196 protein-coding genes, 4 tRNA genes and 5 pseudogenes (2 of these 205 cut by a window edge) are annotated in these 230686 nt (G+C 42.3%); 126 read left to right on the top strand and 79 right to left on the bottom strand.

All coding sequences use genetic code 11. The annotated features are described in order from the left end of the window. On the bottom strand, positions 1-189 hold the start of the coding sequence (gene purL, locus K6V30_RS22230) for a phosphoribosylformylglycinamidine synthase (protein ID WP_022301141.1). The gene continues 3516 nt to the left of window position 1, outside the view; 189 of the gene's 3705 nt are visible here — the first part of the coding sequence; the start codon lies at positions 187-189; the stop codon falls past the left edge of the window. Between the two features lie 212 nt (positions 190-401). Here purL and K6V30_RS22225 point away from each other — a divergent pair, with 212 nt between their 5' ends. The 6 genes from K6V30_RS22225 (at position 402) to K6V30_RS22200 (ending at position 5597) form a co-directional block, all read left to right on the top strand. Beyond that, positions 402-1055, top strand: coding sequence for a LysE family translocator (locus tag K6V30_RS22225; protein ID WP_008767802.1), 654 nt, complete (start codon positions 402-404; stop codon positions 1053-1055). 10 nt (positions 1056-1065) lie between these two features. Continuing rightward, positions 1066-1611: a DUF4924 family protein gene (locus K6V30_RS22220; protein WP_022301143.1), complete on the top strand. Its 546-nt coding sequence runs from the start codon at positions 1066-1068 to the stop codon at positions 1609-1611. Further along, positions 1612-2463, top strand: a complete 852-nt coding sequence (rfbD, locus tag K6V30_RS22215; protein ID WP_010538953.1) for a dTDP-4-dehydrorhamnose reductase — start codon at positions 1612-1614, stop codon at positions 2461-2463. It begins immediately after the preceding gene. Between the two features lie 31 nt (positions 2464-2494). Beyond that, positions 2495-4069 (top strand): peptide chain release factor 3, encoded by a 1575-nt coding sequence (locus tag K6V30_RS22210; RefSeq protein WP_010538952.1) that lies wholly within the window; start codon positions 2495-2497, stop codon positions 4067-4069. A gap of 76 nt (positions 4070-4145) precedes the next feature. Further along, complete coding sequence (locus tag K6V30_RS22205) at positions 4146-4736, top strand: RNA polymerase sigma factor (RefSeq protein WP_010538951.1); 591 nt, start codon at positions 4146-4148, stop codon at positions 4734-4736. Positions 4737-4745: 9 nt separating this feature from the next. Then, positions 4746-5597 (top strand): FecR family protein, encoded by an 852-nt coding sequence (locus tag K6V30_RS22200; protein WP_022301145.1) that lies wholly within the window; start codon positions 4746-4748, stop codon positions 5595-5597. Between the two features lie 407 nt (positions 5598-6004). Here K6V30_RS22200 and K6V30_RS22195 read toward each other — a convergent pair whose 3' ends face one another. Genes K6V30_RS22195 through K6V30_RS22185 form a run of 3 tightly spaced genes read right to left on the bottom strand, consistent with a single transcriptional unit; the run spans position 6005 to position 6835 of the window. Beyond that, a complete protein-coding gene (locus tag K6V30_RS22195) occupies positions 6005-6214 on the bottom strand; it encodes a hypothetical protein (protein WP_029425653.1) in 210 nt (69 codons plus the stop codon). 1 nt (position 6215) lies between these two features. Then, the gene (locus tag K6V30_RS22190; protein WP_022301146.1) at positions 6216-6377 is read right to left on the bottom strand and encodes a Lin1244/Lin1753 domain-containing protein; all 162 of its coding nucleotides are present in this window, start codon (positions 6375-6377) and stop codon (positions 6216-6218) included. Positions 6378-6403: 26 nt separating this feature from the next. Next, positions 6404-6835: an SH3 beta-barrel fold-containing protein gene (locus tag K6V30_RS22185; RefSeq protein ID WP_022301147.1), complete on the bottom strand. Its 432-nt coding sequence runs from the start codon at positions 6833-6835 to the stop codon at positions 6404-6406. A gap of 136 nt (positions 6836-6971) precedes the next feature. On the opposite strand from K6V30_RS22185, the pseudogene K6V30_RS22180 reads away from it, so the two are divergent. The 17 genes and pseudogenes from K6V30_RS22180 to K6V30_RS22100 all read left to right on the top strand — a co-directional run bounded on the left by K6V30_RS22180 (position 6972) and on the right by K6V30_RS22100 (position 25509). Beyond that, positions 6972-7921: pseudogene (locus K6V30_RS22180) on the top strand (tyrosine-type DNA invertase cluster 3b). A gap of 335 nt (positions 7922-8256) precedes the next feature. Beyond that, positions 8257-8835 (top strand): UpxY family transcription antiterminator, encoded by a 579-nt coding sequence (locus K6V30_RS22175; RefSeq protein ID WP_010538947.1) that lies wholly within the window; start codon positions 8257-8259, stop codon positions 8833-8835. A 23-nt stretch (positions 8836-8858) separates the two neighbouring features. Then, on the top strand, positions 8859-9206 hold the full coding sequence (locus K6V30_RS22170) for a UpxZ family transcription anti-terminator antagonist (protein WP_032837179.1): 348 nt from the start codon (positions 8859-8861) through the stop codon (positions 9204-9206). Between the two features lie 15 nt (positions 9207-9221). Continuing rightward, positions 9222-10094, top strand: coding sequence for an N-acetylneuraminate synthase family protein (locus tag K6V30_RS22165; protein ID WP_010538945.1), 873 nt, complete (start codon positions 9222-9224; stop codon positions 10092-10094). A gap of 309 nt (positions 10095-10403) precedes the next feature. Beyond that, entirely contained in the window at positions 10404-11570 is a 1167-nt protein-coding gene (locus K6V30_RS22160; RefSeq protein WP_010538944.1) for an acylneuraminate cytidylyltransferase, read from the top strand. Between the two features lie 412 nt (positions 11571-11982). Beyond that, positions 11983-13416 carry a lipopolysaccharide biosynthesis protein gene (locus tag K6V30_RS22155; protein WP_130061899.1) on the top strand — a complete coding sequence of 478 codons (1434 nt, stop codon included), beginning with the start codon at positions 11983-11985 and terminating at the stop codon, positions 13414-13416. Positions 13417-13422: 6 nt separating this feature from the next. Then, entirely contained in the window at positions 13423-14547 is a 1125-nt protein-coding gene (locus tag K6V30_RS22150; protein WP_010538942.1) for a polysialyltransferase family glycosyltransferase, read from the top strand. Further along, positions 14540-15682 carry a glycosyltransferase family 4 protein gene (locus K6V30_RS22145; protein ID WP_010538941.1) on the top strand — a complete coding sequence of 381 codons (1143 nt, stop codon included), beginning with the start codon at positions 14540-14542 and terminating at the stop codon, positions 15680-15682. The genes K6V30_RS22150 and K6V30_RS22145 overlap by 8 nt, the downstream gene beginning before the upstream one ends. Then, complete coding sequence (locus tag K6V30_RS22140; protein ID WP_224207203.1) at positions 15661-16329, top strand: glycosyltransferase; 669 nt, start codon at positions 15661-15663, stop codon at positions 16327-16329. The genes K6V30_RS22145 and K6V30_RS22140 overlap by 22 nt, the downstream gene beginning before the upstream one ends. A 12-nt stretch (positions 16330-16341) precedes the next feature. After that, a pseudogene (locus K6V30_RS22135) lies at positions 16342-16734 on the top strand (glycosyltransferase); the annotation flags it as partial. A 1206-nt stretch (positions 16735-17940) separates the two neighbouring features. Further along, the gene (locus K6V30_RS22130) at positions 17941-18810 is read left to right on the top strand and encodes a glycosyltransferase family A protein (protein WP_010538939.1); all 870 of its coding nucleotides are present in this window, start codon (positions 17941-17943) and stop codon (positions 18808-18810) included. Further along, complete coding sequence (locus K6V30_RS22125; RefSeq protein ID WP_010538938.1) at positions 18807-19859, top strand: glycosyltransferase family 4 protein; 1053 nt, start codon at positions 18807-18809, stop codon at positions 19857-19859. The genes K6V30_RS22130 and K6V30_RS22125 overlap by 4 nt, the downstream gene beginning before the upstream one ends. A gap of 15 nt (positions 19860-19874) precedes the next feature. After that, on the top strand, positions 19875-20687 hold the full coding sequence (locus K6V30_RS22120) for a glycosyltransferase (RefSeq protein ID WP_010538937.1): 813 nt from the start codon (positions 19875-19877) through the stop codon (positions 20685-20687). Between the two features lie 56 nt (positions 20688-20743). Beyond that, on the top strand, positions 20744-21841 hold the full coding sequence (locus K6V30_RS22115) for an MraY family glycosyltransferase (protein WP_010538936.1): 1098 nt from the start codon (positions 20744-20746) through the stop codon (positions 21839-21841). Between the two features lie 56 nt (positions 21842-21897). Continuing rightward, positions 21898-22692 carry a polysaccharide biosynthesis/export family protein gene (locus K6V30_RS22110; RefSeq protein ID WP_029425649.1) on the top strand — a complete coding sequence of 265 codons (795 nt, stop codon included), beginning with the start codon at positions 21898-21900 and terminating at the stop codon, positions 22690-22692. 11 nt (positions 22693-22703) lie between these two features. Beyond that, positions 22704-25136, top strand: coding sequence for a GumC family protein (locus K6V30_RS22105; protein WP_010538934.1), 2433 nt, complete (start codon positions 22704-22706; stop codon positions 25134-25136). 79 nt (positions 25137-25215) lie between these two features. Beyond that, on the top strand, positions 25216-25509 hold the full coding sequence (locus K6V30_RS22100; protein ID WP_010538933.1) for a nucleotidyltransferase family protein: 294 nt from the start codon (positions 25216-25218) through the stop codon (positions 25507-25509). Positions 25510-25667: 158 nt separating this feature from the next. Here K6V30_RS22100 and K6V30_RS22095 read toward each other — a convergent pair whose 3' ends face one another. The 3 genes from K6V30_RS22095 to K6V30_RS22085 all read right to left on the bottom strand — a co-directional run bounded on the left by K6V30_RS22095 (position 25668) and on the right by K6V30_RS22085 (position 26779). Further along, positions 25668-26081: an N-acetylmuramoyl-L-alanine amidase gene (locus K6V30_RS22095; RefSeq protein ID WP_010538932.1), complete on the bottom strand. Its 414-nt coding sequence runs from the start codon at positions 26079-26081 to the stop codon at positions 25668-25670. A gap of 4 nt (positions 26082-26085) precedes the next feature. After that, positions 26086-26190 carry a smalltalk protein gene (locus tag K6V30_RS22090; protein WP_008767884.1) on the bottom strand — a complete coding sequence of 35 codons (105 nt, stop codon included), beginning with the start codon at positions 26188-26190 and terminating at the stop codon, positions 26086-26088. Between the two features lie 91 nt (positions 26191-26281). Beyond that, positions 26282-26779, bottom strand: a complete 498-nt coding sequence (locus K6V30_RS22085) for an HU family DNA-binding protein (RefSeq protein ID WP_008763346.1) — start codon at positions 26777-26779, stop codon at positions 26282-26284. Between the two features lie 219 nt (positions 26780-26998). Here K6V30_RS22085 and K6V30_RS22080 point away from each other — a divergent pair, with 219 nt between their 5' ends. After that, positions 26999-27217, top strand: coding sequence for a DUF4248 domain-containing protein (locus tag K6V30_RS22080; RefSeq protein WP_010538931.1), 219 nt, complete (start codon positions 26999-27001; stop codon positions 27215-27217). A 154-nt stretch (positions 27218-27371) separates the two neighbouring features. Here the strand turns inward: K6V30_RS22080 and K6V30_RS22075 are convergent, their stop codons facing one another. Next, positions 27372-29210: a DUF3987 domain-containing protein gene (locus K6V30_RS22075; RefSeq protein WP_010538930.1), complete on the bottom strand. Its 1839-nt coding sequence runs from the start codon at positions 29208-29210 to the stop codon at positions 27372-27374. A gap of 58 nt (positions 29211-29268) precedes the next feature. Further along, positions 29269-29895 carry a BT4734/BF3469 family protein gene (locus tag K6V30_RS22070; RefSeq protein WP_022300848.1) on the bottom strand — a complete coding sequence of 209 codons (627 nt, stop codon included), beginning with the start codon at positions 29893-29895 and terminating at the stop codon, positions 29269-29271. A 153-nt stretch (positions 29896-30048) separates the two neighbouring features. Between K6V30_RS22070 and K6V30_RS22065 the strand changes: the two genes are divergently transcribed. The 4 genes from K6V30_RS22065 to K6V30_RS22050 all read left to right on the top strand — a co-directional run bounded on the left by K6V30_RS22065 (position 30049) and on the right by K6V30_RS22050 (position 33785). After that, positions 30049-30198, top strand: a complete 150-nt coding sequence (locus K6V30_RS22065; RefSeq protein WP_022300849.1) for a hypothetical protein — start codon at positions 30049-30051, stop codon at positions 30196-30198. A 233-nt stretch (positions 30199-30431) separates the two neighbouring features. Further along, a complete protein-coding gene (locus K6V30_RS22060) occupies positions 30432-30692 on the top strand; it encodes an OadG family protein (RefSeq protein ID WP_010538928.1) in 261 nt (86 codons plus the stop codon). A gap of 28 nt (positions 30693-30720) precedes the next feature. Further along, the gene (locus tag K6V30_RS22055) at positions 30721-32550 is read left to right on the top strand and encodes a biotin/lipoyl-containing protein (RefSeq protein ID WP_010538927.1); all 1830 of its coding nucleotides are present in this window, start codon (positions 30721-30723) and stop codon (positions 32548-32550) included. Beyond that, positions 32550-33785, top strand: a complete 1236-nt coding sequence (locus K6V30_RS22050) for a sodium ion-translocating decarboxylase subunit beta (RefSeq protein ID WP_008763355.1) — start codon at positions 32550-32552, stop codon at positions 33783-33785. Before K6V30_RS22055 ends, K6V30_RS22050 begins: the two co-directional genes overlap by 1 nt. A 115-nt stretch (positions 33786-33900) precedes the next feature. Here K6V30_RS22050 and K6V30_RS22045 read toward each other — a convergent pair whose 3' ends face one another. The 4 genes from K6V30_RS22045 to K6V30_RS22030 all read right to left on the bottom strand — a co-directional run bounded on the left by K6V30_RS22045 (position 33901) and on the right by K6V30_RS22030 (position 40218). After that, positions 33901-35172, bottom strand: coding sequence for a TolC family protein (locus K6V30_RS22045; RefSeq protein WP_029425648.1), 1272 nt, complete (start codon positions 35170-35172; stop codon positions 33901-33903). Positions 35173-35223: 51 nt separating this feature from the next. Continuing rightward, a complete protein-coding gene (locus K6V30_RS22040; protein ID WP_055270227.1) occupies positions 35224-38262 on the bottom strand; it encodes an efflux RND transporter permease subunit in 3039 nt (1012 codons plus the stop codon). Positions 38263-38266: 4 nt separating this feature from the next. After that, the gene (locus tag K6V30_RS22035) at positions 38267-39319 is read right to left on the bottom strand and encodes an efflux RND transporter periplasmic adaptor subunit (protein ID WP_055270201.1); all 1053 of its coding nucleotides are present in this window, start codon (positions 39317-39319) and stop codon (positions 38267-38269) included. A gap of 644 nt (positions 39320-39963) precedes the next feature. Then, the gene (locus K6V30_RS22030; protein WP_005678397.1) at positions 39964-40218 is read right to left on the bottom strand and encodes a type B 50S ribosomal protein L31; all 255 of its coding nucleotides are present in this window, start codon (positions 40216-40218) and stop codon (positions 39964-39966) included. Between the two features lie 445 nt (positions 40219-40663). On the opposite strand from K6V30_RS22030, the gene K6V30_RS22025 reads away from it, so the two are divergent. Beyond that, positions 40664-41668 carry a class II fructose-bisphosphate aldolase gene (locus K6V30_RS22025; RefSeq protein WP_010538923.1) on the top strand — a complete coding sequence of 335 codons (1005 nt, stop codon included), beginning with the start codon at positions 40664-40666 and terminating at the stop codon, positions 41666-41668. Positions 41669-41742: 74 nt separating this feature from the next. Here K6V30_RS22025 and K6V30_RS22020 read toward each other — a convergent pair whose 3' ends face one another. The 7 genes from K6V30_RS22020 to K6V30_RS21990 form a co-directional block, all read right to left on the bottom strand. After that, the gene (locus K6V30_RS22020; protein WP_055270199.1) at positions 41743-43077 is read right to left on the bottom strand and encodes a tetratricopeptide repeat protein; all 1335 of its coding nucleotides are present in this window, start codon (positions 43075-43077) and stop codon (positions 41743-41745) included. Positions 43078-43322: 245 nt separating this feature from the next. Continuing rightward, positions 43323-44483, bottom strand: coding sequence for a sodium ion-translocating decarboxylase subunit beta (locus tag K6V30_RS22015; RefSeq protein WP_010538921.1), 1161 nt, complete (start codon positions 44481-44483; stop codon positions 43323-43325). Between the two features lies 1 nt (position 44484). Next, positions 44485-44919: an acetyl-CoA carboxylase biotin carboxyl carrier protein gene (locus K6V30_RS22010; RefSeq protein WP_010538920.1), complete on the bottom strand. Its 435-nt coding sequence runs from the start codon at positions 44917-44919 to the stop codon at positions 44485-44487. A 24-nt stretch (positions 44920-44943) separates the two neighbouring features. After that, positions 44944-45864: an OadG family transporter subunit gene (locus K6V30_RS22005; protein ID WP_010538919.1), complete on the bottom strand. Its 921-nt coding sequence runs from the start codon at positions 45862-45864 to the stop codon at positions 44944-44946. A gap of 31 nt (positions 45865-45895) precedes the next feature. Next, complete coding sequence (locus K6V30_RS22000) at positions 45896-47449, bottom strand: acyl-CoA carboxylase subunit beta (RefSeq protein WP_010538918.1); 1554 nt, start codon at positions 47447-47449, stop codon at positions 45896-45898. Positions 47450-47479: 30 nt separating this feature from the next. Then, complete coding sequence (mce, locus tag K6V30_RS21995) at positions 47480-47884, bottom strand: methylmalonyl-CoA epimerase (RefSeq protein WP_010538917.1); 405 nt, start codon at positions 47882-47884, stop codon at positions 47480-47482. 172 nt (positions 47885-48056) lie between these two features. After that, complete coding sequence (locus K6V30_RS21990) at positions 48057-49055, bottom strand: GNAT family N-acetyltransferase (protein ID WP_022301441.1); 999 nt, start codon at positions 49053-49055, stop codon at positions 48057-48059. Positions 49056-49304: 249 nt separating this feature from the next. On the opposite strand from K6V30_RS21990, the gene K6V30_RS21985 reads away from it, so the two are divergent. The 3 genes from K6V30_RS21985 to K6V30_RS21975 all read left to right on the top strand — a co-directional run bounded on the left by K6V30_RS21985 (position 49305) and on the right by K6V30_RS21975 (position 55137). Then, positions 49305-52499 carry a SusC/RagA family TonB-linked outer membrane protein gene (locus K6V30_RS21985; RefSeq protein WP_022301440.1) on the top strand — a complete coding sequence of 1065 codons (3195 nt, stop codon included), beginning with the start codon at positions 49305-49307 and terminating at the stop codon, positions 52497-52499. Between the two features lie 11 nt (positions 52500-52510). After that, on the top strand, positions 52511-54466 hold the full coding sequence (locus K6V30_RS21980; RefSeq protein WP_022301439.1) for a RagB/SusD family nutrient uptake outer membrane protein: 1956 nt from the start codon (positions 52511-52513) through the stop codon (positions 54464-54466). A gap of 128 nt (positions 54467-54594) precedes the next feature. Then, positions 54595-55137 (top strand): beta-class carbonic anhydrase, encoded by a 543-nt coding sequence (locus tag K6V30_RS21975; protein ID WP_010538913.1) that lies wholly within the window; start codon positions 54595-54597, stop codon positions 55135-55137. 105 nt (positions 55138-55242) lie between these two features. Here the strand turns inward: K6V30_RS21975 and K6V30_RS21970 are convergent, their stop codons facing one another. Continuing rightward, entirely contained in the window at positions 55243-55440 is a 198-nt protein-coding gene (locus K6V30_RS21970; protein WP_055270197.1) for a hypothetical protein, read from the bottom strand. 99 nt (positions 55441-55539) lie between these two features. On the opposite strand from K6V30_RS21970, the gene K6V30_RS21965 reads away from it, so the two are divergent. Genes K6V30_RS21965 through K6V30_RS21945 form a run of 5 tightly spaced genes read left to right on the top strand, consistent with a single transcriptional unit; the run spans position 55540 to position 58323 of the window. Continuing rightward, a complete protein-coding gene (locus K6V30_RS21965) occupies positions 55540-56076 on the top strand; it encodes a nitroreductase family protein (protein ID WP_010538911.1) in 537 nt (178 codons plus the stop codon). Between the two features lie 2 nt (positions 56077-56078). Further along, complete coding sequence (locus K6V30_RS21960) at positions 56079-56414, top strand: hypothetical protein (protein ID WP_010538910.1); 336 nt, start codon at positions 56079-56081, stop codon at positions 56412-56414. Positions 56415-56421: 7 nt separating this feature from the next. Next, a complete protein-coding gene (locus K6V30_RS21955; RefSeq protein ID WP_010538909.1) occupies positions 56422-57216 on the top strand; it encodes a Rossmann-like and DUF2520 domain-containing protein in 795 nt (264 codons plus the stop codon). After that, a complete protein-coding gene (locus K6V30_RS21950; RefSeq protein WP_010538908.1) occupies positions 57197-57718 on the top strand; it encodes a KdsC family phosphatase in 522 nt (173 codons plus the stop codon). The genes K6V30_RS21955 and K6V30_RS21950 overlap by 20 nt, the downstream gene beginning before the upstream one ends. 23 nt (positions 57719-57741) lie before the next feature. Next, a complete protein-coding gene (locus K6V30_RS21945; protein WP_010538907.1) occupies positions 57742-58323 on the top strand; it encodes a Maf-like protein in 582 nt (193 codons plus the stop codon). On the opposite strand, the gene K6V30_RS21940 is transcribed toward K6V30_RS21945, so the two are convergent. The 7 genes from K6V30_RS21940 to pheS all read right to left on the bottom strand — a co-directional run bounded on the left by K6V30_RS21940 (position 58318) and on the right by pheS (position 67068). Beyond that, on the bottom strand, positions 58318-60522 hold the full coding sequence (locus K6V30_RS21940; RefSeq protein WP_010538906.1) for a tetratricopeptide repeat protein: 2205 nt from the start codon (positions 60520-60522) through the stop codon (positions 58318-58320). The two genes, K6V30_RS21945 and K6V30_RS21940, sit on opposite strands and share 6 nt — an antisense overlap. Before the next feature lie 48 nt (positions 60523-60570). Next, on the bottom strand, positions 60571-61614 hold the full coding sequence (locus K6V30_RS21935) for a porin (RefSeq protein ID WP_022301437.1): 1044 nt from the start codon (positions 61612-61614) through the stop codon (positions 60571-60573). A gap of 11 nt (positions 61615-61625) precedes the next feature. Beyond that, entirely contained in the window at positions 61626-62597 is a 972-nt protein-coding gene (locus K6V30_RS21930; RefSeq protein WP_029425646.1) for an ABC transporter substrate-binding protein, read from the bottom strand. Between the two features lie 83 nt (positions 62598-62680). Next, positions 62681-63940, bottom strand: a complete 1260-nt coding sequence (locus tag K6V30_RS21925) for a phosphoglycerate kinase (RefSeq protein ID WP_010538903.1) — start codon at positions 63938-63940, stop codon at positions 62681-62683. Positions 63941-64033: 93 nt separating this feature from the next. After that, entirely contained in the window at positions 64034-64711 is a 678-nt protein-coding gene (gene nth, locus K6V30_RS21920; protein WP_010538902.1) for an endonuclease III, read from the bottom strand. Next, positions 64708-65907 carry an MFS transporter gene (locus K6V30_RS21915; RefSeq protein ID WP_055270195.1) on the bottom strand — a complete coding sequence of 400 codons (1200 nt, stop codon included), beginning with the start codon at positions 65905-65907 and terminating at the stop codon, positions 64708-64710. The genes nth and K6V30_RS21915 overlap by 4 nt, the downstream gene beginning before the upstream one ends. 141 nt (positions 65908-66048) lie before the next feature. Next, complete coding sequence (gene pheS / locus K6V30_RS21910) at positions 66049-67068, bottom strand: phenylalanine--tRNA ligase subunit alpha (RefSeq protein ID WP_055221940.1); 1020 nt, start codon at positions 67066-67068, stop codon at positions 66049-66051. Between the two features lie 122 nt (positions 67069-67190). Between pheS and K6V30_RS21905 the strand changes: the two genes are divergently transcribed. Both K6V30_RS21905 and K6V30_RS21900 read left to right on the top strand, forming a co-directional pair. Continuing rightward, a complete protein-coding gene (locus K6V30_RS21905; protein ID WP_055270193.1) occupies positions 67191-68237 on the top strand; it encodes an energy transducer TonB in 1047 nt (348 codons plus the stop codon). 63 nt (positions 68238-68300) lie between these two features. Further along, positions 68301-68513, top strand: coding sequence for a hypothetical protein (locus K6V30_RS21900; RefSeq protein ID WP_010538898.1), 213 nt, complete (start codon positions 68301-68303; stop codon positions 68511-68513). A 29-nt stretch (positions 68514-68542) separates the two neighbouring features. Here K6V30_RS21900 and K6V30_RS21895 read toward each other — a convergent pair whose 3' ends face one another. After that, positions 68543-69073 carry a hypothetical protein gene (locus K6V30_RS21895; RefSeq protein WP_010538897.1) on the bottom strand — a complete coding sequence of 177 codons (531 nt, stop codon included), beginning with the start codon at positions 69071-69073 and terminating at the stop codon, positions 68543-68545. Positions 69074-69312: 239 nt separating this feature from the next. On the opposite strand from K6V30_RS21895, the gene K6V30_RS21890 reads away from it, so the two are divergent. After that, on the top strand, positions 69313-70089 hold the full coding sequence (locus tag K6V30_RS21890) for a Cof-type HAD-IIB family hydrolase (RefSeq protein ID WP_029425643.1): 777 nt from the start codon (positions 69313-69315) through the stop codon (positions 70087-70089). Positions 70090-70160: 71 nt separating this feature from the next. On the opposite strand, the gene K6V30_RS21885 is transcribed toward K6V30_RS21890, so the two are convergent. Further along, positions 70161-70234 (bottom strand) — tRNA-Ala (locus K6V30_RS21885). A 119-nt stretch (positions 70235-70353) separates the two neighbouring features. On the opposite strand from K6V30_RS21885, the gene K6V30_RS21880 reads away from it, so the two are divergent. The 4 genes from K6V30_RS21880 to K6V30_RS21865 all read left to right on the top strand — a co-directional run bounded on the left by K6V30_RS21880 (position 70354) and on the right by K6V30_RS21865 (position 74786). Further along, entirely contained in the window at positions 70354-70656 is a 303-nt protein-coding gene (locus K6V30_RS21880; protein WP_010538895.1) for a DUF4286 family protein, read from the top strand. Next, entirely contained in the window at positions 70653-71219 is a 567-nt protein-coding gene (gene ruvC / locus K6V30_RS21875; protein WP_055270191.1) for a crossover junction endodeoxyribonuclease RuvC, read from the top strand. Before K6V30_RS21880 ends, ruvC begins: the two co-directional genes overlap by 4 nt. Before the next feature lie 84 nt (positions 71220-71303). After that, positions 71304-73310, top strand: coding sequence for a type I pullulanase (gene pulA, locus K6V30_RS21870; protein WP_055270189.1), 2007 nt, complete (start codon positions 71304-71306; stop codon positions 73308-73310). 21 nt (positions 73311-73331) lie between these two features. Beyond that, positions 73332-74786, top strand: a complete 1455-nt coding sequence (locus tag K6V30_RS21865) for an ATP-binding cassette domain-containing protein (RefSeq protein ID WP_055270187.1) — start codon at positions 73332-73334, stop codon at positions 74784-74786. Between the two features lie 92 nt (positions 74787-74878). On the opposite strand, the gene K6V30_RS21860 is transcribed toward K6V30_RS21865, so the two are convergent. Continuing rightward, complete coding sequence (locus K6V30_RS21860; RefSeq protein WP_171033364.1) at positions 74879-76744, bottom strand: PAS domain-containing sensor histidine kinase; 1866 nt, start codon at positions 76742-76744, stop codon at positions 74879-74881. A gap of 178 nt (positions 76745-76922) precedes the next feature. Here K6V30_RS21860 and gpmA point away from each other — a divergent pair, with 178 nt between their 5' ends. The 3 genes from gpmA (at position 76923) to fsa (ending at position 79497) form a co-directional block, all read left to right on the top strand. Next, positions 76923-77669, top strand: coding sequence for a 2,3-diphosphoglycerate-dependent phosphoglycerate mutase (gpmA, locus tag K6V30_RS21855; RefSeq protein WP_055270185.1), 747 nt, complete (start codon positions 76923-76925; stop codon positions 77667-77669). A gap of 51 nt (positions 77670-77720) precedes the next feature. Then, the gene (locus K6V30_RS21850; RefSeq protein WP_010538889.1) at positions 77721-78773 is read left to right on the top strand and encodes a class I fructose-bisphosphate aldolase; all 1053 of its coding nucleotides are present in this window, start codon (positions 77721-77723) and stop codon (positions 78771-78773) included. A 67-nt stretch (positions 78774-78840) separates the two neighbouring features. Further along, entirely contained in the window at positions 78841-79497 is a 657-nt protein-coding gene (fsa, locus tag K6V30_RS21845; protein WP_010538888.1) for a fructose-6-phosphate aldolase, read from the top strand. 154 nt (positions 79498-79651) lie between these two features. Here fsa and K6V30_RS21840 read toward each other — a convergent pair whose 3' ends face one another. From K6V30_RS21840 to K6V30_RS21830, 3 genes are all read right to left on the bottom strand, one after another. Next, positions 79652-81313, bottom strand: a complete 1662-nt coding sequence (locus tag K6V30_RS21840) for an IS1182-like element ISBthe2 family transposase (protein WP_224207187.1) — start codon at positions 81311-81313, stop codon at positions 79652-79654. A 244-nt stretch (positions 81314-81557) separates the two neighbouring features. Then, the gene (locus K6V30_RS21835; RefSeq protein ID WP_010538887.1) at positions 81558-83087 is read right to left on the bottom strand and encodes an arylsulfatase; all 1530 of its coding nucleotides are present in this window, start codon (positions 83085-83087) and stop codon (positions 81558-81560) included. A 45-nt stretch (positions 83088-83132) separates the two neighbouring features. After that, positions 83133-87089, bottom strand: a complete 3957-nt coding sequence (locus K6V30_RS21830; protein WP_070612734.1) for a hybrid sensor histidine kinase/response regulator transcription factor — start codon at positions 87087-87089, stop codon at positions 83133-83135. Positions 87090-87221: 132 nt separating this feature from the next. Here K6V30_RS21830 and K6V30_RS21825 point away from each other — a divergent pair, with 132 nt between their 5' ends. The 12 genes from K6V30_RS21825 to K6V30_RS21770 all read left to right on the top strand — a co-directional run bounded on the left by K6V30_RS21825 (position 87222) and on the right by K6V30_RS21770 (position 110524). Further along, positions 87222-88652: a RapZ C-terminal domain-containing protein gene (locus tag K6V30_RS21825; protein ID WP_055271617.1), complete on the top strand. Its 1431-nt coding sequence runs from the start codon at positions 87222-87224 to the stop codon at positions 88650-88652. Then, positions 88652-89401, top strand: a complete 750-nt coding sequence (locus K6V30_RS21820; RefSeq protein ID WP_055271593.1) for a nucleotidyltransferase family protein — start codon at positions 88652-88654, stop codon at positions 89399-89401. Before K6V30_RS21825 ends, K6V30_RS21820 begins: the two co-directional genes overlap by 1 nt. Before the next feature lie 270 nt (positions 89402-89671). Then, on the top strand, positions 89672-91333 hold the full coding sequence (locus K6V30_RS21815) for a glycosyl hydrolase family 18 protein (protein ID WP_055271595.1): 1662 nt from the start codon (positions 89672-89674) through the stop codon (positions 91331-91333). Positions 91334-91364: 31 nt separating this feature from the next. Next, complete coding sequence (locus tag K6V30_RS21810; RefSeq protein WP_010538882.1) at positions 91365-94724, top strand: SusC/RagA family TonB-linked outer membrane protein; 3360 nt, start codon at positions 91365-91367, stop codon at positions 94722-94724. A 13-nt stretch (positions 94725-94737) separates the two neighbouring features. Beyond that, positions 94738-96555 carry a RagB/SusD family nutrient uptake outer membrane protein gene (locus K6V30_RS21805; RefSeq protein ID WP_055271597.1) on the top strand — a complete coding sequence of 606 codons (1818 nt, stop codon included), beginning with the start codon at positions 94738-94740 and terminating at the stop codon, positions 96553-96555. 45 nt (positions 96556-96600) lie between these two features. Further along, the gene (locus K6V30_RS21800; RefSeq protein ID WP_055271599.1) at positions 96601-98382 is read left to right on the top strand and encodes a DUF5006 domain-containing protein; all 1782 of its coding nucleotides are present in this window, start codon (positions 96601-96603) and stop codon (positions 98380-98382) included. A 202-nt stretch (positions 98383-98584) separates the two neighbouring features. Further along, a complete protein-coding gene (locus tag K6V30_RS21795) occupies positions 98585-100168 on the top strand; it encodes a sulfatase family protein (protein WP_055271601.1) in 1584 nt (527 codons plus the stop codon). 15 nt (positions 100169-100183) lie between these two features. Beyond that, positions 100184-102517, top strand: a complete 2334-nt coding sequence (locus K6V30_RS21790; protein ID WP_055271603.1) for a glycoside hydrolase family 20 protein — start codon at positions 100184-100186, stop codon at positions 102515-102517. 62 nt (positions 102518-102579) lie between these two features. Next, positions 102580-105615: a glycoside hydrolase family 2 TIM barrel-domain containing protein gene (locus K6V30_RS21785; RefSeq protein ID WP_371441473.1), complete on the top strand. Its 3036-nt coding sequence runs from the start codon at positions 102580-102582 to the stop codon at positions 105613-105615. 169 nt (positions 105616-105784) lie between these two features. After that, on the top strand, positions 105785-107602 hold the full coding sequence (locus tag K6V30_RS21780; protein ID WP_055271619.1) for an alpha-L-fucosidase: 1818 nt from the start codon (positions 105785-105787) through the stop codon (positions 107600-107602). A 64-nt stretch (positions 107603-107666) separates the two neighbouring features. Next, a complete protein-coding gene (locus K6V30_RS21775; protein ID WP_010538875.1) occupies positions 107667-109214 on the top strand; it encodes a sulfatase family protein in 1548 nt (515 codons plus the stop codon). A gap of 134 nt (positions 109215-109348) precedes the next feature. Further along, a complete protein-coding gene (locus K6V30_RS21770) occupies positions 109349-110524 on the top strand; it encodes a mechanosensitive ion channel family protein (RefSeq protein WP_010538874.1) in 1176 nt (391 codons plus the stop codon). Positions 110525-110796: 272 nt separating this feature from the next. Here the strand turns inward: K6V30_RS21770 and K6V30_RS21765 are convergent, their stop codons facing one another. Further along, positions 110797-111948 (bottom strand): endonuclease/exonuclease/phosphatase family protein, encoded by a 1152-nt coding sequence (locus K6V30_RS21765; protein ID WP_081030969.1) that lies wholly within the window; start codon positions 111946-111948, stop codon positions 110797-110799. Positions 111949-112003: 55 nt separating this feature from the next. Next, positions 112004-113464 (bottom strand): aminoacyl-histidine dipeptidase, encoded by a 1461-nt coding sequence (locus K6V30_RS21760; RefSeq protein WP_055271609.1) that lies wholly within the window; start codon positions 113462-113464, stop codon positions 112004-112006. A gap of 132 nt (positions 113465-113596) precedes the next feature. Between K6V30_RS21760 and K6V30_RS21755 the strand changes: the two genes are divergently transcribed. Together K6V30_RS21755 and K6V30_RS21750 are read left to right on the top strand one after the other, a co-directional pair. Next, on the top strand, positions 113597-113830 hold the full coding sequence (locus tag K6V30_RS21755) for a hypothetical protein (protein ID WP_008762116.1): 234 nt from the start codon (positions 113597-113599) through the stop codon (positions 113828-113830). Positions 113831-113856: 26 nt separating this feature from the next. Beyond that, a complete protein-coding gene (locus K6V30_RS21750; RefSeq protein ID WP_022301121.1) occupies positions 113857-114459 on the top strand; it encodes an OmpH/Skp family outer membrane protein in 603 nt (200 codons plus the stop codon). A 97-nt stretch (positions 114460-114556) separates the two neighbouring features. On the opposite strand, the gene K6V30_RS21745 is transcribed toward K6V30_RS21750, so the two are convergent. Together K6V30_RS21745 and K6V30_RS21740 are read right to left on the bottom strand one after the other, a co-directional pair. Further along, a complete protein-coding gene (locus tag K6V30_RS21745; protein ID WP_008767910.1) occupies positions 114557-114898 on the bottom strand; it encodes a hypothetical protein in 342 nt (113 codons plus the stop codon). Then, positions 114895-115197: an FtsB family cell division protein gene (locus tag K6V30_RS21740; protein WP_010538870.1), complete on the bottom strand. Its 303-nt coding sequence runs from the start codon at positions 115195-115197 to the stop codon at positions 114895-114897. The genes K6V30_RS21745 and K6V30_RS21740 overlap by 4 nt, the downstream gene beginning before the upstream one ends. Positions 115198-115356: 159 nt before the next feature. On the opposite strand from K6V30_RS21740, the gene K6V30_RS21735 reads away from it, so the two are divergent. Further along, positions 115357-117219 carry a DNA polymerase III subunit gamma/tau gene (locus tag K6V30_RS21735; protein WP_055271611.1) on the top strand — a complete coding sequence of 621 codons (1863 nt, stop codon included), beginning with the start codon at positions 115357-115359 and terminating at the stop codon, positions 117217-117219. Here the strand turns inward: K6V30_RS21735 and K6V30_RS21730 are convergent. Continuing rightward, positions 117211-117588: a VOC family protein gene (locus K6V30_RS21730; protein ID WP_055271613.1), complete on the bottom strand. Its 378-nt coding sequence runs from the start codon at positions 117586-117588 to the stop codon at positions 117211-117213. The two genes, K6V30_RS21735 and K6V30_RS21730, sit on opposite strands and share 9 nt — an antisense overlap. A 1-nt stretch (position 117589) precedes the next feature. Next, complete coding sequence (locus K6V30_RS21725; protein ID WP_022302161.1) at positions 117590-117826, bottom strand: PspC domain-containing protein; 237 nt, start codon at positions 117824-117826, stop codon at positions 117590-117592. 736 nt (positions 117827-118562) lie between these two features. Between K6V30_RS21725 and K6V30_RS21720 the strand changes: the two genes are divergently transcribed. The 5 genes and pseudogenes from K6V30_RS21720 to K6V30_RS21700 all read left to right on the top strand — a co-directional run bounded on the left by K6V30_RS21720 (position 118563) and on the right by K6V30_RS21700 (position 125960). Further along, positions 118563-119501, top strand: coding sequence for a tyrosine-type recombinase/integrase (locus K6V30_RS21720; RefSeq protein ID WP_168166610.1), 939 nt, complete (start codon positions 118563-118565; stop codon positions 119499-119501). 490 nt (positions 119502-119991) lie between these two features. After that, complete coding sequence (locus K6V30_RS21715) at positions 119992-122835, top strand: hypothetical protein (protein WP_224207202.1); 2844 nt, start codon at positions 119992-119994, stop codon at positions 122833-122835. Between the two features lie 69 nt (positions 122836-122904). Beyond that, positions 122905-123996 (top strand): OmpA family protein, encoded by a 1092-nt coding sequence (locus tag K6V30_RS21710; RefSeq protein ID WP_117615718.1) that lies wholly within the window; start codon positions 122905-122907, stop codon positions 123994-123996. Positions 123997-124737: 741 nt separating this feature from the next. Next, on the top strand, positions 124738-124902 hold the full coding sequence (locus tag K6V30_RS21705) for a hypothetical protein (RefSeq protein WP_168166626.1): 165 nt from the start codon (positions 124738-124740) through the stop codon (positions 124900-124902). A 177-nt stretch (positions 124903-125079) separates the two neighbouring features. Then, positions 125080-125960: pseudogene (locus K6V30_RS21700) on the top strand (DUF3871 family protein). Between the two features lie 253 nt (positions 125961-126213). Here the strand turns inward: K6V30_RS21700 and K6V30_RS21695 are convergent. Then, a complete protein-coding gene (locus K6V30_RS21695) occupies positions 126214-126396 on the bottom strand; it encodes a hypothetical protein (RefSeq protein ID WP_139147291.1) in 183 nt (60 codons plus the stop codon). Positions 126397-126716: 320 nt separating this feature from the next. Here K6V30_RS21695 and K6V30_RS21690 point away from each other — a divergent pair, with 320 nt between their 5' ends. The 10 genes from K6V30_RS21690 to K6V30_RS21645 all read left to right on the top strand — a co-directional run bounded on the left by K6V30_RS21690 (position 126717) and on the right by K6V30_RS21645 (position 139554). Beyond that, the gene (locus K6V30_RS21690) at positions 126717-126962 is read left to right on the top strand and encodes a hypothetical protein (protein ID WP_055271829.1); all 246 of its coding nucleotides are present in this window, start codon (positions 126717-126719) and stop codon (positions 126960-126962) included. Between the two features lie 10 nt (positions 126963-126972). After that, a complete protein-coding gene (locus K6V30_RS21685; protein ID WP_055271827.1) occupies positions 126973-127194 on the top strand; it encodes a hypothetical protein in 222 nt (73 codons plus the stop codon). A 184-nt stretch (positions 127195-127378) separates the two neighbouring features. Further along, a complete protein-coding gene (locus tag K6V30_RS21680) occupies positions 127379-128068 on the top strand; it encodes a recombinase family protein (protein WP_371441479.1) in 690 nt (229 codons plus the stop codon). Positions 128069-128721: 653 nt separating this feature from the next. Beyond that, positions 128722-129639 carry a DUF4595 domain-containing protein gene (locus K6V30_RS21675; protein WP_055271825.1) on the top strand — a complete coding sequence of 306 codons (918 nt, stop codon included), beginning with the start codon at positions 128722-128724 and terminating at the stop codon, positions 129637-129639. A gap of 892 nt (positions 129640-130531) precedes the next feature. Continuing rightward, entirely contained in the window at positions 130532-135397 is a 4866-nt protein-coding gene (locus K6V30_RS21670; RefSeq protein WP_070752808.1) for a RecQ family ATP-dependent DNA helicase, read from the top strand. Between the two features lie 463 nt (positions 135398-135860). Continuing rightward, positions 135861-136205, top strand: a complete 345-nt coding sequence (locus K6V30_RS21665) for a hypothetical protein (protein ID WP_224207201.1) — start codon at positions 135861-135863, stop codon at positions 136203-136205. Between the two features lie 45 nt (positions 136206-136250). Beyond that, positions 136251-136799: a hypothetical protein gene (locus K6V30_RS21660; RefSeq protein WP_141758192.1), complete on the top strand. Its 549-nt coding sequence runs from the start codon at positions 136251-136253 to the stop codon at positions 136797-136799. A gap of 361 nt (positions 136800-137160) precedes the next feature. Then, positions 137161-138024, top strand: a complete 864-nt coding sequence (locus K6V30_RS21655) for an AAA family ATPase (RefSeq protein ID WP_117615709.1) — start codon at positions 137161-137163, stop codon at positions 138022-138024. Between the two features lie 12 nt (positions 138025-138036). Beyond that, positions 138037-138561, top strand: a complete 525-nt coding sequence (locus tag K6V30_RS21650; protein WP_117615708.1) for a hypothetical protein — start codon at positions 138037-138039, stop codon at positions 138559-138561. Positions 138562-139413: 852 nt separating this feature from the next. Then, positions 139414-139554: a hypothetical protein gene (locus K6V30_RS21645; protein WP_153880781.1), complete on the top strand. Its 141-nt coding sequence runs from the start codon at positions 139414-139416 to the stop codon at positions 139552-139554. A gap of 670 nt (positions 139555-140224) precedes the next feature. Here the strand turns inward: K6V30_RS21645 and K6V30_RS21640 are convergent. The 3 genes from K6V30_RS21640 to K6V30_RS21630 all read right to left on the bottom strand — a co-directional run bounded on the left by K6V30_RS21640 (position 140225) and on the right by K6V30_RS21630 (position 144514). After that, the gene (locus K6V30_RS21640) at positions 140225-142795 is read right to left on the bottom strand and encodes a family 78 glycoside hydrolase catalytic domain (protein WP_055271810.1); all 2571 of its coding nucleotides are present in this window, start codon (positions 142793-142795) and stop codon (positions 140225-140227) included. A 676-nt stretch (positions 142796-143471) separates the two neighbouring features. Continuing rightward, on the bottom strand, positions 143472-143651 hold the full coding sequence (locus tag K6V30_RS25440; RefSeq protein ID WP_109115327.1) for a leucine-rich repeat domain-containing protein: 180 nt from the start codon (positions 143649-143651) through the stop codon (positions 143472-143474). 488 nt (positions 143652-144139) lie between these two features. After that, the gene (locus K6V30_RS21630) at positions 144140-144514 is read right to left on the bottom strand and encodes a hypothetical protein (RefSeq protein ID WP_055271812.1); all 375 of its coding nucleotides are present in this window, start codon (positions 144512-144514) and stop codon (positions 144140-144142) included. A gap of 88 nt (positions 144515-144602) precedes the next feature. Here K6V30_RS21630 and istA point away from each other — a divergent pair, with 88 nt between their 5' ends. Genes istA through istB form a run of 3 tightly spaced genes read left to right on the top strand, consistent with a single transcriptional unit; the run spans position 144603 to position 146923 of the window. Then, positions 144603-145478, top strand: coding sequence for an IS21 family transposase (gene istA, locus K6V30_RS21625; RefSeq protein WP_081030984.1), 876 nt, complete (start codon positions 144603-144605; stop codon positions 145476-145478). A gap of 28 nt (positions 145479-145506) precedes the next feature. After that, the gene (locus K6V30_RS21620; RefSeq protein WP_055271814.1) at positions 145507-146088 is read left to right on the top strand and encodes a hypothetical protein; all 582 of its coding nucleotides are present in this window, start codon (positions 145507-145509) and stop codon (positions 146086-146088) included. Between the two features lie 43 nt (positions 146089-146131). After that, positions 146132-146923 carry an IS21-like element helper ATPase IstB gene (gene istB / locus K6V30_RS21615; protein WP_055271816.1) on the top strand — a complete coding sequence of 264 codons (792 nt, stop codon included), beginning with the start codon at positions 146132-146134 and terminating at the stop codon, positions 146921-146923. Between the two features lie 96 nt (positions 146924-147019). Here the strand turns inward: istB and K6V30_RS21610 are convergent. From K6V30_RS21610 to folD, 5 genes and pseudogenes are all read right to left on the bottom strand, one after another. Further along, positions 147020-148191 (bottom strand): annotated as a pseudogene (locus K6V30_RS21610) (IS481 family transposase). A 162-nt stretch (positions 148192-148353) separates the two neighbouring features. Next, positions 148354-149572 (bottom strand): annotated as a pseudogene (locus K6V30_RS21605) (tyrosine-type recombinase/integrase). 135 nt (positions 149573-149707) lie between these two features. Continuing rightward, positions 149708-149783 (bottom strand) — tRNA-His (locus K6V30_RS21600). 64 nt (positions 149784-149847) lie between these two features. Beyond that, complete coding sequence (locus tag K6V30_RS21595) at positions 149848-150984, bottom strand: CapA family protein (protein WP_055271817.1); 1137 nt, start codon at positions 150982-150984, stop codon at positions 149848-149850. 153 nt (positions 150985-151137) lie between these two features. Beyond that, positions 151138-152019: a bifunctional methylenetetrahydrofolate dehydrogenase/methenyltetrahydrofolate cyclohydrolase FolD gene (gene folD, locus K6V30_RS21590; RefSeq protein ID WP_055271819.1), complete on the bottom strand. Its 882-nt coding sequence runs from the start codon at positions 152017-152019 to the stop codon at positions 151138-151140. A 368-nt stretch (positions 152020-152387) separates the two neighbouring features. Here folD and K6V30_RS21585 point away from each other — a divergent pair, with 368 nt between their 5' ends. Then, positions 152388-154049 carry an IS1182 family transposase gene (locus K6V30_RS21585; protein WP_010536421.1) on the top strand — a complete coding sequence of 554 codons (1662 nt, stop codon included), beginning with the start codon at positions 152388-152390 and terminating at the stop codon, positions 154047-154049. 97 nt (positions 154050-154146) lie between these two features. Here K6V30_RS21585 and ffh read toward each other — a convergent pair whose 3' ends face one another. From ffh to rho, 6 genes are all read right to left on the bottom strand, one after another. Then, positions 154147-155469, bottom strand: coding sequence for a signal recognition particle protein (gene ffh / locus K6V30_RS21580; protein WP_010538855.1), 1323 nt, complete (start codon positions 155467-155469; stop codon positions 154147-154149). Between the two features lie 57 nt (positions 155470-155526). Beyond that, the gene (locus tag K6V30_RS21575; RefSeq protein ID WP_010538854.1) at positions 155527-156849 is read right to left on the bottom strand and encodes an MATE family efflux transporter; all 1323 of its coding nucleotides are present in this window, start codon (positions 156847-156849) and stop codon (positions 155527-155529) included. Between the two features lie 39 nt (positions 156850-156888). Then, positions 156889-158856, bottom strand: a complete 1968-nt coding sequence (locus tag K6V30_RS21570; protein WP_055270860.1) for a tetratricopeptide repeat-containing sensor histidine kinase — start codon at positions 158854-158856, stop codon at positions 156889-156891. Then, complete coding sequence (locus tag K6V30_RS21565) at positions 158853-160709, bottom strand: tetratricopeptide repeat-containing sensor histidine kinase (protein WP_010538852.1); 1857 nt, start codon at positions 160707-160709, stop codon at positions 158853-158855. The genes K6V30_RS21570 and K6V30_RS21565 overlap by 4 nt, the downstream gene beginning before the upstream one ends. An 83-nt stretch (positions 160710-160792) precedes the next feature. Then, positions 160793-162259 (bottom strand): sulfatase family protein, encoded by a 1467-nt coding sequence (locus tag K6V30_RS21560; RefSeq protein WP_055270858.1) that lies wholly within the window; start codon positions 162257-162259, stop codon positions 160793-160795. Positions 162260-162518: 259 nt separating this feature from the next. Further along, the gene (gene rho, locus K6V30_RS21555) at positions 162519-164696 is read right to left on the bottom strand and encodes a transcription termination factor Rho (protein WP_010538850.1); all 2178 of its coding nucleotides are present in this window, start codon (positions 164694-164696) and stop codon (positions 162519-162521) included. Between the two features lie 236 nt (positions 164697-164932). Between rho and K6V30_RS21550 the strand changes: the two genes are divergently transcribed. Then, the gene (locus tag K6V30_RS21550) at positions 164933-165769 is read left to right on the top strand and encodes a 4Fe-4S binding protein (RefSeq protein WP_010538849.1); all 837 of its coding nucleotides are present in this window, start codon (positions 164933-164935) and stop codon (positions 165767-165769) included. Here the strand turns inward: K6V30_RS21550 and tilS are convergent. Continuing rightward, complete coding sequence (gene tilS / locus K6V30_RS21545) at positions 165754-167034, bottom strand: tRNA lysidine(34) synthetase TilS (protein WP_010538848.1); 1281 nt, start codon at positions 167032-167034, stop codon at positions 165754-165756. The genes K6V30_RS21550 and tilS overlap by 16 nt on opposite strands. Before the next feature lie 381 nt (positions 167035-167415). Here tilS and feoB point away from each other — a divergent pair, with 381 nt between their 5' ends. The 3 genes from feoB (at position 167416) to K6V30_RS21530 (ending at position 170237) form a co-directional block, all read left to right on the top strand. Beyond that, complete coding sequence (gene feoB, locus K6V30_RS21540; RefSeq protein WP_010538847.1) at positions 167416-169902, top strand: ferrous iron transport protein B; 2487 nt, start codon at positions 167416-167418, stop codon at positions 169900-169902. Beyond that, on the top strand, positions 169899-170114 hold the full coding sequence (locus K6V30_RS21535; protein ID WP_008762135.1) for a hypothetical protein: 216 nt from the start codon (positions 169899-169901) through the stop codon (positions 170112-170114). Before feoB ends, K6V30_RS21535 begins: the two co-directional genes overlap by 4 nt. A 51-nt stretch (positions 170115-170165) precedes the next feature. After that, positions 170166-170237 (top strand) — tRNA-Cys (locus K6V30_RS21530). A 118-nt stretch (positions 170238-170355) separates the two neighbouring features. Here K6V30_RS21530 and K6V30_RS21525 read toward each other — a convergent pair. From K6V30_RS21525 to K6V30_RS21515, 3 genes are all read right to left on the bottom strand, one after another. Continuing rightward, complete coding sequence (locus tag K6V30_RS21525; RefSeq protein ID WP_010538846.1) at positions 170356-171096, bottom strand: Fic family protein; 741 nt, start codon at positions 171094-171096, stop codon at positions 170356-170358. A gap of 334 nt (positions 171097-171430) precedes the next feature. Beyond that, positions 171431-174169: a hypothetical protein gene (locus K6V30_RS21520; protein ID WP_055270856.1), complete on the bottom strand. Its 2739-nt coding sequence runs from the start codon at positions 174167-174169 to the stop codon at positions 171431-171433. A gap of 20 nt (positions 174170-174189) precedes the next feature. Next, positions 174190-175227 (bottom strand): hypothetical protein, encoded by a 1038-nt coding sequence (locus K6V30_RS21515; RefSeq protein WP_055270854.1) that lies wholly within the window; start codon positions 175225-175227, stop codon positions 174190-174192. Between the two features lie 577 nt (positions 175228-175804). On the opposite strand from K6V30_RS21515, the gene K6V30_RS21510 reads away from it, so the two are divergent. The 3 genes from K6V30_RS21510 to K6V30_RS21500 all read left to right on the top strand — a co-directional run bounded on the left by K6V30_RS21510 (position 175805) and on the right by K6V30_RS21500 (position 178445). Continuing rightward, positions 175805-176275, top strand: coding sequence for a hypothetical protein (locus K6V30_RS21510; protein WP_010538843.1), 471 nt, complete (start codon positions 175805-175807; stop codon positions 176273-176275). A gap of 139 nt (positions 176276-176414) precedes the next feature. Continuing rightward, on the top strand, positions 176415-177167 hold the full coding sequence (locus tag K6V30_RS21505; RefSeq protein ID WP_010538842.1) for a GNAT family N-acetyltransferase: 753 nt from the start codon (positions 176415-176417) through the stop codon (positions 177165-177167). A 390-nt stretch (positions 177168-177557) separates the two neighbouring features. After that, complete coding sequence (locus K6V30_RS21500) at positions 177558-178445, top strand: DMT family transporter (protein ID WP_055270852.1); 888 nt, start codon at positions 177558-177560, stop codon at positions 178443-178445. A gap of 35 nt (positions 178446-178480) precedes the next feature. Here K6V30_RS21500 and K6V30_RS21495 read toward each other — a convergent pair. Continuing rightward, positions 178481-178554 (bottom strand) — tRNA-Thr (locus K6V30_RS21495). Positions 178555-178656: 102 nt separating this feature from the next. On the opposite strand from K6V30_RS21495, the gene K6V30_RS21490 reads away from it, so the two are divergent. After that, positions 178657-179259 carry a TlpA family protein disulfide reductase gene (locus tag K6V30_RS21490; protein WP_055270850.1) on the top strand — a complete coding sequence of 201 codons (603 nt, stop codon included), beginning with the start codon at positions 178657-178659 and terminating at the stop codon, positions 179257-179259. Between the two features lie 161 nt (positions 179260-179420). Here the strand turns inward: K6V30_RS21490 and K6V30_RS21485 are convergent, their stop codons facing one another. Next, positions 179421-180152: a class I SAM-dependent methyltransferase gene (locus K6V30_RS21485; RefSeq protein WP_010538839.1), complete on the bottom strand. Its 732-nt coding sequence runs from the start codon at positions 180150-180152 to the stop codon at positions 179421-179423. Positions 180153-180251: 99 nt separating this feature from the next. On the opposite strand from K6V30_RS21485, the gene K6V30_RS21480 reads away from it, so the two are divergent. After that, positions 180252-180437 (top strand): hypothetical protein, encoded by a 186-nt coding sequence (locus K6V30_RS21480; RefSeq protein WP_010538838.1) that lies wholly within the window; start codon positions 180252-180254, stop codon positions 180435-180437. Then, complete coding sequence (locus tag K6V30_RS21475; RefSeq protein ID WP_010538837.1) at positions 180438-180905, top strand: DUF3592 domain-containing protein; 468 nt, start codon at positions 180438-180440, stop codon at positions 180903-180905. Positions 180906-180964: 59 nt separating this feature from the next. On the opposite strand, the gene K6V30_RS21470 is transcribed toward K6V30_RS21475, so the two are convergent. The 6 genes from K6V30_RS21470 to K6V30_RS21445 all read right to left on the bottom strand — a co-directional run bounded on the left by K6V30_RS21470 (position 180965) and on the right by K6V30_RS21445 (position 185771). Beyond that, positions 180965-181345, bottom strand: coding sequence for a VOC family protein (locus tag K6V30_RS21470; protein ID WP_055270844.1), 381 nt, complete (start codon positions 181343-181345; stop codon positions 180965-180967). Between the two features lie 13 nt (positions 181346-181358). Continuing rightward, the gene (locus K6V30_RS21465) at positions 181359-182492 is read right to left on the bottom strand and encodes a DUF4468 domain-containing protein (RefSeq protein ID WP_010538835.1); all 1134 of its coding nucleotides are present in this window, start codon (positions 182490-182492) and stop codon (positions 181359-181361) included. Positions 182493-182506: 14 nt separating this feature from the next. Further along, a complete protein-coding gene (locus tag K6V30_RS21460; RefSeq protein ID WP_022301918.1) occupies positions 182507-183238 on the bottom strand; it encodes an MBL fold metallo-hydrolase in 732 nt (243 codons plus the stop codon). 71 nt (positions 183239-183309) lie between these two features. Then, positions 183310-183957, bottom strand: a complete 648-nt coding sequence (gene pdxH, locus K6V30_RS21455; protein ID WP_055270842.1) for a pyridoxamine 5'-phosphate oxidase — start codon at positions 183955-183957, stop codon at positions 183310-183312. A 47-nt stretch (positions 183958-184004) separates the two neighbouring features. Next, positions 184005-184709, bottom strand: coding sequence for a pirin family protein (locus K6V30_RS21450; protein WP_010538832.1), 705 nt, complete (start codon positions 184707-184709; stop codon positions 184005-184007). 60 nt (positions 184710-184769) lie between these two features. Then, positions 184770-185771 carry a 2-hydroxyacid dehydrogenase gene (locus K6V30_RS21445; RefSeq protein WP_010538831.1) on the bottom strand — a complete coding sequence of 334 codons (1002 nt, stop codon included), beginning with the start codon at positions 185769-185771 and terminating at the stop codon, positions 184770-184772. A 209-nt stretch (positions 185772-185980) separates the two neighbouring features. On the opposite strand from K6V30_RS21445, the gene K6V30_RS21440 reads away from it, so the two are divergent. After that, a complete protein-coding gene (locus K6V30_RS21440) occupies positions 185981-187306 on the top strand; it encodes an OmpP1/FadL family transporter (RefSeq protein WP_055270840.1) in 1326 nt (441 codons plus the stop codon). Between the two features lie 87 nt (positions 187307-187393). On the opposite strand, the gene K6V30_RS21435 is transcribed toward K6V30_RS21440, so the two are convergent. Next, positions 187394-188683: a DcaP family trimeric outer membrane transporter gene (locus K6V30_RS21435; RefSeq protein ID WP_022301922.1), complete on the bottom strand. Its 1290-nt coding sequence runs from the start codon at positions 188681-188683 to the stop codon at positions 187394-187396. Positions 188684-188846: 163 nt separating this feature from the next. Here K6V30_RS21435 and K6V30_RS21430 point away from each other — a divergent pair, with 163 nt between their 5' ends. From K6V30_RS21430 to queF, 8 genes are all read left to right on the top strand, one after another. Beyond that, positions 188847-189350, top strand: a complete 504-nt coding sequence (locus K6V30_RS21430) for an RNA polymerase sigma factor (RefSeq protein ID WP_022301923.1) — start codon at positions 188847-188849, stop codon at positions 189348-189350. Positions 189351-189596: 246 nt separating this feature from the next. Next, positions 189597-189971: a DUF2141 domain-containing protein gene (locus tag K6V30_RS21425; protein WP_055270838.1), complete on the top strand. Its 375-nt coding sequence runs from the start codon at positions 189597-189599 to the stop codon at positions 189969-189971. 4 nt (positions 189972-189975) lie between these two features. Further along, positions 189976-192153, top strand: a complete 2178-nt coding sequence (locus K6V30_RS21420) for an outer membrane beta-barrel protein (protein ID WP_055270870.1) — start codon at positions 189976-189978, stop codon at positions 192151-192153. A gap of 59 nt (positions 192154-192212) precedes the next feature. Next, positions 192213-192803 carry a hypothetical protein gene (locus tag K6V30_RS21415; protein WP_010538825.1) on the top strand — a complete coding sequence of 197 codons (591 nt, stop codon included), beginning with the start codon at positions 192213-192215 and terminating at the stop codon, positions 192801-192803. Further along, positions 192788-193075, top strand: a complete 288-nt coding sequence (locus tag K6V30_RS21410; protein WP_010538824.1) for a winged helix-turn-helix domain-containing protein — start codon at positions 192788-192790, stop codon at positions 193073-193075. Before K6V30_RS21415 ends, K6V30_RS21410 begins: the two co-directional genes overlap by 16 nt. A 148-nt stretch (positions 193076-193223) precedes the next feature. Then, positions 193224-193904 (top strand): queuosine precursor transporter, encoded by a 681-nt coding sequence (locus K6V30_RS21405; protein ID WP_010538823.1) that lies wholly within the window; start codon positions 193224-193226, stop codon positions 193902-193904. A gap of 56 nt (positions 193905-193960) precedes the next feature. Beyond that, on the top strand, positions 193961-194620 hold the full coding sequence (queC, locus tag K6V30_RS21400; protein ID WP_010538822.1) for a 7-cyano-7-deazaguanine synthase QueC: 660 nt from the start codon (positions 193961-193963) through the stop codon (positions 194618-194620). Between the two features lie 580 nt (positions 194621-195200). After that, positions 195201-195656 (top strand): preQ(1) synthase, encoded by a 456-nt coding sequence (gene queF, locus K6V30_RS21395; RefSeq protein WP_055270836.1) that lies wholly within the window; start codon positions 195201-195203, stop codon positions 195654-195656. 13 nt (positions 195657-195669) lie between these two features. On the opposite strand, the gene K6V30_RS21390 is transcribed toward queF, so the two are convergent. Together K6V30_RS21390 and K6V30_RS21385 are read right to left on the bottom strand one after the other, a co-directional pair. Then, positions 195670-196071 carry a type II toxin-antitoxin system VapC family toxin gene (locus tag K6V30_RS21390; RefSeq protein ID WP_055270834.1) on the bottom strand — a complete coding sequence of 134 codons (402 nt, stop codon included), beginning with the start codon at positions 196069-196071 and terminating at the stop codon, positions 195670-195672. Then, positions 196072-196323: a hypothetical protein gene (locus K6V30_RS21385; RefSeq protein ID WP_010538820.1), complete on the bottom strand. Its 252-nt coding sequence runs from the start codon at positions 196321-196323 to the stop codon at positions 196072-196074. 117 nt (positions 196324-196440) lie between these two features. Here K6V30_RS21385 and K6V30_RS21380 point away from each other — a divergent pair, with 117 nt between their 5' ends. The 3 genes from K6V30_RS21380 to K6V30_RS21370 all read left to right on the top strand — a co-directional run bounded on the left by K6V30_RS21380 (position 196441) and on the right by K6V30_RS21370 (position 198943). After that, positions 196441-197088, top strand: a complete 648-nt coding sequence (locus K6V30_RS21380) for an HD domain-containing protein (RefSeq protein WP_010538819.1) — start codon at positions 196441-196443, stop codon at positions 197086-197088. Between the two features lie 531 nt (positions 197089-197619). Beyond that, positions 197620-197928, top strand: coding sequence for an NVEALA domain-containing protein (locus K6V30_RS21375; RefSeq protein ID WP_055270832.1), 309 nt, complete (start codon positions 197620-197622; stop codon positions 197926-197928). Between the two features lie 28 nt (positions 197929-197956). Then, complete coding sequence (locus K6V30_RS21370) at positions 197957-198943, top strand: TolB-like 6-bladed beta-propeller domain-containing protein (RefSeq protein ID WP_022301926.1); 987 nt, start codon at positions 197957-197959, stop codon at positions 198941-198943. 309 nt (positions 198944-199252) lie between these two features. Here K6V30_RS21370 and K6V30_RS25435 read toward each other — a convergent pair whose 3' ends face one another. Then, the gene (locus tag K6V30_RS25435; protein ID WP_010538816.1) at positions 199253-199564 is read right to left on the bottom strand and encodes a DUF6922 domain-containing protein; all 312 of its coding nucleotides are present in this window, start codon (positions 199562-199564) and stop codon (positions 199253-199255) included. A gap of 97 nt (positions 199565-199661) precedes the next feature. Beyond that, positions 199662-200135, bottom strand: coding sequence for a 23S rRNA (pseudouridine(1915)-N(3))-methyltransferase RlmH (gene rlmH / locus K6V30_RS21360; protein WP_010538815.1), 474 nt, complete (start codon positions 200133-200135; stop codon positions 199662-199664). Between the two features lie 127 nt (positions 200136-200262). Here rlmH and K6V30_RS21355 point away from each other — a divergent pair, with 127 nt between their 5' ends. From K6V30_RS21355 to K6V30_RS21325, 7 genes are all read left to right on the top strand, one after another. Continuing rightward, positions 200263-200655, top strand: a complete 393-nt coding sequence (locus K6V30_RS21355) for a DUF4783 domain-containing protein (RefSeq protein ID WP_022301929.1) — start codon at positions 200263-200265, stop codon at positions 200653-200655. Then, entirely contained in the window at positions 200648-201496 is an 849-nt protein-coding gene (nadC, locus tag K6V30_RS21350; protein ID WP_010538813.1) for a carboxylating nicotinate-nucleotide diphosphorylase, read from the top strand. Before K6V30_RS21355 ends, nadC begins: the two co-directional genes overlap by 8 nt. A gap of 197 nt (positions 201497-201693) precedes the next feature. Beyond that, positions 201694-202245 carry an RNA polymerase sigma factor gene (locus tag K6V30_RS21345; RefSeq protein WP_022301930.1) on the top strand — a complete coding sequence of 184 codons (552 nt, stop codon included), beginning with the start codon at positions 201694-201696 and terminating at the stop codon, positions 202243-202245. Further along, positions 202229-203281: a porin family protein gene (locus K6V30_RS21340; protein WP_010538811.1), complete on the top strand. Its 1053-nt coding sequence runs from the start codon at positions 202229-202231 to the stop codon at positions 203279-203281. The genes K6V30_RS21345 and K6V30_RS21340 overlap by 17 nt, the downstream gene beginning before the upstream one ends. 11 nt (positions 203282-203292) lie before the next feature. Then, entirely contained in the window at positions 203293-203820 is a 528-nt protein-coding gene (locus K6V30_RS21335) for a DUF4943 family protein (protein ID WP_022301931.1), read from the top strand. Positions 203821-203987: 167 nt separating this feature from the next. Beyond that, entirely contained in the window at positions 203988-204716 is a 729-nt protein-coding gene (locus tag K6V30_RS21330) for a DUF4858 domain-containing protein (RefSeq protein WP_010538809.1), read from the top strand. A gap of 73 nt (positions 204717-204789) precedes the next feature. After that, positions 204790-205725 carry an NAD(P)H-dependent flavin oxidoreductase gene (locus K6V30_RS21325; protein WP_055270830.1) on the top strand — a complete coding sequence of 312 codons (936 nt, stop codon included), beginning with the start codon at positions 204790-204792 and terminating at the stop codon, positions 205723-205725. Between the two features lie 81 nt (positions 205726-205806). Here the strand turns inward: K6V30_RS21325 and ald are convergent, their stop codons facing one another. Next, entirely contained in the window at positions 205807-206910 is a 1104-nt protein-coding gene (ald, locus tag K6V30_RS21320) for an alanine dehydrogenase (protein WP_055270828.1), read from the bottom strand. A gap of 187 nt (positions 206911-207097) precedes the next feature. Between ald and K6V30_RS21315 the strand changes: the two genes are divergently transcribed. From K6V30_RS21315 to K6V30_RS21240, 16 genes are all read left to right on the top strand, one after another. Next, on the top strand, positions 207098-208750 hold the full coding sequence (locus tag K6V30_RS21315) for a M23 family metallopeptidase (protein ID WP_055270826.1): 1653 nt from the start codon (positions 207098-207100) through the stop codon (positions 208748-208750). Between the two features lie 20 nt (positions 208751-208770). After that, positions 208771-210405, top strand: coding sequence for a C69 family dipeptidase (locus K6V30_RS21310; protein ID WP_055270824.1), 1635 nt, complete (start codon positions 208771-208773; stop codon positions 210403-210405). 203 nt (positions 210406-210608) lie between these two features. Then, entirely contained in the window at positions 210609-212354 is a 1746-nt protein-coding gene (locus K6V30_RS21305) for a phospho-sugar mutase (RefSeq protein ID WP_010538804.1), read from the top strand. Between the two features lie 1038 nt (positions 212355-213392). Continuing rightward, positions 213393-216047: a hybrid sensor histidine kinase/response regulator transcription factor gene (locus K6V30_RS21300; protein WP_032837167.1), complete on the top strand. Its 2655-nt coding sequence runs from the start codon at positions 213393-213395 to the stop codon at positions 216045-216047. 278 nt (positions 216048-216325) lie between these two features. After that, positions 216326-216559: a hypothetical protein gene (locus tag K6V30_RS21295; RefSeq protein ID WP_010538802.1), complete on the top strand. Its 234-nt coding sequence runs from the start codon at positions 216326-216328 to the stop codon at positions 216557-216559. Positions 216560-216575: 16 nt separating this feature from the next. Continuing rightward, positions 216576-217067, top strand: a complete 492-nt coding sequence (locus tag K6V30_RS21290; protein WP_224207200.1) for a helix-turn-helix domain-containing protein — start codon at positions 216576-216578, stop codon at positions 217065-217067. 34 nt (positions 217068-217101) lie between these two features. Beyond that, a complete protein-coding gene (locus K6V30_RS21285) occupies positions 217102-218418 on the top strand; it encodes an OmpA family protein (RefSeq protein WP_055270868.1) in 1317 nt (438 codons plus the stop codon). Between the two features lie 151 nt (positions 218419-218569). Next, on the top strand, positions 218570-218890 hold the full coding sequence (locus K6V30_RS21280; protein ID WP_010538799.1) for a type II toxin-antitoxin system RelE/ParE family toxin: 321 nt from the start codon (positions 218570-218572) through the stop codon (positions 218888-218890). Positions 218891-218894: 4 nt separating this feature from the next. After that, positions 218895-219239 carry a HigA family addiction module antitoxin gene (locus K6V30_RS21275; protein WP_010538798.1) on the top strand — a complete coding sequence of 115 codons (345 nt, stop codon included), beginning with the start codon at positions 218895-218897 and terminating at the stop codon, positions 219237-219239. A gap of 119 nt (positions 219240-219358) precedes the next feature. Continuing rightward, positions 219359-219940, top strand: coding sequence for a L,D-transpeptidase (locus K6V30_RS21270; protein WP_022301936.1), 582 nt, complete (start codon positions 219359-219361; stop codon positions 219938-219940). Positions 219941-220129: 189 nt separating this feature from the next. After that, complete coding sequence (locus K6V30_RS21265) at positions 220130-220618, top strand: HU family DNA-binding protein (RefSeq protein ID WP_010538796.1); 489 nt, start codon at positions 220130-220132, stop codon at positions 220616-220618. An 85-nt stretch (positions 220619-220703) separates the two neighbouring features. After that, positions 220704-221135 (top strand): hypothetical protein, encoded by a 432-nt coding sequence (locus K6V30_RS21260; protein WP_010538795.1) that lies wholly within the window; start codon positions 220704-220706, stop codon positions 221133-221135. Positions 221136-221232: 97 nt separating this feature from the next. Then, positions 221233-221748: a porin family protein gene (locus K6V30_RS21255; RefSeq protein WP_022301937.1), complete on the top strand. Its 516-nt coding sequence runs from the start codon at positions 221233-221235 to the stop codon at positions 221746-221748. 348 nt (positions 221749-222096) lie between these two features. After that, a complete protein-coding gene (locus tag K6V30_RS21250) occupies positions 222097-222588 on the top strand; it encodes a hypothetical protein (protein ID WP_181950780.1) in 492 nt (163 codons plus the stop codon). Positions 222589-222677: 89 nt separating this feature from the next. Further along, a complete protein-coding gene (locus K6V30_RS21245; RefSeq protein ID WP_055270820.1) occupies positions 222678-223139 on the top strand; it encodes a zinc-ribbon domain-containing protein in 462 nt (153 codons plus the stop codon). Between the two features lie 85 nt (positions 223140-223224). Continuing rightward, positions 223225-223689 (top strand): DUF4870 domain-containing protein, encoded by a 465-nt coding sequence (locus tag K6V30_RS21240; protein WP_010538791.1) that lies wholly within the window; start codon positions 223225-223227, stop codon positions 223687-223689. Positions 223690-223858: 169 nt separating this feature from the next. Here the strand turns inward: K6V30_RS21240 and K6V30_RS21235 are convergent, their stop codons facing one another. From K6V30_RS21235 to K6V30_RS21210, 6 genes are all read right to left on the bottom strand, one after another. Continuing rightward, a complete protein-coding gene (locus tag K6V30_RS21235; RefSeq protein ID WP_055270818.1) occupies positions 223859-225034 on the bottom strand; it encodes a DUF418 domain-containing protein in 1176 nt (391 codons plus the stop codon). A gap of 140 nt (positions 225035-225174) precedes the next feature. Beyond that, positions 225175-226068, bottom strand: coding sequence for an NAD(+) diphosphatase (nudC, locus tag K6V30_RS21230; protein WP_255324031.1), 894 nt, complete (start codon positions 226066-226068; stop codon positions 225175-225177). Further along, the gene (locus K6V30_RS21225; RefSeq protein ID WP_010538787.1) at positions 226013-227653 is read right to left on the bottom strand and encodes an ABC-F family ATP-binding cassette domain-containing protein; all 1641 of its coding nucleotides are present in this window, start codon (positions 227651-227653) and stop codon (positions 226013-226015) included. Before K6V30_RS21225 ends, nudC begins: the two co-directional genes overlap by 56 nt. A gap of 295 nt (positions 227654-227948) precedes the next feature. Further along, positions 227949-229322: an FAD-dependent oxidoreductase gene (locus K6V30_RS21220; protein ID WP_055270816.1), complete on the bottom strand. Its 1374-nt coding sequence runs from the start codon at positions 229320-229322 to the stop codon at positions 227949-227951. 99 nt (positions 229323-229421) lie between these two features. Beyond that, on the bottom strand, positions 229422-230003 hold the full coding sequence (locus tag K6V30_RS21215; protein ID WP_010538785.1) for a DUF417 family protein: 582 nt from the start codon (positions 230001-230003) through the stop codon (positions 229422-229424). A gap of 88 nt (positions 230004-230091) precedes the next feature. Further along, positions 230092-230686, bottom strand: partial view of an AraC family transcriptional regulator gene (locus K6V30_RS21210; protein ID WP_010538784.1) — the 3' portion only. It continues 245 nt past the right edge of the window; only the last 595 of its 840 coding nucleotides appear in the window; its start codon lies off the right edge, out of view; the stop codon is at positions 230092-230094.

The following is a 230686-nucleotide window of genomic DNA, read 5'->3' as shown; positions in this document are numbered from 1 at the left end:
TGCGTTTGTACTCCAAGGGGTAATCATTTCGCGGCGTGGACCAACGAAACAGCCTTTCAGGTTTTCTTCACTTTCCGTCACGGCTTCTCCAAAAAGCCAGCAGAGTTTATTACTTTCGTCCGGGGTGAGCTGATGGTTGCTCTCTACGGCAATCACGCTCTTGGAAGGGGTTCTGAAAAAAAGAATCATGTTTATTTTTTGATTTTACGATTTTTCTGTGGCGCAAAGATAAGCAATTTCGTTCGTCGCAGGAAAAAAATAGAGAATAAATTCCTTTATCTTATTTAATATGTTTGTTTTCCATCTGCGTTTTACTTGTTATCGCTATATATAGTGATTCTTGTGTGGAAAAAACGTTAATATCCTATCCTCGTCTCATAAAAAAGTGCGATATTTGCGGCATGATTCAGATTGAGACAATATTCGATATAATAGTTAAAGGCTTTATTATTGGCGTTGTTGTGTCCGCACCTCTCGGCCCGGTGGGAGTTCTCTGCATTCAGAGAACGCTGAATAAAGGTCGTTGGTATGGATTTGTGACAGGTTTGGGAGCCTCTTTAAGCGACATAGCATATGCTCTGTTGACAGGTTATGGTATGAGCTTTGTGTTTGATTATATTAACAAGAATATTTTCTATTTGCAGTTGCTGGGCAGCATAATGCTGCTTCTTTTCGGAATCTACACCTTTCGCAGCAATCCGGTGCAGTCCATTCGCCCGGCTTCGTCCAACAAAGGTTCTTATTTCCACAATTTCATCACCGCCTTTTTCGTTACGCTATCCAATCCCCTGATTATATTCCTTTTCATCGGTCTTTTTGCCCGTTTTGCCTTTGTGCAGCCGGGAGTCGTGGTGTTCGAGGAAATTACAGGGTATCTTGCCATCGCTTCCGGAGCGTTGGTGTGGTGGCTTGGAATCACTTATTTTGTGAATAAGGTACGTACAAAGTTCAATCTGCGGGGTATCTGGATATTGAACCGTGTCATCGGAAGCATTGTGATGCTGGTGTCCGTGGCAGGGCTGATCTATACGTTGCTGGGAGAATCACTTTATTAAGAAAAAAACTATGAATCAGATAGCACAAAAGCTTAAAGAGAAGAATATTGCCGAATACCTTATATATATGTGGCAAGAAGAAGACCTGATTCGCGCTAATCATTGTGAGATGGAAGAGATGGAGGCTAATGTAATTGCCCGCTATCCGGAAGACCAGCGTCCTGCCATGAGAGAATGGTACGGCAATCTGATCACGATGATGAGCGAGGAAGGGGTACGCGAAAAAGGCCATTTGCAGATCAATAAGAATATCATAATCAATCTGACGGAACTTCATAATTTACTGTCTTCTTCTCCTAAATTCCCTTTCTACAGTGCCGCTTATTTCAAGGCGTTGCCCTTTATAGTAGAATTGCGGAACAAAGGGGGTAAAAAAGAGGAACCGGAACTGGAGACTTGCTTTGAGGCACTGTATGGTGTATTCCTGCTCCGTCTGCAAAAGAAAACGATCAGCGATGGTACGCTGAAAGCGATTGAAGCGATCAGCAGCTTTCTTTCCATGCTGGCAAACTATTATGATAAAGACCGGAAAGGTGAATTAAAACTTGATGAATAAATGAGAATTTTAGTGACGGGTGCCAATGGTCAGCTTGGCAACGAAATGCAGGTACTTGCAAAAGAGAATCCGCAACACACGTATTATTTTACAGATGTCCGGGAACTCGATATTTGTAACAAAGAGGCAGTGTGGGCTTACATCAGTGAGAAACGGATTGAGATGATTGTAAACTGCGCGGCTTATACGGCTGTGGATAAGGCGGAAGATGATCCGGAACTGGCATATAAACTGAATTGTGAGGCACCGAAAGAGTTGGCACGTGCTGCACAGTTTCATGACGCTGCAATGATTCAGGTTTCTACAGATTATGTTTTTGACGGCACCGCCCATACTCCTTATACAGAAGAATGCGATCCATGTCCGAATTCGGTATATGGCACCACAAAGCTCGAAGGGGAATATGCTGTATTGAATAATTGTGAGAAATCGGCAGTGATCCGTACCGCATGGCTTTATTCTACATTCGGCAATAACTTTGTGAAGACAATGATCCGGTTAGGTAAAGAGCGTGACAGTCTGGGAGTTGTTTTCGATCAGATAGGCACTCCGACTTATGCCAATGATCTGGCACGCGCTATCTATACTATTATCAATAAAGGAATCGTTCGTGGAGTCTATCATTTCAGCAACGAAGGCGTTTGCTCCTGGTACGATTTCACGGTAGCGATCCATCGCCTGGCAGGAATAACCTCGTGCAAAGTGAAACCGCTGCATACAGCCGAATATCCGGCAAAAGCGAACCGTCCTGCTTATTCCGTACTTGATAAAACAAAAATAAAAACAACGTTCGGCATCGAAATTCCTCATTGGGAGGAGAGCTTGGACGAATGGATGAAGAAAATGAATTAAATTCATTCTTCATTTAAAAAAATATAAACGTATGGCAGATAATACAGAAATACAGAGACGGCGAACATTCGCCATTATTGCGCATCCGGATGCCGGTAAGACTTCTTTGACCGAGAAACTATTGCTTTTTGGTGGTCAGATTCAGGTAGCCGGTGCGGTAAAGAGTAATAAAATCAAGAAAACGGCTACTTCTGACTGGATGGAAATCGAGAAGCAGCGTGGTATCTCGGTGACAACTTCCGTGATGGAATTTGACTATCGGGACTACAAGATCAATATCCTCGATACTCCGGGCCACCAGGACTTTGCCGAAGACACATACCGTACGCTGACAGCTGTAGACAGCGTTATCATCGTAGTAGACGGTGCAAAGGGTGTGGAAACACAAACCCGTAAATTGATGGAAGTGTGCCGCATGAGAAAAACTCCGGTGATTATCTTCGTCAACAAAATGGACCGTGAGGGAAAAGACCCGTTTGATTTGCTGGATGAGCTGGAAGAAGAACTGATGATTCAGGTACGTCCGTTGTCATGGCCTATCGAACAAGGAGCCCGTTTCAAAGGAGTCTATAATATTTATGAGAATAAACTGGACTTGTACCAGCCTTCCAAGCAGGTGGTGACAGAGAAGGTGGCAGTTGATATTCATACGGAAGAACTGGATCAGCAGATCGGTAAACCGTTGGCAGATAAGTTGCGTGGTGACCTCGAGCTGATTGAAGGCGTTTATCCCGAACTGGATGTAGAATCTTATCTGGCAGGAGATTGTGCACCTGTATTCTTTGGTTCTGCCCTGAATAATTTTGGTGTGCAGGAATTGTTGAATTGCTTTGTGGAGATTGCTCCCAGTCCTCGTCCCGTACAGGCGGAAGAGCGTGAAGTGAAGCCGGATGAACCGAAATTTACCGGATTCATCTTTAAGATTACTGCCAATATCGATCCGAATCACCGTTCGTGCGTAGCTTTCTGTAAGATATGTTCGGGTAAATTTGTGCGTAATGCACCCTATCAGCATGTCCGCCATGGCAAGACCATGCGTTTTTCATCGCCTACCCAGTTTATGGCACAGCGGAAGACGACCATTGACGAAGCCTATGCAGGAGATATTATCGGCTTGCCGGATAATGGCACTTTTAAGATCGGAGATACACTGACAGAAGGAGAATTGCTCCATTTCCGCGGATTGCCCAGCTTCTCGCCGGAGATGTTCAAGTATATTGAGAATGCCGATCCGATGAAGCAGAAACAGTTGGCAAAAGGTATCGACCAGCTGATGGATGAAGGTGTGGCGCAGTTGTTTGTCAATCAGTTCAACGGTCGCAAGATTATCGGTACAGTCGGACAGTTGCAGTTTGAGGTCATCCAATATCGTCTGCTGAACGAGTATAATGCTTCTTGCCGTTGGGAACCGGTAAGTTTGTACAAGGCTTGTTGGGTAGAAAGCGATGATCCTGCTGAACTGGAAGCTTTCAAAAAACGTAAATACCAATATATGGCGAAGGACAGGGAAGGACGCGATGTGTTCCTTGCCGATTCGGGCTATGTGCTTCAGATGGCACAAATGGATTTCAAGCATATTAAATTCCACTTCACAAGTGAATTTTAGTCTGCTTGATGGAATTTAACAGAAATAATTGGTAAAAGGGGAAGAATTATGTTACTTGTAAATAAGGGAAGGAGAAATGAATACAACATTTTGGGAGAAAATCCAGCAGGGGGATGAAGAAGCATTCCGGCAACTCTACAGTGAATATTCGGATTTACTTTACGGATATGGGATGAAGATTGTCGGTGACGATGACCTGGTGACTGAATCCATTCAGTCATTATTCGTTTATCTGTATGAGAAGAGGCAGAGTTGTTCCGAGCCTCAGTCCGTATCAGCTTACCTGTGTGTGGCACTGAAGCGCATGCTGCTGAATGAGTTGAAGAAAACTGCTAATGGCGTATTCACATCATTGGACGAAGTCAATTCAAGCGAATATAGATTCGATTTGGAGATAGATATAGAAACAGCGATTGTCCGTTCCGAACTAGAAAGAGAGCAGCTGGAAGTGCTGCAGAAAGAAATAAATGGCTTGACAAAGCAGCAGAGAGAGGTATTGTACCTGAAGTATTATAAAAAACTGGATTCGGACGAAATAGCCGAAGTGATGGGACTGACTTCCCGTACTGTTTACAATACTACCCACATGGCAATATCCAGACTGAGAGAGCGATTGAGTAAGTCTTTCTTATTGACTGTAGCTGCTAATTTATGGATTTTTAATTGAGGTGAGGATATGGAGAATAGGAAAGAACTTCTGGAACAATATATGGAGGACGGTAAACTCCCTCTGAAAGGTGAGTTGTTTGTACGGAAGTCTGTAGTTGGTGGGAAGTTAGAAGAATTTCGTGAAAAAAAACGTGCGGATGCATTAACAAGCAGACAGAACACTGTGGGAGGACAGAAATGGATACTCCGCAGGAGTAATCGTGTCTATTGGGGAATAGCGGCTATGTTTATTCTTCTTTTTGGAACAGGTACCTGTTATTTTGCTTCAGAAGAGAAGATTACGTCTGAAGCGGTAGCTGTCGATTACAGGCTACCGGATGGTAGTTCTGTGAAACTGATGCAAAACTCAACTTTGTCTTATAACAAAGTGAGCTGGCTTTGGGGGCGTAAACTGAATCTGCTCGGATCGGCCTTCTTCGATGTGACTTCGGGCAAGACGTTTACTGTACGAACAGAAGCCGGAGATGTTACAGTGTTAGGTACAAAATTTTTGGTTGAGCAGGAAGGAAAAACGATCACCGTCAATTGTGAAGAGGGAAGTGTCAAAGTGGAAACACCGATTGGCGAGCAGACATTGAAGGCAGGCGAAAGTGTACGCTGTGATGAAAATGAGATCGGCCCTGTTCAGGAAAAAGAAGAACTGCCCGAAGTGCTCGGTTATGAAGATGATCCGCTGGTCAATGTAGTAGCGGATATTCAGCATATATTTGATGTGGAAGTGGTAGGGTGTGAAAAATATAATGAACTGTACTATAACGGAACCATCCTGACGAAAGATCTGCATGAAACATTGAAAAGAGTATTTGGTTCTTTGGGAATCAGTTATCAGTTGAATGGGCAGAAAGTCATTTTGGAATAGACGGAGCGAAAAAAAACTTCCATTTAAAAACGCCCTTCAGAGTACTCTGAAGGGCGTTTTTAAATTAAATCTGTTTTTTCTTTTATTTTTCTTGGTAAAAAAGGAAAGAAAGCTCCTCTTATAAATATAAGGAACGATTTATAAACAGACAATAGTTAGTAGGTGGATGAACTGTCAATGATCAGACAGAATGTGAAGGGGACTGAATTAATAATTAGGTTAAGAATTAAATTGCTTAAGAGGACATGTCTCATGGAAAAAACGAAGAATGATGCCAATTAGTCTTTCAAGAAAGCAATAGCGAACGAATTGGCGGATTATTAAGTGAGTTTAATTTTATTGTTTTCCAAATGCGGGAGAAAACCGGAGGGGTTTCTCCCGCATTGCTGTTGAAAAATATGCAGGCTTTAATCTGCCGGTTTTCTTCTTCCTGCTGTCAGCGCGGCAATGATATACCTTCCCGGAGCTTCTATTTTATTCCAGTTGGTGTTTGACAGCAATTTCCATACGGAGGTTCCCTTTTTTCCATAATCAGACAAGCGCAGAATGCTTTGCATCTCTTTGAGGTTGCTGACCTTATGGTACTTTGCGAAGAAAAATGATGCATTGTTCTTCACCTCAGGTGATGTAATATCCTTCTTTGTAGATTTTGGAGAGCAGTCTGATTAACAGGTATGAAGCTTTGATGCCAAATTTGGCTTCCAGCAGTTCGGGTACATCTTCTTCAAAGAAGTTGGATGTCAAGGGGAAATAAGGTATCCCCGTATATTCTAGGCTCATATTATGTATATATTTATTTGTTGATGTTATACGTTTGCTTTCCATTCCAGCAGATTCTCAATCATAAATCTTCTCCACGCATGTTGTTCCATGTTCCAGTAAACGATTGATTCCTGTTCCTGTGTGATGCGGTATATCCGATGGAAGAATTTTTCATATCCTACCAGCGTTCCTTGTTCCAGGCAGGAAGTTCCGTCTTGCTTGTGGAAAGCAATCATGGCATGTCCGTGTTGCCGGATGGATCTGGAGTGTCCATGAATAATGATTCCTTTGAAAAACAGCTGCAGGTACAAAGTAAAGTAGTCATTTTTTCCTTCGGCGATGCCATTTCTTTTGTGCAGTTCCTCTTTGCTGATAAACTCTTCATTCTGTTGATTTACATTGAGTTTGCATCTCTTGCAAGCATCGCATTCTGATGGTTGCATTTTTTCCTTTTCGGGGGATGATTTTTTCCTCATGTTAACTAATTTATATATATTAAAAAAACAAAATGTTAATTAAAGCTATACCAACGATGGGGGGACTTATAAAAAGCGATGTTTTTTTGTTCTTTGCCAAATGGTATTATATATAAAATAACTAGTGATGCAAATGATGAGTAAAAATGGATTTAGCCGGTGTGGGGAACTGTACATCGGTCGTTTGCGAAAGGAGGGGCGCTATTCTACGGCGCATGTTTATCAGAATGCCCTTCTTTCTTTTACCAAGTTTTGTGGAGGGTATAGTGTGTCGTTCAGGCAAGTGACGCGTGAGCGTTTGCGGCGTTATGAGCAGCATCTTTACGAATGTGGCTTGAAGCCAAATACGATTTCTACGTATATGCGTATGCTGCGTAGTGTTTACAACCGTGGGGTAGAGGCGGGGAGTGCGCCTTATGTCCCGTATCTGTTTCGCGATGTTTATACGGGAGTGGACGTACGGCAGAAAAGGGCTTTACCTATGTCGGAGTTGCATAAGCTTCTGTATGACGACCCTCAATCGGAGCGTTTACGTCGTACGCAGTCTATTGCTACCCTGATGTTCCAGTTTTGTGGGATGTCTTTCGCTGATTTGGCGCATCTGGAAAAATCGGCTTTGGACAGTGGTGTGCTGCGCTATAATCGTATCAAAACGAAGACTCCTATCAGTGTTGAGGTATTGGATAGTGCTAAGGAGATGCTGGACCAGCTTCGGAACAGGCAGGAGTCCCGTCCGAATTGCCCGGATTATCTGTTCGGGATTCTTCGCGGTGATAAAAAACGGAAAGATGAGCGTGCTTATCGTGAATATCAGTCTGCTCTCCGGAAGTTCAATTATTGCCTGAAGGGGTTAGCGAAGGCTCTGCACTTGAAATCTCCCGTCACGTCTTACACGCTTCGTCATTCGTGGGCCACTACTGCCAAGTATCGCGGGGTTCCTATCGAGATGATCAGTGAGTCACTGGGACATAAATCGATCAAGACGACGCAGATTTACCTGAAAGGGTTTGAGTTGAAAGATCGGACGGAAGTAAATCGAAGAATTAATCTTACGCTAAAAAATGTTGTTTAGATAGGATGAAATGATTTAAACTGTTGATATACAGTGTTTGTCTGTGTGTGTTACTTCTTAGGTAACGGAATGATTTATGGCGCAAAGATGGACATATTTATGAAAATACGCAAACAAAAATGAAATTATTTTCGGAAAATGAATCAAATGCAGGCATAACTGGCGAATATTGCAATATTCGTGTTATGTCTTTTTTTTATTCTAATTTTTGAAAAACACCTTCACATCTGCTCTATTTCCAAGATAATAGTCATCTTCTCATAGTTTCGTTGAAAAAAGTTCCCTGTTTTGCTTGCCCTCTGTTTGTGAGTTACCTAAGAAGTAACGGAAAAACATGGGGTAAAAAAACATGATTTTAAGAAAAGAGAAATCACTTAATGCTGGGCCTATTTATGGGACAGGGGAAGGCGTAGCACACTCAAAACGCTGGTATGTAGCTTTGGTTCGGATGCACCATGAAAAGAAGGTTTCCGAACGTCTGGACAAGATGGGAATCGAGAATTTCATTCCTGTTCAACAAGAACTCCACCAATGGAGCGACCGTCGTAAGATGATCACCTCTGTTTTACTTCCGATGATGGTCTTTGTACATGTAGACCCAAAGGAACGCATGGAAGTTCTGAGTTTTTCTACTGTCAGCCGTTACATGGTGATGCGCGGTGAGAGTAGTCCTGCTGTAATTCCTGACGAGCAGATGGCTCGTTTCCGTTTCATGCTTGATTATTCCACGGAATCAGTTAGCATGAACAGTTCCCCTTTGGCTCGTGGCGAACAGGTCCGTGTGATCAAAGGTCCTCTGACCGGATTAGTTGGTGAACTGGTTAATGTGGATGGTAAAAGTAAGATTGCCGTTCGTTTGAATATGCTGGGGTGTGCATGTGTAGATATGCCTATCGGGTATGTTGAACCTGTAAAAACCGTAGTCTGACGAGTCTGGATCATATTTCTATAATGGAATTACAGGATAAAATAATTCATCTTCATAATTTGGCTCATCGTTTACTTCACATCGAATGTTCCGGCAGTTATTTGTATGCCGATGACTTATCCCAATTAAATAAAGATATCCACGATGAAATGAATGAATTATATCCTCTGCGTGGCAACACATTGGAGCAAGATGCTTCTTTATGTCTTGCCCTGCTGTTGGGATATAGTGTAAGTATGTATGCCGGTTGGGAAGATGATTTGAAAAGGGACAATATTCTTGCCCGTTCTTTGGAGCTTCTGACAAGTCTTCCTCCTTCACCTTTGAAAGATGATTTGCTTACAGTTTGCAAAGAGTATTCAACCGTATAAAAATGGAGTAGAAAAATGAAAGTACCTAAAATTATAGCAGAAATAGGTTGTAATCACAAAGGTGATATGACAATTGCAAAAGAGATGATATTGACTGCTGCTAGTTATTGTAAGGCAGATATCGTTAAGTTTCAGAAGAGATCTGTTCGAGAGTTGTTGACTTCTGAGGAATATAATGCTCCGCATCCTCATCCGGAGAATTCATATGGTAGAACGTATGGAGAACATCGTGAGTTTTTGGAATTTACGTTAGAGCAACATCGACAATTACAGGAATGGTGCACGGAATTTGGTATAGAATATTCGACTTCTGTGTGGGATGTGACTTCAGCAAAAGAGATTTGTACATTACATCCATCCTTGATTAAAGTCCCTTCAGCTTGTAATTTGAATAAAAGGTTGTTGGAGTATTTATGTGATAATTATGAAGGCGAAATTCATCTCTCATTTGGCATGACTTTGCGAGAAGAAGAAGAAAATATAGTTTCATTTTTTGAAAATAAAGGCCGCAATAAAGATTTAGTCATTTATGCTTGTACTTCTGGTTATCCTGTGCCTTTTGAAGATATTTGCTTATTGGAAATATCACGCATAAATAAGGTATTTGGTAAACGTGTGAAAAGTGTAGGTTTTTCAGGTCATCATTTAGGGATAGCAGTGGATTCTGCTGCAGTTGCATTAGGAGCTGAATGGATTGAACGGCATTTTACTCTTGATAGAACTTGGAAAGGTACAGATCACGCTGCTTCTCTGGAACCGGATGGTTTAAGAAAACTAGGTCGTGATTGCCGTGCAATTGCAAAGGCTTTGGTTTATAAACAGCAAGATATTTTGGAGATTGAAAAAGTACAAAGAGATAAATTGAAAAAAAATCAGGTGAAATGGTAATTATAGAACGTTAAAGTACCTGATAATGGTTTGGACTTATTGAAGTTATACATGCAGGTCAGGCATAAAAGTTTTTCTAATTTTTTTGTCCCTAGGTTATTTCTATATTCATTCTTATTAAGTTTTAATTGTAATTGATGTTGGCAAGGTTGTCTTATTTCATTATGTTTTTGTTTTCTTTTATATCTTCATTGTTGCTGATTGGAATAAAGTAGAACGGAAAAAACATGTTTGATATGGGGATTAATGCTTTCATCATTATCTATTAAAGTTAATATCAGATTGATTATTTTGTGTAAATTATAAAATATGAAAACAGTTGCGTTTGTTCCTGTACGGGGAGGGAGTAAATCCATTCCTTTGAAAAATATAAAATTATTTTGTGGTAAACCTTTAGTTTATTGGAGTGTATCGGCTTTACAACATACAGCTGCCATAGATGAAATTATTGTTGCAACGGATTCTAGACAAATAGAGCAAGTAGTTACTTCTTTTTGTTTTTCAAAGGTGAAAATTTATCATCGTTCGTCTGAAAATGCATGTGATACGGCTAGTACTGAGAGTGTAATGTTGGAATATATTCAATATGCTAAACTTGATGATAATGACATCTTTGTACTGGTGCAAGCTACCTCTCCATTGACTGAGACAATTCATATTCAAGAAGCTTTGGAATTATATTTTAGTCGTAAGTATGATTCAATATTGACTTGTGTCCGTAGCTATCGTTTTTTTTGGAATGAAGATGGTACTTCAAGAAATTATGATTATAAGAATCGTCCACGAAGGCAGAATTTTGCTGGTGAATTAATGGAAAATGGAGCTTTGTATATTAATAGTGTGCGAAATATAGTTTCTCTCAGAAACCGTTTAAGTGGTAAAATCGGGTTGTATGTTATGCCTGAGTACACTGCAACAGAAATCGATGAGCCTGATGATTGGATTATCTTGGAACACTTAATGCAAAGGCATATGCTTTCTAGGTCTGCAAACGGTAAAAAGAAAATTAAACTGTTTTTATCAGATGTTGATGGGGTGTTGACAGATGGAGGTATGTATTATTCAGAGAAAGGAGATGAATTGAAAAAATTCAATACTCGTGATGGGATGGCTTTTCGGTTACTTCATGAAAAAGGTATAAAGACAGGTATAATAACTTCAGAAAATACGCAAATAGTGGAGAGTCGTGCAAGAAAACTAAAAGTAGATTACTTGTATCAAAGTAAATGTGAAGGAGGTAAATTGTTAGCTGCCAAAGAGATTTGTGAACAAGAAGGAATTACACTAAATGAAGTGGCTTATATAGGCGATGACATTAATTGTTATGAATTGTTGTCTAATGTAGGGATGGCTGCTTGCCCACTAAATGCAATGGAACAAATTAAAAATATTCCATCTGTAAACGTATTGATGAATAAAGGTGGAGATGGGGTAGTACGTGAATTTGCTGAAATGATATTAAATTATAATATGTAGGTTAATTACTGTTTGGATACTTGGAAGTAGTCTTATTTTTTTGGCCAAAATCTTGTCCTAATTTATGTGTCTTGAAAGTTCCTTTGTCATGATGAAATTTGGCTCAAGGACATTAGGCTCAGACTTCGGGGATTTGAGTTAGTAGCACAGTATCTTCATTCTATGAAGTCTGAATTTGGAATTCATCTAAAATAATAAGGTGAATATAAATATAGAGAAAAGGGAAAAGATAGGTCTACGGATAAGATTAATAATAGTCTCGAATAGTAAATAGTCAAAGGTTTGTAAATGTTGGTTTATTTCACTGTTGATGATGCCTTCTACATCTCAAAATAAACAGATTGCTAAAAATACGATCGTCCTGTATCTTCGTATGGTTCTAACCTTAGGGGTGGGATTATATACTGTTAGGATGGTATTAAAAATATTAGGTGTAGAAGATTATGGAATATATAATGTAGTAGGCGGCACCGTTTCTCTATTATCGTTTGTTGTCAATTCGATGGCATCTGCTTCTCAGAGATATCTTTCTTTTGAGTTAGGTAGTGGAGACCATGGTGCATTAAAAGGTATTTTTAATTTATCAGTATATGCATATATAGGAGTTGCTTTTTTAGCGTTGATAATATGTGAAACCATCGGATTATGGTTTTTGAATACTCAAATGACAATATCCAGCGAAAGAATATCTGCTGCTAATTGGGTATATCAATCAGCTATTTTTTCTTTTATAGTGTCTATTCTTGCTACTCCTTATATATCGGCTATTTTTTCTAATGAAAAAATGACGGTGTATGGCTACGTCGCTATAATTGAAGTTTCATTGAAATTATTTGTTGTATATTTATTGGGAATAATCTATTATGATAAATTGAAAATGTATGCTTTACTGATGTTCTTTTCACAAGTTACTATTAGCAGTTTTTATGTTTTTTATAGCAGAAAGCACTTTAAGGAATGTCGGTTATCTTTTTATTGGGATAAGTTAAAAATGGAAGAGATTCTCTCGTTTTCAATGTGGAGTATGATGGGGACTTTGGCGGGCGCTATGAGAAGTCAAGGTTTGAATGTGTTAATCAATCTTTTTTTTAATCCAGCTATAAATGCCGCTCGAGGTATTGCCTTTCAAATGCAAGCCGCAGTGAATGGCTTGAGGGTGAATTTCTATAATGCTGTATCTCCCCGAGTTACTAAATTGTATTCTTCTGAGCATCATGAAGAAATGATGGATTTAGTGTTTATGAGTTCTAAGCTGGCATTTTTTTTGATTATGTTTTTTTCTATTCCCATGCTAATAGAAACTCCTTATATACTACACTTATGGTTAGGAACAGTTCCTGAATATAGCATTTTGTTTACGCGTTTGGTTATCATAGAATTAACTATTGACATATTCAATAATCCTTTGGATAATGCTTTAGGTGCTTCCGGACGAGTTCGTCAATTTCAAATATGGGTAAGCTCTTTGTTGCTTTTGATTGTTCCATTGTCGTATTTAGCATTAAAAGTTGCAGAATATCCAGAGATACCTTTTGTTATTTCCATGCTTGTTTCAATACTTTGCTTTTTTCCTAGGTTGTACTTTGTTCGCAAATTTATAGCATTACCTGTGCGTCAGTACTTATGGAAAGTTGTTTTTGTCAGTTATCGTGTCTTAATAATAGCTTCATTGCCACCATTAATATGTTATGTAATGATGGAGGATGACTTTTATCGTTTAATCGTAGTATGTATTACATCTTGCATTTCTTCTGCTCTATGTATTTATTGGTTAGGATTGAATTTGATAGAACGGAATTATGTAAAGAAATATGTGCTTAAATTGCCTTTTATAAAATCATTGTAATTTCTTATGGCAAATCTTTTTTTTGTTCATACTCCTCTCGAATTATTAATAGCACAGCAAATTATCAATCAGGAAAAGCTGACTGATAATGTAATGTTGTGTGGCTATGTAGGAGGTAATAAGCATTTTCTTGATATTTATCGTTTGACTATCATTTCATCTATGTGGATGGAAAGAGTTCTTATGCCGGATGTTGCAGGATGGGCTGCAATAGAAAAACGTCATTTATTAAAAACGGCACTACGTGCATTCCGAAGATATAAAGAAATATGTTCTCTATTAAAGGTATATCGAATTGATACTTTATTTCTAGGTGATATGAATAATTTTTCCTGTAAATTTGGGGCAAAGTTATTTAAGAAAAAAGGATATAGGATTGTCTTTTTTGAGGAGGGGGCAAGTCATTATAATTTTCATATTCATCCGAGAAAGGGTGGTTATTTATTGAATAAATTATTAGCAATCTTTTTCGATTGTTTTTATTATTTGCCTATTTATCATTTTCGTTTTGCTACTTATTGCTTTTTGAAAGATTTACCATTTTCAGAATTACCGATTGACCTTCGTTATAGCGTGGTACCATATTATCATGAGGATTTTGATAAGCAAATACGTATAGAAAGATTGTTTTCTAATGATTTGATACAATTTTTGGATAGTGAGGTTTCCAAATTTTCAGATATAGAAAGTAGTATTTTGTTTATGTCTCAGAATATTTATGAGTCGTTAGGTAATCTGAATTTGTATTTACAGGTTGTTGAAGGCTATTTTTCGACATTGGATAGTACTTCGATTTTATTTATCAAATTTCATCCTCGTGAACAAGAAGAAGAGCGAAAGGCAGTAATCAGGATAGCGGAAAAATATCATTTAGCTTTTCATATATTGTCTGCTCAGATGAATATACCAGTCGAGTACTATTTACAATATATGAAATTTAAGGAAATTGTGACGTTCTTTTCTTCCACAGCTATGTATAATGGTTATCTTTTTCCAGAGATGAAGTTTACTTTTTTGTTGCGTCCTTTCTATGATTTATGTAAAATATGTAATGAGAAGAATATTTCTCAATTAGAGAATCTTTTGTCCTTATTGGATTCTTGTCAGAATAAACAAAAAATAAATGCCTAAAAGAATAATTTATCATATTGGTGATATAAGCCGTCCCGGGGGGATGGAACGTATTATTGTTTTGAAAGCGAACTGGTTGGCTGAACATGGTTATCAAGTGACAATGCTCTCAATGAGTAGTTTGGTGGAATCTTTTTTCCCTCTGTCATCTAAAGTCAAAATGGAAGCTTTGGATGTTTTTCAAGGGAGTGTATATGATGAGAAACGTAATTTGTGGGGGGCCTTGAAAAGTGTGTACTATAGTATAAGAAGCCGGATAGATCATAAGAGGAAAGTCGAAAAATACTTAGAGTCACATTCTTGTGATTATTTCATAACATTGGTAAATAGAGGCTTTATTCCCAAACTAAAGGATGGTAGCAAGAAGTATTTTGAGATACATTTTTCAAGTCAGGCAAAAATCGAATTTCATCAGTTGAATTCGTTTTTCTACAATTTGGTTTACGACTTGGGAATGTATTATCAGGAACGCATTTGTAGACGCTATGATAAATTTATAGTTCTAACGGAGAAAGATAGATTAATGCGAGGTAATATACCTAACATGATTGTGATTCCTAATTTTATAACTATCGAGTCGTCGGATTCTATGCCTGTTGCAGAATCTCGAAAAGTCATTGCTGTGGGACGCCTTTCTATAGAAAAGGGATTTGATTATTTATTTCAGGCATGGGCTATGGTATCTTCTAAATATCCTGACTGGAGTTTGGAAATTTATGGGTACGGCTATGGACGCGAGGAATATTATAATGAGTTAATTCAAAAAAATGGAGTAGAAGAATCTGTGAAGATTTGTGCTCCGGTAAAAGACATTCGAAATAAATATTTAGATTCTGCTTTTTATGTCATGTCTTCCCGGTATGAAGGGTTCCCGTTAACTTTAGGAGAAGCAATGTCGTGCGGTCTTCCTTGTGTCTCGTATAATTGTAACTGTGGTCCTAGTGAAATCATTCGTCATAGTGAAGATGGAATACTGGTTGATGAAGTGGGAGATATAAAAGGATTGTCAGATGCGATGCTGTATCTAATTGAACATCCGAAAAAGCGTGTTGAAATGGGAGAAAAAGCTAAAGAGAATATAAAACGTTTTTCTATAGACCATGTGATGAAAAAATGGGAGGATATATTACGATGAAACCAAGTGTTGTTTTTCTTCAGGAGCAGTTACGGGCAGCTGCCGGAACGGAGCGCATATCAACAGGTGTGATGAATGAATTGGCTGATAGGGGGTATCAAGTGGTTATTGTGTTATTTGGAACGGATAAAACTTCCGCTTTTCCTCTTAATGATAAGATAAAAATATTGCTAATAGGTATTCCTTTTGAAAATAAGTATAAGCTGAAAGCTGCCTTTTACTTAAAAAAGATCATAAATGAGATAAAGCCGGATTATGTAATAAACGTGGCGGTTCCTATGATGCAAGTGTCTTTTTTAGCCAAATGTTTGGGAATGAAAGGTAAGGTTGTTACTTGGGATCATTTTACTTTGTTTGCCGGTTCTCAATGGGGTGTTTTCTTTCGGATATTTAGTGCATTTGTTTCACACCAAACGATTGTTTTAACAGAACAAGATCGAAATAGCTATCCAAGGTTACTGAGGAAAAAGATTAGAGTAATTGGAAATTTTGTCATGGATGCAAAATTTAAGTCTAATCTTATGAGTAAGAAAGTACTTAGTGTAGGACGCTTAGTACATACCAAAGGATTTGATATTCTTTTGGATATATGGGGAGATATCTCTAAAAGGCATAGTGATTGGATTCTTCAAATAGTAGGTTCCTGAGAAGAAAAGGAAAACTTACGAAAGAAAATAGAGGAGTTACATTTGGAAGAAAATGTGCAAATGATTCCGACTGTGAAAAATATTGAAGATTATTATATAGATGCGTCTATATATGTTTCTGCAGCACGCCTTGAACCGTGGGGATTGGTTCTTGCTGAAGCTAAATCTTTTGGCTTGCCCATTGTTTGTTTTGATTGTCCGCATGGACCGAAAAATATTGTTCGTGATGGAATGGACGGAAATTTAATAGCTTTGAATGATTGTAATGAAATGAAAGAAAAGATATTACTATTAATGGATGATCTGGAATTGCGTAGAAAATATGGAGAAGCTGCTAGGAAAGATTTTGAATGTCGTTTTTCTAAGAGGGCGATATTTAATAAATGGACTGAACTTTTGAAATAGTAATTAGAAATTTATTAGTGTTTATACGATATAGAAATCAGTATGATCTTGAAAATAATATCATTATTATTATATCCTATAATGCCTTTTGGGGCATTTCTTTTGTCGATGAAATATTTTTCGAAATTTTATGGATACTGCATTTTTATTTTATTTGGCATATATCTAAACATGTGTGTAATATTTCGTCCACAAGATGATATATATAGATATGTTGAGGGATATAATAGACTTTTAAGTGGAACAGATTGGTTAGGAAAAATCGATCTATATTATTGGGGAAGTGCTATGCTGTTTTCTTATTTTAATTTATCTGCTATTTATGTATACATATTTTGGTCTATTATTTATTATACGGCTATGTATTTATGTCTTCGTGAATTAATAAAGTATATAAATAATAATATAATTTCAATTCTATTCTTATTAAGTTCTGTTTTTTTTATATCAGCATTTCATTTTAGTGTACTGCGCTTTTTCACTGCATCCTTTTGGTTTATTTTTTTTGTGAAGAAAATAGCATGCAGTAGGAAGGTAAATTGTTATATGTGTTTACTGTTGATTTGTCCATTGATTCATTATATGTATTATGTTCCTGTTATTGCTTATTATATATATCATTTCTTTAGGCCTAAAATAAAGCTGTTATTAATACTTTTTATTATAACATATTTCTTCTCTTTCTTTGATTATATCGATGTTTTAAAGTATTGTGGGGTAAATGTATTTAGCTCTAGTTCGTATTTAAGTGAAGCTAGAAATGAATCAATGAATAGTTCTTATAATTTAGGAAAATATTTATATTTACCAATGTATCTTTCTTTGCTATGGTTGTTATATATTCAGTATCGTAGAAGGAAGAAACTGAGTTCCATAAACTATAATTTATTATGTTTGGCTTTATGGGGACTAATTGTTTTGAATTTGGTATCAGCTTCTTGGGATTTTACTGTACGTTTCAGGTTAATAGCTGAATGGCTATGTATTTATCCTATTGCATATTACTATCAATGTACGCGAGATGTACATTATAATAATTTTATATTCTTATTTCCATTTTGTTTTTTGTTAAGTAATTGGGACTTTTTATTTGTAACAGGTCCAAAGTACTTCAATTATTCAGATGTTTTCTTTTCAAATATTTATTCTGTTTGGAACTATTGTTCTAATGCCTTGAATAACATTTAAAAAAACAATTAAATTGATATGATAACAGTTTTTACTCCTACTTATAACCGTGGGTATATTATAAAACAACTTTATGATAGTTTGATATTACAAAGTTATAAAGATTTTGAATGGTTAGTAATAGATGATGGAAGTACGGATGATACGGAGGAACTTTTTAAATCCTTTATTGCGGAACAAAAATTAAATATTCATTATTTAAAGATTGAAAACGGAGGAAAGCATCGTGCTATTAATAAAGGTGTCATATTAGCTCAAGGGAAATATTTTTTCATTGTAGATAGTGACGATTATTTACATAATAATGCACTTGAACGAATATATTTTTATACTAAACAGATTGAAGATGATAAAACCTTTGCAGGAGTTTGTGGATTGAAAATATATCCGAATGGGAGAAAGGTAGGAGGTGAAGCCAATTATAAAATTTTGGATACAGATTCTATTAGTTTTCGTGAGAAATATCGTGTAAAAGGTGATATGGCTGAGGTCTTTGAAACAGATATTCTTAAGAATTACCCATTTCCTGAATTTGAAAATGAGAAGTTTATTTCCGAAGGGATTGTTTGGAGTCGAATTGCACATAAGTACAAACTTAGATATTTTAATGAGCCAATATATATATGTGATTATTTAGAAGATGGGTTAACGAGATCTATCAGAAAATATCATCGTAATAGTCCTAAGGGCACAATGCTTTTTTATAATGAAATGATTCGGCAAAAAAGAAATGGTCTGAAAAAACGCTTGATCGCTGCTGTCAATTATTGGCGTTATACTATAAAGTATAAAGGAGAGAGAGCAGGAGAGCTGGCGCCTATTGGTTGGAGTTATTGTTGCTATCCTTTGGGCTTGTTATTCTATTATATGGATATTCGAAAAAAGTGAGAGTCTTATTTATTGTTCCTTCATTGAAAAATGCAGGTCCTGTTATTGTTGTCTATGATTTAGTTCATTTATTGATAAAGCGTGGGCACAAATGTTGTGTTTGCTATTTTGATAAAGTAGAAGAACTTAGTTTTAATTGTGATGTCGTACAGATTTCGATGAGACAAAAGATAAACTTTAGCGATTATGATATTGTACATACACATGGTTATCGTCCTCAGCTTTATGTTTTCTTGCATAAATCATGGAATAAGAGTAGTACAAGGTTTGTAACTACAATGCATAATTATTTGTTTAGTGACTTTGGCTATACTTATGGAAAAATCAGAGGGCTAATTTATGGTACATTATATCTCTTAGTGAATTTACGAGCTGATAAAATAGTCGCTTTAAGTAAGGACGCACAGCATTATTACTCAAGATTTTTGCCTTCTTGTAAATTGACCTATGCTTATAATACACGAGTTTGTGATTTTTCGAAAAAATTGTCCACAGAGGAAGAACGTGAATTGTTAGCCTTCCGGGGCGAAAGCGCACGGCTGGTCGGGACCAGCTGTGCGCTTTCGCCCCTGAAGGGCTTGGATTTGATAATCCAAGCCCTTCAGGAACTTCCACAAACAAAATTTTGTATTATTGGGGATGGTAAAATAAAAAATGATTTAATACAACTATCTGTAAAACTAAAAGTTAGTGACCGTGTGCTTTTTCTAGGTTATAAGAAAGATGCGTATAAATATTTACCTTATTTTGATGTCTATGCTATCCCTAGTCATAGTGAAGGTTTTCCTTTGGCAATGCTTGAAGCGGCAGCCTATGGGAAATCGATTGTTGCATCTAATCTTAGTGTGTTTAAGGAAATATTTACTGGTGATGAAATCTCAATATTCGATTTGAACGATGAGAAAAGTGTACCAAATGCAATAGAACGTGCTTTCTTGGAAAAAGAGAAACTATCCCGTAATGCTAAGCTAAAATATGGAAATGTTTATTCTCCCGACAATTTTGTCAGTCGGTATCTAGCTATATATACTAAGCTCCTTCTCGAATAAAGTCTGATTTATATAATGGAAAAATTTAGTGTTTTAATGTCTGTTTACGCACGTGAGCAGAGTACTTATTTAGAAGAAGCACTTCGTAGCGTGTTTGAACAAACTGTGCCGCCTTCTGAGGTGGTGTTGGTAAAAGATGGTCCCTTGACTACAGAATTGGAAACCGTCATTGCTAGTTTTGCAGAGCGTTATAAGAGTTTAAAAATTGTTGCTTTGGCAAAGAATATGGGATTGGGCAATGCGCTTAATGTGGGTCTATCTGCATGTACCTATAGGTTGGTGGCACGTATGGATAGTGATGATTTATCATTGCCTAATCGGTTTGAAACTCAATTGAAAGCATTCGAAAAGGATCTGGAAGTATCTGTTGTTGGAGGATGGATTTCTGAATTTGAAAATAATCCGAAACAAATAATCTCCTATCGGAAAGTTCCTGAATTTGATTGTGAGATAAAACATTTTTTTTTATCAAAATGTCCTGTAAATCATATGACTGTTATGTTTCGTAAAGAAGATATTCTTAAAGTTGGTGGATATCAGCATTTTTACTTATTGGAAGACTATTGGCTATGGACAAGAATGATTAATGAAGGCTGTAAATTTTATAATATACAAAATATCTTGGTTAATGTACGTGGCGGAGCTGCTATGGCTGCAAGACGCGGGGGATGGAAGTATGTTAAAAGTGAAATAAAACTTCAATGGCAGATATGGAAAATGGGACTAATTGGAGTGTATGCATTTTCTAGAAATATTTTCGTTCGTTTTTCTATTCATATGATGCCAAGTAGCTTACGATGTTTCTTTTATAAGAAAGTATTGAGGTAATAGTTCTGAAAGATGAAGAATAACTGCATACTAACATTATTTACTGTTACCAATATATGAATATTACATTTATCATATTAGCTTTTGTAATTTCTGCTTATATTGCCAGGCTTATTATTCCACGTATATTGTTGATTTCCTTTCGAAAAAAACTTTTTGATATTCCGGATGCGCGTAAGTTACATAAAAGCGCAATTCCGCGTTTAGGTGGAGTTTCTTTCTTTCCAACAATATTACTTTCCTGCTGTGCGGTTTTGGTACTTCGTACTTTGACTGGATATAGCGTTTCTGCTTTACAAGCTACCTATATTTTGCCTGAGTTTTTAGCTTTAGTTTGTGGAATGGTACTTTTGTATTTGACAGGTATTGCGGATGATCTTGTGGGAGTTCGTTATCGCCAGAAGTTTGTGGTTCAAATTATTTGTGCCAGTTTATTTCCTCTTGCCGGACTCTGGATTAATGATTTCTATGGTTTGTTTGGCTGTGGTACTCTTTCTGTTTGGTTTGGATTTCCTTTTACTGTACTAACTGTTGTTTTTATCACTAATGCGATTAATCTTATTGATGGAATTGATGGGCTTGCTTCAGGCTTAAGCAGTGTTGCTCTCATGGTTTTGGGCTTTTTATTTATCGAGAAAGGGTTATGGATTTATAGTATGCTTGCATTTAGTACCTTGGGAGTATTGATTCCTTTCTTCTATTATAATGTTTTTGGTAGTGCTGAACATGCCCGAAAGATATTTATGGGGGATACAGGGAGTTTGACTTTAGGATATATATTAAGTTTTTTAGCAATAAAATATAGTCAGAATACGGATTTGATTCCTACGACACAAGGTGACATAGTGATTGCTTTTAGTACTTTGATTATCCCCTCATTTGATGTAATTCGGGTCGTTATGGTTCGCATTTGTAATAAAAGAAATCCTTTTGAGCCAGACAAAAATCATATTCATCATAAGTTTCTGGCGATGGGATTTAATGCCCGTCAGACAATGATTCTAATTTTATTGATATCATGTATATTTAGTGGAATTAATATTCTCCTGGTTTCATACATGAATAATACATTGATTCTATTAGGAGATGTTGTAGTATGGATGGGCCTTAATTTATGGTGGAGTAGAGTGAGAGATACGAAGTGTCGAAAATAGAGAATAGCATATGAAAACTATATAATGAATTAAACAGATATTTTTAAATGATGATTATGAAAAAAGTGAATAGATGGATGGGGTTGTTATTGCTGCTTTGTCTACTTGCAGCATGTCAATCTTACAAAAAAGTACCTTATTTACAAGATGCGGAAGTGGTGTTGTATGGAGTTCAGAACGAACAGTTGTATGATGCAAAGATCATGCCTAAAGACTTGTTGACGATTGTGGTGTCATGTACAAGTCCGGAGTTGGCGGCCCCTTTTAATCTGACAGTTGCCACGCAAAATAATATTGCTTTGAATTATACCACCACTCAACCTGCTTTACAACAATATTTGGTGGATAATGAAGGTAAGATAAATTTCCCGGTTTTGGGTGAATTGCATGTGGGAGGATTAACCAAGAAGGGCACTGAACAAATGATTGTAGAGAAACTGAAGCCTTATATAAAGGAAACTCCTATTGTAACCGTACGAATGGTGAATTATAAAATTTCAGTTATTGGAGAAGTCGCCCGCCCCGGTACCTTTACTATCTCGAACGAAAAAGTGAACTTGCTGGAAGCATTGGCCATGGCAGGTGATATGACTGTATATGGATTGCGTAATGACATAAAATTAATAAGAGAGGATGCTAACGGTAAACAGGAGATTATTCCGTTGGACTTAAATAAGGCTGAGACAATCCTTTCTCCCTATTATTGGCTGCAACAGAATGATATAGTCTATGTAACACCTAACAAAGCTAAAGCACGTAACTCTGATATCGGAAGTAGTACTAGTTTGTGGTTCTCTGCCACCTCTATTTTGATATCCATTGCCAGTCTATTATATAATATCTTAAGATAACATTCGTAACAATGAAAGAGGAACTAACAAACGAAAAACTGCGCGAAGCAGATGATAAAGAAATAGATATTCAGGAATTGCTTTTTAAATATCTGATTCACTGGCCTTGGTTTGTAGGGGCAGTGATAGTATGTTTGATTTCTGCTTATATTTACTTATATGTTGCTACTCCTGTATATAACATTTCTGCTACAGTCCTGATCAAAGATGATAAGAAAGGAGGAAGTTCAAACAATGTAGCCGGATTGGATGAATTGGGGCTTAGTGGATTGATCACTTCTTCGCAAAGTATAGACAATGAAATAGAAGTGTTGCGTTCTAAAACTCTGGTGAAAGAAGTAGTCAACTACTTAAATTTATATGTTACTTACCAGGATGACGATCAAATTCCTTCGAAAGAGTTGTATAAGACATCTCCTGTACAGGTTAATATGACTCCACAAGAAGCGGAAAAATTGAAAACAAAGGTCGTTATTGAAATGGTACTGCACCCACAAGGAAGTTTGGATGTAAATGTGAAAATGGAGGATAAAGAAATTCAAAAGCATTTTGAAAAACTGCCTGCCATCCTTCCTACTAATCAGGGAACACTTTCTTTCTTTCAGACTACGGATTCTATATCTTCGAAGAAAAATGAAGAAGTGGGTTCTCCTGTTCAAGATATGCGACATATCACAGCTACCATTAGCCAGCCTATGAATGTAGCCAGAAGATATTGCGAGAATCTATCTATTGAACCTACCTCGAAGACTACCTCTGTAGTAACGGTCTCTTTAAAAAACTCCAGTTTGCAGCGCGGGCAGGATTTTATCAACCAGCTGCTCGAGATGTACAATCGTAATACCAACAATGACAAGAATGAAATAGCGCAGAAAACGGCTGAGTTTATCGATGAGCGAATTGGCATTATTTCAAAAGAGCTGGGAAGTACGGAAGCGGATCTGGAGACTTTTAAACGTGATGCGGGAATCACAGATTTGAGTAGTGATGCACAGATCGCTCTGACCGGTAATGCTGAATATGAAAAGAAACAGGTTGAAAATCGTACGCAAATTAGCTTAGTGGAAGATTTGAAGAAATATTTAGGTCATAATGAATATGAGATATTGCCCAGCAATGTTGGTCTGAAAGATATTACTCTTGCCGCACAGATTGACCGATACAATGAAATGCTTATTGAACGTAAACGCCTGCTTCGTACTTCCACCGAGAATAATCCGGCCATCATCAATCTGGATACCAGTATTCGTGCCACGAAAGCGAATGTTCAGGCTACTTTGGAAGGTACATTACAAGGATTGTTTATCACTAAAGCTGATCTTGATCGGGAAGCCAAACGTTATATGCGTCGTATCAGTGATGCTCCGGGGCAAGAGCGTCAGTATGTGAGTATAGCCCGTCAGCAGGAAATAAAGGCGGGATTGTACTTGATGTTGTTGCAAAAGCGTGAGGAAAATGCCATTATGCTGGCTGCTACTGCGAACAATGCGAAGATTATAGATGATGCTATCGCCGATGTTATTCCTGTATCTCCTAAACGAAGCATTATTTATTTGGCTGCATTGTGTTTAGGTATTGCGATACCTGTTGTTGTTATTTATATGATTGATCTGACGAAGTTCAAGATCGAAGGTCGTGCTGATGTGGAAAAACTGACTAGTGTTCCGATTGCGGGGGATATCCCTTTGACGGATGAAAAGAATACAAAGGAGGGTTCTATTGCTGTATTCGAGAATCAGAATAACCTGATGAGCGAAACTTTCCGTAACATTCGAACGAATATCCAGTTTATGCTTCAGAATAATAAGAAAGTAATCCTCGTGACTTCAACAGTGAGTGGTGAAGGTAAATCGTTCACTTCGGCCAACTTGGCTATCAGTCTTTCTTTATTGGGAAAGAAGGTGGTGATTGTAGGTCTTGATATTCGCAAACCGGGACTGAATAAAGTTTTTAATCTTTCGAGCAAGGAGAAGGGGATTACTCAATATCTGGCAAATCCGGAAATGGACTTGATGAGTTTGGTACAGTTATCTGATGTGAATAGGAATCTGTATATTCTTCCGGGTGGAACCGTTCCTCCCAATCCTACGGAGCTATTGGCACGGGATGGACTGGACAAGGCTATTGAGATTTTGAAGAAGAATTTTGATTATGTCATCCTTGATACTGCTCCTATCGGTATGGTAACGGATACTTTATTGATTGGTCGTGTGGCGGATTTATCAGCGTATGTATGCCGTGCCGATTATACGCATAAAGCGGAATACACACTGATTAATGAGTTGTTCCATGAACAGAAGTTGCCTAATCTTTGTACCATTATTAATGGCGTAGACCTGAAGAAGAGAAAATATGGTTACTACTATGGCTATGGCAAGTATGGCAAGCATTATGGCTATGGTAAACGTTATGGATACGGATATGGTTATGGCCAAGAAAAGTAAGTTCGTTTTGAGTAATTAAGCATTATTTTCTGGAAATTTGCTGATAAAGGCTTTACTTTATGATACTAACTGAAGAGAAATGAAAACATTACCGGAATATATCACATTATTACAAAGCTATATGCAACAAAATGCATCTAAGTATGGCATCTTGCGTATGGGGATATTTGGTTCTGTAGCTCGTAACGAGCATACAGATGTTAGTGATGTTGACGTTTATGTGGAAGGGCAACTTCATGGATTCTTTGCTTTGGCTGGTATAAAGCAGGATTTGGAAGAACTGTTAGGTTGCAAAGTCGATATTGTTCGCTTGCGAGACAAGATGGATTCATTTCTACGTGAAAAAATACTAAAGGAGGGCATTTATGTATGACACTCTGATTGCTTATCATACCTTGGAGCTGATACGGGACTCTTTCTTGTTGAGTGACAGTGGTATGATGAAATTTATCGTATTTGCGATGAGGATATTTTACAGCTGCACCAAGTAATAACACGGATAATGACTTACAAAGTCTTAAATAACTCTTATTACAACTCCTTATATTCCTCTACACAAGAGTAGCAGGGGCACTCCTTAAGAGGATTCAAATCACGATGCCCCACTATCAGCGCTTTTGGAAAATATTTCTTTAGCTCACGGAGCAGAGCTAACAACGATCCCCGTTGCTCTAGCGTACGTGTATCCTTAGTCCGTCCGTCAGCATCCAGTCCTCCTTCATAACAGATTCCTATAGAATGTGCGTTATGATTCCGGCAATGTGCTCCTACCTTTTCTAACGGTCGTCCCGGATGTATTTCTCCATCACGTGTGATGTAGAAATGATAACCAATATCACGGAATCCCCGATGTCGGATGTGATCCTGTCGGCAAGCCTCCGCCGAGAGGGATTTTCCCTCCGGCGTGGCACTGCAATGAATGATAATCAGTGTGATGGTCCGCATAAGTTTACATACAGCTTTGTACTCCTATCAAACCACCTACGGCAGTAGCGACAGTGATGATTACTTTGATAATGAAACTCCATACGGATCGTGATGATGAATTACTCATAGGTTTTGATTTTAAATGAAAAAAAATATTGATTTTTAATGAGTCTTTAGCCGTGATAAGCTAAAGACTTTGCCAGTGTTCAGGTTATGACTTAAACAGTCGGGTCCGGTGCTTCTTCGTCTCCTTCGTCCGGATTAGGTTTCGGATCGGGAGTGTTGCCTGACCCGGAACCTCCTCCGGGCGTTGTCGGTTTCTGATACTCCGCCTGCTGTTTCAGCTGGCTGTCGAGCTTCAGATTGGTTGTTGATAAGTTTCCTGTGGCACGTGCTTTGAGCCGCATACCTGTGATGTTCTTCTCCAGCGAGAACTCTTCCAGCGTTTCGGCAGCCTTGCTGCGGATTCCTACACCGAAGATGGCTAGATCATCAATTTTCACACTTTTGCCGTCGAGCAGCAGTTCCTTGATGCAGTCCACCATATCAGTGAGCACGCCTTTGATCACCCCACTGGAATACGGTGAATTGTGTTTCGACATGTGTTCCGCAAGTTTGGCAAGGTCGAATGTCTCGTCGCTTACCGCCCGGGCGAACCATTTGCCCGCATTCAAGCCTTTCTTCTGTTGGTTCTGATAAATTTTGTAACGAATCATAAAATAATAATTTTAAAGAGTTAAACATACTTTCGTGAGGATTTCTCCCTTTCGATGACACAAAGATAGTATGCTGTAACTCGGAAAAATCGGTTGTGTACAGTGACAGTCGGTAATGTGCAATTGTTGTCAGTTATAGTCTGTTATTCCCTGATAAAACGTAGGTAATGTGAATATATTTTGTTACTTTTGTGACTGTAAAACAGAAACTTATTTGTCATGATAGAATTCAAAATACGTGCTTATGGTCGTATGGAACTGGCACAGCTTTATTCTCCCGAACTTACCGGCATTGCCGCTTACCGCAAAATGAATAAATGGATTGTTCGCTGCCCCGGTCTTCAGGAACGTTTGCTCGATCTGGGCTATCAGCCGCAGCACCGTTCTTACACTCCGCTGGAGGTAAGGGTGATAGTGGATGCGTTGGGAGAACCCTAGCTAAAGCTATGCTTTACGACTTCTAAAGCTAAGCTTTATGGGTTCTAAAGCTTAGCTTTAGCTAATACAAAACGCTATACTCTGATTTTCATAAAATAACGATAAAAGACGATGTTATCAACAGGTACAGTAGGTACACTTTTCCGGCCCTTCCCTAACACACGCACACGCGTGCGTGCGCGTAAGTACCTTTACCGTCAAGATTGACAATCAGTCCCTGTTTTACCAGTCGTTTCAGCCAGGTGAGGGCAGTGTTGGGCTTGATTCCCATAGTCGTAGCCTGCTCCACTAACTGTGCACGGGTAAATTGGATACCCAGTGCCTCAAAGAATGCGTCACGGTCGGCATTGGCCCTATGGCTGACTTCTGAAGGAGGAAGGAAAGACAAGATATGCGTGGCATGCTGATAGAGTGGTTTCACAAGGTTCAGCACAGCCTTAAAATCTTCGGGAGTGATTGTCATATCCCAACGGGTAATGATACCGTCTTTGATATTATCAGCAGCGATTTCCTTGTCCGGTGTAAGCAGGGGGTGAGAAGATGCCTGGTATTGATACGGCTGAGGATTTTCAAGAGCACGAAGCATGGCCACTACTGACATGATACGGCAGATGTTGACAGCCATTCGGGCGATGGAACTGTTCATTTCTCTGCCATTGGCAATCGTTGACCGGGTGAACAGTTCGGAAAAGAGATCATTGAACTCCTGTTTCTGTTCATCCGTGAGCCGGAGTGTGTGGAGACCATGTTCCTTGAGTAAGTTCAATAGCTTGTTCCATTCCAGACCAATGGCGGTGAAGATGGCTTCCAAGTCTATTTCGTTTTCGTCAAACTGATTGATCCATTGATAGATACCGTGCATATAATAGAACAGCTGGCGTGAAAAAAGTCCGTTCTCTACTGAAGGAATGAGTGGTTTCACCTGTGCGGGTGTCCCCGAAAGCAGGAGAGAGAGGTAACTTTTCTTGTTTTCCCGGTACTCCTGATTGGTACGTCGGTTGTATGCTAACCAGTCATGGTCGAATGCTCTGCGAAGCGTCTCACTCCAGTGACCGTATTCCGAACCGATGGCGGTAGAGATCGTATCCGCCTCGGTTTCGCAGATGAGGCCTGTTCCGTTGTTATCCATAATATTTTGAAGGATACCGGTACCGGTATTGTTGCCGGAAATGAGGAACATTCTGTTTAAAGGCATTTCGGGGATTTCCGCTTTGGCACGCTCTTTGCCCATCATTTCGTAGGCGACTTTTGCCTTTTTGTAGGCATTCATCTCTTTTTCCACTTGTTGGCGGATATCATCGTGGATAGGCATAACGAGCAGGCGGATGAGTGATAGTACTCCCTTGCCCGAGGCTGCCGGAGCTACAATGAAGGATTGCATACAGGGCGATTGGTATTTGCCGGCATAATGACATCTCACGTATCGTTCCATGGTGGCGCCCAGAGCAGTCAATGCTCCGAGCAAGAGTACGTCTTTTTGAGTGACGGTAGTGCCATAACTTATGATGCGCAGCAGTAGCTTCGGCCAGTCTTCTAAGGTGAAAGTGGGTAATGGGTGATGCGGGTCGCTGCCTTCCAGCAGTTCTTCTGATTCACTCTTTTCTTCTTCCACCTTATTATACACGTGCGCGTGTGTGGAAAAATTGTGCGGTGAACTTTCTGTACCTACTGTACCCGTCCGGTTGTTCATAACTTCCTTCCGGGCTTCCTTGCAGATTTTTACTCCTGTCGATTCAGCGAGGTGAAAGGCCGTTCCGAGATGTATTGCTCCCTGCTGTTTCGTGAGTGCATTGGAAAACATTCGTTCGGCATGGGCGGATTGATACTTGGCGGAAATCCGGCACAGGCGATGAAAAAACTCCCGTCCTGCTTCACCACAGTCCGTTGCGATGGCGAATGCTAATTGTACATACTCGGCGTAAGTGGGTGCAATGTCGGCACCTGCTGTTTCAACTGCTTCGGTGAGGAGGCGTAAGGATTCAATATCGGTCATTTTTTTTATTGATAATGGATAATTGATAGTTCATCGTTGATTATTCAAGATGGATCGTTTAATATTCTCTGAATAGTGCTTGTGGGTCATGGCTGAGGAAGCAGGCTCTTACGATGTCTTTGCCGGAGGTGTCTACGGCTTTTTGAACTGTTTCGATGGAGCTATTCATTTCTGATCCGTAGGTCATTTCTACGTATTGCATTGCCCAGTTCATGCTCTCTCTTACGTTCCGGCTCTGATCGTCTGTGTACAGCTTGCTGTAAGGTACGAATGTTTTCACACCCCGGCTGCTGGGACTGATAAATGCGAGTACAGGGCGGAGGAAAGGATCGTCGAACAGTGTACGACGCATTTCTACGGCTTTCTGATAGGAGTCGAGGTTATCTATATCTACCACAACGAGGCCGGACGGTGATGTGAAGAATTTACTACTTCGGCGGCTGAATATGCCGCATGGGGTTACGTAGGGGAGTAAAGAGACTTTTGCCATTCGCAGGTCTCCGGTACTGCGTACCTGTGTGGTCAGTACTTTGAGATTTTCATTGCAGGTGATCATCTGATATACTTGCTCTACTGAGACTTCGCAGAAGGGAGTGAGTGTGGCGGGGGTAACGGTTTGTCCTTGTTCGTTCCTGATGGGAGCAATCGGGGGCATGAAATAAGACATTCTGAAAAAGTTTTGCATAGAATACTTCTATTAGGGCGTTTAATAAATGACTTTGACTTTCAAAGCATGGTGCGAAAGTAAGACAAATAAAATAAGTCGAGTTCAGATATGTCTGAAGTAGTGTGAAAATGTTTAATATATAAGACGTGTTTTTAACTAATAATAAGAAAAATGGAAAATAAAATTGTGCATCCTAAACTCGGTGAGTTTATTGAAGAGGTGCTTAAAGTAGCGCATGTGAATCTTTCAAAAATGTGTCATGAGATACATATGGGACCTGCTACTTACCAAAAGGTAAAAAAGGGGAAGAAAAAGATCTGATTCATTATGAGCGTATTCTTGAATATTATTATAGGACTCGCACCGAAGAAGAGTTTTTGGAGAAAGTGAATGAGTGGGCAAAACTTTATATTCGGTGCAAGAAGGGGCAGGATGATATTTGATATCTTACGATTTATACTTTTTTATTCCTCTCTTAATTTGTTTTATCACAAATATTTGGTATTTTCGGACGCTTTTTGGACAAACGACTTGAATTACTAATAGTTTATTATATGGAAAATATCGAAACAGCGATCCTGCTGATGGTGGTCGGCATGGCTACCGTATTTGTTATTCTGCTGATTGTGATTTATTTAGGTAAGTTACTGATTACTCTTGTCAACAAGTATGCTCCCGAAGAAGTGGTTCCTGCGAAGAAGGAAGCGCTACAAGGTCCTGCGCCTATTCCGGGTAATATAATGGCGGCTATCACAGCAGCTGTGAATGTGGTGACATTAGGAAAAGGAAAGATTACAAAAGTAGAAAAGTTATAAACCTATCAAAAGTATATCATAGAAAAACATGAAAAGAGAAGTTAAGTTTAGTCTGGTTTTCCGAGATATGTGGCAATCTGCCGGAAAATATGTACCTCGTGTAGACCAACTCGTAAAGGTAGCTCCTGCCATCATTGAAATGGGCTGTTTCGCCCGTGTAGAAACAAATGGCGGAGGTTTTGAACAAGTGAATTTATTGTTTGGTGAAAACCCGAATAGAGCCGTGCGCGAATGGACGAAGCCGTTCCACGAAGCCGGCATACAGACACACATGCTCGACCGTGCATTGAACGGACTCCGTATGAGCCCCGTTCCGGCAGACGTCCGCAAGTTGTTCTACAAAGTAAAGAAAGCACAAGGCACAGATATCACCCGTACATTCTGCGGATTGAACGACGTACGCAATATCGCTCCTTCCATCACGTATGCCAAAGAGGCAGGCATGATCTCACAGTGTTCACTCTGCATCACCCATTCGCCGATCCACACGGTAGAGTACTACACCAATATGGCGTTAGAACTTATCAAGCTGGGGGCGGACGAGATTTGCATCAAAGACATGGCAGGTATCGGCCGCCCCGTTTCATTGGGCAAGATCGTGGCCAATATCAAAGCGGCACATCCTGAAATTCCTATTCAGTATCATAGTCATGCCGGTCCCGGTTTCAACATGGCAAGCATCCTCGAAGTATGCGAAGCCGGTTGCGACTACATTGACGTAGGTATGGAACCGCTTTCATGGGGTACGGGACACGCCGATCTTCTCAGCGTACAGGCTATGCTGAAAGATGCCGGATATCAGGTACCGGAAATCAATATGGAAGCCTACATGAAAGTGCGTGCGCTGATTCAGGAATTTATGGATGACTTCCTTGGCTTGTATATCAGCCCAAAGAACCGTCTGATGAACTCGCTGCTGATCGGTCCGGGACTTCCTGGCGGTATGATGGGTAGTCTGATGGCTGACCTCGAATCGAATCTGGAATCTATCAACAAGTATAAAGCCAAACATAACCTGCCGTTTATGACACAGGATCAGTTGCTGATCAAGCTATTCAACGAAGTGGCGTATGTATGGCCCCGCGTCGGTTATCCTCCATTGGTAACTCCGTTCAGCCAGTACGTGAAGAACCTTGCCATGATGAATGTGATGGCAATGGAAAAAGGCAAGGAACGCTGGGGAATGATTGCCGACGATATCTGGGATATGCTGCTGGGTAAAGCAGGACGCCTGCCGGGTACACTGGCTCCCGAAATCATCGAGAAAGCCGAACGTGAAGGACGTAAATTCTTCGAAGGTAATCCGCAGGACAATTACCCCGACTCACTCGACAAGTATCGCAAGCTGATGAAGGAAAACAAATGGGAAGTGGGAGAGGACGACGAAGAACTCTTCGAATATGCCATGCATCCGGCTCAGTATGAGGCTTACAAGAGTGGAAAAGCGAAGGAAGACTTCCTGGCAGACGTGGTAAAACGTCGTGCCGAGAAAGATAAATCGCCGGAAGAAGATGCAAAACCAAAAACACTGACTGTACAGGTGGACGGACAGGCTTATCGTGTGACAGTAGCTTATGGTGATGCCGAACTGCCTGCTGCACCTGTGGCTGCGGCTCCGGCAGGGGAAGGTCAGGATGTCCTTTCTCCATTGGAAGGTAAATTCTTCTTGGTGAAGAATGCGCAGGAAGCTGCCTTGAAAGTAGGTGATGCGGTAAAAGAGGGTGATGTGCTTTGCTATGTGGAAGCTATGAAGACTTACAACGCCATCCGTGCTGAATTTAGCGGTACGGTAACTGCCATCTGCGCCAATCCGGGAGACACTGTTTCAGAAGATGATGTATTAATGAAGATAGGATAATGAACGAGATATTTGAGAACTTATATGACATGACTGCGTTCAGCAATATCATTGCCGAACCGCAGTTCCTGATAATGTATGCCATCGCGTTCGTCCTGCTTTATCTGGGTATCAAGAAACAGTACGAACCGCTGCTGCTTGTTCCGATTGCTTTCGGTGTGTTGCTTGCCAACTTCCCCGGAGGAGATATGGGAGTGATACAGGCAGATGAGAATGGTATGGTGATGATAAACGGTGTGATGAAGAATATCTGGGAAATGCCTTTGCATGACATTGCGCATGAACTGGGAATTATGAACTTCATCTATTATATGCTGATCAAGACCGGTTTCCTGCCTCCGATCATCTTTATGGGGGTCGGTGCGTTGACGGACTTCGGACCGATGTTGCGTAATCTGCATCTTTCCATCTTTGGAGCTGCTGCACAGTTAGGTATCTTTACTGTTCTGCTGGTAGCCATCCTGATGGGATTCACTCCGCAAGAAGCTGCTTCACTGGGTATTATCGGTGGTGCGGACGGACCGACAGCCATCTTTACAACGATCAAGCTGGCTCCGCATTTGCTGGGTCCGATCGCTATTGCCGCTTATTCTTATATGGCACTGGTGCCTGTGATCATTCCGTTGGTAGTGAAGCTGTTCTGTACTAAGAAAGAACTGAGCATCAACATGAAGGAACAGGAAAAGAAATATCCTTCGAAGACGGAAATCAAGAATCTGCGTGTACTGAAGATTATTTTCCCGATTGTAGTGACTACGATTGTAGCTCTCTTCGTGCCGAGTGCAGTACCTTTGATCGGTATGCTGATGTTCGGTAATCTGGTGAAAGAAATCGGAAGCAATACTTTCCGTCTGTTCGATGCTGCTTCCAACAGTATCATGAATGCCGCTACTATCTTCCTCGGACTTTCGGTAGGTGCAACCATGACGGCTGAAGCCTTCTTGAACTGGACGACAATCGGTATTGTCATCGGTGGTTTCCTTGCATTTGCTCTTTCTATTACCGGTGGTATCTTCTTTGTGAAGTTAGTGAATCTATTCTCCAAGAAGAAGATTAATCCGCTGATCGGAGCTACCGGACTGAGTGCCGTTCCGATGGCAAGCCGTGTGGCGAATGAGATTGCGTTGAAATACGATCCGAAGAATCATGTATTGCAGTATTGTATGGCAAGTAACATCTCAGGGGTAATCGGCTCGGCAGTAGCTGCGGGTGTACTGATCTCCTTCCTTGCATAATAAAAAGAACAACCAATAAAAATTAGGCACGGATTGCGCGGATAAACACGGTTTTTAGTTACTCAACTCTTAAAACCGTGAAATCCGTGTCATCCGTGCCTAATTTTGTTTTTATCTATTCGCTGGTCACCTTCTTGTATTCAGCCACAGCCATCTTCTCTGCCAGATAAGCATTGATCAGATTGGTGTGTGCTTGCGTCCATGACAACTGGGCGGAAAGTACATCTACCATGCTCGCTTTTCCTTCATTGTAGGAGAAAGTGGCCAGATCCAGATTCTCATTTGCCAGACTCATGTTTTCTTTCGCTGTTTTCACCTGAGATTCTGTTTCCGTCAGTTTGGTGAGAGCTGCCGACAGTTCTTCGTTGATATTGTCCGTCATATAACTCTGTTGCAACTTTTGTATTCCGATATATGCCTTCTGCTGCCGGTTCGTCTTGAAACGGGCTCCCCAGCGGAAAATGGGAATATTCAGATTGACTCCTACGATGGGATTGAAAGATACGTCGTATCCCAAGTTGGGTGTGGCCGTTGCCCAGCCACCGCTGAAATACATGTTTAATTGGGGATTGAACTGGCTGAGAGCCGCTTTACGTTGTGCCTGGCTCTTCATGATGTTTACTTCCGTACTGGCATAATCGGCACGTCGTTGCAAAACATCTTCCAGAGGCAGTATCCGGACAGGAGCGGAGATCATTCCGATGTTGTACAGGCTGTCTACAGGAGTATTCGGCGCTTCTCCCATCAGAATATTCAGCTGTTGCAGCGCTAATGTATAATTCTGGCGCGCTTTGATATACTGCAGTTCCGCTTCTTTCAGCCGGGTGGAAATCATCAGAAGATCTGTACGGCTGATCATTCCGTCATCGAAACGGTCTTGAATAATGTCATATTGCTGTTTGACAATGCTCTGGTATTTGTCGGCCGCTTGTAGCATGGCTTTTGAAGCGGAGGCATTCCAGTAGACAGCATCACTTTGATAGTGAATCTGGTCTAACGTGAGTTCCTCGTTCAGCTGGTTCAGCTTTTCGTCTGCCTTCGCTATCTGATGTTGGGCATTGAGCGCACCGCCTGTGTAGAGTGGCTGTGATACGACAAATACTCCTTGGTAGGTATGGTTGCGGTATTCGCCCACCGGTTCGTTCCATGCGCTAAGGTCGCTCATGTTCAGGGTACCGTCTGCATTTACGTCGATTTTCGGCAGGAAACCTGTATGGGCTATCTTTCGCGCCTCCGAACTGGCCAATGTCTTTAGTTTTTGTTGTTTCAATATCTGGCTGTAAGCCTCCACTTTTTCGCGGTAGGCTTCCTGACTCAGGCAGGGCTGTTGCGCCCAGGCTGTGGAGCCAAGGAGCAACAGTGAAAATAGTATGAGTTGAGTTTTCATTTCTTTCATGGATAATCTTTTAATGGATAATGGATAGTTGATAATGGATAATTATTGTTCTCCTTTGATCCGGTGGATGGCGCAATAGGCTACAGGAAGGACGAATAGTGTCAATGCCGAGGCTACTAACAGTCCGCCCATGATGGTGGCGGCCATTCCGCCGAACATGGCGTCAAACAGTAGCGGTAACATACCCAGAATCGTTGTTCCGGAGGCCATCGCTACCGGAATGATGCGACTGGTCGTGGCACTGATGACTGCGTCCAGCGGTTTTTTGCCTGCTGCTGTTTCCAAATCAATTTGGTCTACCAGTACGATAGCGTTCTTGATGTTCATACCAATCAGACCTAGCAGACCCAATATGGAGAAGAAGTCGAACGACTTGCCGAGTACGAGCAGTCCCAGCACGATACCGATGAAGATCAGCGGCAGCATTAACAGGATGACGGTCGGCTTGCGATACGTCTTGAACAAGAAGAGCAGCGTCACAAACATCAGGAAGAATGTCAGCGGTAAGTTTTTGGCCAGCGCTTCATTCGATTCCACCTGACTTTCCTGTTCACCGAAATACTTCATGGTATATCCTTCCGGTATTTTTATCTCCTGCTGTACCTGCGACCATACCTGGTTGAAAGCGGAAATCGCATTGGTCCCGCGACGCGGGTCGCATTGTGCCATCATCACCATCTGCCGGTTATAGTCTTTCACGTTCGAGAACCGGTACTGGAAGTCAAATTCAGATACTACCTGTTCCAAACTGGTCGTCTCGTTGCCTGTCCCGAATACGGGCAATGTGCGCAGATCATTGATCCGGAATGAATCCAGCTGGTTATTTTTCAATAGGATAGGAAGTACCTGATCTCCCTGCCGGTATTCTCCCAAAGTCATTCCCGTGGTACCGATCTGAATGCTCTGTGCCATTCCCTGTCGGGATACACCCAGCGGTTGTGCCCGTTCCGGGCTGTAAACCGGTTTCCAGACGGGTATTTTGTTTCCCCACGAATTGCGGATATTAATTAAATCCGGATTCTGGTGCATAATGGCTATTGCCTGATTGGTAAGTGATACAAGCGTATCCACATTCGGACCGATAAATCCGATTTCGATGGATGCATCCACTGCGGGGGACAGCTTGAACAAACTGGTCCGTGTGATTGCGCTCGGATAATTGGCTTTCATGTATTCGTCAAAATTCTTTTCGTATTCTTTTGTATATTTATTGTCTGTCAATTCAACGAGTACATTCGCAAAATTCGGCTTCGGACCGACAGAAGTGGAAGCGAGGTAATATCTCAGCGGGGTGCTGCCGAACGTGATGGATACCTTTTTTACTTCCGGCTGCTTCGCCAGATGTTCTTCTACCGATTTCATCTCTTTCACTACGTCATTGATGCTATATCCGTCCGGATAGAATACGTCTGCCCGGAAATAGGGCTTATCGAGCGACGGGAAGAAGTTTTGCGGCATCGTTCCCATGATAATGAGCGAGATGATAAAGAGTATTACCATGGATACCAATGTGACAGCTTTTTTGCGGATCAGCACTCCAAGGATAGAAGCGAATTTATGATAGAACGGCTTATCGTATGGATCTTTCGTTCCGTCTCCTGCTTTGGCTTTCAGAATGAAATTTCCGAATACGGTAGTCTGCGTCAGGGCAAGTACCCAGCTCAGTCCTAGTGAAATGGCAAGTACCACAAACAGCGGTTTTACGATTTCCGCTACAGCAGAGGGAGCAAGGTAAAGCGGCAGGAAGGAGCAGATGGCAATGAAAGTTGCTCCGAGCAAGCCCCATTGTGGTCCGGTTGCTCCGTCTATCAGGGCTTTCCGTCGGTTTACACCTCGGGCAATGGCTATTTGGGCGTTGTCCGTCACTACGATGGCGTTGTCCACCAGCATACCCATGGCGATGATAAATCCTGCCAGGGACGTTCTGTTGAGTCCGACACCGAAGAAAGACATGATGAGCAGTGTACCTCCGATAGAGAAAATCAGCGAAGAGCCGATGAGCAGACCGGCACGGAGTCCCATCACCAGCATGATAATGACAATCACGATCAGGATGGATTCGATCAGGTTGATGATAAATCCGTTGTTGGCTTCGTTGGCGATCTCGTTTTCGAGGTAGAGGCTTTGCAGTTCCAGTCCCACAGGCATGAGGGGGAGGAGCTCGTTCAGTTTTACTTTTACGTTCTCACCCGTCTGCACTACATCTCTTTGCGGGTCGGTGGATACACCGATACCGATAGCCCGTTTTCCGTTCACGTGCATGATGTTGGAAGGAGGGTCGAGATACCCTTTCTCGATAACGGCTATATCGCCTAGTTTCACCTGTCCGGCTTTGGTAGTGATGACTTGATTGCGGATATCGTCTATGGTGGTGTACATACCGTTGGCGGTCACCCGCAGTTGCTGCACGCCTGCACGGATTTCTCCGGTGTTGATAATCTGATTCTGCGATTGTAGCAGGTTGGCCAGCTGCTTGGGATCAATGCCCATTCCCACTAGTTTGTTGGTAGAAACGAAGATATTGACTACTTCTGTCTGCACTCCGAACAGTGCAACTTTCATCACACCGTCTGCAGTGACTACTTGTGTCTTGATTCGTTCAGCCCAGTTGCGCATTTCTTCATAAGTGAAGCCATCATCTGCCGTCAGTCCGTAATAGATACCGAATACGTCGCCGAAGTCGTCAGAGACAGTCGGAGTGGAAGCACCACTAGGCAACTGTGGTTGAATATTGAGTACTTTGCGTCGTAGCTCATCCCATTTCTGGGGTATGGAACTGGCGGAAAGCGAGGGTTGCAGCTCAAACGTGATTTTGGAAAGTCCGTACATAGACTCTGATTTAATCTTGTACACACCGCTCATACTTTGTATCTCACGGGAGATAGGTTCTGTGATCAGCCGTTCTACTTCTGCCGGTTCGGCTCCCGGATAGCGCGTCATGATGACCGCTGATTTGATAACGAAGGGAGCATCTTCCTTCTTGCCCAGCTTTCCAAAAGAAGTAATGCCTCCAATCAGCAGCACGGCAAGGAAGAAATAGATGATCTTCGTGTTATCCAGTGAATATTTTGCTAAATTCATTTTTTTAATAGTCCATTGATTTAACATTTTCTCCTTCTACCAACTGGTATACTCCTGCAATAACGATTTGTTCTCCGGGTTTCAACCCTTCGGATACGAGCACTTGCGCTTCTCCTGTAGGGGCGTTGACTACTACTTTTCGTTTGTGCACTTTGTTGCCTTCGACTACCCAGACGTACATGTTATTACCGTCACTTTCACCGAAAACAGCGCTGAGCGGTATGATCGTCCAACTCTCCTGTACCAGCGGACCTACATCGGCTGTGAAACGGATACTGCAAGTGAAACCGGGTTTTACGGCATACAAATCCCGGTCGAAAGAGGGATCGTCAATAGTAATGCTAACCGGAATACCAGTTCCTTCGGTTGATATGTCCAGATATTCCTCCAGTCTCGCCTTGAACACATGACCCTTGAAGGTATCAAACTCTACAAGGAAACGGGGATCTTTGGCACGAAGGAGATAAAGATAGACATCCGGTATGGTAAATTTAATACGCAGGTTCTGGGTGTTGACCAGTTGTACGATCCCTTCTCCTGAATTGACACGCTGATAATTCTCTACCAGACGTTTTTCGATAGAGCCGTCGAAAGGAGCTGTCAGTTTGGTATCACGCATGTTGTTGGTGGACAGTTCGTACTCCGATTTCGCTTTCTGGTAATTGGAAAGACTAATTTCATATTCCTGCACAGAGATCGCTTGCCGGGAGAGCAGGCGCTTGTTACGCTCTACTTGTGCAGAAGCCGTTTCGTAAGCGGATTTGGTGGCAGCATACTGCAACGCGATATCTCTGGGATCGATAGATGCAATCAGCTGCCCCTTCTTTACTTTCTCTCCTTCGATAACAGGCAAGTTGATGATCTGTCCACTGACACGGAATGCCAGCTTGACGTACTCCACTGCTTCTACAATGCCGGAGAAATCTTTTCTGATCACTGACCTTGACTCGACAATGGTTGTTTTTACAGGTCGGGTGGCGGGTACCGTCGTCTCTTTCTTTTGCCCACAGCCTTCCAATAGGATGGCTGCAAGTGCAATCACATAGATATTTTTCATAAGTCGTTCATTGTTTGGGGAGTAAACAATTTGACACTTGACTATGTTCAGCAAAGAATGGTTTATTAGAAATGTGAAATTAGTATCAACATTAAAGGAAAATGATTGTTTATAGATAAAAAATGCATTTTCTGTTGATTTTATCAGAGATTATTCCCACTTTTGCACCGCACTAGTATTACAGTCGCGGAATGCGATATGAGAATTTAATTCTCGAATTTGAGCTACGAGCATGTGGGAATATGCTCGTGGCTTCCTTAGATATACGGTTCTGTCCCCCGTGTGGAGCGTTAATGCGCCCACTGTATCTCATCCCTCGTGGACTGTAATATGTAGTGCAACGGGTCAGCAGGACCGTCTTTTTTTCCTGCCGAATATTATATATGATAATAGGAAGTATTTTTCCTGAATAGTACTATTTAACAATCGATAATTTTCAGGAAATTAGATGATATAATGGTATGGTATATTCCCTTAACTATACCATTTTTATATTACCTGGTAATAGTTCCCCTTAGCCAGTTAATATACGGACCGCACTACTCTGTGAAGAATGGTACGGTCCTTTAGTTTATCTATGAAACGAAAAAGAGGAAATTTCCTGCTGGAAATCTCCTCTTTTTTCATCTTAACGAAAGATTGAATTATTTCTTCTTACGGTCACCGTAACGGCTCATGAACTTATCAACACGACCTGCAGTATCTACCAATGTAGATTTACCTGTATAGAACGGGTGAGAAGTGTTTGAGATTTCAATCTTCAGCAACGGATAAGTTTCACCTTCGAATTCGATGGTTTCTTTAGTTGCTACAGTTGATTTAGACAAAAACATGTCACCATTGGACATATCTTTGAATACTACCGGACGGTATGATTCTGGATGAAGGCCTTTTTTCATTTCAGTATCTGTTTTTTTAATTTATATTCTGTTACTATTTTGGTAAGAAATAGTGTAATGGTCATTTTCAGAGCGCAAAGATAGTACATTTCTCTGAAATAGAAAAAGCTTTGCTGAAAAAACTTCCGTGAATTATACTGTTTTTATGAATTATGTGATTTCCGGGAACAAGATTACTACTGCTTTTTATTGATAATACATGTTTTTATAATGATTGTATAATATATAAAGGTATGTATAATCAGAGGATGAAGATAACTGTCTTTTAGTCGTTTATTTGCTAGGTGGACATTACAATCTAATGTCAGACCTGCTTGTCGATGAATATTTGCTGATTGATTTAAACCTTTTTCTATTATATTTTTCTTTCCGATGTTCGTTATTCGGTGGATAATGCTTACTTTTGCGTAGAATTTTTATTCACTAACAATAAACTTTAAACAAAATGGTTAATTACAAAGACTTAGGATTGGTAAACACTAGAGACATGTTTGCTAAGGCTATTAAGGGTGGATACGCTATCCCAGCATTCAACTTCAACAATATGGAACAGATGCAGGCTATCATCAAGGCTGCAGTAGAAACAAAATCTCCGGTGATTCTTCAGGTTTCTAAAGGTGCTCGTCAGTATGCTAACGCTACTTTGTTGCGTTACATGGCTCAGGGTGCTGTAGAATACGCAAAAGAATTAGGTTGCGCACATCCTGAAATCGTTCTTCACCTTGACCACGGAGATACTTTTGAAACTTGCAAATCTTGCATCGATTCAGGTTTCTCTTCAGTTATGATCGACGGTTCTCATCTTCCTTATGAAGAAAACGTTGCTTTGACTAAGAAGGTTGTTGAATACGCTCATCAGTTCGACGTAACAGTGGAAGGTGAACTTGGTGTATTGGCAGGTGTAGAAGATGAAGTTTCTTCTGACCACCACACATATACTGACCCTGAAGAAGTGATTGATTTCGCTACTCGTACAGGTTGCGATTCATTGGCTATCTCTATCGGTACTTCTCACGGTGCTTACAAATTTACTCCGGAACAATGTCACATTGACCCGGCTACCGGTCGTATGGTTCCTCCTCCATTGGCTTTCGAAGTATTGGATGCTGTAATGGAAAAACTTCCGGGATTCCCTATCGTACTTCACGGATCATCTTCAGTTCCTGAAGAAGAAGTGGAAACGATCAACAAATATGGTGGTGCTTTGAAAGCTGCTATTGGTATTCCTGAAGAAGAATTGCGTAAAGCTGCTAAGTCTGCTGTTTGCAAAATCAACATCGACTCAGACTCTCGTCTGGCTATGACTGCTGCTATCCGTAAGACTTTCGCTGAAAAACCGGCTGAATTCGACCCACGTAAGTATCTGGGTCCGGCTCGTGACAACATGGAAAAACTGTACAAGCACAAAATCCTTAACGTGCTGGGTTCTGACAATAAGTTGGCTGAATAATCAGAGATTATCCTTATATAATAGAAAGGCTGCAATCGTTTGACGGTTGCAGCCTTTTTTATGCTTTCACTTGTTTATTCCGTTTTTTTAGCGGGTACATTTCCTCCCAAAAAGAAATCTTCTATCTTTTGTTTACTTTGAATGTCTTTCAGCCAGTTGGCAGCAGCATTGTAGTAATTCTTAGTGTCTAAGACGAGTTCACCTCTTTCGTTTAGTTTCGCTTCTTCTTCCTTCTCTTCCTTCGGACGTGTTTTTAAGAATGTTTCCAGGCAGCGTTCGGTGTTTTTCTTATCTTTCAGCGAATAGAAATAGATGAATGCCATATCATACAATAACTTATGATTTTGCTTGTCGTATTTCCGATAACGTTCTCTGATAGATTCAATCTGCTCTTTGGGCATCTCTGCCATTTTGTAGCAGTCGGTCATGCCTATATAGAGCCGCGTCATGTTACTGTCTTTAGGAATGCTCAGGTCAATTGCCTTCTCAAGATACTCTACACCTGACTTTTTCCATGAAGTCTTGGCGCAGGCACGCCCGAGATAATAGAGTAGATTTACGTTTTCAGGATCATATTTTCGGGCGGCTTCCAGAAAGTCATGTGCTTCGTAGTATTTCTCTTCCGCATAATAACTGATGCCCAGATAATAGCAGGTATGGAAGGAGCTGTCGCCTTGACTCACCAGATATTCATAACGTTGAATGGCAGTGGGATAATCCTTATTCAGGCAATATGCCAGTGCATTCTGGCGATTAACGGCGACATTGGTCGTGTCAATCCGGCGATATTTTTCTGTAGCTTCGATTGCTTCATCGAAATAAGAGCCGGCTATATTCAATGCGCCGAGTTTGGCAGCAGCAAGATAGTCGTCGGGATATTTTTCTTGTATATTATAGTAGCAACCTGTAGCAGGCAAAAATTCTTCCATACCTTCGAAACTTTGCGCTTGCAGATGCAAGGCAATGGCGGAACTGTCTTTTTCTGTCATCAGGCTACTTTCTCCTAAAGCTTCTTGAAATTTCTGCAAAGATAATAATAACCCGATGTATTGAATACGTACATATTTATTTTCCGGATTCAGATCGAGTGCTTGCTCATAATATTTTAGTGCTTGTTGATTCTTGGCTAATGACCGGCAGCATTCGGCTGCCTCAATGTATGCACGGGTATTGGCTGTATCGTTGGCTATGATTTCCTGATAAGTGGAAAGTGCTTCCGCGTTCAGTCCAAGTCCCCGTTGTGCTTTACCTTTTTGCAAGAGTAGGGGAATGGTGGTTTTTTCTTTGGCGATGAGAATGAGTGCTGTCTCATAATCGTAGTCTGCTATTGCTTCCTGAATATGATTTATACGTTGCGCCATCAATATGGTGGTGGTACAAAGGAGGGTGAGAAGAATAATCCGTTTCATAAATCTTTATTTTAGTGTGTCGTAACAAAGACGCAAGATGCTAAAAAATATTGTAATTACGAATTATTCGTAGCGTTTTTGGAATAGATTAACGGAATGATAAGAGAAGATAACACAGTGAAACTCAGAATAAAGGATTGTATACCGTATAAAAAATGCGGATATTGCCGTTTTATATGCAATATCCGCATCCAGTATTTTGTCCCGGTCTCCGAATGGAAACCCGGCAGGACTATCTTGCTTCCTTACATTAAGAATCCTAACAGGATACCGGCGGCAACAGCTGAACCGATTACACCTGCTACGTTCGGACCCATAGCATGCATCAACAAGTAGTTGGTAGGATCGTATTCCAGACCGATAACTTGTGAGATACGTGCAGAGTCGGGAACAGCAGATACACCTGCGTTACCGATCAACGGATTGATCTTATTATCTTTCTTGAGGAAGATGTTGAATATCTTAACGAACAACACGCCTGAAGCGGTAGCAATGATAAATGACAATGCACCCAGAGCAAAGATCTTGATAGAATCGAGTGTCAGGAACTCAGATGCCTGAGTAGAAGCACCTACTGTCAAACCTAATAAGATAGTGATCGTATCAATCAACGGACCGCTGGCTGTATTGGCCAGACGACGGGTTACACCACTTTCTTTCAACAGGTTACCGAAGAACAGCATACCCAACAGAGGCAGACCGGAAGGAACCAGGAAGCAAGTCAGCAACAGACCGATAATCGGGAAAATCACTTTCTCTGTGTGAGAAACGGCACGTGGCGGTCTCATGCGGATCACACGTTCGTGTTTGGTGGTGAGCAGACGCATGATAGGTGGCTGTATCACCGGAACTAACGCCATATAAGAGTAGGCGGATACCGCAATGGCTCCCATTAAGTTAGGTGCAAGTTTGGACGAAAGGAAGATGGCCGTCGGACCGTCTGCACCACCGATGATACCAATAGCACCGGCTTGCATCGGGTCAAAGCCCATTTCCAATGCGATCATATATGCACCGAAGATACCAAACTGAGCAGCTGCACCGATCAGCATCAACTTCGGATTGGAGATCAGTGCCGAGAAGTCAGTCATAGCACCGATGCCCAAGAAGATGAGCGGCGGATACCAGCCGGATGTTACTCCCTGATACAATATGTTCAATACAGAACCTTCTTCATATATACCGACTTTTAGTCCGGCATCCATATTGAAAGGTATGTTACCGATCAGGATACCGAATCCGATAGGAATTAACAACATCGGTTCGAACTCTTTGGCTATAGCCAAATAGATGAAGAACAAACCAACGAGGAGCATCACGACATGCCCAATTGTCGCATTGGCAAATCCCGTATAAGTCCAGAAGTCGGCAAGGTTATTTCCTAAAAAGTTAATAAAATCTCCCATATTATTCAATAATTACGAGGTCATTACCTTCAAGAACAGAATCTCCCTTGTTGACATTGATGGCAGTCACTTTGCCGTCTTTGTCTGCATTGATATTGTTTTCCATTTTCATGGCTTCCAATATAATGATAGTTTGGCCTTTCTTCACTGTATCACCTACATTTACTTTGATGTCAAGGATAACGCCTGGCAGTGGGGACTTGACACCCGATTTGCCGGTAGAAGGAGCTGCTGGTTTCACTACTTGGGTAGTCGGTGCAGCCGGTGAGTTAGGTAAAGGACGCACTACTGCCGGTTTGGGAGTCGTTTTCGGTTGTTTCTCCATTTCTACTTTGTAATGCGTACCGTTCACTTCTACATGAGCGATATTATCTTCAATATCTCCGATGGTTACTTTATATGAGTTACCGTTGATTTTATATTTATATTCTTTCATCGTTTTATCTTTTTAGGGAATGATTTACTTTCTGTTAGGATTTTCACGCAAGGTGTAAATCTTCGAGCTCCACGGTGAATAACTGCGTTTCACGCGAGTGATGGTCAGTACCGTTTCTTCTACATCGTGCACCTCATCCTGCATCTCGTGTAGCGCCATAGAAATTGCAGCATAAACTTCACCCGGAGCTTGTGAAAGCTCTTTCGCCTCGACTTTGTCGATGCCTTTAGCCTTCATCGCATTGCGTTTGCTCAAATTGACCGCAACCTTACCTACAACTTTGAAAGCAATGAAGAGAAGAATCAATCCGCAAAATACTACACTCATGGCCGAAATAGACATACCAATGCCGGCAGAGTCATGTTCTTCGAATTTTTCCATCTTAGCATTGCTGTTAAGAGTCTTATTGTTGGTGCTCGGGGTTACATATTTATCACTGCTTCCACCTTTCACTTCCCAGTCAGCTACTCCGTCGCTTACGCGTGCGTAAGATTGGTCAGGTCCCAGTGCATTTGCCGGAACTACGATCTGGTCAATTATATTTCTGCCGGAATCAAAAAGACCGATCCAGTTGGCTGTTTCAGGATTCAGTTTGAAGCTGGTGTGGAAAGTACCACGATTGGGCTCGCCATCTGCCCAAAACAGAGCGTGTTGGCGTGGTTTCACCAAAGTTAGTACATCACCTTTCGGGATAAAATAGGTAATTGTATCACCCGGCTGACTGCTCACCTTCAGCAAGCAACCTGCCAAGTCTGCACTACCGTATGATCTGTTGAATATTTCAATCCATGCACTGTGCAAACCGTAGTCATCCTGAAAGTTATTTTGATTGTCTATCAGGACTTCGTTCAGCATTAGCTTATTGTTTGACTTTTGCTCACCGCAGGAAGTCAATCCAATCAGCAACAGTAAAGAAAAGAATATTCCGATTTTGGTTTTGTTCATAATCGTTCTTGTTTTAATGTGAAAAGTTAGATTACAACGGAATATTACCATGTTTCTTTGCTGGGTTAGACAGTTTCTTTGTCTGTAACTGCTGCAAAGCACGGATAACACGGAAACGAGTGTTACGTGGTTCGATTACATCATCAATGTAACCATATTTGGCAGCATTATAAGGGTTAGCAAACAGTTTTGTATATTCTGCTTCTTTTTCGGCAAGGAACTGAGCCGGATTTTCCTGTTCTTTTGCTTCACGTGCGTACAATACTTCTACTGCGCCGGCACCACCCATTACAGCGATTTCTGCTGTCGGCCATGCATAGTTCATATCACCACGAAGTTGTTTACAACTCATTACGATGTGAGAACCACCATAGGATTTACGCAATGTGATAGTTACTTTAGGTACAGTAGCTTCGCCATAAGCATACAGCAACTTAGCACCATGAAGAATAACGCCATTGTATTCCTGGCCTGTTCCCGGAAGGAATCCCGGTACGTCTACCAGCGATACGATAGGAATATTGAAAGCATCGCAAAAACGAACGAAGCGTGCGCCTTTACGGGATGCGTTACTGTCAAGTACACCGGCAAGATACTTAGGCTGATTAGCCACGATACCTACCGACTGGCCGTTGAAACGGGCAAAACCGATAATAATATTTTTGGCGTAATCTTTCTGGATTTCCAGGAATTCACCATTGTCCACGATAGCGCTGATTACTTCGTACATGTCATACGGTTTGTTAGGACTATCAGGAATAATATCGTTCAGAGAATCTTCCAGACGATCGATTGGATCTGTGCAATCCACGTATGGAGCTTCTTCAAGATTATTTTGAGGAATATAGCTTAGCAATGTGCGGATCAATGCCAGACCTTCTTCTTCTGTTTTTGCAGTGAAATGAGTAACGCCCGATTTGGTAGAGTGAACGCTTGCTCCGCCGAGGTTTTCCTGGCTTACGTCCTCACCGGTAACAGTTTTCACTACTTTCGGACCTGTAAGGAACATGTAGGAAGTACCTTCCATCATCAGTGTGAAGTCAGTCAGTGCCGGAGAATAAACGGCACCACCGGCACAAGGACCAAAGATACCGGAAATCTGTGGAATGACACCCGAAGCAAGGATATTGCGCTGGAAGATTTCTGCGTAACCTGCCAAAGCGTTAATACCTTCCTGGATACGTGCACCACCCGAGTCGTTGATACCGATACAAGGAGCACCCATCTTCATTGCCTGATCCATAATCTTACAGATCTTCAGTGACATAGTTTCCGACAGTGAACCTGCAGTAACGGTAAAGTCCTGTGCAAAAAGATATACGAGACGACCTTCGATAGTACCGCAACCGGTAACTACACCATCACCCGGATAGTGTTTTTTCTCCATGCCGAAGTTCGTGCATCTGTGCTCAACGAACATGTCCATTTCTTCGAAGCTACCCTCATCCAACAGCATGGCTATACGCTCACGCGCTGTGTATTTCCCTTTTTCATGTTGCTTCGCAATTGCTTTTTCGCCGCCTCCGATGCGTGCAACGGCACGGCGTTCAATAAGCTCTTTAATTTTTTCAAGTTGATTACTCATGAGTTCTTGTTGTTTTTTTAGAGTTTATGATTAGTGTTCGCAGAGTTCTGTCAGCACACCCAGTGTTGATTTCGGGTGAAGGAAAGCGATATTCAGACCTTCGGCACCTTTACGGGGAGCCTTGTCAATCAGGCGGATTTCTTTGCTTTCTGCTTCTGCCAAAGCATTAGCTACGCCATCTTCTACGGCAAATGCTACGTGATGAACACCTACACCTTTGTTTTCAATAAATTTGGCAATGGTACTTTCGGGGCAAGTCGGTTCCAACAATTCGATTTTTGTTTCACCTACCTTTAAAAAAGCGGTTCTTACTTTTTGATCTTCTACTGTCTCGATGTTGTAACATTTCAGACCTAATACGTTCTCGTAGTAAGGAAGGGCTTCTTCGATGCTTTTAACAGCAATGCCCAGATGCTCAATGTGTGAAATCTTCATAACTATATTTTTTATATGGTTTAATTATGTGCTTATATGGCATAAAACAGCACAAAGAAAGACATTTCTTGTCTAATAAAGAAATATTTCAGCATTTAATTATTGGGGAATAAAGCATAAAAAATGCTCCGGATGGATGCTAAAGATGGGTTTTGTAATCTTGAGATTACATTTAGACATAAAATTTGACCAAAAGATTATTCAGCCATGTCCAGCTGATGCGGAACCAACGGCGGGTACTACTTTGTTTGCCTCCGAATCGGAGCACAAAATCGCGATAACCGTGCTTGCGGAAAGGAAGTCCTACATCCATAAACTCCATGTGGCGGAATCCCCGTTCATGGGCATCTTCAAGTGCTTTCCACACGGCCAGTATGCCGGGCGATTGCAGTGCGTATGTCTTTCGCATTCCTCCCGAAAACCAGATAAAGGCATTGTCTCCGGAGTATATGCAGACGGAACCACCGATAATTTTTTCTTTGTATTTTACTATGAATATTTTTGCCTGTTTGCCTTTGATAAGCATGCTGTTCATATGGCGGAAAAAGTCATTGGCAGGGAAGTATCTCCGTATCCGTGAAGAATAAACCTTGTGCAACATTCGAGAGAATTCCTTAATTTCTTCCACCGTATGAGCTTCTTCTACTTTCGCTCCGTTTTTGAGTCCCTTTTTGATTTGCCGGATACGAGACGGGCTGAAACGATCTTCTGCTTTCTGTGTACTGTGCAGAGAATTGCGGACACGCAGCCAGTTGACCGGGAAAAAGTCGTTCTTCCGAAAAAAACGATAGCCGAACATTGAATTATCCAGATTGCGAAATTCAATAAGAATACAGGTGCGCGACGCTTCCTGAGTAAGATGTTCCAGCATTTCACCGAAAATTTCTTCTTCTTTCTCTTTACTTGCCGGGAGAGAGTTGTTCAGAAATTCGCCTGCACCATATACTACACATTGTTTGACAAGGGAGGAGGGGAGCCACTTTTTGGTCTTGCGTATGGCAGCAAGCAGACGTGCCACCGGTCTGCCTTCTTCTGTCGCCACTATCAGCAGTGGAGTGTACCCTGGAGTCGATTCATAGATCTGAAACAACTCCTTGGAATGGAATGTGTTATTCCCCGGTAAGTCGGGAATATCTTTTCCGCGGTAATATGTCGTTAGTTTAAGTGGCATCCAATTACAAATTTACACTTTTTATTCTTCATTCAACAAAAAAAAAGAGATTTTGTTGGTTTACCCTAAAGTTTGTCTTTTTGTTCTCTTCATATATTTGAGGAAAAAAGGAGTTGGAAAAGCGAATTTTCGTATTATTGCCATCTTTTTGTGAGTACAGAAGTAAAATGGAAACGTCTATGTAAAAGATTTACTCTAATTGTATTTTACTAAACAAAGAAAATTAATATTAACTTTAAATTAAGACGAATGAGAGAGAATGCATTTGTTGAAGCTTGGAAGACACAGCATAGACGCGTTTCCATGATTTTGGGGTTGACTTTATTGTGTGCCCCCTCTGCCATATCTGCTTATGCAGAAAATGGAGTGAATGATACTACCGTGCAAGCCGTCATGCAAACAAAGACTGTGAAAGGAACTGTCTTGGATGAAAATGGAGAACCGTTGATTGGTGTTTCTATTGTGGTGAAAGGTACGAGCACAGGTACAATTACTGATTTTGATGGTAAATTTTCGATTAATCTTCCGGCTGGAAGTAAAGAATTGGTTGTTTCTTATATAGGATATAAAGAGCAAACTGTTGCAGTGACCGGAAATGCACCGCTGAATCTAAAGATGGTGCCAGATACACAAGCTTTGGATGAGGTCGTAGTTATTGGTTATGGTGCAGTGAAGAAACGTGATTTGACAGGTGCTGTGGCTTCTGTAAAATCGGAAGATATTACCATGAATCCGGGAGTGAATCCGATGGATGCGTTGCAAGGTAAAATTGCAGGTCTGGACATCACTAATTCTTCCGGTCAGGCGGGTTCGTCACCAACAGTTCAGTTGCGTGGTACCCGTTCTTTACAGTTGGATGATGATGGTAATATTTCTTCCAGTGCATTCAAACCGACTTATATTATTGATGGCATGCCGGGTGATATTGCTACATTGAATCCCAATGATATTGAATCTATTGAAGTATTGAAAGATGCTTCTTCTACCGCTATCTACGGTTCAAGTGGTGCAAATGGTGTTATTATTGTGACAACAAAAGGAGCTAAGAGTGGAAAGCCGGTCATCAATTTCAATGCTTATGCCGGAACTACTTTGGGTGCCCGAGTTCCTAAAATGCGTACAGGTGACTCATATCTTAATTATATAAAAGATTCATATAAGCCTGTCGGTACTACGAATGAGGAAGAAATTTTTGGTGAAAGATATGATGCTATCAAAAATAACCAATGGGTAAATTGGGGAGATGAAGTTTTACATTCAGGTTTGAAGCAGAACTATAGTATTTCTGTAGCAGGGGGGACTGAGAAGACGAAAGCTTATTTCTCACTGAACTACACTGATGAGAAGAGTATGTACGAAAATGATAACTACAAAGTATACTCTACCCGTGTCCGTATAGATCAGGAAATCAATAAGTGGATTAATGCCGGTATTAATGTTCAGGCATCTTTCTCCAACAAGAATTCGCGGAATGCGGTTTTAGAAAGAGCGTTGTTCTCTACACCTTTGGGCGTTCCTTACAATGAAGATGGTTCTATCACAGAATTCCCGATTCCCGGTTCATCATCAGACCCGAATCCATTGGCAGATGAACAGGATGGGGTTTATAAGAACAATACAAAAGCAGGAAAGGCGTACGTTGACGCTTATCTTGAATGGAAACCGGTAAAAGGTTTATCTGTTAAGTCTCAACTTGGTGGCAGTTATTCTCAATCCCGTTCAGGTAAATTTATGGGAGAAGGTTCTTATAATGTGTTGAAAGGTAGTACGGTTGCGTATGGTGAAGCTACCAATAAGACAGGTTATAATTATAAATGGGAAAATATCGTTGCTTACCACAATACTTTTAATAAAGATCATGACCTGACTGTGACAGGTGTTACCTCCTGGAATTATAATCAGAGTGAGGAGTATTATGTCTATGGTGAGAATCCGGCAACGAATGATATGTTGTGGTATGCATTACAGAATGCTGATAATAAGAAACTGAGCAGCAAATATCTGATGTCCAAAGGAATGGGCTTTATCGGACGTGTCAATTACTCATATAAAGGTAAATACTTGTTCTCTGCTTCCGGTCGTTATGAAGCAGATTCTCGTTTGTCAAAGGACAACAGATGGAATCTGTTCCCTGCTGTTTCCGTAGGCTGGAGAATTTCAGATGAAGCATTCATGGCTGGAACAAAGAACTGGCTGGATAACTTGAAATTGCGTGTCGGTTATGGTGTTGCCGGAACTACTGCCGGTATCGCTGAGTATAGCTCAATGGCATCTTTGGAAAATGTAACTACTTCTTTGGGTGGTATGACTGTTCCGTCAGCTAAATTTACGGAATATATTACTAACCGCAATCTAACTTGGGAAAAGACCCATGACTTGAATATTGGTATTGATGCCAGCTTTCTAAATAATCGTATTGATCTGACATTGGATTTATATAAGACAAAGACAACGGATGTTATTCTTTCGCAAGCATTGCCAACTTCTATTATGGGTAATTATAACGGCAGTATTCCTTATAAAATGAATAAGAATGCTGCTGAAACAGAAAATCGTGGTATTGAAATGGCTCTTAATACCCGCAATATTGTGAAGAAGGACTTCACTTGGAGTTCAACAGTGACATTTACTGCTAACAAAGAAAAAATAAAATCTTTGATTGATGGGCAGGATATGATGTTCAATGCAAAGAAGGGGGACATGGTGTTTAAAGTAGGTGAGGGAGTCGGTTCTTTCTATAAATATAAGGTACTTGGTATTTGGCAGTATAGCGAAAAAGAAACTGCCGCTTTGTTCGGGTGCGAACCGGGTGATATTAAGCTGGATTTACCTAGTGTGAAAAAAGACGGAAATGGTTACTACTATATGAATCCTGAAGGAGAGCGCGTTGATATTACTGCAGAAAACCCCTACAGTGTGCGTGCGGATTATGACCGTCAGGTAATAGGACGTAATACTCCGGACTGGACGCTGGGTTTCAAAAACAACTTCAGGTACAAAGACTTTGATTTGTCTATCTTCCTTTACGCACGTTGGGGACAGATGATGAACTATGGTAGTGTAATAGGTAAATATTCACCTAATCCGGATTATAACATTCCTACTTATTTTACTTACTATGATAAGACAATCGAGGCAGATCAGAATGTTTTGTTCTATGCTATTGACCAGACTAAGGATAGAAGTGCGTATGAGGGATATGATTCTATGTATTATGTGGATGGTTCATTCTTTAAACTGAAAAACGTAACATTAGGCTATACGCTGCCTGGTAAACTTACAAAACGTTTTGGTATCAGTAACTTGAGAATTTATGCGACAATGACCAATCTGTTTACTTATTCGCCAAGCAAATATGTGAAGAATTACGACCCGGAAATGAACGGCAGCATTAACTTCCCATTGTCTCGTGATTGCATATTTGGTCTTAATTTAACTTTCTAAAAAATAGCAATATGAAAAAGATATATAGTTTAGTTCTACTTGTTGCCGGAGTTTTTTCTTGGGGCTCTTGCAGTCTTGATGAAGTGAACCCCAACAACTCGGGGCAGTTCTCCGATGGTTCTTATACATTGGAAACTTATAAGGCATTTACTAACTCGTGTTATACAGCCTTGATCAATAATATCTATCAAAGTAGTGATTACCTGGTTTGTACCGAAGCGGGTACTGATATTTGGGAAGAACCGAAATCGGGTTCCAGTTATCAACGTTACCATAGTTATAACGGCATGAAAACCGATGATAGCTATTATTATAAAGTGTGGCAATATTCTTATCTGTGCATTAATAGCTGTAATATTGTAATTGATGGAGCAGAGAATGTAACAGGAGATGAGAATGATATCAAAGAATGTGTGGCACAGGCCAGATGTCTGCGTGCTTACTATTATATGAATCTTGTGGAACAGTTTGGCAATATCGATTTGCAGTTGAAAGCTGCTGACAGTGAGAATATTTCTTTTGCGGCTCATCGTTCCACCGTCCCCGAAATTTATGCTGCTATTATCGAAGACTTGAAATTTGCCGTAGAGAATTTACCCGTAAGTTTCAGTGACTACTATAGTCGTGTTACGAAGAAATCGGCTATGGGATTATTGGCCCGTGCATACATTAATGGTGCCGGCTATGATTTGAAAGATACCGATGGAGTCAGCTTTCTGGAAAAAGCTTATGATACAGCAACAACCATGATTAATAACAAAGCGACTTATGAGTGGTATATGCATCCCACCTTTGCCGATGTATTCAATGAGAATAATAATCGTGACAATAAAGAAGCCTTGTTTATTGCTGCGGGTGCTGAAAGAAATTCAGATGCTTACACTAATGGTAACTACTCACAGAGTGAAATGTTCCGTCATTTCTTACCTTCTTTAGGAACGTATACGGATTTGGGATTGGTAGACAAAACTTCAAACTTTGTTTATGGTCGTCCTAATAGTAATATCTTCTTGCCTTCCAAATACCTGATGGACTGTTTTGCGGCTGATATGAATGACACTCGTTTTCGTTATTCATTTATCTCTGCTTACTCGTCTTATTCCATACCGGCATGGGGGGCCACTTATGAGTATGGAGGTTCTGCGTGTGCTAAAGAAATCACAAGCACGCTTGCTACTAAGTTTGGTATTCCGGCATCTAATATAGGCAAGAAAGTGTATCCTCATTTTAATTTAGAATCCAATAGTACAAATGACGCTAATTACTGTCAGTTGGCTATCTGGAATACAGATGGAACAACTAAAACTACTCAGGAGAAAACAGAAGGTAACATCCTTCATCCTGCCCTGCCTTTAGATCCGGCTGAGGCTCATCAATATGCCATTTATTGTTCTTTGAAGACTTTGACAGAAGAGGAAAAAACTCAATATCCGGGCTTGGTTCTTAATGTATATGACTTATATGATGAGAATGGTACGGCACGTGCTACTTATGATAAACCTAGTACGGGTAGTTCATTGTGGTTGTCTATCTATCCGGCTCTTTCAAAGTTCAATATGCCGGGTAATAAATTTGTAGGTGCAAATGTTCAGAAAAAAACGATTGATGTGATGATAATGCGTATGGCAGAGGTTTACCTGATTGCAGCCGAAGCGTCTGTTCGTCTGAATAAGGGAGATGCTGCAGGATATATCAATGTACTCCGTACGCGTGCCGGTGCCGGTACTGTAAGTGAGTCACAGGTTGACCTGAATTATGTTTTCGATGAGTATGCCCGTGAGCTTTGCGGTGAGTGTTCCCGTTGGTATTTGCTGAAACGTAACGGAGCTTTTGAAACTCGCTTGGCTAGCTACAACAAACGTGCTGCTGAAAGCTTTAAGAAAGATTTCTATCTGCGTCCTATTCCTACCAAGTATCTGGAGGCTATTAATAATCCGGCAGAGTTTGGTCAGAATCCTGGTTATTAGTCTATTACTTAATAATCGATTATAAATAATAAAGCCGGACAGGAATTATTCCTGTCCGGCTTTATTATTTATGCATACTTTTTCTTATTTTTGCGTATCAACAAAACATTTCTAAAAGCGTTACGATTATGTTAGATGAAATACTTGCTTATAACAAACAGTTCGTTGAGAACAAAGGATATGAAAAGTATATTACCAATAAATATCCTGATAAAAAAATAGCGATCTTATCTTGTATGGATACCCGTTTGACAGCATTGCTTCCTGCTGCACTGGGCATTAAAAACGGAGACGTGAAAATGATCAAAAATGCGGGAGGTGTTATTTCCCATCCTTTCGGCAGCGTCATTCGTAGTTTACTGGTTGGCATCTTTGAGCTGGGTGTGGAAGAAATAATGGTGATTGCTCATTCAGACTGTGGTGCATGCCATATGCATAGCGAAGAAATGCTCGAAAAAATGAAGGCGCGTGGCATTAAAGCTGATTATATTGATATGATGCGTTTCTGTGGAGTCGATTTTCACAGTTGGCTGGATGGGTTTGAAGATACCGAAAAGTCTGTAAGGGGTACTGTCGATTTTATCGTACGCCATCCTTTGATTCCGTCAGACGTGAAGGTTTATGGATTTATTATAGATTCTACTACCGGAGAATTAACTCGTATTGTATAGGAAAGTTATTGTTCTGGTTCCGTTGAAAGTGGCCTGTGATTATGGTGACGCTATCCTGTTGTGATACCGTCACTATAAGCGTCGGATAGCGTCACTATGTCTGCCTCATAGCGTCACTATCCTGAGTACAAAAAAATAAGGCAGCTTTTTATCGGCTGCCTTTATCTTTCTGCGATTATATACTTTCTTTGCCTCATGTACTCGTTTGTAACAAACGGGGTGCCCGTGTTCTTTAATTTCTGCCTCACGGCTGGCTTTACGATTCGCTTTAATGTAATCGTCTTGTGTAATTCGTTTTTTCATAATGAATATATTTCTCAGTGCAAAGATACAATTTCATTTCTGATTACGGTTGGTTTGCGTTATCTTTGCATACATAAATTAAATGAAAACGGAAATAATATGGAAAATTTCAGTGAACTGATAAAGAATCGCCGTAGTATGCGCAAATTTACTGATGAGGAGTTGACTCAGGATGAGGTCGTAGCTTTGATGAAGGCTGCCTTGATGTCACCTAGCTCCAAGCGCAGTAATAGCTGGCAGTTTGTAGTAGTCGATGATAAAGAAATGCTGAAAGAACTGTCTCATTGCAAGGAACAGGCCTCTTCTTTCATCGCAGACGCTGCTTTGGCTATTGTCGTGATGGCAGATCCGTTGGCGAGTGATGTCTGGATTGAAGATGCTTCTATTGCTTCCATCATGATACAGTTGCAGGCGGAAGATTTAGGATTGGGCAGCTGCTGGGTGCAGGTTCGCGAGCGTTTCACCGCAACAGGAATGCCTTCAGATGAATTTATTCATGGAATTCTGGATATTCCTTTACAGCTTCAGATTCTTTCCGTAATTGCTATCGGGCATAAAGGGATGGAACGTAAACCATTCAACGAAGAACATCTCCAATGGGAGAAAATTCATATCAATAAGTTCGGAGGAAAATAACGATGGGAGCTGTCAAAGCCAATAATAATAAAGATACTTATAAGGCAACTGCCGTCACCTTTATTGTCATCGGAACTCTTTTTCTGATCAATAAACTACTTCCTTTCGCCTCTATCGGTTTGTCTTGGGTGATGAATAAGGACAATTTATTGTTGTATGCCTCTATTTGTTTTTTGATATTCAAACGCGATAAGTCGGTTGGTTTTGTGCTGTTGGGACTTTGGTTGGTGATGAATATCGGTCTGGTGATGTCATTGCTGGGTTCATTGTCCGGCTATCTGTTGCCACTGGCATTATTGATCATCGGAATTATTTTATTTTGGGTCTCAAAACGTTGAAGAAACAATGAAAAGAAGTATAGAAGATACACCTATTGTGTTTCTCGGTGCCGGAAATCTGGCGACTAATCTGGCAAAAGCACTTTACAGGAAAGGATTCCGTATTGTGCAGGTATACAGTCGGACAGAGGAATCGGCACGTACCCTGGCCGATGAGGTAGAAGCAGAATATATTACCGACTTAAAGGAGGTTTCGAAAGAAGCAAGATTATATATTATTTCATTGAAAGATGCCGCTTTCGTAGAACTTTTGCCTCAAATAACTGAAGGGAAACAACATGCACTGTTGGTACATACAGCAGGCAGTATCCCGATGAACATTTGGGAAGGTTATGCGGAGCGTTACGGAGTATTTTATCCCATGCAGACATTTAGCAAACAACGGGCGGTTGACTTTCGGGAAGTACCTTTCTTTATTGAGGCCAAAAGGCCGGAGGACGTCGAATTGTTGAAAGCTGTTGCCGGTACGCTCTCTGAAAAGGTGTACGAAGCCGATTCCGAGCAGCGCAGGAGCCTTCATCTGGCTGCGGTCTTTACTTGTAACTTTACGAATCACATGTATGCCCTCGCTGCCGAACTGCTGGAAAAGTATCATTTGCCTTTTGATGTGATGCTTCCTCTGATTGACGAGACGGCACGTAAAGTACATGAACTGCCTCCTTGTGATGCGCAGACCGGACCGGCTGTACGTTACGACGAGAATGTGATCAATAAACATCTTTCTATGCTGGAAGACACTCCGGCATTGCAGGAAATTTATAAATTAATGAGTAAAAGTATCCATGAGCACCATCAATTATGATCTATCCCGTATCAAAGCGCTGGCTTTTGATGTGGACGGGGTCCTGAGTTCGACAACAGTTCCGCTGCATCCTTCCGGAGAACCGATGCGTACAGTAAATATCAAAGACGGCTATGCCATCCAACTGGCGGTAAAGAAAGGGCTTCATATTGCTATCATTACCGGTGGGAGGACAGAAGCGGTACGTATCCGTTTTGCAGCATTAGGAGTAAAGGATTTGTATATGGGCTCTGCCGTTAAAATCCATGATTACCGTGACTTCCGTGATAAATACGGCTTGTCTGATGACGAAATACTCTATATGGGTGATGATGTACCAGATATGGAAGTGATGTGTGAGTGCGGGCTGCCTTGTTGTCCTAAAGATGCTGTTCCGGAGGTAAAGTCGGTTGCAAAGTATATATCTTATGCAGATGGCGGTCGTGGTTGCGGTCGTGATGTGGTGGAGCAAGTGTTGAAAGCTCATGGTAAATGGATGGCAGAAGATGCCTTCGGTTGGTAAATAACTAAATTGTAACTGAAAACATGCTTGAAAATTTAGATAAGTATCAGATTATATTAGCCTCCAACTCTCCCCGTCGGAAAGAATTGATGTCAGGCTTGGGGGTAGACTATGTGGTCAGAACATTGCCGGATGTGGACGAATCATATCCTGCCGATCTGTCCGGCGCTGAGATACCGGCATATATTTCCCGTGAAAAGGCAGACGCTTACCGGGCCATTATGCAACCGGGAGAACTGCTGATTACGGCAGATACCATTGTCTGGCTGGATGGAAAAGTACTTGGAAAGCCGGAAGGCAGGGAAGGAGCCGTTGAAATGCTTCGTTCTTTATCCGGTAAATCGCATCAGGTTTTTACCGGCGTTTGTCTCACGACCACTGAATGGCAGAAGAGTTTTACAGCTGCATCTGATGTGGAATTTGATGCCTTGTCCGAAGAAGAAATTCAGTATTATGTGGATAAGTATCAGCCTATGGATAAAGCGGGAGCTTATGGGGTGCAGGAATGGATCGGATATATAGGGGTAAAGTCTATTTCCGGCAGCTTCTACAATATAATGGGACTCCCCATACAGAAACTGTACGGGGAGCTGAAGAAATTATAATAAATCCAACATTAACGGGATATCCTCTTCTTGAATACCTTGTTTGAGAAGAGCTTCCTCGTCTTTCCGGAACATTTCCAGGAAGCGTTCACGGTTTCCATTGGCCGTAATTGACTTACCATATAAAGCGGCTGCTTTCTGGATATCTCCCATTGCCCAAGCGACATGTCCGGCGTTCATATAGTCGATGGCCAATGGCTTCTGTCCGATGATTTTTTCGTAATATTTCATTGCTTGTTCGTACTTCCGGCTGATGAATGAACACCATCCGATACCACGCCATGCTTTTATACAATTGCTTTCGATGAAATCCAGTTTGAAAAAATAATTGGCTGCTTCTTCGTATTGACCGAGTTCAGCCAGGCAACTGCCGATGTGGAAAATAACATTGGTGCTTTCCGGTGTAGCTTCTTCCACCTTTTTATAGTAGCTCAGTGCTGCCTGATAATTTCGGTTTAGCCGGTAACAGATAGCCAGATGGCGGTTGTTCCAAATATTATCCGGTTTCAATGTATCTGCTTTCAGATAAGCATCGATGGCTTCTGCATACTTCTTGTTTTTTTGCAGAGCATATCCCAGTTTCTGATAATATTCCGCACCTCTTCCTTTCAGTGCTCCGATCGTTTCCATTTCCTCATACACTTCTATCGCTTCATTCCAACGTTCTTTCTTTAAATAGAAATCAGCAATCGGGAATAGGATATATTCATTATACAGTACGTTATTAAGTGCAGGAATGTGATGCAAATCGAGTTTCTCTTTGAAGATATCTCTGAACTCATGACGGCGTACGCTAAGTTTGAAGAAACGGTACAGATCGTGCAGATATTGATTGCTGACTGTTCCCGGTCGTTCATTGAATTTCTTCATTGTTTCCGCGTTCGATTTTTCAGACAGTTCCGCCACTTGTTGCTCTCCAAGTTGACTCAGCATCATGTCTTGTTGAGCTTTAGGCAGCTGCCGGATCGTAAAGAAGAGTGAATATTTATCGCTGTTACTGAAAAATCCTGATTGGAGAATTAAATCCAGTAATGTGTTTTTTTCGTTTCCTTCCTGTTTTAGTTGTTTGATGACATCAGACTGTTGCTTACTGAATGGGTAAAACCAATTCTGTACTTCCCGAAAAAACGGATAGCTTTTGAGTGCCGCAAATGTACTCATATATACATCGGCCCCTTCCAGTTGCAATTCATTCATTTCGCGCAATTTGTCTCCCAGACCCGACTGTTCGAAAGCATCCGCCCAATCCGGGTTCTTGTCATCATTCTCTTCCTCATTCTCCTCAAAGCCGAATCTCATGTTTCGCATAGACGAAACATTCTTCAACATCTCGGGAATGATTTCTTCTCTCATTTTCTTGTCTATCTTTTCCGTTTCCTGACATAATAACATCTGGTGATAGATGCGTGCCACATCCTCTTGGAAGGAAGAAATCTCATCCATGAACTCAACCCTTTTGATCAGGTCGGGGTAGAGGGAAAGACGGTTTCTATAGATATGGAAAATGAAAATCACACCTACCAGTGCACGTTGGCTGGCATTGACGTCCGGGTGGCGGTAAGCGTCTAGCAACCACATAACTTTACGCAAGTCAAAGCATTCCATCAGACTTAATGTAACAGCACTGATAAACAGGCACAGGTCGTTCACCGGCAACAGTTCGGAGATAAGCATGGATTGTGCATCCTCTTCCTCTTCAGGAGTCCATGAACTGTTGGTCCATGTTTGCAGAAACATAAATTTGAGTGTATCTTCATGCCGTTTCAGTACATCGTCCATTTTCTCGTCGGATAACAGCCCGCTGACTGCCAAGTCGTCATTGAATGACTCCAGCATATGCAGCAGTTTTTTTAGAGTGTATGCTGACAAATCTTCCGATCGGGGAGTACGGCGTACCTCGTGATAATATCTTGATGAGGCGTTATCCAGCATGAGCAGGCGCGAACGGTCGGCTATTTCCCATGTATCAGCCACAAGTTTTCTGTATACATTCCAGCGTTCAGGGTCATTCGCTCCCTGGCGCATATACTCCAGCATATACTTGTAGGAGGTTTGCAGCTGCTCCATACGGTTACGTAAATCCCAGTCCGGACATTGCCAGAGCAGGGACTCCAACTGCATCAGAGCTTCCTTAAGTCTTTTTTCTTCTAGTAGAGAGCGTATATAGGCGTATTGTTCATTGATCGTTTTTTCGTTCATAATGGTTCAATTATTTATATGTAATAGAACAAAAAGGATGCCAAAAAGTTAGAATCTGACTTGCACCTGTGCCTGTATCATATTAGAATCCTTCTGTCCGTCTCCTTTTTTATCACAAAAAGTATATTGTGCCTGTACACGACATCTGGGGTAAAACCAGTATTGTAGTCCGGCAATGTAATTATTTTGTTTGAAATCAGCCGCCTTGTTCGGATTGAAATAATCGAAAGAGGCAATGAAATCGAAATTTTGTACTAAACGTACGCTGCCTGTCGCATAGAATCCTTCACTTTTTACGTTTTTGTCTTTTCCTGCGAGATATTCCGTACGGAAATTGAAAGCGGAAGTCGTGACGACACCTCCCAGGCTCATACGTTTCTTTGCGTAATTTTCTCCTGTTTTGATTCCTGAATATTGCGAGTCGGCTATGGCATGCCCGGTCCCCCGAATGAAAGATCCTCCTACGGATAGCCATTTGTTAGGATACACCATCAGATTGCCGACTACATCTTTCTGACTGTTTTTATCTTTGGTATTTAGCCCCTGTCCGTTCATGACGGCAAATTTGTATTGCAGGAAATCATGAAAAAGTTTTCCGTGAATCATCATACCAATGTCTCGTCCGGAAGTCATCCCATAACATTTGTCACTACCGCTGACTCCTGCCAGATAGCAGACTGACTGCGAATAACAGTTGATCAATTCTACTGTGGTGGGAGACAACTCGTTCTCAATGGTATAAGGTACTTTAAATTCTCCGATACGTGCTGTAAGTCCGGAGAAAATCCGGTAATCCGTATATACTTCGAGCAACATGCCGCCATTGTAGAAGTCATACATAAAATCGCATGTCCATCTGTCGGTGATTTTACCGTGTGCCATGAAGATGATCCGTTTGATGTCGAATGTGTTGTCCGGATTGGCAGCGTCATCGTATGTGTACCCCAGTTGTGCATAACCGGCCAGACTGATCCGTTCTTTCAGCGTATTGACAACTTGGTTCAATGGTGTTTTCTCCTGTGCTGTGAGCGTATTCTGTATACCGGACAGAATGAACGCGATCATTGAGAGTTGTAAGAGTGTTTTTCGCATGTGACTTGTTGTTATTTGATAGTGGTTGAATTTGTTTTTATAAAAGTTGTATCTATCAGATGATGATGGTCGGAATATGTCTGAGATATCCGGTTGTTTGCTTTCAGCCAGGATACTGCTTTATCTAGGTCGTCAGCTGAGGCCCGCTCCGCTTTTCTGTAAACAGGAAGTGCGATGAGGCCGGTCAGGTTTTCCGGGACACCGATCTCTATCAATACCTGTTTCCATTCTTTTTGAGGGTGCATTTTTATATAGTCTATTCCCAGATTATATCCGGTGATTAGTAGTTCGATTTCTTTTCTTTTTTCGTTGATCGCTTTTCGGGAGAAGGCAGTAGTGGTGAAGTCAATTCCCAATTCCTGTGTACTTATCAGAGACCGGTGCCGGGCATTCATTGCAATAGAGGCTGCCGGGTCGGGGAGGAAAGATGCGTCAATCTGATCGTATTGAAGCATTTGCAGGCGGAGAGGAAGCTGGGCTATTTCCGGTTTGTTCACTTCGGCTTGGCTGATTCCTGCTTTGTTCAGTAGCTGCTCGGTTGCATATTCGATAATGGTATTGCGTGAGACAGCAATATTTCTTTCTTTGAGTTCTTGAAGTTGGTTGATGCCGTTCTCTTTGGAGACGATAAAACAGAAATAACCGTCATTCTTCAGTATGATTCCTAAGTCGGTATGGTGGATAGCCTGTTGAGTTACCGCACTGAGATAGTCAGTAATCATGCCATCTATTGATTGGGTTTGAAAAGCTGCGTCGCGGTCATTGGCGGAATTGAAAGGAAGAATGGTTATATCCAAGCCCAAAGAGTCGTAGATTCCTTGTGCTTTGGCTATGTGAAAGGGAAGTCCGTCCAGCGTCGGAAGTATTCCCAGCGTGAGTGGTTGCAATTCCGTTGAAGGCAAAAAGACACTTTCTCCTTTTTTTCTTTGGCAAGAATAAAGGAAGAAAAGGAGGATACAGAATATGAGTGCCGCTCTCTTCATGCCTGAATGGATGGATAAGGTATAAATAAGGGCAACTCTTTTCACAAAGAACTGCCCTTGTAACACTTAATAGTACTAAATCATTATTCATTAATAGCGGCGATACCCGGAAGAACTTTTCCTTCGATTGCTTCGAGCAATGCGCCACCACCTGTAGAAACATAAGATACGCCGCTAGCCAGACCAAACTTGTTGACACAAGCTACAGAGTCGCCACCACCCACAAGTGAGAAGGCACCGTTCTTAGTTGCTTCAACGATAGCTTCACCTACTGCACGTGAGCCGTGAGTGAAGTTTTCGAATTCGAATACGCCTGTAGGACCGTTCCAAAGAATAGTCTTGGATTCTTTGATTACGTTAGCGAAGATTTCTTCAGTCTTAGGACCGATGTCAAGACCTTCCCATCCGTCAGGAATTTCGTCAACAGCACAGAACTGAGTGTTAGCGTCGTTAGAGAAAGCGTCAGCGATCTTGGCGTCAACAGCCAATACAAGGTTTACACCTTTTTCTTTAGCTTTCTTGATCAGATCTAAAGCCAGGTCAAGTTTATCGTCCTCACAGATAGAGATACCGATTTTACCACCCATTGCTTTAGTAAATGTATAAGTCATACCACCTGCAATGATCAGGTTGTCTACCTTGTTCAACAGGTTTTCGATGATTTCGATTTTGGAAGAAACTTTAGAACCACCCATGATAGCAGTGAACGGGCGTTTGATGTCGTTCAATACTTTATCAACAGCTTTTACTTCTTTTTCCATCAGGTAACCAAACATCTTATTGTTGGTATCGAAGTATTTAGCGATCAGAGCTGTAGAAGCGTGTGCGCGGTGAGCTGTACCGAACGCGTCGTTTACGTAACAGTCAGCGTAAGAAGCCAATTTCTTGGTAAATTCTTTCTGGCTTTCTTTTACAGCTTTCTTTGCAGCCGCTTTTTCTTCGTCTGTAGCATCTTCAGCCAAACCTCTTGGCTTGCCTTCTTCTTCAGCATAGAAGCGAAGGTTTTCGAGCAACAGAACTTCTCCCGGTTGCAGAGCAGCAGCTTTTACTGCAGCTTCTTCGCCCATGCAGTCGTTAGCGAACTGAACTTCAACGCCCAGCAGTTCAGACAGATGTTTGATGATATGTTTCAAAGAGAATTTGTCGGCAACGCCTTTCGGACGGCCCAAGTGAGAACCGATGATGATGCTACCGCCGTCAGCCAAAATCTTCTTCAAAGTAGGAAGAGCTGCACGCATACGAGTGTCATCTGTAATGTTGAAGTTTTCGTCCAGGGGTACATTGAAGTCCACGCGAACAAATGCCTTTTTACCGGCAAAATTGAATTTGTCAATTGTCTGCATAATACTCTATTTTTATTTAAAAGTGTTTTTAATATTCTCTTTTTTGATCGACCGCAAAGTTACTATTTATTTCGGTTCCTTGCTATTAAATCGTTATTTATTCTTGGCTTTTGGTGCCTCTTTTGTAACTTTATAAGTGTTACAGAAATATTTGCACATCATTTGCAAACCGCAGGTGTCACATTTCGGGGTACGTGCCTGACAAACATAACGACCGTGTAAAATAAGCCAGTGATGGGCTATGGGAATTAAGTTTTCCGGAATATTCTTTACCAGTTCTTTCTCTACGCTGAACGGAGTCGTACAGCTGTCCGGCACCAGACCGATACGGTGACTGACACGGAAAACGTGTGTATCTACCGCCATTGCCGCTTTATTGAATACAACGGACTGAATCACATTGGCGGTCTTTCTTCCTACACCGGGGAGTTTAATCAGATCCTCCATGTTGTCGGGTACTTTGCTATTGAAGTCATTAACCAGCATTTTGGCCATCCCTACCAGATGTTTGGCCTTGTTATTCGGATAAGACACGCTCCGGATATATTCGAAAATAACTTCCGGAGTACTGGCAGCGAGAGCTTCCGGGGTAGGGAAGTCCCTGTAGAGAGGGGGAGTGATCATATTCACTCGTTTATCCGTACATTGTGCAGAGAGAATGACGGCGATCAGCAATTCATACGGATCATTATAATGTAATTCTGTTTCGGCTACAGGTACATTTTCCTGAAACCAGGCAATAACTTTTTCATAACGTTCTTTCTTTCTCATCTTAGTTTGTTTTTATGGTAGTGAGGCGTTACTTTTAATTTGAAATAAACAGCGGAGACGACTGTCAGGCAGGCACCGAAAAGATACGCTTTGTCAAACGAACAGATTTCGGCTATATACCCTCCGGTCAACATACCGATACCGATTCCTACGTCCCATGAGGTCAGGTAAGTAGAAGTAGCTGTCCCCCGCTGGTTGTTGGGAGCAAGATTCACGAACAGGGTGTTGAATGCCGGAAACATAATTCCGAATCCGATACCCATGAGTAGGGCAATTCCGAAAAACAGTATGGTACAGACTGTATCATTCCATTGAATAAGGTACACGCAGGATGCGAGCAGGAAGAAACTGACTACAACCAGATAAAGTCCGGCGGCAATCACTTGCGTTATTTTTCCCCGGTCTACCAGTTTGCCTGAAAATATTCGGGAAATCGCCATACCAATCGCCATAAAGGTAAAGAAGAAACCTGTTTGTGTATGAATTCCTATTTCCCGGGCATACATGGCAACGTAGTTGGTGGTCATTCCGTAAGGTATGGAGAGCAGCAGCAAGCTAAGTCCCGCAGGCATTCCTTTCAATAAAATAAAACGGTCGAGTGAAATCGGCTCTCGCTTCACGGGCGGTTTATAAGGTGTTTTTACCAGACTTGCAGACAGGAATCCCAGCATACAGGAACCGAGCGCATAACAAAATATAGTGGCGAAAGAAACTCCTCCGTCATGTAAGAACAGCCCGAACATCGGCCCGATGGACATGGCGATATTATTGGTCAGTCCATAATATCCTAGTCCCTCTCCTCTGCGGGAAGAAGGCATAATATCAATAACTACTGTATTTCCGCCTACCGTGACCATGCCGAAAGAGACTCCATGAATAATTCGGAATATAATAAATAAGGTGAGCGAACCGGCAATAAGATATCCCGCAAACATCAGCATAAAGATGAAATAAGCGAAGAGATAAAGTGGCTTGCGGGCGAATGTATCCAACAGATAACCAGAAAACGGGCGAATACAAAGTGCAGCTACCGTATAACAGGAAAGCACGATGCCGATAGTGGAATTTCCAGCCTGAAAAAACTCGGATAAATAAAACGGCAAAACAGGAATCAGCAACCAGAAACCGAAGTAGAGCAGGAAGTTGGCTGCCAAGATGAAACAATAACCGGGAGTAATGAGTCTATCCTTTGCCATAATAATAAGCATTCAATTTACTAATGAAGATAATCAGTCAATGTCCTCAGTTAGTGTCATTGTTATATTGATAGAATGCCAATGTCCCGATTACCGTTTGACGGTTTTATCGCGGACATTGGCACACTGGTAGATTTGCACTTAATAGGCCGCTTCGAATTCCTTTAAGAAGCGTGTATCATTTTCAGAGAACATACGAAGGTCTTTCACCTGATACTTCAGGTTAGTGATGCGCTCGATACCCATTCCGAGAGCATATCCACTGTAGACTTTGCTGTCGATGCCGTTTGATTCGAGCACGTTCGGATCTACCATACCGCAGCCGAGGATTTCCACCCAGCCGGTATGTTTGCAGAACGGACAACCTTTACCGCCACAGATGTTACAGCTGATATCCATTTCGGCACTTGGCTCTGTAAATGGGAAGTAAGACGGACGCAGACGGATTTTAGTATCCGCACCAAACATTTCTTTAGCGAAAAGCAGCAATACTTGCTTTAAGTCGGTGAATGATACGTTTTTGTCTACATACAATGCTTCTACCTGATGGAAGAAACAGTGTGCACGGTAGCTGATAGCTTCGTTACGGTATACACGTCCCGGACAGATAATGCGGATAGGAGGTTTTGAAGTTTCCATCACACGGGTTTGTACGGAAGAAGTATGAGTACGGAGCACAACATCCGGATGAGCTTCGATGAAGAATGTGTCCTGCATATCGCGTGCCGGATGATCCTCGGCAAAGTTCAGAGCCGAGAATACATGCCAGTCGTCTTCAATTTCGGGACCTTCGGCAATACTGAATCCCAGGCGTGCGAAGATATCGATGACTTCGTTCTTTACAATCGTAATCGGATGACGTGTACCGAGTTCTATCGGATAAGCCGAACGGGTCAGGTCCAAGCCGTCACAACTGTTATCCTGACTTTCGAACTGTTCTTTCAGCGCATTGATTTTGTCCTGCGCTTTAGTTTTCAGTTCATTCAGTCTCATGCCGACTTCTTTTTTCTGTTCGGCAGCTACGTTACGGAAATCCGCCATCAAATCGTTAATGGCTCCCTTCTTACTCAGGTATTTGATGCGGAGAGCTTCGAGTTCTTCGGCATTGGAGGCGTGCAAAGCTTCTACCTCTTTCAGAAGTTGTTCAATCTTAGCTATCATATTTTTGATGTATTGTTATTCAGTTTCTTAGTAAAAACCGTGCAAAGATATAATTTTATCACGAACCATCGAAATAATTTGTATCTTTGTTGCCGACATGTACCGAAAATCGGGGAGCACATATGAAAAAGATTGTTATTTCTCTTCTACTATTGACATTATCGTTTCGCCTGTCAGCTCAGATTGATTATCTGGAGCCGGTGAAGCCTTTTACTACCTATACTGGTGAGTTGGGTGAGTATTATCGGAATGTATTTTCTTTGCTTAATACAGGTTTTCAACAGCCTCCTTATGCGCGTTACGTGGCAATTCCTTCTTTTTCGCCGGAGTATGCAATGTCGGTAGAGAAGAAGAACGGGCGTTGTCTGCTGATTGCAAATACATTGTCGCGCACCTATTGGCAGGCAGAGAAAGGGACGGTGAAGGTAGAAACGAAATCAGTGCCGATCAGTCAGTCTTTATACCAGTCTTTGGGAGCTATTGCCCGTTTGGTGACAAGCCAGATACAAGATATGGACGGTTCCACAGCCGGGTTGGATGGAGTTGTTTATTACTTTTCTTCGACAGATGCAAAAGGGAAAGAGATCATGGGGCGGAAGTGGTCGCCGATGAAAGGAACTTTGATGGAGCGCCTTGTGTTGGTGTGCCAGTCGGCTTACATGTTGTCTCAGGGAGAAAATATCTCCGAACAAGCGTTGGCAGAGGAAGCCAATGCTCTGTTGAAAGAATTGGAGACTCGTGCGAAAGAACAACCGGATGCTTATAAAAAGCCGGTGTATGTAGGTATTTACTCGGTGGGGGTGAAGCAGAGGAGCCCTTCAGGCAAGGAGATAGAGGAATTACCTCACTTACCCGATAGTTGCCCGAATGAATATGTTGCTGCCCGGATGGTTTATCCTGCGGATTTGTTGGCTAAGAATATTTCAGGATATGCCTTGTGTGAGTTTACCATAGATAAGGAAGGAGTCATTCTTCGTCCTCATATTCTGAAATCTACCCATCCGGAGTTTGCGGAAGAAGCTCTTCGTATTGTGAAGGAAATGCCGAAGTGGACTCCTGCGCTTGTGGGTGGTAAGCCTGCTGACAGTACTTATACATTGTATGTGCCTTTCCGCCCTCAACTGTATAAAGAGCAGGTACGTGAGCGTGGTTTGTCCAAAAAAGATTAAAGTCCGGAACTTTTCTTATTTTATATTGTATTATTAGCGTAACCAATTTAAAATAGAAAAGATATGGATGATATGATTAACAGACATGATTCGATTGCCGAAGAGAACATCGAACCGAATGGTCGCCCGGCAACAAACGAGTTTGAGGAATGGAGTGACGAAGTTTCTGACCGTGCAGATAATGTTTTTAAGAAAGACAAGAAAGAGGGTCCTGTTAAGGATCGTGAAAAGCGAATCAAAGAAATGGATGAAGTAATAAAAAAGGACCTTGAATAAAGGTCCTTTTTGGTTTTCTTTTTATCACATCACCCTTTTGAGTGTTTGGCAGCATTGCGTTTCTGTTTCAAACGTTCTTTTTCTGCCTTGTATCTGTTCTTGAGGACTTTGATTTTTTCTTTTTTGACATCTTTAGGTGAGTCACTGTCTTCGATAGCTTCTTTTTCCCGTTCAAACTTCTTTTCCAGTTGTTCTAGACGATTGTCATATCTGTCACTAATGGCTTTCTTCATTCCATCGTTGTAGTCTATGCTTTCGTAATGACTTTCCCAGGTCTTGACTTGATTCTCCATGAGAATTTTCCTGATAGCGGCTTTGTGTTCAATGGCTAAAGCTCTTTTTCTTTGTCCCTTTTCATACCCCGGCAGATTACTTTTTCCGATGGCTCTGAATTTAGCTCCAACTTCCCGGTTTAATTTCTTGATTTTTGCAATTTGGTCGGCTGACAGGTTCAACACCTTATCCGATTCGATTCTTTTGTAGACATCGAAATTTGCATCCTGAGCATATGTAAATGATACAAATGCAGATGCAACAAAAACTAAAATTGCTTTTCTCATAATGTAATTTTAATAATAAATAATCGAGGGTAAAGATAGGGCTATTAATGAATGAACAAGCTTTTAATCTATGAAAACATATTAAAATGACAGTTTCCGTCTTGTTATGTTAGCTTTTGGATATAGGCTTGCATTTTATGAAATTTTTTTTAGTAACTTTGTTGCTAATAGATACATGGGGAACTTTATTAGCTTTGATTGTTTCCAAATTGAAGAAAGAAACTAAAAATGTAGATTTTATGATAAAGGCATTATTGCTTGATGTAGATGGTACTTTATTGAGTTTTGAGACTCATGCGGTATCCCAGTCTTCTATTGACGCTCTTAGGAAAGCTCATGATAGGGGAATAAAAATAGTGATAGCTACCGGTAGGTCGGCATGTGATCTTCGTGAAATAGAATCTGTACCGTATGATGGAATAATTGCATTGAATGGAGCTGATTGCATTTTGCATGATGGTACTGTGATAAGAAGAAGTCCGATTCCGGATAAGGATTTTAAGAAAGCAATGGAGATTGCACGGGAGTTTGATTTTGCTGTTGCTCTTGAGTTGGATGAAGGGATATTTGTCAATCGTCTTACCCCTATCGTCGAGAAGATTGCCCGAATCGTAGAACATCCGGTCCCGCCGGTTGTAGATATTGAAGAAATGTTCGGTAAGAAAGAGTGCTGCCAGCTTTGTTTTTATTTTGATGATGAAACAGAGAGAAAAGTGATGCCGCTTCTGCCCACTCTTTCCTCCTCTCGCTGGCATCCTTTATTTGCTGATATTAATGTTGCGGGAACAAGTAAGGCTGCCGGTCTTTCATTATTTGCTGATTATTATAAAATTGAACCTTTAGAAATAATGGCGTGTGGTGACGGTGGTAATGATATTCCTATGCTGAAAGCTGCCGGAATAGGAGTAGCTATGGGCAATGCATCCGAACAAGTCAAATCTGTTGCCGATTTTGTTACTGATACGGTAGATGATAATGGACTTTGTAAGGTGTTGAAGCGTTTTGGATTAATTTAATATTAATAATGGAGCTGATTGGAGGCTAACTTAAAAAGAGTAACTTGTGACAAGTTACTCTTTTTAAGTTGTGGAGCGTATCGGACTCGAACCGATCACCTCGACACTGCCAGTGTCGCACTCTAGCCAGATGAGCTAACGCCCCGTTTTTTCTTAACTGACATAACGTTTGTAAACGTTTTGCTTTTGTTGGCGCAAATATAATGGAATATTCTGAAATAATTGCTATGTTTGCGGAAATAAATATATTGAAAGGACGATGATATGCTGATTTATAATACAACTTTTCAGGTGGACGATGCTGTTCACGATAATTTTTTGATTTGGATAAAAGAGAGCTATATACCTGAAGTGCAGAAGCACGGAACATTGAAGGCCCCACGTATTTGCCGGATATTGAGTCATCGGGACGAAGGAAGTTCTTATTCTCTGCAATGGGAAGTAGAAAGTAGTGGATTGCTGCATCGCTGGCACATGGAACAGGGAGTACGACTGAATGACGAACTGAAGAAAATATTCAAGGATAAAGTAGTCGGATTTCCGACATTGATGGAGATAGTAGAGTGATTCAGCCGGTAAAAGAAAAGATTATTCTGGGTATTGACCCCGGTACGACCATTATGGGATATGGTATTCTGCGTGTGAAAGGTACCAAGCCTGAGATGATTGCTATGGGTATTATCGATTTGCGTAAATTTGCCAATCATTATTTGAAGTTGCGTCATATTCACGAACGGGTATTGAGCATCATCGAAAGCTATCTGCCGGACGAACTGGCTATTGAAGCGCCGTTTTTCGGCAAGAACGTACAATCCATGCTGAAATTGGGACGTGCTCAGGGAGTGGCGATGGCAGTAGCATTGAGCCGTGATATTCCGATCACAGAATATGCTCCTTTGAAAATCAAGATGGCTATTACCGGCAACGGACAGGCATCAAAAGAACAAGTGGCAGACATGTTGCAGCGAATGCTTCATTTTCCTAAAGAAGATATGCCTGTCTTTATGGATGCAACGGACGGTTTAGCGGCAGCCTATTGTCATTTTCTGCAAATGGGACGCCCGACAATGGAAAAAGGGTATAGTAGCTGGAAAGATTTTATTGCGAAGAATCCCGATAAGGTGAAATAAACTCGCGATGAAACAGGAGTGGAGTGAGTAAGGTAATAAACAAGTAAGTTGTAGGTAATGTGAGTACCACAGGGAAGGTTTAGTATGAAGATGGGAACTAATTATTTAGCAATATTGGGGGTGACCACGGTGACGACAGTAATGAGTTGTACTACTGCGAAAAAGGAATATATGTCTTATGAATTATATCCGGTTCGTACGGGAAATCTGATTGAAATGGAGTATACACCGGAGGCAACAAAGTTTATTCTTTGGTCGCCTACGGCAGATGAAGTGCGCCTGATGCTTTATGAGGCAGGTGAGGGCGGACACGCCTATGAAACGGTAAAGATGCAACCGGGAGAAGAAGGTACGTGGTCGGCTGTAGTAAATAAGGACCTCATCGGCAAGTTCTATACTTTTAATGTGAAGATTGATGACAAGTGGAAAGGAGACACCCCTGGAATAAATGCTCGTGCTGTCGGAGTGAACGGTAGACGGGCTGCCATTATTGATTGGCAATCCACCAACCCGGACGGTTGGGAGAGTGACATTCGTCCCCCTTTGAAGTCGGCTGCCGATATGATTATTTATGAGATGCACTACCGTGATTTTTCGGTAGATTCCACTTCAGGTGTGAAGCATAAAGGGAAATATCTGGCACTGACCGAACATGGAACGATGAATTCCGACAAGTTGCTGACAGGAATCGACCATCTGATAGAACTGGGCGTGACACATGTACACCTGCTTCCTTCTTTTGACTATGCTTCGGTAGATGAAACCAAGCTGAATGAAAATTCGTATAACTGGGGCTATGACCCACAAAACTATAACGTGCCGGATGGTTCCTATGCCACCGATCCCTACCAGCCTGCCACTCGTGTGAAGGAGTTCAAGCAGATGGTACAGGCATTGCATAAAGCAGGTATCCGTGTGATTATGGATGTAGTGTACAATCATACATTCAATACGGACGAGAGTAATTTCGAACGTACCGTTCCCGGTTATTTCTATCGCCAGAAAGAAGATAAATCGCTGGCTAATGGTTCAGGATGTGGCAATGAGACTGCCAGCGAACGCCCTATGATGCGTAAGTTTATGGTGGAATCCGTTCTCTATTGGATAAAGGAATACCATGTGGACGGCTTCCGGTTTGACTTGATGGGAATTCACGATATCGAAACGATGAATGAGATCCGGAAGGCGGTGAATATGATTGATCCCACAATCTGTATTTATGGAGAAGGATGGGCAGCCGAAGCCCCCCAGTATCCGGCTGATTCTCTGGCAATGAAAGGAAATATAGCACAGATACCCGAGGTGGCTGTTTTCTCTGACGAGTTGCGTGACGGACTTTGTGGCCCCGTCGGTGATAAGCATAAAGGAGCTTTTCTTGCCGGAATTCCGGGAGAAGAGATGAGTGTAAAGTTCGGTATAGCAGGAGCCATTGAGCATCCGCAAGTACATTGTGACTCGGTAAATTATACTAAAAAGCCCTGGGCAAAACAGCCTGTGCAAATGATTAGTTATGTCTCCTGTCACGATGGTTTATGCCTGGTAGACCGGCTGAAAGCAAGTATGCCCTCCATCACTCCTGAACAACTAATTCGCCTTGATAAACTGGCACAGACCGTCGTCTTTACTTCACAAGGCATTCCGTTTATTTATGCCGGAGAGGAAATCATGCGTGACAAGCAAGGCATAGATAATAGTTATAAAAGTCCGGATGCGGTAAATGCCATCGACTGGCGGCGTAAGACAACTAACGGTGATGTTTTTATTTACTATAAACGATTGATCGACCTGCGTAAATCTCATCCGGCTTTCCGTATGGGAGATGCCGCTCTGGTCCGGAAACATCTGGAATTTCTTCCCGTGGAAGGAAGCAATCTGATTGCTTTCCGTCTGAAAGACCATGCAAATGGAGATCCTTGGGAAGAGATCATCGTTGCATTTAATTCTCGTCCTACTCCTGCCAAACTGGCTGTTCCGCTTGGTAAATATACAGTTGTATGTAAAGACGGAGTGATAGATACGCGTGGATTAGGCATACAAAACGGGCCGGAAGTTATTATTCCCGGTCAGTCGGCTTTGATTTTATATAAGTAAATTCTAACAGAATAGAAGAATATGATTCAAAATACATTCAACATAGCGGGGGGCGTGGCACGCAACCCGCTAGTGCGTTTAGCTACTCCAATCACGGCAACCATTTCGGCTGGTGAACACATTGCAATCGTAGGACCTAACGGAGGGGGAAAAAGTCTTTTTGTCGATACTCTGATTGGGAAATATCCGCTGCGTGAAGGAGTGTTGCAATATGACTTTTCTCCTTCTGCCACTCAGACTGTCTATGATAATGTAAAATATATCGCTTTTCGTGATACTTACGGAGCAGCCGATGCTAATTATTACTATCAGCAACGCTGGAATGCCCACGATCAGGACGAAGCACCCGATGTTCGCGAAACGCTGGGAGAAATCAAAGACGAACAGCTGAAACAAGAACTGTTTGAACTCTTTCGTATTGAGCCGATGCTCGATAAGAAGATCATCCTTCTTTCCAGTGGTGAACTGCGTAAATTCCAGCTGACCAAAACTCTGCTGACGGCTCCCCGCGTATTGATTATGGACAATCCGTTTATCGGGCTGGACGCACCTACCCGTGAGTTGCTGTTCTCTTTGCTCGACCGTTTGACAAAGATGTCATCCGTGCAGATTATTCTGGTATTGTCGATGCTGGACGATATCCCTTCCTTTATAACGCATGTGATTCCTGTGGATAAAATGACGGTATACCCTAAGATGGAGCGTGATGCCTATCTGGAAGCTTTTCGTTCCGGAGATATAGCGGTTTCTTTTGATGGGTTACAGCAGCGTATACTTGATTTGCCTTATGATGGAAATAATTATGATTCCGATGAAGTAGTCAAACTGAATAAAGTCAGTATCCGCTATGATGACCGCACTATTCTGAAAGAGCTCGACTGGACAGTGCGCCGTGGTGAAAAATGGGCATTGAGTGGTGAAAACGGAGCCGGTAAATCCACTCTGTTAAGCCTTGTCTGTGCAGATAATCCACAATCCTATGCTTGTGATATCAGCCTTTTCGGACGAAAGAGAGGAACAGGAGAGAGTATTTGGGAAATTAAAAAACATATTGGATATGTAAGTCCGGAGATGCACCGTGCCTATCTCAAGAATCTGCCGGCTATTGAAATCGTGGCCAGTGGTCTTCATGACAGTATCGGATTGTACAAACGCCCCCAGCCGGAGCAAATGGCTATTTGTGAATGGTGGATGGATATATTTGGCATCGCCGAATTGAAAGATAAACCTTTCCTGCAACTTTCCAGTGGAGAACAACGCCTGGCGTTGCTGGCACGTGCCTTTGTTAAAGATCCGGAGCTGCTGATTCTGGATGAACCGCTTCACGGTCTGGATACTTATAATCGTCGTCGGGTAAAGAAGATTATTGAAGCCTTCTGCCATCGCAAAGACAAGACGATGATTATGGTGACTCACTACGAGTCGGAACTGCCGGGCACTATTACAGACCGTCTTTTCTTGAAGAGAAACCGATAGAAACAGACGGTTGTCTGAAAAGCAATGTTCCGCTCTGCTATTCTGAACGTGGTAAAGAATGGCAGAGTAACTGAAAAGAATATCCTGTTTCTTTAATTAATAGGATGTGTGAACCAGAAACAGGAACCTTTTCCCGGTTCTGATTCTACGCCGATTTTCCCTCCCAGTTGTGTCACGATACTCTGGCAGATAGGCAATCCGAGTCCCGTACCGGGAATAAAGCTGTTGAGTTTTACAAATCGGGTGAAGATAGCTTCCTGTTTTTCCGGTTCTACTCCCATTCCTGTATCCTGAACAGAGAATTTCACTTCGTTTCCATTTATCTGATAATCGATGGTGATGCTTCCTTCGGAAGTGAATTTAAAAGCATTCGTCACGAAGTTCAGCAATACCTGATATAATCTGTTCTTGTCACTGGTGAAGGTCAGTTCGGGCAAATCATCTTTCAGGCGGAGTTCTACTTGTGGAGTCGCTTTCATTTGCATAGCCTGAAACAGATCGCTGCAAAGCTGTTTTGCATTCACTTTTTCGGGAATAATGTCAAAAGTTCCCGCTTCAATTTTCGACAAGTCGAGAATATCGGAAATAAGCTGAAGTAACAGCTTGTTATTATCTTCTATGATCGTGATGTACTGATGCTTTTCTTCCTGATCCTCCGCCTCTTCCAGCATACTCGAAAAGCCGATTATCGCATTGAGCGGAGTGCGTATCTCATGGCTCATGTTGGCAAGGAAGGCAGATTTTAAGCGGTCCGCTTCTTCGGCTTTATCCTTGGCTTTGATCAGCATTTGTTCGGTCTCTTTTAGCTGCGTAATGTCAAAGTTGATACACAGCATTTCAATGATGTTGTCCTGCGGTCGATAGTTACGGACCAGCACATTCACCCGTGTCCATGTGTAGTTTCCGTCAGCTCTGCGGATGCGTACATCCCTGCATAATTTCGAACTTTCACCTTTTATCACCTTAGCCAGGAAGTCGAGCATGACAGCCCGGTCCTCCGGATGGAAGTGAGAATGGATGCCGATAATTTCAGGTAACGGTGTACCTTCCTCTTCTCCTACATTTTTATACCAGCTGCTCAGGGCATACCCATCGCGGCTTAATGCGTCGAAATGAGCATATCCTACTTTGGCATAATCGCCTACCAGTTCAAAGAAATTCTTGAATTCCTGAATTTTGTTGTAGGCGATGGTGTTTTCCGTCTTGTCTACGTTTATCAACAGATAATTAATGGGCTGCCGAGCATGATCATAAAGTGTTGTTATTCTTGTTGTCAGATTAAGGAAACCGGATGATTTCTCCGATTCGTAATATCCGTTGATCTTTGAAAAATCATATTGGAAGGTGAATTCAATATCTTCGTTTTCTTTGATTTTCGGCTTTATCTCTTCCGGAAGAACCGGATTCTCAAAAATGTTAATGCCAATTATTTTTTCTTTATGAGTAATATGGAACATTTCCAGTTCCTTCTTATTTAAGTCAATCAGATCTCCGTTTTTATTATATAGTTCAATGCCGACAGGGATGTTTTTGTAGATATTGTGCAGAATACGTTCACTGTTGTGCAGTGCCCGGTAGGCGGAAGCCATGTGAGGGCTGTCCTGTGTTTCTGCTATTCCACATATTTTGGTGTTTCCTTCCTCATCCGTTTCCTGAAAACATCTTTTACTGCGAATCCACACCTCTCCTTGGGGAGTGTCGAGTAGATATACCTCTTCAACCGTTTGTTGCAATTTGTCAAAAGAGTAGCTGGTGGTATGATGCTGGTCCTCCCGCAAGATACGCTTATTGAAATCCTCAAAACTTATCACCCCGTCTTCGTCTATCCCAAGTAGTCGGGAGATGAACTCGGAACATACATAACTTTCTGTTTTTAAGTCCGCTTCCCACCATCCTATATTCGCTTTATTCAGCAATTTTTGCAGGAATGTATATTCTTTCTGTTTATTCGTTTTCAATGGTTTACTTGTTTTATCTGCGGTTGAATATTTATTTAGTTCGTAAAAATAGTCATTTCTATTGAATAATTTTCAATAAACCATCACTTTTAGGTATTGATACCTTCTGATTATTTCGTGAACTTTGTAGAGAAGCAAAATGTTGTATATATAAACAGAAGAAAGGAGACCATTAAGAATGAAAAAGATAGTATTACTTCGTCATGGAGAGAGTGCCTGGAACAAGGAAAACCGTTTCACGGGTTGGACGGATGTAGACCTGACAGAAAAGGGAGTTGCTGAAGCTGAAAAGGCGGGTGTCACATTGAGGGAATATGGCTTCAACTTTGATAAAGCCTACACTTCTTATCTAAAAAGAGCAGTCAAAACCTTGAACTGCGTACTTGACAAAATGAATCTGGACTGGATTCCTGTTGAGAAGAGCTGGCGTCTGAATGAGAAGCATTACGGTGATCTGCAAGGGCTCAATAAGGCGGAAACAGCAGAGAAATACGGAGAAGAACAAGTGCTGATCTGGCGACGCAGCTATGATATAGCTCCCAATCCACTTTCCGAAACCGATTTGAGAAATCCGCGTTTCGATTACCGCTACCACGAAGTACCCGATGCGGAATTGCCGCGTACCGAATCATTGAAAGATACCATCGACCGTATTATGCCCTATTGGGAATCGGATATATTCCCGGCTTTGAAAGATGCCCACACCCTGTTGGTCGTGGCACATGGCAATAGTTTGCGGGGGATTATCAAGCATCTGAAACATATCTCTGACGAAGACATCGTCAAGTTGAATCTTCCTACTGCCATTCCTTATGTATTCGAGTTTGACGAGAACCAGAATGTTTCCAACGATTACTTCCTGGGCAATCCGGAAGAGATCCGTAAGCTGATGGAAGCGGTAACCAATCAGGGAAAGAAAAAATAGCAGGCTTTGTGTGCCTGCATATCATTGTTATACATTTAAAAAAATAAAGTTATGAGTAAAATAGTTGATTTATTAGGAGATAAGACCAGTTATTATCTGGACCACACCTGTAAGACCATTGATAAATCGTTGATTTATATACCCTCACCGGATACTATCGATAAAGTCTGGATTGATTCGGACCGCAATATCAAAGTGTTGAATAGCTTACAGGCTATTCTTGGACACGGACGTCTGGCAAATACCGGTTATGTGTCCATTCTTCCTGTCGATCAGGATATCGAGCATACAGCCGGAGCATCTTTTGCTCCGAATCCTATTTATTTCGATCCGGAGAATATTGTGAAGTTGGCTATCGAAGGCGGTTGTAATGCGGTCGCTTCTACATTCGGCATTTTGGGGTCAGTTGCACGCAAATATGCCCATAAGATTCCTTTTGTAGTTAAACTGAATCACAACGAATTGCTGACCTATCCTAATTCATACGATCAGGTCATGTTCGGCACGGTCAAAGAAGCTTGGAATATGGGAGCTGCGGCTGTAGGTGCTACCATTTATTTCGGTTCCGAACAGAGCCGTCGTCAGTTGGTAGAGATTGCGGAGGCTTTTGAGTATGCTCATGAGTTGGGTATGGTTACCATTTTGTGGTGTTACCTGCGCAATAGTGACTTCAAAAAAGGTGGTGTGGATTATCACGCTGCTGCCGACCTGACCGGACAGGCTAATCGTCTTGGCGTTACGATCAAAGCAGATATTGTAAAGCAAAAACTTCCTACTAATAATGGTGGTTTTAAAGCAATCGGTTTCGGTAAGACAGACGAACGCATGTATACAGATCTTGCTACGGAACATCCGATTGACCTCTGTCGCTATCAGGTGGCAAACGGTTATATGGGACGTGTCGGATTGATCAATTCCGGCGGTGAATCTCATGGTGCTTCCGATTTGCGCGATGCGGTCATAACAGCTGTTGTCAATAAGCGTGCCGGTGGCATGGGATTGATCAGTGGACGTAAGGCTTTCCAGAAGCCGATGAATAAAGGTGTTGAATTATTAAACGCTATCCAGGATGTTTACCTCGATCCGGCAATAACCATTGCCTGATCTAGGAAAGATAAGAATTAATTCTTATCTTTGACTACCAGATAGTTAACCATTAAAAATTAGAGTTATGAAGTTTTTTATTGACACAGCCAATTTGGAGCAGATTCAGGAGGCGTATGACCTCGGAGTACTTGACGGAGTGACTACCAATCCTTCGCTGATGGCGAAAGAAGGCATTAAAGGTACGGAGAATCAACGTGAACATTACATTAAGATATGCAAGATTGTCAATGCTGACGTGAGTGCGGAAGTAATAGCAACGGATTATGAAGGGATGATCCGTGAAGGGGAAGAGCTTGCCGCACTAAATCCGCATATTGTTGTAAAAGTGCCTTGCATTGCCGATGGTATCAAAGCTATCAAGTACTTTACAGAAAAAGGAATTCGGACGAACTGTACACTGGTCTTTTCCATAGGACAGGCATTGCTGGCGGCAAAAGCCGGAGCTACCTATGTTTCTCCTTTTGTCGGACGTCTGGACGATATTTGTGAAGATGGGGTAGGGCTTGTCGGCGATATAGTACGTATGTATCGTACCTATGATTACAAGACTCAGGTATTGGCAGCTTCCATCCGCAATACGAAACACATTATCGAATGTGTGGAAGTGGGGGCAGATGTGGCTACATGTCCGTTGAGTGCCATCAAAGGGCTGTTGAATCATCCGTTGACTGATTCAGGACTGAAAAAGTTCCTGGAAGATTATAAAAAGGTAAATGGATAATCCGGTTTGAGAAACTAGGTTTTCTTCCAAATTATATGGATAGAGTGGGATGTGTCACAACTGACATATCCCTTTTTTTGCACAAGGGGCTGTGTCAAAACTAAGGCACATCCCCTTCTTTTTTTCATATAAAATAGTCGTTCCTCTTTTTTGTCTATGCGACTATTTTTTCAGTAATTAGGTAATAAGGCTTAATATTCGTCGTATTTTGAGTCACACGTGGTCTGATAAAGATAAATATAGTGTGTGCACTCCTTCTCTTTCCTGCTTTTAGTAGTTTTGTACACATCTTTTTGATATTAAAAGCTATAGCAAAGAAGGCAAAGTCCATTGTAACCTTGTCTTCTCCCACATGCCGGAACCTTTTGTATGCCATGTTGTGTTTCATTTGTCCAAAAACTGCTTCCGGTTCTATACATCGCCTTCCCCTATGCCTGATGCCTTCTTCCGAGAGTAACCTTTCCCGTGCCTGCCGTTTGTATTGGTTTAACCGGTGGTTGACTTCTATCATACGGTTCCCCCGAGCTTTAAAGCAACTGCCACACAAAGGACACCCTTCACATCTTTGTGCTTTATATCGGGCACTTTCGGTGATGTATCCGCTTGCTGTTTTGTCACGTCTAGTTCCTATACGGTTCATGTGCTGCCCCATAGGACAAACGTAATAATCCTCCCCCGCATTGTAATGGAGACTCTCCGCATGGAATGGATTGGGGGTATAACGGGGACGCTGTTCTTTATGGAAGTAGTTGTACTTGACAAAGGCTTCTATCCCATTATCTTGCATGAACCGATAATTTTCTTCCGAGCCGTAACCGGAGTCTGCCACACCGACAGTTGGTAAGCGGTTATAGCGTTGCTCAAAGGAGTGGAAGAAAGGTATGAGGGTCAGTGTGTCGGTTGGGTTGGGAAACAGTCGGAAGTCTATGAGGAATTGGTTCTCGGTACCTATTTGCAGATTATATCCGGGTTTGGTCTGTCCGTTTCTCATGGCGTCTTCTTTCATGCGCATGAAGGTGGCATCAGGATCGGTCTTGGAGTAGGAGTTGCGTTCTCCAAGAGTATCAAGATGGTTGTCGTATTCTATCAACTTGTCACGGTACTCCTCAAGTTCCCGGACCTGTTTCTTCTTTTCCCGGATGACCTTCTTTTGTTCCTTGTCCTTTGTTACAGGCTGGTGTTCCAGCACCTCTTTAAGTTCATTCACTATATCTGAGAGCATGGCGGGAGTGAACTCTACGGGTGTATCTTTCATGGAGTTCTCTTGGGCTATGACTTCATCCACCTGCTCCAGGAGAATGCGGATCTTATCCATCAGCTTTGTACGGTTCTTTTCGACTGTCTTGCGCCAGACAAAAGTATATTTGTTGGCTTTGGACTCAATCTTGGTACCGTCGATATACTCTACGTCAAGGCTGATGAAACCTTTGTCGGCAAGGACAAGAACCAACTGCGTGAATACGGTATTTATTTCCTCTTTTACACGGTTTCGAAAACGGTTGATGGTAATAAAATCCGGATGTTCATTACCGGAAAGCCAGATATAATGAATATCACGTAGGAGAAGATTCTCTATTTTGCGGCACGAATAGATATTGTTCATGTAGGCGTAGATAATCACCTTAAGCATCATTTTAGGATGATAAGGACAGCGACCGGTTGCTTTATAAAGCTTCTTGAAATTGTCAAGATTGAGATTATCAACAACAGTATTAACTATGCGAACCGGATCGTTCGCTGCTATGTTTTCATCAATTCTTCCGGGAAAAAGAACTGTTTGGTTGGGAATGTAAGGACGAAAATGTAACTTTGCCATAACGAAAAACTTTATGCCTAAAGATACAAAAACTTTGGGTAATAACAAAGCCCGGGCTTGTGAAAGTCTGGGCTTTGTGCATAAAAAAAGGTTGTGCCAGCGTTTTGACACAACCTCTTGTTGTTTCCCAAAGTAAAGTATTTGTAACTTTAGGAATAAGTTTTTCGTTATGGCAAAGTTACATTTTTGTTCTTACATTCCTAACCAAACCTTATGAATAATGATTTGTCGTTGTCTGATTATCTTATTTCTTCTCCGGCAGTGTAACAGAAAAATAAGGGTTAGGTGTATGCTGTGCAAAGATAATTGTCTTCATTTTTTCTACAATCTCCGGATGCTGGTCGGCCACATTGTTGTCTTCGTGAATGTCCGTAGCCAGATTGTAAAGGAAAGGTACACCTTTCTTCACTACTATTTTCCAGTCTCCCATACGCACGCCGATCTGGTTTGTTTCATTGAACTCCCAATATAGGAAGTCATGTTCTTTCTGCTTTTTCTTTCCCAGCAAGGTCGGGGCGAAGGAAATGCCGTCGAAGTAATCCACTTCTTTGTTCTTGTTGGTATATTTCTTTACGTAGTTTTTTTCTCCGATGATCTCGCAGAAAGTAGGCATCAGATCGTAGAATGCGCAGATGTGATCGTTCACTGTACCTGCGGGTACGTGTCCCGGCCAACGGGCGATAAATGGAATACGGATACCTCCTTCGTAGCACTGGCGTTTCAAACCACGTAGTTTACCGTCTCTGCCGAAGAATGTAGGATCGGCTCCTCCTTCTTCGTGAGGGCCGTTGTCACTGGAGAAAATGACCAGTGTATTCTCGTCCAGTCCCTTCTCTTTCAGCTTTTTCAGCACTTCTCCTACGTAATAGTCCAGTCGGGTAATCATTCCCGCAAACTGTGCGTGTACATGTGTGATCGCATTGTATCGTGATCCTTCGCTGCCGCCATAGCTCTTGTCCGGATTGAACTTCTCCTTGTATTCATTTAAGATAGAATCTTCCGGCTGAACCAGTTCCGCATGGGGAAGGGTGTAAGTTAGTACTCCGAAGAAAGGTTGCTTGCCGTCCTGTCCGTCCAGCCATTCCATCGCTTTCTCGTGAATCATGTCGGCGGAATATTGCGGACGCTTATGATAATCGGGGCCGTACATCGGATACTTGATGTTCTCGTCCATAACGACACGTACCACTCCCGTATCACCCAGTGCCTTGCTGTAGCGGTTGAGGAAGTTAGGATAGTAGAGGTGGGCCTGGAACTGGCAGATGTAGCCGTAGTATTCATCCACTCCACGTTTGTCCGGAGTAGAACAGGAACCTTCGTAGCCTCCCGCCCATTTGCCGAACATGCCGGTAGCGTATCCGTTCTCCTTCATTATTTCGGGTAAGATGATGTGGTCGGGATCGTAAGGATGTTGCCCCACTACTGCATACTCCTTATTATTGCCATACATGATTGTAGGCGCACTCGTCCAATATTCCTTGTTACCTCGTACTTCGCAGTGTCCTGTATGCTGTCCTGTCATAAAGGAGGCTCTGGAAGGAGCACTGACAGGACTTCCTGCGTATGCCTGTGTGAAGCGCATGCCTTCGCTTGCCATCGCATCTAGATGGGGGGTGCGGATGTATGGCTGACCGTAACATCCCAGATCACCGTATCCCATATCATCGCAGAGGATGAAAAGGATATTCGGCTTTGTGTTGTTTTTCTGCGCATTGGCAGACAGACCTGAAAGAATAAGCGTGCCGCTTACTAAAGAAAATAATTTGTAATCCATAAAAAATAATGTGTTAAGATATTTATATATCAGGGGTTTTGTTGATTAATCGTCTTTGGCTGTTTCTTTTTTATGTTTCTCCTTATATTGGGTCGGGGTTTCTCCCGTGTACTGTTTGAAAGCGGTACTGAAATAGCGGGACGTCGTGAATCCCACTTTTTCCGCGATTTCCGTGAATGACATTTCCGTGCTGGTGATCAGTATCATCGCTTGCTCCATCCGGAACTTATTGATATAGTCATTCGCTCCCATATCCGTGAGCGCTTTCAGTTTGTTGTAGAGGGAAGCCCGGCTCATACCGATTTCTTTGCAGATGAAGGGTATGTCCAACTGACTGTTGTCCAGGTTCTCCTGAATGATCTTGTTCAGTTTGAGCAGGAAAGTTTCATCTGCCTGGCTGAACGTGCTTTCTTCCGGAGCGGGGATCAATCCTGCACTCAGGTATCTTTTCTTGGTGTGTTCACGGTTTTTCAACCGGTTACGGATCAGCTCCATCAGCATTTCCACTTCGAACGGTTTGGTCAGATAGGCATCCGCCCCATTCTTGTAGCCGCTCATCTGGCTTTGTTTGTCGTCTCTCGCTGTCAGCAGGATGACGGGGATGTGACTGATCGTAATGTCTTCCTTTATGTTTTTGCAAAGCTCATATCCGTTCATCCGGGGCATCATGACGTCGCTGACGATGATATCGGGAGTATGGCTTCTGATCAGTTGCAGTGCTTCTGCGCCATCCGCGGCAATCAATATCCGTTTGAAGTATTCACCCAGCGCTTTTTTCAGGAAGTCTGTCAGGTCGGGATTGTCGTCTACTACCAGAATACTATATGGAGTGGTGTCAAAACTGTCTTCCTCTTGTAGCTGTTTGCTGCTGTCGTCACTCATCAGTTCATTCAGATAGGCTTTGGGCTGGCAGATAATCTCTTCCGACTCTTGTTTCAGCGGCAGTTCGAAGAAGAAGGTAGCTCCCGATTCCGAATTGTCACGTGCACCGATAGAGCCGCCGTGCAGTTCTACCAGAATCTTGGAGTAAGACAGCCCGATACCGGTTCCGCTCTGTTCTCCCATACCCTGATAAAAGCGGGTGAAGAGCTTATGGGTGTCCACCTGTTGCAGGCCGCATCCCTGATCGGTAATGGAGACGCGTATTCTTTTTTCTTCGGACAGCAATTCGGAGGAAATGGTGATTCTCGTATCTTGCGGGCTGTGTTTCAGTGCATTGATAAGCAGATTGCTCAGGATGATTTCACACTTGTCCTTATCGAAACTCACGGTTTCGATGCGTGGGTCGAGCTGGTAATGAATATGTATATTTTTCGCTTCGCCTTCGCTGACAAAATCTTGTGATACCTGTTCGATCCATTCGTTGAGCGGATGCGGCTGTATGATCAATTTGCTTTCTCCCACTTCCATCTTACGGACATCAAGCACCATATTAATCAGATTCTTCATTCGTTGGGACTGCCGGTAGATCGCTTTCAGTGGCAGGTATTGCGTATCTCCCGGAGACAGGGATTTCAATATCCGGCTGAGTGGAGCGTGAATCAGTGTCAGCGGGGTACGTAGTTCGTGGCTGATGTTGATCAGGAAACGCACTTTCTCCTCATACACCTGTTGCTCGTGTTCCTTCATGGCCCATTTCAACTTGTCTTCTTTCCGTTTCAGTGTTCTCCGGAACATCTCGACTATGATGCCGGTGGCGAGCAGGGCACACCCCAGTGTGAACCACCAGGTACGGTACCAGGGCGGGAGTACGGTCAGTTCCAGTACTTGCTGACTGGGAATCCAGCTGCCGTCTTTGGCCGTGCAGGAAGCCATAATCTGATAATCGCCCGGTGGGAGCGAGCGGATGACCAGTTCCGGATTGTACGATTCGATCTGCTGATCGTTCAGTCCTTCTATCTGATACCGGTACACTTTCTGCCGGAAAATATCCTCTTCCTTTGACATGATGCGGATGCTTATATTGCTGTTCCAGGGAACGGAAATCCCGGTCGGGTTACCACTCAGTTCGTTGTTGGCGGATTCTCCGTTGACGATCACATCCGATAATTGTAATTTAGGAGATTCGGAGGTAAGCAGGGGCAGTTTGCTGTTGATATAGAGCAGCCCTTTGACGCCTCCCATGTAGACGTTTCCGCGTTTGCTCAGCAAACGGGGTTTGGAGAGATATTCGTTCTGAATGGCACCGTCCGATTCGCCGAACAGTACAAATTTCTTTTCTTTGATCAGCCGGGCGAAAAGCATATCGTTTGTGCCAAACCATACCTTGCCTTGCTGGTCGCATACGATGAGTGTCACTTCCGTGAATAGGTTGGTGGCAAAAGGAGTCCGTTTTCGGGTCGTGGGATCATAGTGGGTGAGCCCATAATTACTTCCTATCCAGAAATCTCCGTATTCATCGCGCGAGACGGAATTGATGACCGTATCATTATAGCACCGGAACAAGGGCTTTAGTTCATTGCTGCGATTGTCCAGCCGGTAGATACGCTTGGTGTCATTCAGGTAGGTGTAATCTCCGTGGTTGGCGATGGGGAGAAGTGTGCCGATAATGTCTTGTCCCTCCTGTTCGGTTGCGATGGAAAAGGTACGTTTGTTCAGGTCGTACTGATAGACGTGATCTCCGAGAAGCAGCACGCTGTTAGGGCTGTTCTGGTAGAGATTGACAGTCTTTCCCCGGTTACAGAGGCGTGTGGTGGTTGGCGTATCTATGATGGTGAATGGCTGCTTTTCTCCCGTAGACGGATTGAATACGAATACTCCTTGTGAGAAAAGGGAAATCAGCAGTTTACCGGGAGTAAACTGGCAGATGGATGCCACCTTGTCTTCCCATGTCGAGAGATAATGGGTAAACTTCTCTGTGAGAGGATTGAAAAGATTGACTCCGCCGCCGTCTGTTCCGATCCATATTTTATCATCAGACTCCTGGTAAAGGCTGAGAACGGTGTTGTTGCTCAGTCCCCGGTTGTTGCCCGGCACTACGTCCGTGTAGGTCACCATCGACACTTCGCGGATGCTGATCAGTCCGTTACGGATACTTCCGGCCCACATATTGTTGTTCTGGTCGTTGTAGAGGCACAGAATGGAGTTGGCGGGGAGTGAATAGTTGTCTCTTCCGGGGATGTGCTCCAGCAGGGAAAGCTGTCCGGTTTCCGGTTCGAGTACGTTGATGCCGCCTCCGTCCGTTCCGATCCACAGTTTATTCTCCCGTTCGGCAAGGCTGAGTATGACGTTGTTGCTCAGGGATGAGTTGTGGGTGGTGTATGATGCCAGTTGTTTTCCGTTCCGGTCGAAGCAATAGAGTCCGTTATTGTAGGGGGCAATCCATATCCGGTTTTTCGAGTCGATGATCATACTCATAATTTCCTTTCCGCAGTCGAAAGGAGGACGGCTGCATTTTCCTGTTTTCAGGTCGAGCAGGAGCAGACCTTGCCACCGGCTGCAACAAAGTGCGGTGTGTTCGTCCCAAAGGCTGAGAATTGTGACGTTGAAGTTGGGAAGGTCCGTCTGGTCAAATTCCTGCAGCAGGTGGAAAGAGGTGTCCCGGTAGTTATAAAAGTAAATCTTGTTTTTGGCTCCGAATAAAATACCGTCCGGGGTGGTACAGGCGGAATATGCCGTAATATTTTTCCCTTTCTCATCGGTTGGCAGGTAGAAATCGTCACTTTGCCGCTGGTAGCGTGCCACTCCTTTGTCCGTCAGAATCCAGATATTGTATTGCCGGTCTTCTACAATCTGAAGGATGAGGTCGTGGGGCAGTGAATGCGGATCGTTCGCCTGATGGGTATATTTCTTCAGCTCATGACCGTCGAACCGTCCCAAGCCGGAACGGGTGCCTATCCACACAAATCCCTGTTCATCCGTAAGGATACACCGGACGGTAGAAGGAAGACCTTCCTTCAGGGAGATCTGCTTGTAATAGTAATGCCCTGCCTGTAAAGGAAGGACACCGGCCATTTGTATGATGAATGCGATGCATAGGACGATATAGAGTCTTGTTTTCATGAGATTAGGTCGAGTAAACAGAAGCAAAGATAATGCATTCGGATGAATAATGAGTAGAATGTACAAAGAGTTTTTGGCAAAGATGGCGTTAATTTATCCATAATCTTTATCTTTGCTCGAAAATGTATGACTATGATTACCGAAGAACTACAGAAACTTTATCAGGAATATGCGGGAGTCCCCGCTGAGAATATTACAGAATTACCATCTTCCGGCTCCAACCGCCGTTATTTCCGGCTGACAGGCGTGAAAACCCTGATCGGTGTATCCGGAACGTCTGTCGAGGAGAATGATGCATTCCTTTATATGGCTGCTCATTTCCGCAAGTCCGGTCTGCCTGTTCCCGAGGTTTATATTGTTTCCGAAGATAAGAGCTATTATCTTCAGGAGGATCTGGGAGATACTCTGTTGTTTCATGCAATCGAGAAGGGGCGTGCCACCAGTGTATTCTCCGAAGAAGAAAAAGAACTGCTTCGCAAGACAGTCCGCTTGCTTCCTGCCATACAGTTTGCGGGGGCTGACGGTTTTGATTTCTCCCGCTGTCATCCGCAGCCGGAGTTCAACCAGCGTTCTATTCTGTGGGATTTGAATTACTTTAAATATTGCTTTCTCAAAGCTACCGGTATGGAGTTTCAGGAAGACAAACTGGAGGACGACTTTCAGAAGATGAGCAATGTGCTGCTGCGCAGTTCTTCCGCTACCTTCATGTACCGCGATTTCCAGAGCCGCAATGTGATGATTAAAGACGGTGAACCGTGGTTTATCGACTTTCAGGGCGGACGAAAGGGACCGTTCTATTATGATGTCGCTTCTTTCCTGTGGCAGGCCAAGGCGAAGTATCCCGATAGTCTCCGTAAGGAACTATTGCAGGAATATATGGATGCCCTGCGCAAATACCAGCCTATTGATGAGCCTTATTTCTATAGTCAGCTCCGTCATTTTGTTCTTTTCCGTACATTGCAGGTGCTCGGAGCTTATGGTTTCAGAGGGTATTTTGAAAAGAAACCTCATTTTATCCAGAGTGTTCCCTTTGCTATCCAAAACCTGCGTGACCTGCTCAAAGAAGCATATCCCGAATATCCGTACCTCTGCTGGGTATTACGCGAACTCACCGAACTCAAGCAGTTTACCGATGACCTTAAAAAACGGCAGCTTACTGTTAAAGTAATGAGTTTTGCTTACAAGAAAGGGATTCCCGATGATTCTACGGGCAATGGCGGCGGTTATGTTTTTGATTGCCGTGCGGTGAACAATCCCGGTAAGTACGAACGCTACAAGCCTTTCACGGGACTGGACGAACCGGTAATCAGATTCCTTGAAGAGGATGGAGAAATTCTCCGTTTTCTCGAATCTGTCTATGCGTTGGTGGATGCTTCGGTAAAGCGATATATGGAGCGGGGATTCAGTAACTTGTCCGTTTGCTTCGGCTGTACGGGAGGACAACACCGTTCGGTTTATTCGGCGCAGCATCTGGCAGAGCATCTGAACCGTAAATTCGGGGTGAAAGTGGAACTGGTACACCGTGAACAGAATATTGAGCGGACTTTTGAGGCTATTGTATAATGAAAGCAATGATATTTGCCGCTGGTTTGGGCAGCCGGCTGAAACCACTGACCGACACGATGCCCAAAGCTCTTGTTCCCGTAGCCGGATGTCCGATGCTGGAACATGTGATCTTAAAACTGAAAGCTTCCGGCTTTACCGAGATAGTGATTAACATTCATCATTTCGGTGAGCAGATTATCGATTTTCTGAAGACTAATAACGACTTCGGACTTACCATACATATCTCCGACGAACGGGATCGGCTGCTCGATACGGGGGGAGGAATCAGAAAAGCCCGTCTTTTTTTTGAAAACTCCGGTGAGCCTTTTCTGGTACATAATGTGGATATCCTTTCGGATATGAATCTGAAAGAACTGTATGACTTTCATATGCAGAGTGGGAGCGTAGCTACTTTGCTTGCCAGCCGGCGTACAACTTCCCGTTATCTGCTTTTTGATACGGAGCGAAAATTGCGCGGGTGGATAAACAAGGATACGGGGCAGGTAAAACCCGAAGGTTTCCACTATGATGAGTCGCTCTATAGGGAGTATGCCTTTAGCGGTATTCATGTCTTTTCGCCTGCTGTCTTCCGGTTGATGGAGGCACCGCGCTGGGAAGGCAAGTTTTCCATCATGGATTTTTATCTGGCTACTTGCGGGCAGACGGATTATTCCGGTTATCTTGCGGAGAAGTTGGAACTGATTGATATCGGCAAGCCGGAGACGTTGGCACGGGCAGAAGAATTTGTGAAAAAGCTGACATTTTAGGGCAGTCAGTACATTTGCACATTCATATAAATGAAAGACGGGAATTTTCGGAAACGGATATTGCCGCCTTTCTTTTTTTGTCTCGAAAGATGTCTGATAATGTTTGGTCGCTATAAAAAATGCGATGAAATGGACTATTTTAGACATTTTTGGAAGAATCATAGCTAAAATAGAACATCTGAAATCTTAGATATAACCTAAATTTGTGGCAGTGAATGTCAGGAAAGACCTCACTATTTATATAAAAAGGTAATCTTAATTAATAAACTTATGAGAAGCAAATTCCTATTTCTTTGTCTCTTCCTCTTTGGAATGTTGACAGCTTGCAAAGACACAAAATGGGTAGATGTTCCAACCGGTACTCCTCCCGAAGGTTCAGTTACGGGAAAGCCGGGCGAGACGGAAGACCCCGATGATCCTGATCCTACAGTGAAGACATTTATCAACTGTTCTTATATCCGTGGCGATTTTTTTGAAACGAATCGAGTTTCCGGAGCAAGTATGGGCGCCTGCAACGATTTGATTTATCTGACAGCACGTCCTTATGCCAACGGTGACCTGACTTTTGACCTGCCTGTGAATGATGCTGCCATAACGGGAGCAGCCACATATACTTCTTCTTATAGCGGTCGCAGCGGAGTACTGAAATTTGAAGGTACCGGAAAAATGAATGCCGGCGACGGTCTGTTGCACTCACCGGACGGAGCTTTCAAGAAGTTCACATTCGGTACTTATATATATGTAAGCGAATGGGTGGACGGCGCCTGCTTGTTTAAGAAGGCAGACGGAAATACTACTATCATCGCTTTCCAGCTGGGAGCAACGGAAGGCAATCTGAAACTGACTGTCGGAAGTGCTTCTGCAACAGTTACGAACAGTGCATTGAAACCGGGCGCATGGCATTATGTAGCGGTGACTTATGATGGCGGTACTGCTAAGCTATATATAGATAATAATGCTGCTACTGACTTTACAGGCTCGCTGCCTGCTTCGGTTCCTAATACCCGTGCGGATTTTGTGATGGGAGAAAAACTGAAAGGATATTTGGATGAAACATTCGTGAACAGTCTGCTGGTGGGTACACTGGGCAAAAATCCCATTTCTTTTGATACATGGAATAATACTAAAACACTTGCTTACTGGAAATATGACGATGCTGCCAAACCCGGTAAGGATTCACATACATGGGCTATCCGCCTGGAACAGATCCGCACTGCATTGAACGGACAGGCGGGCGACCGGAAGCTACGTCTGGGTATTGCCGGCGGCGAATGGCTGAAAATGGTAGGTAACGCGACAGCTCGTACCAATTTTGCCAACAACGTAAAGAAAGTGCTCGAAGAATATAATCTGGATGGTGCAGACCTTGATTTCGAATGGGCTTATTCATCCAATGATCTGGCTAATTATAGTAAGGCCATTGTACAACTGCGTGAAGTATTGGGAAAAGATGTATTCTTCACTGTATCCCTGCATCCCGTTTCTTATAAAATAAGTGCAGAGGCTATTATTGCTGCTGATTTTATCTCACTGCAATGCTATGGTCCTTCGATAGAACTTTTCTCTATGGAACGTTTCAAATCGGATGGCAAGGCTGCTGTGGAATATGGAATTCCTCAGGATAAGCTGGTGATGGGAGTACCTTTCTACGGAACTACGGGAACTGCCGGCGAACAGGCTGCCTATTTTGACCTTGTCGGCAAGGGTAATCTGACTAATACTTCTGCAGATCAATGGAGTTATGACGGAAAGAGCTATACGCTCAACAGCCAGAAGACAATTCGCGAGAAGACACAGTATGTTTGTGAAAATGGTTTTGGAGGTATCATGAGCTGGGATTTGGCTACGGACGTAGATGTGACGCACGAAATGTCTTTGTTGAAAGTTGTGAAAGAAGAGTTTGATTACTACGCCAACCCTACTGTAGAATAAAAATAGAATCTTAATTAGTAAATATAATATTATGGAAAAAAAGAAGTTCGTGAGAAAACAAGGACGCTTTGTTCTTTTTCTGATGCTCCTGTTATTGTTTCCTCTGGGTGCGTTGGCACAACAAAAATTGATAAAGGGACAGGTGGTAGACGAAATGGGAGAACCCATCATCGGTGCTACGGTCATGATAAAAGGTGTAACCGGAGGAACGATTACAGATATTGACGGTAATTTCTCTATTCAAGGAAAAGTAGGCAGTACTCTTTCTGTTACATACGTCGGATATGCTCCGCTACAGGTAAAAGTCACCAAACAGGAAGGTAACAAACTGGTGATGAAGGAAGATGCCAAAGTATTGGATGAAGTTGTGGTGGTAGGTATGGATACACAGAAAAGAAATACCATTACGGCAGCCGTTGCCACATTGAAAGATGATGCGATCGTGAATCGTCCTGTGACCGACGTTACCAGTGCTTTGCAGGGTAATATTGCCGGTTTGAACTTTGCTTCGGATGCAGTAGGCGGTGGTGTCGGCGGTGAAATCGGTGCCGATATTAAATTCAGTATTCGCGGTATCGGCTCTATCAATGGTGGCGAGCCTTATGTATTGGTGGATGGAGTAGAGCAGAGCATGCAGAATGTGAACCCTGCTGATATTGCCAGCATCAGTGTACTGAAGGATGCTTCCGCTTCTGCCGTATATGGTGCGCGTGCTGCTTATGGTGTGGTTTTGGTAACGACCAAGAGTGGTAAAAAAGAAAGAGCCAGTGTTACTTATCGTGGTACGGTAGGTTTCAGTTCACCTATCAACATGCCGAAGATGATGGATGCGTTGCAGTATGCAGCATATAATAACCAGCAGTATGATAATGGAGGAGCTTCTTCCGGTTTGCAGAAGATTTCGGATAAGACTATCGAAAAGATCAAGGGATTTATGCAAAACCCTTATTCGGCTGAATTTCCGGGAATAGAACCGAATACTACCGGTGATGACTGGGCAGGAGCTTATTACAATCAATACGGTAATACAGACTGGTTTGACTATTATTTCAAAGACAAGTCTGTCCGTCACTCTCACAATCTGAGTGTACAGGGCGGTTCTGACAAAGTGAACTACTATATCGGTATGGGATACACTTATCAGGAAGGTCTGCTGGATAAGGTACAGGATGATTTGAGCAAATATAACCTGAACACGAAATTGCAGTTTAAGACAAGTGACTGGCTGCGTTTCAACCTGAACAACAATATTACTTTGCAGATGATCAAACGTCCGATGGCCAATCAGCTGATCCTGTATAATAAGATCGGTAGCCACCGTCCGACTCAGGTGACTGAGTTGCCGGTTGAATCGGAATATAATATACCTAGCTGGAATGAAATGTTGTATCTGAAAAATTCAAATTATCAGAGAAACCGTATTTCAGATGCCTTGTCACTTTCGGCTACCGTCACTCCTTTGGAGGGATGGGATATCACCGGAGAAATGAAAATCCGTTTCGATGTGGAAAATAATGACCTGAAAATGAAAGACGACCAGAAGTATGAAACTCCTGCGGGTACTTTCAAGCCGGGTGATGCAACCAACCAGAGACAAGGATTTGCTTATCCGGGCATTAGCTGGAAAAATATGTATTTCGGCTCTTATACCCGCGGTAGCATGTTCAATTATTATTTGTCGCCTAATCTGTCCAGCTCTTATACCCACCAGTGGGGAGGTCATTTCTTCAAGGCAATGGCAGGTTATCAGATGGAGCTACAGGAATATTCGGAAGAATATATGTACAAAGATGGTATGTTGAGCAACGACATTTATTCGTTTGATAATGCCAGCGGAAACGTGATAGCAGGTGAAGCCCGTTCGCATTGGGCTACGATGGGATTCTACACTCGTCTGAACTGGAACTACAATAATATTTATTTTCTGGAGTTCAGCGGACGTTATGATGGTTCTTCTCGTTTTGCAAAGGGACATCGCTGGGGATTCTTCCCTTCATTCTCTGCCGGTTATGATATCGCCCGTACTCCTTATTTCCAGCAACTGGCACTTCCGGTGTCTCAGCTGAAAGTACGTGTGTCCTACGGTCGTCTGGGTAATCAGAACGGTGCCGGCTTATATGACTACATTGCTCAAATGCCACTGGATGCACAGGGTACCAATGCGTGGCTGTTGCCCGGTATCTCGTCTTCTACAGCTTCCAAAGGAACGATAGCCAAGACTCCGAAAATGATCAGTCCGTACATTACCTGGGAGAAGGTGGATAATGCCAACCTGGGTTTTGACCTGATGTTGTTAAAGAACCGTCTGTCGATTACCGCTGACTTCTATCAGCGTACGACACGTGACATGATCGGTCCGGCTGAGTCTATTCCGAGCATCAGTGGTATTGCTTCGGATGACCGTGCAAAAGTAAACAATGCTACTTTGCGCAATCGTGGATGGGAACTTTCCGTGAGCTGGAATGATAAACTGAAATGTGGTTTCAGCTATGGAATCGGCTTCAATGTGTTCAACTACAAGGCGGTGGTGACGAAGTATAATAATCCGGAAGGTATCATTTACAATAATCATACAGGTCTGGCTGCCAATAAAGGTTACTATGAAGGTATGGATATTGGCGAAATATGGGGGTATCGTGCAGACGATCTTTTCCTGTCGAACCGTGAAATTGATGATTACCTGAGAAATGTAAACCTGACAGCATTCAAATCGAATGATCTCTGGCGTCGCGGTGACTTGAAATATATCGATTCCAATGGTGACGGTAGGGTAGACGGAGGTAAAGGTACTTTGGCAGATCACGGAGATTTGCAGATTATCGGTAATACGACCCCCAAATATTCATTCGGTATCAATTTGAATCTGGGATATAAAGGGTTCGAAATATCTACTTTGTTGCAAGGAGTGGCTAAGAGAGATTTCCCGATTTCCGGAAGTAACTATATGTTTGGTGGCAACAACTACAACTTCAAGGAACATCTCGATTACTTCAGTACAGAAAACCCGAATGGATACTTGCCGCGCCTGACCGGTTGGAAGGATGACAAAGACTTTTTGGTAAATACCGGATATAACACTACTCGTTATCTGCTGAATGCCGCTTACATGCGTATGAAGAACCTGACGGTTGGTTATACCTTCAACAAAAAACAGTTGAGACATATCGGTATCAGTAATCTGAAAGTATATGTGACTTGCGATAACTTGTTTACTGTAACGAAACTGCCGAAACAATTTGACCCGGAAACACTGAACCAGGTAAATATGTCGGCTGGCGGCGATGCTCAAAATACGGCTCCGGGTCTGACTTCTCCTATGAAGCAGAACGGTAACGGTATGGTATACCCGATGAACCGCAACTTCGTATTCGGACTTGATTTCACCTTTTAATTAGAGAATAGCGATGAAAAAATTATATATATTATTAGTGGTAGGGGCCAGTCTCATGATGTCAGCATGTTCGGATTTTCTGGATAGAGAGCCTCTGACAACCCCCAATAGCGAGACATTCCTGTCCAATGCAAGTGCCGTGAACAACTATATCAACGGCTTGTATATCGCACTTCCTTCTTTCGGAACGTACGATATGGGAGTGCGCGGAGAAGAGAAGAATAGCGATAACATCGTGGCGGAAGTTTATGACAAGCGCCTGAACGGAGAGTTGCAGGAAAACGGGGGAGGTTCTACCGAATGGCAGAAAGGATACCAGAACCTGCGTAATGTGAATTATTTCTTTGAATACTATAAAGTGCCGGAAACCGAAGAAACAAAAGATGTGCTCTCGATGAAAGGGGAAGCTTATTTCTTCCGTGCCTATTGGCATTTCTACCTGCTGACCAGATTTGGAAGTATCCCGGTGATGGATAGCTTCTGGGACAGAAATGCAACTGTCGGTGGTTTGCAGATTCCTCCGCGCGACCGTTCGGCAGTAGCGCAGTTTATTCTTGACGACCTGAATACCGCTAAAGAATTGCTTCATCCGCGCAGCCAGTATAAAGGTTTGAGAGTGTGTAAGGAAGCAGCTATTATTATGGCTATGAGAGTGGCGCTTTATGAAGGTACCTGGGAGAAATATCACAAGGGAACGGACTTTGCCGCTGCTGAAGATAAATCGGCAGACTTGCTGGGACAGGTGCTGACACTGGGCGATGAACTGTTTGGTATGGGACTTACGCTGAACACCAAGGCTACTGACAAGAGTGCTGTGAATATAGAAGATGCTTATGCACACGTGTTCAATTCAAAAGACTTGTCGGATATGACAGAGGTTGTTTTCTGGAAGAAGTATTCGATAGCGGATGGTGTGATTCATAATTTGAGCAGTAATCTGGGAGCCGGTTATGTAGACAATAGCGGACCGGCTGGTTTGTCTCAGTCGCTGGTTGATAATTACCTGAATGCTGACGGAACTCCCATCGATCCTGCGGATGGAATTTTTAAAGATTTCAATCTGACTTTTAAGGGCCGTGACGGACGTTTGCTGGCAACGGTTATGCATTCAAACTGTAAGTTTAAGTCAACCTCACCGGAATCAAAATCGAAAGCGATGCTGGTAGAGGAATATTCGGAAGAGAACAAGTCGGTGGTGCGTCCTCCTTATCTGACTGAAGGTGGTCCGGCACGTAACGCCACAGGTTATCACATCCGTATGAGTATCGATACCACGTATGTAAGTGGTCAGGGCGAAACGTCACTTCCGATGATCCGCTATGCGGAAGCACTGCTGGCTTATGCGGAAGCAGCGGAAGAACTGGGGAAATGTACTCCTGCTGTTTTGGAAAAGACCTTGAAACCATTACGCGAACGCGCCGGAGTGACTTACGCCGATCCGTCTGAAATCGATCCTAATTTTACGGACTTTGGTTATGCAATCTCCGCCAATTTGCAGGAAATCCGTCGGGAAAGACGTGCGGAACTGGCTTTACAAGGTTTCCGCCTCGATGACCTGATGCGCTGGAGAGCTCATAAACTGATTCAGGGCAAACGGGGAACCGGTGCTTATTTTGGCACAGACGGTGTGTTGTACAAAGCATTCGATCCTAAAAGTGCTGCGGATTTGAAAACGATTCTGACTACAGACGGTTGGCTGGACCCGCAGAAAGAACTTCTTCCGAGAGGCTATCAGTTTGATTCCAACCGCGATTATCTGTTACCGGTTCCTCCGAGTGAGATATCGTTGAATCATGAGCTGAAACAGAATCCGGGCTGGCAACGGAAATAGGAGAATGGAACAAGATTCATTTATGACAATTAGATAGATAAAGATATGAAGAACATATTATATAAAATACTTCCAGTATGTTTGTTGACTATCGGCCTGACGGGATGTGAGGATGAGACTAAATATCGTCCTCTGCCGGAAGCTGTACCTTTGACAATGAGCATCAATGAAAAGGCATTTGTGATGGGAGAACACTTGAAAGTGGATATCAAAGTGGAACCCGATGCCGATGGTAATGAGGTGGTGGCTAACGAAGATTTCGATATTTACTTTACGGCAAAGGCCGGAACGGATGATGTTGCGAATGTATTCGAACCGTTCAGCAGTATTGTCACTTTTCCCAAAGGAGAGAAGCAGATTCAGGTGGATTTCCCGGTGAAAACATCCGGCCTGACGGGTACTACCACGATGGAATTTGTGGCTTTTGCACGAGGATATAAGATCGCTAATTCCAGTCAGGGAATCAAGGTGTCTGATTATTATCGGATATCCATGTCTCTGGAAAATAATACAGAGAACGTGGTGACGGAAGGGGGTAAGTTTGTATTGGTTGCCAAGGTGGACAAACCGAGTTCTGTGCCTCTCGAAGTCACTATCACTCCGAAGGAAGGAGAAGAGGACAGGTATGACAATCTGCCTTCTACCCTAACCATTCCCGCAGGAAGAACTTCGGTGAAGAGTGCTGCCGTGACTATCAAACAGGACTATGAAATGACAGGTGACTTGCAGTTGGTATTGAATATGGAGAGTAATTCTTCTGCCAATCCGATGACCGCTTCTACCTTGATGATTACCATGACAGACCTGGAATCGATGGCTGATCCTGATTTGTATGATATGACAACTGTATATGAGAATCCGAATATCATGTTTATTTCTTATGATGATGACTGGTTTACGGGTAAAGAGACGGCTAAGATGGATGAAGGAACAGCACATCCGAATGCGGAACTGGGCAGCCAGTGGAAGTTTGATTATGCAATCGAGTTCCATAAAAACTCGACATCGGGAGATTATCAAAAATTAGGTAATGCAACGGATGCCAATAGAGGAAGTGTTTTAAAGATTGATTGGACCAAATATGCGAAAGTCACTGATGAGGGTGAACTGAATATTTGTGTAGGTGTAGAAGGTACTAATTACGGAACAGCAGGAATACATTGCTGTAAATCTTTAGGACAGATGTGGGCACAGAATGTAACTCGTATTTATCCGGGTATGCGTATTGAAATGAAAGTTCGCTTAGGAGGTAATAGAACAGGGTTTGTACCAATGATAGAGGTGAAGAATCCAGCAACAGCCACTACGTGTAAAGAAGCCAAGCAATCAATCTGTATACTTAAGAATGTTTCTGGTTCTGCAATCACTCAGTCGGTGAGGGGAGAGGCTATCAGTGATGCAAAGAGTGTAGTAACCGCTATTCCTAAGGTAGAAGATTATAATATTTATTGGGTGGAACTAGTCGATGAAAGTACGATAAAGTTAGGTATCAATGGTTCTACAACTTTGGAAGTCACAAGGGATATGTTGGATTCATGGCCTTTTACCAAAGCTTCTACAGGGACATCAATTGGAGCGAAGGGTCTTTATTTAGTAATGCGAATGGACTTGTTCGGAGAAGGTAATAGTGTTTCTTCTGAACTTCCGGCAGGTTGGGATACTGAACTGAAATCAATTAATCCTGCCAATTATGCAACGGAAGGTCCGAGAATGGAAATAGATTGGATTCGTTTCTATGTAAATGATAACTATAAACGGGAAGCGGATGAACTGGTGAACAGAGACTATAAAGTTTCGGCTCCGGGCAAGTTCTACCAGTTCTATTAATTTCTGGTTTTCTTTGAACCGTTTTCAATAGTACGAAATAAGTTCAATGCCGGAAGACCGTCGTACAACAGCGATCTGCTTCCGGCATTTGCACTCATTCGGGCGGAAATAAAGAATATTGTAAATACATTAGCTATTTGTATACATTGATTTTACATATGTTCCTTATCTTTGCCATTGTAATCTAAATAAATTAATCATTATGGAAAACCTGCAATCAAACTTGCTTTATTCTCTGGCAGGAGCAGCGGCTGTTGCTTCGCTTGCATCTTGTGCAAATAAACAGAAATCGACAGAACAAAAGCCATTGAACATCGTTTACATCATGACAGATGACCATACAGCTCAGATGATGAGTTGCTATGACACCCGCTACATGGAAACACCGAACCTGGACCGCATCGCGGCGGATGGTGTACGTTTTACTCAAAGCTTTGTGGCTAATTCATTAAGCGGTCCCAGCCGTGCCTGTATGATTACGGGGAAACATAGCTGTGCCAATAAATTCTATGACAATACCACTTGCGTATTCGACAGTACTCAACAGACTTTCCCGAAGCTTCTGCAAAAGGTAGGTTATCAGACTGCATTGGTAGGAAAATGGCATCTGGAAAGTTTGCCATCCGGATTCAACTACTGGCAGATAGTTCCCGGACAGGGAGATTACTATAATCCTGCCTTTATTACGCAAGACAACGATACTATCCAGAAGCATGGATATATCACGAATCTGATTACCGACGACGCTATCGACTGGATGGAAAACAAGCGTGATCCGGAGAAACCGTTCTGCCTGTTGATTCATCATAAGGCAATTCACCGTAACTGGATGGCGGATACCTGTAACCTTGCTCTCTACGAGGACAAGACATTCCCGTTGCCGGATAATTTCTTTGACGATTATGAAGGTCGCCCTGCTGCGGCTGCTCAGGAAATGAGTATCGTGAAGGACATGGATATGATTTATGATTTGAAGATGCTTCGCCCGAATGAGAAGTCACGTCTGAAATCACTTTATGAGAGATTCCTCGGACGTATGGATGAAGGGCAGCGTGCCGCATGGGATAAGTTCTACGCTCCGATTATCGATGATTTCTACAAACAGAATCTACAAGGAAAAGAGCTTGCCAACTGGAAATTCCAGCGTTACATGCGCGACTATATGAAGACCGTGAAGTCTCTTGATGATAACGTAGGGCGTGTGCTCGATTATCTGAAAGAAAAAGGTTTGCTGGACAATACACTGGTAGTCTATACTTCCGATCAGGGCTTCTACATGGGTGAACACGGCTGGTTTGACAAGCGTTTCATGTACGAAGAATCCATGCGTACACCGCTTATCATGCGTCTGCCGAAAGGTTTCGACCGCAGGGGAGACATCACAGAAATGGTACAGAACATCGATTATGCGCCTACTTTCCTCGAACTGGCAGGAGCAGAGATTCCCGCAGACATTCATGGAGTATCACTGTTGCCTCTGCTGAAAGGAGAACATCCGCAGGACTGGAGAAAGTCACTGTACTACCACTTCTACGAATATCCTGCCGAGCACATGGTGAAACGTCACTATGGAGTGCGTACGGAACGCTATAAACTGATTCATTTTTATAATGATATCAACTGGTGGGAACTGTATGACATGCAGGCAGACCCGACAGAAATGCACAACCTTTATGGTGAGGCTGAATATGAACCGGTAGTAAAGGAACTGAAAGACGAACTGCTGAAACTACAGGAACAATATAATGACCCCGTCCGCTTTTCTCCGGAAAGGGACAAGGAATAACCCCCGAATAATACAATGACAAGAACGATTTTAATATTACTGATAGGCTTTCTGTCTTCGATGGTAGCCGGATGTAGCGATACTAACTTGACACATGACATACCCTTGGTTCCACGCCCGGCACAAATGGTGCCGGGTAGCGGAAACTACCTTTTCTCCGGTAAGACAGTATTTGCCGTAGAAAATGAGGAGCAGGCGGAAGTGGCGCGCGGCTTTATAGCTTTGTTTACCCGTGCGGCAGGTTTTACTCCGAAGTTGACCGTAGGTGATGATGCAGAAAAGGGAAATGTCCGTTTCCAGACAGATGCAACTTTGAAGAGTGAAGCGTATACGCTGGAAGTGTCTCCAAAAGAAATTATAATTGAAGCATCGGATGCCAAAGGATTCTTTTATGCTTTGCAGACGATTCGCCAGTTGCTTCCGGCAGCTATCGAAAAAGAGGAAGTGGCGGATAAGAAGGTAAAATGGAGTATTCCGGCAGTGAGTATTCAGGACGAACCGCGGTTTGGTTACCGGGCATTACTGCTGGATGCGGCACGTTACTTTATTCCTAAAGAGAATGTATTGCGAATCATCGACTGTATGGCGATGCTGAAAATAAACACGCTTCACTTTCATCTGACAGATGATAACGGCTGGCGTGTGGAAATCAAAAAATATCCCCGTCTGACGGAAGTAGGTGCCTGGAGGGTGGATCGTACAGGACTGCCTTTCCCTGCCCGGCGTAATCCGGAACCCGGAGAACCGACCCCGGTAGGAGGCTTCTATACACAGGAAGATATAAAGGAAATGGTGGCCTATGCAGCCGAACGCCAGATAGAAGTAGTGCCGGAAATTGATGTGCCTGCACACAGTAATTCGGCATTGGCGGCCTATCCTCATTTTGCCTGTCCGGTGGTGAAGGAGTATATCGGAGTGCTTCCCGGTTTGGGAGGACGGAACTCCGAAATTATCTATTGTGCCGGAAACGACAGCGTCTACACTTTCCTTCAGGATGTGATGGACGAGATTATGGCCTTGTTCCCTTCCCGGTATATTCATATCGGAGGCGATGAAGCCCGCAAGACTTATTGGGGGAAATGCCCGTTGTGTCAGGCACGGATGAAAAAAGAGAAACTGGCCAATGAAGAGGATCTGCAAGGTTACTTCATGAAGCGGATGAGCGAGTATGTACGCGGCAAAGGCCGTGAAGTGATTGGCTGGGATGAACTGACTAACAGTAGTTTTTTGCCGGAAGATGTCATTGTCTTGGGTTGGCAGGGATACGGACAGGCTGCCTTGAAGGCTGCCGAACAGGGACATCGTTTCATTATGACTCCCGCACGCATCATGTACCTGATTCGTTATCAGGGGCCGCAATGGTTTGAGCCGCTGACGTATTTCGGCAATAACACGCTGAAAGATGTGTATGACTATGAGCCGGTTCAGAAAGATTGGAAACCGGAATATGCGGATCTGCTGATGGGAGTACAGGCTTGTATGTGGACGGAGTTCTGCAATAAGCCGGAGGATGTGGATTACCTCGTATTCCCGCGTCTGGCAGCTTTGGCGGAAGTGGCGTGGACACAGCCGGAAAAGAAAGACTGGGCTTCGTTCCTCAAAGGAATGGACTCGTTCAATGAACACTTGGCAGCCAAAGGAATAGCGTATGCTCGTTCGATGTACAATATACAGCATACGGTGAAGCCGGAAGACGGAGCACTGAATGTAACACTGGAATGTATCCGTCCGGATGTGGAAATCCGTTATACGGTAGATGGAAGTAAGCCGACAGCTGCTTCGCCGCTCTATGAACAGCCGCTGGTTGTAAAGGATGCCCGGACAATCAATGCTGCAACATTTGCCGGTGGAGAGCAGATGGGGAAAATATTGACGCTTCCGGTACATTGGAATAAGGCAACGGCCAAACCGTTGCTGGGCAATAAAGCGAATGAAGCTGTGCTGAGTAACGGAATCAGAGGAAGCCTGAAACAGACGGACTTTGAATGGTGCTGCTGGACAAGAAACGACCGCTTCTCTTTCACTGTGGATTTGCTGCAAAAGGAGAAGATGAACACGTTGACGATCGGTTGTATTACTAATTATGGAATGGGAGTGCATAAACCGAAATCCATCAAGGTAGCTGTTTCGGACGATCAGGCGACTTATCGGGATATCAACGAATTGAAATATACTCCCGAAGAGATATTCCGTGAGGGAACTTTTGTCGAAGACCTTTCGGTAGATATGAGGGGAACCGTTGCCCGCTATGTTCGGGTGACCGTGGAAGGAGCGGGAGAATGTCCGTTCAACCATGTCCGTCCCGGACAAAAATCAAGAGTCTATTTCGATGAACTGATAATCGAATAACCAGTTACTAAATAACTAATATAATAACGATGAAATTAAAGAAACGAACTTTTTTAATCTTGATGGTAGCACTGACTGCTACCTTCGCTTCGGCTCAGAAACAGTCGCAGCCGGAGTGGCAGAGCCAGTATGCTGTAGGACTGAATAAACTCGCTCCCCATACCTACGTATGGCCTTATGCCGACGCTTCCGATATTGAAAAACCGGGAGGATATGAAGAGTCTCCTTATTATATGAGCCTGAACGGAAAGTGGAAATTCCACTGGGTAAAGAATCCGGATAACCGCCCGAAAGACTTCTACCAGCCTTCTTATTATACCGGAGGATGGGCGGATATTAATGTGCCCGGCAACTGGGAACGACAGGGATATGGAACAGCGATTTATGTTAACGAAACTTATGAGTTTGACGATAAGATGTTCAACTTCAAGAAGAATCCGCCGTTGGTACCATTTGCCGAAAACGAAGTCGGTTCTTATCGTCGTACATTCAAAGTACCCGCCGACTGGAAAGGACGCCGGGTAGTACTTTGCTGCGAGGGTGTGATTTCTTTCTATTATGTATGGGTGAACGGGAAGTTGCTCGGCTATAATCAGGGATCGAAGACGGCTGCCGAATGGGACATTACCGATGTACTGAGTGAAGGTGAGAACGTGGTGGCGCTGGAAGTATATCGCTGGAGTTCGGGTGCTTATCTGGAGTGTCAGGATATGTGGCGCCTGAGCGGTATCGAACGGGATGTTTACCTGTATAGTACTCCCAAACAGTATATTGCTGACTATAAAGTAAGTGCCTCTCTTGATAAAGAGAAATACAAAGAGGGTATTTTCAATCTGGAAGTGACGGTAGAAGGACCTTCTGCCACAGCCGGCTCCATTGCATATACACTGAAAGATGCTTCGGGAAAAGCTGTGTTGCAGGATGCTGTCCGGATCAAATCCCGTGGATTGAGCAACTTCATCGCTTTCGATGAGAAGAAGATTGCGGAAGTAAAAGCGTGGAACGCGGAGTATCCTAATCTTTATACTTTGGTGCTCGAACTGAAAGACGCACAAGGAAAGGTGACTGAACTGACCGGATGCGAGGTTGGTTTCCGTACTTCGGAAATCAAGGACGGACGTTTCTGCATCAATGGTGTTCCGGTGCTGGTGAAAGGAGCGAACCGTCACGAACATTCACAACTGGGACGTACCGTAAGCAAAGAACTGATGGAGCAGGATATCCGACTGATGAAACAGCATAATATCAATATGGTGCGTAACTCACATTATCCGACTCATCCGTACTGGTATCAGCTTTGCGACCGTTACGGGCTGTATATGATTGATGAGGCGAATATCGAATCGCATGGTATGGGATACGGACCTGCTTCCCTCGCAAAAGACAGTACCTGGCTGACTGCCCACATGGACCGTACGCACCGTATGTACGAACGTTCCAAGAATCATCCGGCTATCGTGATCTGGTCGCTGGGGAATGAAGCCGGCAACGGTATCAATTTCGAACGTACTTACGACTGGTTGAAATCAGTAGAGAAAGGCCGCCCCGTGCAATATGAACGTGCCGAACTGAATTATAATACGGACATTTATTGCCGTATGTATCGAAGTGTGGACGAAATCAAGGCTTATGTGGCTAAAAAAGATATTTACCGTCCCTTCATCCTCTGTGAATACCTGCATGCTATGGGGAATAGTTGCGGTGGAATGAAAGAGTACTGGGACGTTTTTGAAAATGAGCCGATGGCGCAAGGTGGCTGCATCTGGGACTGGGTAGATCAGAATTTCCGCGAGATAGACAAAGACGGGAAGTGGTATTGGACTTACGGAGGTGATTACGGACCGGAAGGAATCCCCAGCTTCGGTAATTTCTGTGGCAACGGTCTGGTGAACGCTGTGCGTGAACCACATCCGCATCTACTTGAAGTGAAGAAAATTTATCAGAACATCAAAGCGACTCTATCTGACCCGAAGAACCTGAAGGTCAGCATCAAGAACTGGTATGACTTTTCTAATCTGAATGAATATATCCTGCATTGGAATGTGAAAGGGGAGGATGGAACGCTACTTGCCGAAGGTACGAAGGAAGTGGACTGTGAGCCGCATGCTACAGCAGAGATTCTGCTGGGCGCTGTCAAACTTCCGGCTTCTGTACGGGAAGCTTATCTGAACCTTAGCTGGAGCCGCAAAGAGGCTGCTCCGCTGGTGGATGCCGACTGGGAAGTGGCGTACGACCAGTTTGTACTTGCCGGTAATAAAAATGCCACGGCTCACCGCCCGCAGAAGGCAGGAGAAACAGCTTTCGTTGTAGATAAGAACACCGGAGCACTTTCTTCTCTGACTTTGAATGGGAAGGAACTGCTGGCTGCCCCCGTCACTTTGAGTTTGTTCCGTCCGGCTACGGATAATGACAACCGGGATCGGAACGGTGCTCGTTTGTGGCGTAAGGCAGGATTGAACAATCTGACTCAGAAGGTGGTATCGCTTAAAGAAGGTAGGACATCGGCTACTGTCCGTGCTGAGATTCTCAACGGGAAAGGACAGAAAGTAGGAATGGCTGATTTCGTTTACTCGCTCGGTAAGAATGGTGCCTTGAAAGTACATACAACTTTCCAACCTGATACGGCTATCGTGAAGTCAATGGCTCGTTTGGGGCTGACTTTCCGTATGGCGGATACGTATGACCAAGTTTCTTATCTGGGACGTGGCGATCATGAGACGTATATCGACCGTAATCAGTCCGGCAGGATAGATCTGTATGACACGACCGTAGAACGGATGTTCCACTATTACGCAACGCCGCAGTCAACAGGTAACCGGACGGATGTGCGCTGGGCTAAACTGACGGATCAGGCAGGTGAAGGTGTATTTATGGAATCGAATCGTCCTTTCCAGTTTAGTATCATCCCCTTCTCGGATGTACTATTAGAGAAGGCACACCATATTAATGAGCTGGAGCGTGACGGAATGATGACTATACATCTGGATGCTGAACAGGCAGGAGTGGGAACAGCAACCTGCGGACCGGGTGTATTGCCGCAATATCTGGTACCGGTGAAAAAACAGAGTTTTGAATTTACGCTTTATCCGGTAAAATAACCGGTGGTACTGATTGCATTTGAATAGAAATATTGCATTGAGATAGAATATAAAGGAGCGAATGGCATGGATTTAGCGAAGTTTAATGAAAAGTGCTTCGGGAAAGTCATGAAATTCACTCCTTTATAATTATCTTTGTCTCATTAGCATTAAATCAATATTTATTATGATGAACAAACTACTAATTTCTCTCTTTTTATCTTCTGTGATAACGTTGGGCGGCTGTGGACTGACGAAAGAAAACTACTATGTGAAGCATGTTGAATTTCCACAGGATGCGACCCTCGAACAGAAAATAGATATGGCAGCAAGGTTGGTTCCTACTCCCCAACAGGCTGCGTGGCAACAAATGGAGCTGACTGCTTTTCTGCATTTCGGCATCAATACGTTTACCGGACGGGAATGGGGCGACGGCAAGGAAGATCCTGCTATCTTTAACCCTACGGAACTGGATGCGGAACAATGGGTACGCAGCCTGAAAGACGCGGGATTCAAAATGGTACTTCTCACGGCAAAGCATCATGATGGCTTTTGTCTGTGGCCTACCGCTACTACGAAACACTCGGTAGCTTCTTCTCCCTGGAAAAACGGTCAGGGAGACGTAGTGAAAGAACTGCGTAAGGCTTGTGATAAATATGATATGAAGTTCGGAGTATATCTTTCTCCATGGGACCGGAACGCGGAATGCTACGGAGACTCTCCTAAATACAATGAGTTCTTCATTCAGCAATTGACAGAGTTGCTCACTAATTATGGTGAGGTACACGAAGTATGGTTCGACGGTGCGAACGGAGAAGGACCGAACGGAAAGAAGCAAATCTATGACTGGGATGCTTTCTATAAGACCATTCAGAAGTTGCAGCCGAAAGCGGTTATGGCAATTATGGGTGACGATGTCCGTTGGGTAGGTAATGAAAAAGGCTTGGGACGCGAAACGGAGTGGAGTGCAACGGTACTGACTCCGGGAATCTATGCCCGTTCTGAAGAAAACAACAAGCGGCTGGGTGTCTTTAGCAAAGCGGAAGATCTGGGAAGTCGTGCGATGTTGGAAAAGGCAACGGAATTATTCTGGTATCCTTCGGAGGTGGATGTGTCTATCCGTCCGGGATGGTTCTATCATGCGGAGGAAGACAGCAAAGTGAAGTCATTGAAGCATCTGGCTGATATCTATTTCCAGTCTGTGGGTTATAACTCGGTACTCTTGTTGAATATTCCTCCCGACCGCAGAGGCTTGATTAATGAAGCGGATGTACAGCGGTTGAATGAGTTTGCTGCTTATCGGGAGAAGATATTTACCAACAACCGGGTAGAAAAAGGAAGAAAAGACTGGGAGGCCGTTTCCGGAAGCGAGGCTGTCTATTCTTTGAAGCCGGAGTCAGAAATCAATGTTGTGATGATACAGGAAGATATTACGAAAGGACAACGGGTAGAGTCTTTCACAGTAGAGGCATTGACGGAAGAAGGCTGGCAGGAAGTTGCGAAGGGAACGACTGTAGGATATAAACGTATGGTACGTTTTCCAGCGGTAAAAGCCAGCCAGCTGCGGGTGAAGGTCAATGAGTGTCGTCTGACGGCTCATATCAGTCAGGTAGGAGCTTACTATGCAGAATCTCTGGAAGAAGAGAACCGGACGGAAAACTGGAATAATCTGCCTCGTGCCTCCTGGAAACAGGTAGCTGCTTCTCCATTGACAATTGATTTGGGTAAAGAGGTCGAAATCTCCGCATTCACGTATGCGCCTCTGAAAGCAGAAGCGAAACCGACGATGGCTTTCCGCTACAAATTCTATGTGAGCGCAGATGGCAAGAACTGGAAGGAAGTGCCTGCAAACGGTGAGTTCAGCAATATCATGCACAATCCGTTGCCGCAGACTGTTACTTTCGGTCAGAAGGAAAAGGCACGTTTTATCAAACTGGAGGCTACTACCCCTACAGCTACAACGGCGCAAGTAGAAATGAACGAAATCGGAGTGACCGTAGCTCCTTGATATGAACCTTATTAAAAAGTTAACCAGACTTTCATTCTAACCTAATAATTTATCAAAAGACAAGATGAGAAAAGAATTTTATGGCATATTGCCTTTAGCATTAACCTCCTGTTTGGCGTCTCATGCCACTGCTCAGGAAAAGCAGTCCAATCGTCCGAATGTTGTTTTTATCTATGCAGATGATATCGGTTACGGCGACTTGAGTTGCAACGGGGCAAAGACTATCCATACTCCCAATGTAGAGCGTCTTGCCAAGATGGGAGTGCGTTTTACGAATGCACACAGTGCGGCTGCTACCAGTACGCCTTCCCGCTACGCGATGCTGACCGGTGAATATGCGTGGCGAAAAGCCGGAACAGGTATTGCTGCCGGAGACGCTGCGGCTATCATCCGTCCGGAACGCTATACGATGGCAAACTTGTTTAAGGATGCCGGATATAACACAGGTGTCGTAGGTAAATGGCATCTGGGGCTGGGCGACAAAGGCGGAGAGCAGGACTGGAACAAGCCTTTGCAACCGGGAACCAACGATATCGGCTTTGAATACTCATTCATTATGGCAGCTACGGGCGACCGTGTACCTTGTGTGTTTGTCGAGAATGATCAGGTGATCAATCTTGATCCGAACGACCCGATTCAGGTAAGCTACAAGGCGAACTTCCCGGGAGAACCGACCGGAAAGGATAACCCGGAATTGCTGAAGATGCACCCTTCTCACGGACATGATCAGAGCATCGTGAACGGTATTTCCCGTATCGGATATATGAAGGGCGGAAAGTCGGCACTCTGGCAGGACGAGAAAATTGCGGAGACACTGACAGGAAAAGCCGTTTCCTTTATTGAAGGACACAAGTCTGCTCCTTTCTTCCTGTACTTTGCTACGCAGGATGCGCATGTGCCCCGTGTTCCGTCTCCACAGTTTGCAGGGAAGAGCGGCATGGGCCCTCGCGGCGATTGTCTGCTCGAATTTGACTGGTCGGTAGGAGAAATCCTGAATACACTTGAACGACTGGGCTTGGACAAGAATACATTAGTGATTCTTTCCAGCGATAACGGTCCGGTAGTGGACGACGGATACAAGGATCAGGCAGTAGAATTGCTGGGCGACCATACTCCGGGCGGTATTTATCGCGGAGGAAAGTACAGTTCTTTCGAAGCCGGTACACGTATCCCTTGTATCTGGAGCTGGCAGGGCGTGATTCGTCCGGGAACCGTTTCGGATGCGTTGCTTTGTCAGATCGACTGGTTTGCTACCTTCGCCGAAATGCTGAATGTCCGCTTGCCGGAAGGTGCGGCACCGGATAGCGAACCGATGCTGAAAGCATGGACAGGCAAACAGAAGAAGGGACGCGAATGGCTGGTACTTCAGAATGCCCAGAATAACCTGTCGGTGACAGACGGCAAATGGAAATATCTCCGTCCGGGAAATGGACCCGCATATCTGAAAGCGGTGAATATCGAGTTGGGAAACAGTAAGGAGCCGCAGCTTTATGATTTGAAGAAAGATCCGGGCGAGAAGAATAATGTGGCGGATCAGTATCCGGAACAGGTAAAGAAGATGGCAGAACAGCTGGAGAAAATTGTAGATGGACGTTACGGTCTGCCATTATAAAAGAAATGCTTAGAGAGTAGCAGTGGGACTGGCGGCCTTGATTTCTTGTAAATCAGGCGCCAGTCTTTTTTTTAAACCAAACGAGGGTTTTCACTGTTATCCTACTATAAACATGATATATAAAGATAAAGCTTATGTTAGTAGTCGATTTAGGAAAGTGGATGAACAAAATCCTGATAGATTGGGGGATGGACCCGAAGGTTGCCGATCGCTTTGATGAAACAATTATTGCCATACTGATGATAGCGATTGCTGTCGTACTGAATTATCTTTGTCAGGCGATTCTGGTGGGAGGTATGAAGCAGTACACCCGCAGGAAACCGCATCTCTGGAATACGTTGTTGATGAAGCGTAAGGTGTTTCATAACCTGATTCATACAATTCCTGCCATCCTTGTCTATGCCCTGTTGCCGATGGCTTTCATGCGCGGTAAGGAACTGTTGCTGATTTCGCAGAAGGCTTGTGCCATTTATATTATCTTTTCCCTGCTGCTGGCCATCAACGGGATTCTGCTGATGATAATGGATATCTATGATGGAAAGGAGACGATGAAGAACCGGCCTATGAAAGGGTTTATTCAGGTGCTTCAGGTACTTCTGTTTTTCATCGGAGGGATTGTGATTATCGCTATTATTGTGAATAAATCGCCTGCCAGTCTGTTTGCAGGATTGGGTGCTTCGGCAGCTATCCTGATGCTGGTATTCAAGGATTCCATTTTGGGATTTGTGGCAGGTATTCAGCTTTCCGCCAATGATATGGTGCGTCCGGGAGACTGGATCACACTTCCTTCCGGTGCTGCGAATGGCACGGTGCAGGAGATTACGCTTAACACGGTGAAGATTCAGAACTTTGATAATACGATTTCTACAGTTCCTCCTTATACACTGGTCAGCAGCCCTTTCCAGAACTGGCGTGGAATGAAAGAGTCCGGCGGACGGCGGGTGATGAAGAATATCACACTGGATTTAACTACCCTCCAGTTCTGTACGCCGGAAATGCTCGACCGCTATCGGAAAGAGATTCCTTTAATGGCGGATTATCAGCCGGAGGAAGGGGTGGTGCCTACCAATTCGCAGGTTTATCGGGTGTATATCGAGCGGTATCTTTGTAGCCTGCCTGTGGTGAATCAGGATTTGGATTTGATTATCAGTCAGAAGGAGGCTACCATGTACGGAGTACCTATTCAGGTTTATTTCTTTTCCCGCAATAAGGTATGGAAAGAATACGAACGGATTCAGTCGGATATCTTTGATCATCTGCTGGCGATGGTGCCGAAGTTCGATCTGAAGGTATATCAATATTCGGACTAACTTCGTTCAGGTTAACTTCCGGGGGGATGTCTTTGCCACTGGCTTAGCACATCTTTGCCACCGTAGTGGCACAACTGTGCCAATGCGATGGCACGACAGTGCCAATACGGTGGCATAGTTGTGCCAACACGGTGGCACAAGCCTTTTGTCCGGATGTTACGGATAGTCGTCCGGTATGTCCCGTCAGTAGGCAAAGGGGATGGCTTTTCCTCCCTGTCTATGTTCCTGTAAAATAGCTGGTAGCAGTGGATTTATTGCCTTTTATCTGTCGGTTAGTATACGATCAGTTCAAAATCTGCGTATATGGGGAGATGGTCACTGATTCCTCCTTGATATTTCATTCCTTTGTAGGTACGAAAAGGTTCGTCGTCGCCGTACTTCTTGTCTTCAGTCAATAGAAAAGGAAGGCGGGCAACGTTTGCTTTGCTTTCCTTGGTGAAGAAGCTGGAGGAGGTATCGAGTAAAGTGCCGGATACGATCAAGTGATCGAGTAACCCCCATTCTCCATGATATTTATAGGAGCCGAAATTACGGGACATCGCTTTCCGGGCAAGTAGATGACAAAGCTTGGAAGGGGGAGGGGAGGTGGTTGTCGGTTGAGGCTCTGTCGATGATGGAGAGTCGGATGAAGTGGTGGCTTCGTTGGGCGGCATGGTGGCTTCTAATATTTCTTTGACGGATTTATTGGTTGGGTAGTCATTGAAATCTCCCATGATGATCAGCTGTGGATGAAGACGGATACTCAGAAGGCTGTCGGCTTCCGTGCGCAGTATTCGGGCAGCATGGAGCCGGTAAGGTTCGGATTCTTTGGCTCCGCCGGATCGGGACGGAAGGTGGCAGACGATTACATCGAGTGTGTCTCCGGTTAATAATAGTCCGCTGACATGTAATAAGTCTCTTGTAGGGCGATGTTGCTTGAAAGAAGGGATCGGGATGGAATGAAAAGATATTAATTTGAACAGGTCACGTTGATATAGTAAAGCAACATCGATTCCTCTCAGATCGGGAGAATTTGTCATGACGTAGCGATAATTCAGTTCCTTTAAGGGAGAGCGCTGTGTGAGGTCACGCAATACACTGTCGTTCTCTACTTCGCAAAGACCTACAAGGGCAGGTGGATTCCATTCGCCGACAGCAGTAATGACGCGGGCTATGTCGGCCAGCTTCTTTTTATATTTGGTGTAGTTCCAGTGGCGGATGGCGTCGGGAAGGAATTCGTTATCGTTCTTTAGTGTGTCATGATGCGTGTCGAAGAGGTTTTCTACATTCCAGCTCATGACACGAAAAGGAACTCGCTCTTCGTCGGAAGACTTCTTTTGGGAAATGAACTGCTTGTTCGTGGACGATTCTTTTCCACTGAAAGAAACTTGTCCTGTGATATATGAGGAGGTAAAAAAAAGCATCATAAAAAAGATTACGGTGATAGCAAGTCTTTCTGTGCTACCACCATAATCTTTTCTATCATGTCTTATCTGACTGTTATTTCTTGGCAGGAACATGTGCCAGAATATCCAACAAATGCTTCCAGAACTTCTCAACGGAAGGAATGTGCATCCGTTCGTCGGGAGAGTGCACTCCGGTAAGGGTCGGTCCGAAAGAGATCATATCTAATGTCGGATACTTGTCGAGGAACAAACCGCACTCCAGTCCTGCGTGAATTGCTTTCACTTTCGCATCTACACCGAAAAGCCGTTTGTAAGATTCTGCTGCCACTTCGAGGATTGCTGAATGAGGGTTGGGTTTCCATCCCGGATAACCTTCGCCGAAGGTGACACTGGCACCTGCTAATTGGAAGACGGCACGAACTGTATTTGCCATGTCATTGCGTGCGGATAGGATAGAACTGCGTTGACTGGTTTCGATGCGGATGATATGGTTTGGTTTCATTTTGACAGAAGCAAGATTAGTCGAAGTTTCTACCAGTCCGGGGATGTCTTGGCTCATGGCATATACACCGTGAGGAGCAGCATACAATGCTTTCAGCAAGCGGGCGGTAGTATCCTGGTCGATAGCCGTTTTACGAGGAGTTTCCGATTCAAGAACCAGTTTCAGGTCCGGTTCGGTAACGGATAGTTCGTTTTCCACTTCGCTGGTAAAGATGTTCAGTTCTGTCCGGACGTCATGTTTGGCATCTTCGGGAACTGCACAGATAGCGTATGCTTCACGGGGGATAGCGTTGCGCAGGTTACCTCCGTTGATTTCGCAGAGATACAGATCCTGACGGTTCGCCATTCGGGACAGGAATCGGTTCAGTATCTTGTTTGCATTACCACGTCCCAAATGGATATCACCACCGGAATGTCCGCCCTTCAGTCCTTTAACTTCTACTTTGAAGAAGAAATATCCTGCGGGAACTTCTACTTCTTTATAGGCGAACTCCGCAACGGAATCAATGCCACCGGCACATCCGATAAAGATTTCTCCTTCATCTTCGGAGTCAAGGTTCAACAGAATATCACCGCTCATGAAGCCTTCTTTCAACTCAAAAGCTCCGGTCAGTCCGGTTTCTTCATCTACGGTAAACAAGCATTCCAGCGGACCGTGTCCGATGCTGTCATCCGCCAGGATAGCCAGCTCGGTAGCTACGCCGATACCATTATCGGCTCCGAGAGTCGTTCCCTTGGCTTTCAGCCATTCTCCGTCTATTTCTGTTTCGATGGGATCGGTGAGGAAGTCGTGCTGTATGTCGTTGTTCTTTTCACACACCATATCGATATGAGACTGCAGTACGACAGTCTGAAGATTTTCTTTGCCCGGAGTAGCAGGCTTTTTGATCAGTACGTTTCCTGCTTCATCTACTTTTGTTTCCAGATTATGTTTTGCTCCGAATGCCTTCAGGTAGGCAATTATTTTCTCTTCCTTCTTGGAAGGACGCGGCACTTGGCAGATTTCCTCAAAATACTTGAATACGCCAGCCGGCTTAAGATCTTTTTTTTCCATGCTGTTTTCTTTTATAATAGGAATAGGAGGTTCATTTCGGTTCCTCTTATTGCTAAATATGGTTAATTTGCTTGACTTATCTGAACTCGTTTCTCATTAAAGCCTATCTTTGCACTCACAAAATTAATAGAAATGGTTGAGACTATACTGATAACTTTGTTAATAGTTGCTATTTCCCTATTATTATTAGGGGTGAAAGTATTCTTTACGAAGGGGGGAAAGTTCCCGAATGGTCATGTGAGCGGTAATAAAGAGTTGCGTAAAAAAGGAATCGGTTGTGCGCAGTCGCAGGATCGTGAAGCACAAAAGAAATCACGTTTTTCTATTGATGAGTTGGAAAAAGCCTTGAACGATAGTATGAACTAATTAATTAAAAACAATATTTTATAGTTATGAATAGAATAAACTACCTCATGAACGGTTTAGCTGCACTTGCGTTTATCGTTTTATTCTCACAATGCGCCGGCAAAGCTGATAATCAAGTTGCAACTACTCCGGCTTCGGCTACTGCTGAATTGTCAGGGATGAAAATAGCTTATGTTGAAATAGACACATTGCTGGCTAAATACAATTTCTGTATTGACTTGAATGAGGCTATGGTAAAGAAGAGCGAGAATGTTCGTATGACATTGAACCAGAAGATGACTGCTTTGAACAAAGAAAAACAGGAATTTCAGAAGAAATATGAAAGCAATGCTTTCCTGTCACCGGAAAGAGCTCAGCAGGAGTACAACCGTTTGGCTAAAATGGAACAAGACTTGCAGGAATTGAGCAATAAACTTCAGAATGGTTTGATGGAAGACAACAACACAAATAGCTTGCTTTTCCGTGATTCTATCAACGCTTTCCTGAAAGAATATAATAAAACTCGTGGATATAGCTTGATTTTCAGCAATACTGGTTTTGATAACCTGCTTTATGCTGACAGCGCATTTAATATCACTAAAGAAATCGTAGATGGATTGAATGCCAGATATTCATCTGCTAAGAAATAAAAAATGTCTTTTTAAAGCCCTTGGATTTCCTGAGGACATTCATAATTTTAATGAATCAATGCCTGTTCAAGACTGTGAAGCTTTGAATAGGCTTTTTTTATTTCTCTTCTTTTGCTTCTTCCTGTGGAATGCGGAAAGCAGTGTAAAGTTCGAGTACGGCGGCAATAGTAAGACAGGCAATCCATTCGTTACCGCGGGTGGTGAACATGAAAGCTCCTGTGAGAATCAGTGCCAGTGCTCCGAATATCTGCTGGATGCGCAGGCGTTTTAATATTTTGCTTTTTCCTTTAACCGGCGTGTTTACTTGTGCCAATGCGATGAATCCGGCTCCGATGGTATAGATATAAGGAGCATAGTTCCATCCGGTGATATATACAGCAGCTCCTGTGAGAGCCATAATTGCGCCTACGGCGAAAAGTGCAGGTACTAATTGTTTCATTTATTATCTTCAAAAACGTAAATATCTTCGTTTGGCTTCTTCATCAGATACTTTTCACGGGCAACCTGCTCGATGGCATCCGGATTACTGTTTAACTCGTTGAGACGTTTGGTGTTCTCTTCGTAGTCTGCACGGTATTTTTCTATCTCTTCTTTCAGTTGGCTGATTTCACGTTCGTATGCCAAACGGCGGAAGAGACTGTTCTCGTCCAGAAAACCAATGATAACAGCAAATGCTACGACGGTGATAAGATACTTACGTCGGCATATGAAACTCCAGATAGTGATCAGTTTATCCATAATTTCTCTTTTTTATATCCGCAAAGATAAAACTAATAACTTAAAAACTTACCGCTTTAGGTTCAAAACTTCTTTCTCTATCCTTTATTACTTATCACTTTTTTGTGTACATTTGCACTGAAAGCGAAAAATCAAAAAAAAACAGAGAGAATCCCGGATATGGAGAACTATATTGTATCAGCTCGTAAATACCGTCCGTCCACATTCGAATCGGTGGTGGGACAACGAGCGCTGACTACTACATTAAAGAATGCAATCGCTACCCAAAAATTGGCTCATGCTTATTTGTTTTGCGGACCGCGTGGGGTGGGAAAGACTACTTGTGCGCGTATCTTCGCCAAAACCATCAACTGTATGACGCCTACTGCGGATGGTGAAGCCTGTAACGAATGTGAATCGTGTGTGGCTTTCAACGAACAGCGGTCGTATAATATCCATGAACTTGATGCTGCCTCCAACAACTCGGTGGACGATATCCGTCAATTGGTGGAACAGGTACGCATCCCGCCACAGATTGGCAAGTATAAAGTATATATTATCGACGAGGTGCATATGCTCTCAGCCTCCGCTTTCAACGCATTTTTGAAAACATTGGAAGAACCTCCCCGTCATGCCATCTTTATTCTTGCTACGACGGAGAAGCATAAGATTCTTCCGACTATCCTTTCCCGTTGTCAGATTTATGATTTTAACCGGATCAGTGTGGAAGATACGGTGAATCATTTATCCTATGTTGCTGCAAAAGAAAATATTACGGCAGAACCCGAAGCTCTGAACGTCATTGCGATGAAAGCGGATGGAGGTATGCGTGATGCCTTATCTATTTTCGATCAGGTAGTGAGTTTTACGGGAGGGAATATTACGTATAAGAGTGTAATTGAGAATCTGAATGTTCTCGACTACGAATATTATTTCCGTCTGACGGATTGTTTCCTTGAAAACAGAGTGAGTGATGCATTATTGCTTTTCAATGATGTACTGAATAAAGGATTTGACGGAAGTCATTTTATTACCGGATTGTCTTCGCATTGCCGGGATTTGCTGGTTAGTAAGGATGTGGCTACCTTGCCATTGCTGGAAGTAGGGGCGAGTATACGTCAGCGTTATCAGGAACAGGCACAGAAGTGTCCGTTGCAGTTTTTGTATCGGGCGATGAAGCTTTGTAATGATTGTGATTTGAATTACCGTGCCAGCAAGAACAAGCGTTTACTGGTTGAATTGACCTTGATACAGGTTGCCCAGCTTACCACCGAAGGGGATGATGTAAGTGGTGGGCGTGGCCCTAAGCAGACCATAAAACCCGTATTCACCCAGCCTGCCGCAGCTCAGCAGCCGCAGGTTGCTTCTGCACCGTCTGCTCAACAGACTACTGTTCATTCTGCTCCGTCTCCGGTTGCTGCACCATCTGTTTCCAATACTGCCGTGCGTCAGCCGCAAACGTCTGCAACTGCAGGCTCTGCTACTCCGGCGAATACAACTTCTGTTCCGTCGCAAGGGGCGGGAATTTCTTCGACTACCAGGGAGGAACGGAAGATTCCTGTGATGAAGATGTCAAGTCTGGGCGTATCTATTAAGAATCCGCAACGTGATCAGGTTGCTCAGAATGCAGCCAAGACTAATGTTGCCCAGACGCAAACTCAGCAACCGGAAGAAGATTTTATCTTCAACGACAGAGACTTGAACTATTATTGGCAGGAATATGCGGGACAGCTCCCCAAAGAACAGGTCGCTATCGCAAAGCGTATGCAGGTGATTCGTCCGGTATTATTGAATAATTCGACTACTTTTGAAGTAGTGGTTGATAATGAAATTGCCGCTAAGGATTTTACTGCTTTAATACCGGAACTGCAGACTTATCTTCGTGGAAGATTGAAGAATAGCAAGGTGGCGATGACAGTACGGGTGAGTGAACCTGCAGAAACGGTTCGGGCGGTTGGCCGTGTTGAGAAATTCCAGATGATGGCTCAGAAGAATCAGGCGCTGATGCAACTGAAAGATGAGTTCGGGTTGGAATTATATTAAGGTACTGACCTCTATCAGATTACCATCCGGATCTCTGAAATAAATGCTCCGGATGGCTCCTTGGGCACCTTGACGCTGTACAATACCGCATTCTATCTCTATTCCCTTGGATGTTACTTCTGCTTTAATATCTTCTATGCTCCCATCTGCCAGTAAGCAGATATCAGTACTTCCGAAGGTAGGGCATTTGGCAGCAGGGAGGAATTGTGCTTTCCCTACATGTAGATTGATTTTTTGATTGCCAAACTTCAGGGCAAAGCGCTGGTGGCTAGTATCGGCTTCCATTCCTAATATTTCAGTATAGAAATGGAGGCTTTGGTGTATGTCGGATACAGGTATGACAATATGGTCAATACTCTTGACTTTCATGTTAATGTAAGCGTTGATTCATTCTGTCGCCATATCCGTCGCTATATCTTTCTTCCGGCATGATGATCCATAGAATCAAGTAAATGATGACTCCTGCAAAAGCAGTGAAGATGGTAGCCAGTACATAGACTATTCTTACTAAGGTAGGGTCCCAGCCCAAGTATTCGGCTAAACCACCGCATACTCCTGCTATCATTCGTTCTTTTCTGGAACGGGTCAGTTTTTTGTTGTTTTCCATAAGGTTTATTGGATAAATAAAAAATAAGTCCTGTAAAGCAAAAGATTTACAGGACTTGTTTTTGAGTATTTCTTTTTTTGGGGGGGAAGACCGGACTCGAACCGGCGACATTCAGAACCACAATCTGACGCTCTAACCAACTGGATCCCCTTGTTATCAACTTGTTAATTATCTCTTTGTAAGTTTAGAGGTCAACAATAGGTCAACATTGACTTACTTTGCAAAGTTAATCATTATTTTTTATATCAAGAAGTTAATCACAGTTTTAAATTATATTGACGAGTCAATGAAAGTTACAGATATTTAGATAGAAAGAGATTTTGTGACTGAAAATAAGGCTAATTCTAAAGTTATAAATTTATGTGTTTGGTAAATGAGTTAAGTTATTATTTATATAAAACTAGAAAGTCATAATAAATAATGACCATTTGATAAAGGAGGTTATTTCTATTAGTAATCTTCTTTTACGCTATAAGTAATTTAAAGATTATTGAACAATAATTCCTTATTTTATTTAGATTATTTGTAGTCAGCAAACAAAATTTTTCAAGATTTCCGCTTTTCATAAATTTCTATCCCTACAACATCTATACTTTTAGCTTTGTTATTATTCGTAACTTTGGACATAGCAGATAGATTAGATAATTTCAAATAAATATAATATATGTATCAGAAGATGTTCCATTAGTCCAAAACCTATTATATTTATTGCATAATTTTTTTAATAACAAGTAAGATGTTAAGAGTAGTAGCATTTATGAAGCAGGTAGCCGACGGGCTACAGATGGAGGGAAACTTTGGTACTGCGCATGTTTATCGTAGCAGTCTCAATGCCATCATTGCTTATCGTGGGAAAGGGGATTTTACGTTCAATGAAGTAACCCCAGAGTGGATAAAAGGCTTCGAGATTCACCTTCGTGGCCGGGGATGTAGCTGGAACACTGTTTCCACCTATTTACGCACATTTCGTGCGGTCTATAATCGTGCGGTAGATTGTCGTGGGGCTGTTTATGTACCGCATTTGTTTCGTTCTGTATATACCGGCACCCGTGCGGACCGTAAGCGTGCATTGGATACCGAAGACATACAGAAAGTATTCACCAAATTGCCGCAGTCGTCTGCAGTGACATCTGACATGCGTCGTACGCAGGAACTGTTCGTTTTGATGTTTCTGCTCCGTGGTCTGCCTTTTGTCGATCTTGCCTATTTGCGTAAAAGTGATTTGCACGACAATGTTATCACTTACCGCAGGCGGAAGACCGGGCGTCCTTTGTCAGTGACTTTAACTCCGGAAGCGATGGCTATATTAAAGAGGTATATGAATCGTGATACGTCATCTCCTTATTTATTTCCGTTATTAAATAGTCGGGAAGGGACGAAGGAGGCTTATCACGAATACCAGTTGGCACTCCGCAATTTCAATAGGCAACTGATGTTGCTTGGTGAAATGTTAGGACTGGGGGATAAACTTAGTTCGTATACTGCCCGCCATACATGGGCAACGACAGCTTACTATTGTGAAATTCACCCAGGCGTTATTTCTGAAGCTATGGGACACTCTTCGATCACAGTGACCGAGACGTATCTCAAACCCTTCCGGAATAAGAAAATAGATGAAGCCAATAAAAAGGTGGTGGATTTTATAAAGCGCTCAATGTCAGTGGCAATGTGTTGAATTTAAGCCTGTTACTTCATAGGTAACGGAGCTAAACAGCGTTGCAAAGATGGAGATATTTTGGAAAACATGCAAACAAAAAAGATATTTTTTCTGATAAACTACTAAAAAAAGAGAAATAACACGATAAAACAGAGGATTTCTTTTTATTAGACCTTTATAACCTTCTAATTATATTCAAAGATTTCCCTCCCCTCTGCCTCCTCTTTGAAGCAGGGGTAAATAAGTTTCATTACTAAATCATACAGTTTTTCATAAAGAAGGCTTCATGAGAGCCAGGACAAAGGTTTTCCCGTTACCTATGAAGTAACGGGAAAAAAGTGTTGGGAATATATTTCTTGTCCATACTAAGGAATCATGGATACAGGTAAAACGAAAAGAAAAGGAGGTTACATTAATAGAATGAAAAGGGAAACACAAATGGCTTTTGGATCAAAAACGAGAAATTATATTTTTATTTTTTAATTTATAAATTAAAATTTTTTTTATTATGAACAAAAAGTTTTTAAGTGCAATCCTGTTTGGAGCATTACTTGCGTCTACCACAGGAACATTTACATCTTGTAAAGACTATGATGATGACATCAATGGTCTGAGCGAACGTGTAGATGCAATCGAAAAAACATTGGGCGAATTGAATACTAAGTTTGGTTCATTGGCTTATGTGAAATCGGTGTCTTTTGCAGATGGAAAGTTAGTAGTAACAGATCAGAATGGAGATGCTACTACTTATAATATTCCTGATACAGACACTAATACTACGTATACTTTGAATGTTACTCAAGATGGTAATAAGGCTACTATTACCTTGACTGATGATAAAGGTAATGTTCAGACTAAAGAAATTGAATTTACGGATACTGACACTGATACTAAGTTTGATCCGTCTGCTTTAGTAGTAGGTAAGGATGGTGTGACAATTGAGTATAATGGTGAAGCTACAGGTGTTAAACTTCCTACTCTTGTATCGAATGCTTTGAGTGTAACAGAGTTCACTAAAGATGGTGTTACATATGGATGGGCTGTAAGATGTGGCGATTCAGAACCTGTTAACTTAATGATTACTGATATTCTACCTCTTACAGGCTTTAGCTTTGAACCTGATGCCATTCTTGGTGGTGTGCCATCTATGAAAGCATTGAGTGTAGAATATAATGCTTGGGGTGAAAAAACTAGTTGTGAACCTGCTACTGCTACTGGTGAGGTTTGGAGGCAATCTACTGATAAATCATATATATCTCCAGTTATTGTTGGTAAGTATTATTTGAATCCTTCAAGTGCTACTAAAGATCAGATCGTTTCTATTGAAGTACTTTCTAGAGATATAGAATATATTTCTAAGACTAGAGCTGCTGATTGTGCTCCTAGCGTTGATAGTTATTCTGTAAAAGATGGTATGTTGACTGTTAACTTCAAGGCAAATGCTGAATTGATTAAGGCCGTTGAAGCTTCTGAAATAACTGGATTCAAGATTCGGGTTAAAACAAAAGCTGGAAATACAATTACTGATCAGGACTATAGAGGGGTATATGCGACTAAATATACTACATTAGTTTTGGCTGATAAGAAGAAAAAAGCTGCTAACCCAACAAATCATGATTTATATGGTGCTAATAGCGGAACAGCTAAGGTTGCTATTGATAAAATACCTGATTATGAGTTATCTTACAAGTCAACTACTGGGTTGGATATGAAACCATTAGTCGTTACTTGTTATAAAGATGAAGCTACTAAAGCAACTCATCAGACCATGTCTGATAAAGATATTGAAAGCTTAGGATTGCATTATGAGTTCCATTTATGTAATTATATTCAAGGTGATAACGGAACTGCACAAAATGATTATGCAAAAATTGTAGACGGTGTTTTGTATCCGAAATTGTATAATGAAACAGGTACTCCATATGCAGCAGTTGGTCGTATGCCATTAGTTCGTGTACAGTTGATGACAAAAGATAATCAGGTTGTTAGCACTGGATGGATTAAAGTTGAAATTGTTAAGGATAAGATTCCTGCAGAAGAAGTTGAATTTGACTATCCGGCATTTACTAACCAGTGTGCTAATAAGGAATTTAAGTTGACTGTGGAACAGATGAATGTGAAAGTATATAATAAACTTGGATTAGATAGAACTCAATTCAATAAAGAGTATACAATTAAGCAGATTTCAACAGTTGAGGGAGAAGTTAACTATGGTAAAGGCGATGGTACTGTTGCTTTGGTTTCAGATGCTGATCCGACTACAATGACTGACTTATTGACTTGGACAGTTACTCAGGCAGATATGGCTGCTGCATTGGCTAAGGATGGTACATTAACAACAGTTGTTACTTATGCTGCTAACGATCCGAAGTCTCGTGGTGATGTTACTATTACATTTACTTCTAAAGTTAATGCTATTGATGCTGTGACAATTCCTGATAATAATAAGATTAAAGAATATTGGGATGCTAATAAGGAATATGTTCGCTTGAATGTTGCAGTTCCTGATGGTAATAATACTTGTACATTTGTAGTTGACTTGGATAATGTATTTATGGGTAACAAGCCTGCTATTGGATCTGACAAATATAAATATGTATTTGCTGCTAAGAACATAACTCGTACAGATGCTGTTGGCTTGAGTGGAACTAAATATGTTTTGACTCTAAGTGATAATGCTGAAACTTTATATGCAAATGGAGAAGAAGTTGCAACTATTAAGGAGACGACAGGTGAAATTTCTTATGCAAATACAGATGAGGCTAAGGATTTGTTGAATGTTGCAAGTCATAGTTCAGTTCCTAATGCATTCTATGCTTGGATTAATATTAAGGCTGTAACAGGTGAATGTGAATTAGAATTGCCTATTACTAACGGTGAATTCAGAGCATTCTTCTTGCGTCCGATTAATGTAGCTGCAGGTGCAGGTAAGTTCCAGGATGCTGTTGATAACGGTTCTACTGTTAATATGCTTGATTTGTTGAAGCTTACAGACTGGAGAGATTATGAATTTAGCCCGAAGACAAATAAGATTTACTTTAAGTTCTATGAAGTTACTGCTATTTCTGTTGATCTTGATGAAATTACAACTGACTTGAACGGTGGTGATATTAATACTCAGAAATTGAGTTCTGTAACGTCAGAGTTGAAAGTAACTCAGGATGCTAAGACATTTAAAGTTACTGAAATTCCTACTAGTCCTGCTGCTAATGCTTATGGTACTGTAACTTACAAGAATAATGGTACTGCTGTAGGTGCATTCAACTTGAGATTGCCTGTAACAGTAACTTATAAATGGGGTACAGTTAAAGCTTATGTAACAATTCCAGTTGAAAAGACTCAAGGTAACTAATCCTTTTATTAAATATCATGAAGCGCTTCTCTCTGATGAGGGGCGCTTTATGTTTAATATTAATCTATTATGAGCATAAAAAGAATACTATTAATAGGAATATTGGCAATCAGTGTGTTGCCGGTTTCTGCTCAAGAACAACGTGTAAAGGAACCTGGTAAAACAGTGTTCAAACCTCATTGGTTTATTCAAGCACAAGTAGGAGCTGCTCATACTGTTGGTGAAGCAAAATTTACTGACCTTCTATCTCCGGCAGCTGCTTTTAATGTTGGTTATAAGTTTGCTCCCGCATTCGGTGCACGTATTGGTGTCAGTGGATGGCAGGCAAAAGGAGGATGGGTTAATCCGCAGCAGAACTATAAGTATAAATATCTGCAAGGTAATGTGGATATTATGGCTGATCTCAGTACTTTGTTCTGTGGTTTTAATCCGAAGCGGGTGTTCAATGGTTATATCTTTGCCGGTGCAGGACTGAATCGTGGTTTTGATAACGATGAAGCCAATGCGCTTGATACAAGAACTTATGAGTTGGAGTATCTTTGGCAAGAAGGTCAGATTCTTCCGACAGGTCGTTTCGGTCTTGGTTGTGATCTTCGTTTGAATGATCGTTTGTCCATTAATATTGAAGGAAATGCGAACGTATTGTCTGATAAGTTCAACTCCAAGAAAGCTGGTAACTGTGACTGGCAACTGAATGCCCTTGTAGGTGTAAGCATTAAACTGGGTAAAAGCTATACAAAGACTGCTCCTGTTTATTATGAACCAGAGCCTGTGGTAGTGGAACAGCCTAAACCTGCTCCTGTAGTAGAACAACCACAGCCTAAAAAAGAAGTGGTAGTAGAACCTATGAAACAGAATATCTTCTTTGCCATCAACTCTGCAAAGATTCAGGATGATCAGCAATCTAAGATTGCTTCTTTGGTTGACTACATGGAGAAACATCCTGCAGCTAAGGTAAGTGTAACAGGTTATGCTGATGTTGATACGGGTAATCCTAGAATCAATAGTAAATTATCAGAGAAGCGTGCTAATAATGTTGCCGAAGCTTTAAAAGCAAAAGGCATCGCTGCAGATAGGATAAAAGTTGATTATAAAGGAGATACTGTGCAGCCATATAATACTCCGAAAGAAAACCGGGTAAGTATTTGTATTGCTGAATAAGTTTTATGAAAAAGATTTCTAAACAATATACCCTAATTTCCCAAAGAGAGTTTTCCCCACTTCTTTATATATTCAGTTTATATAAGGTGCTCTCTCTGGGACTTCTAAGAAGTCCGGACTTGTGAAAGCCCGTATTTCTGCAATAATAACCCTTTCTTCACCTAAAAGTGAAGATTTCCCTTAGGAAATGGTTGAAAGCAGTGCTTGTGAAAGTACACTTTTCATATATCCATTTCCAATACGAGGATATCTCCCTTTTCCCACGGATATCCTCTATCATACGAAACGAGGCTAGCGCATTTTGAGTTCAGCCTCGTTTTTATTTTAAGACTCCTCCTATTCAAAAAAAGACATATTACTTTCTTTATAATTTCTCCCTTTCTTACCCCTCAAACTCTTATAGATGAGAATAAATTGAAGCACAAGAATTGCACCGGTACTAAATGGTGCATATAAGCTTCAAATAACATAAAACAATTTCCGGGTTGATTCCAATACTTAGAGATCATTGGGCGATTCAATTCGAAGGATAGCAGCCGTACCAGTAATTATCACAGCTACAATCTGGGTAATGAAAGTATGACAGCCTATCAAAGAGCCAAGTCAGGACGAAGAGTCTTGATAACGGCTCTTTATTTTTTTTCTTCCCCTTCCCTCTTCACCTTATCCTTATATATGGCAAGAATAAAAGACAAGAGAACAAGAACATATTATTAACCAACAACAAAAAACAAGAGAAAAATGAAACATTTAATGAAAGGAATCAGAATCGCAGCATACATTACTGAGATCATCGTGGCAGGTTCAACTATTGTGGAATTTGTAGAGAAATACAGCAGCAAAAGGAAGAAAAAGGATGCTGCAAGTAAAGTTGATACAGGCAATGTAGCAACTGAAAACCCATAGAACGTCTAGTGAATGGATTATGATAAGGCACAGGACGTAATTATAACCATCCTTGAGGTAACAACATCCATGCTCAAGGAAATAAAGAAGCTAAGAGGAATATTTGTAAAAGCAAAGAAATAAACCTCTTGGCTTTTTCTTTTTATTGGATTTTTTATTGAAGCCAACACAACAGAGGTGATTTTAGAACACCTCAGGAACGATTGTATTATACCCACCTTTGCCAAAGACAACGAGGTATGTATTTCCCATCCAAGCTTCATCGAATCCGTCTATGAAGTGACCAGAGACTTTTATTACGGAGAAACGATTTGCAACCCGGAGATAAGAACCTCCCATATTGTCAGGGGACGTATCCCGGAAGCGATCAACAAAAGAGTGGACAGTTGTTGGAATCAGACAAGACTATGTACTACGAGCGCATGATTTTCAATATCGAGATCCCCAGCATATGCGAGGAGGTAAACGGAAACCGCCTGAACCTGTGTATCACCGGTTGCAGGAGCTACGCCAGGGAGAACCTAAGCGGAAAGATGACAGCCCAGAGATTCAATCTGGCAATCGGGTTCCTGAACCTGGCCTGTACTAATCAATGCTTGTCAACAGACAGGTATAAGGAAGAAATACGGGCAACCAGTGCGAGGGATCTGTAACAATTTACACTGGACCTGTTCAGTCAATACAACGTAGCCAGGCATATTCACCTGATGCAATCGTTGGGTGATACCATGCTGAGTGAACACCGGTTCTGCCAGATTCTGGGGAGAATGAGATTGTATAACTATCTTCCACAGGCACAACAGAGAGAACTGCCACGGTTGTTAATAACCGACAGTCAGATCAATAACGTGGCCAGGGCATATATCCATGACGACAACTTTGCCGGAAATAACGGTGAATTGAGTATGTGGAAATTCTATAACCTGATCACCGGAGCCAACAAGAGCAGCTATTTGGATACATTCCTGGGCCGTAGTGTAAACGCGACGGAAGTATCAGTGGGACTGACAGAGGCACTGAACGGAAGGGACATGGCATATTCCTGGTTTATAGAATGACCGGGAGAGTGTGATTGATACGATTAATATCCGGAGAGGGTATCACCAATGAGAGAAACGGTGGTATCCTCTTTTGGGGTTTAATGACCATTTAAAATTAAAGATTATGATGACGATATTTATAAGGGATTATTCCCACAGATTGAGACATTCCAGCAAGAAACAGGATAATAATGCAGTAAAAACAAAGACAATCGGAAACACACCCGAAGTTGCCTGATTTGACAACTGGTCTGCATCCTCTTATATGAGATTAAGGGAAAATATCCGTTTTTTCTCTATAGTGGATGAGGATAACTTCCATAATACCTATCTTTTTATAAGGGAAAAGATAATGGGCGGCGAAGAAAGGATAGAAAACCTGGAAGCCTATTTCTTCAGGTGCTATCGGTATAAAGCGATGACAGAGATGAGAAATGAAAACCGTTACGTTCATCCCGAAGACGATTTTTTTATAGATTCAGCTAGGAGGAGACAAAGCCATACCTTTGGGGCCTGAACCGTTGTGAAAGACTGGCCAAGGACGTATTAAGATATATCAGGGGCAGGTTCTCCCGGCAGGAGTACAGGATGTTCATGCTACGTTACTACAGGCAGCAGTGCTCACTCAAGGTCCTTCCGAATACACGGGACTGCCGCTTTCCGAGGTCATGAGGAAAAACAGACGGCGCTGGAATCATTGAGGTCCAACAGCTACTTCATGGAACGGTGTGAGATGCTTTATGTGTACGAATAACGATAGAAAAGGAGGTGAAAATGAAGCTATTCATATATAACAGAGAAAAATGCATATCCGGTACAACATCAGCAGGACAGAGAAGTATCCGGATGGACAGAAACGGATGCATATTCCTAAGCAGTGCGCTTGTTCAGGAATTAGGATTAGAGGAAGAAAGTATAACTGTACTAGTTGGTGACGAAGACGATCCGAGGCAATGGTTCCTATGCATTGTGGATGATGAAGGCGGTTTTCCGGTAAGGCTGAAAAAGAGAAAACGGTAACAGCAAGGGAGTGCTGGAAGAATACTGTTACGGGGCTGTTTTCAATTGCAGCTATCTATGTCATAAGATTCTGGATAACGTTGGTGCGGACAAGTCGGCTACCTTTATGCTGGCTACGGCACCGGTGGAAATGGAGGGGTTGAAGTTATACAAGATACTTACTTCAAATCCCATTACCAGGCCTGACAGGAAATATGTCAGAAAGAAGGACAAAGCACAAATGGAAATATAAGAGATTTGCGGTTATATGAAAACAGAGAATCTCATATAGCCGAATATCTGTAATAATCAGGATTCTGTGAGAAAACCGGGTATATTAGAAAGTCGGTTCTCACAGGATTTCTTTTTTATGAATTCAAATTTATTGTTTAACGAATACTGAACGATCGTTGGGTATTCGAGAAGCGAATAAAAAAATGTTAAATATGAATATGAAAACAACCTATATAGCGTATTTGAGACAAAGTATACAAAAACAGGAAATCTCAGGACTTGGAATTGAGGCACAGAGAGAAATTATACAAAATTACCTAAAGGAGAAAAAGCCGGTTTCTGAGTATATCGAAACAGAGAGCGGCAAGAAATCTGACAGACACAAACTTACGGAAGCTTTGGAAGAATGCAGAAAGAACGGATCTATCTTATTTATAGCCAAACTGGACCGGTTAAGCCGGAATGTAGCTTTCACCAGTAAATTACTGGAGAGTGACGTGGAAATCGTGTTCTGTGATTTTCCCCAGGCTAACAAACTGGTTCTTCATATCATTTCGTCAATAGCGGAGTATGAAGCGAACTTTATATCACAAAGGACTAGACAATCCCTGAAGGTCAAAAAAGCGAGGGGTGTCAAACTGGGAAAGCTTGAAAATCTAATGAATAACCTTGAGCAGGCTATTAGGAACAGTAACAGAACCAATCATCAGAAGGCCCTGGACAATCCCAATAACAAAAGAGCGGTTGCGCTACTAAAAAAGCTCGTGCAGGAAGAAAAAGACCTGTCTGAAATGGCCAGAATATTGGATAAGGAGGGATTTGTAACAGCCCGGGGATGTCAGTTCAGAGCATCACAAGTGAATATATTAATCAGAAGGTATAATCTGAAATAACTATAAAAACAATAAGTAAGGGAGAATATGTATAATGTTTTCTCTTACTTTTTATTCTTCTTCTACTACCAAAAAAATCAAATAGTATATAAGAGAGGAAAAAAGGTTACTATCGTTGTTTTTTTTGTTTTCAGGATATTATAGGCATAGGGTAAGGGAATCTGGTAATATAAAAGAGTGTTCCGGGTAATATTGATGGAACAGGATATGAGAGTTATTTGAAAGTTGTAAGATTTATAGTTTCTTTCCCTACCTCAGAAAAGAAAAGAGAGGGGAATGGGAAAAATATAATGAGCAGTATAGACAAGGTTGAGTAATCTAAGTTTTATTCTGGTATTTCATGAAAGTCAAAACTCTCTTTTCAACAGAATCCCCCCTGTTATAGCTATATGAACTGCACTCCTAAAGTTTTGTGTCCAACTTTTGGGGTGCAGTTCAATATGTGACAAGGGTAATTCTCATATTTTAATTTTACCTCGTATATTGTTTATTAAGTGAAAATTTTCTTTCTTTGCAAAAAAAGATATCGTATGAATTCAATCTGATAATAACTGGAAGTATCCGTTCTGTTTGGTTCAGAGGGCATTCCTTATACTTCTTATTTGTATATAATTTCCCTTCAAGGAATGGGGGTAAAACAAGATTCGCGATTTATGAAGATGTTTAAAGTTATGGCTGCTTTTATGCTGGGGATAGCTTTCTGCTTGGGGTTCACAGCTTGCAGTGACAATGACGAGAATGGTAATGGTAACGATGGCGACAACACAACTACAGTGGTCAATCCGGAGAAAGTATTTACAGGTGGGCTCCCCAAATCTGTCTCAGGCATGTCTATCTCCCAAAATGAAGAGGGATTGGTGACAAGCATTACAACTGATGAGGGCGAAAAGGCCGTCTTCGAATATTTTCCTGTTACACGGGCGGAGGCTTCAATAAATTCAGCCAGAATAACAGTGACGGACGAAAACGGCGATGTGACCGAACTAAACTTGCAGCTCAACAGTGATGGCTATGTAAAATACTGCAAATCAATAGACCACGCCGGTACTCCCGACGCTGATGAGTTTACTTGGGAGATGGAATACGATACTGAGGGGCATTTGATTGAAATGAGACGTTCCGAAAGCGATGGTGAGTTAACGAAGATTACTTATAAGGATGGTGATGTGGTGGCTACTTTCACCCAATCCTTCTTGGATGATGGTGGCAAGGATATAAATGGTGATGGGAAAATTGATAATCAAGATATATGGCCTGACACTAAAATTTACTATACAACAGATGAGATTACAACTCCTATAGAAAACAAGGGATGTCTGATGATGTTTGACGAATTATTGGATGTAGACATGGACGAAATGATATATGCTTACTATGGAGGTATGCTCGGCACGGCTACAAAGCATCTGCCGCTTAGGATGCATGCTCCCTATGCACATGACTCACAGGGATTTTATTTTAGTGACTATGATTTTAAATGGACGTTAAATTCCAATGGTTACCCAACGGAGTTGATAGTGAAAAGACCTGGAGAAGGAACGTGGGAAGACAGATATTCATTTGCCTGGTAAAACTTGACCAACCTGCTAATTTTTGCTCTTGGTAAATATTTATAAGGAGAGAGGCTAAAGCATGGCTTGGCTTCTTTTCTTTTTTTTCTTTATTGGGTAAGTCGTAGACAGAAGATTATACGATAGTAGATACATAGCCGAAGGGGGAATATTTTATTCACAAAAAATGTACTTCTATTATAAAATGTACACGATTTGCACAACTTTTTATTCCACTTTCATCTCCCTACTGGAGTTATGTATGTCGTTTCACTTTGTTCACTTACTTTTCGCCTTCAGCTAACCCCACGGAAATAAGAAAGGACCTCTATATCCCTAGACGAGAACAGAAGCCCTTTCAAAACAAAATAAACCAGACTTTTATTACCATTATTATTCGAGATTCACACCTCTAATCCAATCGTATAAAATTGCACAGAAATAATTTGATTGGCAATTCTTTTATTTAGATTTTTTATACATATCACAGAAAAATAAAGCGAGAGGAATCTGCTAACTTCTATTGCGTCAGACACCCCCCTATCTTTTTACAAAAAGAGAAATCTAATAATAGAAATCTGTTATTCTAATTTTTTATTATGAGTAAAATACTAGCATTGTTTTTCTTCTTCAAATTCAAAATATTTGTAATATTGATGACTTGTATACATATGTTGTAATATATAGTGTAACCCCGGGAATGATTATTCAGTAACAACAGCTTTTAGTTATGAAAGTATAGTTTTTCTTAATGAGCAGTGTGATAGCAATATATAAAAGTTGTAAAAAAGACGATTTTAGTGAATTTATCCTTACCTTTGTATGTATGGGTTATTATACCTGAACGACAATAAGAGAAACATGCAGATACATAATAAATTCCGATTATAAAACACCTTATTATATTGAATGTATGTCGATATGGAGCAGATTCATAGGAACTAGAAAATCAGAGGAAACCAATAATGTCATCGGTAATCAAATCCATATGTGCCATATGATGCCCTCACGTTATGCCATAGTAGATGTTGAGATTGGTTTAAAGGACCATAAGATTCATGATATTGGTGCACTCCGTCATGATGGTGCAATATATCATAAAACTTCTAAAGAAGAACTATTTGAATTTCTTAATGACGTAAACTATGTCTGTGGACATAATATCATTCATCACGATGCCAGATATCTGTTCACAGATGAAGCATGTCGCTGGCTTCTGGTCGATACACTTTATATCTCACCTTTATTGTTTCCGGAACGTCCTTACCACAAGCTTGTGAAAGATGACAAACTGATAAGTGAGCAGATGAACAATCCGGTAAATGATTGCGAAAAAGCAAAAGATCTGTTATTAGACGAAATAACACGCTGGAATTTATTGCCAAACGAAAAACGCAGGCTATTTGCCTCGTTGTTAAAGGACAAGAAAGAGTTTGAGGGCTTTTTTAGCATGGTGGGAGCGGAATATATCAATGAGGGGGTATCTGAACTAATAAGAAACCTTTACGTAGGGAAAATCTGTCAACATGCAGATCTTGACATGTTGGTCAGGCAACATCCTTGCGAATTGGCATATGCATTGGCTCTAATTGCCACTACCGACTATCGTTCTATTACTCCCGGATGGGTACTCCACAATTATCCCGGAGTGGAATTTGTAATAAAACTCCTGCGTCATGCCAGTTGTAACGAAGGCTGTGTTTATTGCAATAGCCAATTGGATGTGCTCCATAACTTAAAAGCATTTTTTGGATATGGACGATTCCGTACATATGAAGGCGAGCCACTTCAAGAGCAAGCTGCTCAGGCCGCGGTGAAAGGTAAGTCATTGTTGGCAATATTCCCTACCGGCGGTGGGAAATCGCTTACTTTCCAATTGCCTGCACTTATGGCAGGCCGTTCTGTACATGGACTTACGGTTGTTATCTCGCCATTGCAGTCGCTGATGAAAGACCAGGTAGATAACCTTGCGGATAGGGGGATTACTGATGCTGTAACCATTAATGGTTTGTTAGACCCTATTACAAGGTCACTGTCAATACAAAGAGTACAAGACGGAGAAGCTTCGCTTTTGTACATATCTCCTGAAATGCTCCGTTCAAAGACCATCGAGAGAATATTGATGGGACGCCACGTTGTGAGGTTTGTGATAGACGAGGCACACTGTTTTTCTTCATGGGGACAGGATTTTAGGGTTGATTATCTTTATATAGGTAAATTTATTAGTGAATACCAGCAAAAGAAAAAATGCAAGGGCCCGATACCTGTGTCTTGTTTCACTGCTACGGCCAAACAAAAAGTAGTGCAAGATATCTGTGATTATTTCAAACATACATTGGATTTAGACTTAGAGTTGTTTGCGTCAACGGCTTCAAGAACGAACCTGCGTTATTCCGTCATATATGCTGAAAGTGACGATGATAAATATTTAAAACTAAGGGAACTTGTGGCTGAATCCGATTGTCCGACAATTGTTTATGTATCACGTACCAAACGTACAGAAGAACTGGCTATCAAATTAACCCGTGATGGTTATAATGCATTACCTTTCAATGGCAGGATGGAACCTGATGAAAAGATTGTAAACCAGGATGCATTCATGAATGATCAAGTACGCATCATTGTGGCAACATCAGCTTTTGGCATGGGAGTCGACAAGAAAGATGTCGGTCTTGTAGTGCATTATGATATATCCGATTCGTTGGAGAATTATGTTCAGGAAGCAGGCAGAGCCGGTCGTGATCCCAGCCTCAGCGCACGTTGCTATGTGCTTTATAGTGACAACGACCTAGACAAGCATTTTATATTATTGAACCAGACGAAGCTAAGTATTAGTGAGATACAACAGATCTGGAAAGCTATAAAAGACCTTACCAGACAACGCATGAAAGTCAGCTGTTCTGCATTGGAAATTGCACGTCAGGCAGGTTGGGACGATTCGGTATCCGATATTGAGACACGTGTTCGGACAGCTTTAGCGGCTTTGGAACAAAGTGGATACTTGGTAAGAGGGAGTAATATGCCTCATGTATATGCCACAGGCATTACGGTAAGGAACATGGATGAAGCAAGAAAACGTATATCAGCATCGCTGCTCTTTGGCAGTGACGAAATAGAAAAGGCAGTCCGAATCATTAAATCATTAATATCCCAGAAATATATTGCCAAAGCTCAAGATTCAGAAGCGGAGTCGCGGATTGATTATCTGGCAGACATTTTGGGAATAAGCAAAAGAGAAGTCATATCCGTGGTGGAACGAATGCGACAGGAAGGCATATTAGCCGATAGTAAGGATATATCTGCTTATTTGTTGGATACAGGTGACTCGGAAAGAAAATCACAAATACTCCTTGAACGTTTTGCAAAACTCGAACAATATATCCTTACCCACATTCCTGACGGGTCTTTGCGGATATCATGCAAGCAACTGAATGACAATGCTGTGAATGACGGAATCAATACATCCAAAGAAAAAGATATCCGTACACTACTCTATTTTCTTACCGTTAAGGGATATACTCGCAAGAAAGAGGATGAGGTCCACAATATGGAAATCAGTCGTCTGGCAGATATGGAATTAACTATCAAACGTTTTGAAAGGCGATTGGAGGTGAGCCGTTTTGCCATAGAATGGCTATACAGGCTAACCGCTGATACAGGAAAGGGGAATAAGGCCGTTCAATTTTCTGTAGTAGAACTTTTAAATCAAATAAAGTCAACTCCCCAATCTTTTTTTAGTGGGTTTGACAATCTACAGTTGGAAGACGTGGAGGAAGCACTTTTATATCTGTCAAAAATCGGTGCGCTCAAACTCGAAGGCGGCTTCTTGGTCCTTTATAACACCATGAATATACAAAGAATAAAGGATAACAAATCGAGATATAGACAGGATGACTACCGGATGCTTAATGAATTCTACAAGCAGAAGATTCAGCAAGTTCATATTGTGGGTGAATATGCTAATCTGATGGTAAAGGATTATAATTCAGCTTTGCAATATGTTCAGGACTATTTCCAAATGGACTACAAGAAATTTGTCACCAAATATTTTAAAGGAGAAAGAATTAGTGAAATACAGCACAACTTGACACCACAGAAATACAAACAATTGTTTGGTCAGCTGTCCAAACGTCAAATGGAGATTGTTGCCGACAAGGATTCACGTTGCATCGTTGTCGCGGCAGGTCCTGGCAGCGGAAAGACACGTGTACTAGTCCACAAACTCGCATCACTTCTTCTGCTTGAAGATGTAAAACACGAGCAACTTCTGATGCTAACGTTTTCAAGAGCAGCCGCTACAGAATTCAAACAAAGACTTATGGAACTGATAGGCAACGCTGCTCACTTTGTTGAAATAAAGACATTCCACTCCTATTGTTTTGACCTCTTGGGGCGGATAGGAAACCTTGAAGATGCCAAAAATGTCGTAGCAAAAGCTACCGAGATGATTAATCAAGGAGAAGTGGAACCAAACAAAATAGGCAAAACGGTACTGGTCATAGACGAAGCTCAGGACATGGGCGTTGAAGAATATGCACTTGTAAAGGCCCTTATGAATAAAAACGAAGAGATGCGTGTGATAGCAGTAGGCGATGATGACCAAAGCATTTATGAATTCCGTGGGGCCGATTCCGGATATATGTACCAGCTGTCACAGGAGCCCGGCAGCAAGTTGGTCGAGATGACTGAGAATTATCGCAGTGCGCACCAACCAGTTAATTTCGCCAACGAATTTGTGCGAGGTATCAGTAAAAGGATGAAAAGCACACCAATTATCTCAATGAGGGAAGAGGATGGTTGGGTTGGTGTGACACGCCATCAATCAAAGTATATATTTCAGCCGCTCGTTGAGGAATTGATTCATTATCGGGGGAGCGGTACCTCGTGTGTGCTCACCCAAACGAATGAAGAAGCTGTAATCTTGGTAGCTCTTTTGCGGAAATATGGCATAAACAGCAAGTTGGTACAGTCTATGGATGGTTTTCTTTTCTGGAATATGGCGGAGATGAGGTATTTCTTGAGGTATCTGGACAAACGAGTGAGGACACCTCTAATTCCAGAGGAATTATGGAAAGACGCCAAACATGCAACCTTTTCCGCCTATGACAGGAGTCAAAGTCTGACATATATAAAACGTTGTGTACAACTGTTTGAACAAACCAACAAAACCAAATATTTTAGTGATTTCAAAGAGTTTGTCTTTGAGTCATCAGTGGAAGATTTCTGTGATGTTTCAGGCGCAGATGTTGTGGTATCGACTATTCATAAAGCTAAGGGGAGAGAATTTGATGACGTATATATGCTCATATCTGATAATTATTCGAAAAATGTTCATTTGATGCGCCGGTATTATGTGGGAATGACCCGTGCAAAAAAACGATTGTTTATACATACAAATGGCGATTGCTTTAATCACTTAAGTGTGGGCCAGTACCATATCAGCACAAAAGAGTATGAAATGCCAGAAGAAATAGTTCTCCAACTCTCTCACAAAGATGTTTATTTGGGATTTTTCAAAGAACTTAAGCAAGAGGTATTGGCATTAAAAAGTGGAGATTTTTTAAATTACAACAATTTCGTTTTGTATAACATCCTAACTAAAAAACCGGTAGCGAAGTTGTCACAAAGCATGCAGATTACATTGTCAGAATGGCAAGACAAAGGTTATAAAGTGAAATCCGCATCTGTTCGATTCGTTGTGGCATGGAAGCCCAAAGATGCACCGAAAGACGGACCGGAAATAGCTGTCTTATTGGCAGATTTGCTTCTTTCCTTGTAATCAAAATGTATGACAGTTACTTCTTTCAATAAATAGAACGATGGCCGTATCTCAATTCGAAGTAAAATAATCCAAGCAAAATCTGTCACGAGCAAATTTGAATAAATATAGGGTATCAAATTTCAGGAATAGCATTTGGTCTCAATACCGTATTTTAGAATATTCTAAAATCTAAGGGATTTTTTTTGTTATTACAAAAAAACAATATGTTTTTGTAATATTCTTCGTACATTTTATCCTCTGAAATGTGGCAAATATTTTTTTCTGTCGTATTTTTGCAGTGTAAATATCTATAATATAGATACCAATGGATCAATTTTGATACAAGATAATAGAAGAATCATGGTCTAAAAAAAGGCTGTGTGATTATTTGCTTGTTCTTCAGAAGGAGGATTGTTCATCTTCTGAGCAATACATTCTGTCTTTCTTTGAAAAGTTGTTTGCCCTTCTGGTAACTTCTTATATGAGCCAGGATTTAGAGAGAGGTGATAATTATTTGCAGCGGGCTGCTAATGGATTGAGTAATGAAACTTTATGGAAAACCGCAACAAAAATATCTATGAATGTTCCGGGTGTTTTAGGCAAGAGCGTAACTTTTGTTTCCGTCTATCTGGCCTTGAAGTCTTTCTCCAATTATGTCCGTTGGCGTGATTACAGTCTTACGCATAAAACGATTCTTCCTTTATCCGCATTATTTCTTGAGTTTATCCGGTGTATTATAAGTTTTCCTGTTTATGACAAATATCTTGATTTTATAACCTTGATCTATTCTGCGCATTATTACCTTTATGATGAGGAGTCTCCCTAATTTTCGGATTTTATATTTGATATGCTCCGATCCCGGGATTGTAAGGTGAATGACAGATTATACGATGATTTATGTCATTCGTCTTTTCTCTATGAGATACAGACTGAATTCCGTGATTATTGTGTCAGAAAAAATATAAAGGAGCAGTCTCTCTTTTTAATGGATCCGCCTTCTCCGCAGGAGCCTGTCTCTCCGTCCGGCCCACAACTGGATCCTACTGCCCCCTCTTCCTGTGGTACTTCAATCAGTAAGAAAGACTATTTCCCCAACCTGTCATTGGATGAGAGGAAGATCCGTATCCTTTATAATGCATTGATAAGGAACGGCTTTATTTCACCTGATACCGATTATTCCGTTTTTCATTTTCGTTTTTCCGGTAAGAGCAAGCCTGTGGAGACATCGCCCGTATGCTGGGACAAGAAAAAGAAGGAGCTTGCTTATCTGATAAAACGTTTGACTCGTAAGGATATTCATGATCCGGATTGTAAAGATGCTACCAGCAACGATGTCTACTCCAAAACTAAAAAGTTCTTTATAGTCAAAGTAGAGAGTGGCGTCCTTCCGATAATCTTAGTGACATGGCTTCTAATTTGAATTTTGCGGACAAAGAAATGGTTGATGGCCTGTTGGATGAGCTTTTTGAATGCAGCTGATTGTTTTTTGATCCCCCTTTTTATTTCTGCCGGTTGGAAGGAATGGCCGTTTCTCTTTTTTATAGGGAAGCGTTCATCTTGATGTCTGAGGATACTGTCCGTTGATTCTCTATTTCCCTTTGATACCGCATACCCTTTATCACAGTATGCACAGTTTTGGGTATATTTCTGTTTCTATCCACTTTCTATCGTTCGGATATTGTTTCTATCATCGTGCCCAAATGCTTCTATCGTTTCTATCGGGGGGTATATCGGGGCCTGTAAATGCTTATTTTCGCACACACTAACCAAAAACACAATATATGATGAAAATATTAGATCCGATCAGGATTCTTGAAACCATTGAAAAGCTGGGTGCCAGAAAGAGCATCAAATACGCTTTCATAGGGACAGGTTGCATACTGGTTGTTGTAGTTCCTATTTGTTATGCTATTACGTCCGTCAAATCTCGCGGTAAGAGTAAGGAGCAGAATAATGCATCTGCGAACAAACAGGGGGAAATTAAGTGTACTTCTGAATGTAAGATACGGGGGAAGGATCAGACCCACGCCCATCGTATGGAGGAAAATGCACAAGTTCACGAACATCATATGGAAGAGATTGAAGCCAAGAAAAAGGCTGACATTGAAAAAATGGAAAAACGTGATGAACTTCGTAAGGACAGAGATGCGGAAAAAGCCAATCAGCCCCTTGTCGGTCTCCATTTGAACGGCATACCTGAAAGCTACCACGAAGCTGTGAAAAGCGGTACTGTTCATGTCAGCCAGGAAAGGAGTCTTGGATTCTCCTGGCTGCGGGAGGGGTATGATACCGGTCTTGCCGGTCCGACCGACTGTGGAAAATCAGTTTTCATTATGCAGGTTGCTACGGCTTTGGCGCGAGGTCGTTGTGATGTAAACTTGTCTTCAGAATGGCATGACATACCACCGATGTCGGTTGTCATGTTCTCTCTTGAGCAGAGCAACCATGAGATAAGGGAGTATTATGACTCCGTTATTGATAATTTGTCTACCATCAAATTATATGCCGGAAGCCAGATAACCCCTGCCCATATTATCACTATCATTAAGGAAGAGCTGGAGAAAGCCGGTGGCTTGGGAGTGGTTGTCATTATTGATAACTATACCAAGCTTGAAGGACAGTCGGGTGTCAAAGCCATGAGGTAATTTTGTGCGGATTTGGACTATCTCCGTCGGCTGGGCCTGGAAAAGGGTAAACCTCTGACGCCTCTTAAGGTATGTCATGCCAAGTCTGACTGGAAACTAACCAATCCTTTGACTCCTGCAAGTGTAAGAGGAGACAAGAGGAATGTTTGTTTCACAAACAATTTTCTGTATCTTACATATTGCAAGCTGGGTTCTGATAAGCGTGTACTTGGTTTCATGAAATTGAAGCATGGTAATAAGGAAGCCGTTTCCATATTGGAGTTTGTCGGTACAAAAATAGATCAGTTCCGCTACGTTGGAAAAGGCGGTAAGAAAGATCTTAGTGAACCGGCAGAACCTGCTGAAGAGAGCAGTGGTAATAAAGGTGGCCCGGGTCGGAAATCTAAATATGGTCTTGAGGAGGTCATGGTCTTTTATAATATGGTACAGTCGAAAAAATGTACATACGAAGATGTTAAGAGGGATTATGGTATTTCGAGAAGTGCGATAAGGAAAAGGGTCTATCGTGCCCGTATAGCATATGGTACACATGGGTGATAAAAGATTACAATAGAATGTACAGATAGTGATATTATTTCATGTGTCTTGTTGTCTGTGAAAGGGGAGGACAAATTCAAAGGGGATAAATGTTGTGGATTGTATAAATTGCATACAATCAGAAAGATATAAAAAATAAAGAGATGTGGGTGATTTGTCCCCCTTTCGTGTCTCGCTTCCGAGTACATGTCAATTTTTCACTGACCGATTTATAGTACATGATCAATGACACTACTTCGAATGTACAGGTCTCTGCTTTCATTTATCCTACTTCGTCTGCTTGAAAAAACGAAAGGCAACTATTGAAACTTATTCCTTCAACAATTGCATTGTCTTCTCTATCCCCGATACTCACTGAGATCTCATCTTCATCAACTCCCTTTTGTATTATGAGCAACTGGACTCTGCAATATTTTTCTGCATCCAAACTACCCTTTAACCAGTCTACAGGATGCAACATTTTTGTGTCCACGAGAACTACTATTATTATGAAGTGGTTAATTAAATAGTATAGTTCGTAACTTTTATAGAGATGATGGTAGCTCCATCGTATTCGGTTTACAGGAGCCGATTACAAATCACTTTGTGCTGCCTTGATGGAAACCGATAGGTAGTGAGCGACAAATGAAAGTCATCCCAAAAGATGGATAGGTGAGTTATAGGGAGATGAATGAGAATGGACTATTGCTGAAGCATCGTTATTGCGTAAGTAGAAGTCACATCAAAACCAAAATCTAAAAGTAATTTAGGGGTAACTGTTGGGGACACCTGTTTACCAACGCTAGATGTGCGATGTAAATATGGCATGAACCTGCGTAGGCTCTATAAAGGAAGGTGAGAAACAGCTATGGAATGCCAAGAGAAAATACTAACGCATTGACATGCAAGATAGAAAGTACTGTTGTTCGTATCTGTGTCGGGTTGTTCTGTAGTAATGATAAAGCTTCTGTAATGGGAGTATACCAACCGAATCATGGCTGGGATGAAGATTAACAGACGAGGAAATTGACGGCTGGTATCCTTGGTGGAAAACTCTTGATGAAAATGGCAATCAGCTGGGTTATGGAAGGATAGCCAAACTGATTGGAGTGAGTAAGAATGATGTGAAAAATGCTTTTAGAAAGTATGAGAAAGAAATCGGATTGAGTTAATACAGATAAGAAGGACACCACACACCGGCGCTCTCCTTTCTCTTTTTTAGGGGTGTAAATGCCACTTTACAGGAGTGTAAATGCTGAATGTATGAGTTTTCGATTAATTCAGCATATTATAACGAATTGCATTGTATATCAATTGCTTATATATGAAAAAAAACTATCTATCTCTTAGAGGGGGTAAAACGTTGCACCTTGAATATGATAATGGGCGTGATGACAATAATTCATCGGCCTTTACACTTCTCTATTCCATGTATAATTTGTTTTTTAAATCTCTCTCTTTTTTAATAGTAAATGCACAGACATACATTTTGCCAAAACAAGAGAAAAGATTGTATGTCATAATGTTCAATTTGAAAAAGTCGAGACTGTCTAACAAGTCTCTTTTTAACGATTTCTCCCTATCAGAACAAGGTGATTTTTTTTCTCGGGTTGTTAGACAGTCTTATTTTTCTAAAGAAGAGTGCTTTACAAATCCTCTTAATATCAAAGTCTTACATGAAAAACTATTTGGTCACCTTGTAAGTTCCGCTTCCATAGTTCTTTGACTTTATCTCTCCGGGAAGAGTTACGGTGGCGGTCACACCCTTAGGAATGGTGAATTTCCAAATCCAGGTGTCTCCTTCATATTTCCAGGCGCTTTTGATGAGTCCGGCGGCGGAACGGTATTTGGCAGTTACGTGTCCCAATCGCTTGTCTGGAATGGGCTTCATAATGATATGCTTGAAGCCGGGGGTGACAGGATCGGCTGCGATGCCGGCAACGGTTTCCCAAATCCATTCACACACACATCCGTAGGCATAATGATTGAAGCTGTTCATGCCGCGTGGTCCCATTCCTTTGTCTATCATATAGCTGTTCCACCGTTCCCAGATGGTGGTAGCTCCATTGTCCACAGAGTACAGCCAGCTTGGATTCTTACGTTGGAAGAGCAGTTCATAGGCAATGTCTTCCATGCCATTCTCCGTGAGGGTAGCCATGAGGATGGATGTGCCCAGGAATCCGGTCTGCAAGCAAAGATCGTGTTGTGCGAAGTTTTCGCGCAGGCGGTCTATCATCTTCGATTTGGCTTCGCCTTCCACAAGTTGGTTCTTCAGGGCGAACAAGGCAGGAGTTTGCATAGTGTTGAGGATGGCGGTTTTGAAGGTGCCGTCCTCGTTGAGGAAGTTCTCTTTGATGTATGCCTTTGCCGAATCAGCCATTTGCTGGTACTTGCCGGCATCGCGACCGGTGGCGGCGGCCATGTCCCGCATCATGAAAGCATCTATCACCCAGTAGGAAGCACTCAAATAGTTCCAGTAGCTGATGGCATCAGGAAGCGGACCTTGGGGAGAAAAAGCCAGTCCGCTGCAGCTTTCCAACGGTTCATAGCTCAACCAGTCGGCCCATTGGTAGTTGCCGTTCTCACTGCAGAGGGTCTCATGGTTATACTTGGTGTCGTTGATATGGTTCATAAACAAGTTCATGGCGTTCCAGTTTTCCTCGATGATTTGCGTATCACCGAATTGTTTCCATACTGTCCAAGGTACGATGATTCCGGCATCGGCCCAACCCAAACGCATTTTCTCATCGCCGTATTGTGCCAATGGAGCCACTCCGGGGAATCCGCCCAAACTGTTCTGGGTATCGCGCATGTCACGCATCCACTTGTGGAAAAACTTCATGGTGTTAGCAAAGAACGTACCAGTTTCTGCAAACACTTGTGTGTCTGCTGTCCATCCCAGTCGCTCGTCTCGCTGCGGACAGTCGGTAGGTATAGACAGGTAGTTGGATAGCTGTCCCCAATAAGTGTTGGAGATGAGCTTGTTCACAAGGTTGTTGCCTGTGGTGATAATGCCGGTCTCCAGTTCCTTTGTGATGGAAGTGACGGGTATGGACTTTAACGACTTGATGGCGACATTTCCGGTGGCAGTTATGGCGACATAGCGGTAGCCGAAGAAGGTGCAGTGAGGATAATAAGTCACATAATTATTTCCGGCAGCAAAGGTGTAATCCAGACGGATGCCGGTGTGGGGGATGCGCAGATTTTCGCGGTGGCAGCTTCCTTCCGGACCGTCCATGCCGCGAATCTTGGCACCATTGCCGTCATTGAGCAACTCTGCGGGAAGGCATGTCAACACTGTTCCCTCGGCAGCTTTGAATACGAAAGAGGGTACACCGGCACAATTTTGTCCGAAGTCCACCACTAATGTCTCTCCCGGACTTACGGTCATCTCCGTGCCCGATGTGAACTCACGGGTGATAATCACCTTACCGAACTCATTCTCCTTCGCTCCTTCTATATTCTTCCAGGCATATGCTCTGACAGGAGCGAGGGCGAGATCTGTGCGCAGGTAGACTTCTGCTCCGTCCGAAGGTAGGATGTCGCCAGAGAATTCGGTATTCTCTTCGGGAATGGAGAGTTCATCCACACATTCGTAGCCCATCGGTTCGCGTGCATCGTACTCTTCTCCGTCAAAGATACCGGCATGTTTCACTGGGCCGGCAATTCCGGCTTTCCAGTTTTTAAGGTCAGTACCGTAGCGCTTCTTGCTTCCGTCAGAAAAAGCCAGTTCCAGAACACCGCGGAAGGCACATTTCTTGCCTATCATACCGTCATGTCCTCCGGGGGTTATGATTTTGTCACCCCACCATCCCGGCGTCACCTGTACGGAGAGCATGTTTTCGGCGTTTGGTTTGGTACGGATGATATCTGTAATATCATAGGTGAAAGAGCGTTTGGTCTTGGCATAGTGTGTGAAACCCGGTTTCAGAAACTCCCTGCCTACAGGTTTCCCATTCACATATAACTGGTAAACTCCTAGTCCAGCGGTCATCCACTTGGCGGAGACAATTTTCTGTTCGTTTCTCACGGTGGATACGAACCAACTCGCGCCATCGGCTGCGCGCCCGTTGTTATGTCCTTTCACTACAGAAGCGTCTACTGCGGAAATCCATTTGGATTCGTTCCAGGCTGATGCTTCCAATGCGTCGGTACGTTTTCCGACTTCGGTTGCGTTTATCAGTCCGCTATTCGAGAAAAATGCGAGAATCATTATCGGGATAAGATTCGCAAAACAATGGAGACTCATTTTCATACTTATATGTAATTTTTAATATTAAAAGATTAACTTGGGAATGTCGTTTTAGTTTTACGGAATTTGCACAACAAAATTACAGAATTATATGATATGACAGACGATTTCTGCATTTTTTTTGACTTAACGATGGTTTCTATTCAATCTGAAACTGACTCATAAGTTCGATCCGGTTGAACAGGTGGCAGGAGCTTTTTACGTTGGATGATCGATTATCGGGCAAAACTATGATTATTAACAAATAATATAATAAATACATTCATTCTGTTGTATCAATTGTTTGTCAAATAAGAAAAGAAGATGCCAATTATTCATTGTAATCATTCTCTGTTCTTGACACGAGAAACTCGAATAAACTCTATTTAAGTTTTTAATAAATAATGAGGGGCTATAAACGGTGTTCAAGTCTATTATAAACTCTTTTTTGACATTTTCAATATTTGAAATGGAATTATTGCAACAGAAATGAGGTCATACCAGCATTTTGAGACCTCATGTTATTTATATTTTTTCATTTTGATACCATAATATCAAAATCATGGATAGCTTTTATTCTTTTATTTCCATTATGTTTTCGAAATAAGTTTTCCAGCTTGATTCAGAATAAGTTATATCGGTTCCGGCAAGTACATAGAGTGTGGCTCCTTTCGTCAAATCCGCACTGAAGAAGGAGCTGTCAAATGAAACTTAGGAGGAACAACAGATAGCATCGTAATTGTTTTATTGGTGCTCCATGGAATGTAATGTCTCCACTACCTAATGTGACATTGGTGAGGAGAGAGCGATTGGCAAATGCACCTGAACTTATCGTCGCAATATGCTTAGGAATGATAATATGGGTTAAGGAACTGCAAATATAGAATTTTGTATGGCTATAACCTTCATTCTCTCAAAAATCACTGACGGATAAAACTTTTTAGTGTTGACAAAGAAGAAGGAGGAGATATATTTTTCTGTTTATCATATATTTACGTTCTTGCATATCTTATTATTGGGGCAGACAAAATTAAGCAGGAAAAATGCTAAAAAAGACCTATTTGGTCAGTCGCTTACGTTTTAACCAATTTATTGCTATATTTGAAAACAGGATTCAAGTATAAAAACTGAATCCTGAAGTTTTCTATTTACACAAAATTATGGACAGTGCCTTTTCAAATTCTATCCGATACGGTAAATGTAAACAATTACATCAAATACTTATTGCATCTGCATTGAATTTGTTGCTACCAAGAATGAATAGAGGGCGTTAATACACGCCCTTCCAATATTTGCACTAGGTCTAAATGGCTTCAATATCAGCGGATGACATTCTCCCAGTCAAACATGTCAAGCTCCGGAATATCTCTAATAGAAACTCCGATCTGTTTGAACAAAAACAGAATCATTCGTTTTTTTATTTTTTAGATAAAACCATCTTCTATTATCAATACACCCCTGAGGTTTTTGGGGAAGTTCATCTATTGAGGTAATACCAAGTGCTTTATGAAGAAGTTTTTCATTAAGCTTTTTCTTCCCTTTTATGTAAAACAAAAGATATTTATCTTTATATTTAATCAAATCAGAAGGAAGCTGCGGTTCTTCTTCCTCGGGAATATAAGTATTCCAGTTTGCTGAATAATAATATAACCAGTAATCTTTTGTCTCGTACTGATAAACTGTAATAGTCAAGTGTAATTGGTAACTTTGTCTCGTCAAAAATCGGAAAAGTAAAATCGACATGATTCTAAAAAAAATAGCATTGTAATTTTGTGGTGCGAACTACTAATTACAATGCTATGACCGAGACTTCCAATTAAAGAAGTATCTGATGTGGTACAAAGTTAACGAATTATTTTCAGATGGCCTAAATAAGATACAAATAGGTCAATCCTTAGGTCTTCACCGTCAAACGGTGGCCAAGTATCTGTCCATGACAGAAGAAGAGTTCATTTCCAGCCAGAGCTATGACCGTCATTACGGTCATAAACTTGACGGCTATGAATCTTATGTAGTCAATGAGTTGCGCAAGTGGCCTTTTTTGTCCGCTCCGCAACTCCATGACCGCTTGAAAGAGCATTTTTTGGATCTTCCCTGCGTAATCCCCAAAACGGTCTTCAACTTCGTCAACCGGTTGCGTTTAACGCACCATCTTCCCAAGGAGTTTGAAAAGAGTTACCGCCCCTACGAGAAGCAACCCGGGACTCCCTATGGCGAATACGCCCAATGCGACTTCGGTGAACGGTGGATGAAGACACTTCAGGGACAGTCTTTAAAAGTGTATTTCTTTGCGATGTGTCTGAGCCGCAGCAGGTATAAGTTCGTCTACTTTAGCCGTACACCGTTTACCACCGCTCTTGCGGTTTATGCCCATGAACTGGCTTTCGAGTTCTTCGGGGGAGTACCCCGAAAAATAGTTTATGACCAGGACAAGATGTTTCTTGTCAATGAAAACCTTGGTGACCTGGTGCTTACCCGCGTTTTCCGCACCCTTGTCCGTGAACATGGCTTTGAACCCGTGTTCTGTCGCAAATCCGATCCCCAGAGCAAAGGTAAGATAGAGAATGTCGTCAAATATGTGAAGTACAACTTCCTTCGCGGCCGCGAGTTGGTTGACATGGACCTGCTCAACAAGGTAAGTCCTTGGCTGGTTGGAACGCACGGCCAACGGCACGGAACATCACGGCATACGTCGTGTCCCGTCTGAGGAGTTTGAGACGGAAAAAGCACACCTCATGCCTTATAAGGGAGTCCCGACTGTTCCTTGCGAAACCCTCTTGCCGCATCACGTGCGAAAGGACAACGTGATAACCTACCGGGGCAATTATTACAGCGTTCCCACAGGCACCTACCACGGCCATCAGACGCTGGTCTATATCGAAGAAAAAGAAGGCCGGCTATATATCTACAGCCATGAGACAGGCAAAACCCTTGCCGTTCACAAAATAAGCGGAGATAAGGGGCGTCTGGTAAGCAATACCTCCCACCGGCGTGACCGCGAAGCCTCGCTGGATGATTATGAGGCTTTTGTACGCAAAGAACTTCCCGCAAGCACGGTGATTGATACATATTTATCACAACTACGTGTGCATAAGGCCCGTAATTACCGCGACAGCCTCCAGTTTATAGTCCGGCGCCACGCGGCATACTCGGATATCACGCTTACCGAAGCTTTTGACGAGTGCCTTAAAGCAGGTGTCTTCAACGGATGCAGCCTGATGGAGGTTGCCGAGACCCTCAGGATCCGTAAAGGAGCCCCCCCATTGAGGTCCGGACGGAAACCGAGCCGGTTCCCGGGGCTGATACATCCGCCATGATCCCCGAGAAAACAGACATATCCACCTTTAACACCCTTTTCGTATGATAACAAACGAACAAATCAAAAACCTGTGCTCGCGTCTGCGCCTGTACGCTCTGCCACGCCTGCTGGAATCAGAAGCTCATCTGGCGCAGGAGCAGGGAAAAAACCATGTAGAGTTCCTGCATGACCTGCTCTCCCGCGAGGTTCAGGAAAGAGACAGCAAGGACTTCCAACGGCGGCTGAAAGCGGCGGCCTTGCCGGCAAGACACGACCTCGACCTTTTCGACCACAACTACTCGCAAGGTATAACCGCACCAAGATTGCGTGAACTGCGCCGGCTGGGGTGGCTCGAACAGAATTACAACCTGATACTCATGGGACCTTCCGGAACAGGTAAGACCTTTATCGCCGCAGGACTCGTGTACGAAGCTGCGGGGCAGGGATACAAGGCGTATATGGTCACGATGGAGGATGTCATAAACACCATCAAGATGAAAACGCTGATGCCTTCGGCCATGAGCGCATACAACCGTCTGCTCAAAGCCGACCTGGTAGCCATCGATGACATAATGCTCTTCCCGGTGAAAAAAGAGGATGCCGCAGGATTCTTCAATCTGATCAACACGCTTCACGAGAAAGCCTCACTGATAATTACCACGAACAAGGCACCCACCGAATGGGGCAAAACGCTGGATGACGAAGTGCTGGCTTCAGCAATACTGGACAGGCTGTTATATCACTACGAGGTCATAAAACTCACCGGGCAAAGCTACCGGATGGGAAACCGAAAATCCATTTTTGAAGAGGAAAAAGACACATCTTTGGCTGGGGGTACCCCCAGCCAAAGATGACCGACATTAAAATGTAATCAATAGTATAAACTGATAGTCTCTATTATTAGATGGTGATTTAACTTTACCGAAAAATGACGATTTAAAATTTGCTTATTACATCAAGACTTGTTCTGACAGTTTGTTTACTATCTTACAAAAAAAACTGTCCGATGACATTTGCGAATGTTACATACATTTCCTCACTCTTACAACCGAATGAAGTTTTATCAGCTTCATTCGGTTGTATTGTTTCCTGATTTTGCAGCTGATACTTTCTTGCGACTGTTATACCTTCTATAAAAGTCTGCATGGGCGTTTCCCGAAACAGTACTTCCCAGAGTGGGTTCTTTCCGTGTTGTAAGAGTTCATCCATGTGTCAAGGTCATTTTGCAGTTGTTCTATAGTGGCATAGATTTTCTTTCTGGATGCGATGGCATAGAACTCGTTCTGCACAGTTCTGTTGAACCGTTCACAGATACCGTTTGTCTGCGGATTTTTTGCCTTGATTTTCGAATGGTCTATATCCTCTACAGCCAAATACAGTTCATACTCATGGTTTTCTCTGTTCTCACAGTATTCCGTACCCCTATCAGTGAGCATACGCATCAACTTCAAGTCATATTGTTCGAAAAAAGGAATGACCCTATCGTTGAGCATATCAGCAGCTACAAGTGCATTTTTCCTATCATATAGCTTTGCAAACCCTATTTTGGAGTAAGTATTTATGACAGTTTGCTGATAAATGTGTCCGACACCTTTAATATATCCCACATAATAAGTATCTTGTGCGACAAGAAAACCGGGATAATAGGTTTCGATTTCTCCATGAGCTTGTTTTTCCTCTTTCGCTTTTTCCAATGCCGCTACCTGGTTCTCGTCAAGGACGATACCCTCTTGTTCCACTTTGGTGGATAATGCTTTCAGCGTTTTTGGAAAGTCTCCATATCATGTCGTAACCATATGGAATGTACCCCTCCCGGCGAAATAAGAATACCTTTCTTACGGAGTTCATTAGATACACGGACTTGTCCTAATGCGGGGTTGTCTATTGCCATTTGTACAACAGTCTGTTCGATATGTTCCTCCACACGGTTCTTCATGACCGGTTTACGGCGGGAAATCTCCTGCAAGGCAACTTCACCGCCTTGTTCGTACAACTCTTTAAAACGATAAAAACTGTCACGGCTATAGCCCATAATCTTGCAAGTTCGTGATATCTTTCCTAACTGTTGGGAAAGTTCTAGCAATCCCAGTTTGTTCTTAATGACTTTTTCTGCTGTCGTCATAACTTAATCTGTTTTCTATTACAAAGTTATTCTTTTTTATGCGTAACTGTCAGATTAAGTCTTGACTAATTCATATACAACAGAACAGCATTACCAATTACAGAACGATAATTACGACCTTCCAAATACATATTTTACAACCTTGGCATTAGCTTGTTTTTCTTAAATAAAGTCTCTTTCAATATAGATATCGGTTACTTTCATTGCTTCATCAACATGATTTAATGCCGAGTGGACTGTGTACTTATCAATGCCAACTTTATTGAGGGCAATGGTAGCCCATGAATGTCGTGCTGCATAGAATTCTAAATTATCTACTTTTAACAATTTGTCTATTTCCTTCAAGCCTACATTGATGGCTCTGTTAAGGTTGTTGGCTGTATTGTACATTTGATAGAATCTGAATGCTTTTTTACCTGTGTAATCTTTGTATTTCTCCATGAGAAAAGATAGGATAGGAAGAATTTTACTTTCATTTTAGCTTTATCAAGCCTTCTGCCTGTCGTTTTACTCCTGTTATAAGTGATTGTATTGTCTTGGAAAGCATTACAGCTATGTAAATCTACAGAGTTCATACCTATTAAACAGAAGGATAGAATAAAAGAGTCTTTAGCTAAGTTGAACGGGCGGATTCTTTCCTTACCATTGGCGTTGTAGATATAGGGCAACTTTAATATTTGATTAATTGTTTCTGCTGCCAATGCTTGTTTGCGTGTAGTTTCCTGCTTAGGGACTTCGACATGTTCAAATGGAGAATGTGGTATCAGAATTATATTCCTATCATAATCGTTGTACTTCTTCTTGGCTTCATTAAACAAGTGTCTAATACTTCCTAAATAGAGTGAAACAGTTCTATTGGAGGGAATTCGTTTTCCTTGTTTCTGTAATTGAATGACTTTTTTTCTCTTTTGAGGTTGAGGTATGTTTTGAAACCATTAAGGAGTTGAGAGGTCACTTCATTTGTCTTTAAATGCTCCTTGCCTAAATAGCTTATGAAAGAATTGAGGGCAGACTGATAATTCTTCTTTCCTTTGATATCTGTCATCTCCAACCATTCCTTACAAAACAGAATGAAGTCTATGGGCTGTGTCTGCTCTCGTTTTGATTTAAGGAAAACTAAAATATCATTTAAAGTGTAGTGATTTATCTCTAACTGGAGTTTGGTACATTTTTCTTGGTAAGTACTGATTAGCTTATCCACTTCTCTCTTTACGGTAGTACCTTCCTTGAAATTGAAAGATTTGGTTAAATCCTTAGAGGTTACAAACAGACTGCTTGATAGCCTTTTAACCTTTCTGTCCTGTGTAAATCTCACCTTGACATTGTAAGTTCTATCACTTCTTTGTTTGGCTCGTTGGACTTCTGCTTTGATTGTTAACATCTTAATCTATTAATTGGGGGTCAACAATAGGTCAACAACAAGGAAGATTAAGCAATATTTAGCATGATTTCAGTCTCCAAATAACCACTACCAACAAAAAGAAACCCCTCATAAGTACTTAACTTATAAGGGGGGGGGTGGAAGACCGGACTCGAACCGGCGACATTCAGAACCACAATCTGACGCTCTAACCAACTGAACTACATCCACCATGTCTGCGTTTCTCTAACGCGGTGCAAAGATAGATATTATCTTTAAATCTCCAAAAGATTCTGCTACTTTTTTTTATAAAAAAGATATTCTTTTATTCCCTGATTATGCTTGTTGAAGAGGGTTCGCGCATCATTTGTGAAGATTCTCAGAGAGTTACGAGCATTAACGGGAATGGAGTCAGAGGGGAGATTGATGGGTAGTAATTGATGATTTTTTTTTCCCGATTGAATCGGACGAGCTGTCCATACTAAACTATATTCACAATGATTGAGTCGGATGGTACTATCTTTTACTAATTCCATTCTGACCATCAAGCCGCCATCTGTGCGACGGGCAGACATGTTGGAAATATAATTTCCCAATGAGTAAACTACAAGATGTTTCTCTTTTGTAAGACTGTCTTCACGAACTTCAATAGGTTGTACGACATGGGGATGAGAACCAATAACATGATCCACTCCTTTTTGAAGCAGCCAGTCAGCTAAAAACTTCTGTTTTTTGCTAGGGAGTGACTGGTATTCGATTCCCCAATGCATACAGGCAATAATTGCGTCGGGATTCAGTGCTTTGCTTGCTTCGATATCTTTAGCTATGATTATTGTATCAATATAATTGACAATATTGGGGGGAGTGACAACGATTCCATTGGTGCCGTACGTATAGTTGAGCATGGCAATACGGAATCCGTTTTTCTCTAATAAAAGGGGATATTTGTTTTCACGTTCTTCAGAGTTGATGTATGTTCCGGCATGTGGAATATTCAAGGAATCTATAAGCTGTATGGTTCGTTCCAGACCTTTTCTGCCACGGTCGAGACTGTGGTTGTTAGCGGTTATCAGTACATTGAAACCGGCGTTATGGATGGCCGTCAGATATTCATCGGGAGCGCTGAAAGCAGGGTAGCCTTTGTATGGCTTTCCTCCGAGGGTTACTTCCAGGTTAGCTATCGCAAAGTCGGCTCTGCTTATTTCTGCTTTGACATATTCAAAATAGGACGAATAATCGTATCCTCCTTCTGTGGTGCGTGCAGCATTTATTTGTCCTTGATGTTGCATGAGGTCTCCTACGAAAAGAAGCGAAAGAGTATCTGTTTTCAGGCTGTCTGTTGTCGGTATTTGTACGGCAATGGTATTCTCTTGTGCTTTGCCGATGCAGGAGAATTGTGTAACCAAAAGAAGGGATACTAATAGTTTTTTCATGGATTCAAGAGGGGTTTATTGTGTCTTTTCGAGAATAATTTTACCTGAACGGATAGCAAACAGAAGGGGAGAGGGAGATTGTAGTTCTTTTCATAGTAGTCAGATTTAAGGGAGAGAAGGACAGTGAAAGTTACTTCACTGTCCTTCCATGTATTACTTATAAATAGCTTTTTTGCCGGCTAAAAGTGTATTTTTCATTAGCGATACAATTGTCATCGGTCCCACACCACCCGGTACAGGAGTGATGAAAGAGCATTTGGGTGCTACTTCGTCAAACTTAACATCCCCTGTCAACTTGAAACCGGATTTTTTGCTGGCATCCGGAACGCGGGTAGTACCTACGTCGATAACTACTGCACCTTCTTTTACCATTTCTTCTTTCACAAAATTAGGTTGTCCCAAAGCGGCGATAATAATATCTGCTTCCTGGCATTCCTTTATCAGATCTTTGCTACGGCTGTGGCATACAGTAACGGTTGCGTCACCCGGATACGCTTTCTGCATCATCAGAGAGGCCATTGGTTTGCCAACTATGTTACTGCGACCGAGTACTACACATTTCTTTCCGGAAGTTTCTATCTGATAACGTTTCAGCAGTTCGAGAATACCGTTAGGAGTGGCAGATACGTAGCAAGGAAGTCCGATAGACATACGTCCCACATTGATAGGGTGGAATCCGTCTACATCTTTACGATAGTCGATCGTCTCGATGACTTTCTGTTCGGAGATATGTTTCGGCAACGGGAGCTGTACGATAAATCCGTCTACGTCATCGTCATTATTCAGTTCGCGTACTTTTGCGAGTAGTTCTTCTTCGGTCACGTCATTTTCATAACGGATCAGAGAGGATTTGAATCCACAAACTTCGCAGGCTTTTACTTTGGCAGCTACATAGGTTTCGCTGCCGCCATCATGTCCCACAAGAATTGCTGCCAGATGCGGGCGTTTGCCGCCACGAGCTACAATTTCGGCTACTTCAGCTGCAATCTCTTGTTTTACTTGTTCGGAAATGGCTTTTCCGTCTATCAGAGTCATATTTTCAGAGTATTTATTGGTGATGGACAAAAGTAAAATAAATAACTGAACTCTCCAAAAGGATTGGAGTTTTTGTCAGGAGATGAGGCTTGGAATGTGTTGAGGGGGAGTTGGCGCCGAGCGAAAAATAGACTGCGATACAGTCTGGTTTATTGGTCAGGAAAATAGAATCTTTTACTTTATTCATTCAGAATATGTTTTTATAGAGGTATGTGCAATATTTGCGTATCCTTACTCTACTGCAAAAATAAAGAGGTTGTGTCAAAATGCTGGCACAACTTTTTTTTATGCGCAAAGCCCAGACTTTCCCAAGCCCGGGCTTTGTTATTACCTAATTTTTTTGTAACTTTAGGCATTACATTTTCGTTATGGCAAAGTTACATTTTCGTCCTTACATTCCCAACCAAACCGTTCTTTTTCCACAAAGAATTGATGAAAACATAGCTGCGAACGACCCTGTCCGCATCGTCAATGCAGTTGTTGATAATCTCAATCTTGATAATTTCAAGAAGCTTTATAAAGAAACTGGGCGCTCAGCCTATCATCCTAAGATGATGCTCAAGGTCATTATCTACGCTTACATGAACAATATCTATTCCTGCCGTAAAATCGAGAAGCTTCTTTTGCGTGACATCCATTATATCTGGCTTGCCGGTAATGAGCATCCGGATTTTATTACCATCAACCGTTTTCGTAACCGTGTAAAGGAGGAAATAAACAACGTATTCACGCAGTTGGTTCTTGTCCTTGCCGACAAAGGTTTCATCAGTCTTGACGTGGAGTATATCGACGGTACCAAGATCGAGTCCAAGGCCAACAAATATACTTTTGTCTGGCGCAAGACAGTCGAAAGGAACCGTACAAGGTTGATGGATAAGATCCGCATCCTTCTGGAGCAGGTGGATGAAACCATTGCACAGGAGAACTCCGTAAAAGACACATCCGTGGAGTTCACTCCCTCCATGCTCTCGGGCATAGCGAATGAACTTAAAGAAGCCCTGGAACACCGGCCTGCAACAAAGGACAAGGAAGAAAAGAAAACCCTGCGGGAGAAAAAGAAACAGGTCAGGGAACTTGAAGGGTATCGTGACAAGCTGATGGAATACGACAATCACCTTGATGTCCTTGGAGAACGTAATTCCTATTCCAAGACCGATCCTGATGCCACATTCATGCGCATGAAAGAAGACGCCATGAGGAATGGGCAGACCAAACCCGGATATAATTTGCAAACAGGCACTGAAAACCAATTCATCATAGACTTCCGACTGTTTCCCAACCCTACCGATACGCTGACCCTCATTCCTTTTTTCCACTCCTTCCGGCACCGCTATAACCGCTTACCTGCTATCGGTGTGGCAGACTCCGGTTACGGCTCGGAAGAAAATTACCGGTTCATGCAGGAGAACGGGATAGAAGCCTTTGTCAAGTACAACTACTTCCATAAAGAACAGCGTCCCCGTTATACGTCCAACCCGTTCCATGCGGAAAGTCTCCATTACAATGCGGAAGGGGATTATTACGTTTGTCCGATGGGGCAGCACATGAACCGCATAGGAACCAAACGTGACAGAACGGTGAGCGGATACACCACCGAAAGTGCCCGGTATAAGGCACAAAGATGCGAGGGCTGTCCTTTGCGTGGAAGTTGTTTTAAAGCACGGGGGAACCGTATGATAGAAGTCAACCACCGGTTAAACCAATACAAACGACAAGCCCGGGAAAGGTTGCTCTCAAAAGAAGGAATCAGGCATAGAGGCAGGCGGTGTATAGAACCGGAAGCTGTTTTTGGACAAATGAAATACAACATGGCATACAGAAGGTTCCGGCATGTGGGAGAAGACAAGGTGACAATGGACTTTGCCTTCTTTGCCATAGCTTTTAATATCAAAAAGATGTGTGCAAAACTGAGAAAGGCAGGAAAGGGACTCATTACATTTGCTAAATCTATGCTTATTGGGCTATTTATAAACCGCTACAAGTGGAAGATAGCAACGTCTTACCAAATGAATCAGAAAAAAGCATCATAAGCAAAAGAAAATATAGCAGGACTGTAAAACGTAAAAAAAAGGTTGTGCCAACGTTTTGACACAACCTCTTCTATCTGAAACAGAATAAGATTCTTTCTTACTTTTTCATTTTCGGCATCATCTTGCCCATTTTGCTGCTGGTCACCATCTTCATCATTTTGCGAGTCTGGTCGAATTGTTTCAGCAAACGGTTTACTTCCTGAATAGTCGTTCCGCTACCTTTGGCAATACGTGTGCGACGTGAGCCATTCAGTAATTCCGGATTAGAACGTTCTGCCGGAGTCATGGAATAGATAATAGCTTCGATGCTCTTGAAAGCATTATCGTCAATATCGATGTCTTTGATTGCTTTACCTACTCCCGGAATCATGGAAGCGAGTTCTTTTAGGTTACCCATCTTCTTGATTTGTGCAATCTGGCTGAGGAAGTCATTGAAATCGAACTGATTCTTGGCAATCTTCTTTTGCAAACGTTTTGCTTCTTCTTCGTCATACTGTTCCTGAGCACGTTCTACCAATGAAACGATGTCACCCATACCAAGGATACGGTCTGCCATACGTGCCGGATGGAACTGGTCGATAGCATCCAGCTTTTCACCTGTACCTACAAACTTAATCGGTTTGTTGACTACCGAACGGATAGAAAGAGCTGCACCACCACGGGTATCACCATCCAGTTTAGTCAGTACTACACCGTTAAAGTCAAGTCGTTCGTTAAATTCTTTGGCAGTATTTACGGCATCCTGTCCTGTCATGGAGTCTACTACGAACAGAATTTCGTCCGGATTGATAGCTTCCTTGATAGCGGTGATCTCGTTCATCATCTGCTCATCTACAGCCAGACGTCCGGCTGTATCGACGATTACGAGGTCATATCCTTTGGCTTTAGCTTCCTGGATAGCATGTTGTGCAATCTCTACCGGATTTTTGCTGTCCAGCTCTGAGTACATCGGAACTTCGATTTGTTCTGCCAGCACACGCAATTGTTCGATAGCTGCCGGACGGTAAACGTCACAGGCTACCAGTAATGGCTTGCGATTCTTCTTTGTTTTCAGCATGCGTGCCAACTTACCGGAGAAAGTGGTCTTACCCGAACCTTGCAGACCTGACATCAGAATAACTGCCGGACGGGATTCGAGGTTGATTTCTACAGTTTCACCACCCATTAACTGAGTCAGTTCGTCGTGCACAATCTTCACCATCAACTGGCTTGGCTTCACAGCCGTAAGTACATTCTGACCGATGGCTTTTTCTTTCACCGTGTCAGTGAAAGTTTTCGCAACCTTGTAGTTAACGTCGGCATCAAGCAATGCCTTACGTACATCTTTCAGCGTCTCCGCCACGTTAATTTCGGTGATTTTGCCTTCACCTTTCAGAATCTTGAATGACCGTTCTAGTCTTTCACTTAAATTATCGAACATAGTTGTTTAATTACGAATTAATATTTGAGCCTGCAAATGTACAAAAATCTCTTGTATTTATATCTTTTTATTCTGCCATTTTGCTTTTTTGAGATAAATATAGCTTGTTAACAGCAGTAAGGTATAGTACAGAATCTCAATCGTAAAGCAGATTTCGATCGGTGCTTTGAGCCACATTCCGACAAAAACGATGTAGGAACCATAAATGGCAATCGTGATTGTTTCGAGCAATAAGGCTGCCTGTGTATTTCCTGTTCCGGAGATACCATTGAATACGACATTGGCTACTGATGCTATGAGCATGGCGCAACAGATGACATATACCGAAGGTACGGATTCTGTGATTAACGCTGCTTCGCTGGTATAAACGGAGAGCAGGAACTGTGGAAACAAAACCGACAACCCTACTAATCCGAGCATAATAAAGAACGAAAATCGGGCTATTTTATTGATAAGCGGCATGACGTACTGGATACCTCCTGCACCAATCGCATTGCTGACAAGGCTGTTAGTCGTCGTTGCCAGTGCATTTACCGGAATCAGCAGTACGACATAGATACTGCGGACGATGTTGGCGATTGCCAGTTCCCGCTGTCCCAGCCGTTCTACGGCAACAAAGAACACGAACCATGTTGCCATCGACAAGAAATATTGAAGCATGGTGAAGCATGAGATGCTGAGAATACGCATCAGCAATGCCGGATCGAATGAGCGGAGACGGTTCAGACCGTATTTTTTCAGGTCGACACTGATATACGTATAAATCAGGAAGAAAAGGATGGAGGAAGCTTCTGCCAGTACGGAAGCGATGGCGGCTCCTTTGATACCCATTTCCGGCAGACCGAATTTACCGAAAATCAGTGCATAGTCCAGTATTACGTTGGTCAATGCCATGACGACGGCATTAATGGTCAGTACTTTGGTACGGGTGATACCGATGTATAGTGCACGGAACATCACATTGATAAACGAGAAGAAGAATCCGTAAATACGCCAGTCCAAAAATTCCATTGTGCCTTCGTAGATGGATTCGGAAGAAACCAGTAACCGCATGATATTTCCTCCGAACGCTTTGGTAAAGCCGAACATCAAGATGGCTATCAACAGAAGGAACATGACTCCTTGAATCATTACCGGTCCTACATCACTGTAACGTCCTTCTCCATTGCGTCGTGCAATGACGATCTGTGAGCCTGTACTGAATCCGAAAGCGATAGTAAATATACATATATAGAATAGTCCACCCATGGCCGAAGCTCCCAGAGCCACTTCGCTCACGTGTCCCAGGAAGGCGGTATCGGTGACATTGATGACATTTTGCGCCAGCAAGCTAAGTAGTATCGGATAACTGACACTCCAAATCTGTTTGTTGGTATACATAATTAAGCGTTTAAGTTTACAGTTTGCAAAGATAGTGCTTTATTCCGATTCTGAAGCAATGGGATAGGCGAAAACAATTTCCGAACCTTCTGTTCCTTGTGCATTAACTTGATAGATTCCTCCGAAATAAGCCAGCAGTAACTGGTTGATTTCATGCCGGATAATGCTCTCCTGTGAGGTGAAATTCTCGTCTGCCAATGGAGAATTGAGAATACGGAACTGAAGCATTCCGCCATTCCGGCTCACTGTAAAGTAGATGATTCGTTCCTCCGGTTGTTCTTCCGGTTCATATTCTTGCGGATAGGTCAGAGTGCTGAGTAATGCATGTCCCAATCGGGTTGTATCCGTATGAAGGGAAAGTGAGTCTACTTCCGAAGTGAATCGGATTTGAATACCTGTCTTTTCATTATTCATGCGTGCCATGTAGCATACTTCGTTACAAAGTGCGACAGCGTCATAGTCTTGTATCTGGAATTTCATCATTTTGGCTTCCAAGCGTGACAAATCGAGTACATCATTGACAAGTCGCATTAATTTCTCTGAACTTTGGTGGATAATTGCTGAATATTCTTCTCTTGTATTTTCGTCTATGTTTGGTTCGCTGGCTATGAGTTGTGAGAATCCTACTACATTATTGAGCGGAGTCCGGATGTTATAGCTCATATTTGACAGAAAGCGGTTCTTGATTTCATTGGTCACCCGTACTGTTTCCGCTGCTTTGCGTATTTCGCTTTCTGAGTATTTCAAGGCTTTTCGAATTTTGAAGAGCCGAAACAGGGAAATGAACAATACAATCAGAATGGCAGTGATTGCCACCAGGCTGGTCAGGCGGATCTGATTGGTTTGTTTTTGTTGTTTCAGTTCTATCTTGTCCAGATTGTAGCTTTTTTTGATTTGCTCCATTTGGGTGTTGGAGAGTGCCATAGCAGCTGAGTCTTTGATGGCTAGTGCCTGCTGATAGAGAGTCGTAGCTTTGTTATAGTCTTCAGCTTCTACCCATATTTTAGCCTGTTTTAGCAGTTGTTCGGCATAGTCGCTGGTAAAATCCTTCTTCAGCATAGTTAATGTAGTATCGATATAGGCTGATGCCTGCTGGTATTGCTTGATACTCTGATAGTATTCTGCATAGATGTCGTAGTAGAGCACCTTATACATGAAATAGGTATTTTCAGTCAGATACTTTTTAGATTTTTCTATATGTGAATAGGCTAGTAGGGGTTGATTGGTATTCAGATAATAATGTGCGTAGAAAATCTCATTGAAAATGAATACGTCAGCAAAACCGTCTTTTAAAGATGGGTTGTCGATGATGAATTTGCGGAGTACACTTTCCAGTTCTTGCAGGTACTTCAGTTGCCTGTTATTGTCTTTCATTTCTTTGGTTACGGATATGAGCTGAGACAATACGGAAATATGGACTACTGCATTGCCCTTTTTCGGAAGCAGCCTGTATGCTTCTTCCAGTGCTTTAAGACCTTCGTCCCAGCGCTGGCTACCGATATAAGCATTGGACAGACATTGGTAAGCAGCTACGGTGCCTCGGTTGCTGTTGGTGTTGAGGGCTTTCTGCTTCATTTTGTTCGCTTCGCTGATGGCGAGCTCATATTGTTCGGTAAAAGTATATAAATCAATTTGGAAGCGTTGAGCATCGAAAAAATAATCCCATAGACCGGATCTCTGGACATACGGTTCTATTCGTACTATCCATTTGGCTACACTATCCTGTTCACTGCGATTGTAATAATACAATAGATGATAATAAGCGGCTAAACTGGCATATTTGTCATTTTTTAGTTTTAATGCTTCCTGCATCAGCGTATCTGAATATTGGATACATTTGTAGTTGTTTTGCTCTATCTTAATAATATCATTCAGGGTAGAGAGACGGGTTGTGTCATGCGGCAGTGTCTGCAACACTTGTAGTAAACTGTCTGAGGCTATGTCGGTGTTTGCATGACCCGGCAACAGACAGTAACAAGTAATCATCAGTAGTATGAGTCGTTTCATCTGGTTTCCTCCTCTTTTATCTGCCCTTGGCGAATCGGGTGTGTGAACAGAAAACGTGCTCCTTTGTCATAGCCCGGGTCAATCCATATTTTGCCTCCCAATTGTTCGATAATGAGTTGACAGATGGACAATCCGAGTCCTGTGCCCTGTGCGTTTTCATCGAGTTTCTCGAAGCGGTTGAATATCTTATTCTGGTTCTCCTTGGAGATTCCGCAACCGGTATCACTGACGGAGAAGAGTGCTGTGTCTTCCGTTTGTTTTATCAGTTCCAGTGTGATCGTGCCTTGTGTCGTAAATTTCGTAGCGTTGATGAGTAAGTTGATTAATACTTGTTGGAGGCGGGCACTGTCCGTTGTCAGTTTCAGCGAACTGAGAGAGGTGGAAAAGCGTACTTCTGCCTGAGTCTGCTTTATTTTTTCAACCATGTCAATGACATTTCTGCACAAAGCTACAATATCACATTCCTTGAATTTGAATTTCATTTTTCCGATTTCAAGGCTGGATAAATCGATCACGTCATTAATCAGTTTGAGTAGTAATTCCGAGTTTTGCTGGATGATATCATTGCATTGCTGTTTCGTTTCATTATCAATGGATTCTTCTGTCAGAATGGACGAAAAACCGGATAATGCATTAAGAGGAGTGCGAATCTCATGGCTCATGTTGGAGAGGAAAAGACTTTTGGTATGGATAGACTTTTCTGCTTGTTTCTTTGCTTCTTCCTGCTCCCGTTGCGACTGCAAAAGGCGATTGTTGTTACGCTTGATATGGAAAATGGCGCTGATGATCAGTACTACAATAATCAAGATAACGGAGAGACTCCAGTAATAAAGATTTTTTTGTATGTTTATATAGTTATGTTCACTTTTGTCTATCTGATATAGGGTATGCAGTTCGTTTATCTGTCTGAGATAGCTTTGGGCATCCAATGAATCTTTGAGATTATTTATTACCTCATACACCTTGCATGCCTCTTGCTTTTCACCCATAAGTGCTAAAACTTTGGCACGTTCCTGCAATAACTGAACGTGCCTGAATAAAGCGGACTTTTTTGTTATTGCAAGTAATTCATCATATTCTTTCAGTGCTTTATCATATTCTTTTGATTCAATATGATAGCTGGCGTACATATAGCTGGAAATCGAAAAATAGTATGGATATGGATATTGCTTGCAGATTGTATCTAATTGTTTCAGACACTCTAATGCCTTCGGGAGCATATTGGTCTGGATATAATAATATGCATAGCTACAAGGCAGATAAAAGTCATTAGGCAAACCGGATTCCTTGTGGTAGAGGGATTCCAGGTATGAAAAATCTTTCTGGATATCTGCCATTGGTTTAAAATTGAGTTCGCTCAGAATCAAATAGAACATACTTGTTTTAAGGTATGAATTGCTTGCGGGAATTTTCTGCATTATTTTCAGAGATTCTTCATAAGACTCCATGGCAGATTGAAAATTTCCTGAGCTTTGATAGGTATCTGCAAGAGCGCGCAGTGCCAGTGCTGTTCCGAAAGGATAATCTATTGTTTTGGCTTGCTGATACATCGAATTTGCGTTGTTGATTGCCAGGCTGATATTGCCTTCTGTGACTAATGCCTGAACTGCCATCATTTTCAGTGGAAACAGAATATGGTATTCTTGCCGCTTTTCTAATTCAGGACTTAAAAGCTTTTCCCATAAAATGATGCTGTCTGTGGTAATGTTGATATCTGTATAGAAAGAAAGGTCATAATCGACAAGTGGTTGCAGTGAGGCTAATCGTTCTTTATTCAGGTTTGTTGCATGGAGAGCCGCCGATATAAATATGGCTGCAATTGTTGCTGATATATGCTGTAAATTACTGTTCACTATTTTGTTTGTTCGTATGGTGATGTGCAAAAGAAATAAAAAGAGTGAAGACTGGCAAGGAATCTTCACTCTTTTTTATAGAATTATTTTCTTTTGATGATTTCACGTGCTCCAGGACCTTCGTGACTGGGGTAGCCGGGAGTGTGGTTTCTGCACCGAGGGTCGGCATCTACTTTCAGGCTGCGGTAATCATCTTTGGAACGTGTGATATAATCGTTCAGCAGAGCACGGTGCTCGGCGAGTATTTTAGAGTATTTAGGGTCCTTGGCAAGATTTTTTCTTTCACCCGGGTCTTTTTTCATGTCATATAGTTCTTCTCCGTTTCCTTCCAGATAATGTGTGTATTTGTATCTGGGACCACGCACCATACGTCCGGGAGTAGTGACGTATTCATATTCGCTGTGCCATTCGGAAACAACGTAAGGATGGCTTTCCTGTTGTTTCTCTCCTCTTAGAGTCGGTGCAAGGCTGATGCCGGCTTTTTCTGCCGGAACTGCAATGCCTGCCAAATCGCAAAGGGTAGGCAAGAGATCTAATGTAGGTTGTGTCAGAAGATGATCTACAGGCTTTTTCTGCTGTTTGATGCCGGGACCTGCGAAGATAAACGGAACGTTGGTCATTTCATCATAGAAGCTGATATGTTTGGTCACCATGCGATGAGATGCCATACCGTCGCCGTGGTCTGCCAGGATTACGACAATGGTGTTTTTTCCGGCAGGGGTGGAGTAAAGGGCTTTCAGTACGCTCTCTACTTGCTTGGATACCATCTTGGTATAATGCTGGAAAGCAGCGATATAATGGCGATAGTTTTCTTCGCTCCAGTGGGCAGCCTGTGTCATGCGGCGGTGGCTGCAACAGATATACTGCACGGGAGTAGGAATATTACTCCAGTCTTCTACATCAAAGTTGTCCGGCAATTCGGGTAGGGGACCGTTGATGGGGCGATCTGTGTGTACACCTGCGTTTTCACCGATGAATCCGCAAATGTTATGTGGGTTTTGGAAATCCGCAATGCAAATAAAGGGTTCTTTAGGCGGATTGTTGAGGTAGGCAACTGCATCTTCACAGGTACCTACATCTAGAAAACTGTCATTGTTGACCGGAAATTCGGGATCGGTAAATGGCTTGGCTACCGGTTCTTTATGTTTGAAACCTCTCAGTGAGCCCATGTCATGAGTCTTTCCGAAGTGTACAGCTTCATAGCCGCTTTCGGAAAAAAGGCTTCCCAGTGTCGGCACGCTTTCCGGCAGGCGTGTGTTGATGGGTTCGCTGGAATTTGAACGTACATTAGTTTGATGGGGCATCATGCCGCTCCATAGTGCTGCACGTGAAGGCTGACTGAGGGGGCAGCCTACATAAGCGTTAGAGAAGATCACTCCTCTTGATGCAACTTCGTCAATGGGAAGTGTACAGCCTTGTGTATGCCCGTAAGCACCTACTACACGTTGTGTCAGATGGTCGCACTGGATAATCAGAAAGTTAGGCTTTTCTTGTGCCTGAGCCGCTGCGCCACAAAGGGCCAATCCCATGAATGGATAAATTGTTTTCATTCTTGGTTAGAATTAAGTGATTGATTTTGTAGCAAAAGTAGGAAAAAACAAAAAGCAAAAAAGAGCAGGGAAGTGCTTTTGGACGTAAATGAAACTAATTTGTACAAAAATGAAAGATGCGATGAACGATTTGTGGAGAACGGCGGATGTTTGCGATGAATCGTGAACAGTGGGCTATAGAAAGAACGGTGGATAAACTGCGATTATTCATCGTTCCAGTTTATCCACCGTTCATTATTTGTTGCTCACTTATTCTTGATTAGCTATTCATGCTCATCAGGAATTCGTCGTTGTCTCTTGTTTTTTCCAGACGGTCTTTTACAAAATCCATTGCTTCGATAGGGTTCATATCTGCAAGGTATTTGCGTAATATCCACATGCGGTCGAGTGTTGTCTTGTCAAGCAGCAGATCGTCGCGACGAGTGCTGGATGCAGTGATGTTGACAGCAGGGAAGATACGCTTGTTGGACAGGTTGCGGTCGAGCTGTAACTCCATGTTACCTGTACCCTTGAATTCTTCGAAGATAACTTCGTCCATTTTGGAACCGGTGTCGATCAGTGCAGTAGCAATGATAGTCAGTGAACCGCCGTTTTCGATGTTACGGGCAGCACCAAAGAAACGTTTGGGCTTGTGAAGCGCATTGGCATCCACACCACCGGAGAGTACTTTGCCGGATGCGGGAGATACTGTATTGTACGCACGTGCCAAACGGGTGATAGAATCGAGGAAGATTACTACGTCGTGGCCGCATTCTACCAGCCTTTTTGCTTTTTCCAGTACGATGCCTGCGATTTTGACGTGGCGTTCTGCCGGTTCGTCAAAAGTAGAAGCGATAACTTCTGCATTGACGCTGCGTGCCATATCGGTTACTTCCTCCGGACGTTCATCGATCAGTAGCATAATCATATATACTTCCGGATGATTGGCTGCGATAGCGTTGGCGATATCTTTCATTAAGATCGTTTTACCTGTTTTGGGCTGTGCAACGATCAGTGCACGCTGTCCTTTACCGATCGGGGCGAAAAGGTCTACAACACGGGCAGACATGGAATCTGAATACCCGCCTTTACAGAGTCTGAATTTCTCGTCAGGGAAGAGCGGAGTCAAATGTTCGAAAGGAACACGGTCGCGAACGAATGCCGCATCACGTCCGTTGATCTTTGATACCTTCACTAACGGGAAATATTTTTCTCCTTCTTTGGGTGGACGGATGATGCCTTCTACCACGTCACCGGTCTTAAGACCAAATAACTTAATTTGTGACTGTGATACATAAATATCGTCCGGAGAAGAAAGATAATTGTAATCAGAAGAACGGAGGAATCCGTATCCGTCCTGCATGATTTCCAAAACGCCTACTCCGCTGAGGATATCATCAAATTCGTAGGGTTTTTCACGCTCAATCACTTTGCGTTCCGGCTGTTGTTGTACAGGAGGAACGCTCTCGGCAACATTATTCTGCTGTGGTGCAGGACGTTGCTGCATCGGAGGACGCTGATTGTTATTGTTATTACGCTGGAAATTATTATTGTTGTTGGCGTTAGCATTGGCATTGTTGTTGCCGGCATTGTTATTATTATTGTTGTTGTCGCGTGGACGGACAATACGCTGGCGTTGTTGCGGTTGAGAATGCTGTTGCTGTGGTTGTGGAGCCTGTTCGGGGGCTGCCTGTGCCGTTTCTGCTTTTGTAGCTTCAAATTTGCCGAAGAGTTCGGTAGGAAGCTCTATTTTTTCAGAAGGCAGGTCTTCGATTGGGATAAAGTCATCATCGTCGTCGCTGGACAGGATATTGCTTTCTTCATCGATCACCGGTGCCGATTTCTTTTGTGGTTTGGCGATTACTGGTTTTTCTGCAATAGCCGGCTTGTTTTCCTTTACTTTCTTTTCTGTCTCTTGTACCGGAGCAGCTTTTTCAGCAGGTGCAACTACCGTTTTTTCTGCAACCGCTTTTTCTTCTGTTGCTTTCACTATCGGTTTTGCATTTTCCACTTCCTTGCTTTCTGCTTTTTCAGTGGTGTTGGCGTCTTTGCGTGGACGGCCTACTTTGCGTTTTGGAGCAGCATTTTCCGCTTTCGGTTCAGCAGCAGGAGCCTCTTTGGCTTTATTGGCAGCTTCTTCTTTAGGCTGTTGCTGAACTTTGGCTACAGGAGCATTTTCTTTATTTTTAGCTACTTCAGCGTTTTTCGGCGCGGGTGCTGCTTTTTCCTCTTTTTTCGGTACGGCTGTGCGCGAACGCTTGCTTTTCTCTCCTTTGCGTTCTTCTTTTAATTTCTCTGCGGCAACTTTCTTAGTGGCTCCGGCTATGGCTTGCTCATCGAGTATCTTGTAAACAAGTTCTTCTTTTTTAAATGAGTCTGCTTTTTTGATGCCTAGCTCTTTGGCAATAATTTGAAGTTCCGACAGATTTTTGTCGTTCAATTGGATAATGTTATACATATAGTATGGTAAGTTATTAAAATTTCTGTCTTGATGAAATATGGACAGCATTACTACAGCGTAATAACCGCAGATATGCGAGCATATGTTTTGTTTTTAATTATGAATTAGGGATGTATATGTTGAATCGTAGAATGTTTCAACGGGGCAAAGATAATAAATATTTTTGGTTTCATGAACAATCAGACACTTTTTTCAGCGTAAAAACGTATCTTTGCTGTATAAAAGAAAATAGTATGACAGTAAATGAAGCTCGTTTAATTTATTTTTCGCCTACACACACATCAAAACAAGTAGCCGAAGCAATTGTTCACGGAACTGGTATAAAAAATGTCGTTCCGATGAATCTCACATTGCAGACTGTCGAGGAAACCGTTATTCCCACTTCTGCATTGGCTGTTATCGTAGTTCCTGTATATGGAGGTCATGTGGCTCCTTTAGCTATGGAACGTCTGGAAAATATTCGTGGACTGGATACTCCTACTGTGTTGGTCGTGGTTTATGGAAATCGTGCTTACGAAAAGGCATTGATGGAACTGGATGCTTTTGCTATTCCCCACGGGATGAAAGTGATTGCCGGAGCAACCTTTATAGGTGAACATTCATATAGCACCGATAAATGCCCGATTGCAGACGGGCGTCCGAATGAATCGGATTTGAATTATGCGGAAGATTTCGGAAGAAAAATAATGGAGAAAATACAAGCGGCTGCTGGAGAAGAGACTCTCTATCAGATCGATGTACGTGCTATAAAACGCCCCAGTCAGCCATTTTTCCCTTTATTCCGCTTTTTGAGAAAAGTGATCAAGTTGCGCAAAAGCGGTACTCCGCTCCCTCGTACCCCTTGGATAGAGGATGAGAGCTTGTGTACTCATTGCGGTATCTGTGCGGCTCGTTGTCCGGCTGGAGCAATCACCAGAGGGGATGAAGTAAACACAGATGCGGAAAAATGTATTAAATGTTGTGCCTGTGTGAAAGCTTGTGCGAAGAAGGCAAGGGTGTATGATACTCCTTTCGCGTCTCTGCTTTCCGAGTGTTTCAAGAAACAGAAACTACCTCAGACTATCTTATAGATTATCACCCGTTTGGTCGTTTCGTCTATACGAAAGCGGTTATCTGTCCGTTCACCTATCAGCCATGCTATGCGTTCGCCGCAGCAGAGTACCCATTGGCGTTCCTTTTGGCTGATAGAGAATTTGCGGTCGGTCAGATAATCGCTTACTTTTTTCCTGCCTTTCATGCCGAAGGGAATAAATGTATCGCCTGTCCGCCATTTACGACAGTGTATTTCCTCTGTTAATTTATCGGCATCGAAACAAGCGGTCTTTTTATCCTGTGGAATCTGGAAATCGGGAGAGTATTCTCTTTCTTCCTTTATTAATTGATAAGGAAGAGTGGTTCCATCTTCCGGGCGGATACTTTCCAATAAGAGCAAATTACGGTCTTTGATAACTCTCCATTCTTTGCTGATGAATTGTTTTCCCGGTTGCCCGTGGAGGGAGTTTGCTATATCTTTGATTTGTGCCGAATTAAATCCTAGTGGATGCAGCGTCTCAAATAAAAGGGTTTCGGGAGTGGGGGCGTCCAATAAAGCGTCGATTCGGATACCTTCCGGAGTGATAATCTTCTTTTTGGTTTCGTCTATTACCTTATTATATATAGTAGCAACATCATTCAGATAATTGCTTGTCTCTATCAGGCTGTTTTTGACTGATGGATTTATTTCCTGCATCAGTGGGAGCAGATGGAGACGGATTTTATTACGGGTGTATTCATCTTCCAGATTGGTGCTGTCTGTTACGAAGTCTTGTCCGATCTGTTGTAGGTAGCGGATGATTTCTTCCCGATTGATGCAAAGCAGTGGGCGTACGATTGCTCCGTTTCGGGGACGGATTCCTAATAAGCCGGTGATGCCTGTTCCACGAATGAGGTTGAGCAGCATCGTTTCTACACTGTCGTCCTGATGATGAGCTACGGCGATTACATTGGCTTTACATTCTTTTTTTATTTTTTCGAACCAGTTATAGCGAAGTTCTCTGGCTGCCATTTCTATCGAAATCCGTTTTTCTGTTGCATACTGAGTGGTGTTGAAGTCGATAGTATGCAGATGAATCCCGTATTTTCGGCAAAGTTGCCGTACAAACAGCTCATCCCGATTTGACTCTTCCCCACGTAAATGAAAGTTGCAGTGGGCAGCTTCACATGGATAACCTGCTGTATGGAGAACACACAACAAAGCAACAGAGTCTGCTCCACCACTCAGGGCAACCAGAATCTTATCATTTAATGAGAATAAATGCTCCTTCTCTATATATTGTATAACCCGTTGTTGTATCATATCTGCAAAGATAATAGTTTATTGAGCTATCTCAAGTGAATGCTAATTGTTTTTATCGGACTAACTAGGAGAAAAATTCCTATAAATCAATTTCTTTTTTCGCAATATCTAATTCGTCCTACTCTAGTTTCTCTTTCGTGCCACTATGTCGGACGCAAAGGGAACTATAGCGATTCTTGTGTTCCACTATAGTGAGACGGATAAGTTTTTGCATATAAAGTCAGTCAGGATAGGCTAAAAAAACTTAGCCGTCGGAACCTGAACTTTTAATGAGTTAATTTAGCTACTGTCGGCATATGAAAAGTCTGCTATTTAAAAACATTCTAAATAATTTGCGTGCTCGGAAGTTATGAATTATCTTTGCCGAAAATTAAGATAGTTATGCGTTTATCCGAATTAGGAACAGGTGAAAAAGGTGTCATCGTTAAGGTATTGGGACACGGCGGCTTTCGTAAACGTATTGTGGAGATGGGTTTTATAAAAGGTAAAACTGTTGAAGTATTGCTGAATGCTCCACTGAAAGACCCCATTAAATATAAAGTCTTAGGTTATGAAATTTCTCTTCGTCGTCAGGAAGCGGAAATGATTGAAGTGGTAAGCGAGGAAGAGGCAAAAAAGCAAGCCGAAGAAACTATATATCATGAAGGACTGCCCGAAGACGTTTCTGTAAAAGAAGAAGATATGAAACGGTTGGCGTTAGGTAAGCGTCGTACCATCAACGTTGCTTTGGTCGGGAATCCGAACTCAGGCAAAACTTCTCTTTTTAATCTAGCTTCCGGTGCTCACGAGCATGTAGGAAACTATAGCGGTGTGACCGTAGACGCCAAAGAAGGGTATTTCGATTTCGAAGGTTATCACTTCCGCATTGTTGATTTGCCGGGAACTTATTCATTATCGGCTTATACGCCGGAAGAAATTTATGTCCGCCGTCATATTATTGATGAAACGCCGGATGTTATCATCAATGTCGTTGATTCTTCAAATCTGGAACGGAATCTGTATCTGACTACCCAGTTGATTGACATGAATGTTCGTATGGTGGTGGCTTTGAATATTTACGACGAACTGGAATCCAGTGGTAATACATTGGATTATCATTTGCTGAGTAAATTGTTCGGAGTACCGATGCTGCCTACTGTCAGCAAGAAGAATCGTGGATTGGATACCTTGTTTCATGTAGTTATCAACCTTTATGAAGGTGTAGACTTCTTTGATAAACACGGGAATATGAATCCGGAGGTTCTGAAGGATCTGACCGAATGGCACGATTCTTTGGAAGACCGGAAGAATCATGAGGAAGAACATTTGGAAGATTACGTGCGTGAACATAAAAAAACGGGTCGTGTATTCCGGCACATCCATATTAATCATGGACCCGATCTGGAAAAAGCGATTGACGCTGTAAAAGAGGAGGTATCCAAGAATGAATTTATCCGCCATAAATATTCCACTCGTTTTTTGTCTATCAAGTTATTGGAAAACGATCCTGATATAGAGAGTTTTGTGCGTACACTGCCGAATGCGGGAGAGATTTTCCGTATCCGTGACAAGATGGCTAAGCGTGTTCAGGAAACAATGAATGAAGATTGCGAATCTGCTATTACAGATGCCAAATATGGTTTTATCAGTGGTGCGTTGAAAGAGACATTCACTGACAATCATCTGGAGCAGGCACAGACTACGAAGGTGCTGGATGCGATCGTTACTCATCGTATCTGGGGATATCCAATCTTTTTCCTTTTTATGTATCTGATGTTCGAAGGGACGTTTGTGCTTGGAGAATATCCGATGATGGGAATTGAATGGCTGGTAGGACAAATTGGTGATTTGATTCGCAACAATATGTCGGAAGGACCGTTGAAGGATATGTTGGTTGACGGTATTGTAGGTGGTGTAGGCGGTGTTATCGTCTTTTTGCCCAATATTCTGATTCTGTATTTCTGTATTTCGCTGATGGAAGACTCCGGATATATGGCACGTGCAGCTTTTATTATGGATAAAATCATGCATAAGATGGGCTTACACGGAAAGTCGTTTATTCCGTTGATTATGGGATTCGGATGTAATGTGCCTGCAATCATGGCTTCCCGTACTATTGAGAACCGGAAAAGCCGTCTGATTACGATGCTGATTAATCCGTTGATGTCTTGTAGTGCGCGTTTGCCCATTTATTTGTTGCTGGTAGGGGCTTTCTTTCCGAACAATGCGAGTTTGGTGTTGTTAAGTATTTATGCGATCGGGATTTTTCTGGCTGTATTGTTGGCTCGACTGTTCAGCAAGTTTTTGGTGAAAGGTGACGATACTCCTTTTGTAATGGAACTTCCGCCTTATCGAATGCCGACGGCAAAATCTATTTTCCGTCATACCTGGGAGAAAGGAGCACAATATTTGAAAAAAATGGGAGGAATTATTATGATTGCTTCTATTATCATCTGGTTCCTCGGATATTATCCGAATCATGAGGCATACGAGACGGTAGCTGAACAACAGGAAAATTCTTATATCGGTCAGTTGGGACGGGCTATAGAGCCGGTAATAAAGCCGATGGGATTTGATTGGAAACTGGGTATCGGTTTGATTTCCGGAGTAGGTGCGAAGGAACTGGTTGTTAGTACACTGGGAGTTTTGTATGTGGATAATCCGGAAGCCGATGAGGCTAGTTTGGCAGAGCGGATTCCGATCACACCTTTAGTGGCGTTCTGTTATATGCTGTTTGTGTTGATCTACTTCCCTTGTATTGCGGCATTAGCAGCTATTAAGCAGGAGTCCGGCAGTTGGAAGTGGGCGTTGTTTGCAGCTTGCTATACAACAGGGCTGGCTTGGCTGGTGGCATTTTCAGTTTATCAGATTGGAGGGTTGTTTGTATGAATAATTGGCAGGAATGGGTAGTCGGAGTACTGATTGTACTCTGCATTGCCCGTGTAATATATGGAATTTATCTTTTTTTTCGTCGTACGCGCGAAAGTGAGAATCCTTGTGATAGTTGCGTAAGTGGCTGTGATTTAAAGGATATGATGGAAAAGAAACGTCAAGAGTGCGGTGTAAAGAAAAAAAGTACAAAGAAAAATTGCTGTGGATAGTTGGTAGTTTCAAAATTTGTACTACCTTTGCAACCGCAAACGAGAAAAAATGGTTCCTTGGATGAGTGGCTTAGTCAGCGGTCTGCAAAACCGTGTACGGCGGTTCGAATCCGCCAGGAACCTCATACCCCCCCTTTAGATTAAATTCTAGAGGGGTTTTTCTTTGCTCCTAACTGAAATGGTACTACATTGGTACTACAAAAAAATGATATCAGGATGGTGTTTTAAGGAAAGACTGTTTTTATTCTTCTATTTCTTTTATTCTTTCAATTTGTCTATTCAGGAAGTAGTCAGCATACAGAGAATATGCTCCAGTTTTGCAAAAAGATATTAGTCTTTTTTTGTAGTTCAATACATCAGCATCTCTTAAAGAATAAACAGGAATGATATCAGCATGCATCAGTACAAAACTTTCTATTATTCGGGGAGCGTGTTTGTTCTCACTAGTGAAAGGCTGTAACTGGGCGATATTGCAATGAAGATAAACGGCTCGTTCCAATGGATTGGTATACTGTTCCTGTTGATAGAGTATTTCGTCTAGTTTTTCTCGGATCTTGTGTAATTCCTTTGTCGGTGTGTACTCTATGCCACTAACACAAACAGTTCTATTTCTTAAATACCCTGATTTTTCATCAGGAACTAAATCAGAAGATATGGATTGATATACTCTGAATAAAGTGCTTTTATCTATTCTTCTACTATTTTCCCCTTTGATATGTTTCAATTCTTCGGTGAATGTATTGTGTAGATTGATTAGCATTTCGGCATCTTCATACTTCTTTGATGGAGTGATTCCGTTTTTTAAGAGTGTCTCTGTTTCAACATAAGTGTAACCATTGCCTTCTATCTTTCCAGAATAGTAGCACCATAAAATAGCAAGATTCTCAACCTCACTATGATAAAGTTCCGAAAGCTTTGATAAAGGGCTTTCGATGATGAATACAGCTTTATTTATTTGTTCTTCATTGAATATCTGTTTCATGTACTCCGGTTGTCTCACTATTGTTTTTTTGTAATATTCACGAAGCTACAAAATTTTTTGATATATGAATATCTTTCATTCAAGAAGTTTATAATGAATAGTAGAATATGGGTTATTTATGGTTATAACCTCATTGTTTTGTACACGTGTATAATGACCGAAAAAATCCTTGTAGTGCGCTAGTTCCAAATAACGGTTGTTTGGAGTTATAGATCATGAGGATTATCAAAAAATACATTTTACCCTTGACCGAATCTTGACATCATTAGGGGAATTTGTCAGAAGTGGCGGTATTTCATCTAATTTGAAATTCTAAAAGGGACTTTAGAGATATTTACTGGTTTATTTTTTTCTTCTCTCCAATAATCGTAATACTGCATGGGATTCCACCTTTCAGCATTTCTGCGTGAAGAATGATCGGATTGGCATACATACTGTTCTGACATTCTATGCTAATTTTACCATTCTTGTCGGTTTGTATAGTAGGATTCCAATAAAGTGTACGGCGACGATGGTTGACATTTGCAGTCGGTATTTTGTCTTTGTAGACAGGAGAATAGAAAGCTAATGGGCGAGAATATCCTTGGATTATTGTACGACGTGTTCCATGGGCAGCCTTCATTGACTTTTGCGTTAATCTGCTATAATTGGAGTTAAAATGCGGAGTTATGTAGAATAAAGCATATTGTCCGAATCTTGAAAAATCGATATTGACGTTTACATTATTGTTGATTCCTGATGATTTCTTTCTAAAAAGGGGTTCTGATTTGGCCTTTTCAGTATCGTCTAACGATATTTTTTTCTTTGCAGCATCTCCATAAAGATAGAAACTGTCATCAAAGGTACGTGGGGGATTCATTGCTGTCATCATGTCTTTTACATTTTGTCCTTTTGTCATATTTGAACCGTGTATTGAATTAAGCACTTCATCAGTATACGAATTGCTTCCTTCGCATATCATAATCTGTTTTATACCATCTATCTCATTCCACAATGTCCAAGCAGTTAAAGTATCAAGTACTTGTTTACCAACAATGAGACAGATTGTTTTCTCTTTATATCGTGAGCTTCCGTCTTGCACATCGTATGAAAAGTTAGGATTCACTTTACTAAGCAAGTCGGGTATAGTATTAATTACTATTCCCTGATCGCGTAATTCATCAACCAATCGCGCTACATCGTAATATGCGTCTACGCTTTTCTCGAATACTTGAGTAGTGATGTTCTTATTTTTTCTTTTTTTTGCTATTTCCACTTCGCTCAATAAATAGGTATTGTCAGTTTTGCTGATAGAATCCGCATATAGCGAGTCTACATGGTCGGAAAGGGTGATCCATGAGTTTTTGTCCATCCACTGTGGATGTTCTTCTTCATAGCTGAAGGCACGTGGGGCAGGGGCGAAGTTACGGTCGAGCATAACAGAAGCATCTTTTTTATGTTTAGATCCCCGACGTCGTATCTGGAATACCGCTTCTACTTCTCCTTCAAAACTAGTAACTGGAAGTTGAAAGTTTCCGTTTTCATCTGTAAACGTATGTCCTGCTACAAATGTATTGTCTACTTTAGCTATGACGCTTACCTCCATATCTTTCATTTCTTTTTTTAATAGAGAAGAACGAATCTGCCCTTGTAGTAATAACTCTTTTTCAGCTGACTGTTGAATCAGCTCTTCATTTTTGCCGGAAATAAGTTGTGATAAGTCATATTGACGCCAACCGTGAACCATGAGCAAGACATCAAGTTCTTGTAATTTGCGAAGCGTAATATCTGCAAAATAATACCCCGGTTGATCAATATACCCTTTTAACCCGGATGTTAATAACATATCAGTAAATATACTATTATCATATTCTGTATAATCCGAACGTATAGCATCGCGTATTGATATGGATAAAGAACCTTGTAAAGGATTTCCTTTTTGATCTGTTACTTGTATTTCGCAGCGAATTGGTTCGAAAGGTTGGTAAATGTCTTTAATTCCATCTACTTGTATTGAATTCAATTTATTGGGTTGCACAAATGTAAACCGTTCACATAGCGTATTCCCGGATTTGTCTAATAGACTGACTTGATATATGCCTCCGGGAAGATCGCGTGTTTTAAGTAAGAAAGTTTGATTTCCACCTGATCTCATTCGTAGTACCCAATACGAATAGGGGCGACCTTCGTGACTTATGAATGCTACAATGTCTGCATCCGGAGTATCCCTATTGCTTAATACGTTGCCTACAATAGCGCCGCTTGAATTATTCACGTTCAATACATATCCTGCGGGAAGAGCATCCGGTAGATCGAATTGATATTCTTTCTCTTTATAAACAACTTTTGCTACTGCCGGTTTTTCTTCGGGTGTATAAGCGAATATTCCCATTCCATCATGTAGGGTTTTAATTTCCGTCAGCTTTTCCCCGTCTTTCGTATAAATGGCACCTTCAAGAATAACATTACCTTCTTCTCTACTTTCAGCTTTAAATGCCACACGAGAAGAGATGCCTTTCACGAGTGTTCCTCCTTCAGGAAAGAACTGGATAGCAAGTTTATCTGTCACATTTTTCGGTCGCTGTTTCATGGAAGGATTCAGATTATAGGTAGAAATCTTCCGTTCAGGTCTTTCTCCTTGTGCAGACTGATAGATGGGGAATGTACGTGAGAAGTAAGAAGGCTCGCTGAATGCAAGCATCCAGCGAGTGTAAGCTCTGATTTCATAATAGCCGGACATGGTACTTTCATTCAGGATTATCTGTCCATGTCCTTCACCGCTATTCAATTCAATGATTTGGCGTTGGGTGATATGCCCTGTCTGGTCGAGCATCTCTACATAAAGAGGTTTGCTGATGGTGCTTGGCATATTGTTCTCAGCATATACCGTGTAGGCTTTAAACCATATAGTATCTCCTACATAATAACTACTATTATCAAAATGCAAGTATACCTTCTCACGTGGGTATGCGTCAGCAAAAGCAACGGCATTATCGAAGAACTGTTTGAAGATGATGTCGCTGCTAGCGTTCTGTGAACGGAGAAACAAAATGCTATGTAGACTGCAAAATAGAATTAAAAGTATTCGTTTCATTATTGTGATATGTAAGGTTGTTAATCATAGCTAAACTCACTGCAACTAAACATAATATGAATTTCTTTGCTTGTATATTCTTGGTAGATGCCATGTCGCACTGCAGTTTTAAATCCTTCCGAAACATTACCTGCGTATTCAGCTGTTATGAGATATTCTCCAATCTTCCTAAATTTTGGAACAGTAACTTCATATCTTCCGCCTACTAATTGGGGGAAAACTAAATATCCGTCAACAAGCACTCTTACAGAAAAAAATGAGCCACACTTAGGATCATTGATTATGAATTTTAGTGATTCCATATTGTTGAAATCCTGTGAATTATAACCATAAGGGTTATTATAAGTTGGCTGATTGTAATCTTTATAATACCATCCAGTTGCAAGGTTTTTATCGTACCATTTTTCTTTATCATCAATACTCTTATCTGCTTTCCCTGGGAAATCTTTATGCAACAATCTATATCTAAGTTGAACGCTAGTAGGCAAATGTGTAGCATTTAAATCCATAGGATCTTGAAATCCATTGACTTTTACTATTCCAAAATTATAATTTCCCGGACCACTTTCACCTAAATAATGCCAAGGAAATGCAGTAGTACCACTTATTAGCCTATGTTGTACTTGCATATATTGATAATCCATCCAATTAGCTTCTGTAATAGGAGGATAGCAAGTCCAAATAATGGTCATATAATATACGCAAGTATCAGGACCATGTCCAGAAGGAAAATCACGACAGGATACCTGATATTCGTATAGAGCAGGTAGCGCACCTTCTCTATCTTTCCACCAATCCATTCCCTCTTCATATTCTTGTTTAGTGAAGAATGCATTAGTAGCAGACGTTGAGTTGGATATTGTGTTGCCTTTACCAAGCATAGTACTATCTGTTACTACATCTGAACTCATTAAAGCATTACTTTCGTTTAAGGAAGTTTGTTCTATTCCTTTTATTTCAGTGACAGAAATAGTTTGCAGATCATCATTACATGCAACAAATAATGCATAAAATAATAATACTGACAATGAGCCGGAAAAATAATTAATTGTTTTCATAACTACTGGATTTTAAGTAATGTCACTATTTTTAGACTTTAAGGCGTTGTGTAAAATATGTTTTTGTTATTTGCTTGGCTCTCTTTAAAGTATTTAAAATTGTTAGCTTATTCTCTGACCTTTAATATAGATAAAAAAAGTGACGTAAAAAAACAATCCTGTATTATTTATATATGTTTAATATATTCTTGAAGTTTTATACTGATAACTTACTGTTGGATTATATTCTTTTCAATTTTTACATAAGGATGGATAAACATGCAGAATGGAGCTAACCAACGTGTCGGAAAACTCTATTCAATATACTGTAATGTACCATTCTCATATCCCCGTATGCTTGAATCCCTGCACATGAAATTTCATTTCTCCTTCAATCGCTCTTACTGTATCCATATCTATTCCTCATGACATTACTATAATGGGGTGTATCTTTAAAATTGACCATATATATCCTGCCAGTTTCAGATCATAATCTTTGTTTTCCATATTGGATTGCATTTAAGTTATAATATTCAGTTCTCCGGTAATCATTCTGAAATATATTTTGTATTTTTGCTACATATGAATTATTAGAAATATGAAGATTAAAGATAAAATAGTTCAGACTCTTGCAAGTATGACTGCTGAATTGTTAGAAATAGGTCCTGATTTCTATATCATAGGTGCATCTGCTATGATTTTGTCAGATATAGAGATTGGGGAAACTTCAGATATTGATATTTTGACAACTGAAATGAATTCGCTCAAACTACAGTGTTCATTAAAAGCATATATGGAAATTGCTCCGGAAACAAAAGAGGATGGTTTATTTTCTTCTAATTTTGCCAGATTCAATCTTCCTTTAATGGACGTAGAGGTCATGGGGAATCTTCAAATCAAGAAAAACAATGTTTGGCAGTTTGTTTATGTGCAAGAATATAGAGAGATTTTCATCGGGGATTTGATTATCAGAATACCGACAATGGAAGAACAGAAAAGAATTTTATCTCTTTTTGGCAGAGAGAAAGATTTAAAGAGAATTCTAGTGCTAAATCAGTATCTTTCATGAAACAGTTCTTTCATAAATAACAAGAAATATGATTATACCATATAAGAATTATCAAATATTTGCCTATCACAATGGGAGTACAGCGATATTATTAAAGTCAATGGATTGATAATATCTAATTTAATGCGAGGATACATATATGAATGCAGATTTTGTGAACTTAACAACCGAGAACCTTAATGATGAGCATTTATGCTGCATTATTCGTAGTAAAAAGCCTCATGCGGGTATTGACGCTAAGCGGCGATGGCTTTCCGACAGACTCAATGAAGGCCATGTTTTTAGAAAGCTCAATGCAAAGGCTACGGTTTTTATAGAGTATGCTCCTCTTGAGACAGCCTGGGTTCCTGTCATGGGTGATAACTATTATTATCTTTATTGTTTATGGGTTTTAGGGGGATCCAAAGGGAACGGATATGGAAGAGCTCTGATGGAGTATTGCTTGGCAGATGCCAAAGAAAAAGGTAAATCAGGTGTTTGTATGCTCGGATCAAAAAAACAAAAGAACTGGCTTTCCGACCAATCGTTTGCAAAGAAATTTGGTTTTGAAGTTGTTGATACAACCGATAATGGATATGATCTGCTTGCGCTTTCTTTTGATGGAACAATACCAAAGTTTGCGCAAAATGCTAAGAAGATGAAAGTTGAAAGCGAAGAACTGACCATTTATTATGATATGCAATGTCCTTATATCTATCAAAGGATTGAAATGGTAAAACAATATTGTGAAATAAATAACGTTCCTGTATCTTTAATTCAAGTGGATACACTAGAAAAAGCGAAAAACTTACCTTGTGTTTTCAATAACTGGGGTGTTTTTTATAAAGGGAATTTTGAGACAGTGAATTTACTTTTAGATGTCGAACATTTAAAGAGAATACTCAAAAAATAAAAAAGACAGGTGATACGGGAGTAATGCGATAGGATTATTCTCTGCTTTTCATCTCTTTATTTCTTTTGTTTATGAAATAAGAAGCGGGCCAATAACCAGATAATTAAGAGGAAAATTGCGGTAGCTGTGAAGACCGTCATAATATTGTTCTCTTTTGTTATCTTTTTGTTTGTGTTTATTCCGGTTGTGTCTTTGACTGTGAACTTAACTTCTTTTATTTGGTAGGGAGTTCCTCCGAAAGACAGAGATAGCCCGTAACTTTAAGAAGAAAGGGGTATCGGATGATGTGATAGCTGAATGTACAGGGTTGCCGGTTGCTGTGATCACTGAGTTGTGAAATAATGTTTGATACTTTGATAACTTTTAGTCGGATTTTAGTTGGATATATTCATGAGTCGTATAAAAGGTATACTTTATGCAGCGGTTTCCTCTTCCACTTTTGGACTGGCTCCGTTTTTCTCTATCACTTTGTTGCTGATTGGTTTTTCAGCTTTTGAGGTACTTTCTTACCGTTGGGGGATAGCTTCGGTCGTATTAATTATATTCGGATTATTTTCCGGTTGTGACTTTCGATTGAAAAGAAAGGATTTTGCGGTAGTTTTTGCCTTGAGTCTATTGAGGGCGATCACCTCTTTCAGTTTAATCATTGCATATCAGAACATTGCCAGTGGGGTAGCGTCTACGATTCATTTCATGTATCCGCTGGCTGTTGCATTGGTTATGATGTTTGTTTTCCGGGAGAAAAGGTCGGTGTGGGTGATTGTTGCCGTGTTGATGTCCTTGTCCGGAGCATCTGTACTTTCATTGGGAGGAGCAGACGTGAAGGATGGAAATGTGTCGATTGGATTGGTGTCAGCTTGTGTTTCTGTTTTTTCATATGCTGCCTATATTATAGGAGTGCGTAATACAAGAGTTGTGAAGATTAACTCTACGGTGCTTACTTGTTATGTCATGAGTTTGGGAGCACTTTCTTATATAGCAGGAGCTTGTTGCACATCTGGGCTTCGTATGGTGACAGATAGTTATGTCTGGCTGATTATTTTAGGGTTAGCCTTACCGGCTACCGCTATTTCTAATATAACTCTGGTACAGGCAATAAAGAATGCAGGGCCTACTCTCACTTCTATTTTGGGGGCGATGGAGCCGCTGACAGCAGTTGTGATCGGTGTCTTTGTTTTTAATGAACTTTTTACGCTGAATACATTTATCGGAATATTATTGATTCTGGTAGCCGTGAGTATCGTTGTGTATCGTGAAAACCGAAAAGAAAGGGTATAAAAAAATGCCGCATATAGCGGCATTTTATTTGAGTGAGCCTCTTGTCGGATTCGAACCAACGACCCCGAGATTACAAATCACGTGCTCTGGCCAACTGAGCTAAAGAGGCGTTTTCTGTTTTGCGGGTGCAAAGGTATGAATTTATTTTAAAAATGCAAATACGTCGTGTACTTTTTTTATATTTGCAGTCTCACTAATGGTTATAAAGAAGATGAAAAAGAAAATTATGAATGTATGTGGTGTGGTTTTTTTAGCCATAAGCTTATTGGCTTGTTCGGGTCAGAAAAAAGGAGCGGAAGTTACTGAGGGTACTTCTGATACGGTGAAGGTTACGGATGATGTGATGGCAGTGCAGGCCGATAGTACAGGATATATCGTCAGAGTAGGAGAGATGGCTCCTGATTTTACGATAACATTGACAGATGGCAAGCAAGTAACTTTGTCGTCGCTTCGTGGAAAAGTTGTCATGTTACAGTTTACGGCGAGTTGGTGTGGAGTATGCCGCAAGGAGATGCCTTTTATAGAAAAAGACATTTGGCTGAAGCATAAGGATAATGCAGATTTTGCGTTGATAGGTATCGACCGTGATGAACCACTTGATAAAGTACTTGCCTTTGCTAAGTCCACCGGAGTGACTTATCCGCTGGGGCTGGACCCGGGAGCAGATATTTTCGCAAAATATGCGTTGCGCGATGCCGGAATCACACGGAATGTGCTGATAGACCGCGATGGGAAAATTGTCAAACTGACTCGTCTGTATAACGAAGAGGAATTTTCTTCTCTTGTTCAGCAGATCAATGAAATGCTGAAATAAGTGCACGTAGCAGGTCTCTGAACCGTATTTGGAGGCAATTCATATAGTGTCACTATCACGTTGGGATAGTGACGCTATATGGTTCATATGGTTACACTATCCCGATAGGATACCGTCACTATCCTAAATAGAGTTTTTTTTCGACTTGAAATAATACTTTGTTATGCAAGACTCAGTTTTGCCAGATAGTCATAATGCTTTCCTTCCTTAATTAATTCCGCTTTGAATCCATATTCGGAAGCATATAGGCTAAGTGTCTGGAAATCTATGTATAGCCAATCAAATGTATCTCCTTTTATATCCTTGTATTGCATTTGGAAATCAACTTCTCCATAGTAATCTCCTGCCAGATCGATCAGCATGCTGCCGTCCTCTTCTTCGAAAAGATAGCGTAGGTCGCTGGAATCCATCAAAATATACCCTTCGGGGCGGAGTATGCGTTTCATTCGCTGGAAGAAGACGGGCATATTATCCAAGGTTCCTATGATTCCGGAACCATTCATTAGCATCAGAATCGTATCGAATGTTTCAGTGAATGTTTCATCAAACAGATTGATGAGGCGGGAGTCTTTCACTCCACGTTGTTTCATAACCTCGTTGGAGAGTGGAGAGATATCAATGGCGCAAACTTCTTTTCCCATTTCTTGTAGTGCCAGTGCGTGGCAACCACTTCCGGCGCCTACATCCAATATTTTTCCTGTAGCTATTTGCAGTGCGGTACGTTCCAGTACAGGCATCGTTTGAAAGCTCCGGAATAATTCCTTGACGGGAATTTCATCTTCTTCAAACTGAGAAGAGAATACTCGTAAGCGGTCAGCTCTGTGATGATTGAAATAATCGGAGATTGCAGCTCCCATCGGGTCTTTTTCTGCAGGAAGAATTGTTGTTGCCATTTTGAGGGTTTCGTATTGTTTTTAGTTGACAAAGATAAGCAATTCCATAGAAAAGCCTTATCTTTGTAGTCAGAAATGTGAATACTAACAAAATGATATATGAGTATAGAAGATGCAATAATGGGTGGAATCGTCTTTAAAGGTAAGAAAGATAAGCCCCGGGAAGAGGAAAAAGTAAAAACAAAAGCAAAAAAGGCGACGTATATTCGTGGACAGCATGGTTCCGGAGCTGCGAAGATGAAAGCGGATATTAGAAAAAAAAGAGCTAATAGACATAAAAAATAAATGGGAGTAATCGTTTTCATATTATCACTGCTGCTCTTTTTTCGTGGAGGTGGTATGGTGATGTATTCGTTTGTGATTTCTCTCATGATTTGGAGAATAGAGAAAGAATATCCTAAGAAAATATATGGAAAAGTGGTTGATATCAAGGAGGATGTTGATAGAAAAGGAAGGACTCTGATGCGTCCGACTGTAGAATACCTATGGAAAGGGAAAGATAAAACGTGTTGTAAATATATTAATCCTAATATAGATGTGAAAGGTCCTGTTCCGGAAGCGGATATCGTATTTTCTCCGGACAATATACATGTAGGCGATAAAGTGACAATCTGGTATAACCCGGATAATGAAACATCTATGTTTGTTCAGCGCAGAATGAAAGTAACACGATTGCTTATGTCTTCATTGGTTCCCGGATCTTTTTTTATATTATCAGGTATTTTAGGAATGTGTTATTTGTTTAGTAACTGATAACCCTTTATATAAAAATAGCCGGTAGGATCATCATCCTGCCGGCTATTTTTATGAAGTTACTTCTTTTGTGGGAGTATCTCGATCCAATAATCATCCGGGTCATTGATAAAATAAAGCCCCATGGCTGTATTTTCAAAACATACACAATTCATTTCTTTGTGATATTGCCGGACGGCATCATAATCACCGGCTACGCGAAAGCACAGATGGCTTTCGTTTTCACCCAGTTCGTAGGGTGCGGTATGGTCTTTCAGCCAGGTCAGTTCCAGCAGAAAACCTGTTTCGTTGTCCGTCAGGTAGACCAGGATGAAAGAACCGTCGGAAGCTTCCTTCCGACTATGTTCTTTTAAGCCAAGCGCCTTTTCATAAAAAGCAATGCTTCGCTCCAGATTCGTTACATTGATATTAAAGTGATCAAATCTACTTTTAATTTCCATGATTGCTATCTTGTTATTTTTTCATCAGTAGCTTCACGATTTCTCCGACGTATGTACGGGGTTGTCCCGCTTGCGGAGCCGTTTGTGAAGGCAGTTTCTTACATTCGATAACAGCTGAAGGAGCCGTTTGGTTCGGAGCATATAGTTTCAGCGTATAAGTATCAGCTTTTTCTATAGCTTCGTAAGGCTGATCGGCAGACAGTGTGCAGTAAGCCACAGCTTTACCGTTCTGATAGCCCAGTGCGCCACCTGCATTGGCCGTCATATTGGTCATGTTGAATTCATCCTTGCCGATAGAAATTACCAGTTTGCCATTGCCCATCAGTGCATATACATCACCCGGAATCTGTTTCAGGTCGATTTCTGTATATCCCGGCATATCAGCCGAAGCCTTGCCGACAGGAGTTGCAGGAGTGAGAGTTGCAGCAGGAACAGTGGCTTGAGCCGGTTCTGTTGTGGTCACTTTACCACCTTGCCCGATCACCACCGGACCGGCAGCAGCAACGATTGATGGTTTCTGTGCTTCTTCTTCTTTTTTCTTCTTCTCAGATTTCGGACGAGTGTCGGGAGCACCGAAGGCTACAGCTACATCCATAAAGATATCGTCGGCAAAGTCTACCGTTTTTCTACGCCATTTAGCCAGGCCGCGTACCAGTTTGGTTTTTGACTTGTTCAACGCGTATTCGTCTGTGATCCATTCTTCTGCTTTATATTTTTCTGTTTCGCGATAGGTAAAACGGATTTTCTCCAGTTCTACCAGACAGCTGCCCGGTTTGCAGGTAACGGTAATTTGATAATTAACCCAAGTGCGGTCTAATGATAATGCACTGGAGTAAAATGTGATCCATTCTTCACCTACACCGGCGATTGTTCCTTGTGCTTCATCGCTGAAAACGACGCGGCTGTCCGGATTGTTATTCTCTTTCAGACGTTTGTTCATCCACTTCATTACAGTGTCGTAGATTTGCTTCTGACTCATTCCCGGAATTTGGAATTCCTTGGAAAATACTACTTTACCATCCACTACCGGAACAGCTCCCGCAAGGTATCTGGTATCATCTCTTTTTTCTTTGTGCGAATCAGCTCTCATAGCCATTGGCAGGCATGTGAGAAGCATGGTAAGAAACAGGATTGTTAACTTATTCATAATTATTATTGTGTTTATTTGGTTATTTCAAAACTTTCGCCCCGATGGGTGATGCTGATAAACCGGCATCCTGCATTTTCGGCAAAATCACGGAGGGCATTTCCGCCTTCGTAGTCTTCACTGAAGTGCATGGGTACAAATATAGTAGTTTTTATTTGTTCGATGAACTGTTTTGCACCTTTCATATAATCTTTTCCCATCCTGCGGTCCACTGGGAATAGCGCTAAATCAATCTCAGGCGCTTTTTCTTTTAGATATTTAACTTCTGCCAGGAAGTCTCCGTTGGCTTTTCGTATCTCTGCTTCGGTTGATTCTTCACTCCAGTGCCAGTTGTTCAAGTCTCCTGCATGGAAGATACTCCAATCTTGCAGATGAATAAGGAATGAGCTGCCGACATCAGTCGAACCGAATGCTTCGATGCGGATGGCGTCGTCTTCGTAGATTTCTCCCTTTTTTATATAAATGGCATCTTCGGGCTTTGCCCGGTGACTTTTCAGAATATCTTTGGAGAAAATATACCGGATGTCAGGACGTTCCTCTTTCCAAGTCAATATTTCACGGTTGAAGTGATCGGGATGGAAGTGGGTAGCTAATACATAGAGTTTACCCGGTCTTTGCAGGAGGTAGTCATGTACGATTCCCCGGTTATGTTCAGTTTCCGAAGAGTCTTTGTAATAATCGATGATGACGGTCACGCCTTCTGTTTCAATGGCGAAACCGCTGTGATAAATATAATCCAGTGTCATAGTAGGCTGATTATTTTTACAGTTGCAATATTACGTATTCTAGTTGGAGTTGGCAAGAAAAATCAGTGAAATCAAGGAGAAAGTCGATTGATTTCCCATTTTCCGTCCGTCTTTAGTGTATACAGGAAGCGATCATGTAACCGATTGGGGCGTCCTTGCCAAAATTCCATTCGGGTGGGGGTGACGGCATATCCTCCCCAATTATCAGGCCTTTCCACTTCCTTTCCAATCCATCGGGCAGCTTCTCTGACGAAGGCGCGTATCAGTTGCATCCGGCTCGCTATCGGTTGGCTTTGCGGTGAAATGCGTGCACCGATTCTGCTTTTATAAGGACGTTTTTGGAAGTATTCGTCCGATTCTTCGGAAGGAACTTTCGTGGCGACTCCTTCTATATGTACTTGTCTTTCGAGTTCATGCCAGACAAAGGAAAGGGATATGTATGGATTCTGTGCCAGGTGTTTTCCTTTGCGGCTTTCGTAGTTGGTGTAGAAAATAAACTTTCCGTCATGCAGCCCTTTCAGCAATACGGTGCGGGTAGAGGGTCTGCCTTCGGGAGATACGGTGCCTACGATGACGGCGGTCGGCTCTTCTACATTTGCGTCAATGGCTTCCTGCAGCCAGCGACTGAAAAGCGAAAGCGGGTCGCCGGGAAGTTCGCTTTCCCTCAACCCGCTTTTACTGTATTCTTGCCGGATATCAGCAATATTTGTTTTTACCATATACGTATCAAGCAATATCTAATTCTTATTTTTAAATTTTAAAGAGTTTACATCGGTACTTCTATCAGTAAGATATGTGAGTCCTTCAATGTCTCCAGTTCGAAACTTTTCGTATCATAGACACCCATTCCGTCACGACGTTTCAGTACTTCTCCGTCTACTGCGATTTCTCCTTCAATCAAAAAGATGTATACACCTCCGTGACTCTGATGCATGTGATAGCCGAGTTTCTTTCCGGCTTCTACCTTTCCGATAGAGAACCAGGTATCTTGTAAAAGTGAAGCGGGCGTACTGCCGTCGGGTGATACGATTACTGCCAGTTCGTTGGGACGTTCCAGCTCTTTGATGCTGAAATCTTTGTAGACGGGGTGCGTGTTCCGTTCTTTCGGCATAATCCAAATTTGCAGGATTTCTACCGGTTCTACAGGACTGGCATTCATTTCGCTATGAAAGATTCCGGTTCCGGCACTCATTGTCTGAATCTCTCCGACAGTGATAATCCGGCTATTCTTTTTGCTGTCACCGTGTTGCAGATGTCCTTTCAATGGGATGGTAATAATTTCCATATTTTTATGCGGATGCGTCTGGAAACCTTCTCCGGGAGCAATCTTATCGTCGTTCAATACGCGAAGGGCACCGAAGTTGATACGGTCAGAATCAAAGTACTCGTCAAAGCTGAAAGTATGATAACTATCCAGCCAGTCATGTTGGGAATGTCCTCTTGTATCTGCTTTATGTATTACTTTCTTCATAATTTTCTCCTTTTCTAATTGTTTATATACTTCTGTAACAAGGGAAGTTACGTAAAAGTTCTATCTCTTCACTTCATTTAGCAGAGGCTTGTGGTTGATGAAGTCTTTGATGTTTTGCAGGGTTGTTACTGCAATATTTCCCATTGCTTCCCGCGTGAAAAAGGCCTGGTGCGAAGTGACAATCACATTATTGAATGAGAGCAGACGTGCAAGTACATCATCGTCAATGATGCGGTCGGACTGGTCTTCATAGAAGTATTCGCTTTCTTCTTCGTATACATCCAATCCGGCAGAGCCGATTTTCTTGTTTTTTAAACCTTCGATCAGGGCATTGGTATGGATCAACTGTCCGCGACCGGTATTGATAATCATGACTCCGTCTTTCATTTTACTGATAGAATAGTCATTGATCAGATATTTAGTGGCTTCGGTAAGCGGGCAATGCAAGGAAATGATATCGGAGCTATGGTACAGTTCATCCAGAGAAGTATAGACTATCTGTTCTTCGCGTGCGAAGTTGTAGTCAGGATACAGGTCATAAGCCAGTACGTTCATTCCGAATCCCTTTAATATATGAATCAGTATTTTGGCGATTTTTCCTGTGCCGATGATACCAACTGTCTTACCGTGCATATCAAATCCCATCAGACCATGAAGAGAAAAGTTGCCGTCTTTCGTACGCCACGAAGCACGTGGAATTTTCCGGTTGAGAGAGAGCATGAGGGCTACGGTATATTCGGCCACGGCATAAGGCGAATAGGCAGGAACGCGCACAACGGTGATTCCGGCATTGGCAGCTGCATTCAGGTCTACGTTGTTGAATCCGGCACATCGGAGTGCCAGAAGTTTTACTCCGTTGGCTGCCATAGCGTTGATTACTTCAGCATCGGCTGTATCATTGACAAAAATGCAGACAGCGTCTACACCTTGTGTTAATAACACATTATTCTTATTCAGATGTCCTTTATAATAACGGAATTCAAATCCGAACTCTTTGTTCTTATCATTGAAGGACGCTTCGTCATAGGGCTTTGTCCCGAAAAATGCAATTGTATAGGCCATAATCTTTTTCAGTTTTTATTCTTATTAATAAACGTAAAAGTGAAGTGATTTGTTTATCCTTTGTCTTGTCTTAAATATAGATTGTTTCATTAGAAACAGTTTTAATTTTCAATTAAAATGGAGGGTAAGCGAAAATAAATGCACAAATATATATTGCGTGTGCAGGAATATTGTATCTTTGCGCCCGAAATAATTTAAAAAAGATTTAGATGAGAAAAATTTCCTTGATTGGATTTGTAATGTTAATCGTTTCAATTCCAACTTTTGCCGGAGGTCTTCTGACAAATACTAATCAACACGTATCTTTCCTTAGAATGTTGGCACGTGGCGCTTCCATTGATATTGACGGTGTTTACTCTAATCCAGCCGGTTTGGCTTTCTTGCCGGGTGACGGTCTTTATCTTTCTTTGAATGGACAAAGCGCCTATCAAACGCGTAATATAAGCACTACATTTCCACTTTTCCCAGAAGAAGGAAACAGACGTTATTATAAGGGTACAGCTTCTGCTCCTTTTATACCTAGTTTCCAAGGTGCATATAAAAAAGGTGACTGGACTATTTCCGGTAGTTTCGCTGTTGTAGGTGGCGGTGGAAAAGCGTCTTTTGATGATGGCTTAGGTATGTTCGATTCAATGATTATGGGAAATATTAGCCAAGCTTCAGGTGGACAAATAACTCCCAGTATGTATTCGATTAATAGCGCAATGGATGGCAGCCAGTTTATTTATGGTGTACAATTGGGTTTGTCATATAAAATAAACGATTGGTTGAGCGTTTTTGCAGGTGGGCGTATGAACTATTTCAGCGGTGGTTATGAAGGATTTCTGACTGCAACTGTAAACAGTAATATACCGAACTTAGGTGGTACTGAATTGGCTGCCATCGAACTAGACTGTGATCAGACAGGTTGGGGAATCACTCCTATTCTAGGTGCTGACGTGAAACTTGGTAAATGGAATATTGGTTTGAAGTATGAGTTTCTGACAAATTTGAATCTCGAAAATAAGACTAGGAAGGCGGAAGTACGTGCTAGTGGAGTTGCAATGCCGGATGACGAACTTAATCCATTGGCTAGTTTTAAAGACGGTGTAAACACTCCAAGTGATATTCCTGCATTGCTGACTGCTGCTGTTGGTTATGAAATCCTTCCTACTCTTCGTGCATCTGTTGAATATCACCATTTCTTTGATAAAGCTGCTGGTATGGCAGGTGGTAAAGAGAAAGCTTTGAAGCATGGTACACATGAATTTTTGCTAGGTGCAGAATGGGATGTAACAAAACAACTGACTCTTAGCGGCGGTTTCCAACGTACTGATTATGGCTTGGCTGATGATTTCCAAAGTGATATTAGCTTCTCGTGTGATTCTTATTCACTTGGTTTCGGTGCCGCAATCAAGATGACAAAGCATTTGACGATGAATGTTGCTTATTTTTGGACAAACTATAGTGACTATGATAAAATAACCGCAACTGGATCAACTACATATAGTCGTACAAATAAAGTGTTCGGCTTGGGCGTTGACTACAAATTCTGATCTTAAAATCCGTTACGATTTTATATAAAAAGAAGCCGTCTCAAACATTGTTTTGAGGCGGCTTCTCATATTATATATTATATTAGGTTAGAAAGAATATTGTACCAGCATATTCAATCGGTTTGCATGGCGGGTGGAAGAACTGAAGTCTGTGCGCCAGCCTCTCAAATATTCAACGCCCACTTGCATATTACTAGTTACATTCCAAAAGGCATTTGCAACAAAGTACTGACCTTTCCGATAAGCTTCCGGGTTAGCACTCGGATAGTTGTTTTCAGAGTAAAGTCTGGACAGGCTATATGTTCCGGATACAAAGACATTCGGGCAAATATTATACTGTAAGCCCGCATACCATCCCAGCATCGGGAGGACCTGCATCTTTCCTTCATTGTCTGGGTCGGGAACAATGTCTACATTCAGATTACTTAAATCATTCAGGTAAGAACCGATTCCCTTTCCATAATTAAGCTGTCCGAACACTTGCCACTTCTTGGTGACATTAAATGTAGTAGAGGCTTGCAGACCAAATCCTGTAGTAGAAAATGCCTTATCGTGTACATTGCTTGAATAAGTCATGCTGCGTACGATTGCTCCCAGTTTAATATGACTGTTACTATTCCAGTTATATTGTGCAGAAGCTGCAAAATCCGGCATTCGCTGAGTGCTGATAGATACATCACTATTTGTGGTACCATCTACTGAAGGCATTTCCATAGCAACGCCGAATTTCCAGTTCTTCAGTTTATCGCACATGTAACTCAGCTGGGTAGTACGATAGAAGGCGGAACCATTGGGGCCGGCGAAGTCGATAGTAGCCGGCAGAGCCGAAAGGTCCATGAATGAACCATAGCTGTATCCGATGGTGAAACCTAAAAATTGTGCATACGCATTCTGTAGTTCAAAGGTCTTCCCGTCGCCACGGAAGTTACCGGCGGTATAAACTACAAAGTCTCCCAGATGTTTAGTTCGGCCTACCAATTTAAGGAATAGGGTAGAAGTGGTGATGTCCATCTGAAATTGATTCTTGGCAAAATTGCCACTACCACGTTGTGGAATCAATGCCGGATAGAAATCTACATCGTCTACAATACCACCGAAGTCATATTCTGCCGTAGCACGTACATAGCCTCCGATACCCAGGGCGAATTTCCCTTTCTGGTCAGTCAGCAAGAAGCGGGGAGCATTCGGATCATGGAAACGCATTTGCGAACGGTCGTTCATAATCCGGATGATTTCATCACCGGCTTTGTCCCGTGAGACAAACATGATGGAATTGGGTTCCTCATCTTCGATGACTACTTTCTTTTGTGCATGGGCACAAACGGGGAAAATTCCAATCCCCAGTAGCATAGCTACCATTTTAAAGCTTGTTTTCATTATCAGTTAAGTTTTAGGTGAATGCCCAATGAACAACTAAAAAAAGAAATGGTTGAGAGGGGCTAAGGAAAAATTGCCAAACTTATCGGAAGAATTGCTATTTATAATCGTTCTAAAAAAGCAGATCTTTGTACCGTACTAATTAGATAAATAAAATACGAGAATGGAAAAAGTAGATTTTACTCAAGGAATATTGGCGATGGAGCCAGACCTGCATCGTTTCGCATATAAGTTGACTTCAGACCGTGAATCAGCCAACGATTTAGTCCAGGATTGTGTATTGCAGGCATTAGACAATCATGAGAAGTTTACGCATGCCAAGAATCTGAAAGGATGGATGTTTACCATCATGCGCAATATCTTTGTCAACAACTACCGTCGCACTGTTCGTGAGATGAATCTTATTGATGATACCTACTCTATCAATCAGCAGAGTATGATAGAAGATGAAGATGGCGACCGTTTTGAGTTTGCTTATGATATGAAGCAGTTGTATCGAGTGATACATTCCATCCCCGAAGATATGAAAGTTCCTTTCCAGATGTTTGTCGCTGGATTTAAATACAGGGAAATTGCCGAAAAATTAGGATTGCCGATGGGGACGGTAAAGAGCCGTTTGTTCTTTATCCGTAAGCGTCTGAAAGAAGAACTGAAAGACTTCTCCTGATGCACTTTCTAATTGAGTGATGTGTTTTAAGGTCAAAGTAGAGCCTTCCTGTCAAACTACGACGAATGACAGGAAGGCTTGTTTTTTTGAAATATTCTTCCGAAATATTTGGTTTATAAAATAAACCTATTTATGTTTGCATCGAGTAAGAGAGATGCGCAGCTCCTTACTTTTTTTAATCCATATATGGTTTATAAAATAAACTAATTAAATTGTATCAACTAATTGATCGGGAGGAAGAAAAAGATGAAACGCTTGTTACTCATTGCTTTAGGGATTGTTTGTTACCACGTTGTTACTTTTGCACAAGAAGTAAAAGTAGAAGTTCGGGGTATTCGTAGCGCAAAAGGTGCCATTATGGTCATGGCTCAACAGGATTCGGAATCAAAGCCGGTATATGCGATGGCAACTGCTGTTAAAGATACAGTGACTGTTGTTTTGAAAGATGTGCCGTGGGAAAAGTTTTTGATCTCTCTTTTCCATGATGAGAACGGAAACTGGGAACTCGATAAGAATGAGCAGGGGATACCGGTAGAAGGATATGCCAGAGAAAAATGCAAGAAAGAGCCGGAAGCTTCGGCCACCGTTAAGGTGAAAATGTATTATCCGGTAAATGACTGACAGCATGAGACGCCTGATATTTTCGATACTGACCGGCTTTGCCGGAATTGCTGCTTGGGGACAGACTCCAGTGGCTGCTCATCCAACGGCTGCCAATGATACTTTGACAGAAGATTCCACTTATGCGTTGCAGGAAGTAGTAGTACGTACAAGTCCCGTGAAGCGGAAGGCGGACCGCTTTATCCTGTCCGTTCCTCCTGCACAGAACAAAGACGGAGTGGAACTCCTTCAGCAAGCACCCGGAGTATGGTTGTCCGACGAGCGGATTTCCATTAATGGTTCTTCCGGCACGAAGGTGTATGTAGATAATCGGGAGATAAAACTTACCGGAGAAATGCTGATAGGCTATCTCCGTTCTTTGAAGTCGGACGATATTGCCCGTGTTGAAGTGCTTCCGATGGCGGGAGCCGATAAGGATGCCGATGCTCAGGGAGGTGCTATACATATTATAATGAGACGTCATACAGATAAAGGATTTCAGGGAAATCTTTCAATGAATGCTTCTTTTGCTTCTTCCTTGCAATCTTATCAGCCTAGTGGAAGCTTGAATTATCACAGTGGGAAGTGGGATACGTATGGATTTGCTTCCGGCACGTTGATTCCGCAGAATAAAGGAGATTTATACGTTACTCGTGATTATGCAGCGGGAGACAAAGGTTTTTCCAGTCTGACCCGTATGAAGCAGCCTTCCCGTTACGGGACGATTCGGATGGGAACAGTCTATACGATGGATTCTTCCAATAGTTTGGGAGTAGAACTGGAGTATGTTCGTCGCGGATATATCTGGCCGTCTCAGAGTTACTCTACTCTGTCTGTCGGACCGCTGGGGATGGAAAGTCAGGGTGTGTATCGTCAGAAAGAGACTTATAATATGTATACGGCTACTGCCAACTACATACATAAACTGGATAAGGACGGTTCTGTGCTGAAACTTGTCACCGATTATATTTCTAAGGATCTGCATGGCAGAAATCAATATCAGATTTTTCAGGAGATAGGTACTTTAAATAAAGATACCGTTTATCGCTCCCGCTCTAATGCCACTTATCAGATTGCGACTGCCGATCTGTCGTGGAAACAACAACTGCATAAGAAATCGTTTTTTCAGGTAGGAATGAAATATACCTATACGGGAATGAAGGATGATGCCTGTTACGAAGGGCTGGAACCTGACGAAAGTTGGAAACCCAATGCTGCTTATGGATATGAGCTCGATTACCATGAGAATATCGGTGCTTTGTACGGCACTTATTCTTTGGATATGAAAAGAGGAGCTGTCCATATTGGGCTTCGGGGAGAATATACGCAGACCTCCAATGAAACGGAACGTCAGACGAGAAGATACTGGGACTGGTTTCCGCATATCGACGGAAGTTTCTATTTTGATGAAATCCATAAGTGGATGCTTATCGGGCAATATGGGCGATATATAGAGCGTCCGACTTTCTCGGCTCTCAATCCGAACCGGATTCAGACTTCCGAATACAGTTATCTGGTCGGTAACCCGATGTTGCGCCCTACCTATATTAATAAGTTTAGTATTACACTGGTCTATAACTTCCGGTATACGTTGACTATTGGCGGTAATTTACATCATGACCTGATTCGTCAGTTTGGTAAAGAAGATGCGGAAAATTCGGATATATCGTACGTTATCAACGAGAATCACAATCGTGAGAACCATTGGTTCGTAGCTGTTACTGCTCCCTGGCAGCCGCTCAACTGGCTGAATCTGAATGCCAGCTTTATTGGAGTAAGACAAGATATCCGCATGTATCGGGAGGGCGATTACTTTGGGCACTTCCTTTATTTTGCCAATGCCAATGCTACAGTCCTTTTACCGTCGGACTATTCGTTGGAAGCACAATATAACGGAGTTAGCCGGTTGTATTCCGGCAATAGCGGGATCGATCCTCGTCATACATTCAACCTGCATCTGCGCAAGAAATGGAAAGACGGGCGTTGCGTAGCCACTTTGGGAGTAGACAATATCTTCAACCGGTATAATTCTTATTTCAGCAATGTACCGAGTTATTCATCGCAGAACCGTTTTGAGCTGGCTTCGAGCGGAAGGCTGATGAAACTCACATTCACCTGGAATTTCAATCATGGAAAGAAATCGGGTACAGTGACCGTAGAAAAGAAATCGGCAAGCGAAAGAAGCCGTATCGAAGGAAAATAAACAGGTATTTTTGGTTTATTACGTAAACAATATTATTTTTGAAACAAAATTGATAGAACATGGAAGACAAGAGAATTTCCGAGAAAGAGAGTTTGGAACTGATTGCCCGTATGATTCGGGAGACACAGGACAATGCAGCCCGTTATGCAGCCTATCCGTTGTTGATATGGGGGTATACTACTGTTATCGTATCGCTTGTGGTGTGGTATTTTTATTTGCAGACGGGAATGTGGCAGATCAATTATCTCTGGTTTGCTTTGCCTGCCATTGCCGGACCGCTGACAATCTTCTTTAATAGGAAGGACAAGAATAAAGGAGCGAAGAATTACATAGACCGGGTGACCGCCCAGATATGGACTGTGTTTGGAGTAGTGGGTTTCTGCCTGTCCTGCATGGCATTTGTTGTCCGTATTGATATTCTGTTTGTCGTTTCCTTACTGATGGGGATGGGGGCTACTCTCACAGGTTTGGTATGTAAGTACAAGCCACTTAGCATAGCAGGAATCATTGGTATCGCCCTTTCTTTTTCCATGCTTTTTATTCATGGAAGCGGAGTATATCTGGTGTTTGCCGCTATCTTTATAGTGATGATGATAATCCCGGGGCATATAATGAATAAACAGATGAAGAAACAATGTTTAAAGAACTGAATCCAATATTGCACTCACAGCTTCGTCTAGCTATTATGTCTATTCTTCTCACGGTTGAGGAGGCGGAATTTGTCTATCTGAAAGAGAAAACTCAGTCGACAGCCGGTAACCTGAGTGTACAGTTGGATAAGCTAAGCGAAGCGGGGTATATCGAAGTCGAGAAAAGTTTTGTGGGCAAAAGGCCGCGAACCGCTTGCCGGATCACTAAGGACGGGCGGAAAGCGATGGAGGAGTATGTGGAGACGCTGAAAGAGTATCTTTCGGGGCTATAAAAGATAGTAAGCCTATACTTTAGCTACGTTTCTTTTTGCCTTTTCACTTTTTTCTTCTACCTTTGCACCCCGAAAGAATAAAGAAAAGACGTATGATGCCGTGAATAGCGGTCGTGTATTCTAGAACACCACGTAAAAAACAGGAGTTATGAAAGAAAAAGTATCAGTACCTTTTATGTTGCTGGGCATTCTTTTTAATGTATGCCTCATTGCAGCCAATCTTCTCGAGACGAAAGTCATCCAGATCGGTAGTTTGACCGTGACAGCCGGATTATTGGTTTTTCCTATTTCCTATATTATCAACGATTGTATCGCCGAAGTCTGGGGATTCAAGAAAGCGCGCCTTATTATATGGAGCGGTTTTGCCATGAACTTCTTTGTGGTAGGACTTGGTTTGATAGCCGTTGCGATACCTGCCGCTCCTTTTTGGGAAGGTGAAGAGCATTTCGATTTTGTATTCGGCATGGCTCCCCGCATCGTGGCAGCCAGTTTGATGGCTTTCCTTGTCGGTTCATTCCTCAATGCATATGTGATGAGCAAGATGAAGATAGCCAGTCAGGGCCGGAACTTTTCTGCCCGCGCTATTTTGTCGACGCTTGTCGGCGAGACTGCTGACTCACTGATTTTCTTCCCGGTAGCTTTCGGAGGCATCATTGCCTGGAAAGAACTACTAATCATGATGGGACTTCAGATAGTTCTGAAATCTATGTACGAAGTTATCATTCTTCCGGTGACGATCCGTGTGGTAAAAGTCATCAAGAAGATAGACGGCAGCGACGTATATGATACCGACATTTCTTATAACGTGCTGAAAGTAAAAGATATCTAATATAACAACTTCTTCAAGCCTGTTTCGAAGGCTGAGAGTATAAAGAGTATTTTATGATGAACAGAGAGGCTGCATTGGTTGTGTTCAGTGGCGGACAAGATTCCACTACTTGCCTGTTTTGGGCGAAACGCAACTTTAAGAAAGTATATGCTTTAAGTTTCCTTTATGGTCAGAAGCATCAGAAGGAAGTGGAACTTGCCAGAGAAATAGCCCGAAAGGCGGAAGTCGAATTTGAGGTCATGGATGTGTCTTTCATTGGGACATTGGGGCATAATTCATTGACTGATACTGCCATGGTGATGGATCAGGAAAAACCGGCAGGCAGCGTACCCAACACATTTGTCCCGGGACGTAACCTGTTTTTTCTGAGTATTGCAGCAGTGTATGCCCGCGAACGTGGTATCAGTCATTTGGTCACGGGAGTTTCGCAGACCGACTTTAGCGGATATCCCGATTGCCGGGACGCATTTATCAAGTCTTTGAATGTGACGTTGAATCTGGCAATGGATGAACAATTTGTGATCCATACCCCTCTGATGTGGATTGATAAAGCGGAAACATGGGCATTGGCAGATGAACTGGGAGTGCTGGATTTGATTCGTAACGAGACTTTGACATGCTATAATGGCATTCAGGGGGATGGCTGCGGGCATTGTCCTGCCTGTACGTTACGCCGTGAGGGGCTGGAAAAGTATTTGAAAAATAAGAATCAATAATATCTCTACATAGAGACTAAAAACGTGTTTTTTTATTGTCACTTGTCACTTTTGAGGGTTAACTGATTGATTACAAATGAATAATCGGTGATAATAGATGGTGATAATAGGGTGATAATAACTAATGAATGCTTTTTTATTGTCACCTTCATTGTGACTGACAGATGCTTGCCATTGTATTATTGGCGTTCATTTCATTTCAAGATGTACAAGGGTAAAGAGTCATTGCCGGTTGTTTCAAGAAGTTTCAAGCGGTTGAAACTTTGGTTTCATACGCTTGAAACTCTAGTTTCTATTACTTGAAACCATAGTTTCATACGCTAGAAACTTTTAGTTTCAAGGCTTTGAAACTAGAGTTTCATCCTAGTGAAACACTTCATTCCTTTATAGGAAATGACTAAAAGCAACGGTCGTTTTGATAATAGGAGTACCGGATGGTGAAAGATCGGTGATAGATTGCAATAATCAATCTTTCATCACTGAACTATCGATGGATAAGCCGTTTCAGTGAACATGGTGACAGGTGAAAGATGTTTTGCGTTTTTTTCTGTGTGTAGAGAGTTTAAAACTACATTAAACAATGGCTGAATTAAAAGACCAACTTTCCTTATTAGGAAGAAAAACGGAGTATAAACAAGACTATGCTCCTGAAGTATTGGAGGCTTTCGATAATAAGCATCCGGAAAATGATTACTGGGTACGTTTCAACTGTCCCGAATTTACGAGCCTGTGTCCCATAACCGGGCAGCCGGACTTTGCAGAAATACGTATCAGCTATATTCCCGACATCAAAATGGTGGAAAGCAAGAGTTTGAAACTCTATCTGTTCAGCTTCCGTAGTCATGGTGCATTTCATGAAGACTGTGTGAACATCATCATGAAAGATCTGATAAAATTGATGAATCCCAAATATATCGAGGTTACGGGTATCTTTACTCCACGTGGCGGTATTTCGATTTATCCGTATACCAATTATGGCCGTCCGGGAACGAAGTTCGAACAGATGGCGGAACATCGGCTGATGAATCGGGAGTGATACTTTACAGCCCTTATTTTTTTATCCAGTTTTCGATGTTAATATTGGGGATGCGGGCGAGGTGCTTTACATTTTCTGTAACCATTATTAAATTACAAGTCATTGCGGTTGCTCCGATAAGTAAATCAAAGTCATCAATCAGTTTGCCTTGTTTCTTTAGTACAGCTTTGCAATCCCCATAACATTCTAATGCTTTTTGTATAGGTATTACTGTAAAATATTTCTCTATGGCTTTTACTCCTTTTATCTTATGTTCTTTTTGTCCGCTATTTGAAGCACCAAAATATAATTCGGCTAGTGTGATGTCTGAGATAAAACAATTTTTGTTGCCTACAGCTTTAATGTGTTCGGCAACTCCGTATTGATTTTTGAGAAAATAAATACAGATATTAGTATCTAATAAATATTGCTTCATTTATAGATTAATTATATTACGGGTCGTATCTTGTCGGCGAGCCGTTTGTAATTCTTTGATTTCTTCTTCGGCAGTCAGACCGTCGTCTGCCCATGAACCACAAATTTCTTCAAATAGACGATCGTCATCCTGTTTGCTATCTGAAAAAGTCAGGGAAGCTGCTAATAGTTCGATTAAACGCCTTTTTGCTTCATTTCCTAAATTGGCTAATTTATCATTGAAGATTTCGTCAGCCGACCATGTTGTATCCATATAAATATCTCCTTTCTTTTAAAATGAAGAACATTGCAAATATAAGAAAAGTTTCTTGTGCTTCCAATAATTTGATATCTTTGCGTATAAAATAAGAAAGTGAAAAGCGATTTTAAAATGAATATTTCTATAAAGTTATGCGAGCATATCCGCGAAAGGATTATCCCACAATATGTCAACTTTGATAAGGCGCACCGGATAGATCATGTCGAAAAAGTAATCGAAGAAAGTATGAAGCTGGCTCTTCATTATGAAGTCAATTCAGCAATGGTTTATACGATTGCCGCTTACCATGATTTGGGTTTATGTGAGGGACGTGAGTTTCATCATATCGTTTCGGGGAAAATTCTGTTTGCGGATGAAACTTTGTGGCAGTGGTTTACCGATGATCAAATGTTGCAGATGAAGGAAGCGATAGAAGATCATCGTGCCTCCAATAAACAAGCTCCGCGAAGTATCTACGGGAAAATTGTTGCTGAGGCAGACCGGATTATTGATCCGGAAATAACACTGCGCCGTACCGTACAATATGGTTTGTCTCATTATCCGGAGATGGATAAAGAGCATCAGTATGAACGTTTCCGGAAACATCTTGCCGATAAATATGCAGAAGGAGGGTATCTGAAGTTGTGGATACCCCAATCTGATAATGCCGGACGGTTGGCGGAGCTGCGTCAGTTGATTACCAATGAGGAAAGAATAAGAAGGGTGTTTGATCAATTATATGAGGAAGAAAGTATATTGCCTAAAATCCGCAATCTTTAGTATGTTTTCTTTTTATTGATTCTAGTTTGGCTGCTTCTCCTGATTTTTGTCTTTTTGAGCCCCTTTTCGATATAACTATCTTACATGCTGGCAAAATTTCCCCTTTCCCCATTGTTTAAAGGTTACTCTGCGCATCTTTTCGTTTTTGCCTTTGTATGATTAAGTGGTAGTGCTCTTCTTCCAGAAAGGAAGTAAAGGGAATGGAAGTGACTTGATAAGATTTGCAAAATTCTTCATTTTCACTCCATTGCGAATTATAGGCATAAAAGTGATATTCCCATTCAGGAGAAAGAATAGCATCTAAAACTGAAATCGCTTTGTAGCACCTTGCAAAACGATAAAATTCGTGTGTGTGGCTAATGGAAAAATGTAAACAACAATGCTGATTATCAGGAAAACAGAAGTGGGTGGGGTGCAATGTGGGTTACGACTACATAATCTGCTGCATAACATATAGCAGATTTTCCGTTTATATTTTTTAAATACTATCTTTGTAAAAAGCACATAAAACAACAATCAAAAATTATCAAAATGAAAAAATTAAAATTTGTTACACTTGCTGTCCTAGTTTTGGCAGCGGCTTATTATGCCACATATACAACGTATAATACTAAACATCAATTAACGGATTTGGTGCTTCTCAATATAGAAGCCTTGGCAGTAGATGAATCAGATTATGCTGACCCTATAAGATTCAAACAGTGTTACACATTTACTAGTACAACTTTATTACCTGATTACCCCGCAGAGTATGTTACAACATGTTATGGATGTTATACAGTGAAGTCTACCACACATATTAATTCTCTGTATTGTGCAGGGTCACAAATAATCTATTAAATAAACTGATTGTAAAAATAATCTTATAATGGGAAAAAGCATTTATTTATTACTGGCTTATGCCTTGTTTAGTGCATGTACAGTACAAGTTACTGCACAAAAGCAAGTATCAGAGGAAAAAATAGAGCCATTTCCTGTAGAAAAATCCCTTCAAGCAGAGAAAATAAAAGTAAATGAAGTATTTTTCCTTGATGGTATAAAGGTAAAAAAGGGAAGTATCTTTGCTCTAGATTCAAAAAGTACTGACACTTTGTTGTATCAATATTCACTCCCAAAATTTCAATGTATTTACAAAGGAGGGAGAAAAGGAGGGGCAGAAGATGAATTCCAAATTTCTCCTACATTATGCAAGACTGTTTCTGATAAAGTCTATATTTTTGGATACACTCCATTCCTCATTAAAAGTTTTACATTGGACAGCAACAACCATCTGTCACTTGAGAAAAAATTGGAATTACCTGTTTATGACGAAATACCCAACCACATGAATGTGGTCAATGATTCTTTATTGATATACAGTACAGTTCCCAATAAGCTTGATATAGAAAAAGTCAATTTAAACACCCGGCAGATAACAGGGCGAATTTTGATTGAACAAGAAAACCACAAAGAAAATTTCTTCGATAAGAACAGAGGACATCTTGCAGCTAACGATTCTCTGATAATCTATGCTTATACCTATAAAAAACAAATAGATTTTTATAGAATAAATGACATGATACTCTGCAAAAGGCTTGTTGACGATACCGTAATCCCTCATATAGTAATGGGAAATTTCAAAGAAACAATATTTCATCAGCGTGAGTTGGTTGCGGGTAAACACTATTTCTATATAAGGTGCTTCAAAAAGGGAGGAGGGTGTTTTATAGAAGTATATGACTATTCGGGACATTCTATTGCCAGATACGAATTAGACATCCTATTATATACCTTTGACGTGGATGAAGCAAACAGGACTATATATGGTTATAATGGAGCCGTATTTGAGGATGGTTTTTTGATGTATAATTATTAGGGATATTCACTAATGATTTTCTTTCGATTTATTACAGTTCCTGCAAAATGGATAAAGTCAGGAAGACAATGGGTACTCAATATTTATTCCGACAAACCATACAAGTTACTTCGGAGTTCATAAAAATAACTGTTTGTGGGATTACTTACGCTTTTACCTAGCAGGGGAAAGGGGGGAGGTGCGACCAACTGTGTAGAAAATAAGGAAAAAGAGAGAAGATAAGTAGCTAAAAGAGACCTTAAGTGGCTAAAAAACTATTTGAATTGTTTCTAAATTAGTTGCGGATTTAAGGTATTGATATTTTGATTATTATTCAGTGTTCCATATTGTAGGATTCCGCAAACTTTCATGATAGCATCGATATTCTTCTTTAGAGGTGTTTGAGATACAGCAGATGTAAGCTAAGGCTTTTGGATCAAGGGTGCGTAATGACTTGCATATTGATACGATTTTGTCCAATCCATAATAGGAACGAATTAATTGCCAATCTTCCCATTGTCCATATTCTAATACACGTTGTATGATTTGTGCCGGACAGGTATCCATATCTGCTTTTGTTATGTCTATATCCCAAAATAAATAGAGAGATAGTTTTGATATATATTCTTCCTGTTGCGACATTATTTTATTAAAATTCTGCTTTATTCCTCTACAAAGGAAGGGTTTTATTTTAGATTTGCCAAATAGCTAAACTCTTTTAACAGGATAACAATATTCTTTATTCGTGATGATACGGCCCTCCATTCAATATTGTCATCGCCCGATAAATCTGTTCTACAAAGATCAGCCGTATCATTTGATGAGAGAAAGTCATCTTCGACATTGAGATCTTTTCGTTAGCCACCTGATACACTTTTTCCGAAAATCCGTAAGGTCCGCCGATGATAAACACCAGCCGTTTATTCACCGTATTCATTTTCCGCTTCATATATTCGGCAAATTCGAGCGAACGCATCTCTTTTCCATGTTCATCGAGCAGTACGATCACATCTCCCGGCTGCAACGCTTTCAGTATCAGTTCCCCCTCTTTTTCCTTTTGCAGGTCCATCGAAAGACTCTTTGTATTCTTCAGTTCGGGAATCACTTCCATATCAAAAGTGATAAAGCGTTTTGTACGCTGAATATAGTCATTAATCGCTGTAATATAGTGCTGTTCTACGGTTCGTCCAACGACGAGCAAAGTTGTTTTCATGCGTCTACCATTCTGATTCGTGCACAAAAATAGGCATTTTTTATGTTATTCTGCAATTAATGCTTACCTTTGCCTATCATTAGTTGAAAGTTTAATCCTTTAAACTTCAACCCAAAAGCTTGGATTTATGAAGAAACGAGTGCTTTTAGGAATGGCCGCTTTGCTTCTTTCTGTCTCATTGCTGATGGCGCAGGAGATACCGGCAGGAGTGATTACGGCCTTTAAAAGAGGAAGCTCGCAAGAGCTGAGTAAGTACATGGGAGACAAGGTAAACCTCGTTCTCCAAGGCAACTCGACGAACGTTGACAAGAAGAAAGCTACAGCTATGATGCAGGAGTTTTTCACAGAAAACAAGGTCAATGGTTTTGACGTGAATCACCAGGGAAAACGGGATGAATCCAGTTTTGTCATAGGTACGCTGACAACTACCAAAGGAAAATTCCGTGTGAACTGCTTCCTGAAGAAAGTGCAGACTCAATGTTTAATACATCAAATAAGAATTGACAAGATCAATGAATAAGGAAAAAGAACTGATCGACAAACTAATCGATCTTGCTTTCGCAGAAGATATAGGTGATGGTGACCATACCACCCTTTCTTGCATCCCAGCCACTGCGATGGGAAAATCAAAACTACTGATTAAGGAAGCCGGAGTACTGGCCGGTATCGAAGTAGCCAAAGAAATCTTCAACCGTTTCGACCCCACCATGAAAGTGGAAGTATTCATCAACGACGGAACCGAGGTGAAACCGGGAGACGTAGCAATGGTGGTAGAAGGAAAAGTGCAGTCACTGCTCCAGACCGAACGCCTGATGCTGAACGTGATGCAGCGTATGAGCGGTATCGCGACCATGACCCGCAAATATGCCAAACAGCTGGAAGGCACTCACACCCGTGTGCTGGATACCCGCAAGACAACACCGGGGATGCGTATCCTCGAAAAGATGGCTGTCAAAATCGGTGGCGGAGTCAACCATCGTATCGGCTTGTTCGATATGATCCTGCTGAAAGATAATCATGTAGACTTTGCCGGAGGTATCGATAAGGCAATCAACCGCGCCAAGGAATACTGCAAAGAAAAAGGCAAAGACCTGAAGATAGAAATTGAAGTCCGCAACTTTGATGAACTGCAGCAAGTACTCGACCTGGGTGGTGTAGACCGTATCATGTTTGATAACTTCACACCCGAAATGACGAAGAAAGCCGTTGACATGGTAGCCGGTAAATATGAAACCGAGTCTTCCGGAGGCATTACCTTCGATACACTGCGCGATTATGCCGAATGTGGTGTAGACTTTATTTCTGTAGGAGCTTTGACTCATTCGGTGAAAGGACTGGATATGAGTTTCAAGGCATGCTGATCGCACAAACGATGAATGATTAAAAATAAGCGGTGAACAGTACTGTTGCTATCGTGCTGCAGGTGTTCACCGTTTCTTTTTTGTGAATCATCGTTTCTTTAACTTCTTTTAGCAATATTCATTGCAGCATTCCTCACATTCTTGCGTCTAAAGGACAAACGGCGCAGACATACGTTCGATTAAAAAGACAATTGACATTGGAAAACGAGATAGAACTGATAAAGGGCTGTCGGGCAGGAAAGGATTCGGCCCGAAAGGAACTTTATACCCTCTATTCCAAACAAATGTTGGCGGTTTGCTTCCGCTATACGGGCGATATGGATGCGGCGCACGATGTACTGCATGACGGTTTCATCAAGATTTTTACCAACTTTTCGTTCCGAGGAGAATCCTCGCTTTGTACGTGGATTACGCGGGTGATGGTGACACAGTCACTCGACTATCTGAGACGGGAGAAACGAGTCAGTCAGTTGGTAGTGCATGAAGAGCAGCTTCCCGACATACCGGATATTTCCTCGTCGGGAGGAGGAGTAGGGATCTCCGAAGAACAATTAATGGCGTTTGTCGCCGAATTGCCGGATGGGTGCCGAACCGTTTTCAACCTTTATGTGTTTGAAGAGAAACCGCACAAGGAGATAGCCAAGATGCTTCACATTAAAGAGCACTCGTCTACTTCGCAGTTGCACCGGGCCAAGTATTTGTTAGCAAAAAGAATTAAAGAGTATAGAAATCATGAAGAAAGAAAATGATGAAATAACCGATCTGTTTCGCACACGTCTCGCTGATGCCGGGATGGCTGTTCGGGACGGCTTTTGGGAAGAGCTTTCGCAGGACATTCCTGTGGCTTGCCAACATCGCCGTCGGTTGATATTCTTCCGTGTGGCAGCGGCAGCATCTGTGTTGCTGGTATTGGCTGCATCCTCGGCTACTTTCTGGTATTTCTCTCCAAAGGAGGAGATGGAGGAGGCATTTACCAAAATCGTGGTGGCAAACAGCGGAAGAATGGATGGAGATGGGGTACGTGCCAATCAATTGCCGACGGCAATGGAACCTGTATTGCCGAAACCGGCACCTAAATCATTCGGATTGTTAGCACAGTATCCGGAAGAAGGGGATTCAGTTTCCATTTCATTCTCCATGTCATTCTCCTTCTCGGCAACGACTACTACCGGGAATGGTAACCGATACGGTAACCAGGGCCACAACGGTTACTGGCAGGCGAATAATGGTAACACAGAACCAGCTGACGCGCAAGGAGAAAAATATACGGCCGATATGTCTGCTCCGGTGAAAAACGTAAAGAAACATCGTTGGGCTCTGAAAGCGCAGATGGGGACCGCACTTCCGGCTGAGGACGGTACTTACAAGATGCCTGTTTCCGCGGGAGTGACTGTAGAGCGGAAACTGAACGACTATCTGGGAATAGAAACCGGATTGCTCTATTCAAACCTGCGTTCAGCCGGACAACATCTGCACTATCTGGGCATTCCGCTAAAAGCCAACGTCACTTTGATGGACACGAAGAAAGTCGATCTCTACGCTACAGTAGGCGGTGTGGCAGATAAATGCATAGCCGGTGCGCCGGACAACAGTTTTAAAGAGGAGCCTATCCAGCTGGCAGTGACTGCCGGCATCGGAATCACTTATAAGATTAATGACCGACTGGCAGTTTTTGCCGAGCCAGGTGTTTCCCATCATTTCAAGACAGATTCGAAACTGGCTACGGTACGCACGAAACGGCCAACTAACTTTAATTTACTTTGCGGACTTCGTATGACGTATTAATCCTTATGAAAATGAAAAAAACACTTATAATGCTATGGATGGCTGTTAGCCTGATGGTAGTATCCTTTGCAGGATGCACCAGCGAAGAAATGGATTATGAAAATCCCAATGTGAGCCTCTTTGTGAAACAGTTGAAGGCAGGCACATATAATATGAAGAATGAAAAAGGAGTGGTGGAAGTTCCTCACTTTACAGAAGAGGACATTCCCGAACTATTGAAATATGCGGAAGATCTGACTATTATTCCTTCTTTCCCCTCAGTCTATAATACCAATAACGGTAAAATCCGTTTAGGCGAATGTATGCTTTGGGTAATAGAGTCTATCCGTCAGGGGACAGCCCCGTCATTGGGTTGCAGAATGGTACTGGCAAATGCCGACAATTACGAAGCAATCTTTTTTCTGACCGATGACGAAGTGCTGGACGCAGCAGCCTGCTATCGCCGATGGTGGGAAGGCCGGAAATATCCGAAGACATCCTGGACAATCGATCCGTGCTATGACGAACCGCTCTGTGGCACTGGATACCGATGGTGGTAAAAAAAGAAAAAAACTTCGGGGCATAAAAACTAAAAAACATGAGGCAACGTTTATTTGTATCAGTAGTCTTCGGACTACTGACAGGGGGCGTGCCATGTCCAAAAAGAAGCGAATGCGTGCACGCACAGCAAGTGTACGTGAGGAATATAGAAAACAGAGGTGAAAAGATGAGTGAATTGATAAAACGTTTTATTACAGCTACCGTACTGTGTCTGACAGCTTTGCTGGCATATGCGCAGGAATGGACAAAGGAAGATTCCTTGCGTCTGAGGAAGTTGCTGGACAGTGACCGGGAGCTGCATTTGAATCAGGATGTGGTCAAGCAGATTGATTTTGGCAGTGCCGTAGGTACGCCCCGCATGTCGGTGGAGAAAAAATGGATGCTGCCCGACGAATCTCTTCCCGAAGCATTGCCCAAACCGAAAGTCGTGCTGAGCCTGATGCCTTATAAAGCGAACACTCCTTATAATTGGGACCCTGTTTTTCAGAAGAAAATAAGAATGGATAAGAATACATGGCGTGGAGATCCTCACTACGAAATGCGTCACCAGAGATCATACAGTAACTGGGCGCGTAACCCGATGGCAGGTGGTGTCCGTAAGTCATTGGAAGAGATACGGGCGAGTGGGGTGCGTTTCCGCCAGTTGACCGAACGGGCAAACGGAATGATGGTTAATTCGGTGGTGATGGATAGTCCGATTCCTTTGTTTGGAGGCAGCGGCGTATATATAAATGGAGGAACAATAGGCGGACTTGACCTGATGGCGGTTTTCACCAAAAACTTCTGGGATAAAAAAGGAAAAGAGCGTCGGGAACGTACGCTGGAAGTGTTGAGAGCTTATGGAGATTCGACAACTGTATTGATAAACCGTCCCATTGAACAGATTGCCCGTTGAAATTGTTTTATTAAATGTGGACATGTGTCATGTTCCATATTAGCGAATTAACACATTGAAAAACGATTCATTTATGAACAGAATTACTTCTCTTTTCGGTATTCAGTATCCTATTATTCAAGGTGGTATGGTGTGGTGCAGCGGTTGGCGTCTGGCTTCCGCGGTAAGTAATGCGGGAGGATTGGGACTGCTTGGCGCAGGATCTATGCATCCGGAAACTCTTCGCGAACATATTCGTAAGTGTCGTGCGGCTACAGACCGTCCTTTTGGCGTAAACATTCCTTTGATGTATCCCCAGATAGAAGAGATTATGGCGATTGTGGCGGAAGAAGGCGTCAAGATCGTTTTTACTTCTGCCGGAAACCCTAAGGCATGGACCGGATGGTTGCACGAACGTGGAATTATCGTGGCTCATGTCGTTTCCTCTTCCCGTTTTGCGGTGAAGTGTGAAGAGGCAGGAGTGGATGCGGTAGTTGCTGAAGGTTTCGAAGCCGGCGGACATAACGGACGTGAAGAAACGACCACTTTCTGTCTGATTCCTGCGGTACGCAATGCGACCACTTTGCCTTTGATCGCTGCAGGAGGTATCGGTACGGGAGAAGGTATCTTTGCTGCCATGGTGCTGGGAGCGGAAGGAGTACAAATCGGTACTCGTTTTGCACTGACAGACGAGAGTTCTGCAAGTCCGGTCTTTAAAGAATACTGTCTGAGCTTGGGAGAAGGAGATACTAAATTATTACTGAAGAAACTGGCTCCGACACGTCTCGTAAGGAATAATTTCCGGGATGCTGTGGAGAAAGCTGAAGATAGTGGGGCTTCTGCCGAAGAGTTGCGGACTTTGCTTGGGAGAGGCCGTGCGAAGAAAGGAATATTTGAAGGGGATCTGGAAGAAGGTGAACTGGAGATAGGGCAGGTGTCGGCTATTGTTTCCCGTCAGCAATCAGTAGCGGAAGTCATGAATGAATTGGTGGAGGCTATGCAGCGGGCAGCGGAAAAGAAATATGTATAGAAAAAGAAGTTCTGAAGCAGTCGGATTTGGAAAAACTTAACTACTTCAGAACTAAACTACTTCAGAAAGTTGGCTGCTTAATCAGTTTATAGGTTCATATTTTAGATCGAATACATCCGCTACTGCTTTATATACCACTTTTCCTTCCACTACATTCAGTCCGAGTGCTAGTGCCGGGTCGTCTTTACAAGCTTTTTTCCATCCTTTATTTGCTAAAGCAATGACATAAGGGAGAGTAGCATTGGTCAAAGCCAGTGTAGAAGTATAAGGTACCGCTCCCGGAATATTGGCTACGGCGTAATGAACGATACCGTCTATCACATAAGTAGGCGCACTGTGAGTCGTAGGATGAGACGTTTCGAAACATCCTCCCTGATCTATTGCTACATCCACGAGTACCGTACCGGGCTGCATCATCGCAAGCATCTTTCTGGTTATCAGATGAGGTGCTTTATTCCCCGGAATCAGCACGGAACCGATGACCAGATCAACATCCGGCAATTCCTTCTTTATCCTTAATTCGGATGCGTACAGTGTCTTGACATTTTTCGGTAATGTCTCGCTGAGATAGCGGAGGCGTGACAGATTAATATCTGCAACTGTAACATCCGCACCCATCCCCGCAGCCATCTGCGCTGCATTACTTCCGACAATACCACCTCCGAGAATCAATACTTTGGCAGGCTTCACACCGGGGACTCCTCCCAGAAGGATACCTTTTCCTCCTTGCGGCTTTTCCAAAAAGCGTGCTCCTTCCTGAATGGACATGCGTCCGGCTACCTCACTCATAGGGATAAGCAGAGGTAATGAATGGTCCGCTTTTTCTACAGTCTCATATGCAAGGCAGATGGACTTGTTGGCAATCATGGCCAGCGTCAGTTCCTTATCGGATGCAAAGTGGAAATAAGTGAACAATAACTGCCCCTTTCTGATCAGATTGTATTCGGGGGCGATAGGTTCTTTTACCTTTACAATCATATCTGCCGTGGCATAGACTTCTTCTATTGTCGGAAGCACTTGTGCACCGGCAGATAGATACGCTTCATCCGGAAAACCACTATTGATACCCGCGGTATGCTGGATATAAACTTGGTGACCTTGCTTCACCACCTCGGCAACTCCGGAAGGCGTCATACCTACCCGATTCTCGTTGTTCTTGATTTCTTTGGGTACTCCGATGATCATATTGCTATATATTAAGAGTTTAACATGGTCCAATGTACGAATAATCCCTTTAGGTTGTTATTCATCAACAGATGTTTTAGAGCAGAATGTCGTTTGAAAACATTTCTTAGCTTATCATTTCTCCCGGATATTTCGTAATCTAGTTGGAATAATGTACATTTGCGGAAGTAAAAAAGTGAAGAAGATAATGAAAAGATATATTGCTGCTTTCTTGTTGGCTTGTTGCGTGGAGGGGTATGCACAGGAAACAAAGCAGGCTGCTTTTGTGCCACCTTTTGACTTTCCCCTTACATTGAGTGGAAACTTCGGAGAAATTCGTTCCAATCACTTTCATGGCGGATTAGATTTTAAGACGGGAGGAACGATCGGCAAACCGGTTCGGGCGCTTGCTGACGGGTATATTTCTCGTGTACGTGTCACCAACGGTTCGGGCTATGTGCTTGATGTTTGCTACGACAACGGCTATTCTACTATCAATCGCCATCTGAGCGCTTTTCTTTCTCCCATTGCCGAAAGGGTAGAGAAACTTCAATATGAAAATGAGAACTGGGAGGTGGAGATTATTCCCGAACCCGGTGAATATCCGGTGAAGGCGGGACAGAAGATTGCCTTAAGTGGAAATACCGGATATTCATTCGGTCCGCATCTCCATCTGGATGTGTTCGAAACAGAGACGGGAGATTATATCGATCCGATGCCTTTCTTTAAAAAGAATCTCAAAGATACCCGTGCGCCGAAAGCGGATGGCATCATGCTTTTTCCTCAACCGGGGAAAGGAGTGGTCGGCGGAAGTCAGGAGAATAAAACAATTCTTCCAAATACTGAACGGCCCGTGGAAGCGTGGGGAATCATCGGTGCGGGCATCAAGGCGTATGACTATATGGACGGGGTAAGCAATCATTATGGAGTATATTCTGTAGTGCTTGAGGTGGATGGAACCGAAGTATTCCGAAGTACGGTAGACCGTTTTTCGCAGGAAGAAAACCGAATGATAAACTCTTGGACGCATGGCCAGTACATGAAATCGTTTATCGACTCGGGAAATACGTTGCGGCTGTTGAAGGCGTCGAACAATAATCGGGGCCTGATTACGATTGATGAAGAACGGGATTATCAGTTTCAGTATACTTTGAAGGATGCCTTTGGCAATACTTCCCGCTATCACTTTACGGTACGTGGCAAGAAACAGCCGGTTGAACCGTTAAATCATCGGGAGAAGTATTACTTTGCCTGGGATAAGACAAATTATCTGCAGGAACCGGGATTGAGTCTCGTTGTTCCGAAAGGAATGCTATATGACAATGTGCCTCTTCAATATCAGGTGAAAGCAGATAGTGGGGCTGTCGCATTTACTTATCAGCTGAATGATAAGCCGGTTTCACTGCACGCAGGCTGTGAATTGCGAATCGGACTGCGGCGTAAGCCAGTGGCGGATACTACGAAATATTATGTGGCACGCGTGACTCCGAAAGGGACTAAATACAGTGTAGGAGGAACATACGAAGATGGATTTATGAAAGCATCTATTCGTGAACTGGGAACTTATACGGTGGCTGTAGATACGGTTCCTCCGGAAATCATACCTGTTAATAAGAATCTGTGGGGGCGAAACGGGAAGATCGTCTATCGACTGAAAGATGAAGGAACGGGGATTGCTTCCTATCATGGAACGATTGACGGTGAATATGCACTTTTCGGACGTCCTAATATTGTTAAGTCCTATTGGGAATGTGTACTCGACCCGAAGCATGTGAAGAAAGGCGGTAAGCATATCGTAGAAATGACCGTTACGGATGCTTGTGGAAATCAGACCGTTTCGAAAGAGACTTTTGTTTGGTAAACTAATAAAATGTATCATATATGAAGAAAATCATTCTATCTGCTGTCCTCTCCTTGGCGGCTCTTGCGAATTCTTTCGCTTGTACGAACCTGATTGTCGGCAAAAATGCCTCTACCGACGGTTCGACTATTGTTTCTTATTCAGCCGACTCGTATGGGCTGTTCGGTGAGCTTTATCATTATCCGGCTGCTACTTATCCCAAAGGGACCATGCTGAAAGTCTATGAATGGGATACAGGTAAGTATCTGGGAGAAATCGAGCAGGCACGCCAGACTTATAATGTGACGGGCAATATGAATGAATTTCAGGTAACCATTGGCGAAACAACCTTCGGCGGACGTCCGGAACTGGCGGATTCTACCGGAATCATCGATTATGGAAGTCTGATCTATATAGGATTGCAGCGCTCACGCTCTGCACGCGAGGCAATCCGCATCATGACCGACTTGGTGCAGCAATATGGCTATTATAGCGAAGGTGAATCCTTTACGATTGCCGACCCGAATGAAATCTGGATTATGGAAATGATCGGTAAGGGACCGGGCATCCGCGGGGCTGTCTGGGTGGCTGTACGTGTGCCGGATGACTGTATCTCGGCTCATGCCAATCAGTCGCGTATCCACCAGTTTGACATGAACGACAAGGAAAACTGTATCACTTCTCCGGATGTGATTTCCTTTGCCCGTGAGAAAGGATACTTCAATGGCGTGAATAAGGATTTCAGCTTTGCGGAGGCTTATGCACCGCTTGATTTCGGTGCACGCCGTTTCTGCGAAGCACGTGTGTGGAGCTATTTCAATAAATTTACTGATCATGGCAATGACTATCTTCCTTATATTGAAGGAAAGACGGACACTCCGATGCCTCTTTTCGTGAAGCCGAACCGCAAACTTTCCGTACAGGATGTGAAAGATATGATGCGTGACCATTATGAAGGAACACCGCTTGATATTTCCAATGACTTCGGTGCCGGTCCTTATAAAACTCCGTATCGCCTTTCTCCGCTGAATTTTAAAGTAGGAGACAAGGAATATTTCAACGAGCGCCCGATTTCGACTCAACAAAGTGGCTTTGTATTTGTTGCACAAATGCGTGCCAACAAGCCGGACCCTATAGGCGGTGTTCTTTGGTTTGGAGTGGATGATGCGAATATGGCGGTATTTACTCCTGTATATTGCTGTGCCACGAAAGCTCCGGTGTGCTATACGCGAGTGGACGGAGCAGATTATATCACTTTCTCCTGGAATTCCGCTTTCTGGATTTTCAACTGGGTGTCTAATATGGTCTATCCGCGTTATGATCTGATGATTGGTGACGTGCGTGCAGCTCAGAAAGAGATGGAGACAACCTTTAACAATGCGCAGGAAGGCATTGAAGAAATGGCTGCCAAGTTGCTGGCAAAAGATAAGAATGCTGCAATCGCTTTCCTGACTAACTATACCAATATGACTGCTCAAAGTACCTTCGATACCTGGAAGCAGCTGGGTACTTTCCTGATTGTGAAATACAATGATGGAGTAGTGAAACGTATGAAGGACGGACAGTTTGAACGGAATTCTATCGGGCAGCCTGCCGGAGTCATTCGTCCCGGATACCCGAAAGAATTTCTGGAGGAATATGTGAAGCAGACCGGAGACAGGTACTTGGTGAAATGATGAATGATGAATGAAGAATGAAGAATTGGCTGGCGCAGTATATCTCAAAAACATTAATTCTTCATTCTTCATTCTTAATTCTTCATTAAATAACTAGGATTTATAAACTTATTATTTTACATTTGTGTGCTCAAGACTTGGCATATAATCAAGGATTGACAGAGAACAAGGAAATAATCATTAACCAATAAACAATAATCGAAATGGAAAATCAGGAACTCATTAAGCAGGTCACTGAGAAAGCCGAAAAATGGCTGACCCCGGCGTATGATGCCGAAACTCAGGCTGAAGTGAAACGGATGTTGGAGAACGAAGATAAAACTGAACTGATCGAAGCATTCTATAAGGATCTTGAATTTGGAACCGGTGGTCTGCGTGGTATTATGGGAGTAGGTAGCAACCGTATGAACATCTACACAGTAGGTGCGGCTACACAAGGTCTTTCCAACTATCTGAAGAAGAACTTCAAAGATCTGCCGCAGATTTCTGTGGTGGTAGGGCATGACTGCCGTAACAACAGTCGTCTGTTTGCAGAAACTTCTGCCAACATCTTCTCTGCTAATGGCATTAAGGTATATCTGTTTGATGATATGCGTCCGACTCCGGAAATGTCTTTCGCTATCCGCCACCTTGGCTGCCAGAGCGGTATTATCCTGACTGCTTCTCACAATCCGAAAGAATACAATGGTTACAAAGCATACTGGGATGATGGTGCACAAGTATTGGCACCGCATGATGCAGGTATCATTGATGAAGTGAATAATATTGCTTCTGCTGCTGATATCAAGTTCCAAGGCAACCCGGATCTGATTCAGATCATCGGTGAAGATATCGATAAGATTTACCTCGATATGGTGAAGACTGTCTCTATCGATCCCGAAGCTATCGCCCGTCATAAAGATATGAAGATCGTTTATACTCCGATTCACGGCACAGGTATGATGCTGATTCCGCGTGCATTGAAGATGTGGGGATTTGAAAACGTATTTACTGTTCCCGAACAGATGATCAAGGATGGTAACTTCCCGACTGTAGTATCTCCAAACCCTGAAAATGCGGAAGCACTTTCTATGGCCGTGAATCTGGCTAAGGAAATTGATGCTGAACTTGTCATGGCTTCCGATCCGGATGCTGACCGTGTAGGTATCGCTTGTAAGGATGACAAGGGCGAATGGGTACTGATTAACGGTAACCAGACTTGTATGATGTACCTTTACTATATTCTGACTCAATACAAGCAACTGGGTAAGATTCAGGGTAATGAGTTCTGTGTGAAGACTATCGTTACTACCGAACTTATCAAGAAGATTGCTGATAAGAACAACATTGAGATGCTTGACTGCTATACCGGATTCAAGTGGATCGCACGTGAAATCCGTCTGCGTGAAGGCAAAAAGAAATATATCGGTGGCGGTGAAGAGAGCTACGGATTCCTGGCTGAAGATTTCGTACGTGATAAAGATGCCGTATCGGCTTGCTGTCTGATTGCAGAAGTAGCTGCATGGGCAAAAGATAACGGTAAGTCGTTGTATCAGTTGCTGCTGGATATCTATGTAGAATATGGATTCTCAAAAGAATTCACAGTGAACGTAGTGAAACCGGGTAAGAGCGGTGCTGAGGAGATCAAGGCTATGATGGAAAACTTCCGTGCTAATCCTCCGAAAGAACTGGGTGGTTCCAAAGTGATTCTGAGCAAAGACTACAAGACACTGAAGCAGACAGATGCTGAAGGTAAGGTGACTGCTCTTGATATGCCGGAAACATCTAATGTACTCCAGTATTTCACAGAAGACGGAAGCAAAGTTTCCGTTCGTCCGTCAGGAACAGAACCGAAGATCAAGTTCTATATGGAAGTACAGGGAGAAATGGGCTGCCGCAACTGTTTCGCATCTGCTGATGCTGCCGCAATGGAAAAGATTGAAGCAGTGAAGAAATCATTGGGTATCTGATCCTCTGTCGCATTACTGATATTTCAGAATAAAACAGATCATCAATAAATAACGCCTCCATAGTCTTATGTGAAGATTATGGAGGCGTTTCTTTTTATGGATATTCTGTAGATTGTTTCTTTCTTTTTCGATTGTCTGTATCCGGCTTCTCATCGGTCTTTCATTTCCTTTGCATTCTTTAAGTTCCCTTTCTAATCCTTCTTACAGAAATCTTGTTCTATGTAAATCATCTCAATTTAAACATGCAGGCTGCGGAGATACACGATTTTGTTGATGCTTTAGAGTGATACGTAACGTTTCATTTTCATAAGTTGTTCGTTTGTAGTTTGTGTGTACTTCGTGGCCTGCTTTCTTTACAGATAACATCGCCTATAGTAGGACTTTTAGTCTTAAATCCGTGCATCTGAATTTATATGTATCTCAAAAGTTAGGAAGTTTCGTTATTTTGCGCTTCTTTTGCTGCGAAAAGAATTCGTTATAGAAGTTCTATTTGTTTTGGTTGACAAAAAAGGAGCAACAGCCCTAAAAAGAGTGCAAACACACATTGTAAGTCTGAAAAACTTGCTATATTTGCAACGCTATCGTTTATATAGCAGACATTTTAAACACATGGAAAGTGTTTAGCTTTGTTCTCAGAGATAAAATCTGGTAAATTTTTCGCAGGAGAATAAGCTGTACTCTTCACGTCATTGTTATATGCAATAAGTATATAGTCAAAGGCGTGGGCTGTTGCTTATTTTACTGCATGGGTTTACCAGAGCCTATCTCTTAAAATCAGCTGATAGTCCCACGCTTTCTTTTTTATACACATACATGACAATAGTGATGGATAACTTTATTATTACCTATAGAAATGTCTTCTTCCTGCTACTTATACTCATAGGTAGTTTTTGGATGCTTGCCTGTCATCAGGTAACTTCGGAAAGAAGATCCGTTATACAACGGGAGACTATCGATAGTCTTATAAAAACTTCTCCATCCATGGACTCCTTGATTATATGGCTTGAGCATTATCAATATATAAAAAACAAATCGGGAATGATTCTCACATGTAAAGAACTGGGGAAGCGTTACAGGGAGACTGCCCATTTTGATAAGGCGATTGATTATCATCGCAAAGGATTGATGTATGCTATGCAGCTGCAAGATACAGTTGAAATAATTCAGGCTTTGAATAATTTAGGCACTAATTTCCGCCGGCTGGGTATCATGGACGAGGCGTCTTCTTACCATTATCAGGCATTGATGCTTTGTGAACGATCTTCTAATAAGACTACTTTCATAGCCAAGAAGAATCGTGTGATGTCTTTGAGCGGCATTGGTAATGTTTACCTGACATTGGATAATTTGGATGCTGCCGACAGTATTTTTCGTGTGACACTTGCCGGGGAACAGGAATTGCACAGCGATTTAGGTCAAGCTATGAATTATGCAAATTTAGGATCGGTATTCGAGACACGGGGAATGATTGATTCGGCATTGGTGTATTATCAACTTTCTATGGAACATAATCGTAAAGCCCATTCCGATTTGGGTATTTCGTTATGTCATAATCACTTTGGAAGATTGTTTGCGCTAGAAGGGAAATGGAACGATGCTCTTCGGGAGTATCGGAATGCTTATGATCTGATGGAAAAAACAGGAGATGACTGGCACTGGCTCGAAGCGTGTCTTTCATTGGTTCGTGTTAATATCTCGAAAGGGAATATTCGCGTTGCAAAAGTTTACTTGGATAAGGCTCAACGAACTGCTGATGCCATTCATGCTTGGGAACATCTCAGCGAGGTGTATCGCTTGAGGTATCTTTGTTATGAAAAGGCAGGTGATTGTAGGCAAGCACTCGACTCTTATATACGAAGTCGCGCTTATGCCGATAGCGTAAAGAATGTGGATAATGTGAATCATATTCAGAACCTGAGGGTCAATTATGAAAGGGAAAGGAGTCTGCGCGAGATGACTTTATTGCGTGGCACCTATGAGATGCAACAACGCACTAAAAATATATATCTGTTAGTCAGCCTGTTTGCGCTGTTACTTGTAGGAGCGGCGGCAGGACTTTTGTGGTATGTATCGCGAATGAAGTCTCGTCATAACCGTGCCATGAAACAGATGGAGAAGGTGAGAAGTAACTTTTTTACGAATGTAACACATGAGTTTCGTACACCGCTGACGGTGATATTGGGACTGTTGGAACAATTACAGAAGGGTGGTATGAACAGGGAAGAACTGCAAAAGAGTATTGAAACGATCAGCCGGCAAGGACAGAGTCTGTTGGATCTGGTCAATCAGTTGCTGGAAGTCTCAAAAGTCAGATCGGAGGTCGGAGAGCCGGAGTGGCGCACAGGGGATGTAGTTGCCTATATTCGAATGCTCATAGAGAACTACCAGGTATATGCGCAGCAAAAACGGGTAGACCTTCGTTTTATTCCGGAAGAGATGAGCATCATGATGGACTTTGTACCCGAATACCTTTGCAAGATTATTCGTAATTTATTGTCAAATGCTCTTAAATTTACTCCTAAGGAAGGACGAGTATCACTGTTGATGTCACGAAATAAAGATAAACTGATGATTTACGTCGTAGATACGGGAGTAGGTATAGATGCGGGAGATCTGCCTCACATATTTGATACCTTTTATCAGGGAGAGAATAATGGTGGTTCCGATACCGGGTCAGGCATCGGATTATCATTGGTAAAGCAAATGACGGAGTGTATGTATGGTCATATAAAAGTGGAGAGTCGATTGGGAGAAGGAACCAAATTTATGATCACTTTGCCATTGCAGCATGGAAATTCTTTGTGGGAGAAATACTTGCCTGACGAAAAGTCTGACTTTTTCCAGCCCTTATCGGTCAACGGTGGAGGAGTGATGCTTGCTGAGGATTATGATGTAGAGAGAGCCGGTGAAAACAGAGAAATAAATGACTCCATGCACTCTTCTATATTAATAGTAGAAGACAATGAAGACGTGTCTTATTATATTGATCAATTATTGAAGAAAGACTATCATTTACTGTATGCCCGCAATGGTAATGAAGGATTGGAGAAAGCAAAAGAGTATATGCCCGATTTGATTCTTACGGATTTGATGATGCCTGAGATGGACGGTTATGAGCTTTGCCGTGAGATTCGCCATTCGGATATATTGAACCATATACCTATTATCATCATAACGGCGAAGAGTGAGGAAGAAGATCGGGTGCGTGGATTGGATACGGGTGCTGATGCTTTCCTGCAAAAACCTTTCAATGCCGACGAATTGAAAGTTCGCATAGTCAAACTGTTGGAGCAACGGCGTCTGCTGCGCGAGAAATATTCTCATGCTTTGCATGAAGGTACCGATCAGGCTGTCGAGCTGTCGGTAGCTGACCAAGAGTTTTTAACTCGTCTGAATGACTTGATTTACTCTTTGATGGGACATCATAATCTGAATTCGGACCTCTTGGCGAACAAAATGTGTATGAGCCTGTCGCAATTGAATCGCAAGGTGAAAGCGATTACCGGTTTCAGCAGTTCCGGTTATATCCTCCAGATGCGGATGGATAAAGCGAAGCGCCTGCTTGCTTCTACCAATACTCCGGTGGGTGATATTGCAATGAAATGTGGCTTTCCTGAAATCTCCTATTTCTCACGGATGTTTAAGCAGACTTTTCAGATGACACCTTCGCAATATCGTAAGAAAATTCTGTAATCTTTCCGTTCATTTTAGATCCTATGCCCCGGTTTTATACCTTCCGACCGGTTTTACTTGATATAATATTGTAAATAGTTTTTATTTGTCCGATTTGTGGCTGAAATCTGTTTATAATCAGTGCTTTACATTCGGATGATGCGCATATAAGTCAAATTCTGATAGTTAAAAGTGGGTGAATTATATAAAATAAATGCGCAAATAGTACAAACGGGTAATGTGCGATAAGCTTAATTTTGTGAGCATAGAAATCAATGATTCATTAAATTGTATAGAACATGGATGAAGATAAAGACACGAGACCATTGCTTTCGTATGAAGAGGTAATAGAAATCATTGACGAATGTATTTCACGCGATGAACCGATTGCTCGCGACGAGCGCATAGCGCGTATGGAGAAAGCGGCTGCGCGAATGGAAGCTGATCGCAGAAAGGAAAAAGGTATGAGAGGCATGTTCCGGTCTTTTAAGAGATTCTGGGCAGAGTTGTATTGGCGTATTCGGACGCGTTAAGGTAAATAGGGATGAAATGAACGGAAATAAAGATGGAAGAATAATGGCAAATAAGGATATACAGAAAGAGATCCGGTCTTTGGATGATACGGCGCAATTTACGCTTTCTACAAGGCAAATGGCGGAATACTGTCAACGGATTGTCGCTTATTTGGAAACAGAAAAGCGCTATCGGGAACCGGGATATTCGCTGTGGGAGTTATCGAGAGATACAGGTATTTCGACCAAGATTATATCTAAATCAATCAATGGGTATATGGGGCGCAATTTCTATGATTTGATCAACCGGATGCGGATAGAAGAGGCAAAAAAGATGTTGCGGGAGATGGCTGTAACAAACAGTCGGTTGATGATTGAAGAAGTAGGAGTACAGTGTGGCTTTCGTTCACGTTCCGTCTTTTTTACTCGTTTCAATGGATACGAAAAGATGACTCCCCGCAAGTATATGAGCATGTTTGAAAAGAAGCGGGAGAGAGATGCGGAAAGGATAAAGAGACGGAATGGATAAAAAATGTATTGTTAATCTAAAAAATAAAGGAAAGATGAAAAGACTACTATTTGTTTTTACCGTATTGCTACTTGCAGGAACAACGGAAGTTTATTCGCAGGGTTGGCTGGAAAAGGTAGCCAAAAAGACTGCGAAGCGGGTGGAAGAGAGGTCTAAGAAGAAAGTCGAGGACAAAGTGAACGAAGCTGCGGACAAGACCGTGGATAAGGCATTCGGTAAGGCGGAAGATGCCGTGACGGGAAAAGGGAATACGGGAAGTGATAATACCACAGGCGGTGAGACGGAAGATACGAACGAGAATGCAGAAGAAGGTGGAAAACAAGCAAAGAAATCTTCAACGATGAATTGGAACAAATTCGACTTTGTCGCAGGCGATGAGGTGATGTTTGACGATCAACTTGCTGGTGAGAAGTTGGGAGAGTTTCCTTCACAGTGGGATTTGAAGAGTGGTTATGCTGAGGTTGCACAGATAGACGGAAAGAATGCTATCTATATGACCGAAGCAACAAAGATCATGCCTCTCATGAAAGAGAAGAACTACTTGCCTGATGTATTTACCATCGAATTTGAAGTTTATGTGCCTACCGGTCGTAAAGGTGATGGGAATAATGCACAAACCGGCAACTACGCAGGCGGCAATAGCCGTTATAATATTGATTTAATAGGGGCGAATGGAAAGAATGTATTCCAAATTTATTGGTATAATCCGTGGTCCTTCGAACTTGGGGATAAAACTACCAGCGTAAATTGGGAATGGTATTCAGGCGGAGAAAGAAGCACAGGAGAGATGCAGTATATTTTCAAGTACAGAGATTTCAATCGTGTATCTATTTCTTTCAATAAACGTGCGATGAAAGTATATCTGAATGAAACTCGGGTGGTGAATATTCCTCGTTGTGATGCCCCTACAAGTTTTAATATTTATGCTTATCAGGGGGAAAAAGAGAATCGCTTTATTAAGAACGTCCGCATCGCCAAAGGCGCTGTCCCCCTCTATGACCGCATGATGTCCGACGGCAAATTCATCACCTATGGCATCACCTTCGATGTAGGTAAATCAGTAATCAAACCTGAATCAATGGGGGAAATTAACCGTATCGTCAAGTTAATGACCGAAAATCCTGATCTGAAATTCTCCGTAGAAGGACATACTGATAGTACAGGCAACGCAGCCAACAATCAGACGTTGAGCGAAGCCCGAAGTAAAGCGATTGTAGATAAACTGGTAGAAATGGGCATCGCTGCCGATCGCCTCGCTTCAGCAGGCAAGGGTCAGGCAAATCCCATCGCAGATAATGCGACAGACGAAGGACGGGCAAAGAACCGTCGGGTAGAGTTCGTGAAAATATAATTTTGTACGACTATATATATTGTATAGAAAAAGAGCTCTTTGACGTATTGGTTTACACGCTTTAAAATGAAGGAAAGCCCCTTAAAACGTGTTCACTTATTTGTGAATATCGGCAAAAGAGATTATCTTTGCAACATAATACGAGAATAATATGTTCATTACATTTGAAGAGACATACTTGCAGGACCTTTACGAGAAAGGGAAGACGGGTGACAAGAAGCACCGTTATCAGCCCGACATCGTAAGACGCTATCAAAAATGTATTCAGTTAATGAAAAAAGTGCCGGACATCGAATCGCTGGCAAAATATAATTCGTTGAACTACGAAGTGCTGAAAGGCGATAAAAATGGTATTTCATCCATCAGGGTGAATGATAAATACCGGGTTGAGTTCACCGTGAGGGAAACGATGGAAGAACCGATTATTATCGTATGCAACATAATAGATTTGTCGAACCATTATAAACAATAGCGTTATGATTAAAATAGAAGGTGTTGACCCGAAGATGATTGCCAACAATCTGACTCCATCCGAACCGATACATCCGGGTGAGATTTTGAAAGATGAAATCGAATACCGCGGCATATCGCAAAGAAAACTCGCTGCGCAGATGGGAATTTCTCCCACGTTACTCAATGAGATACTGAACGGCAAACGTGCTGTTTCTGCAGAATACGCTCTGCTGTTTGAGGCCGCACTCGGTATTGATGCCGAGCCGTTGATTAAATTGCAAGTCGATTATAACATTCAAGTAGCCAAGTCAGATAAATCCTTTCTCGAAAGGCTTGCCAATATCCGAAAGATTGCGGCAGTATTATAGAGTAAGCCGAGCGGACATCAATAGAATTTTAAAGCGTGTAGACCAATCATTAAAGGTTTGCACGCTTTTTTTGTGCACCCATATGAGAGGAAGCAGTAACCATAAAATAAAAAAACAATATGATTGTGTTCTTCTATGACAATAACCAGATTGTATGCATATTGCTCCTGTGGATGCTCCTTGGCGGAATTGGGGTACCGATGGCGACAGTATCGGCGCAGGACGTGAGTACGGACAGCACTGGACGGGCAGTGAAACTTAACCAAGTGGTGATATCCAAACGGGATATGCGAATGATCGTTCTTCGTCCGACAGGCGATACGCTTGCTGTTTTTCGTATCGCATGCGGGCGAAACTATGGTCACAAACAGCGCGAATGGGACTGCCGAACCCCAGAAGGACGGTTTGTCATAGCATCTGTGGAAGACCCCTCGGTCTGGCAGAAAGATATGGCAAAGACAGAGAGTCCGGGCGAGGTATATGGTCCCCGGTTCTTCCGGCTGAAAACACCCGGCTTCACGGGCATCGGGATACACGGAACATCCAAGCCTGAATTGATACCCGGACGAATTACAATGGGGTGCATACGTCTTTCGAACAAAGACCTGTATGTTTTCTCCAAGTTGGTGGGCGTAGATACTGAGGTAAGTATCTTGCCCGACAAAAACGATACGATCAATGATTTATTGACAAATTATTAACTATCAAAGGTGCATGAAACGACGGTCGTTCCACAAGCGCTCCAGAGCAGGAAAAGTTTACCCCTGGGCTCAACCCGGTACACCCTTGGCTTCAACTAGGTTCACCCCTAGGTTGAACTTTGTTCAGTTTCGGACTCATCAGGGAGCAACATAGTCAAGAAATGCATTAATGACAAAAAACAAAATGATATGGCATTCTTTAAGAAACAACAAAAGAAGATTAACGGCAAGTGGTATCCGCAAGTTGTTACCGTGGGCAAACCTGTCACCACGGACGAAGTGGCGGACCGCCTTTCTAAGATTTCTACCGTCAGCCGTGCCGACACGTACGCTGTGCTGAAAGATCTGGCGGATGTATTGAGCGATTACATGGCGCAGGGGCGTACCGTCAAACTCGAAGGACTGGGAACGTTTTACTATACCGCCGCAGCCAACGGACAGGGGGTAGACTCTCCCGAAAAGGTGACAGCGGCGCAAATTACGGGTGTCCGTATCCGTTTTATCCCCGAGTCTACCCGTACAAACGGAAACCGTACTGTCACCCGCTCTCTTGTTAGTGATAAAATCTTTTGGGAAGAATGGGGAGGAAAGGGTTCCGATGGCTCTTCTTCCGGAGGAGGTAGCGAAGGCGGGGGCGAAAGTGGAGGTGAAGAAGAAGCACCCGATCCGACAGTATAGGATATCAAAGGTTTGTTAGAAGGAAAAACACAAGCGAAACCCGAAAAGCTTATAGAGTAGGGAAAAAAATTAAATAGTGATAATTATGAAAACATTTGGTCTTTGGTTGAAAATGGCAGGACTCTGCCTGATGTTTGCTTTGGCATTCCCCGCATGCAGTGACGATGATGAAGAGAAAGAGGAACCGGGTGGGGTAGAAAACGTAAAAACAGGATGGAGTGAAGATGGGAACACGGCTACGTTTAAATACAGCTACACGGTTCCGGGAACGAAGTACACGGTCGCTTATGTGTATACGTTCAAGTTCAACGGCAATTCATGTACCGGTGCTTCTTGTTCCGTGACGTGCCCGACTGAGCAAATAGCACAGATGGTATACGAAAATTTGGACGCTGAAGATAAAGTCTTGTTTAAACTTTCAGGAAAAACGCTGACTTGCAACAAACTGGACTATTATATCGATCTGAACAAAGACGACATCAAAAGGGCGATGCAGGCCATGGGAGGTATGGGTTGATGGAACGGGAGACTTTGCACATCGACCTTTAAAGGAGGAACACATAGCGAAACCGAAAAGCTTATAGAGTAGGAAACATTTTTAAATTTAAGTAATTATGAGAAGAATTTTATTATTGATGGTAGCCGTGCTCTGCATTACAGTAGCAAGTGCTCAGGAGAAAGGTGAAACGGCAGTGGGTGCTCAAGTGGTATACGGATCGGGTGACGGGTTGTCCAACATCGGTATCGGGGCGAAATTCCAGTGGAACGTGATTAACCGATTGCGTCTTGAACCATCGTTCACTTACTTCCTGAAAAAAGATAATATCAATATGTGGAATGCGGGTGTAAACGTACACTACCTATTCCCGGTTGCCGATGCCATCACATTGTATCCTGTGGCAGGAGCAGGTATTTGGGGAATCAAAGTAAGCGTTCCTGAGATGGATCTGGGTGAATACGGAAACTATGGTGGAGGCAGCGCATCCAATTCGGAGTTCGGATTTAACATCGGTGCCGGTGCGGACTTCAATCTTTCCGAAAAGTTTGTTATCAATGCCGAGCTGAAGTACAAGGTTGGTGGTGATTGGAGTCGCCTGCTTATTTCGGCAGGAGTGGCCTACAAGTTCTGATGCGATAAACACGCTGTTTCTCTCGTCCCCTCTTTCCCTTTTTTCTCTCAGAAGATGTTCTTTCTTCCGATGTCTTCGCCACAGGGAGAGAGGCGGACGACGAGATAGCACCGTGTGTGGAGACAAAATAAGAAAAAACAGGCGCAAGTGAAACTTGTCCGCTTGCCCGAGGTGGAGAAAGGTGATACTCTGCTTTGTGGTATACCGACGTGAAGTGCTTCGGTGCGATGGGAGAAGGACGAATCTTCTTCGATGCGTATGGGGAGATAATGGAACGTCAACGAATATAAACAAACGGCTATGAATAAGGGATTCTATGATATATTAATACTTTAAAAACTGATGGATATGAGAAATTTTTTTGTAGTTCTGGCATGTATGACAAGCATTCTGTTAATTGTGGCTTGCGCGAAGTCTCCGGTAGACAAAGCAATGGAAAAAATTGATAAATCTATCGAAAAGGTCGAGAAGAACAAAGACAAGATGACAAAAAAGGACTTTGAAGTTCTAGACAAAGAGATGGAAGAACCTCTGAAAGTACTGAACGACGCATTGGAAAACGATGAAGTGGGTGCGCTTGATAAACTTAAAATCGTAGGTAAAGTGACGAAATGGGCTGCCGTATTGGTAAGTGCCGGGTTTAAGGTGGTTGGCGACGAATTGGGAAAAGAACTGAAAGAAAGCGGAGTAACCGGCGAGGATGTGAAGAAAGCGCTTGAAGGAGTGGAAACGACGACCGGTGACGATGTGAAGAAGGTCCTTGAAGAAGTTAAATCGACCGGCGACGAGGTGAAGAAAACTCTTGAAGAACTCCAATCGGCGAGTGATGAAGAAAAATAAAATCGAAACGAACAGTAAATGACGATAGGGGAAGCGATAGAATATAAGACAACAACAATATTTATTTAATTGTTAAGGAGAAATAAATTATGGCTATTTGTACCAATTGTGGAAATAAGGTGCCCGACGATATTAAGTTTTGTGTTTCATGCGGAGCAGCATTGGCGGCGGAAGGAACTGAGCAACTTGCACCGCAACTGCAACCAGTGTCGCAACCGCAGTCTGTCCAACAGCCACCGATATATATGGTTCAGGCCCAACAGCCTCCTGTTCAACAACCTGCGGCTGTCTACACGGAAGAGCCTATCACGACAGGCGGTTATATTGGCATTTTTTTGTTGCTGATGCTCCCGCTCATCAATATGATATGTCTTATTATCTGGGCATGCGGAGGTTGTCATAAAGTAAGTAAACGGAATATGGCGCGTGCCATGCTTATCTGGATGATAATCGGGACGGTACTTTCGGGAATAATCGTCTTGGTCGTTATCCTGTTTTTCGGTAGTGAACTGGATTCACTGAAAAATCTGGCAACCGGTCTTGGCGAATAGCCGGAACAAAAGACATATCGATCTCACAATGATGGTATACACTTTCTAATCTAAAAAATAACTAATTAATAGGAGGAAACAAATTATGGCATTCTGTGGAAAATGTGGTCAAAAAATTGAAGAAGGAATCAAATTCTGTCCGGCTTGCGGAGCACCTGTAGAAGTAAATGCGACTCAATCTGCTCAATCACAGCAACCTGCCGGCGGGTACAATCAGGCGGACATCGAGCAAAACAAAGTGATGGCGGTGCTGGCTTATTTCGGTATACTGGTACTGATACCGATTTTTGCAGCTAAGGAGTCTAAGTTTGCTCGCTTCCATTCCAACCAAGGATTGGTGCTGTGTATTGCCGCTGTCTTATACGGAGTTGCGTATAGTATCTTGAGTGCTGTCGTTTTAGCTATTTCGTGGAGGCTTTATTTTGTTGTCAGCCTTCTCGGTCTTGTCAGCATTGTCTTTGCTGTGCTTGCCGTTATCGGCATCATTAATGCGGCAAATGGGAAAGCGAAAGAACTTCCTGTTATCGGCAAATTCAAAATATTGAAATAACGGGAGAAACGAGGGAGGCGAATTGCAGGCACAAGCGCAATCTGTCACGCACCGTTTTTTATATGCAGACTACTGAGTTGCACAATTGTGTGGTACTTTCAATGAACGTGTATAGTTGATATAGTCGTATGCGTGTACTTCGTAGTCTGCATTCTTTCATTTCTGTATTTTACTTTTTAGTTCCCAGCCAAGTCCATTTGTGCCAGATTGTTTCCAGCGGACCTTGTTTGTGTCTGGCCAGCCACCATTTGCAGAATTGTACCTGTAACAGAAGAAGGACAATACCGATGATCAGACTGAGGGTATATCCACAATAAGGAGCCAGATAGAAGCCGAACGGGAAATAGATGATAGCTCCCAGTATAGATTGGCTGATATAGTTTGTTAGACTCATCTTACCGTAGAATCGGAGGTTGGACACGGCTTTCTTGAATCTTTCTTTTTGATAAAGCAGAATAAAGGAAGAAACCAGTACGATGGTGAATGCAAACTTCTGCCACATATCCAAAGCCGTACCTACTGTCTGTTTGATCAGACTGCTGTCACTTTGCATGATTTGTTCTTTCAGAGAATAAAGTGGGGCAAAACAGATGGCTGCTATGATAAGTGCCTTTATCCAGAATTTCAGATGAGATTCGGTAGTGACGAATAGCTGTTTTCGTCCGATATACAGACCAAAAAGGAAAAGTCCTGCTGTCTGTAAAAAACGTCCGGCGCCAATAGCCCAGAACAAACTGGCTTTTTGTCCCAGTGTGACGTTGCCTGTCAGGAATTCCCAGAAATTCCCGCCTTTAGTATAGGCTGCTACTTCATCGTACATTGCTCCGACATTCAGGTCAGGTAGGGTATAGTCCGGATTGAAAAGGCTCATCACATAGTGATACCATTCAATAGGCTGTAGCAGGAATATGATAGAAGTAATCAGAATTGCTTTATCGCTCCATTTGCGTACAATAAATAATATAAGGCTCACTACTGCAAACAAGAGCAGTACATCCCCTGCCGGAAAGAAAGCGGCGTTGAGAGTGGCAAAACCTACAAGTAATATCATTCTCCATAGGAAACGATAACCGAAATCTTTTCCTTTTAGCAGCTGATTATGTGATTGGATATAAAAGGTAAATCCGAAAAGCAGAGCGAATATCGCATAAGATTTTCCGGCAAACAAAGAGAATATTACATTGAGTACGCCATTGTCCAGAATAGTCAGCCATTCAGGGGAACTTTCCGGATAAACAGGAAAAATAAAATGTTCCAGGTTATGTACCAGGAGGATAGCCATGACGGCAAAGCCTCTGAGGGCGTCTACTACCTCAATTCGTGATGTTTTTGTTGATAATTCCATGGGGTTGATTTATGATTGTTTTTTTTAGTGAATATTCGTTTTACCCATTTGTTAGCGGGCTTCTCAAAATAGTAATAAGAGAATAAACTAAGTGCAATGGTAATGCAAAAGATAATAGGGATACTTATCATCCATTTTGGCTATTTATTGGAACAGTCCAGCCACCAGTCGATCATTTTCCGTGCCAGACTCAGTTTACGGGGTAGTTCCGGTAAATGATCCCGGGTATAGAAATCACCGGAACTGAGTTCCTCATCCTGTAATGTGATTTCACCTCCGGCATAATCTGCAATAAAACCGACCATTAATCCGCTGGGATAAGGCCAGGGCTGATTGCCGAAATAAGTGATGTTCTTCACATCCAGTCCCGTTTCTTCTTTTACTTCGCGGGCTACACATTCTTCCAGTGTTTCTCCTGTTTCCAGAAACCCGGCAACGAGGCTGTTGAATCTGCCTTTAAAATTGCGGGCATGAACCAGTAGGATAGAATCACCTTTTCTCACTAATACAAGAATAGCGGTAGAGATAGCCGGATAAACCTCCCGACCGCAGTTAGGGCACTTTTTCATGATGGATTCCTTTTGCTCCATCGGTGTGCCACAGGCAGAACAGAACCGGCTGTTTCTATCCCAATGTAATATTTCGTGTGCTTTCCCTGCTGCCTGGTAATGGGCTACGGGCAGGCATTCATAAGAAGCCCTAAGCCCGACTAATACATACTTGGCCGATTCTTCAATAGGACGGGCCAGGGAGAAGGCTTTGCAATTACTTCCTTCTAAAGTCGTTACATCATGTACGGTAGTCTTTTCTATCATAAAGACGGGAGGTATCTCTCCATAAGGGAGGGCAAATGTGCCGTTCTCTTTCTTTTCAAGCAGTAGTTCGTCTTTGTAGAAGACGAACCACCAGGATTGTGCTGTTTGACTCATTTTTTTCTTTCTGTATTCTTCGAACTGCGAAGTTATGAAAACTGTTTTATTAATGCAATAAAATAGGCTGGTCAATGTCAATCTCTTTGATAAAGTAGTCGTCATGTGAGATGGCTATGACAGTGCCCGTGTAGTTTTTGATGGTAGCAGTAATAATTTCAATGCTTTGTATATCCAGATTGTTGGTCGGTTCGTCCAGTATAAACATATCGGGTGTATTATTGCTGATCATCAGGCAGCAGAAAGCCAGTCGCATTTTTTCTCCCCCACTGAGTTTCCGGCAGGATTTGTCCCATTCGGCAGCGGGAAATAAAAAACGGTTTAGGATGATCTTTATTTCATGTTCCGGCAGGTTACGACTATTGAAAGCGTAAGCTTGCTCTAAAACACTGCTCCGGTCATCAATGATAGAATACTCCTGATTTAGGTAGACGTAAGTGAAATCTGCTCTTGTCAGTGTCCCTGTCTGAGTCTGGAGTTGTCCTGTGATTAATTTCAGCAGAGTTGTTTTTCCACTGCCGTTCAGCCCTTTTACACAGAGACGGTCTCCGCTTTTTATCAGGAAGCTGAGAGGGGTCTTCCAGAGAAATTGTTCCGGGTTGTCGGTGCCTGAAGTATTTTGGCTCTCTTTATTATCCATCTGATGATAGCTGAAATTAATCTTTTCTGCCGTAACAAGTATTTTTCCCGAATGGAGAGAGGAACTGTTGAAATCGGTTTTTAATACTGCTGTTGAAGGAAGCGAACTTTTGAGTTGATTTCGTTCATCTGTCAGTTTCCCGGCTTTTTCCTGATGGGCGTTGTTGAGTTTTGCAGTACTCTTTTCCGATTTGCTCTGCAATGAATTTAATACGATGCGTGGAACACCTTTTTTCATGTTCGCTTTCTCGCCACGTACATTCTGTTTCTCTCTGCGTTCAGCTGTTTCGCGGGCTACTTTGCGGGCGAGTCGGAGCGCTTTGTCCTTTTCTTCGATTCGTTCTAACAAGGCTTGCTGCATGATGTTTTTCTGTTCCTTGTAGAACTCATAATTGCCACCATAATACGTAAGCTGATGTTTCTCTAACTCACAGATTTCCGGAAGGAGGTTGAGGATTGTACGGTCGTGGCTTACTATCAGCAGTGTAGAACGCCATTTTTGTACCCAATCATATAAACGTTGCCGGCCCGATGAGTCGAGATGATTGGTTGGTTCGTCCATAAGGATAACGGATGGATTATGAATGTCCATACCTGCCAGAAATACACGTGTCTTTTCTCCTCCGCTAAGCAGATTCATTGGATAGGATAACGTGAACTGTCCTAATCCCCAGGAATCAAGAGCGGCCATGGAACGTTCTTCTATGTTCCAGTCATCGTTCAGAATTGTGAAATTTTCGGTTGAGGCATCCCCTGCGAGGATAGCGTGCAAAGCTTCTTGTTTATGGTCTGTCTGCAAAGCTTGTGCAATGGTCAGCGAATCATATTGTCCGAAATGCTGTGGAATATAATACAGGTCGTCCGGACGGACAATGACACCGGAAGATGGTGATCGTTGTCCGGCAATGATTTGTAGCAATGTGGATTTGCCACAGCCGTTATTACCGACTAATCCTAATTTTTGTCCTTTGCTGATGGCAAAGTTAAGGTCACTGAATAATACTTCTTTATCCGGATGGATATAGCTGATTTGTTGAATACTAATAGGCATGATGGTCTATTGGGTTTGAGGTTGAAAACTGGGTGAAGATAATCACGGGGTAAGGGAACGACAAACACAATACTGGCTAAACAACACGAATTTCGTGATGCTTAACGGTTATGAAAAAGCATAGATGAAAAGTGATGTTTACTAGAAGTGTTGTCTTACTTAGAAATTCTCATTGTGGTAAGTATATAGTTTAACTTGGTCGCAAAGATAATACTTTCTTATAAATATCGCTCTATTTCAGTTAAAAAGATATTTTAGAGCCTCCGTTTATGTGGTTTAGAGGCTCTATTCAATTTTATACGTCGAATAATTGGTTCAATCCCTCACTCATGCTGGGATGCGTAAAGATGAAGTCGCGCAGGAATGTATAGTGTTGCCCGGTCTTCATAGCCATCGTGACGATATTAATCAGTTCCGGAGCATCCGTACAGAATAGGGTACAACCCATTATTTTCCCGCTATGGCTGTTGATGATAGCTTTCAACATGCCATCAGTTTGTTGCAAAGTACGTGAACGGACAACGGAAGTTGCCGGTAATCGGGAAACTTTAAAAGAATACCCCCTTTTTAGTGCTTCTTCTTCCGTAATTCCGATATGTGCCAGCGGCGGGTCGATGAATACGGCATAGGGCAACGGATTCCGGTCGTTGATATCCCGCTTTTTATCTCCGAAAAGTTGGTCCCGGATAATACGATAATCATCCAGTGAGACATACGTGAATTGTGCGCCTCCTTTTACATCCCCCATTGCCCATATATGGGGCGTATTGGTACGTAACTGGTCATTGACAACAATAGCGCCATGGGCATCAACTTCTATTCCGGCTGCTTGCAGGTTCAGTCCTTCAATCATCGGCTTACGACCTGTTGCTACCAGAATAGCATCTCCATCTACAAAGTAAGGGGTACCATCGGAAGTATCCGAATAAGTCAGAGTCACCCCGTCATGCGTATCATGAATAGACTGTGTACGCACATTCAAGCGGATCTCAATGCCTTTCTTTTCCATTACCTCCCGGATACTTTTGGCAATATCCGAGTCATTGCGGGGCATAAATCTGTTTCCTGCTTCGAGGATAGTGACTTTGCTTCCGAATCCGGCATACATGGACGCAAATTCCAGGCCAATATAACCGCCACCTATGATAATCAGGTGTTTAGGCAGGATATCCAGATCCAGGAGAGTAGTACTGGTGTACACATTTCTACTTTGCTGAATACCTTCTATATTCGGAATGATGGGTGTGGAGCCGGTATTGATAAAAATCTCCTTTCCCTGCAATTCGATTTCTTCTTCAGAGAGAACCACTTTCACAGTATTGGGCGAAACAAAAGATCCCATTCCCGTGTAAATAGTTACATTAGGACGTTTACTTAATCTTTCGTAGTTATTTTCTCTTAAAAAAGAGGTCAGTTTGTTCTTTCTGGCAATAGCCTGTGTATACATGTTGCTCTGCTTGTCAAAATTGTCATGATAAAGCAGAGTTGATATCTCTGATTCGTGAATCAAACTCTTGGTAGGTATACAAGCCACATTAGGGCAAGACCCTCCGTACATTTCATTGGACCGCTCGACGATGGCAACCTGCCATCCTCTGTTGGAAAGTTCGGCAGCAAGCGTTTTGCCTGCCTTGCCGAACCCTATAATTATTGCATCATATTGTTTCATAACTTCCTTTCATTAACGATATATTCAGTAGTATAACAGATAAAAAAGTATATTGTTTGCGTTAGTTCCGGGAAGTCAGGGCATTCTGCATCAGTGGAATCAGTCTTTTTTTAGTGTTTTGAGTACGCGTTGTGACGAGTCTGAAAGAAGCACTACGGCTCCTGCAAGAATAACAATATCTTTGATAACCAATCTTCCGGCACCGGACAGTAACGGGAAGCCAAACTCTTCACCGCCCAGGTTGGGGACCCAGACTTCGGGCGTGGTAACAAGAAAGGATAGGGTACCTAATGTCATAATGATAGCAAGCGTATCACCTATCAACGCTACTTTCGGGAAGAAAATCCCCAGGAATACCAATATGCCGATACTCATAATGAGTGCTCCCAATCCATAAGAGAAAGTATACGTGTTGTTGGCTTCATGCCATGCACGGTTTTCCGGTACGAAAGCTCCTTCCGGATTTTTGTGTTCTTTATATTCAGGAGTATCTTTCGCATAGAAAAAACTCATGAATGGACTGTTGGCGACAAACGGAACAATTCCGTCGGCTTCATAATGGAAGTATTTCAATCCGCCGATCCATACGAATACGACCAGGATAGCTACACGGATAAACTTAATTCCGAAATTCTTCAGGCTGGAGGTGAAGGTGAGTAAAGCAATCAATTTCTCTTTCATTTTGCGGTCTTTTTAATGGTTTAACTTAATACCGCAAAGATCGTGCTTTCTGCATCCCCCCGAAATGGCAATACTTCCGCTTCGCTTATCAATTCTTCCCTTCTTCCGTATTTCTGAATTGTACGGCACTCTGACCTGTCATGTTTTTGAAAAAACGGCTGAAGGAAGCCTGATCTTCAAAGCCCAGAATGTCGGCAATCTCTTTAGCGCTTTTGCTGCTGTAAAGCAGCAGGCGTTTGGCTTCTGCTTCTACGCGTTCGTGAATGACCCTTAGCGGAGAAGGTAACTTACAGGTTGAGAAAATGTTCGAAAGTGTTTTGGGAGACTTGTGAAGCATGTCGGCATAGTCTTGTACCTGCTTCTTGGTCCGGTAATGCTCGTCTACCAGATTGTAATACTGGCGGACAATCTCAAAGCCGGATTCCTTTTCCCGCGTGATATCCAGTCGCTGACGGGCGATTCGTGTGCATTGGATAATGAAGCGCTTCAGCAGGATACGTAGCATTTCTTCCTGCAGGCTGTCGGAAACGGTAAACTCGTTTTCCATGGCTTCGGTAATCTGATCCAGTTGCCGGCGTTCTTTTTCATTCAGAGTGAACCTGACAAGATGGGACGAACCGTTGAACAGGAAGCCACTGCATGATACTTCGTGGTCATTTCCATAGATACAATAGAAGTTACTG

Source organism: Bacteroides faecis, assembly GCF_020091505.1.
GTDB classification, from domain to species: domain Bacteria; phylum Bacteroidota; class Bacteroidia; order Bacteroidales; family Bacteroidaceae; genus Bacteroides; species Bacteroides faecis.
The sequence above is the reverse complement of the archived record's forward strand: the minus strand, read 5'-3'. Positions and strand labels throughout refer to the sequence as shown.

Excerpts from the sequence above, each read along its gene's own strand:
- K6V30_RS21525 (WP_010538846.1), bottom strand. The coding sequence starts at position 171,096 with ATGAAACAGATATTCAATGAAGAACAAATAAATAAAGCTGTATTCATC.
- feoB (WP_010538847.1), top strand. The coding sequence starts at position 167,416 with ATGCGTTTATCCGAATTAGGAACAGGTGAAAAAGGTGTCATCGTTAAG.
- K6V30_RS21515 (WP_055270854.1), bottom strand. The coding sequence starts at position 175,227 with ATGAAAACAATTAATTATTTTTCCGGCTCATTGTCAGTATTATTATTT.
- K6V30_RS21705 (WP_168166626.1), top strand. The coding sequence starts at position 124,738 with ATGAAACATTTAATGAAAGGAATCAGAATCGCAGCATACATTACTGAG.
- ffh (WP_010538855.1), bottom strand. The coding sequence starts at position 155,469 with ATGTTCGATAATTTAAGTGAAAGACTAGAACGGTCATTCAAGATTCTG.
- K6V30_RS21735 (WP_055271611.1), top strand. The coding sequence starts at position 115,357 with ATGGAGAACTATATTGTATCAGCTCGTAAATACCGTCCGTCCACATTC.
- K6V30_RS22185 (WP_022301147.1), bottom strand. The coding sequence starts at position 6,835 with ATGAGGAAAAAATCATCCCCCGAAAAGGAAAAAATGCAACCATCAGAA.
- K6V30_RS22080 (WP_010538931.1), top strand. The coding sequence starts at position 26,999 with ATGATAGAATTCAAAATACGTGCTTATGGTCGTATGGAACTGGCACAG.
- K6V30_RS21850 (WP_010538889.1), top strand. The coding sequence starts at position 77,721 with ATGAGTAAAATAGTTGATTTATTAGGAGATAAGACCAGTTATTATCTG.
- K6V30_RS21760 (WP_055271609.1), bottom strand. The coding sequence starts at position 113,464 with ATGGAAAAAAAAGATCTTAAGCCGGCTGGCGTATTCAAGTATTTTGAG.
- K6V30_RS21460 (WP_022301918.1), bottom strand. The coding sequence starts at position 183,238 with ATGACACTGGATTATATTTATCACAGCGGTTTCGCCATTGAAACAGAA.
- K6V30_RS21695 (WP_139147291.1), bottom strand. The coding sequence starts at position 126,396 with ATGAACGTAACGGTTTTCATTTCTCATCTCTGTCATCGCTTTATACCG.
- K6V30_RS21315 (WP_055270826.1), top strand. The coding sequence starts at position 207,098 with ATGAAAAGATATATTGCTGCTTTCTTGTTGGCTTGTTGCGTGGAGGGG.
- K6V30_RS22210 (WP_010538952.1), top strand. The coding sequence starts at position 2,495 with ATGGCAGATAATACAGAAATACAGAGACGGCGAACATTCGCCATTATT.
- K6V30_RS21640 (WP_055271810.1), bottom strand. The coding sequence starts at position 142,795 with ATGAAAATGAGTCTCCATTGTTTTGCGAATCTTATCCCGATAATGATT.
- K6V30_RS21465 (WP_010538835.1), bottom strand. The coding sequence starts at position 182,492 with ATGAATAAGTTAACAATCCTGTTTCTTACCATGCTTCTCACATGCCTG.
- K6V30_RS22075 (WP_010538930.1), bottom strand. The coding sequence starts at position 29,210 with ATGACCGATATTGAATCCTTACGCCTCCTCACCGAAGCAGTTGAAACA.
- K6V30_RS21645 (WP_153880781.1), top strand. The coding sequence starts at position 139,414 with ATGCCAAGAGAAAATACTAACGCATTGACATGCAAGATAGAAAGTACT.
- rfbD (WP_010538953.1), top strand. The coding sequence starts at position 1,612 with ATGAGAATTTTAGTGACGGGTGCCAATGGTCAGCTTGGCAACGAAATG.
- K6V30_RS21310 (WP_055270824.1), top strand. The coding sequence starts at position 208,771 with ATGAAGAAAATCATTCTATCTGCTGTCCTCTCCTTGGCGGCTCTTGCG.
- K6V30_RS22020 (WP_055270199.1), bottom strand. The coding sequence starts at position 43,077 with ATGAAACGGATTATTCTTCTCACCCTCCTTTGTACCACCACCATATTG.
- K6V30_RS21575 (WP_010538854.1), bottom strand. The coding sequence starts at position 156,849 with ATGTATACCAACAAACAGATTTGGAGTGTCAGTTATCCGATACTACTT.
- K6V30_RS22175 (WP_010538947.1), top strand. The coding sequence starts at position 8,257 with ATGATTTTAAGAAAAGAGAAATCACTTAATGCTGGGCCTATTTATGGG.
- K6V30_RS21300 (WP_032837167.1), top strand. The coding sequence starts at position 213,393 with ATGATTCTCACATGTAAAGAACTGGGGAAGCGTTACAGGGAGACTGCC.
- K6V30_RS21720 (WP_168166610.1), top strand. The coding sequence starts at position 118,563 with ATGTTAAGAGTAGTAGCATTTATGAAGCAGGTAGCCGACGGGCTACAG.
- K6V30_RS21750 (WP_022301121.1), top strand. The coding sequence starts at position 113,857 with ATGAATAGAATAAACTACCTCATGAACGGTTTAGCTGCACTTGCGTTT.
- K6V30_RS21930 (WP_029425646.1), bottom strand. The coding sequence starts at position 62,597 with ATGAAGAGAGCGGCACTCATATTCTGTATCCTCCTTTTCTTCCTTTAT.
- K6V30_RS22140 (WP_224207203.1), top strand. The coding sequence starts at position 15,661 with ATGGGAGGATATATTACGATGAAACCAAGTGTTGTTTTTCTTCAGGAG.
- K6V30_RS21980 (WP_022301439.1), top strand. The coding sequence starts at position 52,511 with ATGAAAAAGATATATAGTTTAGTTCTACTTGTTGCCGGAGTTTTTTCT.
- K6V30_RS21405 (WP_010538823.1), top strand. The coding sequence starts at position 193,224 with ATGAAAGAAAAAGTATCAGTACCTTTTATGTTGCTGGGCATTCTTTTT.
- K6V30_RS21725 (WP_022302161.1), bottom strand. The coding sequence starts at position 117,826 with ATGGAAAACAACAAAAAACTGACCCGTTCCAGAAAAGAACGAATGATA.
- K6V30_RS22205 (WP_010538951.1), top strand. The coding sequence starts at position 4,146 with ATGAATACAACATTTTGGGAGAAAATCCAGCAGGGGGATGAAGAAGCA.
- K6V30_RS22005 (WP_010538919.1), bottom strand. The coding sequence starts at position 45,864 with ATGAACAAAACCAAAATCGGAATATTCTTTTCTTTACTGTTGCTGATT.
- K6V30_RS21570 (WP_055270860.1), bottom strand. The coding sequence starts at position 158,856 with ATGAAACGACTCATACTACTGATGATTACTTGTTACTGTCTGTTGCCG.
- K6V30_RS21285 (WP_055270868.1), top strand. The coding sequence starts at position 217,102 with ATGAAAAGACTACTATTTGTTTTTACCGTATTGCTACTTGCAGGAACA.
- K6V30_RS21630 (WP_055271812.1), bottom strand. The coding sequence starts at position 144,514 with ATGTCGATTTTACTTTTCCGATTTTTGACGAGACAAAGTTACCAATTA.
- K6V30_RS21950 (WP_010538908.1), top strand. The coding sequence starts at position 57,197 with ATGAGCACCATCAATTATGATCTATCCCGTATCAAAGCGCTGGCTTTT.
- K6V30_RS21505 (WP_010538842.1), top strand. The coding sequence starts at position 176,415 with ATGAATGCAGATTTTGTGAACTTAACAACCGAGAACCTTAATGATGAG.
- K6V30_RS21250 (WP_181950780.1), top strand. The coding sequence starts at position 222,097 with ATGAGAAATTTTTTTGTAGTTCTGGCATGTATGACAAGCATTCTGTTA.
- K6V30_RS21490 (WP_055270850.1), top strand. The coding sequence starts at position 178,657 with ATGAAAAAGAAAATTATGAATGTATGTGGTGTGGTTTTTTTAGCCATA.
- K6V30_RS21340 (WP_010538811.1), top strand. The coding sequence starts at position 202,229 with ATGAAGAAAGAAAATGATGAAATAACCGATCTGTTTCGCACACGTCTC.
- K6V30_RS22225 (WP_008767802.1), top strand. The coding sequence starts at position 402 with ATGATTCAGATTGAGACAATATTCGATATAATAGTTAAAGGCTTTATT.
- K6V30_RS21255 (WP_022301937.1), top strand. The coding sequence starts at position 221,233 with ATGAGAAGAATTTTATTATTGATGGTAGCCGTGCTCTGCATTACAGTA.
- K6V30_RS22190 (WP_022301146.1), bottom strand. The coding sequence starts at position 6,377 with ATGAGCCTAGAATATACGGGGATACCTTATTTCCCCTTGACATCCAAC.
- K6V30_RS21675 (WP_055271825.1), top strand. The coding sequence starts at position 128,722 with ATGAAGATGTTTAAAGTTATGGCTGCTTTTATGCTGGGGATAGCTTTC.
- K6V30_RS21445 (WP_010538831.1), bottom strand. The coding sequence starts at position 185,771 with ATGGCCTATACAATTGCATTTTTCGGGACAAAGCCCTATGACGAAGCG.
- K6V30_RS22095 (WP_010538932.1), bottom strand. The coding sequence starts at position 26,081 with ATGCGGACCATCACACTGATTATCATTCATTGCAGTGCCACGCCGGAG.
- K6V30_RS21730 (WP_055271613.1), bottom strand. The coding sequence starts at position 117,588 with ATGAAAGTCAAGAGTATTGACCATATTGTCATACCTGTATCCGACATA.
- K6V30_RS21680 (WP_371441479.1), top strand. The coding sequence starts at position 127,379 with ATGTTAAATATGAATATGAAAACAACCTATATAGCGTATTTGAGACAA.
- K6V30_RS22055 (WP_010538927.1), top strand. The coding sequence starts at position 30,721 with ATGAAAAGAGAAGTTAAGTTTAGTCTGGTTTTCCGAGATATGTGGCAA.
- K6V30_RS21890 (WP_029425643.1), top strand. The coding sequence starts at position 69,313 with ATGATAAAGGCATTATTGCTTGATGTAGATGGTACTTTATTGAGTTTT.
- K6V30_RS21785 (WP_371441473.1), top strand. The coding sequence starts at position 102,580 with ATGGTAGCACTGACTGCTACCTTCGCTTCGGCTCAGAAACAGTCGCAG.
- K6V30_RS21825 (WP_055271617.1), top strand. The coding sequence starts at position 87,222 with ATGATTACCGAAGAACTACAGAAACTTTATCAGGAATATGCGGGAGTC.
- K6V30_RS22165 (WP_010538945.1), top strand. The coding sequence starts at position 9,222 with ATGAAAGTACCTAAAATTATAGCAGAAATAGGTTGTAATCACAAAGGT.
- K6V30_RS21940 (WP_010538906.1), bottom strand. The coding sequence starts at position 60,522 with ATGAACGAAAAAACGATCAATGAACAATACGCCTATATACGCTCTCTA.
- K6V30_RS21265 (WP_010538796.1), top strand. The coding sequence starts at position 220,130 with ATGGCATTCTTTAAGAAACAACAAAAGAAGATTAACGGCAAGTGGTAT.
- K6V30_RS21215 (WP_010538785.1), bottom strand. The coding sequence starts at position 230,003 with ATGAAAGAGAAATTGATTGCTTTACTCACCTTCACCTCCAGCCTGAAG.
- K6V30_RS21970 (WP_055270197.1), bottom strand. The coding sequence starts at position 55,440 with ATGAAAAAACGAATTACACAAGACGATTACATTAAAGCGAATCGTAAA.
- istB (WP_055271816.1), top strand. The coding sequence starts at position 146,132 with ATGATAACAAACGAACAAATCAAAAACCTGTGCTCGCGTCTGCGCCTG.
- K6V30_RS22170 (WP_032837179.1), top strand. The coding sequence starts at position 8,859 with ATGGAATTACAGGATAAAATAATTCATCTTCATAATTTGGCTCATCGT.
- K6V30_RS21510 (WP_010538843.1), top strand. The coding sequence starts at position 175,805 with ATGAAGATTAAAGATAAAATAGTTCAGACTCTTGCAAGTATGACTGCT.
- K6V30_RS22115 (WP_010538936.1), top strand. The coding sequence starts at position 20,744 with ATGAATATTACATTTATCATATTAGCTTTTGTAATTTCTGCTTATATT.
- K6V30_RS21375 (WP_055270832.1), top strand. The coding sequence starts at position 197,620 with ATGAAAAAATTAAAATTTGTTACACTTGCTGTCCTAGTTTTGGCAGCG.
- K6V30_RS21450 (WP_010538832.1), bottom strand. The coding sequence starts at position 184,709 with ATGAAGAAAGTAATACATAAAGCAGATACAAGAGGACATTCCCAACAT.
- K6V30_RS21425 (WP_055270838.1), top strand. The coding sequence starts at position 189,597 with ATGAAACGCTTGTTACTCATTGCTTTAGGGATTGTTTGTTACCACGTT.
- nth (WP_010538902.1), bottom strand. The coding sequence starts at position 64,711 with ATGAGAAAGAAAGAACGTTATGAAAAAGTTATTGCCTGGTTTCAGGAA.
- K6V30_RS21880 (WP_010538895.1), top strand. The coding sequence starts at position 70,354 with ATGCTGATTTATAATACAACTTTTCAGGTGGACGATGCTGTTCACGAT.
- K6V30_RS21235 (WP_055270818.1), bottom strand. The coding sequence starts at position 225,034 with ATGGAATTATCAACAAAAACATCACGAATTGAGGTAGTAGACGCCCTC.
- K6V30_RS21895 (WP_010538897.1), bottom strand. The coding sequence starts at position 69,073 with ATGAGAAAAGCAATTTTAGTTTTTGTTGCATCTGCATTTGTATCATTT.
- K6V30_RS21485 (WP_010538839.1), bottom strand. The coding sequence starts at position 180,152 with ATGGCAACAACAATTCTTCCTGCAGAAAAAGACCCGATGGGAGCTGCA.
- istA (WP_081030984.1), top strand. The coding sequence starts at position 144,603 with ATGTGGTACAAAGTTAACGAATTATTTTCAGATGGCCTAAATAAGATA.
- K6V30_RS21435 (WP_022301922.1), bottom strand. The coding sequence starts at position 188,683 with ATGAAAACAAGCTTTAAAATGGTAGCTATGCTACTGGGGATTGGAATT.
- queC (WP_010538822.1), top strand. The coding sequence starts at position 193,961 with ATGAACAGAGAGGCTGCATTGGTTGTGTTCAGTGGCGGACAAGATTCC.
- fsa (WP_010538888.1), top strand. The coding sequence starts at position 78,841 with ATGAAGTTTTTTATTGACACAGCCAATTTGGAGCAGATTCAGGAGGCG.
- K6V30_RS21945 (WP_010538907.1), top strand. The coding sequence starts at position 57,742 with ATGCTTGAAAATTTAGATAAGTATCAGATTATATTAGCCTCCAACTCT.
- K6V30_RS21220 (WP_055270816.1), bottom strand. The coding sequence starts at position 229,322 with ATGAAACAATATGATGCAATAATTATAGGGTTCGGCAAGGCAGGCAAA.
- K6V30_RS21830 (WP_070612734.1), bottom strand. The coding sequence starts at position 87,089 with ATGAAAACAAGACTCTATATCGTCCTATGCATCGCATTCATCATACAA.
- K6V30_RS21560 (WP_055270858.1), bottom strand. The coding sequence starts at position 162,259 with ATGAAAACAATTTATCCATTCATGGGATTGGCCCTTTGTGGCGCAGCG.
- K6V30_RS21475 (WP_010538837.1), top strand. The coding sequence starts at position 180,438 with ATGGGAGTAATCGTTTTCATATTATCACTGCTGCTCTTTTTTCGTGGA.
- K6V30_RS21795 (WP_055271601.1), top strand. The coding sequence starts at position 98,585 with ATGGAAAACCTGCAATCAAACTTGCTTTATTCTCTGGCAGGAGCAGCG.
- K6V30_RS21935 (WP_022301437.1), bottom strand. The coding sequence starts at position 61,614 with ATGCGAAAAACACTCTTACAACTCTCAATGATCGCGTTCATTCTGTCC.
- K6V30_RS21280 (WP_010538799.1), top strand. The coding sequence starts at position 218,570 with ATGTTCATTACATTTGAAGAGACATACTTGCAGGACCTTTACGAGAAA.
- K6V30_RS21790 (WP_055271603.1), top strand. The coding sequence starts at position 100,184 with ATGACAAGAACGATTTTAATATTACTGATAGGCTTTCTGTCTTCGATG.
- K6V30_RS22045 (WP_029425648.1), bottom strand. The coding sequence starts at position 35,172 with ATGAAAACTCAACTCATACTATTTTCACTGTTGCTCCTTGGCTCCACA.
- K6V30_RS22085 (WP_008763346.1), bottom strand. The coding sequence starts at position 26,779 with ATGATTCGTTACAAAATTTATCAGAACCAACAGAAGAAAGGCTTGAAT.
- K6V30_RS21290 (WP_224207200.1), top strand. The coding sequence starts at position 216,576 with ATGAACGGAAATAAAGATGGAAGAATAATGGCAAATAAGGATATACAG.
- K6V30_RS21390 (WP_055270834.1), bottom strand. The coding sequence starts at position 196,071 with ATGAAGCAATATTTATTAGATACTAATATCTGTATTTATTTTCTCAAA.
- K6V30_RS22155 (WP_130061899.1), top strand. The coding sequence starts at position 11,983 with ATGGTATTAAAAATATTAGGTGTAGAAGATTATGGAATATATAATGTA.
- K6V30_RS21410 (WP_010538824.1), top strand. The coding sequence starts at position 192,788 with ATGTTTAAAGAACTGAATCCAATATTGCACTCACAGCTTCGTCTAGCT.
- pheS (WP_055221940.1), bottom strand. The coding sequence starts at position 67,068 with ATGATAGCTAAGATTGAACAACTTCTGAAAGAGGTAGAAGCTTTGCAC.
- K6V30_RS21865 (WP_055270187.1), top strand. The coding sequence starts at position 73,332 with ATGATTCAAAATACATTCAACATAGCGGGGGGCGTGGCACGCAACCCG.
- K6V30_RS22070 (WP_022300848.1), bottom strand. The coding sequence starts at position 29,895 with ATGCAAAACTTTTTCAGAATGTCTTATTTCATGCCCCCGATTGCTCCC.
- K6V30_RS21535 (WP_008762135.1), top strand. The coding sequence starts at position 169,899 with ATGAATAATTGGCAGGAATGGGTAGTCGGAGTACTGATTGTACTCTGC.
- K6V30_RS22015 (WP_010538921.1), bottom strand. The coding sequence starts at position 44,483 with ATGGGAGATTTTATTAACTTTTTAGGAAATAACCTTGCCGACTTCTGG.
- K6V30_RS21550 (WP_010538849.1), top strand. The coding sequence starts at position 164,933 with ATGACAGTAAATGAAGCTCGTTTAATTTATTTTTCGCCTACACACACA.
- K6V30_RS21915 (WP_055270195.1), bottom strand. The coding sequence starts at position 65,907 with ATGGCAAAGGATAGACTCATTACTCCCGGTTATTGTTTCATCTTGGCA.
- K6V30_RS22100 (WP_010538933.1), top strand. The coding sequence starts at position 25,216 with ATGAAAACATTACCGGAATATATCACATTATTACAAAGCTATATGCAA.
- K6V30_RS21620 (WP_055271814.1), top strand. The coding sequence starts at position 145,507 with ATGCCTTATAAGGGAGTCCCGACTGTTCCTTGCGAAACCCTCTTGCCG.
- K6V30_RS21805 (WP_055271597.1), top strand. The coding sequence starts at position 94,738 with ATGAAAAAATTATATATATTATTAGTGGTAGGGGCCAGTCTCATGATG.
- K6V30_RS22035 (WP_055270201.1), bottom strand. The coding sequence starts at position 39,319 with ATGAAAAATATCTATGTGATTGCACTTGCAGCCATCCTATTGGAAGGC.
- nudC (WP_255324031.1), bottom strand. The coding sequence starts at position 226,068 with ATGACGACTACTTTATCAAAGAGATTGACATTGACCAGCCTATTTTAT.
- K6V30_RS22145 (WP_010538941.1), top strand. The coding sequence starts at position 14,540 with ATGCCTAAAAGAATAATTTATCATATTGGTGATATAAGCCGTCCCGGG.
- K6V30_RS22150 (WP_010538942.1), top strand. The coding sequence starts at position 13,423 with ATGGCAAATCTTTTTTTTGTTCATACTCCTCTCGAATTATTAATAGCA.
- K6V30_RS22110 (WP_029425649.1), top strand. The coding sequence starts at position 21,898 with ATGAAAAAAGTGAATAGATGGATGGGGTTGTTATTGCTGCTTTGTCTA.
- pulA (WP_055270189.1), top strand. The coding sequence starts at position 71,304 with ATGAAGATGGGAACTAATTATTTAGCAATATTGGGGGTGACCACGGTG.
- K6V30_RS21955 (WP_010538909.1), top strand. The coding sequence starts at position 56,422 with ATGAAAAGAAGTATAGAAGATACACCTATTGTGTTTCTCGGTGCCGGA.
- K6V30_RS21965 (WP_010538911.1), top strand. The coding sequence starts at position 55,540 with ATGGAAAATTTCAGTGAACTGATAAAGAATCGCCGTAGTATGCGCAAA.
- tilS (WP_010538848.1), bottom strand. The coding sequence starts at position 167,034 with ATGATACAACAACGGGTTATACAATATATAGAGAAGGAGCATTTATTC.
- K6V30_RS22000 (WP_010538918.1), bottom strand. The coding sequence starts at position 47,449 with ATGAGTAATCAACTTGAAAAAATTAAAGAGCTTATTGAACGCCGTGCC.
- K6V30_RS21905 (WP_055270193.1), top strand. The coding sequence starts at position 67,191 with ATGAAAAAGATTGTTATTTCTCTTCTACTATTGACATTATCGTTTCGC.
- K6V30_RS21810 (WP_010538882.1), top strand. The coding sequence starts at position 91,365 with ATGGAAAAAAAGAAGTTCGTGAGAAAACAAGGACGCTTTGTTCTTTTT.
- K6V30_RS21225 (WP_010538787.1), bottom strand. The coding sequence starts at position 227,653 with ATGCCTATTAGTATTCAACAAATCAGCTATATCCATCCGGATAAAGAA.
- K6V30_RS22030 (WP_005678397.1), bottom strand. The coding sequence starts at position 40,218 with ATGAAAAAAGGCCTTCATCCAGAATCATACCGTCCGGTAGTATTCAAA.
- K6V30_RS22090 (WP_008767884.1), bottom strand. The coding sequence starts at position 26,190 with ATGAGTAATTCATCATCACGATCCGTATGGAGTTTCATTATCAAAGTA.
- K6V30_RS21690 (WP_055271829.1), top strand. The coding sequence starts at position 126,717 with ATGAAGCTATTCATATATAACAGAGAAAAATGCATATCCGGTACAACA.
- K6V30_RS21815 (WP_055271595.1), top strand. The coding sequence starts at position 89,672 with ATGAGAAGCAAATTCCTATTTCTTTGTCTCTTCCTCTTTGGAATGTTG.
- K6V30_RS21270 (WP_022301936.1), top strand. The coding sequence starts at position 219,359 with ATGATTGTGTTCTTCTATGACAATAACCAGATTGTATGCATATTGCTC.
- pdxH (WP_055270842.1), bottom strand. The coding sequence starts at position 183,957 with ATGGTAAAAACAAATATTGCTGATATCCGGCAAGAATACAGTAAAAGC.
- K6V30_RS21355 (WP_022301929.1), top strand. The coding sequence starts at position 200,263 with ATGAAGAAACGAGTGCTTTTAGGAATGGCCGCTTTGCTTCTTTCTGTC.
- K6V30_RS21470 (WP_055270844.1), bottom strand. The coding sequence starts at position 181,345 with ATGGAAATTAAAAGTAGATTTGATCACTTTAATATCAATGTAACGAAT.
- queF (WP_055270836.1), top strand. The coding sequence starts at position 195,201 with ATGGCTGAATTAAAAGACCAACTTTCCTTATTAGGAAGAAAAACGGAG.
- K6V30_RS21745 (WP_008767910.1), bottom strand. The coding sequence starts at position 114,898 with ATGAAACAATTAGTACCTGCACTTTTCGCCGTAGGCGCAATTATGGCT.
- K6V30_RS21835 (WP_010538887.1), bottom strand. The coding sequence starts at position 83,087 with ATGGATTACAAATTATTTTCTTTAGTAAGCGGCACGCTTATTCTTTCA.
- K6V30_RS21385 (WP_010538820.1), bottom strand. The coding sequence starts at position 196,323 with ATGGATACAACATGGTCGGCTGACGAAATCTTCAATGATAAATTAGCC.
- K6V30_RS21665 (WP_224207201.1), top strand. The coding sequence starts at position 135,861 with ATGAGCCAGGATTTAGAGAGAGGTGATAATTATTTGCAGCGGGCTGCT.
- K6V30_RS21380 (WP_010538819.1), top strand. The coding sequence starts at position 196,441 with ATGAATATTTCTATAAAGTTATGCGAGCATATCCGCGAAAGGATTATC.
- K6V30_RS21975 (WP_010538913.1), top strand. The coding sequence starts at position 54,595 with ATGTTAGATGAAATACTTGCTTATAACAAACAGTTCGTTGAGAACAAA.
- K6V30_RS21325 (WP_055270830.1), top strand. The coding sequence starts at position 204,790 with ATGAACAGAATTACTTCTCTTTTCGGTATTCAGTATCCTATTATTCAA.
- ald (WP_055270828.1), bottom strand. The coding sequence starts at position 206,910 with ATGATCATCGGAGTACCCAAAGAAATCAAGAACAACGAGAATCGGGTA.
- K6V30_RS21305 (WP_010538804.1), top strand. The coding sequence starts at position 210,609 with ATGGAAAATCAGGAACTCATTAAGCAGGTCACTGAGAAAGCCGAAAAA.
- K6V30_RS21245 (WP_055270820.1), top strand. The coding sequence starts at position 222,678 with ATGGCTATTTGTACCAATTGTGGAAATAAGGTGCCCGACGATATTAAG.
- K6V30_RS21775 (WP_010538875.1), top strand. The coding sequence starts at position 107,667 with ATGAGAAAAGAATTTTATGGCATATTGCCTTTAGCATTAACCTCCTGT.
- K6V30_RS21415 (WP_010538825.1), top strand. The coding sequence starts at position 192,213 with ATGGAAGACAAGAGAATTTCCGAGAAAGAGAGTTTGGAACTGATTGCC.
- nadC (WP_010538813.1), top strand. The coding sequence starts at position 200,648 with ATGAATAAGGAAAAAGAACTGATCGACAAACTAATCGATCTTGCTTTC.
- K6V30_RS22065 (WP_022300849.1), top strand. The coding sequence starts at position 30,049 with ATGGAAAATAAAATTGTGCATCCTAAACTCGGTGAGTTTATTGAAGAG.
- K6V30_RS21585 (WP_010536421.1), top strand. The coding sequence starts at position 152,388 with ATGGCAAAGTTACATTTTCGTCCTTACATTCCCAACCAAACCGTTCTT.
- K6V30_RS22040 (WP_055270227.1), bottom strand. The coding sequence starts at position 38,262 with ATGAATTTAGCAAAATATTCACTGGATAACACGAAGATCATCTATTTC.
- K6V30_RS21595 (WP_055271817.1), bottom strand. The coding sequence starts at position 150,984 with ATGAAAAAACTATTAGTATCCCTTCTTTTGGTTACACAATTCTCCTGC.
- K6V30_RS22010 (WP_010538920.1), bottom strand. The coding sequence starts at position 44,919 with ATGAAAGAATATAAATATAAAATCAACGGTAACTCATATAAAGTAACC.
- K6V30_RS21420 (WP_055270870.1), top strand. The coding sequence starts at position 189,976 with ATGAGACGCCTGATATTTTCGATACTGACCGGCTTTGCCGGAATTGCT.
- K6V30_RS21335 (WP_022301931.1), top strand. The coding sequence starts at position 203,293 with ATGAAAAAAACACTTATAATGCTATGGATGGCTGTTAGCCTGATGGTA.
- K6V30_RS21370 (WP_022301926.1), top strand. The coding sequence starts at position 197,957 with ATGGGAAAAAGCATTTATTTATTACTGGCTTATGCCTTGTTTAGTGCA.
- K6V30_RS21925 (WP_010538903.1), bottom strand. The coding sequence starts at position 63,940 with ATGCAGACAATTGACAAATTCAATTTTGCCGGTAAAAAGGCATTTGTT.
- K6V30_RS21240 (WP_010538791.1), top strand. The coding sequence starts at position 223,225 with ATGGCATTCTGTGGAAAATGTGGTCAAAAAATTGAAGAAGGAATCAAA.
- rlmH (WP_010538815.1), bottom strand. The coding sequence starts at position 200,135 with ATGAAAACAACTTTGCTCGTCGTTGGACGAACCGTAGAACAGCACTAT.
- K6V30_RS21330 (WP_010538809.1), top strand. The coding sequence starts at position 203,988 with ATGAGTGAATTGATAAAACGTTTTATTACAGCTACCGTACTGTGTCTG.
- K6V30_RS22060 (WP_010538928.1), top strand. The coding sequence starts at position 30,432 with ATGGAAAATATCGAAACAGCGATCCTGCTGATGGTGGTCGGCATGGCT.
- K6V30_RS21840 (WP_224207187.1), bottom strand. The coding sequence starts at position 81,313 with ATGGCAAAGTTACATTTTCGTCCTTACATTCCCAACCAAACAGTTCTT.
- K6V30_RS21900 (WP_010538898.1), top strand. The coding sequence starts at position 68,301 with ATGGATGATATGATTAACAGACATGATTCGATTGCCGAAGAGAACATC.
- rho (WP_010538850.1), bottom strand. The coding sequence starts at position 164,696 with ATGTATAACATTATCCAATTGAACGACAAAAATCTGTCGGAACTTCAA.
- K6V30_RS22050 (WP_008763355.1), top strand. The coding sequence starts at position 32,550 with ATGAACGAGATATTTGAGAACTTATATGACATGACTGCGTTCAGCAAT.
- K6V30_RS21260 (WP_010538795.1), top strand. The coding sequence starts at position 220,704 with ATGAAAACATTTGGTCTTTGGTTGAAAATGGCAGGACTCTGCCTGATG.
- K6V30_RS22120 (WP_010538937.1), top strand. The coding sequence starts at position 19,875 with ATGGAAAAATTTAGTGTTTTAATGTCTGTTTACGCACGTGAGCAGAGT.
- K6V30_RS21480 (WP_010538838.1), top strand. The coding sequence starts at position 180,252 with ATGAGTATAGAAGATGCAATAATGGGTGGAATCGTCTTTAAAGGTAAG.
- K6V30_RS21715 (WP_224207202.1), top strand. The coding sequence starts at position 119,992 with ATGAACAAAAAGTTTTTAAGTGCAATCCTGTTTGGAGCATTACTTGCG.
- K6V30_RS22200 (WP_022301145.1), top strand. The coding sequence starts at position 4,746 with ATGGAGAATAGGAAAGAACTTCTGGAACAATATATGGAGGACGGTAAA.
- K6V30_RS21670 (WP_070752808.1), top strand. The coding sequence starts at position 130,532 with ATGTCGATATGGAGCAGATTCATAGGAACTAGAAAATCAGAGGAAACC.
- K6V30_RS21500 (WP_055270852.1), top strand. The coding sequence starts at position 177,558 with ATGAGTCGTATAAAAGGTATACTTTATGCAGCGGTTTCCTCTTCCACT.
- K6V30_RS21990 (WP_022301441.1), bottom strand. The coding sequence starts at position 49,055 with ATGCCACTTAAACTAACGACATATTACCGCGGAAAAGATATTCCCGAC.
- K6V30_RS22220 (WP_022301143.1), top strand. The coding sequence starts at position 1,066 with ATGAATCAGATAGCACAAAAGCTTAAAGAGAAGAATATTGCCGAATAC.
- gpmA (WP_055270185.1), top strand. The coding sequence starts at position 76,923 with ATGAAAAAGATAGTATTACTTCGTCATGGAGAGAGTGCCTGGAACAAG.
- mce (WP_010538917.1), bottom strand. The coding sequence starts at position 47,884 with ATGAAGATTTCACACATTGAGCATCTGGGCATTGCTGTTAAAAGCATC.
- K6V30_RS21985 (WP_022301440.1), top strand. The coding sequence starts at position 49,305 with ATGAGAGAGAATGCATTTGTTGAAGCTTGGAAGACACAGCATAGACGC.
- K6V30_RS22105 (WP_010538934.1), top strand. The coding sequence starts at position 22,704 with ATGAAAGAGGAACTAACAAACGAAAAACTGCGCGAAGCAGATGATAAA.
- K6V30_RS21430 (WP_022301923.1), top strand. The coding sequence starts at position 188,847 with ATGGAAAAAGTAGATTTTACTCAAGGAATATTGGCGATGGAGCCAGAC.
- K6V30_RS21740 (WP_010538870.1), bottom strand. The coding sequence starts at position 115,197 with ATGGATAAACTGATCACTATCTGGAGTTTCATATGCCGACGTAAGTAT.
- K6V30_RS21655 (WP_117615709.1), top strand. The coding sequence starts at position 137,161 with ATGATGAAAATATTAGATCCGATCAGGATTCTTGAAACCATTGAAAAG.
- K6V30_RS21820 (WP_055271593.1), top strand. The coding sequence starts at position 88,652 with ATGAAAGCAATGATATTTGCCGCTGGTTTGGGCAGCCGGCTGAAACCA.
- K6V30_RS21275 (WP_010538798.1), top strand. The coding sequence starts at position 218,895 with ATGATTAAAATAGAAGGTGTTGACCCGAAGATGATTGCCAACAATCTG.
- K6V30_RS21770 (WP_010538874.1), top strand. The coding sequence starts at position 109,349 with ATGTTAGTAGTCGATTTAGGAAAGTGGATGAACAAAATCCTGATAGAT.
- K6V30_RS21295 (WP_010538802.1), top strand. The coding sequence starts at position 216,326 with ATGGATGAAGATAAAGACACGAGACCATTGCTTTCGTATGAAGAGGTA.
- folD (WP_055271819.1), bottom strand. The coding sequence starts at position 152,019 with ATGACTCTGATAGACGGAAAAGCCATTTCCGAACAAGTAAAACAAGAG.
- K6V30_RS22025 (WP_010538923.1), top strand. The coding sequence starts at position 40,664 with ATGGTTAATTACAAAGACTTAGGATTGGTAAACACTAGAGACATGTTT.
- K6V30_RS21755 (WP_008762116.1), top strand. The coding sequence starts at position 113,597 with ATGGTTGAGACTATACTGATAACTTTGTTAATAGTTGCTATTTCCCTA.
- K6V30_RS21520 (WP_055270856.1), bottom strand. The coding sequence starts at position 174,169 with ATGAAACGAATACTTTTAATTCTATTTTGCAGTCTACATAGCATTTTG.
- K6V30_RS22160 (WP_010538944.1), top strand. The coding sequence starts at position 10,404 with ATGAAAACAGTTGCGTTTGTTCCTGTACGGGGAGGGAGTAAATCCATT.
- K6V30_RS21960 (WP_010538910.1), top strand. The coding sequence starts at position 56,079 with ATGGGAGCTGTCAAAGCCAATAATAATAAAGATACTTATAAGGCAACT.
- K6V30_RS21780 (WP_055271619.1), top strand. The coding sequence starts at position 105,785 with ATGAACAAACTACTAATTTCTCTCTTTTTATCTTCTGTGATAACGTTG.
- K6V30_RS21710 (WP_117615718.1), top strand. The coding sequence starts at position 122,905 with ATGAGCATAAAAAGAATACTATTAATAGGAATATTGGCAATCAGTGTG.
- K6V30_RS21440 (WP_055270840.1), top strand. The coding sequence starts at position 185,981 with ATGAGAAAAATTTCCTTGATTGGATTTGTAATGTTAATCGTTTCAATT.
- K6V30_RS22130 (WP_010538939.1), top strand. The coding sequence starts at position 17,941 with ATGATAACAGTTTTTACTCCTACTTATAACCGTGGGTATATTATAAAA.
- K6V30_RS21800 (WP_055271599.1), top strand. The coding sequence starts at position 96,601 with ATGAAGAACATATTATATAAAATACTTCCAGTATGTTTGTTGACTATC.
- K6V30_RS25435 (WP_010538816.1), bottom strand. The coding sequence starts at position 199,564 with ATGTCGCAACAGGAAGAATATATATCAAAACTATCTCTCTATTTATTT.